Source organism: Pseudomonas sp. R3-57 (assembly GCF_051132065.1).
Taxonomy (GTDB): Bacteria; Pseudomonadota; Gammaproteobacteria; order Pseudomonadales; family Pseudomonadaceae; genus Aquipseudomonas.
The window spans coordinates 1,541,104-1,770,917 of record NZ_CP071655.1; the positions used below are offsets into that span (position 1 = coordinate 1,541,104).

The 229,814-nt window shown below is 59.8% G+C and carries 195 protein-coding genes, 13 tRNA genes, 3 rRNA genes, 1 pseudogene and 1 riboswitch (1 of these 213 running past the window's edge); of the genes and pseudogenes, 148 read left to right on the forward strand and 64 right to left on the reverse strand.

From position 1 onward, the window contains the following. Nucleotides 1–195: 195 nt before the first annotated feature. The gene (locus J3P93_RS07065) at nt 196–1,218 is read right to left on the reverse strand and encodes a transporter (RefSeq protein WP_434596097.1); all 1,023 of its coding nucleotides are present in this window, start codon (nt 1,216–1,218) and stop codon (nt 196–198) included. Between the two features lie 276 nt (nt 1,219–1,494). Here J3P93_RS07065 and J3P93_RS07070 point away from each other — a divergent pair, with 276 nt between their 5' ends. Then, complete coding sequence (locus tag J3P93_RS07070) at nt 1,495–3,117, forward strand: methyl-accepting chemotaxis protein (RefSeq protein ID WP_434596098.1); 1,623 nt, start codon at nt 1,495–1,497, stop codon at nt 3,115–3,117. Nucleotides 3,118–3,421: 304 nt separating this feature from the next. Here J3P93_RS07070 and J3P93_RS07075 read toward each other — a convergent pair whose 3' ends face one another. After that, nucleotides 3,422–3,727, reverse strand: a complete 306-nt coding sequence (locus J3P93_RS07075; RefSeq protein WP_030142484.1) for a PepSY domain-containing protein — start codon at nt 3,725–3,727, stop codon at nt 3,422–3,424. Between the two features lie 156 nt (nt 3,728–3,883). Beyond that, nucleotides 3,884–5,011, reverse strand: a complete 1,128-nt coding sequence (locus J3P93_RS07080) for a glycerophosphodiester phosphodiesterase (protein ID WP_434596100.1) — start codon at nt 5,009–5,011, stop codon at nt 3,884–3,886. Between the two features lie 220 nt (nt 5,012–5,231). Here J3P93_RS07080 and J3P93_RS07085 point away from each other — a divergent pair, with 220 nt between their 5' ends. After that, nucleotides 5,232–5,558 (forward strand): DUF2025 family protein, encoded by a 327-nt coding sequence (locus J3P93_RS07085; protein WP_434596102.1) that lies wholly within the window; start codon nt 5,232–5,234, stop codon nt 5,556–5,558. Between the two features lie 188 nt (nt 5,559–5,746). On the opposite strand, the gene J3P93_RS07090 is transcribed toward J3P93_RS07085, so the two are convergent. From J3P93_RS07090 to J3P93_RS07100, 3 genes are all read right to left on the reverse strand, one after another. Continuing rightward, nucleotides 5,747–6,454, reverse strand: a complete 708-nt coding sequence (locus tag J3P93_RS07090) for a CTP synthase C-terminal region-related (seleno)protein (RefSeq protein WP_434596105.1) — start codon at nt 6,452–6,454, stop codon at nt 5,747–5,749. Between the two features lie 198 nt (nt 6,455–6,652). Next, nucleotides 6,653–7,972 (reverse strand): methyl-accepting chemotaxis protein, encoded by a 1,320-nt coding sequence (locus tag J3P93_RS07095; protein ID WP_434596107.1) that lies wholly within the window; start codon nt 7,970–7,972, stop codon nt 6,653–6,655. Between the two features lie 448 nt (nt 7,973–8,420). Continuing rightward, nucleotides 8,421–9,029: a TetR/AcrR family transcriptional regulator gene (locus J3P93_RS07100; protein WP_434596109.1), complete on the reverse strand. Its 609-nt coding sequence runs from the start codon at nt 9,027–9,029 to the stop codon at nt 8,421–8,423. A gap of 212 nt (nt 9,030–9,241) precedes the next feature. Here J3P93_RS07100 and J3P93_RS07105 point away from each other — a divergent pair, with 212 nt between their 5' ends. Then, nucleotides 9,242–10,297, forward strand: a complete 1,056-nt coding sequence (locus tag J3P93_RS07105) for an MBL fold metallo-hydrolase (protein WP_434596111.1) — start codon at nt 9,242–9,244, stop codon at nt 10,295–10,297. 35 nt (nt 10,298–10,332) lie between these two features. Here J3P93_RS07105 and J3P93_RS07110 read toward each other — a convergent pair whose 3' ends face one another. Both J3P93_RS07110 and J3P93_RS07115 read right to left on the reverse strand, forming a co-directional pair. Further along, nucleotides 10,333–10,650 carry a hypothetical protein gene (locus tag J3P93_RS07110; RefSeq protein ID WP_093099168.1) on the reverse strand — a complete coding sequence of 106 codons (318 nt, stop codon included), beginning with the start codon at nt 10,648–10,650 and terminating at the stop codon, nt 10,333–10,335. 93 nt (nt 10,651–10,743) lie between these two features. Next, nucleotides 10,744–11,511, reverse strand: a complete 768-nt coding sequence (locus J3P93_RS07115) for an AraC family transcriptional regulator (RefSeq protein WP_434596114.1) — start codon at nt 11,509–11,511, stop codon at nt 10,744–10,746. A 111-nt stretch (nt 11,512–11,622) separates the two neighbouring features. Here J3P93_RS07115 and J3P93_RS07120 point away from each other — a divergent pair, with 111 nt between their 5' ends. The 3 genes from J3P93_RS07120 to J3P93_RS07130 all read left to right on the forward strand — a co-directional run bounded on the left by J3P93_RS07120 (nt 11,623) and on the right by J3P93_RS07130 (nt 14,453). Next, nucleotides 11,623–12,438 (forward strand): sulfite exporter TauE/SafE family protein, encoded by an 816-nt coding sequence (locus tag J3P93_RS07120; RefSeq protein WP_434596116.1) that lies wholly within the window; start codon nt 11,623–11,625, stop codon nt 12,436–12,438. Nucleotides 12,439–12,515: 77 nt separating this feature from the next. Further along, on the forward strand, nt 12,516–13,235 hold the full coding sequence (locus tag J3P93_RS07125) for a DUF6933 domain-containing protein (protein ID WP_434596118.1): 720 nt from the start codon (nt 12,516–12,518) through the stop codon (nt 13,233–13,235). Between the two features lie 81 nt (nt 13,236–13,316). Continuing rightward, nucleotides 13,317–14,453 (forward strand): hypothetical protein, encoded by a 1,137-nt coding sequence (locus J3P93_RS07130; RefSeq protein WP_434596120.1) that lies wholly within the window; start codon nt 13,317–13,319, stop codon nt 14,451–14,453. A 3-nt stretch (nt 14,454–14,456) separates the two neighbouring features. Here J3P93_RS07130 and J3P93_RS07135 read toward each other — a convergent pair whose 3' ends face one another. The 6 genes from J3P93_RS07135 to J3P93_RS07160 all read right to left on the reverse strand — a co-directional run bounded on the left by J3P93_RS07135 (nt 14,457) and on the right by J3P93_RS07160 (nt 20,539). Beyond that, a complete protein-coding gene (locus tag J3P93_RS07135) occupies nt 14,457–15,443 on the reverse strand; it encodes a hypothetical protein (RefSeq protein WP_434596122.1) in 987 nt (328 codons plus the stop codon). A gap of 257 nt (nt 15,444–15,700) precedes the next feature. Then, entirely contained in the window at nt 15,701–15,931 is a 231-nt protein-coding gene (locus J3P93_RS07140) for a DUF7683 domain-containing protein (protein WP_434596124.1), read from the reverse strand. Further along, nucleotides 15,928–17,121, reverse strand: coding sequence for a colicin E3/pyocin S6 family cytotoxin (locus tag J3P93_RS07145; RefSeq protein ID WP_434596126.1), 1,194 nt, complete (start codon nt 17,119–17,121; stop codon nt 15,928–15,930). The genes J3P93_RS07140 and J3P93_RS07145 overlap by 4 nt, the downstream gene beginning before the upstream one ends. Nucleotides 17,122–17,305: 184 nt before the next feature. Next, a complete protein-coding gene (locus J3P93_RS07150; RefSeq protein ID WP_434596128.1) occupies nt 17,306–18,019 on the reverse strand; it encodes an HNH endonuclease in 714 nt (237 codons plus the stop codon). Nucleotides 18,020–18,480: 461 nt separating this feature from the next. Further along, nucleotides 18,481–19,728 (reverse strand): ribonucleotide-diphosphate reductase subunit beta, encoded by a 1,248-nt coding sequence (locus J3P93_RS07155; RefSeq protein WP_090285427.1) that lies wholly within the window; start codon nt 19,726–19,728, stop codon nt 18,481–18,483. Between the two features lie 550 nt (nt 19,729–20,278). After that, nucleotides 20,279–20,539, reverse strand: a complete 261-nt coding sequence (locus tag J3P93_RS07160) for a DUF2790 domain-containing protein (protein WP_203419157.1) — start codon at nt 20,537–20,539, stop codon at nt 20,279–20,281. Nucleotides 20,540–21,098: 559 nt separating this feature from the next. Here J3P93_RS07160 and acs point away from each other — a divergent pair. The 7 genes from acs to argR all read left to right on the forward strand — a co-directional run bounded on the left by acs (nt 21,099) and on the right by argR (nt 29,160). After that, complete coding sequence (gene acs, locus J3P93_RS07165; protein ID WP_277758922.1) at nt 21,099–23,054, forward strand: acetate--CoA ligase; 1,956 nt, start codon at nt 21,099–21,101, stop codon at nt 23,052–23,054. 726 nt (nt 23,055–23,780) lie between these two features. Next, the gene (locus J3P93_RS07170; protein ID WP_090285420.1) at nt 23,781–24,554 is read left to right on the forward strand and encodes an ABC transporter substrate-binding protein; all 774 of its coding nucleotides are present in this window, start codon (nt 23,781–23,783) and stop codon (nt 24,552–24,554) included. A 91-nt stretch (nt 24,555–24,645) separates the two neighbouring features. Next, nucleotides 24,646–25,335, forward strand: a complete 690-nt coding sequence (locus J3P93_RS07175) for an ABC transporter permease (RefSeq protein ID WP_007912702.1) — start codon at nt 24,646–24,648, stop codon at nt 25,333–25,335. After that, nucleotides 25,332–26,030 carry an ABC transporter permease gene (locus J3P93_RS07180; protein ID WP_101155916.1) on the forward strand — a complete coding sequence of 233 codons (699 nt, stop codon included), beginning with the start codon at nt 25,332–25,334 and terminating at the stop codon, nt 26,028–26,030. Before J3P93_RS07175 ends, J3P93_RS07180 begins: the two co-directional genes overlap by 4 nt. Nucleotide 26,031: 1 nt before the next feature. Beyond that, nucleotides 26,032–27,144 carry a succinylglutamate desuccinylase/aspartoacylase family protein gene (locus J3P93_RS07185; RefSeq protein WP_434596133.1) on the forward strand — a complete coding sequence of 371 codons (1,113 nt, stop codon included), beginning with the start codon at nt 26,032–26,034 and terminating at the stop codon, nt 27,142–27,144. A 23-nt stretch (nt 27,145–27,167) separates the two neighbouring features. Next, on the forward strand, nt 27,168–27,932 hold the full coding sequence (locus J3P93_RS07190; RefSeq protein ID WP_007912705.1) for an ABC transporter ATP-binding protein: 765 nt from the start codon (nt 27,168–27,170) through the stop codon (nt 27,930–27,932). 247 nt (nt 27,933–28,179) lie between these two features. Beyond that, a complete protein-coding gene (gene argR / locus J3P93_RS07195) occupies nt 28,180–29,160 on the forward strand; it encodes a transcriptional regulator ArgR (RefSeq protein WP_090285414.1) in 981 nt (326 codons plus the stop codon). A 7-nt stretch (nt 29,161–29,167) separates the two neighbouring features. Here argR and J3P93_RS07200 read toward each other — a convergent pair whose 3' ends face one another. After that, on the reverse strand, nt 29,168–36,952 hold the full coding sequence (locus J3P93_RS07200) for a dermonecrotic toxin domain-containing protein (protein WP_434596137.1): 7,785 nt from the start codon (nt 36,950–36,952) through the stop codon (nt 29,168–29,170). A 304-nt stretch (nt 36,953–37,256) separates the two neighbouring features. Here J3P93_RS07200 and J3P93_RS07205 point away from each other — a divergent pair, with 304 nt between their 5' ends. The 7 genes from J3P93_RS07205 to astE all read left to right on the forward strand — a co-directional run bounded on the left by J3P93_RS07205 (nt 37,257) and on the right by astE (nt 45,122). Continuing rightward, a complete protein-coding gene (locus J3P93_RS07205) occupies nt 37,257–38,477 on the forward strand; it encodes an aspartate aminotransferase family protein (RefSeq protein WP_434596139.1) in 1,221 nt (406 codons plus the stop codon). A gap of 202 nt (nt 38,478–38,679) precedes the next feature. Then, a complete protein-coding gene (gene aruF / locus J3P93_RS07210) occupies nt 38,680–39,699 on the forward strand; it encodes an arginine/ornithine succinyltransferase subunit alpha (RefSeq protein ID WP_059404897.1) in 1,020 nt (339 codons plus the stop codon). A gap of 51 nt (nt 39,700–39,750) precedes the next feature. Next, nucleotides 39,751–40,779 (forward strand): arginine N-succinyltransferase, encoded by a 1,029-nt coding sequence (astA, locus tag J3P93_RS07215; RefSeq protein ID WP_093099208.1) that lies wholly within the window; start codon nt 39,751–39,753, stop codon nt 40,777–40,779. Continuing rightward, nucleotides 40,776–42,242 (forward strand): succinylglutamate-semialdehyde dehydrogenase, encoded by a 1,467-nt coding sequence (astD, locus tag J3P93_RS07220; RefSeq protein WP_434596142.1) that lies wholly within the window; start codon nt 40,776–40,778, stop codon nt 42,240–42,242. The genes astA and astD overlap by 4 nt, the downstream gene beginning before the upstream one ends. Before the next feature lie 162 nt (nt 42,243–42,404). Then, the gene (astB, locus tag J3P93_RS07225; RefSeq protein ID WP_434596144.1) at nt 42,405–43,751 is read left to right on the forward strand and encodes an N-succinylarginine dihydrolase; all 1,347 of its coding nucleotides are present in this window, start codon (nt 42,405–42,407) and stop codon (nt 43,749–43,751) included. A 57-nt stretch (nt 43,752–43,808) separates the two neighbouring features. Further along, entirely contained in the window at nt 43,809–44,099 is a 291-nt protein-coding gene (locus J3P93_RS07230) for a hypothetical protein (RefSeq protein ID WP_016773591.1), read from the forward strand. A 12-nt stretch (nt 44,100–44,111) separates the two neighbouring features. Then, nucleotides 44,112–45,122 (forward strand): succinylglutamate desuccinylase, encoded by a 1,011-nt coding sequence (gene astE, locus J3P93_RS07235; protein WP_434596147.1) that lies wholly within the window; start codon nt 44,112–44,114, stop codon nt 45,120–45,122. A gap of 122 nt (nt 45,123–45,244) precedes the next feature. On the opposite strand, the gene J3P93_RS07240 is transcribed toward astE, so the two are convergent. Beyond that, nucleotides 45,245–45,754 carry a 6,7-dimethyl-8-ribityllumazine synthase gene (locus J3P93_RS07240; RefSeq protein ID WP_434596149.1) on the reverse strand — a complete coding sequence of 170 codons (510 nt, stop codon included), beginning with the start codon at nt 45,752–45,754 and terminating at the stop codon, nt 45,245–45,247. A gap of 101 nt (nt 45,755–45,855) precedes the next feature. Continuing rightward, nucleotides 45,856–46,027: riboswitch (FMN riboswitch) on the reverse strand. A gap of 189 nt (nt 46,028–46,216) precedes the next feature. Here J3P93_RS07240 and ltaE point away from each other — a divergent pair. From ltaE to J3P93_RS07280, 8 genes are all read left to right on the forward strand, one after another. Further along, complete coding sequence (ltaE, locus tag J3P93_RS07245) at nt 46,217–47,221, forward strand: low-specificity L-threonine aldolase (protein ID WP_434596151.1); 1,005 nt, start codon at nt 46,217–46,219, stop codon at nt 47,219–47,221. A 145-nt stretch (nt 47,222–47,366) separates the two neighbouring features. Continuing rightward, nucleotides 47,367–49,985, forward strand: a complete 2,619-nt coding sequence (alaS, locus tag J3P93_RS07250; protein ID WP_434596153.1) for an alanine--tRNA ligase — start codon at nt 47,367–47,369, stop codon at nt 49,983–49,985. 90 nt (nt 49,986–50,075) lie between these two features. Continuing rightward, nucleotides 50,076–51,317: an aspartate kinase gene (locus J3P93_RS07255; protein WP_093099222.1), complete on the forward strand. Its 1,242-nt coding sequence runs from the start codon at nt 50,076–50,078 to the stop codon at nt 51,315–51,317. 185 nt (nt 51,318–51,502) lie between these two features. Further along, nucleotides 51,503–51,691 carry a carbon storage regulator CsrA gene (gene csrA, locus J3P93_RS07260; RefSeq protein ID WP_002554426.1) on the forward strand — a complete coding sequence of 63 codons (189 nt, stop codon included), beginning with the start codon at nt 51,503–51,505 and terminating at the stop codon, nt 51,689–51,691. A 62-nt stretch (nt 51,692–51,753) separates the two neighbouring features. After that, nucleotides 51,754–51,844: transfer RNA gene (locus J3P93_RS07265), tRNA-Ser, on the forward strand. Between the two features lie 107 nt (nt 51,845–51,951). Continuing rightward, nucleotides 51,952–52,028, forward strand: a tRNA-Arg gene (locus tag J3P93_RS07270). A gap of 71 nt (nt 52,029–52,099) precedes the next feature. Beyond that, nucleotides 52,100–52,176: transfer RNA gene (locus J3P93_RS07275), tRNA-Arg, on the forward strand. A gap of 72 nt (nt 52,177–52,248) precedes the next feature. After that, nucleotides 52,249–52,325: transfer RNA gene (locus tag J3P93_RS07280), tRNA-Arg, on the forward strand. Nucleotides 52,326–52,344: 19 nt separating this feature from the next. Here the strand turns inward: J3P93_RS07280 and J3P93_RS07285 are convergent. Further along, nucleotides 52,345–52,863, reverse strand: coding sequence for a cell envelope protein SmpA (locus J3P93_RS07285; RefSeq protein ID WP_434596172.1), 519 nt, complete (start codon nt 52,861–52,863; stop codon nt 52,345–52,347). A 321-nt stretch (nt 52,864–53,184) separates the two neighbouring features. Here J3P93_RS07285 and mgtE point away from each other — a divergent pair, with 321 nt between their 5' ends. Next, nucleotides 53,185–54,627 carry a magnesium transporter gene (gene mgtE / locus J3P93_RS07290; RefSeq protein WP_434596175.1) on the forward strand — a complete coding sequence of 481 codons (1,443 nt, stop codon included), beginning with the start codon at nt 53,185–53,187 and terminating at the stop codon, nt 54,625–54,627. 114 nt (nt 54,628–54,741) lie between these two features. On the opposite strand, the gene J3P93_RS07295 is transcribed toward mgtE, so the two are convergent. Next, the gene (locus tag J3P93_RS07295; RefSeq protein ID WP_003178899.1) at nt 54,742–55,068 is read right to left on the reverse strand and encodes an Arc family DNA-binding protein; all 327 of its coding nucleotides are present in this window, start codon (nt 55,066–55,068) and stop codon (nt 54,742–54,744) included. 387 nt (nt 55,069–55,455) lie between these two features. Between J3P93_RS07295 and phnN the strand changes: the two genes are divergently transcribed. Continuing rightward, nucleotides 55,456–56,025, forward strand: coding sequence for a phosphonate metabolism protein/1,5-bisphosphokinase (PRPP-forming) PhnN (gene phnN, locus J3P93_RS07300; RefSeq protein ID WP_434596178.1), 570 nt, complete (start codon nt 55,456–55,458; stop codon nt 56,023–56,025). Here the strand turns inward: phnN and J3P93_RS07305 are convergent. Beyond that, on the reverse strand, nt 56,000–56,179 hold the full coding sequence (locus J3P93_RS07305; protein ID WP_434596181.1) for a PA3371 family protein: 180 nt from the start codon (nt 56,177–56,179) through the stop codon (nt 56,000–56,002). The genes phnN and J3P93_RS07305 overlap by 26 nt on opposite strands. A gap of 22 nt (nt 56,180–56,201) precedes the next feature. Continuing rightward, the gene (locus J3P93_RS07310) at nt 56,202–56,429 is read right to left on the reverse strand and encodes a hypothetical protein (protein ID WP_434596184.1); all 228 of its coding nucleotides are present in this window, start codon (nt 56,427–56,429) and stop codon (nt 56,202–56,204) included. Between the two features lie 293 nt (nt 56,430–56,722). On the opposite strand from J3P93_RS07310, the gene J3P93_RS07315 reads away from it, so the two are divergent. The 7 genes from J3P93_RS07315 to J3P93_RS07345 all read left to right on the forward strand — a co-directional run bounded on the left by J3P93_RS07315 (nt 56,723) and on the right by J3P93_RS07345 (nt 63,339). Then, nucleotides 56,723–56,799 (forward strand) — tRNA-Arg (locus tag J3P93_RS07315). A 645-nt stretch (nt 56,800–57,444) separates the two neighbouring features. Then, nucleotides 57,445–58,981: ribosomal RNA gene (locus tag J3P93_RS07320) — 16S ribosomal RNA — on the forward strand. Nucleotides 58,982–59,062: 81 nt separating this feature from the next. Next, nucleotides 59,063–59,139: transfer RNA gene (locus tag J3P93_RS07325), tRNA-Ile, on the forward strand. A gap of 30 nt (nt 59,140–59,169) precedes the next feature. Then, a tRNA-Ala gene (locus tag J3P93_RS07330) sits at nt 59,170–59,245 on the forward strand. A gap of 246 nt (nt 59,246–59,491) precedes the next feature. Beyond that, nucleotides 59,492–62,385, forward strand: a 23S ribosomal RNA gene (locus J3P93_RS07335). A 151-nt stretch (nt 62,386–62,536) separates the two neighbouring features. Then, nucleotides 62,537–62,652, forward strand: a 5S ribosomal RNA gene (gene rrf / locus J3P93_RS07340). The 16S, 23S and 5S rRNA genes sit together here with 2 tRNA genes alongside, the layout of an rRNA operon. A gap of 147 nt (nt 62,653–62,799) precedes the next feature. Continuing rightward, a complete protein-coding gene (locus tag J3P93_RS07345; protein ID WP_434598307.1) occupies nt 62,800–63,339 on the forward strand; it encodes a hypothetical protein in 540 nt (179 codons plus the stop codon). A 5-nt stretch (nt 63,340–63,344) separates the two neighbouring features. On the opposite strand, the gene J3P93_RS07350 is transcribed toward J3P93_RS07345, so the two are convergent. After that, the gene (locus J3P93_RS07350) at nt 63,345–67,481 is read right to left on the reverse strand and encodes a CheR family methyltransferase (RefSeq protein ID WP_434596187.1); all 4,137 of its coding nucleotides are present in this window, start codon (nt 67,479–67,481) and stop codon (nt 63,345–63,347) included. 302 nt (nt 67,482–67,783) lie between these two features. Here J3P93_RS07350 and J3P93_RS07355 point away from each other — a divergent pair, with 302 nt between their 5' ends. The 4 genes from J3P93_RS07355 to J3P93_RS07370 all read left to right on the forward strand — a co-directional run bounded on the left by J3P93_RS07355 (nt 67,784) and on the right by J3P93_RS07370 (nt 72,973). Further along, on the forward strand, nt 67,784–69,388 hold the full coding sequence (locus J3P93_RS07355) for a tetratricopeptide repeat-containing response regulator (protein WP_090285377.1): 1,605 nt from the start codon (nt 67,784–67,786) through the stop codon (nt 69,386–69,388). Continuing rightward, a complete protein-coding gene (locus tag J3P93_RS07360) occupies nt 69,385–70,077 on the forward strand; it encodes a sensor histidine kinase (RefSeq protein ID WP_434596189.1) in 693 nt (230 codons plus the stop codon). Before J3P93_RS07355 ends, J3P93_RS07360 begins: the two co-directional genes overlap by 4 nt. Nucleotides 70,078–70,276: 199 nt before the next feature. Continuing rightward, nucleotides 70,277–71,518, forward strand: coding sequence for a glutamine synthetase family protein (locus J3P93_RS07365; RefSeq protein ID WP_434598309.1), 1,242 nt, complete (start codon nt 70,277–70,279; stop codon nt 71,516–71,518). 69 nt (nt 71,519–71,587) lie between these two features. Beyond that, entirely contained in the window at nt 71,588–72,973 is a 1,386-nt protein-coding gene (locus tag J3P93_RS07370) for an MFS transporter (RefSeq protein ID WP_434596192.1), read from the forward strand. A 73-nt stretch (nt 72,974–73,046) separates the two neighbouring features. Here J3P93_RS07370 and J3P93_RS07375 read toward each other — a convergent pair whose 3' ends face one another. The 4 genes from J3P93_RS07375 to flgA all read right to left on the reverse strand — a co-directional run bounded on the left by J3P93_RS07375 (nt 73,047) and on the right by flgA (nt 75,647). Continuing rightward, the gene (locus J3P93_RS07375; RefSeq protein ID WP_090285368.1) at nt 73,047–73,793 is read right to left on the reverse strand and encodes a flagellar brake protein; all 747 of its coding nucleotides are present in this window, start codon (nt 73,791–73,793) and stop codon (nt 73,047–73,049) included. An 88-nt stretch (nt 73,794–73,881) separates the two neighbouring features. Beyond that, on the reverse strand, nt 73,882–74,349 hold the full coding sequence (locus J3P93_RS07380; protein WP_332769161.1) for a flagella synthesis protein FlgN: 468 nt from the start codon (nt 74,347–74,349) through the stop codon (nt 73,882–73,884). A 48-nt stretch (nt 74,350–74,397) separates the two neighbouring features. Beyond that, a complete protein-coding gene (gene flgM / locus J3P93_RS07385; RefSeq protein WP_090285364.1) occupies nt 74,398–74,724 on the reverse strand; it encodes a flagellar biosynthesis anti-sigma factor FlgM in 327 nt (108 codons plus the stop codon). 161 nt (nt 74,725–74,885) lie between these two features. After that, the gene (gene flgA, locus J3P93_RS07390; RefSeq protein ID WP_434598312.1) at nt 74,886–75,647 is read right to left on the reverse strand and encodes a flagellar basal body P-ring formation chaperone FlgA; all 762 of its coding nucleotides are present in this window, start codon (nt 75,645–75,647) and stop codon (nt 74,886–74,888) included. Between the two features lie 82 nt (nt 75,648–75,729). On the opposite strand from flgA, the gene J3P93_RS07395 reads away from it, so the two are divergent. From J3P93_RS07395 to J3P93_RS07425, 7 genes are all read left to right on the forward strand, one after another. Continuing rightward, nucleotides 75,730–76,662 carry a chemotaxis protein CheV gene (locus J3P93_RS07395; protein WP_090285360.1) on the forward strand — a complete coding sequence of 311 codons (933 nt, stop codon included), beginning with the start codon at nt 75,730–75,732 and terminating at the stop codon, nt 76,660–76,662. Between the two features lie 46 nt (nt 76,663–76,708). Further along, nucleotides 76,709–77,536, forward strand: coding sequence for a protein-glutamate O-methyltransferase CheR (gene cheR, locus J3P93_RS07400; protein WP_016773612.1), 828 nt, complete (start codon nt 76,709–76,711; stop codon nt 77,534–77,536). Between the two features lie 367 nt (nt 77,537–77,903). Next, nucleotides 77,904–78,311, forward strand: a complete 408-nt coding sequence (flgB, locus tag J3P93_RS07405; RefSeq protein ID WP_093099242.1) for a flagellar basal body rod protein FlgB — start codon at nt 77,904–77,906, stop codon at nt 78,309–78,311. A gap of 3 nt (nt 78,312–78,314) precedes the next feature. Next, nucleotides 78,315–78,758, forward strand: a complete 444-nt coding sequence (gene flgC / locus J3P93_RS07410; RefSeq protein WP_007937507.1) for a flagellar basal body rod protein FlgC — start codon at nt 78,315–78,317, stop codon at nt 78,756–78,758. 15 nt (nt 78,759–78,773) lie between these two features. Further along, nucleotides 78,774–79,499: a flagellar hook assembly protein FlgD gene (gene flgD / locus J3P93_RS07415; protein WP_090285356.1), complete on the forward strand. Its 726-nt coding sequence runs from the start codon at nt 78,774–78,776 to the stop codon at nt 79,497–79,499. Between the two features lie 31 nt (nt 79,500–79,530). Further along, on the forward strand, nt 79,531–80,865 hold the full coding sequence (flgE, locus tag J3P93_RS07420; protein ID WP_208940138.1) for a flagellar hook protein FlgE: 1,335 nt from the start codon (nt 79,531–79,533) through the stop codon (nt 80,863–80,865). Between the two features lie 529 nt (nt 80,866–81,394). Next, the gene (locus J3P93_RS07425; RefSeq protein ID WP_434596203.1) at nt 81,395–86,533 is read left to right on the forward strand and encodes a beta strand repeat-containing protein; all 5,139 of its coding nucleotides are present in this window, start codon (nt 81,395–81,397) and stop codon (nt 86,531–86,533) included. 167 nt (nt 86,534–86,700) lie between these two features. Here the strand turns inward: J3P93_RS07425 and J3P93_RS07430 are convergent, their stop codons facing one another. Continuing rightward, nucleotides 86,701–89,595 (reverse strand): ribonucleoside-diphosphate reductase subunit alpha, encoded by a 2,895-nt coding sequence (locus tag J3P93_RS07430; RefSeq protein ID WP_434596206.1) that lies wholly within the window; start codon nt 89,593–89,595, stop codon nt 86,701–86,703. An 856-nt stretch (nt 89,596–90,451) separates the two neighbouring features. On the opposite strand from J3P93_RS07430, the gene J3P93_RS07435 reads away from it, so the two are divergent. Both J3P93_RS07435 and J3P93_RS07440 read left to right on the forward strand, forming a co-directional pair. Next, the gene (locus J3P93_RS07435; RefSeq protein ID WP_434596209.1) at nt 90,452–91,174 is read left to right on the forward strand and encodes a response regulator; all 723 of its coding nucleotides are present in this window, start codon (nt 90,452–90,454) and stop codon (nt 91,172–91,174) included. After that, nucleotides 91,171–92,781, forward strand: a complete 1,611-nt coding sequence (locus tag J3P93_RS07440; protein ID WP_434596212.1) for an ATP-binding protein — start codon at nt 91,171–91,173, stop codon at nt 92,779–92,781. The genes J3P93_RS07435 and J3P93_RS07440 overlap by 4 nt, the downstream gene beginning before the upstream one ends. 141 nt (nt 92,782–92,922) lie before the next feature. On the opposite strand, the gene J3P93_RS07445 is transcribed toward J3P93_RS07440, so the two are convergent. Both J3P93_RS07445 and J3P93_RS07450 read right to left on the reverse strand, forming a co-directional pair. After that, on the reverse strand, nt 92,923–93,648 hold the full coding sequence (locus J3P93_RS07445) for a 4'-phosphopantetheinyl transferase family protein (RefSeq protein ID WP_434596214.1): 726 nt from the start codon (nt 93,646–93,648) through the stop codon (nt 92,923–92,925). Nucleotides 93,649–93,799: 151 nt separating this feature from the next. Continuing rightward, complete coding sequence (locus J3P93_RS07450; RefSeq protein WP_434596217.1) at nt 93,800–94,591, reverse strand: dienelactone hydrolase family protein; 792 nt, start codon at nt 94,589–94,591, stop codon at nt 93,800–93,802. A 143-nt stretch (nt 94,592–94,734) separates the two neighbouring features. On the opposite strand from J3P93_RS07450, the gene J3P93_RS07455 reads away from it, so the two are divergent. From J3P93_RS07455 to J3P93_RS07465, 3 genes are all read left to right on the forward strand, one after another. Next, nucleotides 94,735–95,340, forward strand: coding sequence for a hypothetical protein (locus J3P93_RS07455; RefSeq protein WP_434596220.1), 606 nt, complete (start codon nt 94,735–94,737; stop codon nt 95,338–95,340). A gap of 150 nt (nt 95,341–95,490) precedes the next feature. Further along, nucleotides 95,491–96,168: a response regulator transcription factor gene (locus J3P93_RS07460; RefSeq protein WP_042560510.1), complete on the forward strand. Its 678-nt coding sequence runs from the start codon at nt 95,491–95,493 to the stop codon at nt 96,166–96,168. After that, nucleotides 96,165–97,511 (forward strand): ATP-binding protein, encoded by a 1,347-nt coding sequence (locus J3P93_RS07465; RefSeq protein WP_434596224.1) that lies wholly within the window; start codon nt 96,165–96,167, stop codon nt 97,509–97,511. The genes J3P93_RS07460 and J3P93_RS07465 overlap by 4 nt, the downstream gene beginning before the upstream one ends. 130 nt (nt 97,512–97,641) lie before the next feature. Here the strand turns inward: J3P93_RS07465 and J3P93_RS07470 are convergent, their stop codons facing one another. Beyond that, entirely contained in the window at nt 97,642–98,640 is a 999-nt protein-coding gene (locus J3P93_RS07470; RefSeq protein ID WP_434596227.1) for an AraC family transcriptional regulator, read from the reverse strand. A 345-nt stretch (nt 98,641–98,985) separates the two neighbouring features. Between J3P93_RS07470 and J3P93_RS07475 the strand changes: the two genes are divergently transcribed. After that, entirely contained in the window at nt 98,986–100,320 is a 1,335-nt protein-coding gene (locus J3P93_RS07475) for a dicarboxylate/amino acid:cation symporter (protein ID WP_090285338.1), read from the forward strand. A 145-nt stretch (nt 100,321–100,465) separates the two neighbouring features. Further along, on the forward strand, nt 100,466–101,647 hold the full coding sequence (locus tag J3P93_RS07480) for a CaiB/BaiF CoA transferase family protein (protein WP_434596231.1): 1,182 nt from the start codon (nt 100,466–100,468) through the stop codon (nt 101,645–101,647). 111 nt (nt 101,648–101,758) lie between these two features. On the opposite strand, the gene J3P93_RS07485 is transcribed toward J3P93_RS07480, so the two are convergent. Both J3P93_RS07485 and J3P93_RS07490 read right to left on the reverse strand, forming a co-directional pair. Continuing rightward, on the reverse strand, nt 101,759–102,253 hold the full coding sequence (locus tag J3P93_RS07485; RefSeq protein ID WP_434596234.1) for a SprT family zinc-dependent metalloprotease: 495 nt from the start codon (nt 102,251–102,253) through the stop codon (nt 101,759–101,761). A gap of 130 nt (nt 102,254–102,383) precedes the next feature. Next, the gene (locus tag J3P93_RS07490) at nt 102,384–102,986 is read right to left on the reverse strand and encodes a Yip1 family protein (RefSeq protein ID WP_090285332.1); all 603 of its coding nucleotides are present in this window, start codon (nt 102,984–102,986) and stop codon (nt 102,384–102,386) included. Nucleotides 102,987–103,273: 287 nt separating this feature from the next. On the opposite strand from J3P93_RS07490, the gene ttcA reads away from it, so the two are divergent. After that, nucleotides 103,274–104,098: a tRNA 2-thiocytidine(32) synthetase TtcA gene (ttcA, locus tag J3P93_RS07495; protein ID WP_203419095.1), complete on the forward strand. Its 825-nt coding sequence runs from the start codon at nt 103,274–103,276 to the stop codon at nt 104,096–104,098. Nucleotides 104,099–104,225: 127 nt separating this feature from the next. After that, nucleotides 104,226–104,900, forward strand: a complete 675-nt coding sequence (locus J3P93_RS07500; RefSeq protein ID WP_434596238.1) for a DNA-3-methyladenine glycosylase I — start codon at nt 104,226–104,228, stop codon at nt 104,898–104,900. A gap of 97 nt (nt 104,901–104,997) precedes the next feature. Here the strand turns inward: J3P93_RS07500 and J3P93_RS07505 are convergent, their stop codons facing one another. From J3P93_RS07505 to arsC, 3 genes are read right to left on the reverse strand one after another with little or no spacing between them, the layout of a single operon-like run. Then, entirely contained in the window at nt 104,998–105,423 is a 426-nt protein-coding gene (locus J3P93_RS07505) for a DUF2069 domain-containing protein (protein WP_434596240.1), read from the reverse strand. A gap of 1 nt (nt 105,424) precedes the next feature. Then, nucleotides 105,425–106,021 (reverse strand): NAD(P)H:quinone oxidoreductase, encoded by a 597-nt coding sequence (gene wrbA / locus J3P93_RS07510; protein WP_090285324.1) that lies wholly within the window; start codon nt 106,019–106,021, stop codon nt 105,425–105,427. Further along, nucleotides 106,018–106,371, reverse strand: a complete 354-nt coding sequence (arsC, locus tag J3P93_RS07515; protein WP_434596244.1) for an arsenate reductase (glutaredoxin) — start codon at nt 106,369–106,371, stop codon at nt 106,018–106,020. Before arsC ends, wrbA begins: the two co-directional genes overlap by 4 nt. A 113-nt stretch (nt 106,372–106,484) precedes the next feature. Here arsC and J3P93_RS07520 point away from each other — a divergent pair, with 113 nt between their 5' ends. Beyond that, nucleotides 106,485–106,952 (forward strand): TlpA disulfide reductase family protein, encoded by a 468-nt coding sequence (locus tag J3P93_RS07520; protein ID WP_434596247.1) that lies wholly within the window; start codon nt 106,485–106,487, stop codon nt 106,950–106,952. Between the two features lie 149 nt (nt 106,953–107,101). On the opposite strand, the gene J3P93_RS07525 is transcribed toward J3P93_RS07520, so the two are convergent. Both J3P93_RS07525 and J3P93_RS07530 read right to left on the reverse strand, forming a co-directional pair. Then, complete coding sequence (locus tag J3P93_RS07525; RefSeq protein WP_090285318.1) at nt 107,102–107,506, reverse strand: META domain-containing protein; 405 nt, start codon at nt 107,504–107,506, stop codon at nt 107,102–107,104. Further along, entirely contained in the window at nt 107,506–107,940 is a 435-nt protein-coding gene (locus tag J3P93_RS07530) for a hypothetical protein (RefSeq protein ID WP_434596251.1), read from the reverse strand. Before J3P93_RS07530 ends, J3P93_RS07525 begins: the two co-directional genes overlap by 1 nt. 133 nt (nt 107,941–108,073) lie before the next feature. On the opposite strand from J3P93_RS07530, the gene J3P93_RS07535 reads away from it, so the two are divergent. Next, complete coding sequence (locus J3P93_RS07535; protein WP_434596254.1) at nt 108,074–108,526, forward strand: hypothetical protein; 453 nt, start codon at nt 108,074–108,076, stop codon at nt 108,524–108,526. Nucleotides 108,527–108,535: 9 nt separating this feature from the next. Here J3P93_RS07535 and J3P93_RS07540 read toward each other — a convergent pair whose 3' ends face one another. Beyond that, entirely contained in the window at nt 108,536–109,525 is a 990-nt protein-coding gene (locus J3P93_RS07540; RefSeq protein ID WP_434596256.1) for a 2-hydroxyacid dehydrogenase, read from the reverse strand. 81 nt (nt 109,526–109,606) lie between these two features. Further along, nucleotides 109,607–112,360, reverse strand: a complete 2,754-nt coding sequence (locus tag J3P93_RS07545) for a response regulator (protein ID WP_434598315.1) — start codon at nt 112,358–112,360, stop codon at nt 109,607–109,609. A gap of 219 nt (nt 112,361–112,579) precedes the next feature. On the opposite strand from J3P93_RS07545, the gene J3P93_RS07550 reads away from it, so the two are divergent. The 8 genes from J3P93_RS07550 to J3P93_RS07585 all read left to right on the forward strand — a co-directional run bounded on the left by J3P93_RS07550 (nt 112,580) and on the right by J3P93_RS07585 (nt 122,190). Then, a complete protein-coding gene (locus tag J3P93_RS07550) occupies nt 112,580–113,302 on the forward strand; it encodes a response regulator transcription factor (protein WP_434596259.1) in 723 nt (240 codons plus the stop codon). Next, on the forward strand, nt 113,289–114,713 hold the full coding sequence (locus J3P93_RS07555) for a histidine kinase sensor domain-containing protein (protein WP_434596262.1): 1,425 nt from the start codon (nt 113,289–113,291) through the stop codon (nt 114,711–114,713). Before J3P93_RS07550 ends, J3P93_RS07555 begins: the two co-directional genes overlap by 14 nt. A gap of 184 nt (nt 114,714–114,897) precedes the next feature. Continuing rightward, on the forward strand, nt 114,898–115,923 hold the full coding sequence (locus J3P93_RS07560; RefSeq protein WP_434596264.1) for a PDDEXK nuclease domain-containing protein: 1,026 nt from the start codon (nt 114,898–114,900) through the stop codon (nt 115,921–115,923). Nucleotides 115,924–116,030: 107 nt separating this feature from the next. Beyond that, complete coding sequence (gene cysM / locus J3P93_RS07565) at nt 116,031–116,933, forward strand: cysteine synthase CysM (protein ID WP_203422124.1); 903 nt, start codon at nt 116,031–116,033, stop codon at nt 116,931–116,933. Beyond that, nucleotides 116,933–118,309, forward strand: a complete 1,377-nt coding sequence (rlmD, locus tag J3P93_RS07570; RefSeq protein ID WP_434596267.1) for a 23S rRNA (uracil(1939)-C(5))-methyltransferase RlmD — start codon at nt 116,933–116,935, stop codon at nt 118,307–118,309. Before cysM ends, rlmD begins: the two co-directional genes overlap by 1 nt. Nucleotides 118,310–118,410: 101 nt before the next feature. Next, nucleotides 118,411–120,654 (forward strand): GTP diphosphokinase, encoded by a 2,244-nt coding sequence (gene relA / locus J3P93_RS07575; protein ID WP_090285304.1) that lies wholly within the window; start codon nt 118,411–118,413, stop codon nt 120,652–120,654. 134 nt (nt 120,655–120,788) lie between these two features. Beyond that, complete coding sequence (gene mazG, locus J3P93_RS07580; protein ID WP_434596271.1) at nt 120,789–121,622, forward strand: nucleoside triphosphate pyrophosphohydrolase; 834 nt, start codon at nt 120,789–120,791, stop codon at nt 121,620–121,622. A gap of 25 nt (nt 121,623–121,647) precedes the next feature. After that, entirely contained in the window at nt 121,648–122,190 is a 543-nt protein-coding gene (locus J3P93_RS07585; RefSeq protein WP_090285301.1) for a DUF2058 domain-containing protein, read from the forward strand. A 68-nt stretch (nt 122,191–122,258) separates the two neighbouring features. Here J3P93_RS07585 and J3P93_RS07590 read toward each other — a convergent pair whose 3' ends face one another. From J3P93_RS07590 to J3P93_RS07615, 6 genes are all read right to left on the reverse strand, one after another. Further along, nucleotides 122,259–122,447: a hypothetical protein gene (locus tag J3P93_RS07590; RefSeq protein WP_093099317.1), complete on the reverse strand. Its 189-nt coding sequence runs from the start codon at nt 122,445–122,447 to the stop codon at nt 122,259–122,261. Between the two features lie 397 nt (nt 122,448–122,844). Further along, the gene (fabB, locus tag J3P93_RS07595; RefSeq protein WP_090285297.1) at nt 122,845–124,065 is read right to left on the reverse strand and encodes a beta-ketoacyl-ACP synthase I; all 1,221 of its coding nucleotides are present in this window, start codon (nt 124,063–124,065) and stop codon (nt 122,845–122,847) included. An 11-nt stretch (nt 124,066–124,076) separates the two neighbouring features. Beyond that, on the reverse strand, nt 124,077–124,592 hold the full coding sequence (gene fabA, locus J3P93_RS07600) for a 3-hydroxyacyl-[acyl-carrier-protein] dehydratase FabA (protein ID WP_003227150.1): 516 nt from the start codon (nt 124,590–124,592) through the stop codon (nt 124,077–124,079). A 247-nt stretch (nt 124,593–124,839) separates the two neighbouring features. Beyond that, complete coding sequence (locus tag J3P93_RS07605) at nt 124,840–126,744, reverse strand: ATP-binding protein (RefSeq protein WP_434596276.1); 1,905 nt, start codon at nt 126,742–126,744, stop codon at nt 124,840–124,842. Further along, nucleotides 126,741–127,673, reverse strand: a complete 933-nt coding sequence (locus J3P93_RS07610) for an ABC transporter substrate-binding protein (RefSeq protein ID WP_434596279.1) — start codon at nt 127,671–127,673, stop codon at nt 126,741–126,743. Before J3P93_RS07610 ends, J3P93_RS07605 begins: the two co-directional genes overlap by 4 nt. 1 nt (nt 127,674) lies before the next feature. After that, on the reverse strand, nt 127,675–129,798 hold the full coding sequence (locus J3P93_RS07615) for a TonB-dependent receptor plug domain-containing protein (RefSeq protein WP_434596282.1): 2,124 nt from the start codon (nt 129,796–129,798) through the stop codon (nt 127,675–127,677). Nucleotides 129,799–129,994: 196 nt separating this feature from the next. Here J3P93_RS07615 and J3P93_RS07620 point away from each other — a divergent pair, with 196 nt between their 5' ends. The 5 genes from J3P93_RS07620 to J3P93_RS07640 all read left to right on the forward strand — a co-directional run bounded on the left by J3P93_RS07620 (nt 129,995) and on the right by J3P93_RS07640 (nt 134,186). Continuing rightward, complete coding sequence (locus tag J3P93_RS07620) at nt 129,995–131,020, forward strand: NAD(P)H-dependent glycerol-3-phosphate dehydrogenase (RefSeq protein ID WP_095114424.1); 1,026 nt, start codon at nt 129,995–129,997, stop codon at nt 131,018–131,020. A gap of 30 nt (nt 131,021–131,050) precedes the next feature. Further along, complete coding sequence (locus J3P93_RS07625) at nt 131,051–131,398, forward strand: DUF4389 domain-containing protein (protein ID WP_434596285.1); 348 nt, start codon at nt 131,051–131,053, stop codon at nt 131,396–131,398. After that, nucleotides 131,395–131,847: a phosphohistidine phosphatase SixA gene (gene sixA / locus J3P93_RS07630; RefSeq protein ID WP_434596288.1), complete on the forward strand. Its 453-nt coding sequence runs from the start codon at nt 131,395–131,397 to the stop codon at nt 131,845–131,847. Before J3P93_RS07625 ends, sixA begins: the two co-directional genes overlap by 4 nt. 207 nt (nt 131,848–132,054) lie before the next feature. After that, nucleotides 132,055–133,710, forward strand: coding sequence for an AMP-binding protein (locus J3P93_RS07635; protein WP_434596291.1), 1,656 nt, complete (start codon nt 132,055–132,057; stop codon nt 133,708–133,710). A 32-nt stretch (nt 133,711–133,742) separates the two neighbouring features. Further along, a complete protein-coding gene (locus tag J3P93_RS07640) occupies nt 133,743–134,186 on the forward strand; it encodes a hotdog fold thioesterase (RefSeq protein WP_434596294.1) in 444 nt (147 codons plus the stop codon). Nucleotide 134,187: 1 nt separating this feature from the next. On the opposite strand, the gene J3P93_RS07645 is transcribed toward J3P93_RS07640, so the two are convergent. Then, complete coding sequence (locus J3P93_RS07645) at nt 134,188–137,178, reverse strand: RHS repeat-associated core domain-containing protein (RefSeq protein WP_434596297.1); 2,991 nt, start codon at nt 137,176–137,178, stop codon at nt 134,188–134,190. A gap of 220 nt (nt 137,179–137,398) precedes the next feature. Here J3P93_RS07645 and J3P93_RS07650 point away from each other — a divergent pair, with 220 nt between their 5' ends. The 5 genes from J3P93_RS07650 (at nt 137,399) to J3P93_RS07670 (ending at nt 142,581) form a co-directional block, all read left to right on the forward strand. Continuing rightward, nucleotides 137,399–138,205 carry an alpha/beta fold hydrolase gene (locus tag J3P93_RS07650; protein ID WP_434596300.1) on the forward strand — a complete coding sequence of 269 codons (807 nt, stop codon included), beginning with the start codon at nt 137,399–137,401 and terminating at the stop codon, nt 138,203–138,205. Next, nucleotides 138,202–139,056: an alpha/beta hydrolase gene (locus J3P93_RS07655; protein ID WP_434596302.1), complete on the forward strand. Its 855-nt coding sequence runs from the start codon at nt 138,202–138,204 to the stop codon at nt 139,054–139,056. The genes J3P93_RS07650 and J3P93_RS07655 overlap by 4 nt, the downstream gene beginning before the upstream one ends. Before the next feature lie 115 nt (nt 139,057–139,171). After that, nucleotides 139,172–139,978: a DUF4892 domain-containing protein gene (locus J3P93_RS07660; RefSeq protein WP_434596305.1), complete on the forward strand. Its 807-nt coding sequence runs from the start codon at nt 139,172–139,174 to the stop codon at nt 139,976–139,978. 67 nt (nt 139,979–140,045) lie between these two features. After that, entirely contained in the window at nt 140,046–141,098 is a 1,053-nt protein-coding gene (locus J3P93_RS07665) for an AI-2E family transporter (protein ID WP_093099349.1), read from the forward strand. Between the two features lie 181 nt (nt 141,099–141,279). Next, entirely contained in the window at nt 141,280–142,581 is a 1,302-nt protein-coding gene (locus tag J3P93_RS07670) for an IS4 family transposase (protein ID WP_434598317.1), read from the forward strand. Nucleotides 142,582–143,147: 566 nt separating this feature from the next. On the opposite strand, the gene J3P93_RS07675 is transcribed toward J3P93_RS07670, so the two are convergent. Continuing rightward, nucleotides 143,148–144,197, reverse strand: coding sequence for a sensor histidine kinase (locus J3P93_RS07675; protein ID WP_434596308.1), 1,050 nt, complete (start codon nt 144,195–144,197; stop codon nt 143,148–143,150). Continuing rightward, nucleotides 144,197–144,946 carry a response regulator gene (locus J3P93_RS07680; RefSeq protein WP_434596310.1) on the reverse strand — a complete coding sequence of 250 codons (750 nt, stop codon included), beginning with the start codon at nt 144,944–144,946 and terminating at the stop codon, nt 144,197–144,199. The genes J3P93_RS07675 and J3P93_RS07680 overlap by 1 nt, the downstream gene beginning before the upstream one ends. 296 nt (nt 144,947–145,242) lie before the next feature. On the opposite strand from J3P93_RS07680, the gene pyrF reads away from it, so the two are divergent. Further along, complete coding sequence (gene pyrF / locus J3P93_RS07685) at nt 145,243–145,941, forward strand: orotidine-5'-phosphate decarboxylase (protein WP_434596313.1); 699 nt, start codon at nt 145,243–145,245, stop codon at nt 145,939–145,941. 121 nt (nt 145,942–146,062) lie between these two features. Here pyrF and J3P93_RS07690 read toward each other — a convergent pair whose 3' ends face one another. Next, nucleotides 146,063–147,067 carry an NADP-dependent oxidoreductase gene (locus tag J3P93_RS07690; protein ID WP_434596316.1) on the reverse strand — a complete coding sequence of 335 codons (1,005 nt, stop codon included), beginning with the start codon at nt 147,065–147,067 and terminating at the stop codon, nt 146,063–146,065. A gap of 246 nt (nt 147,068–147,313) precedes the next feature. On the opposite strand from J3P93_RS07690, the gene J3P93_RS07695 reads away from it, so the two are divergent. The 4 genes and pseudogenes from J3P93_RS07695 to J3P93_RS07710 all read left to right on the forward strand — a co-directional run bounded on the left by J3P93_RS07695 (nt 147,314) and on the right by J3P93_RS07710 (nt 152,314). Next, entirely contained in the window at nt 147,314–148,075 is a 762-nt protein-coding gene (locus J3P93_RS07695; RefSeq protein WP_093099361.1) for an SDR family oxidoreductase, read from the forward strand. A 762-nt stretch (nt 148,076–148,837) separates the two neighbouring features. Further along, nucleotides 148,838–150,238 (forward strand): PLP-dependent aminotransferase family protein, encoded by a 1,401-nt coding sequence (locus J3P93_RS07700; protein ID WP_434596319.1) that lies wholly within the window; start codon nt 148,838–148,840, stop codon nt 150,236–150,238. 990 nt (nt 150,239–151,228) lie between these two features. Beyond that, a pseudogene (locus tag J3P93_RS07705) lies at nt 151,229–151,405 on the forward strand (HAMP domain-containing protein); the annotation flags it as partial. 204 nt (nt 151,406–151,609) lie between these two features. Next, complete coding sequence (locus J3P93_RS07710; protein WP_434598319.1) at nt 151,610–152,314, forward strand: methyl-accepting chemotaxis protein; 705 nt, start codon at nt 151,610–151,612, stop codon at nt 152,312–152,314. Between the two features lie 104 nt (nt 152,315–152,418). On the opposite strand, the gene J3P93_RS07715 is transcribed toward J3P93_RS07710, so the two are convergent. Both J3P93_RS07715 and J3P93_RS07720 read right to left on the reverse strand, forming a co-directional pair. Next, nucleotides 152,419–153,720 carry an IS4 family transposase gene (locus J3P93_RS07715; RefSeq protein ID WP_434598321.1) on the reverse strand — a complete coding sequence of 434 codons (1,302 nt, stop codon included), beginning with the start codon at nt 153,718–153,720 and terminating at the stop codon, nt 152,419–152,421. A 781-nt stretch (nt 153,721–154,501) separates the two neighbouring features. After that, nucleotides 154,502–155,260 carry a hypothetical protein gene (locus J3P93_RS07720; protein WP_434596321.1) on the reverse strand — a complete coding sequence of 253 codons (759 nt, stop codon included), beginning with the start codon at nt 155,258–155,260 and terminating at the stop codon, nt 154,502–154,504. A gap of 378 nt (nt 155,261–155,638) precedes the next feature. On the opposite strand from J3P93_RS07720, the gene J3P93_RS07725 reads away from it, so the two are divergent. From J3P93_RS07725 to J3P93_RS07750, 6 genes are all read left to right on the forward strand, one after another. Continuing rightward, nucleotides 155,639–155,714, forward strand: a tRNA-Glu gene (locus J3P93_RS07725). A 2-nt stretch (nt 155,715–155,716) separates the two neighbouring features. Further along, nucleotides 155,717–155,792 (forward strand) — tRNA-Gly (locus J3P93_RS07730). 104 nt (nt 155,793–155,896) lie between these two features. Continuing rightward, nucleotides 155,897–155,972 (forward strand) — tRNA-Glu (locus tag J3P93_RS07735). A 3-nt stretch (nt 155,973–155,975) separates the two neighbouring features. After that, nucleotides 155,976–156,051, forward strand: a tRNA-Gly gene (locus J3P93_RS07740). Nucleotides 156,052–156,108: 57 nt separating this feature from the next. Further along, nucleotides 156,109–156,184: transfer RNA gene (locus tag J3P93_RS07745), tRNA-Glu, on the forward strand. Nucleotides 156,185–156,186: 2 nt separating this feature from the next. Next, nucleotides 156,187–156,262, forward strand: a tRNA-Gly gene (locus J3P93_RS07750). Between the two features lie 129 nt (nt 156,263–156,391). Here J3P93_RS07750 and J3P93_RS07755 read toward each other — a convergent pair. From J3P93_RS07755 to J3P93_RS07765, 3 genes are all read right to left on the reverse strand, one after another. Next, nucleotides 156,392–157,030 carry a LysE family translocator gene (locus J3P93_RS07755; RefSeq protein ID WP_434596323.1) on the reverse strand — a complete coding sequence of 213 codons (639 nt, stop codon included), beginning with the start codon at nt 157,028–157,030 and terminating at the stop codon, nt 156,392–156,394. Between the two features lies 1 nt (nt 157,031). Beyond that, on the reverse strand, nt 157,032–157,802 hold the full coding sequence (locus tag J3P93_RS07760; RefSeq protein WP_434596325.1) for a 2OG-Fe(II) oxygenase: 771 nt from the start codon (nt 157,800–157,802) through the stop codon (nt 157,032–157,034). A gap of 87 nt (nt 157,803–157,889) precedes the next feature. Further along, on the reverse strand, nt 157,890–158,516 hold the full coding sequence (locus J3P93_RS07765; protein WP_434598323.1) for an alanyl-tRNA editing protein: 627 nt from the start codon (nt 158,514–158,516) through the stop codon (nt 157,890–157,892). 90 nt (nt 158,517–158,606) lie between these two features. Between J3P93_RS07765 and J3P93_RS07770 the strand changes: the two genes are divergently transcribed. Next, nucleotides 158,607–159,605 carry a LysR family transcriptional regulator gene (locus J3P93_RS07770; RefSeq protein WP_434596326.1) on the forward strand — a complete coding sequence of 333 codons (999 nt, stop codon included), beginning with the start codon at nt 158,607–158,609 and terminating at the stop codon, nt 159,603–159,605. A gap of 687 nt (nt 159,606–160,292) precedes the next feature. Here J3P93_RS07770 and J3P93_RS07775 read toward each other — a convergent pair. Then, nucleotides 160,293–160,700, reverse strand: coding sequence for a PA2817 family protein (locus J3P93_RS07775; RefSeq protein ID WP_434596327.1), 408 nt, complete (start codon nt 160,698–160,700; stop codon nt 160,293–160,295). 89 nt (nt 160,701–160,789) lie between these two features. Continuing rightward, a complete protein-coding gene (locus J3P93_RS07780; protein WP_434596329.1) occupies nt 160,790–163,237 on the reverse strand; it encodes an acyl-CoA dehydrogenase in 2,448 nt (815 codons plus the stop codon). A 248-nt stretch (nt 163,238–163,485) separates the two neighbouring features. Between J3P93_RS07780 and J3P93_RS07785 the strand changes: the two genes are divergently transcribed. From J3P93_RS07785 to J3P93_RS07800, 4 genes are all read left to right on the forward strand, one after another. Beyond that, nucleotides 163,486–164,145 carry a transglutaminase-like domain-containing protein gene (locus tag J3P93_RS07785; protein WP_434596331.1) on the forward strand — a complete coding sequence of 220 codons (660 nt, stop codon included), beginning with the start codon at nt 163,486–163,488 and terminating at the stop codon, nt 164,143–164,145. Nucleotides 164,146–164,188: 43 nt separating this feature from the next. Then, on the forward strand, nt 164,189–164,812 hold the full coding sequence (locus J3P93_RS07790) for a glutathione S-transferase family protein (RefSeq protein ID WP_434596334.1): 624 nt from the start codon (nt 164,189–164,191) through the stop codon (nt 164,810–164,812). Nucleotides 164,813–164,945: 133 nt separating this feature from the next. Further along, nucleotides 164,946–165,878 (forward strand): ABC transporter ATP-binding protein, encoded by a 933-nt coding sequence (locus J3P93_RS07795; protein ID WP_203419030.1) that lies wholly within the window; start codon nt 164,946–164,948, stop codon nt 165,876–165,878. Beyond that, nucleotides 165,875–166,654, forward strand: coding sequence for an ABC transporter permease (locus J3P93_RS07800; RefSeq protein ID WP_039760202.1), 780 nt, complete (start codon nt 165,875–165,877; stop codon nt 166,652–166,654). Before J3P93_RS07795 ends, J3P93_RS07800 begins: the two co-directional genes overlap by 4 nt. 840 nt (nt 166,655–167,494) lie before the next feature. On the opposite strand, the gene J3P93_RS07805 is transcribed toward J3P93_RS07800, so the two are convergent. Next, nucleotides 167,495–168,013, reverse strand: coding sequence for a DUF2062 domain-containing protein (locus tag J3P93_RS07805; protein WP_394508455.1), 519 nt, complete (start codon nt 168,011–168,013; stop codon nt 167,495–167,497). Nucleotides 168,014–168,149: 136 nt separating this feature from the next. Here J3P93_RS07805 and J3P93_RS07810 point away from each other — a divergent pair, with 136 nt between their 5' ends. The 12 genes from J3P93_RS07810 to J3P93_RS07865 all read left to right on the forward strand — a co-directional run bounded on the left by J3P93_RS07810 (nt 168,150) and on the right by J3P93_RS07865 (nt 179,617). Further along, nucleotides 168,150–170,384, forward strand: a complete 2,235-nt coding sequence (locus J3P93_RS07810) for a DNA internalization-related competence protein ComEC/Rec2 (RefSeq protein ID WP_434596337.1) — start codon at nt 168,150–168,152, stop codon at nt 170,382–170,384. 101 nt (nt 170,385–170,485) lie between these two features. After that, the gene (locus J3P93_RS07815; RefSeq protein ID WP_167359904.1) at nt 170,486–171,121 is read left to right on the forward strand and encodes a MotA/TolQ/ExbB proton channel family protein; all 636 of its coding nucleotides are present in this window, start codon (nt 170,486–170,488) and stop codon (nt 171,119–171,121) included. Next, nucleotides 171,118–171,546, forward strand: coding sequence for an ExbD/TolR family protein (locus J3P93_RS07820; RefSeq protein WP_090285229.1), 429 nt, complete (start codon nt 171,118–171,120; stop codon nt 171,544–171,546). The genes J3P93_RS07815 and J3P93_RS07820 overlap by 4 nt, the downstream gene beginning before the upstream one ends. After that, nucleotides 171,546–172,556, forward strand: a complete 1,011-nt coding sequence (lpxK, locus tag J3P93_RS07825) for a tetraacyldisaccharide 4'-kinase (RefSeq protein WP_434596340.1) — start codon at nt 171,546–171,548, stop codon at nt 172,554–172,556. The genes J3P93_RS07820 and lpxK overlap by 1 nt, the downstream gene beginning before the upstream one ends. A 24-nt stretch (nt 172,557–172,580) precedes the next feature. Then, the gene (locus J3P93_RS07830) at nt 172,581–172,766 is read left to right on the forward strand and encodes a Trm112 family protein (RefSeq protein ID WP_003179363.1); all 186 of its coding nucleotides are present in this window, start codon (nt 172,581–172,583) and stop codon (nt 172,764–172,766) included. Continuing rightward, on the forward strand, nt 172,763–173,527 hold the full coding sequence (gene kdsB, locus J3P93_RS07835; RefSeq protein WP_434596342.1) for a 3-deoxy-manno-octulosonate cytidylyltransferase: 765 nt from the start codon (nt 172,763–172,765) through the stop codon (nt 173,525–173,527). Before J3P93_RS07830 ends, kdsB begins: the two co-directional genes overlap by 4 nt. Beyond that, the gene (locus J3P93_RS07840; protein WP_093099392.1) at nt 173,527–173,991 is read left to right on the forward strand and encodes a low molecular weight protein-tyrosine-phosphatase; all 465 of its coding nucleotides are present in this window, start codon (nt 173,527–173,529) and stop codon (nt 173,989–173,991) included. Before kdsB ends, J3P93_RS07840 begins: the two co-directional genes overlap by 1 nt. Beyond that, on the forward strand, nt 173,988–175,007 hold the full coding sequence (gene murB / locus J3P93_RS07845) for a UDP-N-acetylmuramate dehydrogenase (RefSeq protein WP_434596344.1): 1,020 nt from the start codon (nt 173,988–173,990) through the stop codon (nt 175,005–175,007). The genes J3P93_RS07840 and murB overlap by 4 nt, the downstream gene beginning before the upstream one ends. 248 nt (nt 175,008–175,255) lie before the next feature. Further along, on the forward strand, nt 175,256–175,726 hold the full coding sequence (locus tag J3P93_RS07850) for a (2Fe-2S)-binding protein (RefSeq protein WP_208940195.1): 471 nt from the start codon (nt 175,256–175,258) through the stop codon (nt 175,724–175,726). Further along, nucleotides 175,723–178,044 (forward strand): molybdopterin cofactor-binding domain-containing protein, encoded by a 2,322-nt coding sequence (locus J3P93_RS07855; protein ID WP_434596347.1) that lies wholly within the window; start codon nt 175,723–175,725, stop codon nt 178,042–178,044. The genes J3P93_RS07850 and J3P93_RS07855 overlap by 4 nt, the downstream gene beginning before the upstream one ends. Then, entirely contained in the window at nt 178,044–179,024 is a 981-nt protein-coding gene (locus J3P93_RS07860) for an XdhC family protein (protein WP_434596349.1), read from the forward strand. The genes J3P93_RS07855 and J3P93_RS07860 overlap by 1 nt, the downstream gene beginning before the upstream one ends. Further along, nucleotides 179,021–179,617 carry a nucleotidyltransferase family protein gene (locus tag J3P93_RS07865; protein ID WP_434596351.1) on the forward strand — a complete coding sequence of 199 codons (597 nt, stop codon included), beginning with the start codon at nt 179,021–179,023 and terminating at the stop codon, nt 179,615–179,617. The genes J3P93_RS07860 and J3P93_RS07865 overlap by 4 nt, the downstream gene beginning before the upstream one ends. Before the next feature lie 189 nt (nt 179,618–179,806). Here J3P93_RS07865 and rne read toward each other — a convergent pair whose 3' ends face one another. Then, the gene (gene rne, locus J3P93_RS07870; protein ID WP_434596353.1) at nt 179,807–183,067 is read right to left on the reverse strand and encodes a ribonuclease E; all 3,261 of its coding nucleotides are present in this window, start codon (nt 183,065–183,067) and stop codon (nt 179,807–179,809) included. 700 nt (nt 183,068–183,767) lie between these two features. Between rne and rluC the strand changes: the two genes are divergently transcribed. Genes rluC through sppA form a run of 3 tightly spaced genes read left to right on the forward strand, consistent with a single transcriptional unit; the run spans nt 183,768 to nt 186,391 of the window. Continuing rightward, nucleotides 183,768–184,727, forward strand: a complete 960-nt coding sequence (rluC, locus tag J3P93_RS07875) for a 23S rRNA pseudouridine(955/2504/2580) synthase RluC (RefSeq protein ID WP_090285209.1) — start codon at nt 183,768–183,770, stop codon at nt 184,725–184,727. Continuing rightward, on the forward strand, nt 184,714–185,376 hold the full coding sequence (locus J3P93_RS07880) for an HAD-IA family hydrolase (protein WP_093099409.1): 663 nt from the start codon (nt 184,714–184,716) through the stop codon (nt 185,374–185,376). Before rluC ends, J3P93_RS07880 begins: the two co-directional genes overlap by 14 nt. A 25-nt stretch (nt 185,377–185,401) precedes the next feature. After that, entirely contained in the window at nt 185,402–186,391 is a 990-nt protein-coding gene (sppA, locus tag J3P93_RS07885; protein ID WP_093099410.1) for a signal peptide peptidase SppA, read from the forward strand. A 51-nt stretch (nt 186,392–186,442) separates the two neighbouring features. Here sppA and J3P93_RS07890 read toward each other — a convergent pair whose 3' ends face one another. Further along, complete coding sequence (locus J3P93_RS07890; protein ID WP_434596356.1) at nt 186,443–187,021, reverse strand: Maf family protein; 579 nt, start codon at nt 187,019–187,021, stop codon at nt 186,443–186,445. 105 nt (nt 187,022–187,126) lie between these two features. Between J3P93_RS07890 and J3P93_RS07895 the strand changes: the two genes are divergently transcribed. From J3P93_RS07895 to J3P93_RS08025, 27 genes are all read left to right on the forward strand, one after another. Further along, a complete protein-coding gene (locus tag J3P93_RS07895; RefSeq protein ID WP_003204262.1) occupies nt 187,127–187,654 on the forward strand; it encodes a YceD family protein in 528 nt (175 codons plus the stop codon). A gap of 13 nt (nt 187,655–187,667) precedes the next feature. Then, nucleotides 187,668–187,850, forward strand: coding sequence for a 50S ribosomal protein L32 (gene rpmF / locus J3P93_RS07900; RefSeq protein ID WP_003179396.1), 183 nt, complete (start codon nt 187,668–187,670; stop codon nt 187,848–187,850). A 4-nt stretch (nt 187,851–187,854) separates the two neighbouring features. Continuing rightward, nucleotides 187,855–188,865 (forward strand): phosphate acyltransferase PlsX, encoded by a 1,011-nt coding sequence (gene plsX, locus J3P93_RS07905; protein WP_434596358.1) that lies wholly within the window; start codon nt 187,855–187,857, stop codon nt 188,863–188,865. Nucleotides 188,866–188,988: 123 nt separating this feature from the next. After that, complete coding sequence (gene fabD, locus J3P93_RS07910; protein ID WP_434596360.1) at nt 188,989–189,927, forward strand: ACP S-malonyltransferase; 939 nt, start codon at nt 188,989–188,991, stop codon at nt 189,925–189,927. A gap of 16 nt (nt 189,928–189,943) precedes the next feature. Next, on the forward strand, nt 189,944–190,687 hold the full coding sequence (gene fabG / locus J3P93_RS07915; protein WP_016770989.1) for a 3-oxoacyl-ACP reductase FabG: 744 nt from the start codon (nt 189,944–189,946) through the stop codon (nt 190,685–190,687). A 196-nt stretch (nt 190,688–190,883) separates the two neighbouring features. Continuing rightward, nucleotides 190,884–191,120, forward strand: coding sequence for an acyl carrier protein (gene acpP, locus J3P93_RS07920; RefSeq protein ID WP_087265500.1), 237 nt, complete (start codon nt 190,884–190,886; stop codon nt 191,118–191,120). 108 nt (nt 191,121–191,228) lie between these two features. After that, entirely contained in the window at nt 191,229–192,473 is a 1,245-nt protein-coding gene (gene fabF, locus J3P93_RS07925) for a beta-ketoacyl-ACP synthase II (RefSeq protein ID WP_203419001.1), read from the forward strand. Next, complete coding sequence (gene pabC / locus J3P93_RS07930; protein WP_434596363.1) at nt 192,473–193,288, forward strand: aminodeoxychorismate lyase; 816 nt, start codon at nt 192,473–192,475, stop codon at nt 193,286–193,288. The genes fabF and pabC overlap by 1 nt, the downstream gene beginning before the upstream one ends. A 3-nt stretch (nt 193,289–193,291) precedes the next feature. After that, nucleotides 193,292–194,464, forward strand: coding sequence for an endolytic transglycosylase MltG (gene mltG, locus J3P93_RS07935; protein WP_434596365.1), 1,173 nt, complete (start codon nt 193,292–193,294; stop codon nt 194,462–194,464). 19 nt (nt 194,465–194,483) lie between these two features. Then, on the forward strand, nt 194,484–195,116 hold the full coding sequence (tmk, locus tag J3P93_RS07940) for a dTMP kinase (protein ID WP_434596367.1): 633 nt from the start codon (nt 194,484–194,486) through the stop codon (nt 195,114–195,116). Continuing rightward, a complete protein-coding gene (locus tag J3P93_RS07945; RefSeq protein WP_434596369.1) occupies nt 195,109–196,092 on the forward strand; it encodes a DNA polymerase III subunit delta' in 984 nt (327 codons plus the stop codon). Before tmk ends, J3P93_RS07945 begins: the two co-directional genes overlap by 8 nt. 42 nt (nt 196,093–196,134) lie before the next feature. Next, the gene (locus J3P93_RS07950; protein ID WP_203418993.1) at nt 196,135–196,491 is read left to right on the forward strand and encodes a PilZ domain-containing protein; all 357 of its coding nucleotides are present in this window, start codon (nt 196,135–196,137) and stop codon (nt 196,489–196,491) included. 12 nt (nt 196,492–196,503) lie between these two features. Continuing rightward, nucleotides 196,504–197,295 (forward strand): TatD family hydrolase, encoded by a 792-nt coding sequence (locus J3P93_RS07955; RefSeq protein ID WP_434596372.1) that lies wholly within the window; start codon nt 196,504–196,506, stop codon nt 197,293–197,295. Nucleotides 197,296–197,645: 350 nt separating this feature from the next. Continuing rightward, nucleotides 197,646–198,284 carry a TetR/AcrR family transcriptional regulator gene (locus J3P93_RS07960; RefSeq protein ID WP_090285183.1) on the forward strand — a complete coding sequence of 213 codons (639 nt, stop codon included), beginning with the start codon at nt 197,646–197,648 and terminating at the stop codon, nt 198,282–198,284. Nucleotides 198,285–198,421: 137 nt separating this feature from the next. Next, nucleotides 198,422–199,390: a GTP 3',8-cyclase MoaA gene (locus J3P93_RS07965; RefSeq protein WP_434596375.1), complete on the forward strand. Its 969-nt coding sequence runs from the start codon at nt 198,422–198,424 to the stop codon at nt 199,388–199,390. 166 nt (nt 199,391–199,556) lie between these two features. After that, the gene (locus J3P93_RS07970) at nt 199,557–200,162 is read left to right on the forward strand and encodes a DUF4823 domain-containing protein (protein WP_090285180.1); all 606 of its coding nucleotides are present in this window, start codon (nt 199,557–199,559) and stop codon (nt 200,160–200,162) included. 15 nt (nt 200,163–200,177) lie between these two features. Continuing rightward, a complete protein-coding gene (locus tag J3P93_RS07975; RefSeq protein ID WP_434596377.1) occupies nt 200,178–200,738 on the forward strand; it encodes a DUF1285 domain-containing protein in 561 nt (186 codons plus the stop codon). 193 nt (nt 200,739–200,931) lie between these two features. Then, nucleotides 200,932–201,648 carry a FadR/GntR family transcriptional regulator gene (locus tag J3P93_RS07980; RefSeq protein ID WP_434596379.1) on the forward strand — a complete coding sequence of 239 codons (717 nt, stop codon included), beginning with the start codon at nt 200,932–200,934 and terminating at the stop codon, nt 201,646–201,648. A gap of 128 nt (nt 201,649–201,776) precedes the next feature. Beyond that, nucleotides 201,777–202,652 (forward strand): SMP-30/gluconolactonase/LRE family protein, encoded by an 876-nt coding sequence (locus J3P93_RS07985; protein WP_434596381.1) that lies wholly within the window; start codon nt 201,777–201,779, stop codon nt 202,650–202,652. A 269-nt stretch (nt 202,653–202,921) separates the two neighbouring features. Further along, entirely contained in the window at nt 202,922–203,740 is an 819-nt protein-coding gene (locus J3P93_RS07990) for an SDR family oxidoreductase (RefSeq protein ID WP_434596384.1), read from the forward strand. 136 nt (nt 203,741–203,876) lie between these two features. Further along, nucleotides 203,877–204,881, forward strand: coding sequence for a substrate-binding domain-containing protein (locus J3P93_RS07995; protein WP_434596386.1), 1,005 nt, complete (start codon nt 203,877–203,879; stop codon nt 204,879–204,881). A 53-nt stretch (nt 204,882–204,934) separates the two neighbouring features. Beyond that, a complete protein-coding gene (gene araG, locus J3P93_RS08000) occupies nt 204,935–206,482 on the forward strand; it encodes an L-arabinose ABC transporter ATP-binding protein AraG (RefSeq protein WP_434596388.1) in 1,548 nt (515 codons plus the stop codon). 12 nt (nt 206,483–206,494) lie between these two features. Next, nucleotides 206,495–207,463, forward strand: coding sequence for an L-arabinose ABC transporter permease AraH (araH, locus tag J3P93_RS08005; RefSeq protein WP_093106558.1), 969 nt, complete (start codon nt 206,495–206,497; stop codon nt 207,461–207,463). A 197-nt stretch (nt 207,464–207,660) separates the two neighbouring features. Continuing rightward, nucleotides 207,661–208,374, forward strand: a complete 714-nt coding sequence (locus J3P93_RS08010; protein WP_336356357.1) for a GntR family transcriptional regulator — start codon at nt 207,661–207,663, stop codon at nt 208,372–208,374. Continuing rightward, a complete protein-coding gene (locus J3P93_RS08015) occupies nt 208,371–209,369 on the forward strand; it encodes an ADP-ribosylglycohydrolase family protein (protein ID WP_434596391.1) in 999 nt (332 codons plus the stop codon). The genes J3P93_RS08010 and J3P93_RS08015 overlap by 4 nt, the downstream gene beginning before the upstream one ends. Nucleotides 209,370–209,589: 220 nt before the next feature. Continuing rightward, entirely contained in the window at nt 209,590–211,056 is a 1,467-nt protein-coding gene (locus J3P93_RS08020; protein WP_434596394.1) for a purine-cytosine permease family protein, read from the forward strand. Then, nucleotides 211,049–211,978: a PfkB family carbohydrate kinase gene (locus tag J3P93_RS08025; RefSeq protein WP_434596396.1), complete on the forward strand. Its 930-nt coding sequence runs from the start codon at nt 211,049–211,051 to the stop codon at nt 211,976–211,978. Before J3P93_RS08020 ends, J3P93_RS08025 begins: the two co-directional genes overlap by 8 nt. A 213-nt stretch (nt 211,979–212,191) precedes the next feature. Here the strand turns inward: J3P93_RS08025 and J3P93_RS08030 are convergent, their stop codons facing one another. The 4 genes from J3P93_RS08030 to J3P93_RS08045 form a co-directional block, all read right to left on the reverse strand. Next, a complete protein-coding gene (locus J3P93_RS08030; protein WP_090285159.1) occupies nt 212,192–212,572 on the reverse strand; it encodes a Rho termination factor N-terminal domain-containing protein in 381 nt (126 codons plus the stop codon). Nucleotides 212,573–212,635: 63 nt separating this feature from the next. Next, nucleotides 212,636–212,893 carry a hypothetical protein gene (locus tag J3P93_RS08035; RefSeq protein WP_332767353.1) on the reverse strand — a complete coding sequence of 86 codons (258 nt, stop codon included), beginning with the start codon at nt 212,891–212,893 and terminating at the stop codon, nt 212,636–212,638. Nucleotides 212,894–212,940: 47 nt separating this feature from the next. Further along, nucleotides 212,941–213,282 carry a hypothetical protein gene (locus J3P93_RS08040; protein ID WP_093099449.1) on the reverse strand — a complete coding sequence of 114 codons (342 nt, stop codon included), beginning with the start codon at nt 213,280–213,282 and terminating at the stop codon, nt 212,941–212,943. Between the two features lie 90 nt (nt 213,283–213,372). Further along, nucleotides 213,373–214,044 carry an HD domain-containing protein gene (locus J3P93_RS08045; protein ID WP_434596399.1) on the reverse strand — a complete coding sequence of 224 codons (672 nt, stop codon included), beginning with the start codon at nt 214,042–214,044 and terminating at the stop codon, nt 213,373–213,375. A gap of 224 nt (nt 214,045–214,268) precedes the next feature. On the opposite strand from J3P93_RS08045, the gene J3P93_RS08050 reads away from it, so the two are divergent. The 6 genes from J3P93_RS08050 to J3P93_RS08075 all read left to right on the forward strand — a co-directional run bounded on the left by J3P93_RS08050 (nt 214,269) and on the right by J3P93_RS08075 (nt 220,091). Next, nucleotides 214,269–214,751, forward strand: a complete 483-nt coding sequence (locus J3P93_RS08050; protein ID WP_434596402.1) for a GNAT family N-acetyltransferase — start codon at nt 214,269–214,271, stop codon at nt 214,749–214,751. Between the two features lie 154 nt (nt 214,752–214,905). After that, complete coding sequence (locus tag J3P93_RS08055; protein WP_434596405.1) at nt 214,906–215,895, forward strand: 2-dehydro-3-deoxygalactonokinase; 990 nt, start codon at nt 214,906–214,908, stop codon at nt 215,893–215,895. Nucleotides 215,896–215,913: 18 nt separating this feature from the next. Continuing rightward, a complete protein-coding gene (locus J3P93_RS08060; protein WP_093099455.1) occupies nt 215,914–216,534 on the forward strand; it encodes a 2-dehydro-3-deoxy-6-phosphogalactonate aldolase in 621 nt (206 codons plus the stop codon). Between the two features lie 62 nt (nt 216,535–216,596). Next, nucleotides 216,597–217,745, forward strand: a complete 1,149-nt coding sequence (gene dgoD, locus J3P93_RS08065) for a galactonate dehydratase (protein WP_007908327.1) — start codon at nt 216,597–216,599, stop codon at nt 217,743–217,745. Nucleotides 217,746–217,915: 170 nt separating this feature from the next. Next, nucleotides 217,916–219,226 carry an MFS transporter gene (locus tag J3P93_RS08070; protein ID WP_434596407.1) on the forward strand — a complete coding sequence of 437 codons (1,311 nt, stop codon included), beginning with the start codon at nt 217,916–217,918 and terminating at the stop codon, nt 219,224–219,226. A gap of 61 nt (nt 219,227–219,287) precedes the next feature. Next, nucleotides 219,288–220,091 (forward strand): IclR family transcriptional regulator, encoded by an 804-nt coding sequence (locus J3P93_RS08075; RefSeq protein WP_090285143.1) that lies wholly within the window; start codon nt 219,288–219,290, stop codon nt 220,089–220,091. Between the two features lie 11 nt (nt 220,092–220,102). Here the strand turns inward: J3P93_RS08075 and J3P93_RS08080 are convergent, their stop codons facing one another. After that, complete coding sequence (locus tag J3P93_RS08080; RefSeq protein ID WP_093099459.1) at nt 220,103–221,155, reverse strand: NAD(P)-dependent alcohol dehydrogenase; 1,053 nt, start codon at nt 221,153–221,155, stop codon at nt 220,103–220,105. A gap of 192 nt (nt 221,156–221,347) precedes the next feature. Between J3P93_RS08080 and J3P93_RS08085 the strand changes: the two genes are divergently transcribed. Then, on the forward strand, nt 221,348–222,238 hold the full coding sequence (locus tag J3P93_RS08085; protein WP_016770956.1) for an AraC family transcriptional regulator: 891 nt from the start codon (nt 221,348–221,350) through the stop codon (nt 222,236–222,238). A 183-nt stretch (nt 222,239–222,421) separates the two neighbouring features. Here J3P93_RS08085 and J3P93_RS08090 read toward each other — a convergent pair whose 3' ends face one another. Further along, a complete protein-coding gene (locus J3P93_RS08090; RefSeq protein WP_434596410.1) occupies nt 222,422–224,086 on the reverse strand; it encodes an electron transfer flavoprotein-ubiquinone oxidoreductase in 1,665 nt (554 codons plus the stop codon). 548 nt (nt 224,087–224,634) lie between these two features. Between J3P93_RS08090 and J3P93_RS08095 the strand changes: the two genes are divergently transcribed. From J3P93_RS08095 to J3P93_RS08120, 6 genes are all read left to right on the forward strand, one after another. Continuing rightward, complete coding sequence (locus J3P93_RS08095) at nt 224,635–225,384, forward strand: electron transfer flavoprotein subunit beta/FixA family protein (RefSeq protein ID WP_090285137.1); 750 nt, start codon at nt 224,635–224,637, stop codon at nt 225,382–225,384. A gap of 2 nt (nt 225,385–225,386) precedes the next feature. Further along, nucleotides 225,387–226,331, forward strand: coding sequence for an electron transfer flavoprotein subunit alpha/FixB family protein (locus J3P93_RS08100; RefSeq protein ID WP_434596412.1), 945 nt, complete (start codon nt 225,387–225,389; stop codon nt 226,329–226,331). Between the two features lie 78 nt (nt 226,332–226,409). Next, on the forward strand, nt 226,410–227,231 hold the full coding sequence (locus J3P93_RS08105; RefSeq protein ID WP_434596414.1) for a substrate-binding periplasmic protein: 822 nt from the start codon (nt 226,410–226,412) through the stop codon (nt 227,229–227,231). Nucleotides 227,232–227,240: 9 nt separating this feature from the next. Beyond that, nucleotides 227,241–227,597: a DUF4398 domain-containing protein gene (locus J3P93_RS08110; protein ID WP_434596416.1), complete on the forward strand. Its 357-nt coding sequence runs from the start codon at nt 227,241–227,243 to the stop codon at nt 227,595–227,597. Beyond that, nucleotides 227,594–228,406 carry an OmpA family protein gene (locus J3P93_RS08115; RefSeq protein WP_434596418.1) on the forward strand — a complete coding sequence of 271 codons (813 nt, stop codon included), beginning with the start codon at nt 227,594–227,596 and terminating at the stop codon, nt 228,404–228,406. Before J3P93_RS08110 ends, J3P93_RS08115 begins: the two co-directional genes overlap by 4 nt. A gap of 207 nt (nt 228,407–228,613) precedes the next feature. Further along, on the forward strand, nt 228,614–229,814 hold the 5' portion of the coding sequence (locus J3P93_RS08120; RefSeq protein ID WP_434598321.1) for an IS4 family transposase. It continues 101 nt past the right edge of the window; the window shows 1,201 of its 1,302 coding nt (coding positions 1–1,201); its start codon is at nt 228,614–228,616; the stop codon falls past the right edge of the window.

The following is a 229,814-nucleotide window of genomic DNA, read 5'->3' on the forward strand; positions in this document are numbered from 1 at the left end:
GTTACAGAGAGACTGCGGCAGATCAGTGTTTGCCTGATTAGTCTGACCATTGATCTTGAGAACGCCGAAGTCCCCTGTGGGAGCTGGCTTGCCAGCGATGGCGGACTGACATTCAACGTGGATGTTGACTGACCTGACGCTATCGCTGGCAAGCCAGCTCCCACAGGGGGTTGTGGTGTGCGCGGGGTGGGGGCCTCAATAATCTCCACGCTTGCGAAACGCCCAGCGCCCGGCGATCAGGGTGAACGTCGCCACCAGCGCGACCAGTACCCAGAACCCGTGCGGGTCTTGTGATAACGGCACGCCGCCGACATTCATGCCGAAGAAACCGGCGATGATGTTGATCGGCAGCGCCAGCACCGTGACCACGGTGAGGGTGAACAGCGTGCGGTTGCTCTGTTCGTTGAGGTTGGCGGCGATCTCTTCCTGGAGCAATTTGATCCGCTCACCGAGGGCGGTGAGGTCGTTGATGATCAGCGCGAACTCCTCGGTGGACTTGCGCAGCTCCTTCACGTCCTCCTTCTGCAACCACGGCGGCGGACGGTTGAGCAGGCGCAGCAGCGAACCCGGTTCCAGCGCCAGCAAGCGTTGCAGGCGCACCAGCACGCGGCGGTTGGCGCCGAGTTCGGCGCGGTTGGTCGACAACCGCGAGGAGAGCAATTCGTCCTCGATCTGATCGACGCTCAGGCTGGTTTTGCGCACGATCTGCGTCAGCACCTCGCCCTGATCGCGCAGCAGGTGCACGAGCAATTCCGACGGCGAACGAAAGCGCTCGCCGGCCTTCACCGACGAGCGCAATTTGTCCACCGAGTGCAGCGGTTGCAGGCGTGCGCTGACGATCAGTTTGCTGCGCACACAAACCCACAGCGTCGACACGTCCGAGGAGACCATGCTGCTGAGGTTGAACACCACATCGTTGACCACCGCCAGCAACGCTGAGTCGACATGCTCGATGCGCGTCGAACGCGAGCCCTCATGCAGCGCTTCGAAAAATTCTTCCGGCAATTGCAGATGGCTTTTCATCCAGCGCTCACAGGCGGCGTGGGCCAGATTCAGGTGCAGCCAGAGGAATTCACCGCTGTCGCTGTCGTCCTGCAAGCAACGCAGCGCCGTCGCCGAATCGACTTCGCGCCCGCGTTCGCCGGGCAGAAAACGGAAGCCATAGAGCAAACCGAACAGGTCCGGATCGCGATGGCTGATATCGAGGCTGTGATTCATGGCGGCTCGCTGCGAGGAGGGCGGTTGATGCGGGTTTTACAGGTTCACCTGAGCGGCATCATCGCAATGTCACATGACATTTATGTGACAGTAAAACGGCGTCAAATCAATGCCTTACCGGCTGTCGGAAGTTTCTCAAGAAGGGCTCTGGCACGCCGATCTCAGCTGAGTTAGGTTGCGCGCCATTGGCTTTGAGCCAAGGTTCGCCGACAGGGAGGTCCGGCCATTTTTCACGCTCGTTCCGGGCGTGCTCCACCCCTGTCGTGAGTACCTTCGATGCTGCAAAAATCCCTGAGAGCGCAAATGCTCGCCCTGTTGAGTGGCAGTCTGCTGGCGGTGCTATTGATCGCGCTGGCCTGCTTCCATTTCCTGTCCAATGGCGTACAGAGTTACAGCCAGTTGCTCGCCGGGCCGTTGCACACCTCGCAACTGATCGACGAAGCCAACCTGCAATTCAAGGTGCAGGTGCAGGAATGGAAAAACGTCTTGCTGCGCGGCAAGCAGCCGGCGGATCTGGCCAAGTACTGGGGCCAGTTCGAAGAGCGTCAGCGCGACGTACAGAAAATCCTCAGCGAACTGGCCGGCCAGAGCAGCATCGAGCCGAGCCTGAAAAACCGCATCGAACGCCTGCGTGACGAACACCGCCAACTCGGCGCGGCCTACCAGAAGGGCCGCGATGCCTACGTCGCCGCCGGCGGTGATCCGGCGGCGGGCGATGCCGCAGTCAAAGGCGTCGACCGCGCGACCAGCGATCAGATGAGCGAACTGGTGGCTGAACTGCGCCAGCAGGGCACTGAGCAGTCGGCGCTGATCAGTGCCGGCGCCGATCGTACTGTGTGGATCGGCTTGCTGGTGATGCTGGCGTCGGGGCTGCTGATCGGCCTGCTGAGCCTGTGGCTGGTCAATCGCAACCTGGTCGAGCCGATCCGCAAACTCATCGACTATGTGAGCCAATTGAGTCGCGGCCAACTCGCTGCGCGTGTGACCAACGAGCGGCAGGACGAGTTGGGCAACCTCGCCACCGCGGCGAACACCTTGCGCGATTTCCTCGCCGATACCTTCACCCGTCTGCAGCGCAGTGCCAGCGATCTGGACAGCGCCAGCGGCGAGTTGAACGCCATCGCCACAACCATGGCCGGCGGCACCAACGAGCAATTCAACCGCACCGATCAGGTGGCCACGGCGATGAACGAAATGTCCGCCACCGCCCAGGAAGTCGCGCGCCACGCCGCCGACGCCGCACGCGCTGCCGACGATGCCGATCAGTCGGCGCAGCAGGGCGAGAAGGTCATGCAGACCACCATTCATTCGATCACGCAGATGCGCGGCGAAATCGCCAACACCGCCACCGTGATCCGCCGTCTCGAAGCGGACAGCGGGCGCATCGGCAAGGTACTGGAAGTGATTCGCGGCATCGCCGAACAGACCAATCTGCTCGCGCTCAACGCCGCCATCGAAGCGGCACGCGCTGGTGAGGCCGGGCGCGGCTTTGCCGTGGTCGCCGACGAAGTGCGTAACCTCGCGCAGCGCACGGCGGAGTCGATCATCGAGATCAACCAGATCATTCAGAGTGTGCAGACCGGCGCGGTGGACGCTGCGCACGCCATCGATAATGGCCAGGCGCGCAGCGATGAAAGCGTCGAGCAAGTCACCCAGGCGGGTGCGATGCTCGAGCGCATCACTCATGCAGTGGAAGCGATTCGTGATATGAACCGGCAGATCGCTACGGCGGCTGAGGAGCAGACTTCGGTGGCCGAAGACATCTCGCGCAACCTCACCGAGATCACTGCGATTGCCAGCACCAACCTGGATAATGTGCAACGCACCGAGAGTGCCAGCCAGAATCTGCATGGGCTGTCGGGGCAATTGAATGAAGTGACGGCGCGGTTGAGTGCTTGATTGGTTTGGGGCGTGGTACGTCAGTTTTTTCGGCGTGATGGCTTGGCCCTCACCCTAGCCCTCCCGAAACGTCGGACCGCCCAGAGGGAGAGGGGACTGACCGCAGTGTGTGTTAGAGATACGTCGACCTGAAATGTCGAGGTGAACTCAGGTTTGAGCGGCCCGCAAATCGGCTCCCTCTCCCGGGGGAGAGGGCTGGGGTGAGGGGGAATCGATTTCCCAGTCACCCCAAACCTCACGTCAAACGCCAGCCACAAAAAAGCCGCACGATCATTAAATCGTGCGGCTCTTTATCAGCGCTCTATCAAGTATCTTGCTTGTTGCTCAACACCTTGCCGGTAGTTGCATCAAAGTCCACATCGAACTCTTTGCCATCAGCGGTCTTCAGCTCAACTTCATACTCATAACCGTTGAAGTGGTTGTCCAGGTCGGTGTCAGTAATGGTCGCACCCGGATGCAGTTTCAGCGCCTCGGCGTTCATCGATTCCAGCGACTTGATCTTGCCGTCTTTCACCAGTTGCGGGATCTGGTCGATGCGTACGTCGGCCTGAGCCAGGCCAGCGGTGAGGGTCAGGGCAGCGGCGGTAAACAGGGCAGTCAAAGTTTTCATCGGTTCATTCCTTGGTTGTGCGTTGAAGTGGTTGATCTGTGTAAGTGAGTTCAGATTAACCAGCGCAACTTAATTCACCCTTAAATCTCGGCCTCGCGATAAAACTGCTCTTTGTGGGAGCGAGCCTGCTCGCGAAGCAGGCGACTCGATAACGGCTCAGAAACCGTTCTTCTTCAATACTTCATCAACACTGCCAGCCGCCGGGCGCTGGTAAAACTTCAACAGTTCACTGGCGCGGTTGGTAAAGATGCCATCGACTCCGGCCGCCATGACTTTCTCGTAATCCACCGGCTCATCGACGGTGTAGACGTGCACCAGCATGCCCTGATCATGGGTGTACTGATTCATCCACGGCTGCACCAGATCCGAATAGCTCTGGTCACCGCCATGGGTCAGTTTGGCCGATGGACCGGTACCGATAGCGCCCTGGGCCTTGGCGAAGTCGACCCACTGCTTGAATTCAGCTTCGGACTTCGGTTCCTGTTTACCGTAGAAAACGTTCTTGTCCTTTTCACCGGAAGCGGCAAAGGTCACGTTCGATTTCGGCTCGATGCTGCCTTCGCCGACCCACAACAGCAGGATCTTCGGCACTTGCGGCATTTCCTTTTCCAGCAATTGCAGGCTGTTCTTGTCGAACGTCTGCAGGATCACCTTGCCTTTGCCCTGGCCAACGCCGAGCGCGCTTTTCGCCAGTTTCGAACCGGCCGGGCTCAGCCAGCCGCGGTCCTGGAGTTTTTCCTTGAGGTCATGTTCGATGCCGGGAAACAGCTGCGGCTCTTTGGTTTCGATGTACAGGCCCGGCTTGTGCTGCGGATTGGCGCGGGCGATGTCGATGATTTCATCGAGGGTCAGAATCTTCAGCCCGGCATAGGACGGGCGCGCGCGGTCCGGGTACTTGGTGTTGAACCAGCTACCGGCGTCGAGGGTTTTCAGTTCGGCCATGGTGAACGCGGTGGCCGGGCTATCCTTGCGTTCCGGAAATTTGCTCGCAACGTCGGTGGTGCGCTGCAGATTGTCATCGTGCAGGGCGAACAACACGCCGTCCTTGCTGCGCTGCAAATCCAGCTCCAGGTAATCGGCGCCCAGGTCGCGGGCCAGTCGGTAAGCGGCGGCGGTGGATTCCGGCGCATCGAACGACGCGCCACGGTGAGCGATCACCGCCGGGTGCGGAATGCCGTGGGCTGCGGCAATGGCTTCAGGATCGCTGTGGCTGGCGGCCTGCGCCTGACCGAGGCCGAGCAGCAGACTCAGGACCAAAGCGCTTTTGGTAAAAGTAGCGGGCATGTTCGAGTTCCTTTCGCAGGCAATTTCAAAGAGCACTGTTTTAACAACTGAAGCGCTCCGGTGCCAGCGCAGGACCGACATAAACGTATCAAAAGCGAATTTTCCTGCACGTTTGTGGCGCCGTTTGCAGTACGCTTGCTCTCGGCAGACACCCCGGCAGAGGGTGCGCCGCTCAGTGGCCCTGCGTGTAAACCATCGATCATCATTCGCGAGGTTTACCATGCGCATCACCTCCCAACTCATCTGCCAGGCCGCCGACGACCTCAAGGGCTTCGTCGGCCTCAATCGCAAGACCGGTCAATACATCGTCAGATTCAGCGAAGACTCGTTCGGGATGGACGTCGCCGATGACGGCATCATCGCCGCCAACGAATTCGTCTGGGCCCCCGCGACCGAACAGACCATGACCCTTAAACGCGAGTTGATCCAGTTGCTGCTGGATCAACACATCGACGACCGGATCAACATCACCGAACCGCTGCGCGTTTACATGAGCAAGGTGGAAGTGCCGGAGATCATCGCGGTGCGCAGTCTGGTGCGGGGCTGAAGCCTTGCGGTGAACCGGTAGCCGCCATCGCCAGCAGGCTGGCTCCCACAATGGATTCGTGGCGTGCCTAAAACCCTGTGGGGACTAGCAGGGAATTGAGGTATTCACCGATCCCTGTGGGAGCCAGCCTGCTGGCGAAGGGGCCGGTGAATGCACCGCCAACCATTTGTCCAAATCAGAAGCCGAACTCAACACTGCTTACCAGCACAAGCTACAACAAACGCAAGCACCAGCGGCGGCGTCTGCCCCTTGAGCGCCGTACGTTCCGGCTGGAACAGCGTAGCGACAAAGAACGGGAGATCCTTGAGCTCAACGGCACGCAAGTCCCCCGCAGAATCGTGCCCCACAGCGTGTAGCCGATCGCTGAGCAATTGGCGTTCGAACTGCGGATTCACACCATAACGGCAGCGATAACCTTCATGGATTTCAGCCGTTTCGTACGCCTTGGCGATCAACGAGCCGGGCTCCAGGTGAATGCTGTCCACTGCCTCGACCAGCGAACACGTCAGTGGCGTGAGCAATGCGCGCTCGGACTCCGGCGAGGTTTCGCCATGTGCCGCATCGGCCCAGCCCAGCACATTGCGTGAATATTCCAGTACGGCATGCTGAAAACCGCCGCAAGTGCCGAGGAAAGGCCGCTGCTGTTCGCGGGCAAACCGAATCGCGCGCAAGGCGCCATCTTCGCTTTTGTAAGGACTGGCCGGCACGCACCAGAAACCGTCGAAGGAGTCCAGCGGCGTATCGGCGTGGATCTGCTCAGTGGGTAACCAGTCGAATCGCACTGCGCGCTCGAGTTGTTCGGCAACCAGCCCGAGAGCGACGGGGATGGCCTGATGGGCGGTGACTTGCGGGTCGTGATCGCCGATCAGGGCGATGCGGATGGCGCGGCGTTCCATGGGATGTCCCTGCGCTGTTGAGTGTTGGCGGACAATATAATCGGGCGCTCGCGCACTGGATAGCGCGTTTCTCCCTGTCAAAACACACGCTTCGCAATACCGAAGTCCCTGTGGGAGCCAGCCCGCTGGCGATGGCGGCAACGCGGTTCAATGCCAAGCCATGACCCGAATCCCGCCGCGCTCCCGAGCGACCCCGTCTTACCCAGGCGCCCGCTCATTGGCAAACATGCTCACCGCCTCCACCGCTTCACTCGCGCCATCGCGAATCTGCAATATCACCGTGCCCGCCTGATTCGCCAGTTCGACCCCTTCCGCTGCGCGGCCGCGGGTGCCTTCCATGCTCTTGATGGCCTGGCGGGTTTCGCTCTGGATCAGGCCGATCATGTTGGAAATTTCTGCGGTCGAACCGCTGGTACGGCCGGCCAACAGTCGCACCTCGTCGGCAACCACGGCAAAACCACGGCCCTGTTCACCGGCGCGAGCGGCTTCGATGGCAGCGTTGAGCGCGAGCAGATTGGTCTGGTCAGCGATCGCGCGGATGGTGTTGACGATGGCGGTGATCTGTTCGGAGCGTTCGCCCAGTTGCGCAATCAAGGTTGACGACTGGGCGATATCTTCGGCGATCTCGCGCATTTCGCTGGCGGCTTGCTGGATCACTTGGGTGCCTTGCTCGGCAACTTTTCGGGTCGCCACCGAGATGTGATATGCCGCGCTGGCGCTGCGTGCATCCTGCTCATGCTGGACCACGCGGGCGGTAACGTCGGAGGCGAACTTGACCACTTTGCACAAGCGCCCGGCGGCATCGTAGACCGGGTTGTAGTTGGCTTCGAGCCAAACCGTTTGCCCGCGTTTATCGACGCGTTCAAACAAGCCGTGAAAAAGCTCACCCTGATTCAAGCGACGCCAGAAATCCTGATACGCACCGCTGTTGACCAACTCCGAAGTGCAGAACAAACGGTGATGTTTACCCTTCAATTCGGCGAGCGTGTAACCCATGCGCGTCAGAAAATTCTGATTGGCGGTGAGGACATTGCCCTCCAGGTCGAACTCGATCACGGCCATCGCCCGGTCAATCGCCTGCAACTTGGCGTTGGCTTCACTTTCCTGTTGCACCTTGGCGGTTACGTCCATGGCGTACTTGACCACTTTCACCACACGCCCCGAAGCATCCTTGATCGGGTTGTAACTGGCTTCCAGCCAGATCGGCTGGCCCTGGCTGTTGATCCGCTCAAACGTGCCGGACTGAAACTGGCCATTTTTCAGGCGCGACCACAGTTCAGTGTATTGCGCGCTGCGGCCGAATTCCGGCGTGCAGAAACGTCGATGCGGCTGGCCGATGGCTTGTTCAGCCGTGTAGCCCATGGTCTTGAGAAAGTTGTCGTTGGCGCGCATCACCACGCCCTCCAGATCAAATTCGATCACCGCCATCGAGCGATTGATCGCGTCGAGCAGGCCGGATTGTTCAGTGAGGGTGCGCTGAAGGTCGTCAATAATGGGTTTTTGGCGATTGAAGAACATGCTCGCAGTACTCTGGAAATTGGGAAGATCAAGGATTCAGTCCCTATTACCGCGCCGGCAGACCGAATGCGCGGTGCGGCATTCGGCGGTGACTGCTCAATGCCAGCGTTCCTTAGCTGGCAGAGTGCTACTTATACAAAAAATCGTAAACTTGTACAAGTATGTGATTTTTTGTAGTTTTGTATAAGTTTTATGGGGGTGGACCAATCGGTCAGCAATTTGCCGGATGGCGTCTCGAATGGCTACAAGCCTTGCGGAGCGGGATTATAAGCATGTTGTCGGCATGATCCGGAGCTTTACTTGCATTCTTGTACAACATGCGAAGCGGTTTGCACCGATACTCAGGCGCACTGGAACCGGAACAATCTGCGCAAGATTGTTCCTGAAATACGTTTCAGGAATGTGGTGAAGCCCACCGTTCGTCGGCCGCGCTACTTCGCCAGTGCGTTCAAACCTGATAGCGCGCCAGAAACATCTCCAGCGCTGATTCGGCCACGGTCTGCTGCGTCTCGGCATCCAGCGCGGCGCGGCCCATCGAAATCTGCGGCCAGAAACCAAAAGCCTTCAGCATCCCCTGGACCTGATGCGCGGCGAACTCCGGATCGACCGCTTTCAAACGACCATCGGCCTGCGCCGCCCGAATCCACACGGTCAGCGCTTCTTCGCGCTCGCCCATGCGCTCGATCATGTTCTGTGCGCGTTCTGGGGAATGAATGGTGGCCGCAATCGCAACCCGCGCCAGCGTCAGAAAGTTTTCGTCGGCCATCATTTGCACTTTGGCCTGGAGCATCGGCCACAACTGCTCGCGCAACGGTACATCGCGGCGATAGGCGACGGACTGCTCGGCACTGATCCGCGCCCACAATTGATTGAGGATTTCCGCGAACAATTCTTCCTTGCTGGGGAAGTGGTTGTACACCGTGCGCTTCGACACGCCAGCGCTCGCGGCGATCTTGTCCATGCTGGTGATCTCGAACCCGTGTGCACGGAATTCGGCAATCGCCGCCTGAATAATGGCTGCGCGTTTACGCTCGGTGAGGCGCTGGGGAGCTGTCATAAGGTCGCTTAAGCAAAAAAGAGGAAATTACACTTGGCAGTTTACTTGGCGGCAGCTTTGATGCAACCTAGAAACTACACCCGTCAGTGTAATGTTGCGTTAATCCTCGCCGCTTACAAAACCGACAGTTCGGCCTTTGCGTGCAGCTTGGCCATCAACCGTCCCACCGTTGGAAAACCGTGTAATACGCGGCGTTCCGGAGTCATTCAGTCATGGCCAATCCAGTTTCGCTCACGGATAACACTTCCAAGCCTGAAGCCTCGCGCCAGGATCAAGGCCTGTTCCGCAATCACGCACCGGTGCAACGCGAAGGCCTGCGCAAAATGCTGCGGATCCTGTGGAACATGATCTTCCATAAACCGCGCACTACCCGGCCCAGCGCCGCGATCCCGGTGCAAGCACTGACCCGCGAAGATCTGCTGGCCGCACCGAACCACAGCGTTTATCGCCTCGGCCACTCGACCTTGCTGCTGAAAATGCGCGACAAATTCTGGATCACCGACCCGGTCTTCGCCGAGCGCGCATCACCGGTGCAGTGGGCCGGCCCGAAACGCTTTCACCAGCCGCCGATCAGCATCGACCAGTTGCCGCCGATCGAAGCGGTGATCCTGTCCCACAACCATTACGATCACCTCGATTACGCAGCCGTGCTCAGACTGGCGGCGAAAACCAACCTGTTCCTCACGCCGCTGGGCGTCGGCGATACCCTGATCAAATGGGGCATCGACGCCAGCAAAGTCCGCCAGTACGACTGGTGGCAGGGCGCGGAAATCGCCGGCATTCGCTTTATCGCCACACCCTCGCAGCACTTTTCCGGCCGTGGCTTGTTCGATGGCAACAGCACGCTGTGGGCGTCCTGGGTAATGATCGACGGCGACACCCGCATCTTCTTCAGCGGCGACAGCGGTTACTTCGACGGCTTCAAACGCATCGGCGAACAATACGGCCCGTTCGACCTGACCCTGATGGAAACCGGCGCCTACAACGTCGAATGGCCACACGTGCACATGCAGCCAGAAGAAACCCTGCAAGCGCACATCGACCTCAAGGGCCGCTGGCTTTTCCCGATCCACAACGGCACCTTCGACCTGGCCATGCACGCCTGGCACGAACCCTTCGACCGCATCCTCGCCCTGGCCTGGGAACGCAGCGTCGCCATCACCACCCCGCAGATGGGCGAAGCGTTCAACATCGCTCAACCGCAACGGGGCAGTGCGTGGTGGCTGGCGGTTGAAGGGGAGGGTGAGGTGGTTGCGCAGAATGCCTGATGGGTTGAGTCGGTTCGCACCTCTGGCGAACCGACTTATTCAGCCATTGCATATTCCCCACGCTCCAGGCTTTCCGATGCCGCCGCTCGGACACTCGCACTACGCCCCGGCCTGAATCCCGGAAAAAACACCAACCCCAGCGCCTCAAATCGATAAGCCAGCGCCAGCCGCGCTGCGTCCGCCACCTCTTGCTGCGCCTCGAAGCGTTGAATGTCTTCAACCGGCACCTGCGCCTCGCGCGATAGTTGTTCCACGCTCCAGCCCAGCATCGCTCGGGCCTGGACGCAGTGCGTCGGGGTGAACTGGAAAAGGGCAATGCGTTCGAGAATGTGGTTCATCGCAAGAGAGGCCATGGTGTGCTCCGGGCTCAAAAGTGCTGATTGAAAATGTACTGTGTTTTTGTACAGTTGTTTTCGGCCGGGATCAAACGCATTTTTAGATTTGCCCTACTTCGCCGCCTCCAACCAGACGGACGGTGCCTGACCGAGCACCCGCCGGAACATCGTCGAGAACGCCGCCGGGCTTTCATAGCCGAAGTCCAGCGCAATGCGCGTCACCGCCTCGCCCTCGGCCAGTCGCGCCAGCGCCAGCACTACGCAGGCCTGCTGCCGCCATTGACGAAAGCTGAGCCCGGTCTGCTGCCGAAACAATCTGTTAAAGGTGCGTAAGCTTATGTGTATCTGCTCGGCCCAAGACTGCGGGGATTGGTGTGCGTTGGGCTTGTTCAGAAAGGTCTGACACAGACTGAGGAGCTTTCCTTCGGCTGGCATAGGGATATGTAGGGGCAGCGCCTCACTGCGTGTCAGCTCATGCAACAACAAGTCGAATAGCGCGCCGTCACGTCCGTCCAGGTCATACATCAGCGGCGCTGCCACAGCCTCCATCAACAGATGGCGCATCAACGGCGACACGCTGATCACCTGGCAGCGCTGACCCAGATCCACCGCGCCGGGCTCGATATACAAGCTGCGCGTGCTGACGCCGAGCATCAACACCTCATGCGCCACCCCCGGCGGAATCCACACCGCCCGCTGCGGCGGCACCACCCAATCGCCGTCATGGGTACGCACCTGCATCACACCAGTCGCGCCATATAACAACTGCGCGCGCCGATGTGTATGAAAAGGCAGTAGGTGACCGTGGGAATAATCCGTACCGAGCGCCACCACCTTGCGCGGTGTGTCATCCAGTTCGTTGATCGAAACATTGCGCATGTGCGACTTCCGGTGGTTGGCGTAAACGCAAACATTACTGGCTGACATGCTGAAGCGGGCCAAGCGGCGAAACTCTATCGTCGAGCGCTTTCCCATCACGGACGCCTCGACATGTTCTACCTACTGTTGACCTGCTTCGGCTGCCTGACCGGTATCAGCGCCGTGCTGTTCGGTTTCGGCGGCGGCTTCGTCATTGTGCCGCTGCTGTATCGCCTGCTCACCGCCAGCCACGGCGCCGACGACCCAATCAGCCAATCGGCCATGCACATCGCCGTCGCCACTTCGACCTGCGTAATGATCGTCAACGCCCTGATCGCCACCAACCAACACCGCCGCGCCGGCAACCTCATCCGCCATTACCTGTGGCCGTTGGGTGGGTTTATCGCAGTGGGCGCGATCGTAGGTGCAATAGCGGCGGTGTGGGTCAGCGGCGAAGTGATTCGCTATGCATTCATCGCCTACCTCGGCGTAACCATTATCGACTGCCTGCTCAGACGCGGATTTCTTTGCCACACCGAAGGCGTCATCCCACGCCGACTCAGCCGTACAGAAACCTCCACCGGCGGCGTAGGCATCGGCACCATCGCGACCTTTCTCGGTGTAGGAGGAAGCGTCATGACCGTGCCGCTGCTGCGCCGCTGCGGGCTGAGCATGTCGCAAGCGACCTCCATGGCCAATCCACTGAGCGTGCCGGTGGCAGTGGCCGGGACGTTGACGTACATGGCGCTGGCCGGATTCAGCGGGACGGATCTGGGGGAGTGGTTTGTCGGGTATGTGGATTTGCTGGCTTTTGCAGTGCTGACGGTGGGGTCGTTGTTGGGGATCAGAATCGCGACACCGTGGATCGGGCGGATTCCGGACCGGGTGCATGCGTGGGTCTATATTGGCTTGCTGACTATCGTGCTGCTGTGTATCTCGGTGAAATGAACCATTGCCAGGCTACAGCGGAAGAAACCAAAATCGATAACTGAACGCCGTCCTCCAGCAACGACCAGAGAACCAGGATGTTGATCTTTAATTGCACTGAAGCCGCCAGCAAGTTTTTCAGCCGTGTTCACAAAGGCAAAAAGGTCACGCCGGTGGACCCTAATCCGCCGTCCTCAATCATCGAAGATCATGAGTTGAGCGGTGCTGACGAGCAGTGGCTGGCTCACGCCATAACGGTGCAACGCAAGCACGTGCTGCTGGTCATTCACGTCAGAACCCGTTATTGCCTGATTCTGGCCGATTTGAAAAAGGCCAATACCGAAGACTTCGTTGCGCGGTTTATTGATCGCTGGGTCCATGGATTGATGATCAACGCACACCTTCATAAACTCGGACCCTGGCTTGACCCGGAATTGATGGCGGCGCGTCTGCTACAGACCTGTGAACACCAGCGTTTTTATCGACGCAGCCATCGCAGCGCGCAAAAACACATTGATGAGATTGCATGGATGTTCCAGGACAAGGTCGCCCATACCGGGTCTTTGCCACCGGATGAAACCGCAGCGATGGTGTTCGACGCGCAAATGAATGACACACCCAGGAATAGCAAGGGCGCCAAGTCTTACTTCTTTCCGGATGAAGAAATGACACTTCACTGGCTGCGTCATTACTGCTTTCTTGATGACGTCCAGCTTCATGCGGCCAAGGAACGTCGCCAACAAGTGGCTCGGGAACTCACAGCCCTTGAGCACGAAGCCTGGCTTAAAGAGTACGAACGAGAAAACTCGAATAGTTGATCAACTCTCGCCATAATCCGCAGCGTATTTTTCAGCGTCGACCCCGTCGACGCTATCTCCGACGTCTTCAAGGATCGATCCATGTTCAAAGGACTGAAGCGCCTGGCACCATGCGCTGCTGTGCTGTTCTCGTTGATTTGCGTCGCGCATGCCGAAGATGGCCCGCGTGTCTTTACCGGTACGTTGGGCAAATCACCGATCGTGGTTGAGCTCAATACTGCACAACACGACGAAGTGACCGGTCGCTATTTCTACGAGAAGTACCACCGTGACCTGGCGCTCAGCGGCTCGCTGCAGGACAACACGCTAAGCCTCGTCGAAGGCAACAACCGTTACAGTGAAGACAAACCTCTTCCTACCCTGAAGTTAAAATCCACCGCCAACGGTTGGCAGGGCGAATGGCAAAATCCCAAGGGCAAGAAGTTTCCGGTGCAACTGACCGAAGCCCAACTTCCTGCGCCAGCCGCCACAACGTTGCCCTTTATTGCCACGTTGCCAAAGGACGATCCCTTCGAGTATTTGCGCTTACAGGGGCTCAAGCTCAAGCCGGGAAAGAAAGAAAACTTCATGGGCTACGACCTGCAATGGTGGACAGAGCCTGAGTCGAAGATCTCGCTATTCAGCGTCGAGTCTGGATACCCGAAAGAAGAGCAGCAGCGCATCAACAACCACCTGCTCGGACGACTCTGGACTGAAGTCATCGACTATCACCGCTGCATGATGGATGGCGGGGAATACGCCGAGTTCGATCAAGGTGCTGCCCCGGAGTTTCTCTCGGCTGATGTGGTCAGTCTGGACATCTCCACCGGCTACAGCTGCGGCGGCGCCCACCCGGACTTCGGCAGTTCACCGATCAATCTGAATGCACACACCGGTGAATTGTTGAAACTCAAGGATGTGCTGTGGATTGGTGAGCCCGATAGCGCAGCCACCGAATACGATCAACTGAAAGTCATGGCGCCGTGGCTGGTCAAGCAGTTCACCACGCTGTACCCCGAGGAAATGAAAAAGCCCGCCGAAGACGATGGCGACTGCGACTACACCGATGAAAGTGTTTGGGGTTACTCCAACTGGCACTTCACGCCGAAGGGAATTTACCTGGGGGCTTACTTCGCCCGTTACCAGCGCAACTGCGACAACCCCGATTGGCCAGTGCTGCCGTACTCGCTAGTCAACCAACACCGTGGCGAAGCCAAACTGCAACTACCCAAAGGTTAATCGTCACTCCAGGCCCGGCGCTTCACGAATGATGAAGTGATCCAGGTTCTCGATATTGGCATTGAAGACCTCGAAAGGCTTTTCGGGGTTCTTCTTGCCAGGCACCTGCTTCAACTCCGGCGTCACCCCATAGAAGAAACAGAACAACGCCTTGTCGCTGTCCACCGCGTGCTTGATCTCTGCCAGAAACGCCTTGCGCTTGCGGTAGTTGTCGATCAGCTTCTTGTTCAGATAAACGCTGACCGGGTACGGCTTCTTCTTACTGTCCTCGGGCTTCTTGAACCAGACCTTGTCTTCGAAATCGATACGAAAACTGGCGCTGTGGAAGTCCTCGATCTTCTTGATCCGCCCCCAGTAAATCAGCCCCTTATTGTCCGTCAGATACTCGATCTTCTTGAAGAACGAACTGTACGGCGCCGTATGCTCTCCAATCTTCAACGGCATCCGCTTGAGTAGCTCCTTGTCAGCGAAGTTGGAAACAAAACACTCCACCGGATGCGCAAACACACTGGTCTTGTCCGGCGCCGACTCACGACTCGCTGACTCCTTGCCACTGTCCGCCGCCACCCGCACCGGATCATCCCGCAACACATCCGCCGCCCCCGCAGGCGCGACAGGCTTGCGCACATACTCACGCCGCGTCAGCAACAACTCTGATGGGAAATGCTCCTCGCGCCCGTCATCCGCCTCGCCATCCGCCGCCTCAACCCCAGACGCCGACGCCTTCAAACTCACATACGGACAACCCGCCACATGCTGCGTCGTGGGCAGATTCTTGAAGTGCGGCGTGCGCACGTAATTCACATTCTTGGCGTTGAACGTACCTAACTCGTTGGCCGCGGCGAACGCCGAACGACAGGCATCGTTGGGGCACTGGAAGTGTTCCTTCGCCGAGTCAAACGCCACCGTCTCATCGAAATTGAGATCGCGAACGTCATAGATCGACAACTTGTCGTCGAGGCTGAGGCAGTAGGCGAGATCGAATTTCATGGTGGGGCTCGGATCCTTGAGTGGGGGAGGGGTATTAATAGCGGGAGGCGGGGTGGGTTGCACTGATTGTTTTCTGGATGATGCGGATTCGGCGGGAGCCAGCCTACTGGCGATTCTAGGCATCAACCAGATTTCAATCCTTACACCGCCATTGCAGACCACGCATCACCCTGTGGCGAAGGCGCTTGCTACCGCTGGGCTGCGAAGCAGCCCCAACCCCGGCGAATTCGCAGTCGGTTTGTTCTGCGCACCGTTGTTTACACATTGCAGCTGAGCTGGAATTTATAAGCAGGGTTATAGATTTCTTTCCCCAATAGCTTTTCCACGGCTCCAAGTTGTTCGTGCGAAAGATCGTATCCCTCCCATCCCTGCTGTTCCACCGTCCATCCCATGATGGTTTTTATCGCCTGATCTGATCCACTTGGAAGTTCCTCTTCAAAAGCCAGGAAACCGGTCTCTTTATCAAACGCCTCGATCAGATAAATCATGGTTCTACTGTCCTCGTGCCGTCCGCTGGTTTGGTTTGCGCGCCAGTTGCTGGGTCATACTCACCGAGATGGCGACCTCGTTTGTCATACATCTCGACAGTACCGTGTTGCGAGTCCCATTCAAAAATCAGTCCTTTTCTGGTTTTCCATCGCTTTCTAAGCCCGCCGCCTCCTTTCACGGAAGTCTTGCGATCTGCCTTGATCGCATCCGGGAACGCTGCAAGTCCAGGTGGTGCCGGATGATATTTGTGATCAGAAAGACTCACCACAATATAAACCGGTCTTACCCCCGAACTTTCCGGAAATACCAGAATGAAATCCTTGTACTGCGGTGGATAAACCGGATTCACAAGGATGTCGTTCGCCGCTTTCGTTGGCGGGTAAACCCAGATATGCGGTGCCCGCGGGGCGGCTTCGAGAGCAGGAATGCCCAACATATCGGAGCCGTCTGCTGCGGGTGTCCAGATCAGCTCGACGCCTTCACCCAGATTCGCGACGTACTGGCTGTCGCGGGTTTCCAGCTTCACGACGTCGACCATTTCCCAGTCGCGATTCTTGCCGGTGTAGAAGGCATAACCTTTGAGAGCGCCATCGGTTTGTTGCTCGATGCGCAGGCGAACACGGGTACGGGCCTGTTGGAGGGCGCGCAATTGTTCCTCAGTATACAGAGCGCTGTCATCCAGGCTGGGCGTCCAGAGCAAAGCGACCATGCCGGTCATGAGTGCAGCACCGGTAGCGCCGATGGCTGCGCCAAGACTGATTGTCGGCGTGGCGAGTGTCGGGGTTCGAAGAGCAAGGCGTCCAACGCCGAGTGAAACGGTATTGCCGCTGATGGTCTGCAGGTTCAGTAGCCCGGCATCGGCCTCACGCGTACCGAGCAAAGCGAATTCACCGTAATCCCGCAGGCTGTCGGTCGGCACCATCCCGGAGGGATTCGAGTAATCAATAATCGCGTCCGGCAGCTTGCATGACTTCGCGAACACGCATCCGGCCCTGACCGCGTCGTCTTTCTTGGCTGCGACCTGCCGGCTGCGCTCAAACGCATCCTGCCGGGCCAGCATGGCCTCGTAAGCGTTCTGTCTGGCCTCGCGCTCGGCCAGTTCGGTCGTGTTCATGAGCCGGTAGGTGACGTGATGCCCGTCGCCTGAAGGTGGGTTCCTGACCCGGGGAATATCCTTTTTGCCAGCCACTGATCATCCTTTCGTTCATTTGTCGTTCGCACCGGAGAGAAGCCGGGCGACGTTAACGAAGGTGATGAGTTGAGGCTGTAGGATAAGTCTGGGATTTAGTTGGGAATTGTCGCCGTTTGATTTGGGTTTCAGTGCAGAGTCTGCGGGGCTTTGGGATTTCTCGGCACGTGTCTAATGCATTTCCCTATTCAGGCCTCAATCGCTCGACTTTCATGTAAAACGCGGCGGTGAATTCTTTCTTGTCGCTGGAATGATGGCAACGGCGGTGGCAGTTCGGACACAGCGCGACCGTGTTGCAAATACGGTCGGTTCCGCCATCAATTAGGTGTTTAACGTGGTGGACTTCAAGAAAGGGGTGGCCGTTTGCGCTAACGAAGGGTGCAATTTGGCCACAACCTTCGCAGATGCCTTGGGAGTGCTTGAGTACCCATTGTTTTACGCTCTTGGCGCGGGCAAGTCTCACGACAGTGGAGGTCGTCTCTTTAGGGTTTAGAACGCCCACTGGCGCTTCGTTTTGTTCAGGTGCATTGACCTCGACCAACTGAAACGGAGTAAATGTAGTTGCCCCCTGTTCACCTTTTCGTAATGCCTCTACGCCTTTCTTCGCGAGGATTTCCTTGAGCCGTTTACTAACGCCTGAACCAAGGTTCTTTGCCGAAACGTAGCCGGTAATTCGCTGCAGCCCCAACTGCTCCATCACTGCGGAGATATTCTGCATGCGGTATTCGACAGAGGAAGCACTGCGTTTGCTTAGCGGGCCTTCACGCAGTAGACGGTTTTCGTCTGCCTTTTTGAATGGCAGCTTCCGCTGCTCAAGAGCAAACATCTTCAGATAAGCGTCTATCGAAGCTTCTAGCTCTTCATCGCTCCAGCCAGTCTTTTCTTTCGAGGTATCCATACAGTCGCCGAGGGTTGAGATTCCTCGGACGATACTGAGTGGCCATTACTGCTGTCCACGAAAATTCCTACAAAAAAAAGCGATTAATCTCGCGCAGTCCTACGAACCTAACCGGGCATGGATCAGACATATCTATATGTTTTGGATTTTGAGGGAGTCTCACCTAGCGTAGAGCGGACTCAAGAGATCCCAACGAGCGAAGCAGTTGCTAGGACAAATCACATGTCGGTGTTACTGAGCAAATTTACTTCCGTTGGGCGTTACTTGGGCGCCTGCGAGCTTCGCTGTGCCCATAGCATGCTTCAATGGGAGGCGACTGTGAGTGCTGCAGGAGTTGAACCTACGACGTAGGCGTTCAAGGATTAATCACCCATAAAAAAAGCCCCGATCAGATCGGGGCTTTATGCTTTCTCGACTCGCCGACTCAAACCGCAATCGTCAAATCATGTCTAGCGAGACTATTAGTCCCAGCTCAGAGCACCACCAGTCTGATACTCAATAACCCGTGTCTCAAAGAAATTCTTCTCTTTCTTCAAGTCCATAATCTCGCTCATCCAAGGGAACGGGTTGGTCGTCCCTGGATATTCCTCTTTAAGGCCGATCTGCGACAAACGACGGTTAGCAATGAACTTCAAATAGTCCTCCATCATCGCCGCATTCATCCCCAACACACCGCGAGGCATGGTATCCCGCGCATATTCAATCTCTAGCTGCGTACCCTGCAGAATCATCTGGGTCGCTTCTTCCTTCATTTCAGCATCCCACAAATGTGGGTTTTCGATTTTGATCTGGTTGATCACGTCGATGCCGAAGTTCAGGTGCATGGATTCGTCGCGCAGGATGTACTGGAACTGCTCGGCGACGCCGGTCATTTTGTTGCGGCGGCCCATGGAGAGGATTTGGGTGAAGCCGCAGTAGAAGAAGATGCCTTCCAGAACGCAGTAGTAGGCGATCAGGTTGCGCAGCAACTCTTTGTCGGTGTCCGGGGTGCCGGTTTCGAACTTCGGATCGGAGATCGAACGGGTGTACTTGAGGCCCCAGGCCGCTTTCTTCGCGACCGATGGGATCTCGTGGTACATGTTGAAGATTTCGCCTTCATCCATGGCCAGCGATTCGATGCAGTACTGGTAGGCGTGGGTGTGGATCGCCTCTTCGAACGCCTGGCGCAGGATGTACTGGCGGCATTCCGGGTTGGTGATCAGGCGGTACACGGCCAGGACCAGGTTGTTGGCAACCAGGGAGTCGGCGGTGGAGAAGAAGCCGAGGTTGCGCATGACGATGCGGCGCTCGTCGTCGGTCAGGCCTTCCGGGTTTTTCCAGAGGGCGATGTCGGCGGTCATGTTGACTTCTTGCGGCATCCAGTGGTTTGCGCAACCGTCCAGATACTTCTGCCAGGCCCAGTCGTACTTGAATGGCACGAGCTGGTTGAGGTCGGCGCGGCAGTTGATCATGCGCTTTTCGTCGACGGCGACACGGGCGGCGGCGCCTTCGAGTTCGGCGAGGCCTTCGGCGACGTCGAGGGAGTTCAGTGCAGCCTTGGCGCGGGCCACGGCGGCCGAGTCGTCGGCGGTCACGGCGCGCGCTTCGAGGGCGGCGGCACCGCCGGCGTTGTCGAGGCGGTCCATGTTGGCTTCGGAAGCGTGGCCGGCGTTGGCGCCTTTTACCGCTACTTCACTGTCTTCTTTGTCGAATTCGTCCCAGCTCAGCATGACGTGTCGTCTCCTGCGTGAGGGCTTGTGCCCGTGTGAAACCTGATGGGTTGGTTTTTCACACGGCCAAACAAGCCGCGTTGGATGTCGTTTTTTGCAGCGATGCACGCAGGCAAATAAACAGAAATTTTGACGGGTTCCGAGAGCCTCTGATGGGCGCAGCCAGTGTCGAGCACGGTTGCGGGGCTTCAGAATGGCGCTTGCTCCCTGTAAGGGAATATTGCTGACCCGTATGGGGCGGCATTATAGGGAAATTTTTACCGGCGTGGTGCGGCGAATCGGCTCATGAAGAGGCCGAGGAGGGCAGTGATTCAGGTCCGACCGAGGGTTTACAGGGCTTTGCGTCGGATTGCGGTGTGCAGATTTTTTTTCGTTAATTTTTTGGCAGCGGTGTTTTTGGTTGAAAAGTGAGCAAAAAATCGCTCGATTCACTACATCTAGTGTTTTGCAAGCCTTTTTGCCAGCTTCAGACACAACTGAGCCCGACCGAAGTCGGGCTGGAATCGGGCCTCAGATCTGTGCTGAGCGATCCAATTCGGTGCAGTCTGATTCAGTTCGTGCAGCCGTTGCCCATGATGCTGTAACGCAGGATATGGCGTTGGCCTTTGGAGTCGTCGTATTCCATTTTTGCCGGTACCACTTCACAGACATTCGGGACTTCGCTCATCGAGACAACTTTGGCGATGTCCAGGTGAGTGGAGTACGTGTATTCCTCGACCACCGGTTGTTGCTGTGCAACATCAGTCGGGGTCTGGTCGGCCATGGCGGTTGCGCACAGGCTGCTGAGGACCAGGAACATTAAAGCTTTCATTTGCTGTTTACCTTTTTGAGGTCGAAAGGGGTCACGCAACCTTTTTGGGGTTGCGTGTGTAACGTCGGTGTTTTGATCTTTACTGCGAGAGCTGGATTAACGGCCTTCGTGGGGGCTGTAACGTTGTTAATCGCGTTTGCCGTGTTGGCGGAGTGAATTTTAAGGAGATGGGGCGAGGGTAAACAGAGCGGGTTTTGATAAACACTTTTGGCAGATTTGGTAACAATCGGTGGGAGTGGATTGTCTGGCGCACCGAGTTGTTTGCATCGCTTGCAGGCAAGCTCCCACAGGATTTTGCATATGCCCGAGAACTGTAGGAGCCAGCCTGCTGGCGATGGCAATGGTTCAGGCAATGAAGATGTCGGCTGTGCTGGCCGGATCGCTTGCAGGCAAGCTCCTACAGGGATTCGCGGTGTTTGGGCGAGCTGCGTCAGCCTGCGATACGCGGTATCTGGATGTTTTGTAGGGGCTTGTTACTACCATCGTCGAATGGTTCTATGGGGCCCACCCGGCTACAACGGGGGCATACAAAAACAACTATTACACCGAGGTAGGAAAGATGAGTGCGGCTTCTCTGTATCCCGTTCGTCCCGAGGTTCTGGCCAATACGCTGACTGACGAGGCGACCTACAAAGCCATGTACCAACAGTCGGTCGTCAACCCTGACGGCTTCTGGCGCGAGCAAGCCAAGCGTCTTGACTGGATCAAGCCTTTCACCACGGTGAAACAGACGTCGTTCGACGATCACCACGTCGACATCAAGTGGTTTGCCGACGGCACCCTCAACGTTTCCTACAACTGCCTCGATCGTCATCTGGCCGAGCGCGGCGATCAGGTCGCGATCATCTGGGAAGGCGACGATCCTTCCGAAAGCCGCAACATCACCTACCGCGAACTGCACGAGCAAGTGTGCAAACTGGCCAACGCCCTGCGTGGTCAGGACGTGCACCGCGGCGACGTGGTGACCATTTATATGCCGATGATTCCCGAAGCCGTGGTCGCCATGCTGGCCTGCACCCGGATCGGCGCGATTCACTCGGTGGTGTTCGGCGGTTTCTCGCCGGAGGCCCTGGCCGGTCGCATCATCGACTGCCGCTCGAAAGTAGTGATCACCGCCGATGAAGGCATTCGTGCCGGCAAGAAGATTTCCCTCAAGGCCAACGTCGACGACGCGCTGACCAACCCGGAAACCAGCAGCATCCAGAAAGTCATCGTGTGCAAGCGCACCGGTGGCGACATCAAGTGGAACCAGCATCGCGACATCTGGTACGAAGACCTGATGAAAGTGGCGGGCACCGTTTGCGCGCCGAAGGAGATGGGCGCCGAAGAAGCGCTGTTCATCCTTTATACCTCCGGCTCGACCGGCAAGCCGAAGGGCGTGCAACACACCACCGGCGGTTACTTGCTGTATGCGGCAATGACCCACGAGCGTGTATTCGACTACCGCCCGGGCGAGATCTACTGGTGCACCGCCGACGTCGGCTGGGTCACCGGCCACAGCTACATCGTCTACGGCCCGCTGGCCAATGGCGCAACCACGCTGCTGTTCGAAGGCGTGCCGAACTATCCGGACATCACCCGGGTGGCGAAGATCGTCGACAAGCACAAGGTCAACATCCTCTACACCGCGCCGACCGCGATCCGCGCGATGATGGCTTCCGGTCAGGCTGCCGTTGAAGGCGCCGATGGCAGCAGCCTGCGTCTGCTCGGTTCGGTCGGTGAGCCGATCAACCCGGAAGCGTGGGACTGGTACTACAAGAATGTCGGCAAGTCGCGTTGCCCGATCGTCGATACCTGGTGGCAGACCGAAACCGGCGGCAACATGATGAGCCCATTGCCGGGCGCGCATGCGCTGAAGCCTGGTTCGGCGGCACGGCCGTTCTTCGGTGTGGTGCCGGCGCTGGTTGACAATCTCGGTAACATCATCGAGGGCGAGGCCGAGGGCAATCTGGTCATTCTCGATTCCTGGCCGGGTCAGGCGCGCACGCTGTACGGCGATCACGATCGCTTTGTCGATACCTATTTCAAGACCTTCCGTGGTATGTACTTCACCGGTGACGGCGCACGCCGCGATGCCGATGGTTACTACTGGATCACCGGGCGCGTGGATGATGTGCTCAACGTTTCCGGCCACCGCATGGGCACGGCCGAGATCGAGAGCGCGATGGTGGCGCACCCGAAAGTCGCCGAGGCCGCTGTGGTCGGCGTGCCGCATGACATCAAGGGGCAGGGCATTTATGTCTACGTGACCTTGAAGAATGGCGAGGAGCCGACCGAGCAACTGCGTCTGGAGCTGAAGAACTGGGTGCGTAAGGAAATCGGGCCGATTGCTTCGCCGGATGTGATCCAGTGGGCGCCGGGGCTGCCGAAGACCCGCTCGGGCAAGATCATGCGGCGGATTCTGCGCAAGATTGCCACGGCGGAATATGACGGCCTGGGCGATATCTCGACCCTGGCGGATCCGGGTGTGGTGCAGCATTTGATTGATACGCACAAGACCATGAATGTTGCTTAAGTAGCAGGTTGATGTGCTGAAAGCCCTGTTCGATGTATGCCGGACAGGGCTTTTTTTGTGTCTGCAGGTTTTGTGCTGGTAGGGCTGGCCCCATCGCTGGCAAGCCAGCTCCCACAGGTTTTGTGGTGTATTGGAGATTTCGGTTCCAGCACGAATCCCTGTGGGAACTGGCTTGCCAGCGAAGGCAATCTGTCAGGCGCCGCTGTAGTCGTCTGTAGGAAACCCAAGCCGCCCAACCAATAATTATCGACCTGCACCGCAGGACCTTTCCTTCTGTTACCCAACACAACCCAATGTGTAACCGCCCGCCCCGCAACGGGGCGATGGGAAACGCAACGCCCCATTCCAGAGCCTCAAAACCCCCGCTGAAAAATAAGACATAACGCTGCGCTTGCCGGATTAGAAGGGTTTGCGAATAATAGGCCCGCAATTTGCAGCATGGATCGGTTCACTGTCTTTCGCTCTTGCATGAAATTGCAAGGCTGTCAATGCGCTCAAGTCGCTTTCTCTGTGCATCTGTAATTAGTTGTCGCATTGAAGAAATATCGGCTTCGGGCCTGTCGTTAGAATGCCGATCACTCGCTCATCGTGGCTGACGTTGAAATCTTCGCCGGTTTCAACAGGAAATTTCCCACCGATGCAGCAACCGATTTCCTGATTCACCCATTCGCATATTGGGCTGTTGCTCACTCTGCCGTTTTTGCCCTTTACCGATGGAGTCCCAAGATGAAGAAACTTGTGCTGCTTGGCGCCCTGGCACTGTCCGTGCTGTCGCTGAATGCCGTCGCTGACGAAAAACCTGTGAAGATCGGCATCGAAGCGGCTTACCCGCCATTCGCCTCGAAAGCTCCGGACGGCAGCATCGTCGGTTTCGACTACGACATCGGCAATGCGCTGTGCGAAGAAATGAAGGTCAAGTGTGTGTGGGTCGAGCAAGAGTTCGACGGTCTGATCCCGGCGCTGAAAGTGCGCAAGATCGACGCGATCCTGTCGTCCATGTCGATCACTGAAGACCGCAAGAAGTCGGTCGACTTCACCAACAAGTACTACAACACCCCGGCGCGTCTGGTGATGAAGGCCGGCACTCAGGTCAGCGAAGGTCTGGCTGAGCTCAAGGGCAAGAACATCGGCGTACAGCGCGGTTCGATCCATGAGCGTTTCGCTCGCGAAGTTCTCGCGCCACTGGGTGCCGAGATCAAGCCGTACGGTTCGCAGAACGAGATCTACCTCGACGTGGCCGCCGGTCGTCTCGACGGTACCGTGGCTGACGCGACACTGCTCGATGACGGCTTCCTGAAAACCGACGCCGGCAAAGGCTTCGCGTTCGTTGGCCCGGCGTTCACCGACGTCAAATACTTCGGCGACGGCGTAGGCATCGCGGTACGCAAGGGCGACGCCCTGAAAGACAAGATCAACAGCGCCATCGCGGCCATCCGTGAGAACGGCAAATACAAGCAAATCCAGGACAAGTACTTCGCCTTCGATATCTACGGCAAGTAACCCGTCTCTGCGACAAGTCCGAAATGGCGCAAGCAACAGAATCTCTGCGGTTTGCGCCATTTTTTCATCCCAACTTTCGAGGACCTGAATCATGTTGAAAGGCTACGGGGCTGTCATCCTCGATGGCGCATGGCTGACGCTTCAGCTCGCCTTGTCGTCCATGGCTCTGGCCATCGTTCTCGGGCTGATCGGTGTCGCGCTGCGCCTGTCGCCGGTGCGCTGGCTGGCCTGGCTGGGCGATTTGTATTCCACGGTGATCCGCGGGATTCCCGATCTGGTGCTGATCCTGCTGATTTTCTACGGCGGTCAGGACTTGCTCAACCGCGTCGCGCCGATGCTCGGCTATGACGATTACATCGACCTTAACCCGCTGGCCGCCGGTATCGGCACCCTCGGTTTCATCTTCGGTGCGTACCTGTCGGAAACCTTCCGCGGCGCGTTCATGGCGATCCCCAAAGGTCAGGCCGAAGCCGGTATGGCGTATGGCATGAGCAGTTTTCAGGTGTTCTTCCGGGTGATGGTGCCGCAGATGATTCGTCTGGCGATTCCCGGCTTCACCAACAACTGGCTGGTATTGACCAAGGCCACTGCGCTGATTTCCGTGGTCGGTCTGCAAGACATGATGTTCAAGGCCAAGCAGGCGGCGGATGCCACGCGTGAGCCTTTCACCTTCTTCCTCGCAGTGGCGGCGATGTACCTGGTGATCACCAGTGTTTCGTTGCTGATCCTGCGTCAACTTGAGAAGCGCTACTCGGTAGGCGTAAGGGCGGCTGATCTATGATCTTCGACTACAACGTCATTTGGGAGGCGCTGCCGCTGTACTTCGGCGGCCTGCTGACCACCCTCAAACTGCTCGCGCTGTCGCTGTTTTTCGGCTTGCTGGCGGCCCTGCCGCTGGGGCTGATGCGCGTCTCGAAGAACCCGATCGTCAACGGCGCGGCGTGGCTGTACACCTACGTGATCCGTGGCACGCCGATGCTGGTGCAACTGTTCCTGATCTATTACGGTCTGGCGCAGTTCGAAGCAGTACGCGAAAGCTTCCTGTGGCCGTGGCTGTCCAGTGCCACGTTCTGTGCGTGCCTGGCGTTTGCGGTCAACACCAGCGCCTACACCGCCGAGATCATCGCCGGCAGCCTCAAGGCGACGCCGAACGGGGAGATCGAAGCGGCCAAGGCCATGGGCATGTCGCGCTTCAAACTGTACAAGCGCATTTTGCTGCCATCGGCCCTGCGCCGGGCGCTGCCGCAGTACAGCAACGAAGTGATCATGATGCTGCAGACCACCAGTCTGGCGTCCATCGTGACCCTGATCGACATCACTGGCGCGGCACGTACCGTCAACGCGCAGTTCTATCTGCCGTTCGAGGCGTATATCACCGCTGGCGTGTTCTACCTGTGCCTGACCTTCATTCTGGTCAAGCTGTTCAAGCTGGCCGAGCGTCGCTGGTTGAGCTATCTCGCGCCGCGGAAGCATTGATATGGAACGCATCGACCACGTGTTGCCGTGGAGCCACCTGGGCAGCGAGCGCAAGGTTTCGGTTTTTCGCTTTGGCCACGGCGAGCGCAAGGCCTACATCCAGGCCAGCCTGCACGCCGACGAACTGCCGGGCATGCGCACCGCCTGGGAGCTGAAAAAGCGCCTCGGCGAACTCGAAGCCCAAGGCTTGCTCAACGGTGTGATCGAGCTGGTGCCGGTCGCCAATCCGTTGGGCCTCGGGCAGTTGCTGCAAGGCAATCACCAGGGCCGTTTCGAGGCGGGCAGCGGCAAGAATTTCAACCGTGATTTCGTCGAGCTGAGCGCGCCGGTTGCCGCCGCGCTGGCCGACAAGCTCGGTGACGATCCACACGCCAATGTGCGGCTGATCCGTCAGGCGATGGCCGATCATTTGGCCGCGCTGCCAGCCGCGAGCAGCCAGTTGCAAGGCATGCAGCGGGTATTGCTTAGCCATGCCTGCACTGCCGATGTGGTGCTCGATCTGCATTGCGATGCCGAAGCCGCGCTGCACATGTATGCCTTGCCGCAACACTGGCCGCAGTGGCGCTCACTCGCCGCGCACCTGAACGTGAAGGTCGGCTTGCTCGCGGAAGATTCCGGCGGCAGTTCGTTCGACGAAGCCTGCTCGCTACCGTGGCTGCGCCTGTCGCGGCAGTTCCCCGATGCGCAGATTCCGCTGGCGTGCCTGGCCACGACCATCGAACTGGGCGGTCAGGCCGATACCGGCCGCGCTGAAGCAGAGGCTTACGCTGAAGGCATTCTCGCCTTCCTCGCCGAGCAGGGCCTGATCACCGGCGAGTGGCCGAACCCGGCGTTTGATCCGTGCGAAGGCATGCCGTTCGAAGGCACTGAATTGTTGTTCGCGCCGCACCCCGGTGTGGTGAGCTTTTTCCGCAAGCCCGGCGAATGGGTCGAGGCGGGCGATGAGATTTTTGAGGTGATCGACCCTGTGGCCGATCGGGTCAGCACGGTGTGTGCTGGTACGTCCGGGGTGCTGTTTGCCATTGAACGGCTGCGTTATGCCCAACCCGGTTTCTGGCTGGCCAAGGTGGCGGGGCGCGAAGCGCTGCGTCACGGGCGCTTGCTCAACGACTGACTGTTTTTGTGAGAACCGACCGCATGTACAAACTTGAAGTCCAAGACCTGCATAAACGCTATGGCAGTCACGAAGTGCTCAAGGGCGTGTCCCTGAAAGCGGCCGCCGGCGATGTGATCAGCATCATCGGCTCCAGTGGCTCCGGCAAAAGTACTTTTCTGCGTTGCATCAACCTGCTCGAGCAGCCGCACGCGGGCAAGATTCTGCTCAACAACGAAGAGCTGAAACTGGTCGCCAACAAGGACGGCGCGCTGAAAGCCGCTGATCCGAAGCAGCTACAACGCATGCGTTCGCGCCTGTCGATGGTGTTCCAGCATTTCAACCTGTGGTCGCACATGACCGCGATTGAAAACATCATGGAAGCGCCGGTGCACGTGCTTGGCGTGCCCAAGTACGAAGCTCGCGAAAAAGCCGAGTACTACCTGAACAAGGTCGGCGTGGCCCATCGTAAAGACGCATTCCCGGGGCACATGTCCGGTGGCGAGCAGCAGCGCGTGGCAATCGCTCGTGCGCTGGCGATGGAACCGGAAGTGATGCTGTTCGACGAGCCGACCTCGGCCCTCGACCCGGAACTGGTTGGCGACGTGTTGAAAGTCATGCAGGCGCTGGCGCAGGAAGGCCGGACCATGGTCGTGGTCACTCACGAAATGGGTTTTGCCCGCGAAGTGTCGAACCAGTTGGTGTTCCTGCACAAAGGCGTCGTCGAAGAAAGCGGCAACCCGCGCGAAGTGCTGGTCAATCCGCAGTCGGAGCGCTTGCAGCAGTTCCTGTCGGGTAGCCTGAAATAAAACAGGGCTGCCGTTGTGCACCAGATTAGGTCATGCTTCGCAACCTGAAAGCCGGCTCCATACCCTGTGGGAGCTGGCTTGCCAGCGATAGCGGTGAACCAGATTGCAAATCTGGCACAGGCATATCGCCATCGCTGGCAAGCCAGCTCCCACAGTTGATCGATGTTGGTTTCAGGATGTGTGTTCATTTACGGGCTAGCATTGGCCCATGCCTTCATCACCGTTGTTCGTTTCGGATTGCCCGCCCATGACTGCCCATCGAATTGGTTTCCTGATTTGGCCCAGCACTAAAGCGTTGACGCTGGCGCTGGCGGAGGAAGCCTTGCGTGTCGCTCAGCGTGTGCACCCGGACGTGGTCTACGAGTTGTCGTTCCTGCAGGCCGAACCGCCGGCTGAAGGCGCCTGGCAATTGCCCGGTGAAGCGTGGGCCGGCAAGCTCGAAAACTTCCAGAAACTGTTCCTGCTCGCTGACGAGCCGCCGACCACACTGGCGCCGGCGCTGAGCAGCGCGCTCAAACAACTGGTGCGTGCCGGTTGCGTGATTGGCGGTTTGTCGGCCGGTGTCTACCCATTGGCCCAGCTCGGTTTGCTCGACGGCTACCGCGCTGCCGTGCACTGGCGCTGGCAGGACGATTTCGCCGAACGCTTCCCGAAAGTCATTGCCACCAGTCATCTGTTCGATTGGGACCGCGATCGCCTGACCGCCTGCGGTGGCATGTCGGTGCTCGACCTGCTGCTGGCGGTACTGGCGCGTGATCACGGCGCCGAACTGGCCGGTGCGGTGTCCGAAGAACTGGTGGTCGAGCGCATTCGCGAAGGCGGCGAGCGCCAGCGCATTCCGTTGCAGAACCGTCTCGGCTCCAGTCATCCAAAGCTCACCCAGGCGGTGTTGCTGATGGAAGCCAACATCGAAGAGCCGCTGACCACCGACGAAATCGCCCAGCACGTGTGCGTATCGCGGCGCCAGTTGGAGCGGATCTTCAAGCAGTACCTCAACCGTGTGCCGAGCCAGTACTACCTGGAACTGCGCCTGAACAAGGCCCGGCAGATGTTGATGCAGACCAGCAAGTCGATCATCCAGATCGGCCTCTCGTGTGGCTTCTCCTCGGGGCCGCATTTCTCCAGCGCCTACCGCAACTTCTTCGGTGCCACGCCGCGGGAAGATCGCAACCAGCGGCGCAGCAGCAGCCCGTTCGAATTGTCGTCAGTCCCGCCTGAGCGAGGCTGACGGCGGTTTAGCTACGGCCGGTCGGCGGGAGCTCCTCGCCATCGGAAAAATCCGAGTCCACAAAGTCGTCCAGTTCGTGCATGCGGTGAGCACTCGGTATCCGCGCCTCGATATTGCGCTCGGCCAGCGCCGTGTTGTAGCTGTCCAGGCGCTGCTGACTTTCCGCCGTCAATGGATTTACGCTGAAATCGTACTCGGTCATCATGAGGTCCGGACCAGTAGGAAACCCTGAAGGCAATCGCTTGATTCTGTTGTTCGACAGGTCCGCCTTTCTCAACCGAGTGAGCCTGAACAAACCGGCAGGTGTGCGCGTCAGGCCGGTGTTGCGCAGGTTCAGCACCTGAAGGTCGGGAAAGTGATCCATATCGGGCGCCCTCCAAAGTCGACTGTTGTGACTTAGATCCAGAGAACCAAGATTTATAAGGGATGCGAAAGCGTCTGCTGTTTGCGGCGTAATCATGATCTGGCAGCCTGACAGGCTCAGGCTGCTCAGTGTTTCAATACGAAAGATTGCCGACGGAACGCGGTGTAACGGGTAGTCGCGGATCTCCAGCACCCTGAGCCGGGGAAACAGCTCCAGCAAGGCATCGACTGGCGGGGGCGTGCTTGCCGTGGAGGTCAGTCGCAACTGGTCGATGTAGTCGAAGCGCCCGGTCATTGGCGGCAGTTCGCCGGTGAAAGACAGGTCGCAGACAAACTCACCGTCCAGGGCATTGACCGGGTAGTGGCGCAGGCGTTTTTCCAGACTGTCCTTGAAGCGCCGGCGCTGCGTGATTTGCGCGCGCCATCCGTCATTCTCTGGCGCACCGTGGGTAACCGGATCTTCGGGCGCCGCATTCACCCAGGTCTCAAGTTTGTTGAGCAACGTGCTGAGCTCAGTTTGCCGACGCAGCAGCTCGGTGCGCCCGTCCGCCAATGTCCCGGGCAGACTGTAGATCAGATTATTGGCATCGAAACCGGTCAATCGGGGATACAGCGTTTGCGCCAGATCAATGTCGGCCTGTTCGACCCAGACGCCGAAGTTATCGCCTTTCACCCGGTAGCATGCCTTGATCTGTTCGCGTGAGGTCGCCGACAGCGGATTGGAGCCTACATCGATGCCACGGTTGGCATACGCCGCCAATGAGGAGGGCAATTCGATGATGCTGTTGTCGCTCAGCAGCGCCGTTTGCAGGTGCGGAAGTCGGTCCAGCCCGGTGGGTACACGGTCGATCCCTGTACGGATCAGGTCGAGAAACGTCAGATTCAACAGCATCGAGGTATCCGGCGTCTGGCCCAGTGGATTATTGAAAAGGTCCAGCGACGTCAGGCGGCTCAGTGTCGACAAGGTGGATTGCCCGGCCGCATCGAGGGTGATATTGCACCGGCTCATCATCAGCGTTTCAAGCGACGGCATGCGTTCCAGGGCGCGGGGGATTCGGCCCAGTGCGAAGCCAGGCAACTCCAGGCCTTCGAGTCCAGTGAAGCCATCGAGAAAGCCATCGGGAACCGTCAAATGGGGATTGCCCTGAATTTCCAGGTGGGTTATCTGGCTGAAGTCAGCGCTCAGCTTCGGCAGTTCACCGGCGAACGCGGCCTGGGCTTTGAAAATTTCCACGCGCAGGTCCGGCACATCGATGCGACTGCCGCGCCAGAGTTTTTCAAGTTTGTCCCTGAACTGGTATCGGGCCTCAAGTTGTGCTGCTCGTTGCTCGGCATTCCACAATTGACCTGATGTCGGATCATCACTCGGAACGCGCTCCTGCCACGCGGTGAGATCGCTGAGCAGTCGGGTGATTTCGGCCTCCCATTTCAGCAATTGCGAAGTGCCTGCCTGCAAAGTGCCGGGGAGGCGATAAATCATGTCGCTGGCCATGTGGTCGGTCAGGTGCGGGAACACTCTGCGTGCCCTCGCGATATCGTTCGCCGCGGGCGTGATGCCGAAGTTGCGCTGATGTTGGGCGTAGTAAGACTTGATGCGCTCGCGAGCCGCCACAGACAGCGGATTGCCAGCCAGACGCACACCGTCTGCACGATTGGGAGTGAGGCTGAAAAGTGCCTCCGGCAACTCACTGATGTGGTTGTTGTTGAGGTGCACCGTCTGCAGAGCCGGGTGTCCAACGATGCCGTCAGGCACGGCTGTCAGACCGCTATTGAGCAGAAAGACATCCTGCAATGCTGGCAACGTCTGAAGATCGGGGGCCACGGTCAACGGGTTGTTGATCAGATCCAGACGTGTGAGTGTGCGCAGGGACTTCAGCACGTCATAGCCCGCTGAGGTGTGGCTTATCGCGCAGCTGTCCAGGCGCAGCTTCTTGAGACTGCGCAGTTGGCCGATGAAGGCAGGTATTTCACTCAGCGCAAAATCCTTCATTTGCAAGGTGTGGAGTTCGGGAAACAACGCCACGAACTCCCCAATGCCATCGATCGCTGCATTGCCGGTCAGCTTCAGGCTCGAGACATGACTGAAGTCGACGCTCAGGCGAGGCAACTGGCCAACGAATTGCAGGTCTGCGGTAAACGACAGGCTGCGCTGGCCGGTCTCGCTGGATGTCTGGCGCCAGAACGTTTCCAGGTCTTGCTTGAACGCTGATCGTGCCGAGCGCTGTCGCGCGCGTTCATTGTCGGTCAACGCACGGCCCTTGACCGGATCTGTGGACGGGGTTGCCAATACCCAGCGGTCGAGATCGAGCTGCATCTGCGTCAGCTCCGCTTGCCAGCGCAGCAGCTGTGCGCGACCGGTGGCCACGTCGCCCGGCAGGTCGTAGACCAGGTCGCTGGCCTCTTGCTGATCCAGCTCCGGAAACAATCGCCTGGCCAGGCTGACGTCCTGGTCCGCGGCCCTTACATCAAAATCCTGTTGATGGGTGCGGAAGTAGGCTTTGATTTTTTCACGAGTCGCGGTCGATAGCGGATTGTCGGAAAGATACAGACCGTCACTGCGTTCGGCAGGCAGCTCGAATACCGCGTCGGGTATGTGCGTAAGGCGATTGCCGGTCAATACCGCAGTGTGCAGTTGTGGATGGCTGGCCAGACCTGGCGGAACAACGGTGAGTCCGCTGTTGGACAGGTCGATGAAGGTGAGCGCAGGCAACAGGTTCAGATCGGGGAAAGTCCCCAGTGGATTGCCACTCAGATTCAGCGTCTGCAAAGTGTTCAGCGAAACCAGTTCGGCCTGATGTTCGGACGTCATCACCACGCCGCAGTTTTTCAGCTTCAAGTCGGTCAGCTGAGGCAAATTCCTTCCGGGAAGGGAACCCGTGCTCAGATCAAAGCCGTTGAGGCTCAGCGAGACCAGATTCGGGAAGCAATCCACGAATGGCAAGCTTGCCGAAATATCGGCATTGCCGGTCAGCTTGAGTCGCAGGACATGCTCGAAGTTGGCGCTGAGGACCGGCAAGTCGCCGCTGAACTCGGCCGTCGCTTCAAATTCTCCACTGCGGATAAATTGATCGCGGCTACGCCAGAAGCGCTCGAGTTGCTGCGCAAAGGCGCGTCGGGCATTGAGTTCACGCGTCTGCTCGGCGTGAGGCAGACGTTCACCCGTTTCGGGGTGAGACGTGGCGGCCTGATTGATCCATTGGCTGAGCTCCAGTTTCAACTGATTGACCTCGGTTTCCCAGACTGTCAATTGCGCGCGACCTTCAGCCAGTGTTCCGGGCAAGCGGTACAGCAGGGCGGTGGCCTGGTCCTCGTCGAGCGCTGGAAACAATGTAGTGGTGCGCTGCAGGTCTGCACGCTCCGGGCGGACGCCGAAATGCCTGCCGGTAGCGCCATGGAAGCGTTTCACGCGTTCGCGTGCGGCAGGCGTCAACGGGTTGTCCGCGAAGGTGAAGCCATCGCTCAGCGAGGGCGGCAGCTTGAAAAACGCGTCTGGCACGGTGGTCATTCGATTGCCGTCGAACTGGCCGGAGATCAATCGGGGATGGTGCAGCAGGTCGTCGGGCAGGCTGTGAATGCCGGTGTTGGACAAGTTGACGTAACGCAGCGAAGGCATCGTGTGCAGATCGGGCGGTAAACCCAGGGCGTTGCCCGCCAGATCGAGAATGGTCAGCTGTGGCATGGAGGCCAGCACCGACTGCGTGGTGATCGTCAGGCTGAGCCCGCATTTGCGCATTCGCAGTTCGCGCAGCGATGGCATTGAAGTCAACACCTGGGGCAGCGCCGGCAATTTCAGGTTGCGTGCATCAAGCATCTGCAAGTGGGGAAAGTGCTGAAGAAAGCCTTCCAGAGAGCCCGGCGTGGCGCTGCCATCCAGGGTCAGCGCGGTGATATGGCTGAGGTCGGCCGAGAGCGTCGGCAAGTCGCCGATGATCGGATGTACAAGCTGCAAGGCGTGACCGGTTGCCATGCCGTATTGATTGATCGCGGTCGGGTATTCGCGGCGCCAGCCCTTGAGGATTTCTTCCCTGAGCAAGCGGCGGTTCTGGATTTCGACGCGCTTTTGCAGCGAGGTCAGCGCAGCGCCGGTATCGGGATGCCTGACGGGCGGATCGTTGGCCCAGATGTGCAGATCGTTTTGCAATTGCAGGTAATCATTCTGCAGTCGCTGAATTTCCACATGCGCGCCGGCCGGGCTGGCACGCAGGTTTTCCGCCAGGGCGCGCACGTGCTGTTCGGTCATCCGCGGATAAAGCGCGCGGATATCCTGCTCGTAAGCGCGGGCAGGATTATTCAGGCTTTCAACGCGATCAACCCAAGGATAACCATCGCTGCCCAACAGCCGTAACGTGTCCAGGACGGGTGGCCGAATGGGCGTTTCGTGCAACACCACTCGCAACTCGTCGCGCTCCATCGTGCGCTCGCGAATGGCAGCCTTTAGCGTCTGGCCCTGACCAATGCCAATGTTGAGGCTGGTGCGCTCACTGTCGGGGAGCGCATACAGCAGGCTGGAGTAGAAATCGCTGAGCGAATGCAGCGCCTGGCCTCGATCATCGAAGGCTTGATAGCGGTGGTCATCGCTCCTTACCAGAACCTTTTTTTCGGTCGCATCCGCGCTACCGATGCTGTCGACGACCGGGCTTTCGTAGCGACCTTCGCGGATTTCGATCCGCACATCGCCGCTCCAGCCCGGCAGCAATTTGAGACTGTGCAGCGCCAGCGAATCGGAGTCCGGATTATTCACTGAGCCGAGCTCGAGCCCTTCGTAGGCTCGGGACACGCGCACTTCCTGACTGGCCAGTTGCATCAGTTCCTGCTGACGCGGTGGCAGTTGCCCCTCGTTGATCTGCAGCAATTCGCTGCCGGTGGCGGTGTCGAGCAGTTCGCGGGTGACGCTCGCAGGCAAGCCGGGATGGTGAGCCTTGAGCTGTTGTGCCAGCGGATCATCGATCTGCTGCGACAGTTGATATCGGGATTCGAACAGCGCACTTCGGTGGGTCTTCGCGAGGCCAACCAATTGCTTGCGCAAGGTCTGGGTGCGAATGTCCAGGGGTGGCTTGGCGGTGAAGGGTTCGGCGAGCAGCGCCTTGATTTGCGCTTCGTCGAGAATGGAAAGCAAACTCTTGAGCAGGTCGCCGCCGATCAACTGGTCCCGGCGAAGCTCGGTCAACGGCAGGCTTTCGTCGGTGCTGGACTGCCAGAGCAGCTCACCGTTGCGATCGATCAGGCGCAGGCGTTGATCGCTCGGCCAGCGGCCGTGTTCGCTGAGCAGCTGCAATTGGGTGATCTGATCGGCACGCAAAAATTCTTCGGTAACGTCACTGTCGAGCTGATCGATAAAACGCTGCAATTGTTGATCGATCTTGAAACGCTGGATGCTGTCGGCCACTAGCGGCGGGAGCTTCTCCTGATTGACGTGCATCTTGCGCAACGCCTCTTCGCTGCTGCCGCTGACCTGAAGCATGGTTTCGCGCTCGGCCGGGGTAAAGGCTTCTAGCGCAGGGCCGATGCGCCGCAATGCGGTTTCGCCGTCCCATTCCATCGGGTGTTCGAGCTCGGTGTGCCAGGCACCGTCGCCGTTGTGCCGCACCACAGGCTGGTAAGCGTCGGGGCGGGTCGGGTGTTCGATACGGTATTGCCCGGGCACCTCATGTTCCTTGACCGAGAAGTGCGCCTCTTCGAGGGGCAACAGCTGCTTGCCCTGATGCTGATGCAGGCCCCGTTGATTGGGTTGTGAGTCCGCGGGCGGCTTGGCGGGATGTTGATAGCGCTCCAAATCGGGCTCCCAGTAGCGGGTTGCGCCGTTGGCCAGTTTCACCGGTTTGAAGCGGTCGATAAACGCCACCACGTCCTTGGGCAAGACATTGCGAAACTCGGCCGATGCGATCGCCCCGCCCACGGCAAACATGCCCAGCTGAATCATCGATTCAACGGTGCCCATCAAATGCCCGAACGCTTCGGTGTTACGGCCCTGGCCCCATTCGACGATGCCCTCGAACACTTCGTCGAGCATCTGATAAGCCATGTACGCCATCATCGCTTCGCCCAACACCGGCACAAACGGCGCGACGATCAGTGCAGCGGTCTGGGCGATCGTGGAAATGATTTCGATCACCGAGTCCCAAAACGCCCAGCGCGCCTTTTGGTCGACGACTGCGGTGGGCACGGCGATGGATCGGGCGTCGTTGAAGACCTTGTTCAGTTTCGCCTGATGCAGGTGCTGCCAGATGTCGTCATGGAAGGGTACCAGCGCCGACTGCAGATCGGGCCGGTCTACCGGCGTTTCGCGCCACGCCGGCAGGGAACTGCCGGGTTCATGCGGGTGCCACTTGATTTCGCTGAGGCGGCTGTTGAGGGTGCTGAAGAAAAATCCGCGTTGTTCGTGACTGACGAAACGGCTGAAGAAACGCTGATAGCCCTTCGAGCGCAGCTGGCGCGTCAGCTCGACGATCATTTCCAGCGGCGAGGTGTACTCCTTGAACGGATGTTCGGGGTCATCCGGCACATACGCCACGACCCGCGCATTGTTTTGTGAGAGGTACAGGTCGGGGGCGAACACGACGATGCCGGTCAGCGGTGCGCAGAGCATGCTCATGTCATGACAGAGCAAAGGCGCGCCGTTTACATAGAGGCCTTTCATACCATCAAGCAGGGCCTCGACCAGGCGCACGGCACTTTCCGATACATCGCGGTTCATTCGCGCCCATTGCAAGGCCGCTTTCATAGCGGTTTTCTCGCTAGCGTCGAGTTTGTTGCGCAACACCGTGGCGACCATCGGATCGGAATAGCCGAGGTTGTCTTCCAGGCTGGCTTTGTATTTCGCGCCGATGTCCAGCCGCCGGCACAACTGGGTGAAGGCGGGGATGCTCAATCGGGTTTTGATTGCGGGCAGGGTGTCGAACTGCCCGGTTGGTGTCGGCGCCGTGGTGAATGTCGATTCAGCTTCGAACGCGTTGTCTTGAGTTTCCCGATCTTCGAAGTTATGCAGCGCCGCCTCCAGCAGGGAAACGCTCCAGACCCGCGCGCCGGTCTTGATCGGGAACAGCGGGGCGGTCGCCGGAATGTACAGGCGCACGAAGGTGTTTTTGACATCCAGGTCCAGATCGAAACAGCTTTTGAGCTCGGCCTTAAGCAAGGGCTCGGCGAAGGCGGCGGCGTCCTGCAGATGCTCCAGCGCTTTATCGACCTGGCTCTGCGCATCGATGTGCGCGCCAGTGAGTTGTTTCATTTGCGCGTGCTGTTCGGCGGGTGCCGACTTGAGCGCTTCGGGCAGCAGCGGGACGCTGTTCTTCAACGCTTCGCGCCGGGTGGCTGAGGTGTTGCCCAACCACTGCGGGATCGCCTCTTTGAGCGGTTGATAATGTTCATCCGCATGTTGCGCGTTGTTCGTGTCAGCAGCGGTGACGGATGGGTGTGCTTGCGACAAATGCATGGCCATTCCTTGGCGTCGGTAAGAACCCCCAGCAAACCAGCAGAGCGCGCCCTTCGTGCGGTACATATTTATATCTGTGGCGCGGGGCTGACTTGCTATTCTGCGCGGCCTGCCGCAAATCGGCCGCGCCCGGTAAACTGCGCCTTTGCGACGGTATATGTCGCATTGCCGTAAACCCGGGAAAATCCGGGGTTTGCGCTATAAGAAGTTGTCGCTTGGCGGCAAGGCCGGGCACAAAACTGTCCTTACAATCCCCCCAATCGCTCGCCAGTTTCCGGCGAGTGTTCCTTTTCAGGAGACTCCGATGTCCGTTGAGCACGCTGCGGTACAACGCGCCGATTTCGACCAGGTAATGGTTCCCAACTACGCGCCTGCCGCTTTCATTCCGGTGCGTGGCGCCGGTTCCCGGGTCTGGGATCAGGCCGGCCGCGAGCTGATCGACTTCGCCGGCGGGATTGCCGTCAACGTATTGGGTCACGCGCACCCGGCGCTGGTCGGTGCCTTGACCGAGCAGGCCAACAAGCTGTGGCATGTGTCCAACGTGTTCACCAACGAGCCGGCGCTGCGCCTGGCGCACAAGCTGATCGACGCGACGTTCGCCGAGCGCGCGTTCTTCTGCAACTCCGGCGCCGAAGCCAACGAGGCCGCATTCAAGCTGGCCCGTCGCGTCGCGTTCGACCGCTTCGGCAGCGAGAAGTACGAAATCATCGCCGCGCTGAACAGCTTCCACGGCCGTACCCTGTTCACCGTCAACGTCGGTGGCCAGTCGAAGTACTCCGACGGTTTCGGCCCGAAAATCACCGGTATCACCCACGTTCCCTACAATGATCTGGCGGCGCTGAAAGCAGCGGTGTCCGACAAGACCTGCGCGGTCGTGCTCGAACCGATCCAGGGCGAGGGCGGTGTGCTGCCAGCCGAACTGGCTTACCTGCAAGGCGCCCGCGCACTGTGCGACGCGCACAACGCGCTGCTGGTGTTCGACGAAGTGCAGACCGGCATGGGCCGCAGCGGCAAGCTGTTCGCCTACCAGCATTACGGCGTGACCCCGGACATCCTCACCAGCGCCAAGAGCCTGGGCGGCGGTTTCCCGATCGCGGCGATGCTGACCACCGAAGCGCTGGCCAAGCATTTGGTCGTTGGCACTCACGGCACCACTTACGGCGGCAATCCGCTGGCCTGTGCGGTGGCCGAGGCGGTGATCGATGTGGTCAACACGCCAGAAGTGTTAAACGGTGTGAATGCCAAGCATGACAAGTTCAAGTCGCGCCTGGAGCAGATCGGTGCGAAATACGGTCTGTTCACCCAGGTCCGTGGTCTCGGTTTGCTGATCGGTTGCGTGCTCAACGACGCCTGGAAAGGCAAGGCCAAGGACATCTTCAACGCCGCTGAAAAAGAAGGCCTGATGATCCTCCAGGCTGGCCCGGACGTGATCCGCTTCGCCCCGAGCCTGGTGGTTGAAGACGCCGATATCGATGCCGGTCTCGACCGCTTCGAACGCGCCGCTGCTGCACTGACGCAAGCTTGATGGACCCATCGACGCCCGACGGTTCGGGCGTCGATCAAATTTTTGATACCGGGCACGTTCAACTGTAGGAGTGAGCCTGCTCGCGATAGCGGTCTATCAGGCACATTGATGTCGACTGATACACCGCTATCGCGAGCAGGCTCACTCCTACAAGGTCCGGTGTTCTTTCTGTGATTTTTTTGAAGAGAAAAGGAGTGACACCATGCTGGTGATGCGCCCCGCGCAAATGGCTGATCTGGGCGAGGTACAGCGTCTGGCTGCGGACAGCCCGATTGGTGTCACTTCCTTGCCGGATGACGTGGAACGTCTGAGCGACAAGATCGCCGCGAGCGAAGCGTCGTTTGCTGCCGAAGTGAGCTTCAACGGTGAGGAAAGCTATTTCTTCGTCCTCGAAGATTCCGCCACCGGCAAGCTGGTCGGTTGCTCGGCCATTGTCGCCTCGGCCGGTTATTCGGAGCCGTTCTACAGCTTCCGCAACGAGACCTTCGTCCACGCCTCGCGCGAGCTGAAGATCCACAACAAGATCCATGTGCTCTCGCAGTGCCACGACCTGACCGGCAACAGCTTGCTAACCAGTTTCTACGTGCAACGCGAGCTGGTCGGATCGCCGTGGGCCGAGCTCAATTCCCGCGGTCGTCTGCTGTTCGTCGCCAGCCACCCGGAGCGTTTCGCCGATTCGGTGGTGACCGAGATCGTCGGTTACAGCGATGAAAACGGTGACTCGCCGTTCTGGGATGCCATCGGGCGCAACTTCTTCGACCTCAACTACGCCGAAGCCGAACGCCTGTGCGGGCTGAAAAGCCGCACGTTCCTCGCCGAGCTGATGCCGCATTACCCGATCTACGTGCCGCTGCTGCCGGACTCCGCGCAAGAAGCGATGGGCCAGGTGCACCCGCGGGCGCAGATCACCTTCGACATCCTGATGCGCGAAGGCTTCGAAACCGATCACTACATCGACATTTTCGACGGTGGCCCGACCCTGCACGCCCGGGTTTCCGGGATCCGCTCGATCGCCCAGAGCCGTGTGGTGCCGGTGAAGATCGGCGAGCCGGTCAAAGGTGCCGGGCGCCAGTATCTGGTGGCCAATGCGCAGTTGCAGGATTACCGCGCAGTGTTGCTCGAGCTGGATTACGCGCCGGGCAAACCGGTGACTCTGGATCTGGAAGCGGCCGAAGCCCTGGGCGTCGGTGAAGGTGCCAGCGTGCGCCTGGTGGCGGTTTAACGCCTTAGCGAGTTTCACGGGTGGCGCAAGCGGCCCGTTTGAGGAGATAGCATGATTGTTCGTCCCGTACGCAGCAGCGATTTACCCGCGCTGATCGATCTGGCCCGCAGCACCGGCACCGGCCTCACCACCTTGCCGGCCAACGAAGAACGTCTGGCCCACCGGGTCGGCTGGGCCGAGAAGACCTTCCGCGGCGAAGCCGGCCGTGGCGATGCGGACTACCTGTTCGTGCTCGAAGACGACAACGGCCGTGTGGTGGGGATTTCCGCCATCGCTGGCGCGGTCGGTCTGCGTGAGCCGTGGTACAACTTCCGCGTCGGCCTGACCGTCAGCGCCTCGCAGGAATTGAACATCTATCGCGAGATTCCGACGCTGTTCCTGGCCAACGACCTGACTGGCAACTCGGAGCTGTGCTCGCTGTTCCTGCACGCCGATTACCGCAGCGGTCTGAACGGCCGCATGCTGTCCAAGGCGCGCATGCTGTTCATCGCCGAGTTCCCGGAGCTGTTCGGCAACAAGATCATCGCCGAGATGCGCGGCGTGTCCGACGACGCCGGGCGCTCGCCGTTCTGGGAAAGCCTGGGCCGGCACTTCTTCAAGATGGAATTCAGCCAGGCCGATTACCTGACCGGTGTCGGCAACAAGGCGTTCATTGCCGAACTGATGCCGAAATTCCCGCTGTACACCTGCTTCCTCTCGCCGGATGCGCGCAATGTGATCGGCCAGGTCCACCCGGACACCGAGCCGGCGCTGGCGATGCTCAAGGGCGAAGGTTTCAGCTATCAGGGTTACGTCGATATCTTCGACGCCGGCCCGGCGATCGAATGCGAAACCGGCAAGATCCGCGCGGTGCGCGACAGCGAAGCGTTGGTGCTGGCCGTCGGTACGCCGGGCGACGACGCGACGCCGTTCATCATCCATAACCGCAAACGTGAAGACTGCCGCATCACCGCGGCGCCAGCGCGTCTGGCGGCCGGCACGCTGGTGGTCGATCCGCAGACCGCCAAACGTCTTCAACTCAGCGCCGGCGATCAGGTTCGCGCCGTGGCGTTGTCCGCTGCACGGGAGTCGAAACAATGAATTCGCTATACATCGCAGGTGAGTGGCTGGCCGGTCAGGGCGAAGCCTTTCAATCGCTGAACCCGGTGACCCAGCAAGTGCTGTGGTCGGGCGAGGGCGCCACGACGGCACAGGTCGAGTCCGCCGTGCAGGCCGCGCGCCAGGCATTTCCGGGCTGGGCGCGGCGTTCGCTGGAGGAGCGCATCATTGTGCTCGAAGCGTTTGCCGCCGCGCTGAAAAACCATTCTGACGAGCTGGCCCGCACCATCGGCGAGGAAACCGGCAAACCGTTGTGGGAAGCCGCGACCGAAGTCACCAGCATGGTCAACAAGATTGCCATCTCGGTGCAGAGCTACCGCGAGCGTACCGGCGAGAAAAGTGGCCCGCTGGGCGACGCCACTGCCGTGTTGCGCCACAAACCGCACGGCGTGGTCGCGGTGTTCGGCCCGTACAACTTCCCCGGCCACTTGCCCAACGGGCATATCGTGCCGGCGCTGCTGGCGGGCAACAGCGTGCTGTTCAAGCCGAGCGAGCTGACGCCGAAAGTCGCCGAGCTGACGGTCAAGTGCTGGATCGAAGCCGGTCTGCCGGCCGGTGTGTTGAACCTGCTGCAAGGCGCGCGGGAAACCGGCATCGCCCTGGCGGCGAATCCGGGCATCGACGGTTTGTTCTTCACCGGTTCGAGCCGCACCGGCAACCATTTGCATCAGCAGTTCGCTGGTCGCCCGGACAAGATCCTGGCGCTGGAAATGGGCGGCAACAATCCGTTGGTGGTTGATCAGGTTGCCGATCTGGATGCCGCGGTTTACACGATCATTCAATCGGCGTTCATCTCCGCCGGTCAGCGTTGCACTTGCGCGCGCCGTTTGCTGGTGCCGCAAGGCGCGTGGGGCGACAGCTTGCTCAAACGTCTGGTGGACGTCAGTGCGACCATCGAAGTCGGCGCGTTCGATCAGCAGCCGGCACCGTTCATGGGCTCGGTGGTTTCCCTCGGCGCGGCAAAAGCGCTGATGGATGCTCAGGAGCATTTGCTGGCCAACGGCGCAGTGTCGCTGCTGGAAATGACTCAGCCGCAAGCCCAGTCGGCATTGCTGACGCCGGGCATTGTCGACGTCACCGCAGTCGCCGAGCGCCCCGACGAAGAACTGTTCGGCCCGTTGCTGCAAGTGATTCGCTACGTCGATTTCGAAGCCGCCATCGTCGAAGCCAACAACACCGCCTACGGTCTGGCTGCCGGCCTGTTGTCGGATTCCGAAGCGCGTTACCAGCAGTTCTGGCTGGAAAGCCGCGCCGGCATCGTCAACTGGAACAAGCAGCTGACTGGCGCCGCGAGCAGCGCGCCGTTCGGCGGCGTCGGCGCTTCGGGCAACCATCGCGCCAGCGCCTACTACGCCGCGGATTACTGCGCGTACCCGGTGGCGTCGCTGGAAACCCCGAGCCTGGTGTTGCCTGCCGCCCTGACACCGGGCGTGAAGATGGCGTGATGCCAATCGCTGGCAAGCCAGCTCCCACAGGGGGCGGGTCGTCCACATAATCTGTGAACACCACCCAACCTGTGGGAGCTGGCTTGCCAGCGATGGCCGCACCGCGGTCGCACTGAACAGTTACTGAAGCCTATAACAACAGATTCACGTGGAGCCTCGCTGATGAAATCCTACGAAGTCAATTTTGACGGTCTAGTGGGGCCGACCCATAACTACGGTGGTCTGTCCTACGGCAACGTTGCCTCCCAGAGCAACAGCCAGCAGTCCTCGAGCCCGAAAGAAGCGGCGCTGCAAGGCCTGGCGAAAATGAAAGCGCTGATGGAAATGGGCTTTCAGCAGGGCGTACTGGCGCCGCAGGAACGTCCGGATGTGGCCGCGCTACGCCGTCTGGGTTTCAGCGGCACTGACGCGCAGGTGATCGAGCGCGCCGCCAAAGAAGCCATGCCGCTGCTGGTCGCCAGTTGCTCGGCGTCGAGCATGTGGGTCGCCAACGCCGCCACGGTCAGCCCGAGCGCTGACACCGCTGACGGCCGCGTGCATTTCACCGCCGCCAACCTCAACTGCAAATACCACCGCAGCATCGAACACCCGACCACCAGCCGTGTGCTCGGGGCGATGTTCGCCAATCAGCAGCACTTCGCCCATCACGCGGCATTGCCAGCGGTCGCGCAGTTCGGTGACGAAGGCGCGGCCAACCACACGCGTTTCTGTCGTGAATATGGCGAGGCGGGCGTCGAGTTCTTCGTGTTCGGCCGCAGTGCGTTCGACAACCGTTACCCGGCGCCGCAAAAGTATCCGGCGCGGCAGACCCTCGAAGCCTCGCAAGCCGTGGCGCGCCTGCACGGTCTGCGTGAAGACGGCGTGGTCTATGCCCAGCAGAACCCCAATGTGATCGATCAGGGCGTGTTCCATAACGACGTGATCGCTGTCGGCAACGGTGAGGTGTTGTTCTATCACGAGGACGCGTTCCTTGAGACCGAACAAATGCTCGCTGAGCTGGAAAGCAAACTGGCCAAGGTCGGTGGCAAGTTCCAGTCCGTGTGTGTGCCGCGTTCGGCGGTCACCGTGGATGACGCGGTGCGCTCGTACCTGTTCAACAGCCAGTTGCTGTCGCGCCCTGACGGTTCGATGCTGCTGATCGTGCCGCAAGAATGCCAGGCCAACGAGCGCGTCTGGGCGTATCTGCAAAGCCTGACCAGCGCCGGCGGTCTGATCCGCGAAGTGAAAGTCTTCGATCTCAAGCAGAGCATGCAGAACGGCGGCGGCCCGGCGTGCCTGCGCTTGCGCGTGGCGCTCAACGAAACGGAACTGGCGGCGGTCAACCCAGGGGTTATCATGACGCCACCGTTGTACGGTTCGTTGACCGCATGGGTTGAAAAGCACTACCGCGACCGCCTCAGCGAAAGCGATCTGGCGGACCCGCAGTTGTTGCTTGAATGCCGGACGGCACTGGATGAACTGACGCAAATCCTTAAACTGGGCGCGGTTTATCCCTTCCAGATCAATTGATCGCCGGCGCGCCGCTTGAACGCGGTGCGCGGCGGGTCACCCCAAGAGAGTAAAAACATGAGCGATTCCCTGCAACTGATCCTTGAAGACACCGACGGCACGCAACTGCAAACCTCGTGCACCCGCGTCGCGGTCATGTGGCAAGGCAAAGAGCTGTGGATCCAGCAGGACGGCCGTGGCCAGTTGCTGATCGGCGTCGACGTCGAGGAAGGTGACGAAGAGTACGCCAACCTGCTGTTGCGCCCATTGGCGACTAATCTGGTAAGTCTGCAGCTGGAAATGGAACCGGCTGACCTCGGCGCTGACGAGGATCACGTACACGGCCCGGATTGCAACCACGACCACTAAGGAAACCGCTCTATGCTCGCCCTCGGCAAACTGCTTGAACTGACCCTCGCCGGCCGCGAACCGGCGGAGAAGACTCAACTGACTGTCGAAGGCGTGCGCATGCGCTGGTTGAGCGAAGGGGCGCTGGAAGTCCGGCCACCGGAAGCGCGCGACAATGGCCTGGACCTGTTGCTGTCGGCGGGTATCCACGGCAACGAAACCGCACCGATCGAATTGCTCGACCGGTTGCTGCACGACATCGCTCGCGGCGATCTGAAGCCGCGTGCACGCATTCTGTTCCTGTTCGGTAACCCCGAGGCGATGCGCAAAGGCGAGCGCTTCATCGAGCAGGACGTCAATCGGCTGTTCAACGGCCGGCATGAACAAAGCAGTGGCAGCGAAGCGTTGCGCGCCTGTGAGCTGGAGCGTCTGGCGGCGACTTTCTTCAGCAAACCCGAGCGCCAGCGTTTGCACTACGACCTGCACACGGCGATTCGTGGCTCGAAGATCGAGCAGTTCGCTCTCTATCCTTGGAAAGAAGGGCGCCAGCATTCGCGCCTTGAACTGGCGCGAATGCGCGCCGCCGGGATGGAAGCCGTGCTGCTACAGAACAAACCGTCGATCGTCTTCAGTTCCTATACCTACGACAAACTCGATGCCGAGGCTTTCACCCTGGAACTGGGCAAGGCGCGGCCGTTCGGGCAGAACGACGGCGTCAACGTGTCGCTGCTGGAAACTCGCTTGAAGCAGATCATCGAAGGCACCGAGCCGGAGATGGCGCAAGCGGGGCTGGACGGCTTGCAGTTGTTCAGCGTCGCGCGGGAGATCATCAAGCACAGCGATGCGTTCCGCCTGAATCTGCCAGCGGACATCGAGAATTTTTCCGAGCTGGACATGGGGTATGTGCTGGCCGAGGATCTGGCCAATACCCGCTGGATCATCGAAGAGCCTGGCGCGCGGATCATTTTCCCCAACCCGAAGGTCAAGAACGGCCTGCGCGCCGGCATCCTGATCGTCCCGACCACTGACGAAAATCTCGCCTAAGATTGCCGCCGACCCAATGTAGGAGTGAGCCTGCTCGCGATTGCAATATGTCAGCCACCACAGGTGTCACTGACAGTCCGCTATCGCGAGCAGGCTCACTCCTACAGTTTTTGCGTTTGTGTTTAAACCGCTACCGCATGCGGCTCGGTACGACGCAGTGCGCGAACTTTGCGCAGCGTATCGGCACACGTCCGCGCCGCTTCCTGACCTTTGTGCACAAAGTGCTCAAAGAAGAACTTCTGATGCTCTTCGCCAGAATGGAAGTGATGCGGCGTCAGTGACACCGAGAACACCGGCACTTCGGTTTCCAGCTGCACCTGCATCAGGCCGCTGACCACTGACTGAGCAACGAACTCGTGGCGGTAAATGCCGCCGTCCACGACCAGGGCTGCGGCGACGATGCCGGCATAGCGACCGGTCTTGGCCAGCAGTTTGGCGTGCAGAGGCATTTCAAAGGCGCCGCCGACTTCGAAGAAATCGATGTCCGATTCCTGATACCCCTGCACCAGCATTTCAGCGACGAAGCCTTTGCGGCTCTGGTCGACAATTTCCTTGTGCCAGCAGGCCTGGATAAACGCGACGCGCTCGCCGTGCGGGTGTTTGCTTTTGCTATCGATAGCGGTGGGTTGCATGTTCAGACTCCTGTTTGTGTGAAAAACAGGGCGTTATGAATCGAAAGGGATGCCAGGGTGCGCACACGCACGACAACGCGCGGACGGCCCTGTGCTTTTGCTCCCGTTCTCTCTTCATCCGGACTATGACCGTCGGCCCCGGAATCACACCGGGTCTGCTGACCTTGCCGCCGACCACCGCCATTGCCGTGCTCGCCGCCAAGCGCTCGCGGGCTATGCGCATTGCGCGCAATTACCGCCGGTGGGGAATTGCACCCCGCCCTGAGAACGTTTGTGCCGCCCCTTTGTTGGACGGCGGCAAGTTTGTAACACATATTTTCCAGCCGTGCACAGACCCGGTGGGAGGGTGCTTTTTCAGCAAGGCAGTGATTTTTCCTCGTTGAAGGCTTGATTAATCCGCGCCATGACCGCAGTAATCCCACTTCACAAAGGGATTCCCCCTGCTGACCAGAGGCCAGGTTCATGAGCGTTATCGATCTTCGCAGCGACACCGTCACCCAACCGACTCCCGCCATGCTCGACGCCATGCTGGCGGCGGACACCGGTGACGACGTGTACGGCGAAGACCCTTCGGTCAACCGTCTGGAGGCTGAACTGGCCAGTCGTCTGGGTTTCGCTGCGGCGCTGTTCGTGCCGACCGGGACGATGAGCAACCTGCTCGGGTTGATGGCGCACTGCGAGCGCGGCGACGAATACATCGTCGGCCAGCAGGCGCACACCTACAAGTACGAGGGCGGTGGCGCGGCGGTGCTCGGTTCGATCCAGCCGCAGCCGCTGGAAGTGCAGGCTGATGGTTCGCTCGATCTGGAGCAGGTCGCGGCGGCGATCAAACCGGACGACTTTCACTTCGCCCGTACGCGCCTTCTGGCGCTGGAAAACACCATGCAAGGCAAAGTGCTGCCGTTGGAGTATCTGGCCCGGGCGCGACGCTTCACTCAGCAGCATGGCCTGCAATTGCACCTGGACGGCGCGCGCCTTTACAACGCGGCGGTCAAATTGGGTGTCGATGCGCGGGAAATCACTCAGTACTTCGATTCGGTCTCGGTGTGCCTGTCCAAAGGCCTCGGTGCTCCGGTCGGCTCGGTGCTGTGCGGTTCCGAACAACTGATCGGCAAGGCCCGGCGTTTGCGCAAAATGGTCGGCGGCGGCATGCGCCAGGCCGGCGTGCTGGCAGCGGCGGGGTTGTACGCGCTGGATCATCACGTCGGGCGGCTGGCCGATGATCACGCCAACGCGCAACAGCTGGCCGAGGGTCTGCGTGAGGCCGGTTTCGTCGTCGAACCCGTGCAAACCAACATGGTTTATGTGCAAATGGGCGACAGGGCCGAGCCGCTCAAGGCCTTCGCGGCTGAGCGCGGGATCAAGCTCAGCGCTGCTGCACGTCTGCGCATGGTTACGCACATGGATGTCAGCCGCGCACAAATCGAGCAAGTGATCGCGACATTCGTCGAGTTTTCACGCAAGTGACAGCGTTAGCCGTCCAATTGACCGTTTCTATCGTATAAACACGCTGTACCCCGCGCGCAGGGCCGATATAATGCGGCCCTTTGCCGTCGCTTCGTCTCTGACGTTTCGAACAGGCCTTTGGCCGCAGCCTCCGTGGAAGAACCTAATGAAAAGCGCAGAAATCCGTGAAGCCTTCCTTCGCTTCTTCGAAGAGCAAGGCCACACCCGTGTAGCCTCCAGCTCTTTGATTCCGGGCAACGACCCAACCCTGCTGTTCACCAACGCGGGGATGAACCAGTTCAAGGACTGCTTCCTGGGCCAGGAAAAACGTGCCTACACCCGTGCGACCAGCAGCCAGAAGTGCGTGCGCGCCGGGGGCAAGAACAGTGACCTGGAAAACGTCGGTTATACCGCCCGTCACCACACGTTCTTCGAAATGCTCGGTAACTTCAGCTTCGGCGATTACTTCAAGCACGACGCGATCACCTTTGCCTGGACCTTCCTGACCGGCGTGCTGAAGCTGCCGAAGGAAAAACTCTGGGTCACCGTCTACGCTACCGACGACGAAGCGTATGACATCTGGACGCAAAAAATCGGCGTGCCGGCCGAGCGCATGATCCGCATTGGCGACAACAAAGGCGCGCCGTACGCCTCGGACAACTTCTGGACCATGGGCGACACCGGCCCGTGCGGCCCCTGCACCGAGATTTTCTACGATCACGGCGAGCACATCTGGGGTGGCCCGCCGGGCTCGCCGGAAGAAGATGGCGACCGTTACATCGAAATCTGGAACAACGTGTTCATGCAGTTCAACCGCACCGCCGACGGCGTGTTGCATCCGTTGCCAGCGCCGTCGGTCGACACCGGCATGGGCCTGGAGCGGATCAGTGCGGTGATGCAGCACGTCAACTCCAACTACGACATCGACCTGTTCAAGAACCTGCTGAAGGCTTCGGCTGAAGCGATCGGTTGCGAAAACGGTGATCAGTCTTCGCTCAAAGTGGTGTCCGACCACATCCGTTCGTGCGGCTTCCTGATTGCCGACGGTGTGCTGCCGTCCAACGAAGGCCGTGGATACGTGCTGCGCCGGATCATTCGTCGCGCTTGCCGTCACGGCAACAAGCTCGGCGCCACCGGCAGCTTCTTCTACAAGATCGTCGCGGCGCTGGTGGCCGAGATGGGCGAAGCGTTCCCGGAACTGAAGAAACAGCAGAGCAACATCGAACGCGTGCTCAAGGCTGAAGAAGAACAGTTCTCCAAGACGCTGGAGCACGGCCTGAAAATTCTCGAGCAGGACCTGGCCGAGCTCAAAGGCACCGTGGTCCCGGGCGACGTGGTGTTCAAACTCTACGACACCTACGGTTTCCCGATGGACCTGACCGCTGACATCGCCCGCGAACGCGGCCTGACTGTCGATGAAGTCGGCTTCGAGCGTGAAATGGAAGCCCAGCGCGTGCGTGCGCGTTCCGCCAGCTCGTTCGGTCTGGACTACAACACGCTGGTCAAGGTTGACGTCGCCACCGAGTTCACTGGTTACGCCGCCACCAGCGGTTCGGCGAAAATCGTGGCTATCTATAAGGACGGCCAGTCGGTCGACGTGCTGAGCGAAGGCGAAGAGGCGGTGATCGTCCTCAACCAGACACCGTTCTACGCCGAGTCCGGTGGCCAGATCGGCGACTGCGGTTTCATTCAGGCCGGCAGCAGCCGTTTCGACGTGCGCGACACCACCAAGACTGGCGGCGCGTTCCTGCATCACGGCGTGCTGGCGTCCGGCAGCCTGACCATCGGCGCGCCGGTGGAAACCCACGTCGACGCCGAAGTGCGTCACGCCACCGCGTTGAACCACTCGGCCACCCACTTGCTGCACGCGGCATTGCGTCAGGTTCTGGGTGAGCACGTGCAGCAGAAAGGTTCGTTGGTCGACAGCCAGCGCCTGCGTTTCGACTTCAGCCACTTCGAAGCGATCAAGCCTGCGCAGATCAAGCAGCTGGAAGATATCGTCAACGCCGAGATCCGCAAGAACTCTGCGGTTGAAACCGAAGAGACCGACATCGAAACCGCGAAGAACAAAGGCGCCATGGCGCTGTTCGGCGAAAAATACGGTGACAGCGTGCGCGTGCTGAGCATGGGCGGCGATTTCTCCGTCGAACTGTGCGGCGGGATCCACGCCAACCGCACCGGCGACATCGGCCTGCTGAAGATCATCAGCGAGGGCGGTGTGGCGTCGGGCGTGCGTCGTATCGAAGCCGTTACCGGTGCCGCGGCGCTGGCGTACCTCAACGCTGCCGAAGAACAACTCAAGGAAGCGGCCAGCCTGGTCAAGGGCAGCCGTGACAATTTGATCGACAAGCTGTCGGCTGTGCTCGAGCGCAACCGTCTGCTGGAGAAGCAACTCGAGCAGTTGCAGGCCAAGGCAGCCAGTGCCGCGGGCGACGATCTGTCGGCCTCGGCAGTGGACGTCAAGGACGTGAAGGTTCTGGCCGCACGTCTGGACGGTCAGGACGGCAAGGCGCTGCTGGCGCTGGTCGATCAGCTGAAAAACAAACTCGGCCGCGCAGTGATCCTGCTCGGCGGTGTCCATGAGGAAAAGGTCGTACTGGTTGCAGGTGTAACCAAGGACCTGACTGGCCAACTCAAAGCCGGTGATTTGATGAAACAGGCTGCTGCGGCAGTGGGCGGGAAGGGCGGTGGTCGTCCGGACATGGCGCAGGGCGGCGGTGTCGATGCCGGCGCGCTGGATGGCGCACTGGCGCTGACCGTTCCATTCGTCGAGCAGGGTTTATAAGACGGTTCGCCCGGCCCGCAGTCTAGTGGCGCGCCGGGCGGCTGTTCGATTGATTATTGGGCGCCCTTCATGGGCAGAGGCGGCTTTGAAATGGCTTTGATCGTACAGAAATTTGGAGGCACCTCGGTCGGCACTGTCGAGAGAATCGAGCAGGTCGCCGACAAGGTTAAGAAATTCCGTGATGCCGGCGATGACCTGGTGGTCGTGCTGTCGGCAATGAGCGGCGAAACCAACCGTCTGATCGATCTGGCCAAGCAAATCAGTGGCGAGACGCAACCGGTTCCGCGTGAACTGGACGTGATCGTTTCCACCGGTGAGCAGGTGACGATTGCCCTGTTGGCCATGGCGCTGATCAAGCGCGGTGTGCCAGCGGTGTCGTACACCGGTAATCAGGTGCGGATCCTGACAGACAGTGCGCACAATAAAGCGCGTATCTTGCAGATTGATGACCAGAAGATTCGCGGTGACCTGAAAGCCGGTCGCGTGGTGGTTGTCGCCGGTTTCCAGGGCGTCGACGAGCACGGCAACATCACCACCCTTGGTCGTGGCGGTTCCGACACCACTGGCGTGGCGTTGGCGGCAGCGCTGAAGGCTGACGAGTGCCAGATCTATACCGACGTTGACGGCGTTTACACCACCGACCCGCGTGTTGTCCCGGTTGCACAGCGTCTGGACAAGATCACCTTCGAAGAGATGCTGGAAATGGCCAGCCTTGGTTCCAAGGTGTTGCAGATCCGTGCGGTGGAGTTTGCCGGCAAGTACAACGTTCCGCTGCGCGTACTGCACAGCTTCAAGGAGGGTCCGGGCACCCTCATTACTATTGATGAAGAGGAAACCATGGAACAGCCGATCATTTCCGGCATCGCTTTCAACCGCGATGAAGCCAAGCTGACCATCCGTGGTGTGCCAGACACCCCGGGTGTGGCATTCAAGATTCTCGGCCCGATCAGTGCCGCGAACATCGAAGTCGACATGATCGTGCAAAACGTCGCGCACGATAACACCACCGACTTCACCTTCACCGTGCACCGCAACGACTATCAGGCCGCACAGACCGTGCTGGAAAACACCGCTCGCGAGATCGGTGCCCGTGAAGTGGTTGGCGACACGAAGATTGCCAAGGTCTCGATCGTCGGCGTCGGCATGCGTTCCCACGCGGGCGTTGCCAGCCGCATGTTCGAATCGCTGGCCAAGGAAAGCATCAACATCCAGATGATCTCGACGTCGGAAATCAAGGTTTCCGTGGTGATCGAAGAGAAGTACCTGGAACTGGCCGTGCGCGCCCTGCACACGGCTTTCGAACTGGATGCTCCGGCCCGTCAGGGCGAGTAATTCCGTTTCTTGAAGGGCGCGGTCTGACCGCGCCCTTTATTTTTGAATGGCGCGAGCCCTGAACTGTTCTTTTGCTCGCGCTGGTCAATACTCAGGCATGTAGGGCTACGATCGCTCCGGTTGTAGGTCGGGTGCCTTTTTTTTGCAGACTGTTGTCCCTGAAAGAATTGCGTGAGGAGAAAGGTATGCTGATTCTGACTCGTCGGTGCGCAGAAAGCCTGATTATCGGTGATGGCGAAATCACCGTGACCGTGCTCGGCGTTAAAGGAAACCAGGTGCGCATCGGCGTCAACGCGCCGAAAGAGGTTGCCGTGCACCGTGAGGAAATTTACCTGCGTATAAAGAAAGAGAAGGACGAAGAACCAAGCCATTAATTTTTATCGATTTTTATGTTTGCAAACGGGGAAAAGGTTGGTTAAGATACGCCCCGTGTTGCGGAGAGCTGGCCGAGTGGCCGAAGGCGCTCCCCTGCTAAGGGAGTACACCTCACAAGGGTGTCGGGGGTTCGAATCCCCCGTTCTCCGCCATTATTTGCTTAGTACGTTGTAATCTGGCTTTTTCGGTAAGTGATTGAATTTACTAGAAAAAGTGGTTGGAATAGAGATTAGACGGGCTATAATGCGGCGCAACAAATGCACTCGTAGCTCAGCTGGATAGAGTACTCGGCTACGAACCGAGCGGTCACAGGTTCGAATCCTGTCGAGTGCACCATTTAAGAGTTAGTTGCAGCGATGCAGGTAACTCGGCTTCAACCAGATGTGAGCTGGTCTAAAAACACAAATGCACTCGTAGCTCAGCTGGATAGAGTACTCGGCTACGAACCGAGCGGTCACAGGTTCGAATCCTGTCGAGTGCACCATTTAAGAGTTAGTTGCAGCGATGCGGGTAACTTGGCTTCATCCAGTTGTGGTCTGGGCTAAAAACACAAATTGCACTCGTAGCTCAGCTGGATAGAGTACTCGGCTACGAACCGAGCGGTCACAGGTTCGAATCCTGTCGAGTGCACCATATACCAAAAAGCCCGCGTTTAACGCGGGCTTTTTGCTGTCCGGGATTTGGCTTTTGCCTTCACGCATCCTCGCTCGTCAAAATCGATCTGAGCAGTGCGGCCTCGCTTGAGGTCGTAACTGTAGCGGGTCGTCGACGTTCTGATATTCACCTTGTCCGGCTTGCCTAATGCGCTTTCGACGTCCTGCTGGCTCATGCCGGCGATAACGCGCCGATTAATGATCGCTTCGCGCCGCTGTCGGTTATCGATCAGATTTCCGCAGTTGTCTTCAGCATGAGCAACCACGCCGGGTTCTCGCCTCATGGCCTTCAGTTCGGTCATGCGTTCGTGGTTGTGCTCGGGCATTACGGCAACCGATCCGGGCGAGTAGGGGTGTACTTCTTGTGTCGAGCGCTGCTCTCCTTGCGCACAGCTCATTGAAGTGAACGTGACGCTGCCGTCGCTGGCCTCGCAACGATGAAGCGAAACAGGCGCTGCGCTGGATGGCAGGCAAAGCAGGCAGGCGGGTAGCAGAAAAACATAGGGTTTGAACAGCATTCGATGTCCTCCATGACGATCTGTCTCCAAGCGTAGCCGCTACATTTTCTGCTGCCGGTGTGTTTTCTTTTCAGAATGAGTCGTCGCAGTTGCAGGGTTCAGGACGGCGCTCAGAATTGTTTCGCAAGCGCTTGTTTCGGCCGTGATTTTTTAACGTTTAAAACCGTCAAGCGGTGTATCATTGCGCCCGTCAGCCCCGCCGGGGCTTATGGAAAAATTCCATGGACTTACCCAGTAGTTACTCAGTACCCCGTTTCACCAATCATGAATTGACTGATTGATCCTTCCGGCGTGCCCCGCTGCTGGGAGTGGAGTTCGCCTATGTCTGAAATCGAAGTAAAGAAAACTCAAGAAAGCCTGCAGGATCGCCTGGCTCAGGTGGTCGAGCTGTTGCAGCGCCAGCGTGTCGTCGAGGACCTGACTCATCGTCAGGAAGGTCCGCACCACGACCGCGTCGAAAACCTCGTTCACCGGCAAAATCTCGTCGAGCTGCAACGCAAGCTCGATGATCTGCACTCCGCCGACGTCGCCTACATTCTCGAAGCCCTGCCGCTGGACGATCGTCTGACGCTCTGGCAATTGGTCAAGGCTGACCGCGACGGCGATATTCTGCTCGAAGTATCCGATTCCGTTCGTGAAACGCTGATCGCCGACATGGACGATCACGAACTGCTCGCGGCTGCCAAGGACATGGACGCCGACGAACTCGCTGACCTGGCTTCCGAGCTGCCGCGAGACGTCGTCCATGAGCTGATGGAGAGCCTCGACAATCAGCAGCGTGAACGCGTGCGTTCTGCCCTGTCCTACGATGAGGACCAGGTCGGTGCATTGATGGACTTCGAGATGGTGACCATCCGTGAGGATGTCAGTCTCGAAGTGGTTCTGCGTTATCTGCGCCGCCTGAAAGAGCTCCCCGGCCATACTGATAAACTGTTCGTGGTCGATTACGACGGTGTGCTCAAGGGTGTACTGCCGATCAAGCGTCTGCTGGTCAATGATCCGGAGAAGCAGGTCGCCGAAGTCATGGCCAGCGATCCGGTGAGCTTTCACCCGGACGAAGACGCCTACGATGCTGCGCAGGCCTTTGAACGTTACGACTTGATCTCGGCGCCGGTGGTCGACAAGAACGGCAAGCTGATCGGCCGTCTGACGATTGACGAGATGGTCGACCTGATTCGTGAAGAGAGCGAAAACGAAGTCCTGAATATGGCAGGTCTGCGCGAAGAGGAAGATATCTTCGCGTCCGTCTGGAAGTCGCTGCGCAACCGTTGGGCATGGCTGGCGATCAACCTGATCACGGCGTTTGTCGCATCACGAGTGATCGGTCTGTTCGAGGGGTCGATCGAGAAGCTGGTAGCACTCGCAGCATTGATGCCGATTGTCGCCGGTATCGGCGGCAACTCCGGTAATCAGACAATCACCATGATCGTGCGAGCGATGGCGCTCGATCAGGTCAGCACCGGTAATACCTCGCGGCTGATGCGCAAGGAGCTTGCGGTAGGTCTGATCAATGGCCTGGTCTGGGGTGGGGTAATCGGTGTGGTTGCCTATCTGCTTTACGGCAGTTGGTCGCTAGGCGTGGTGATGACTGCCGCGATGACGCTGAACCTGCTGTTGGCTGCGCTGATGGGGGTATTGATTCCGATGACGCTGGCGAAGATGGGCCGAGATCCGGCAATGGGTGCCAGCGTGATGATCACTGCCATGACCGACAGCGGTGGTTTCTTCATCTTCCTGGGGCTGGCGACGATCTTCTTGCTCTAACTGATCGCGCTGAAACAACCCGCCAATCTGGCGGGTTTTTTTTGCCTGTGAGAACGCAAATTTCGGGCAAAAAAAAGCCAGCTATCAAAGCTGGCTTGAGGTGTTCGTTGTTACTCAGGACGCGTCTGCGGCCATTTCTGCATCATGTGCAATCAGCGAAACCAGTGCGTTCTGCTGACGGTGCGACAACTGACGGAAGCGTTGCAACAGCTCGCGCTCGTGCAACGACAGCTCCGGGCTGTCCAGGCGCATGCTCAGCTCTTCGCCCAGTGCGCCTTCCTGAATAAGACTCTGCTCAAGGCGCGCAATGATCTCGGAGTTCATGCTGCGATGATGATTGCGAGCCACCTCGGCAATGCGTTCACGCATTCCGTCTGGCAGACGTACGACGAACTTGTCAGCCGTACGGCTGGAATAAATTGCCTGTTTCAATGGGCGCATATATTTAACCGGTTAGTTCAGGGGAGCGGTTCTCGGGATTGGCCGCAGGATGTGTGGTAGGACAAGCATCCGCGCCAAATGGTTCAACCTGAATTGTTAAGAGGCCGGCATCATGCCTCAAAATTGCCAGATCATTGGCGCCAATTCTGTGACAAATATTGAGCCGGGTAAAGGCGTAATGCCAGCACCAATCATCAGAAATGCGGACTGGTTGGAAATCTTTGCCTGTCTCCCGTGCTCTGCTTGGGTGTCATTGGCTTACATGGATGCTCGAGAGCGCCATAACGTGCATGCTAAGCAGCTGCGCATCCTTGTTACCTACCTTTACAGGATAGTGGCAAATTGCCGATTTACTAGTGGCGGGCAACCGCAGGGGACGTTTAAAGGATGGATGGCAAGCTTATTTATCTGATGGGCCCATCCGGCTCCGGCAAAGACAGTCTGATCGAGGCTGCCCGTCAATCATTGCGCGCACTCAATTGCGAAGTCATGCGTCGGGTGATTACCCGGTCCGCCGAATCGGTAGGGGAGGATGCCATTGGGGTGACGCCAGATGAGTTCGACCAACGCGAGCGCCGTGGCGATTTTGCCTTGGCTTGGAAGGCCAATGGCCTGTCGTATGGCATTCCCGTGGAGATGGATGATCGCTTGGCCGCTGGTCAGCATGTATTGGTAAATGGTTCGCGAGCCAACCTGCGCCAGGCGATGACGCGTTACCCGACGCTTGTAGCAGTCTTGTTGACGGTGCGGGACGATGTGTTACGCGAGCGGCTGCTCAATCGTGGTCGTGAAACGCTTGAGCAGATCGATCAGAGGCTCGGTCGTAATGCGCAGTTCAGGGATAGGAGGTCAAGTGATGGGCCTGTGCACCTCATCGACAACTCCGGGAGCCTGATGGATGCCGTGAATCAACTTTTGGCTTTGATTGCGCTCAGCGCAAAACCGGATCGAATTTGATTTTGCGTCCGGCAGCTAATGCCAGTAAGAATAGCGCGGCAAAAATCCCGCTGCCAACCAGCGGCAGGCTGATCTCGGTGTCCTCGAACAGCGAAAAATGCGCAACGCCGCTCAATAGGGCAAGGATCAGAAATCCCGCAGCTGACTTGGACATCATTTTGTACTCCTGAAGATATTCAAAAAACCAGTCGTTCGGAGGTCGCCGCAGAAGACCGCTCGGAATCGCTCACTGCTTGTGGCGCGCCCTGGTTGCTTAACACCGCGAATTGAGGCGCCTTTTGCACTTGCAAGTAATGCGGTACGCGTTGAGCCACGGATTCGGGCGCTTTTCGCTCGGGGATAAACTGAGTGCCGACCAAAACCGCCAGAGCAATTGCGTTTGCAAGCAACAGGGTGCTGTTCATGGGCAGGGCTCCGAATGTTTACTTATAGAACAGGCAAAGCACTCGTCGTGCCAACAGCCTGATGGCTGTTAAGTCCTTTAAAAACAGCCATTTGAACGATTTCCCCCGACGGCAGGGATTGCAATCTGCAATGGCGGTGTTTTTTAGGTCGTGCAAAATGCGGGTAATTCTTCCCGCAACCGAGTGAGGCAGCGGCCTACACTTAAAAAGCAGTGGGGATGACATGACAAATCAGGGTTCGGCCGTTAACATGCACGCCGTCCGTCACGCAGCGCCTGCTGCGGCTTACCTGTGTCTCAGTAGCTCAATTGGATAGAGCATCCCCCTCCTAAGGGGAAGGTTGGCAGTTCGAACCTGCCCTGGGACACCATTCATATCTATTCCCTCCCTTTTAGATAGCTGCTCATCCCCATAGGGGTGATATTTGGCTGCCTGTTTGCGGGGGCCGTTGGGCTGGCCTCTGGCGTCGCTTCTATATAAGACGGGATAAGAGGCGTAGTGAAAAGAGAATTCCGGAAAAGCGAAATTACCACTTGACGGTGGATCGTATCTGTCTATAATTCGCCCCACTTCCGGCGCAGTCGAAACGGAAAATTCCTTGAGATTCAACGAGTTAAGTAGGTTTCGGCAGTAAACGGCTTCAGTTCATCGAAGCCCGAAAGGGAGTTGAAAAAGAGGTGTTGACAGCAGCGTGTAACGCTGTAGAATTCGCCTCCCGCTGACGAGAGATCGGAAGCGCAAGTGGTTGAAGTTGTTGAAGAAATCTTCGAAAGCTTCTGAAAATAATCACTTGACAGCAAATGAGGCTGCTGTAGAATGCGCGCCTCGGTTGAGACGAAAGATCTTAACCAACCGCTCTTTAACAACTGAATCAAGCAATTCGTGTGGGTGCTTGTGGAGTCAGGCTGATAGTCAACAAGATTATCAGCATCACAAGTTACTCCGCGAGAAATCAAAGATGTAACCAACGATTGCTGAGCCAAGTTTAGGGTTTCTTAAAAACCCAAAGATGTTTGAACTGAAGAGTTTGATCATGGCTCAGATTGAACGCTGGCGGCAGGCCTAACACATGCAAGTCGAGCGGATGAAAGGAGCTTGCTCCTGGATTCAGCGGCGGACGGGTGAGTAATGCCTAGGAATCTGCCTGGTAGTGGGGGACAACGTTTCGAAAGGAACGCTAATACCGCATACGTCCTACGGGAGAAAGCAGGGGACCTTCGGGCCTTGCGCTATCAGATGAGCCTAGGTCGGATTAGCTAGTTGGTGAGGTAATGGCTCACCAAGGCGACGATCCGTAACTGGTCTGAGAGGATGATCAGTCACACTGGAACTGAGACACGGTCCAGACTCCTACGGGAGGCAGCAGTGGGGAATATTGGACAATGGGCGAAAGCCTGATCCAGCCATGCCGCGTGTGTGAAGAAGGTCTTCGGATTGTAAAGCACTTTAAGTTGGGAGGAAGGGTTGTAGATTAATACTCTGCAATTTTGACGTTACCGACAGAATAAGCACCGGCTAACTCTGTGCCAGCAGCCGCGGTAATACAGAGGGTGCAAGCGTTAATCGGAATTACTGGGCGTAAAGCGCGCGTAGGTGGTTCGTTAAGTTGGATGTGAAATCCCCGGGCTCAACCTGGGAACTGCATTCAAAACTGTCGAGCTAGAGTATGGTAGAGGGTGGTGGAATTTCCTGTGTAGCGGTGAAATGCGTAGATATAGGAAGGAACACCAGTGGCGAAGGCGACCACCTGGACTGATACTGACACTGAGGTGCGAAAGCGTGGGGAGCAAACAGGATTAGATACCCTGGTAGTCCACGCCGTAAACGATGTCAACTAGCCGTTGGGAGCCTTGAGCTCTTAGTGGCGCAGCTAACGCATTAAGTTGACCGCCTGGGGAGTACGGCCGCAAGGTTAAAACTCAAATGAATTGACGGGGGCCCGCACAAGCGGTGGAGCATGTGGTTTAATTCGAAGCAACGCGAAGAACCTTACCAGGCCTTGACATCCAATGAACTTTCCAGAGATGGATTGGTGCCTTCGGGAACATTGAGACAGGTGCTGCATGGCTGTCGTCAGCTCGTGTCGTGAGATGTTGGGTTAAGTCCCGTAACGAGCGCAACCCTTGTCCTTAGTTACCAGCACGTTATGGTGGGCACTCTAAGGAGACTGCCGGTGACAAACCGGAGGAAGGTGGGGATGACGTCAAGTCATCATGGCCCTTACGGCCTGGGCTACACACGTGCTACAATGGTCGGTACAAAGGGTTGCCAAGCCGCGAGGTGGAGCTAATCCCATAAAACCGATCGTAGTCCGGATCGCAGTCTGCAACTCGACTGCGTGAAGTCGGAATCGCTAGTAATCGTGAATCAGAATGTCACGGTGAATACGTTCCCGGGCCTTGTACACACCGCCCGTCACACCATGGGAGTGGGTTGCACCAGAAGTAGCTAGTCTAACCTTCGGGAGGACGGTTACCACGGTGTGATTCATGACTGGGGTGAAGTCGTAACAAGGTAGCCGTAGGGGAACCTGCGGCTGGATCACCTCCTTAATCGACGACATCAGCTGCTCCATGAGCTCCCACACGAATTGCTTGATTCATTGAAGAAGACGATAGAAGCAGCCCGAAATTGGGTCTGTAGCTCAGTTGGTTAGAGCGCACCCCTGATAAGGGTGAGGTCGGCAGTTCGAATCTGCCCAGACCCACCAATTTTGTGTGGGAAACGCCTGTAGAAATACGGGGCCATAGCTCAGCTGGGAGAGCGCCTGCCTTGCACGCAGGAGGTCAGCGGTTCGATCCCGCTTGGCTCCACCACTACTGCTTCTCTTGTATAAAGCTTAGAAATGAGCATTCCATCGTTGTGATGGTGAATGTTGATTTCTAGTCTTTGACTAGTTCGTTCTTTAAAAATTTGGGTATGTGATAGAAAGATAGACTGAACGTTACTTTCACTGGTAACGGATCAGGCTAAGGTAAAATTTGTGAGTTCTCTTAGTTGAGAAATTCGAATTTTCGGCGAATGTCGTCTTCACAGTATAACCAGATTGCTTGGGGTTATATGGTCAAGTGAAGAAGCGCATACGGTGGATGCCTTGGCAGTCAGAGGCGATGAAAGACGTGGTAGCCTGCGAAAAGCTTCGGGGAGTCGGCAAACAGACTTTGATCCGGAGATGTCTGAATGGGGGAACCCAGCCATCACAAGATGGTTATCTTGTACTGAATACATAGGTGCAAGAGGCGAACCAGGGGAACTGAAACATCTAAGTACCCTGAGGAAAAGAAATCAACCGAGATTCCCTTAGTAGTGGCGAGCGAACGGGGACTAGCCCTTAAGTTGATTTGAGATTAGCGGAACGCTCTGGAAAGTGCGGCCATAGTGGGTGATAGCCCTGTACGCGAAAATCTCTTATCAATGAAATCGAGTAGGACGGAGCACGAGAAACTTTGTCTGAATATGGGGGGACCATCCTCCAAGGCTAAATACTACTGACTGACCGATAGTGAACTAGTACCGTGAGGGAAAGGCGAAAAGAACCCCGGAGAGGGGAGTGAAATAGATCCTGAAACCGTATGCGTACAAGCAGTGGGAGCCCACTTTGTTGGGTGACTGCGTACCTTTTGTATAATGGGTCAGCGACTTATTTTCAGTGGCGAGCTTAACCGAATAGGGGAGGCGTAGCGAAAGCGAGTCTTAATAGGGCGTCTAGTCGCTGGGAATAGACCCGAAACCGGGCGATCTATCCATGGGCAGGTTGAAGGTTAGGTAACACTGACTGGAGGACCGAACCGACTACCGTTGAAAAGTTAGCGGATGACCTGTGGATCGGAGTGAAAGGCTAATCAAGCTCGGAGATAGCTGGTTCTCCTCGAAAGCTATTTAGGTAGCGCCTCATGTATCACTGTAGGGGGTAGAGCACTGTTTCGGCTAGGGGGTCATCCCGACTTACCAAACCGATGCAAACTCCGAATACCTACAAGTGCCGAGCATGGGAGACACACGGCGGGTGCTAACGTCCGTCGTGAAAAGGGAAACAACCCAGACCGTCAGCTAAGGTCCCAAAGTTATGGTTAAGTGGGAAACGATGTGGGAAGGCTTAGACAGCTAGGAGGTTGGCTTAGAAGCAGCCACCCTTTAAAGAAAGCGTAATAGCTCACTAGTCGAGTCGGCCTGCGCGGAAGATGTAACGGGGCTCAAACCATACACCGAAGCTACGGGTATCACCTTCGGGTGATGCGGTAGAGGAGCGTTCTGTAAGCCTGTGAAGGTGAGTTGAGAAGCTTGCTGGAGGTATCAGAAGTGCGAATGCTGACATGAGTAACGACAATGGGTGTGAAAAACACCCACGCCGAAAGACCAAGGTTTCCTGCGCAACGTTAATCGACGCAGGGTTAGTCGGTCCCTAAGGCGAGGCTGAAAAGCGTAGTCGATGGAAAACAGGTTAATATTCCTGTACTTCTGGTTATTGCGATGGAGGGACGGAGAAGGCTAGGCCAGCTTGGCGTTGGTTGTCCAAGTTTAAGGTGGTAGGCTGAGATCTTAGGTAAATCCGGGATCTTAAGGCCGAGAGCTGATGACGAGTTACCCTTTGGGTGACGAAGTGGTTGATGCCATGCTTCCAAGAAAAGCTTCTAAGCTTCAGGTAACCAGGAACCGTACCCCAAACCGACACAGGTGGTTGGGTAGAGAATACCAAGGCGCTTGAGAGAACTCGGGTGAAGGAACTAGGCAAAATGGCACCGTAACTTCGGGAGAAGGTGCGCCGGTGAGGGTGAAGGACTTGCTCCGTAAGCTCATGCCGGTCGAAGATACCAGGCCGCTGCGACTGTTTATTAAAAACACAGCACTCTGCAAACACGAAAGTGGACGTATAGGGTGTGACGCCTGCCCGGTGCCGGAAGGTTAATTGATGGGGTTAGCTAACGCGAAGCTCTTGATCGAAGCCCCGGTAAACGGCGGCCGTAACTATAACGGTCCTAAGGTAGCGAAATTCCTTGTCGGGTAAGTTCCGACCTGCACGAATGGCGTAACGATGGCGGCGCTGTCTCCACCCGAGACTCAGTGAAATTGAAATCGCTGTGAAGATGCAGTGTATCCGCGGCTAGACGGAAAGACCCCGTGAACCTTTACTATAGCTTTGCACTGGACTTTGAATTTGCTTGTGTAGGATAGGTGGGAGGCTTTGAAGCGTGGACGCCAGTTCGCGTGGAGCCATCCTTGAAATACCACCCTGGCAACTTTGAGGTTCTAACTCAGGTCCGTTATCCGGATCGAGGACAGTGTATGGTGGGTAGTTTGACTGGGGCGGTCTCCTCCTAAAGAGTAACGGAGGAGTACGAAGGTGCGCTCAGACCGGTCGGAAATCGGTCGTAGAGTATAAAGGCAAAAGCGCGCTTGACTGCGAGACAGACACGTCGAGCAGGTACGAAAGTAGGTCTTAGTGATCCGGTGGTTCTGTATGGAAGGGCCATCGCTCAACGGATAAAAGGTACTCCGGGGATAACAGGCTGATACCGCCCAAGAGTTCATATCGACGGCGGTGTTTGGCACCTCGATGTCGGCTCATCACATCCTGGGGCTGAAGCCGGTCCCAAGGGTATGGCTGTTCGCCATTTAAAGTGGTACGCGAGCTGGGTTTAGAACGTCGTGAGACAGTTCGGTCCCTATCTGCCGTGGACGTTTGAGATTTGAGAGGGGCTGCTCCTAGTACGAGAGGACCGGAGTGGACGAACCTCTGGTGTTCCGGTTGTCACGCCAGTGGCATTGCCGGGTAGCTATGTTCGGGAAAGATAACCGCTGAAAGCATCTAAGCGGGAAACTTGCCTCAAGATGAGATCTCACTGGAACCTTGAGTTCCCTGAAGGGCCGTCGAAGACTACGACGTTGATAGGTTGGGTGTGTAAGCGCTGTGAGGCGTTGAGCTAACCAATACTAATTGCCCGTGAGGCTTGACCATATAACACCCAAGCAATTTGCGTCGAACAGACCAGATTGCGGTGTGTGAAGACGAAACGAACCGAAAGTTCGAAACGCACAAACACCGAAAGCTGTCACATACCCGATTTTCTGAAGCGAGGCCATCTGGTCACGAGTCAGTACCCGAATTTCTTGACGACCATAGAGCGTTGGAACCACCTGATCCCATCCCGAACTCAGCAGTGAAACGATGCATCGCCGATGGTAGTGTGGGGTTTCCCCATGTGAGAGTAGGTCATCGTCAAGATTAAATTCCGAAACCCCAATTGCGAAAGCAGTTGGGGTTTTGTTTTGCCTGCGAGAAAGTTCGAGGCGCCGAGCAAGCCGACGAATCGACATGGCGAACCTTTCGATCCAGTGCCTTAATGTTTGTCTTTCGGGGCGGGGGATGACCATGCGACGTCGTGGAGCCAACTATTGGTTATGGATCAACAGCCGTTTGTCGATGTACGGCCATGACGAGACACTGAGCGACGGCTTACAGATCGAGGTCCAGGCTCGTGTAGGCCTGAGTGGCGACACACAAGTGTTCATCGGCGTGTATACGAAGGAGGGGCGAGCGATCAGTGAAGAGTTTCATGACCGCGGCAGAGACGTTCCCTGCGAGGTTGCGCTGAAATGGGGAAGCGAGCGAGCCCGGGAGATTGTTATCGCTCAGCAGGTCTTCGCCGCCCCGCACCGTACTCAGACAACGCTGAGTGCAGTGGTGACCGACCCATCGATAGTGGCGATCCGGCGGATGGAGATGAGCGAGCACGAGCGCCTTCAACTCAAGGCGTCGGATGCCTGGTCAGAATATCTGGATGCCAAGAATGCCATGCTCGACCTGATGCGCCTGAGGCGCGTCGACCCAGGCATCTGGGCCGAGAGCAAAGCGCGCCTTCAGCAGGCGATCGACCGTCGCGTGTGCATCCAGCGTGCTTATCTGAGCTGAATCGTTTACAGAAGTTGCGAGCGGCGCAGCGCATCGATGGTTTCGATCAAATCGTCATACGCCACTGGCTTACCGAGGTGCTGGTCAAAACCCGCCTCACGGGACTTCTGCATATCGCTTTGTGTGCCATAACCGGTGAGGGCGATGGCTGGCACATTTTTCACCAGCGGCAACTTGCGCAACGCACTCATCAGTTCATAGCCGCTCATGACCGGCATGCCCAGATCGGAAATGATCAAATCAAAGCGTGTGCCTTCAGCTGCTTTCAGTGCCGCTACCGGATGATCGAACGCGGTAACGTCCGCATCCTCCATCTCTAGCAGCATCTTCAGCGTGTCGAGTACTTCCGGTGAGTCATCCACCAGCAGGATACTCAGGCCATCCAGTTTGCCGGACGCTACTTCAACCTCTTGTGTCGAAGTTTCCTCGACCGCATCTATTGCCAATGGCAGGCACACGGTAAAGGCGCAACCAGCGCCCAGGCCGGGCGAGGTCACCAGTACCGAGCCGTGTTGCGCTTCAGTCAGTTGCCTGACCAGTGACAGACCAATCCCCAAACCTTCGCGCTGATGATTGGTGTGCTGTTTTTCCGCTTGCCCGAAAAGATCGAACACATGTTCCAGATTTTCTGCGGCGATGCCGACGCCGTTGTCTTTGATGTCCAGACGGGCCATTTGCGCAGTGCGACTGGCGATCAATTCGATCCGACCGGTCGGCGGTGTGAATTTCAGCGCATTGTTCACCAGATTCCAGATGATCTGTTCCACCCGCGTCGGGTCGGCATGAATGATCAGTGGGTCGGTGGGCAAGTGCAGATCAACCCGCGTCGCATGCTGTTCGTTGATCACCACGGTATGGATATCACGCAGTACCGCGCTGAGATCAACCCGCGTCAGTTGCAGCTTGAGCTTGCCGGTGCGCACCCGCGCCACGTCGAGCAGGTCATCGATGATCCGCGCCTGGCTGTTGACCGCATCGCAGATGGTATTGACCGCTTTGGTCGCTGGCCCGGCGGTGCGGATGACCGGAAGACGCCTCAGCAGTTCGGCGTTGAGCTGAATCAGGTTCAGCGGATGCTTGAGTTCATGGGACATGACCGCGAAGAATTCGTCGCGCAGGGACACCGTGTTGCGCGTCTGCGCCAGTTCCTGGCTCTGCTCGTCCTGCGCGCGTTTGTGGCCGGTCAGGTCGCGGGCGATCTTCACGTAGCCTTGCAGATAATCGCCGCTGAGCAGGGTGACTTCGCCACTGCAGAAGAAGCGGCTGCCGTCCTTGCGCTGGTGCCAGCGTTCGTCTTCGGCGCGGCCGTGCGTACGGGCGGTCGCCAATTCATTCTCGGCCATCCCGGCGGCGCGATCTTCGGCAGTAAAGATGAAATCGTAGAAAGCACCCTCGGCCTCGGCCTTGCTGTAGCCAAAGATCAGTTCGGCGCCTTTGTTCCAGCTGGTGATCGCGCCTTGTTCGTCGAGAATGATGATCGCGTAATCGCGGGTGCTCTCGGCCACCAGACGCATGCGTTCTTCGCCCAGGCGCAGCTCTTCTTCAGCGGCGCGGCGTTTGGTGATGTCGATGAAGGTCAGCACCGTGCCGTCGATATGGTCTTCGCTGGAGCGATACGGCAATAACCGCGCGATGTACCAGCGGTTATCGGTGCTGTTCACTTCACGTTCGATCATGTTCAGCGACTCGAACACTTGCGCTGCGTCCTCGGCGAGGTCGGCATAGTTGAGCCGGTGGGTGATGTCGAGCAGTGAGCGCCCGGTGTCGACCGGCAGCATGCTGAAAATATCGGTGGCGCGCGGGGTGAACCATTTGATACGCATGCTGCGATCGACGAACACCGTGGCGATGTCGGTCGAGGCGATCAGGTTGGTCAGGTAATCGTTGATCTTGTCGGTTTCTTCAACTTTGGTTTTGAGTTCGTAGTTGACCGTCAGCAGCTCTTCATTGATCGATTGCAGCTCTTCCTTGCTGGTTTCCAGCTCTTCGGTGGCCGAGCGCAGCTCCTCGTTGATGGCCTGCATTTCTTCGTTGGAAGCCTTCAGTTCTTCGCTGGAGACTTCCGACTGTTCGATGGTGTCCTGCAGGTGCAGCTTGGTGCGTTGCAGTTCGCGCTCAAGGTTCGACAGCACCTGGCTCTCGGTCTGCAACATGGTGGTGGCTGCGTGTTCGGCGGGATCGATTTCCACTTCCTCGAAGATCACCAGCACGCATTCGCTGTCCGACTCGTCGTCTTTATACGGTTGTGCAATCAGATCGATGCGGAACTGCCGCTCTTCGCGCTTGAGGATCACCTCCCGCGAGCGCACGGTCAGGTTGCTTTGCTGCACCTGGAACAGCGTTGTGCGAATCTCCAGGCGCAGTTCCGGCAGGATCAGCGTCAGCAGGTTGCGCGACAGCTCGCCGCCGACATGCCGCAGAAAGCGCCCGGCGCTTTCGCTCATGTGCAGGATATCGGCGTTGCTGTCGACAATGATGCTCGGCGGCGCCGAACGCTCGATCGCGCGACGATGAATGTCGGCGAATGACAACTTCGGTTGTTCGCTGGTCTTCACTTCAGGACGTGTAACGCTGCTGCGCATATAACCGCCACGCGGCATGGTCGGCGTACGACGGCTGCTCGGCGTGCCGGTCTTGGCGCGGAAGATGCGGTTGCGTTTGTCCACCGGGGTGAACAATTCGTGGCAGGCATCGGCGCTTTCCGAAGTGCCGAGAAACAGGAAGCCACCCGGTCGCAAGGCAAAGTGGAACATCTGCAGGATCTCGCGCTGTACTTCGCGATCCAGATAGATCAGCAAGTTGCGGCAGGTGATCAGATCGATCTGCGAAAACGGCGGATCGGACAGCAGGCTGTGCTTGGCAAACAGGACCTTTTCGCGGATTTCCTTGCGGATGCGGTAGTGCTCGTCGTCTTTAACGAAATAATGGCGCAGGCGATTAGGCGGTACGTCGGTAACGATGGCTTGCGGGTAAGTGCCGGCGCGGCCGACGCTGATCGCACGTTCATCGATATCGGTGGCGAACACTTGCAGGTTGGCCTTGCTGTTTTCGACCTGCAACTGATCGTCGAGCAGGATCGCCAGGCTGTAGGCTTCTTCGCCAGTGGAGCAGCCGGCAGACCAGACGCGCAATTCCTCTTTTTCCGCCGAGCTGGATACCGCCTGCACCAACTGCGGCAGTACTTCGCGCTCCAGCGCTTCGAAGGCTTCGCGGTCGCGGAAAAAGTTGGTCACGCCGATCAGCATGTCGCCCAACAATGCCTTGGCTTCGTCCGGGGTATTTTGCAGGTAGTGGTAATAGGCGCTGAGATCGGACTGGCTGGTGACCTGCATGCGCCGCTCGATGCGGCGCAGTACGGTGGCGCGCTTGTAATGCTTGAAATCGTGGCCCGTGCTGGCGCGCAGATAGATCAGGATGTCATGCAGACGCTGTTCGGCAATCGCCGCTTCCTGGTCGCTGGACGGCGATTGCACTTTGATGTCTGGGTCATTGGCGCTGGGCAGGGTGATGTTCTGCGAGTTGCTCCACAACTCCATCAGCTTCTGCGGCATTTCTACAACCGGGAGCACCAGGTCGACCATCCGCGTTTCGATCGCGGCGCGCGGCATGCCGTCGTATTCGGCATCTTCAGGCACTTGCGCCAGGGTGACGCCGCCCTGTTCCTTGATCCGCGACAAACCCACTGCGCCATCGGAACCGGTGCCCGACAGCACCACGCAAAACGCTCGTTCGCGGTGGACATCGGCGAGATCACGGAAAAACAGATCGATCGCTGAGTGACGGGTGGTTTGTGTGGCGGCGGCGCTCACGCGCAAATAACCATCGTTCATCGACAGCGATTGCGCGGGCGAAATCACGTACACGCAGTTTTTCTCGATCGGCACCGGCTGCGTCACTTGCAGTACCGGCATCCGCGTTGAATCCTGAATGATCTTGTCGGCGACGCTTTGATGGTCCGGCGATAAGTGCAGGATGATCACGAAGGCCATGCCGGTGTCTTGCGGCATGTGCTCGAAAAACAGCTTGATCGCTTGCAGGCCACCGGCAGACGCGCCAATGCCGACCACCGGGAAGTCCAGGTGGCTGGGGCTCAGGCCTTGGCGCTCGGGGGCAGAAGGCGAGGAGGGTGATTTCGAGGTCATGGCTTCGGCCTTGAGAAGGCGACGGGGTGTGGTCGCGGTGGATCAAAAAACGCACGGGTAACTGCGCAGGATAATCCTGTTTCCGACTTTTTTCCTGCCACAGTTCGAATGGCGTGCTGGTTGTTCTGGGTTGACCGCGCTCTTGGCCTAAACGCACCAACTATCTTCAAGAGATTCGAGGGAGCGGCCGATAACCCGTACGGTGACAGCAACGTCGCGCGAAATCGCTTGATAGCATTTGGCCGGCAGCTATCATCTGCGCGCCTGAAATTGCCCCCTCTTCATTTGCCTGGAAATCGTCGATGTCGTCGTATCACCAAAAAAGCTTTCTGATCGTCGATGATTTTTCGGATTTCCGCAGTTCCGTGCGTTCGATGCTGCGTGAGCTGGGCGTCAAGGATGTCGATACCGCCGACACGGGTGAACAGGCGCTGAAAATGTGCTCCCAGAAGTCCTACGATTTCATCCTGCAGGATTTCCATCTGGGCGACGGCAAGAAAAACGGCCAGCAGGTGCTTGAAGACTTGATGTCGGAAAAGCTCATCAGTCACGAAGCGGTGTTCGTCATGGTCACCGCCGAGACCAGTCAGGCGATGGTACTCAGTGCGCTGGAACACGAGCCCGATGCGTACCTGACCAAGCCGTTCAACCGCTCCGGTCTGGCCCAGCGCCTGGAACGTCTGGAGCAGCGCAAAACCCTGCTCAAACCGATTCTGCAAGCCCTAGACCGTGGCAAACCGGTCGAGGTGCTCAACGCCTGCATCGCTCTGTGCAAGCAGGACATCCGCTATTCGCCGCTGTGCCTGCGCTATCGCGCCGATGCGCTGCGCGACATGAATCAGAACGAAGCGCTGGAACGCCTCTATGACGGCATCATCGCCGACCGTCCATTGCCGTGGGCGTTCGCCGGGCTGGGCAAGCTGTTGTTCAAACGCGGACAGGTGACGCAGGCCAAAGAAGTCTATGAGAAAGCCTTGAAGGTTTTCCCGATGATGCCTGCGCTGTACGACGGCATGGCCGACGTGCTGGTGGCCGAGGGCGACAGCAAGGGCGCGCAACGGGTGCTGGAAGAAGCGATTCGCCTGTCACCGTTGGCGGTGCGTCGTCAGGCCTTGCTGGGCAAACTGGCGATGGCCAACGAGGATTTCGAAACCGCCTCGCGCGCCTATCGTCAGGCCGTGTCGCAGGGCGCGCAGTCGCGCTTCAAGGACCCGGAAAGCAATCTGGGTCTGGCGCATGCCTTGATCAGCAAGGGCAGCGACCGCGGCCTCGATACGCGCACGCGACTGGAGATCAACACGACGCTCAGCGCGGTCGCCAAAGAAAACCCGAGTGACCCCGGCCTGCAAATTCGTGCACGGCTGATGAAGGCCACCAGTCTGCTGCTCAACGATGCGGAAACTGCCGACAAGCTCACCGAACAAGCGCTGATGCGCCTCGATGGCATGGAACAGTTCATGAGCCCGGAAGCGGCGTTGCTGGTGGCCAAGCAGTTGCAGATGCTTGGGCAGGCCGAGGCGGGCACCTCGATGCTCAAGAGCTGCGCGGAGATCTACGGCGACGACCCGGCGGTGATGAAAGACATCGCCAAGCTCACCGATGACCCGACCATTCTCAGTTCCAGTAACGCCGCTGCTGACCTCAACCGCCAGGGCGTGCGGGTGTACAAGACCGGCAACCTGGTGGAAGCCCGCGAGGTGTTCCGCAAGGCGTTGAAGATGCAACCGAAGAACCTCAGCATCGCGTTGAACCTGGCCCAGTCGCTGCTGCATGGCACCGACACCAGTGTGCCGTCGGCGGAGCTGGAAGAATGTCGGGCCTGCCTGAAAATGGTTGGCCTGATGCCCGACACCGACGCGCGGTTTGCGCGTTATCAGAAGCTGAAAAGCAAGGCGTTTGGCGAATGAATCACGATGAGCAGGCGCTGGATTTCTCCACGGTGATCGCCTCCACCGTCCACGACATGAAAAACTCCCTGGCCATGCTCATGCAGGCGCACAGCCAATGGCTGGCGCGTTTGCCGCAAGCGCAGCGTGAGGGCGCGGAGCAGGGCGTGATCGACTTCGAGTTCGCTCACCTCAACGGCATGCTCGTGCAGTTGCTCGGGCTGTACAAGCTCGGCGTCAATCAGCTGCCGCTGCAACCGGCCTATCACGAACTCGACGATTTCATCGAGGCGCAACTGGCCGCGCATCAGGAGGTGTTCGCCAGCCGCGGCATTCTCGCCACCTATGAAGTCGACCCGCTAAGCCCGTTGGGTTTCTTTGATCGCGAGCTGATTGCCTCGGTGCTGAGCAACTGCATCAACAACGCCATTCGTTACGCACGCGAATCATTGTTGATCACCGTGAGTGACGAGGCCGGGCAACTGGTCCTGAGCATCAACGATGACGGCGCCGGTTATCCGCGAGAGATGCTCGAGCGTCAGGCCGATTACGTGCAGGGCATCAATCACAGCAGCGGCAGTACCGGGCTCGGCCTGTATTTCGCCAATCGCATCGCGGCGCTGCATCAGCGCAATGGTGTGGAAGGGCGTACGGAAATCAGTAACGGCGGGCCGCTCGGTGGCGGGGTGTTCAGTCTGTATCTGCCGTAACAATGGTTTTTGCTGACGCTGCTTGATATTCCGAACAGCCGGAGCCTATTTTGTACGGGTCGCCGTTCGCGGCTCGCACAATAACAAGGATTGCGTCATGACAACCGATGGCCAGCGCTCACTCGCACAGCGACTGACGGGCATTGATGAGATTGAATGTGTTACGCCGGATCTTAATGGCGTGCCGCGAGGCAAAGTGATGACTGCCGAGGGTTTCCTCGAAGGGCGGCGTCTGCAGTTGGCGCGAGGTGTGCTGCTGCAGTGCATCATGGGCGGTTATCCGCCGGCGCGGTTTTACGGCAGCGATGACGGCGACCTCGCCCTCGTCGCCGAACCGACCCAGATCCATCGCCTGCCCTGGAGTGACGAGCCGCGCGCCCTGGCGATTTGCGACGCCGACGAGCTGAGCGGCGAAAGCTCGCCGCTGTCGACCCGCGGTCTGCTCAAGCGTGTCATCGCTCGGTACGCGGCGCGTGGATTGGCGCCGGTGGTGGCGACCGAGCTGGAGTTTTTTGTTTTCGCGCCCAACCCTGATCCCACCCAAGCATTTCGCCCACCCGTCGGCCTCGACGGTCGTCGCGAGGACGGCCAGTCGGCGTTCAGTGTCAGCTCCAATAACGGACTACGACCGTTCTTCAGCGAAGTCTACAAATGCATGGCGGCGCTGGGCTTGCCCCGCGATACGTTCATGCACGAAATGGGCGTCAGTCAGTTCGAGATCAATCTGCTGCACGGCGATCCGTTGCTGCTGGCCGACCAGACGTTCCTGTTCAAGCACCTGCTCAAAGAAGTTGCGCTCAAGCACGGCCTGACCGTTGTGTGCATGGCCAAGCCGCTGGCGCACACGCCGGGCAGTTCGATGCACATTCACCAGAGCGTGGTCGAGATCGGCAGCGGCAGAAACGTCTTCAGTGATACGAGCGGCGAGGCGACCGCGATGTTCCGCCATTTCATCGGCGGGCAGCAGGCAGCCATGGCGGACTTCACCGCACTGTTTGCGCCCAACGTGAATTCCTATCAGCGCCTGTGCCATCCGTACGCGTCGCCGAACAATGCTTGTTGGTCACACGATAACCGTGCGGCCGGGCTGCGTATTCCGGCCAGTTCGCCGGTCGCTCGTCGGGTCGAAAACCGCTTGCCGGGTGCCGACGCCAATCCCTATCTGGCGCTCGCCGCCAGTCTGGCCGCGGGTTTGCATGGCATCGAGCAGGAACTTGAGCCCAGCGAGGCGATCCAGGGCGAGTTTGTCGTGCCGGACAATCTTGCGTTGCCGTGTACCTTGCATGCTGCTCTGGAACGTCTGAAGCGTAGCCACTTGGCCAGGGAACTGTTCGGACCCGAGTTCATCGAAGGCTACATCGCTTCGAAGACCATGGAGTTGACCAGCTTCTTCGATGAAATCACCCCCTGGGAACGGCGTGTTCTAGCAGCCCAGGCCTGACGTACTGTCGCCACCGGGCTAGCGTTTGGTTAGCCCGGTCTTTACTGCAAGGAGCCGCTCGGAACGCCGATGCGCCAAATCTGGAAATCCTTTCGAGCGCTGTATTTTGCCTCGCTGATGATGTTGATCGGCTCGGGCCTTCTCTCCACCTATCTGGCCTTGCGTCTGGCCGCAGACAATGTCGACGGCCTGTGGGTCGGTGCGCTGATGGCCGCCAACTATTTTGGTCTGGTGCTGGGCGGCAAGATCGGTCACCGACTGATCGCCCGAGTCGGGCACATTCGCGCCTATTCGGCGTGTGCCGGGATCGTCGGTGCGGCGGTGCTGGGCCACGGTCTGGTCGATTGGCTGCCGGCGTGGCTGGTGCTGCGGACCATCGTCGGCCTCGGCATGATGTGCCAGTACATGGTGATCGAGAGCTGGCTCAACGAGCAGGCCGACGCCAATCAGCGCGGTCTGGTGTTCAGCGGTTACATGATCGCTTCGTATCTGGGCCTGGTGCTCGGTCAGTTGATTCTGGTCATGCACCCGGGCCTCGGGCTGGAGCTGCTGATGCTGGTCGCGCTGTGCTTTGCGCTGTGTCTGGTGCCGGTGGCGCTGACCCGACGGATTCACCCGGCGCCTCTGCATCCGGCGCCGATGGAGCCGCGCTTCTTTATCAAGCGCGTGCCGCAATCGTTGAGCACGGTGCTTGGCGCTGGTTTGATCATCGGTTCGTTTTACGGTCTGGCGCCGTTGTATGCCTCGCAGCAAGGGCTGTCGACCGAGCAGGTCGGTCTGTTCATGGGTAGCTGCATCTTTGCCGGTTTGCTGGTGCAGTGGCCGCTCGGCTGGTTGTCCGATCGTTACGACCGGGCGTTGCTGATCCGCTGCTTCGCCGGGTTTCTGGCAGTGGCGGCGCTGCCGTTGGCGGTGCTGCCGCAGGTGCCGCTGGAAGTGCTGTTTGTGGTGGGCTTCCTCTGTTCGCTGGTGCAGTTCTGTCTGTATCCCTTGGCCGTGGCGTTTTCCAACGACCATGTCGAGGGCGATCGACGGGTGTCGCTGACGGCCATGCTGCTGGTGACCTACGGCGTGGGCGCGAGCATCGGGCCGCTGCTGGCCGGCGTGCTGATGAAGTTTCTCGGCAGCCAGAGTCTGTATGCGTTTTTCAGCTTCTTTGCGCTGGTGCTGGTGTGGCGGATTCGGCCGAAAGCCGTGACCAATCTGCATCAGGTCGATGACGCGCCGCTGCATCACGTCGCGATGCCGGACAGCATGTCGAGTTCGCCACTGGTGGCAGCGCTCGACCCGCGCGTCGATGAGCAGGTGGTGCAGGAGCAGATGGTCCAGGACCCGGCGCCGTCCAGTCCAGAACCTGAACCCGAGCCAGCCGAACCGCCGCCAGCCACGGCCGAAGATGATGTGAGCAGCGCAGATGACAAGCCTGCGCCGGATATCAGTGGCGCGCGGCCCTGAATCGAAGATAAACACTCGCGCATGAAAAAGGGCAGTCCTGTGAGGGGCTGCCCTTTTTGTTGGTCGCTACGGCTCAGAGATCGTCTTTGTCAAACCGCCGCGCTTCACGTTGAAGCTGATAAACGAAACGCTCGACGTTGCGCGCGGCCGGGCCGCTGATGTTGTGAAAGCGCAGGCCGGCGAAGGTGATGTTGAGCTTTTCTTCGAAGTGCAGGTAGCGCAGTTCGACGGCGATCGGCTGGTTGCCGAACAGCGGCGGGGCGATCAGGCGGTCGTAGACCTGGCCCAGTTGCAGGCGGTCGGTGATGTCGCCTTCGAAACGAAACTTGCACCCGGTCGCGGAGATATCCAGCAGCTTGCCATGGATCGGCGACTTGAGTTTTTCACCACCCAGTTCAACGCTGACCAGATCGGTCAGTTTCAGCGCGGCGCGAAAGGCGTTGCGGCGCTGGTGGTAAACCACTTCGGTCGGCAGCTCGCCGGTATAGAAACGATCGCCGTCGGATTCTTCGATGTTCAGCGTGCCGTTGCATTCCCAGGCGATGCGTACGCCGTCATGAAAACCTTCAACCTTGAAAGGCTCGCCGGCGAGCAGGAAGCGTTCGCCATCGCGCGGGATCATTTCGTCCAGAGCGATCGAGGCGCTGTCGCGGTCGACTTTGATCAGGTAGCTCTGGAAGCGCTGGCTGCGCTCGTGGAAGGTGATGATCAGCGGATCGTGGCTGTCCTGCAGCTGGCGCAGGTTGCTGGAGATTTCCAGTGGCGTGGTGAGCACCTTAGGGGGCTGCGGAGCATCATCCGCGCTGAGGGCGTTGGACACGGTTTATCAATCTCCAGACAAAATATGACGACTAGCCAGCATTTTGCCAGCATGTTCCGCGGGTTGATAGAGCTGGCGCATCAACAGCTCATGCCTGGCTGAGCGGACGCGGTTTGGCGGGCTTGGCAAAGGTGCCGCTGGCGTCATACAACGCTGGCGGTTCGCCCCCGGTGAGGATTTTCAGCTGATTGGCCGTGGTGGCCTGCTGAATGCGGATCGACTGGCCATTCTTGACGTTGGCTGCCTGGCACTGGGCGATCAGGTCGGTCAGGGCATCGCCCTGGCGCAACAACTGCTCGCCAATGCTCGATTGCGCGGCCAGTTGTTGCAGGCCGTTGCGATCGGTCGGCAGGTTGAGGCTGGCGAGGATTTCGCTGCGCTTGCGGCCATGCTGTTCCAGCAGAATGATCAACGCCTGCTTGCGCGCCAGAATTTCTTCCAGCAGGGGCATGTCACGACCGTGCAACGCGAGGGATTCGGTTTGCAGCAACTCCAGCAATTCTTGCGCTGGAGCAAAGTCGTCGTCGATCAGTTGCAATAAAGTAGTGTCGTGCATGGCTGGCCTTGGGGTTTAAGCGTCCAAAAGCCTGGCGCCGGCAAAAGCCTAGCGCTGGGCTTCGAAGTTGAGCAGTTTGCTGGCTACACGGTTGCTGTCGACTTTATAGCTGCCATCGGCAATCGCGGCTTTCAACTCGGCCACACGGGCTTTGTCGACAGCAGGCTGATCGCGCAGCTTGTCAGTGACCTTCTGCAACTGTTGAGCCTCATTGCTGAGGTGTACCGACTCCCCGCTTTTGGCGGCATTGGCCTGTTCGGCCTGGGTATTCAGCGGCGCGGAGGGGCTGTTTTCAGCGCTTTCCTTGGCGTTGCTGGTACGTGTGCTGCCTGTCAGTGACGAGGAACTGTTCAAACGGCTGAAATCGATGACCATGATAAAAACCTCTGGGAATTTGGACGCTTGCCATGTTTTCGGCTATCCCCTGGAAAACTTTAGGCACATTTTTCCAATGCGCCTGGCTGCATCGCGGCATGTCCTGCTGCGACACAGTTTAGGGAAGCGACGAGGTCGGCGCCAGTTTTCTCACAGGGCTTTCACATGGCCACTTCCACTTGTCCCGGCGCGGTGACCTGCGCCTTGATCACCCGTTGTGAATTGAGGTTTTTTACCCGGATCTGTTCTTTCAGGCCGCCGTTGGCCAGGGCTTCGCCCGGCATGCGCACGGCCAATGTCCCGCTGCGTGCGGTGATGACGACCTGATCGCCCTTGCGAATGACTTCCGCCTGTTCCAGGTGAACCTGGGTGATGACCTGATCGGCGACCGTTGGTCGGGTTAATTTCTGCCCGATCGCTTCGTCCACCGAGGTCAGAAAGCCCTGATTGATCTGGCTGACGTCGCGCTCGCGCAAGGTCACGTCCTGCGGCTCGATAATCCCGGCGCGTTTGAGCGCACGAGTGGTCGTCACAATCTCGCGAAACAGCCGGACTTGAGCGGGTACGAACACCGTCCAGGGCGATGTACCCTCGCAGCGAACCTTCACCGTAACCCGACCCAAAGGGCGTGCCGGACTCTCCAGCGTCGCTGTCAATTCCTTGTCGCACATCGGCATGCGCATGCGCGGGTCGAGCTGGTTGACTTCGATTTCATAACGGCCTTCGGTTTGACTGCTCGTCAGATAGTCTTCTACGGTGAACTCAAGAAAGCCCTGAGTGACGCCGATAAGCATGTCAGGCAAGGTAACCGCATCAGCATGGGCAGGACTGCCAAAGAACAAGCAGCAAATGGCGCACGCACCGGCAAGCGCTCTGCGAAGAGGCGCTGTCAGGTGTCGGGAAAATGTCGTTTGAATGTTCATACGGGTTAAAAAGCAAGCGCCGTGCCGTTTAGCAATGAATGTGCGTCGCAACAACACTTGGCGTTGATGTAGGAGTCTGGGCATGGCGGGTGTAATGGATTCGGTGAACCAGCGCACGCAACTGGTAGGGCAGAATCGCCTGGAGCTGTTGTTGTTCCGTCTCGACGGTCAACAGCTCTATGGCATCAACGTGTTCAAGGTACGGGAAGTGTTGCAATGCCCGTCGCTGACGTTGATGCCCAAGTCCAGTCCTGTGGTGTGCGGGGTGGCAAATATTCGCGGGGCGACCATTCCGATCCTCGATCTGGCAATGGCGACCGGTTCCGGAGCGTTGAAAGACAAGAACAGTCCGTTCGTGATCATCACGGAGTACAACACCAAGACCCAGGGTTTCCTGGTCCGCTCGGTGGAGCGCATCGTCAACATGAACTGGGAAGAGATCCATCCGCCGCCCAAGGGCACCGGTCGCGATCACTACCTGACGGCTGTGACTCGGGTCGACAATCAGTTAGTCGAAATCATCGACGTCGAAAAAGTGCTGGCGGAAGTCGCACCGACGCCGGAAGCGATATCGGTGGGCGTGGTCGATGTCGAGACCCAGACCAAGGCGTTGTCGCTGCGGGTGTTGACGGTCGATGACTCGTCGGTGGCACGCAAGCAGGTCACCCGTTGTCTGCAGACGATCGGCGTCGAAGTGGTGGCGCTGAACGACGGCAAGCAGGCGCTGGATTACCTGCGCAAGCTGGTCGACGAAGGCAAGAAGCCGGAAGAAGAGTTCCTGATGATGATTTCCGACATCGAGATGCCGGAGATGGACGGGTACACCCTGACGGCGGAAATCCGCGGCGACGCGCGCATGCAAAAGCTCCATATCATCCTGCATACTTCGTTGTCGGGGGTATTCAATCAGGCGATGGTCAAAAAAGTCGGCGCCGATGACTTCCTGGCCAAATTCCGTCCTGATGACCTGGCATCCCGGGTAGTCGACCGGATCAAAGCAGCAGATATCAGCTAGGGACCTATTGTCCCTGGTAGTCAACACGATTTAAGAGGCGGCACCATTGTCTACGGGTAATTTGGATTTCGAACAGTTCCGGGTCTTCCTGGAAAAGGCCTGTGGCATTTTGCTCGGTGAAAACAAGCAATATCTGGTCTCCAGCCGTCTCAACAAACTGATGGAGCAGCAAGGCATCAAGTCGCTGGGTGAGCTGGTGCAACGCATCCAGACCCAGCCGCGCAGCGGTTTGCGCGAGCAGGTGGTCGATGCCATGACGACCAACGAAACCCTGTGGTTTCGCGACACCTATCCGTTTGAGGTGTTGAAGAACAAGGTCCTGCCGGAAGCGATCAAGGCCAGCCCCAACCAGCGCTTGCGCATCTGGTCGGCGGCCTGCTCGTCGGGTCAGGAACCGTACTCGCTGTCGATGTCGATCGACGAGTTCGAGCGCAGCAACCTCGGCCAGTTGAAGATGGGCGTACAGATCGTTGCCACTGATCTGTCGGGCCTGATGCTCAATAACTGCAAGACCGGCGAGTACGACAGCCTGGCCATCGGCCGCGGTTTGTCGCCGGAGCGTCTGCAACGCTACTTCGACCCGAAAGGGCCGGGGCGTTGGGTGGTCAAGGCGCCGATCAAGAGCCGGGTGGAGTTCCGCTCGTTCAACCTGCTCGACAGCTATGCCGCGCTGGGCAAGTTCGACATCGTGTTCTGCCGTAACGTGCTGATCTACTTCTCTGCCGAAGTGAAGAAAGACATCCTGTTGCGCATTCACAGCACGTTGAAGCCGGGCGGGTATCTGTTTCTTGGCGCATCCGAAGCGCTGAACGGTCTGCCGGACCATTACCAGATGGTCCAGTGCAGCCCGGGGATCATTTACAAGGCGAAGTGATTGCTGCCGCAATACAACAAAACGGGAGTCCTCATGGGGCTCCCGTTTTTTTATGCCTGCCACTTTTCCCACTTACATCATGTATCCCTGTGGGAGCGGGCTTGCCCGCGATGGCGCCCTGTCAGTCGATATAAATTCACCAGATATACCGTCATCGCGGGCAAGCCCGCTCCCACAGGGTTCATGTAACCGGTGAGAGGCAACCAAGCGGCAGAAAAGCGGCATCTGCCGGAAGCCGGTTGCCGCTTTTCTGGCATTGCCGCGTTGCCGCCCGCCCGCAAAGCCACGGAAACCGGGAGTTTGGCAATCTGGCACGACGCTTGCTAAAGCTCAGTTACGAAAAACCGGTCACCTGAAGGTTCCCGACATGAGCATCAGCTTCGACAAAGCGCTCGGCATTCACGAAAAGGCTTTGGGCTTCCGCGCCCAGCGTGCCGAAGTGCTGGCCAACAACATCGCCAACGCCGATACCCCGAACTACAAGGCGCGGGATCTGGACTTCTCGAAAGTACTCGAAGCCCAGAGCCAGAAAAACGCCAACGGCACCATCGCTCTGAACAAGACCAACAGCCGTCACATCGAAGCTGAAGGTCTGGGCAATGGCGACGAGTCGCTGATGTATCGCACGCCGATGCAGCCTTCGATTGACCAGAACACCGTGGACGCTCAACTGGAACAGTCCAACTACGCGGAAAACGCCGTCGGCTTCCAGGCCAGCTTCACCCTGCTCAACAGCAAATTCAAAGGGCTGGTGTCAGCCCTGCGCGGAGAGTAATCCATGTCCCTGTCCAGCGTTTTCAACATTGCCGGCAGCGGCATGAGCGCCCAGACCACGCGTCTGAACACCGTGGCCTCGAACATCGCCAACGCCGAGACCGTCTCGTCGAGCATCGACCAGACCTACCGCGCCCGTCACCCGGTGTTCGCCACCATGTTCCAGGGCGGCCAGAGCGGCGGCAGCGACTCGCTGTTCCAGAACCAGGACGCGGCCGGTCAAGGCGTGCAGGTACTCGGTGTGGTCGAAGACCAGAGCAACCTCGAAGCGCGTTACGAGCCCAACCACCCCGCGGCCGACGCCAAGGGCTACGTCTACTACCCGAACGTCAACGTGGTGGAAGAGATGGCTGACATGATTTCTGCGAGCCGTTCGTTCCAGACCAACGCCGAAATGATGAACACCGCCAAAACCATGATGCAGAAGGTGCTGACCCTCGGTCAGTAATAAGGGGCGACTGCCATGAGCGTTACCGATACCACCAGCTCCCTGAGCATGAATGACATCCTGTCGAACTCGTCGAAAAAGACCAGTTCGACCACCGATGGCATTGCTTCGGCGACCAACAGCAGCACCGGCGGACAAGCGCTGGGCAAGGATGCGTTCCTGCAGTTGCTGGTGACCCAGCTGAAAAACCAGAACCCGCTCGACCCGCAGGACAACAGTGCATTCGTTGCCCAGTTGGCGCAGTTCAGCAGTCTTGAAGGCATCACCACGCTGAACTCCACCGTGAGTGGCCTGGCCGGCAACTACAACTCGTCGCAGGCGCTGCAAGCGTCGTCGCTGGTTGGCCGTAACGTGATCGTGCAGACCAACACCGCACAGCTCGATGACCCGAGCAAAGGCCTGACCGGTTCGGTCACCGTGCCTTCCTCGATTGCCGGTGGCACCGTGACCATCACCGACAAGGACGGCAAAACCGTTCGCACCATCGATCTGGGCAGCCGCGCCGCTGGCGACGCGAGCTTCACCTGGGATGGCAAGGACACCGCAGGCACCGTGGTGCCGGTCGGTACTTACACCTTCAAGGCCAACGCACCGATCAACGGCACCGCGACGGACCTGGCGACTTACCTGCCAGCGACCGTCAACAGCGTGACGATCAGCCAGACCGGTGGCGAGCTGATGCTCAACCTGGCCGGCAAGGGCACCGTCGCCCTGTCCAAAGTTCAAACCATTGGTATATAGAGCCGACTAACCCGGCATAAAGGAGTGGAATATGTCTTTCAATATCGGCCTTAGCGGTCTCTATGCAGCCAACAAGCAACTGGACGTGACCGGCAACAACATCGCCAACGTCGCCACCGCCGGTTTCAAATCCTCGCGCGCAGAATTCGAAGACGTCTATTCGTCGACTCGTCTGGGCAGCGGCAGCAAAGTCATCGGTAACGGCGTGCGCCTGGCCAACGTTTCCCAGCAGTTCACCCAGGGCGATATCAACAACACCGGCAACGTGTTGGACATGGGTATCAACGGTTCCGGTTTCTTCACCATGAGCAACAACGGCTCGATCTCGTACACCCGTGCCGGTACGTTCAAGGTCGACAACGCCGGTTACATCACCAACACCGACTACACCTCGCGTCTACAAGGTTACGGTGTGGATGCCAACGGCAAGATCATCAATGGCGTGTTGACCGATCTGAAGATCGACACCTCGAACCTGGCGCCAAAGTCGACTTCGGCGGTGACTTCGAGCATCAACCTGAATTCGTCCGCCACTAAAATCATCGACACGGGCGCCACCCCCGTGGTGTTCGACCCGTCCAAGCCTGAGACCTATACCAAATCGTTCAGCACCCCGATCTATGACACGCAGGGCAACTCGCATGTTATGGATCAGTATGTAGTGAAGACTGGTGATAACGTCTGGAAGGTGTACACCTTGGTTGATGGCCGTAACCCGGATGCTACCGGTAGCGATCCAACCAAGACTCCACCAGTGGCTTCGACACTGACGTTCGACAGTTCCGGCAAGTTGCTTCAGGTCAGTACGCCTAATCCGGCAGACCCGACCAATCCAATTATCAGCAGCGACCTGACCCTGAAGAACTGGGTGCCAGGCACCGTGACCAACGGTAATTTCACGCCTAATGGCGCTTCGGCTAACCCGAATGGCGTGACCATTTCGATGGCCAAGACCACTCAGTACAACGCTGATACTTCGCGCACCATTCCGACTCAGGATGGTTACGCCACCGGCCAGATCACCAACCTGACGATCGATGGCACCGGTACGCTGTTCGCCAACTTCAGCAACAATCAGAGCAAGGCGATTGGTCAGGTTGCACTGGCCAGTTTCACCAACGAACAGGGCTTGCAGGCGGTGGGTGGCACTAGCTGGAAAGAGACGTTCGCTTCGGGTATTCCGGGCTACGATGCACCGAAGACCGGTACGTTGGGTGAGGTGGTGTCCAACTCGCTGGAAGAGTCGAACGTTAACCTGACCAATGAGCTGGTTGATCTGATCAAGGGTCAGAGCAACTATCAGGCGAACGCCAAGACCATTTCGACGCAGAGCACGATTATGCAGACCATTATTCAGATGACCTGATTTATCTATTGGCTATGCATCACTAAAAACCGACGTCCTGAGGCGTCGGTTTTTTTGTGCGCGTTAACACGCTGCGCATCAATTTTTTTACCGTTCGTCGTCTGGGATGGTGTGGAAATTGCTGCATCTGCGGACTAAGCGCAGCCACCGTCAAACTTTCGACCGGTGTGGGTCACGGTGTGGCAGTAGGCTGCGCCGATATGGAAGTCATCAAAAGCTCTACGGATGGAGTACCTGTGAACAATCTCAAAGCTGTCCGTGCGCCGATCCAGGTGCTGCAACTGACAAGCCATACCCCCGCCGAGCAGGCAGAGTCGGTGATTCCTCCCTGCGTTATCAGATTTCTTTGCCTATCGGGCTGGTCGCCGGTGTCGCGTGTACGCACCGTTGTTCGCCGCACCGCATCGAAGGCGCTGTCTTGCCTGCTCAACACAACACGTAACAATGCCCAGTGCATGCTCAGAGAGGGACGACCCCGGAGTGCCTGGCGTCTCAGCGCAGTTTCCGACACACACACAAGGAAGATGTAATGGCAGTTATATATGGCACCAACGCTGCGGATACCCTGGTGGGTACCGCTGGTGATGATCAGATTCGGGGCTATGCCGGGGATGACGTGTTGAATGGCGGCGCCGGTAACGATGTATTGATGGGTGGGGAAGGAGCCGACCAGATCAACGGCGGCGCGGGAGTTGATACAGCCAGTTATGAGGATGTGACCAATGTCATTTCGGTAACGCTGAATCTCAAGACAGGTGTGCACACCGGCGCCGCCAAAGGCGATACGTTCACCGATATCGAAGTGTTTCGGGGTACGAATTGGGCGGACACTTTTGTCAGTGGTTCCGGAGCCGACACCTTTGATGGTCTTCAGGGAAATGACACGCTTAGCTACTCAACATCTGACCAGGCTATCAATATTTTTTCCTCTGTCGGGGCTGCCGGCACGGGTACCGGTGGGGACGCCCAAGGCGATTCATTCACTAATGTTGAAACCATTGTCGGTTCGGCATTCAACGATACTTTCACCCTCACCGGCGGTGGGCTGACGCTTAACGGCGGGGCCGGCAACGACGTTTACATAATCAACGGCAATACCAACGCCAGCATTATCGAAGCAGCAGGCGGCGGTGACGATGAAGTTCGCACCACGCAAAACACTGCTTATCTGGCGGCAAACGTCGAGCGTCTGACCTTTACCGGCACGGGTAACTTCAAAGGCGTTGGCAACGCCGGCGACAATTTCATCACCGGAGGGGCGGGTGACGATGTCTTGACTGGTGGCGCAGGTGCCGACCAATTGTCGGGGGGGGGCGGTTTCGATATCGCAAGTTATGAAGAAGTGGTCAATGGCGTTCCCGTGACACTGAACCTCAAGAGCGGGGTCAACGCAGGCATTGCGCTGGGCGACAGTTACTTCGGCATCGAACTCTACAAAGGTACGAATTACGGCGATACCTTTGTCAGTGGCGCGGCAGCCGATAGCTTCGACGGTCTGCAGGGCGCGGATACGCTCAGCTATTCGACGTCGGATCAGGCCATCAACATTCTGTCCTCCGTTGGCGGTGCAGGTACCGGTAGTGGCGGAGATGCACAGGGGGACTCGTTCACCAATGTTGAAACCATTGTCGGTTCAGCGTTCAACGATACCTTCACCCTCACCGGCGGTGGACTGACACTTAACGGCGGAGCGGGTAACGACGTTTACATAATCAGCGGCAACACTAACGCTGGCATCATTGAAGCGGCAGGCGGCGGCGATGATGAGGTGCGCACCACACAAAACACCGCCTATCTGGCGGCAAATGTCGAACGCCTGACTTTTACGGGAGCCGGGAGCTTCAAGGGCACCGGCAACGCTGGTGACAACATCATTACGGGCGGCACGGGTGACGACGTATTGATCGGGGGGGCAGGTGCAGATCAATTGAATGGTGGAGCCGGCTTCGATACCGCCAGTTATGAAGATGTTGTTAATGGCGTCGGTGTGACGCTCAATCTTAAGACCGGCAGTAATACTGGCATTGCCTTGGGAGACAGCTACTCCGGTATCGAACTCTACAAGGGAACGAACTACACAGACACATTTGTCAGCGGCGCGGCTGCCGATGCCTTCGAAGGACTTCAGGGTAGCGACACCCTGGACTATTCGACCTCTACCGAGGCCATCAACATTCTTTCGTCCGTTGCTGGAGCCGGTACCGGCTCTGGCGGTGATGCCCAGGGTGACTCGTTCACCAATGTCGAAACCATCATCGGCACGGTATTCAACGATACGTTCACCCTCACCGGTGGTGGACTGGTGCTCAACGGCGGTGCGGGCGACGATGTTTACGTTTTCAACAACAATGCCAACGGCGCCATCATTGAAACAGTTGGCGGTGGTATCGACCAACTCTTCACCAATAACGTCGACATGACGCTGGCTGCCAACGTTGAACGGCTCACTTACACCGGTACCAGCAACTTCACTGGGCGGGGCAATGCTGGTGATAACGTTATTACCGGCGGCAGCGGCAACGATGTGTTGATCGGCGGAGCAGGGGCAGATCAGCTTGTCGGCGGCGCCGGTATGGACACTGCCAGCTACGAAGATGAGAGGACCGGTGCTGGTGTGACCCTCAATCTGAAGACCGGCGTGCACACGGGCATGGCTCAGGGAGATACTTTCGAGAGCGTCGAGGCAATCCGGGGTTCGGCCTATGGCGATACTTTCTTCGCCGGTACTGGAGCCGACACACTGGATGGCGCGGGCGGTCTGGACAAGCTGGATTACGCGGATTCGTCCCAGGCCATCAGTCTTTCCATTGCCAACGGTGCCGGCACTGGCTCGGGTGGCGACGCGCAAGGCGACCAGTTCAGCAATATGGAGTGGATTGGTGGCTCGGCCTATGCAGACCGGTTCTCAGCGACTGCTGGAACAATTACCGTCAGTGGCGGGGCGGGCGATGACGTTTACGTCGTCGATGCCACCGGGGTGATCAACGCCATCGAAGTTGCGGGAGGGGGGATTGATGAGATACGTACCAGTCAGGCCAGTGGTGTGCTGGGTGCGGAAATCGAACGATTGACCTATACCGGCAGCGGCAACTTCACCGGGCGGGGCAATGCCAGTGACAACGTCATCACCGGCGGTGCGGGTAACGATGTGCTCATGGGGGGAGCGGGCGCTGACCAGTTCATCGGCGGGAGTGGTTTAGACACTGTCAGCTATGAGGATGACCCCACTAAAGCAGGGGTAACCGTCGACCTGAAGAACGGCGTTCATACAGGGATAGCCGCCGGTGATACCTTCTTCGGCATTGAAGCTTTCCGCGGTTCAGCGAATGGCGATACGTTTGTCGCCAGTCTTGCGGTCGATACCCTTGATGGCGCTGGCGGCATCGACAAACTGGATTACTCCAGTTCCGCCCAAGCCATCACCCTGTCCGTTACCAATGGCGGCGGCGTCGGAGTGGGCGGCGATGCTCAGGGTGATGTGTTCAGCAACTTCGAGAACATCATCGGTACAGCTCAGGACGATCAGTTCACCCTCGCGGCGGGCTCGATGACGTTCGCCGGGGGGGCAGGTAACGATGTCTACATCGTTAACGGCACAGGCGCGTTGACTGTCATCGAGACCGTCGACGGTGGCTATGATGAAGTGCGCACCAGCCAGGCCAGCGCTACGTTAAGCGCTGGCGTAGAGCGCCTGACCTATACCGGAACAGGGATAGGCAGCTTCACGGGCCGGGGTAACGCCAGTGATAACGTCATCACTGGCGGTGGCGGCAATGACGTACTCATGGGCGGTGGCGGTGCCGATCAATTGATCGGCGGTGCCGGGAATGACACTGTCAGTTACGAGGACGATTACAGTGGCGCCGGCGTGACGCTGAACTTCAAGACCGGCGTACACACCGGGATTGCCGCCGGGGACACCTTTTCCGCAATCGAGACGTTCAGGGGCTCGTCTTCCAACGACACCTTCGTTGCAAGTATTCAGGCCGACGTGTTTGACGGCGCGGGCGGCACCGCTGACAAGCTGGACTATTCCGGCTCTGCCCAAGCTGTTGTCGTGACGGTCGCCAACAATGCGGGATCAGGGGTTGGCGGTGATGCACAAGGCGATGTGTTCAGCAATTTCGAGAACATTGTCGGGACTGCTCTGGACGATCAGTTCACAGTCACTGCCGGTACGATGACCTTTAGCGGCGGACTGGGCAATGACATCTACTTTGCCACGGGCACCGGTTCGGTTCTGGTTACTGAGCTGGCGGGAGAGGGTGACGATGAGGTACGCACCAATCAAGTCAGTTACACCTTGAACGCCGAAGTGGAACGGCTGAGTTATACGGGAACGAGCAACTTTACCGGTCACGGCAATGCAGGCGACAACATCATCACCGGAGGGGCAGGCAATGACGTCCTGTTTGGTGGGTTAGGGGCGGATCAACTGATTGGCGGTGCAGGCTTCGACATTGCCAGTTATGCCGATGGCGGCATGGCGATTGTCAGCACCAAAACTGGCGTTGCCAATGGAGGCTCGGCAGCAGGGGATACCTACAGCAGTATTGAGCAGATAAACGGCTCCAATGCTGGCGATATTTTCATCGGCGGCGCGGGTGCGGATCGCTTCGATGGCGGTGCCGGTGTCGACTTCCTCAGCTTTGCCTATGAAACCGAAGGTGTCACCTTCAATCTCGGCGCTCCGCCTTTGACGGGTGTGGGAGCAGGTGACGTGTATACCTCAATCGAGGCTTTCCTGGGTTCCAACTATGCGGACACCTTTACCGGCAGCATTGCAGCAGCTGAAAGCTTCGTGGGTGGAGGCGGTGCGGATGTGCTGTTCGGCGTCGGACGCGGCGATGCGGCCTGGTATGTCAACAGTTCGGCAGCCGTGCAGGTCAACCTGTTGACCGGTGCAGGCATTGGAGGTGATGCCGAGGGGGATGTGTTGAGCAACATCGACAACCTGGTCGGTTCTGCATTCAACGATACCCTGACGGGTAACGCGCTAGCTAACATGATCGAAGGCGGAGACGGAAACGACATCATTGACGGTGGTGACGGCAACGACATTCTGTACGGCAATAGCTTCACCATTACGGGGGCGTTAACTGGCCAGCCTGCTACCGACAACCAAGCAGACATCATTCATGGTGGCAACGGTAACGACTACATTGCAGGTTACGTATTTGATGCAGGATCGCTTTACTACGGTGACGGCGGTAATGATCGGATTACTGTCGTGTCCGCGATTGCAGACGGTGGCGACGGCGATGACGAGTTAATAGCAATCGGCAATGGTTATGAACTACATGGCGGTGCAGGAAACGACAAACTCTATCTGAGCGCTTCAGGTGATGGCTATGGTGGTGAAGGTAGCGATCAGTATTTCGTCGCCTCGAAAACCATGGTGGCGATTTTCGATGAAGGGGTTACCGGTACTGACACTGTTACCCTGAGGAATATTCAGACTTTCAATGATGTTGTACTCAAATCGAATGACTTGGGGGTCTACATTTTCAACCGCGCCGATGTCGAAAGTGGCAATCTCAACTCCGGTGTCTTCCTCAAAGACTGGAATGCCGGCGCCAACACCATTGAGAAGTTTTACACCAACAACGGTGAGTCTTTCACTATTCCTGTCGTAGGGCAGGCAATGACGGAGTCATTCGCAGTTTGACGAAGGCGTTGTAACCCAGATAACGGTGAAGCCTGAACTCAGGTTTTGCCGTTTTTTTCGGCTTCGATATTTGCCATGGATAAAGAAAACCCCCGAACCAGAAGTCTGTCGGGGGTTTTCTTTATCTGGAAGCCTCAGGCGCCTCGCAACGCCCGAGTCAGCTCAGCTTATTGGCAAGCTTCGCAATCCGGCTCGTCAATCGCGCAAGCCTTTGGCACTGGTGCCGGACCTGCCGGAGCGGCCAGGACCGAATCATCGCCGTGGTTGCCGCCGCTGGAAACAGCGTTCAGCTTGCCGGTGTTGATGGTCGACTTCTCGGTGCTGGTCGCGGCCAGGGCACGGAGGTAGTAGGTGGTTTTCAGACCACGGTACCAGGCCATGCGGTAGGTCACGTCGAGCTTCTTGCCCGAGGCGCCGGCGATGTACAGGTTCAGCGACTGGGCCTGGTCGATCCACTTCTGACGGCGGCTGGCGGCGTCAACGATCCACTTGGTGTCCACTTCGAACGCGGTCGCGTAGAGCTCTTTGAGTTCTTGCGGGATGCGCTCGATCTGCTGAACCGAACCGTCGTAGTACTTCAGGTCGTTGATCATGACCGAGTCCCACAGGCCGCGCGCTTTCAGGTCACGAACCAGGTACGGGTTGATCACGGTGAATTCGCCCGACAGGTTCGATTTCACATAGAGGTTCTGGTAGGTCGGTTCGATCGACTGCGATACGCCGGTGATGTTGGCGATGGTCGCGGTCGGTGCGATGGCCATGATGTTCGAGTTACGGATGCCTTTCTGTACACGGGCGCGAACCGGTGCCCAGTCGAGGCTTTCGTTCAGGTCGACATCGATGTACTTCTGGCCGCGCTGTTCGATCAGGATCTGTTGCGAATCCAGCGGCAGGATGCCCTTGGACCACAGCGAACCCTGGAACGTCTCGTACGCACCGCGCTCGTCGGCCAGGTCGCAGGAAGCCTGGATTGCGTAGTAGCTGACCGCTTCCATCGACTTGTCGGCGAACTCGACAGCCGCGTCGGAACCGTAAGGGATGTGCTGCAGGTACAACGCGTCCTGGAAGCCCATGATGCCCAGACCGACCGGACGGTGGCGGAAGTTGGAGTTCTTCGCTTGCGGCACCGAGTAGTAGTTGATGTCGATCACGTTGTCGAGCATGCGCACGGCAGTGTTGACGGTGCGTTGCAGCTTGGCGGTATCGAGCTTGCCGTCGATGATGTGGTTCGGCAGGTTGATCGAGCCCAGGTTGCAAACGGCGATCTCGTCCTTGTTGGTGTTCAAGGTGATCTCGGTGCACAGGTTCGAGCTGTGGACCACGCCGACGTGCTGCTGCGGGCTGCGCAGGTTGCACGGGTCTTTGAAGGTCAGCCATGGGTGGCCGGTTTCAAACAGCATGGACAGCATCTTGCGCCACAGGTCTTTGGCCTGGATGGTCTTGAACAGCTTGACCTTGCCCGGGTATTCGGTCAGCGCTTCGTAGTACTCGTAACGCTCTTCAAAGGCTTTACCGGTCAGGTCGTGCAGGTCCGGTACTTCGGATGGCGAGAACAGGGTCCACTTGCCGTCATCGAAGACGCGCTTCATGAACAGGTCAGGGATCCAGTTGGCGGTGTTCATGTCGTGGGTACGACGACGATCGTCACCGGTGTTCTTGCGCAGCTCGATGAACTCTTCGATGTCCATGTGCCAGGTTTCCAGGTAGGCACACACAGCGCCTTTGCGCTTGCCACCCTGGTTCACGGCTACGGCCGTGTCGTTGACGACCTTGAGGAACGGAACGACGCCTTGCGACTTGCCGTTGGTGCCCTTGATGTACGAGCCCAGCGCACGCACAGGGGTCCAGTCGTTGCCCAGGCCACCGGCGAATTTCGACAGCATGGCGTTGTCGTGGATCGCGTGATAGATGCCCGACAGGTCATCCGGCACGGTGGTCAGGTAGCAGCTCGACAGCTGTGGACGCAGGGTGCCGGCGTTGAACAGGGTCGGGGTCGACGCCATGTAGTCGAACGAGGACAGCAGGTTGTAGAACTCGATCGCACGGTCTTCTTTCTGCTTCTCTTCGATTGCCAGGCCCATGGCCACGCGCATGAAGAAGATCTGCGGCAGTTCGAAACGCACGCCATCCTTGTGGATGAAGTAACGGTCGTACAGGGTCTGCAGGCCCAGGTAGGTGAATTGCTGATCGCGCTCGTGGTTGATCGCCTTGCCCAGTTTTTCCAGGTCGAAGGAGGCCAGCACAGGGTTCAGCAGTTCGAACTCGATACCTTTGGCGATGTAGGCCGGCAGTGCCTTGGCGTACAGGTCGGCCATTTCGTGGTGAGTGGCGCTTTCGGCGACACCGAGGAAACCCAGGCCTTCGGCGCGCAGGGTGTCCATCAGCAGGCGGGCGGTGACGAACGAGTAGTTCGGCTCACGCTCGACCAGGGTACGCGCAGTCATGACCAGTGCGGTGTTGACGTCGGTCAGGGCCACGCCGTCGTAGAGGTTTTTCAGGGTTTCGCGCTGGATCAGGTCACCGTCGACTTCTTCCAGGCCTTCGCAGGCTTCGGTGACGATGGTGTTCAGGCGGCCCATGTCCAGCGGCGCCAGGCTACCGTCGGTGCGGGTGATGCGGATCGACGGGTGTGCATTGACGGCGGCTTCGGCCGGCGCATGCGCAGCGCGCTCTTTCGAACGACCGTCGCGGTAGATCACGTAGTCGCGGGCAACTTTCTGCTCGCCGGCACGCATCAGGGCCAGTTCGACCTGGTCCTGGATTTCTTCGATGTGGATGGTGCCGCCCGATGGCATGCGACGCTTGAAGGTCGCGGTGACCTGTTCGGTCAGGCGCGCCACGGTGTCGTGGATTCGCGACGAAGCGGCAGCGGTGCCGCCCTCAACTGCGAGAAACGCTTTGGTGATAGCGACGGTGATCTTGTCATCGGTGTAAGGAACGACAGTGCCATTACGCTTGATCACGCGCAGCTGGCCAGGCGCGGTAGCTGCCAGATCCGAAGTCGAATCGGCGGCCTGCGGCAAGGTGCCCTGCGGGTTCTCGCGAGTTGTGTCGGTTTGCATGGGGGGTGGTCTCCACATTCTCTATGTTTGTTTGGCACCGTCATGGTGCTCACCGTTCTGTACCGAAGCACTGCAACCGACCAGCGTCGGCAATTACCACTTCGGAACAGACGAAAAAGGCTGCAACGCCGCGTCCCTGCCGAAGTTCTGGTTGCGGGCCAATGCCCGAAACCGGATTCCCTCCCGGGTGACAGTAATGACTGCAACACCCATACCGTTTTGTCCGCTTGGGGCTAAAAAAACGGTGCCATCCGCAAGCGCGGTTTGGGCTTCGAAAAACTTGCTTCGTTCCACCGGAAACTCGCAATAAAGCGCTTGAGTTTCAGGTCTGAAATGTGGTTGGGCGCTTAAGGCAAAAACCCTACATGTAGGGTCTCTGTTTTCGCCGTGCTACAAGATAATGCGTTTTGAGGGGGCTTGCAACGTACTGACTGTGGATAAGCCTGTGCGTAAATTGTGTAAGAAACAGGGAAAACGCGTGTAGGCCGCGAACCCGCTGAGCCAGACCGTTTGTCACTGTTTTTTTGCCCGGAAAAAACGCTTCAGCGGTTTTTTAAGGGCGCGAACCCTACCACAGTTTTTCGCCGGGTCCGAACGCATTTACCGACTTGTATTCCGGGTGGTCGGCGTTTATACAATCGCTGCGGGCGTGGGCATTCTTATCCTCCTCGAACATGACAAAAAAACGGGAGGATGGCGAAAATCCTGTAGGAGTGAGCCTGCTCGCGATAGCGCCTTTCCGGTCAGCATCTTCATTGGCTGATCAATCGCTATCGCGAGCAGGCTCACTCCTACAGGTCCCGTGTTGGTCAGCAGATCCTCCATTATCAATAACAACAGCAAGCAGAGGTCACCGGTGGAGCAACAAGCCTTTCAGGTATTGATCGTCGAGGATGACCAGCGTCTGGCCGAGCTGACGCGTGACTACCTGCAAGCCAATGGATTGCGCGTGGAAATCGAAGGCAATGGCGCGCTGGCGGCGGCGCGGATCATCAAGGAACAGCCGGACCTGGTGATCCTTGACCTGATGCTGCCCGGCGAAGACGGTCTGAGCATCTGTCGCAAGGTACGCACTCAGTTCGATGGGCCGATTCTGATGCTCACCGCGCGCACCGACGACGCCGACCAGATTCAGGGACTAGACCTCGGGGCCGACGATTACGTGTGCAAGCCGGTGCGCCCGCGCTTGTTGCTGGCGCGGATCCAGGCATTGCTGCGGCGCAGTGACAGCGCGGAACCGGCCGCGGAAAAATCCCGTCGTCTGCAATTCGGGCCGTTGGTGGTCGATAACGCCTTGCGCGAAGCCTGGCTGAATGACCAGGGCATTGAGTTGACCAGCGCCGAATTCGACCTGCTCTGGCTATTGGTCGCCAACGCCGGGCGCATCTTGTCCCGCGAAGAAATCTTCACCGCACTGCGCGGCATCGGCTACGACGGCCAGGACCGCTCGATCGATGTACGGATTTCGCGGATCCGCCCGAAGATCGGCGACGACCCCGACCATCCACGTCTGATCAAGACCATCCGCAGCAAAGGCTATCTGTTCGTCCCCGAAGCCTGCGTAGACCTTTCGTTGTGAACTCGATCTTCCTGCGCATCTATGGCGGCATGTGCGCCGCGCTGATTCTGGTTGCTGTGCTCGGCGTGCTGGCGCTGCACCTGCTCAATCAAGTGCGCAGTGAGCAATACCGCGAACGGCTGGCCCATGGCACGTTTTCGTTGATGGCGGACAATCTGCAACCGATGAACGAAACCGAGCGTCATCGCGCGTTGCTAGTGTGGGAGCGTTTGCTCGGCATCCCGCTGGCGTTGAAAAAATTTACCGAAACGGACCTCGATCTGACCCAACGCACCCGCGTGCAGCGCGGGCAGGCGCTGGTCGAACAAACCGGCCCGCACGCGGCCAGGGTCTATCGCCTGGTCAGCGACAAGGAACAACTGGTGCTCACCGGTGAAGTGCAGCAGATCAGTGAGCAACTGGCGCGGGCGACGATCTATTTGCTGGCCGACGAACTGGTGCGTGTGCCGGTTGCCGAGCAGCCGAAACGCCTGGCGCAGATAAAGGAAGAAAAAGGCTTTGGGTTCGACTTGCGTCTGGTCACGGTGGACGACGCCGACATGGACGAGGACCAGAGCCGCCGCGTTTCGGAGGGCGACACGGTGATGGCGCTGGGCAAGGGCGGCGACTCGATCCGCGTATTCGCTGGCATGGTCGGCACGCCGTGGGTGCTGGAAATCGGCCCGCTGTATCAAATGAACCCGTACCCGCCGGAATGGCTGGTGCTGATCGCCGCGCTCGGCCTGAGCCTGATCGGGCTGATCGTGTATCTGCTGGTGCGTCAGCTCGAGCGGCGTTTGCGTGGCCTTGAAGCCGCAGCCACGCGCATCGCCAAGGGCAGCCTCGAAACCCGAGTGCCAGCGCGCGGTGCTGATTCGGTCGGGCGGCTGGCCGCGGCGTTCAATGGCATGGCTGAGCATCTGCAGCAGTTGCTGGCGATCCAGCGCGAACTGGTGCGTGCGGTGTCGCACGAATTGCGCACGCCGGTGGCGCGTCTGCGTTTCGGTCTGGAGATGATCGGCTCGGCGACCACGCCGCAAGCCCTGGAAAAGTACCGCGAGGGCATGGACCACGACATCGAGGACCTCGATAAGCTGGTCGATGAAATGCTCACCTATGCACGTCTGGAGCAAGGTTCGCCGGCATTGACGTTCCAGCGCGTCGACCTCGATGCGTTGGTCAATCAAGTGATCGCAGAGCTGGCGCCCCTGCGCGCCGAAGTCACTGTGCAGCGCGGTTTGTGCCTTTCCGCCGCCGATAATGACGATGCCTGGGTTGAAGCTGAGCCGCGCTATCTGCACCGGGCGTTGCAGAATCTGGTGAGCAACGCCATGCGCCATGCCCGTAGCAACGTGACGGTGAGTTATCAGGTCGGGCAATTACGCTGCCGGGTCGATGTCGAGGATGACGGCCCGGGTGTGCCGGAAGTGGCCTGGGAACGGATTTTCACGCCGTTCCTGCGTCTGGATGACAGCCGTACGCGAGCGTCGGGCGGGCATGGTCTGGGGTTGTCGATCGTGCGCCGGATCATTCACTGGCACGACGGTCGGGCGATCATCGGCAAGAGCAAAAGTCTGGGTGGGGCGTGTTTCAGTTTGAGCTGGCCGAGGAATCAGGAGCGCCGGTAGGTTGTGTGGTGGCAGGGCTGGCCCCATCGCTGGCAAGCCAGCTCCCACAGTTTTCGCGGGTGTACATGAATTCTGTGTTCACCGGGAATACTGTGGGAGCTGGCTTGCCAGCGATGAGGACCCTGCAGGCAATGCAAAACTTCAGGCTTGAATGCTCACCAGACTCAACAACTGCCCATCCTGCACGCCGAACTGCGCCTCCAGCTCCGATCCGTTGCGCCATTCGCTGGACAAATCAGTCAACAACCGCAGCCTGACCTGACCCGCCTCAGTCCACTCCAGCACCTCGGCATGCTCGAAGTAAAAGCGCTGCTGCACGATCGGGTAGAGCGCTTTGAACAGGCTTTCCTTGACCGAAAACGTCAGGGTCACCCACAGCGCCCGCAGATCCTGCGAACCGGCGGCCATGCGCTGCATTTCCGCTGGCGTGAGAATTTCTCCGGCCAGACGCTCGGCGCGGTCATCGCTCAGCAGGTTTTCCAGGTCCATGCCCAGGCCGCGCCAGTGCTGGCGGTTGGCGACGATCGCGGCGGCGCGACCGCTGCTGTGAGTGATCGAACCACAGATATGCGCCGGCCACACCGGTGCGCGGTCTTCGCCGATCGCCGGAGCCGCGCCGTTGCCCTGCAATTGTTGCAACGCCGCGCGGGCGCAAATTCGCCCCGCGAGAAACTCGGCCTGACGCTTGGCCACCGAACGTTGGATGCTCGGCGGCGCCACAATCGCGCTGCGCGGAAAATCATCAGCGAGCAATTGTGCCGGGTCGAATTGCGTACTGATCAGTACGGTGTCGGGCAACACGATCGGCAACGGCCAATGGCTGTCGAGCGCGGTGCAGCAGGCGGGAAGGGCGGGGGCTAGGTTCATGGCGGGCATTTTGCCGGTTAGTCGGGGCAAGGTCGAGAACGGCGCTGAAGCGTTCGCGAGCAGGCTCGCTCCCACAGGGACCTTCTGAGCGTTACAGATCCGGGGTGGGAGCGAGCCTGCTCGCGAAGGCCGCGCCTCGGCCATTGCCGGGTCAGCTGAAGATCGACTTGAAAAACGCCTGCATGTCCGCCCAGGATTTTTCATCCGCGGCCTTGTTGTAACCAATATCCGGCCCGCCATGCTCGCCATGGCTCAGGCGATCCGCATCCGGGTTGCTGAAACCATGCTTGGCGCCGTCAAGGTTGACAAATTTATAGTCCGCCCCGGCCTTGTCCATTTCCGCCTTGAACGCGGTGACGTTGTCGGCAGTGACCATGCTGTCCAGCGCGCCGTGCTCGACCAGAATCTTCGCCTTGACGCTGCCGGGCGTAGCCGGAGTCTTGGTGGCCAGCGCGCCATGGAAGCTCACCACACCCGCCAGCGGCACGCCCTGTCGCGCCGCGTTCAACACCACGGCGCCGCCGAAGCAGTAACCGATAGCGGCGATTTTATCCGCGTCGGTCTGTGCTTGTTTCTTCAGTAAATTCAGCCCCGCCTCGAAGCGCTTGCTGGACGCCGCCGCATCCTGAGTCGCCGCCTGCATGAACGCCATCGCGTCTTTCGGGTGTTCGGTGTTTTTGCCGTCGCCGTACATATCGATCGCCATCGCGCTGTAGCCGAGTGCGGCGAGATCACGCGCTCGGCGCTTGGCGTAATCGTTCAGCCCCCACCATTCGTGAACCACAACGACGCCGGGGCGCTTGCCTTTGATGGCGTCGTCGTAGGCGTAGTAACCGATCAGCTTGGTACCGTCGGCGCTCTGGTAGGGGATTTCTTCGGTCTTGATCGCCGCCTGGGTGAGGCTGCTGACGGCCAGCAAAGTGAGGGCAAGGAACAAACGCATGATCGGGTCTCCTTCTCGAAAGTGGTCAAAACAGCCTAGTCGATTTGATTCAGGTCAGGTTCAGAGACGGTTCAGGGCCGGTACAGGGGGCGCTCAGTAATCTTGCGCCATACCCCAACAGCACTGTGCAAGAGGAACTACCCATGACTCGTTTGAACAAACTGTTGCTGGCTTTGAGCGTCATGAGCGCCAGTATCGCGGCCCAGGCCGACACGTCTTCGAACTTCGCCGGCCTGACCTTCGGCCAGACCAGTGACAAGATCGACAAGTCCCGCTCATTGAACAACAACCTCGACCACCCGAACGCCACCGGCGCCATCGACGGTAACAACACCTACGGCGTGCGCCTCGGTCAGCAAAACAGCCAGGGCCGCTACTACGCCACTTACGACAACGTGTCGGGCTCGCACAATGGCATTAAACTGCGCCAGGAAAACTTGCTGGGCAGTTACGATCTGTTCTATCCGGTGGGCGGCAGCACCAAATTGTTCGGCGGCGCCACGGCCGGTTTGACCAAGCTGACTCAGGATTCGCCAGGCTACAGCCGCGACAGTGACATCGGTTACGCCGTCGGTGGTCAGCTCGGTGTGTTGCAGCAAGTCTCGCAGAGCACCTCGGTCGAACTCGGTTACCGTTATCTGCGCAGCAACGCCGGCACCGAGATGAAAGAAAGCGGCGGCAGCAAACAGGGCTCGCTGGACTTGACCAGCAGCGCACAGACTTACCTGTCGGCCAACTATTATTTCTAAGTCGGTCGCCTCGGTACCTGTGGGAGCCAGCCTGCTGGCGATAGCGCCCTGACATTCGACGAGATTTGTCGGCTGCCAAATTGCAATCGCCAGCAGGCTGGCTCCCACAGTGGGTTGTCTGGAGATTTTTGAATTGCCCGGGAGAGCTTTATGAAACTGTTGGTCGTCGAGGATGAAGCGCTGTTGCGCCATCACCTGCAAACCCGCCTCACCGAGAGCGGTCATGTGGTCGAGTCCGTGGCCAATGCCGAGGAGGCGCTGTACCAGACCGGACAGTTCAACTTCGACCTGGCGGTGATCGACCTCGGCCTGCCGGGCATGGGCGGGCTCGACCTGATCCGCCAGTTGCGCTCGGGCGGCAAGACCTTCCCGATCCTGATTCTCACGGCACGCGGCAACTGGCAGGACAAGGTCGAAGGCCTCGCTGCCGGCGCCGATGATTATGTGGTCAAGCCGTTCCAGTTCGAAGAACTCGACGCACGCCTGAATGCCTTGCTGCGCCGCTCCAGCGGTTTCACTCAGTCGACCATTGTTGCCGGGCCGCTGCTGCTCGACCTCAATCGCAAGCAGGCCAGCCTCGACGAACAGCCGCTGGCGCTGACCGCCTACGAATACCGCATTCTCGAATACCTGATGCGCCACCACCAGCAGGTGGTGCCCAAGGATCGCCTGATGGAACAGCTCTACCCGGACGACGACGAGCGCGATCCGAACGTGATCGAAGTATTGGTCGGCCGTCTGCGCCGCAAGCTTGAGGGCCCGGCCGGGTTCAAGCCGATCGACACCGTGCGCGGCCTCGGCTATCTGTTCAATGAGCGCTGCACTTGATCCGTTCCCTACGCGTACGCTTGATGCTCGCCGCCACGACGTTGGCGGTGTTGTTCATGCTCGCCTTGCTCCCGGCGATGCAAGGCGCGTTCAGCCTGGCCTTGCAGGATTCGATCGAACAGCGTCTGGCCTCGGACGTGACCACGCTGATTTCCGCCGCGCGGATAGAAAATGGCCGGCTGGTCATGCCGACGCAGCTGCCGGACGAGCGTTTCAACCTCACGGACTTCCGCTTGCTTGGCTACATCTATGATCGCGAAGGGCATCTGGTCTGGCGTTCGAAGGCCACTCAGGAAGAACAGATCAACTACAAGCCGCGCTATGACGGCCTCGGCAATGAGTTTGCGCGGATTCGCGAAAGCAACGGCCAGGAATTCTTCGTTTACGACGTCGAGGTGAAATTGCTCGGCGGCAAAAGCGCCGCGTTCAGCATTGTCGCCCTGCAACCGGTGCGTGAATACGAAACCACCCTCGAAGGCCTGCGCGAAAATCTTTATCTGGGCTTTGGTGCAGCACTTCTGGTGTTGCTGGCGCTGCTGTGGATCGGCCTGACCTGGGGCCTCAAGGCCTTGCGCCGCCTCAGCCAGGAACTCGACGAAATCGAGGGCGGCACCCGCGAAAGCCTGACCGAAAAACATCCGCGCGAACTGCTGCGCCTGACCGGCTCGCTCAACCGCTTGCTGCTCAGCGAACGTCAGCAGCGCAGCCGCTACCGCGACTCGCTCGACGATCTCGCTCACAGCCTGAAAACCCCGCTGGCGGTATTGCAAGGGGTCAGCGAAGACATGGCCCAGCGCCCGCAAGAGCGCGATCAGGCGTGGGTACTGCAAAGTCAGATCGAACGCATGAGCCAGCAGATCAGCTATCAGCTGCAACGGGCGAGCCTGCGTAAAAGCGGTCTGGTGCGCCATCAGGTCAAGCTGCGACCGGTGCTCAAAAGCCTGTGCGACACGCTGGACAAAGTCTATCGCGACAAGCAGGTGCGCGTGGTTTTCGACCTGCCTGAACATTGTTACGTGCCGATCGAGCAGGGCGCCTTGCTGGAAATGCTCGGCAACCTGCTGGAAAACGCCTACCGCCTGTGCCTGGGCGAAGTGCGCATCAGCGTGCGCGAGTCGCTGGCCGGGGTCGAGCTGTGCGTCGAGGACGACGGCCCCGGTGTGCCGCCGAATCAGCGCGCGCGGATACTCGAACGCGGTGAGCGGCTGGATGCGCAACATCCGGGGCAGGGCATCGGGCTGGCGGTGGTCAAGGACATCATCGAAAGCTACAACGCCCGGCTGGCGCTGGGCGACTCGCCGATGGGCGGGGCGGCGTTCAGGATTCATTTTCCGGCGGTGTGAATGGAGCTTTCCCTCACCCTAACCCTCTCCCAGAGGTAGAGGGGATTGACCAAAGTGTCGGATTCAATCCCCAATCAGTCCCCTCTCCCTCTGGGAGAGGGTTAGGGTGAGGGGCCTTTGATCCTGCTACCTACAACTCCCGCGCCCGATAAGCCCCCGGTGTCAGCCCCGTCCACTTCTTGAACGCCCGGTGAAACGCCGACGGCTCAGAGAATCCCAACTGCTCGGCAATCTGCTGCAACGACAGATCCGCGCGCCCCAGATGATAGATGGCGATATCCCGCCGCAGTTGATCTTTCAACTCCTGGAAACTGTTGCCTTCCTCACGCAAATGCCGACGCAAGGTCTGTGGGCTGATGTGCAGGTGCGCCGCCACCGTTTCCAGGTCCGGCCAGTTATTGCTGTCGCGGCTGAGCAAGCGGCGCAGACGACTGCTCAGGCTGTCGCCGTCGTCCGGGCGTGAGAGCAGGTCTGCCGGTGAGCGTTCGAGGAAATGCTTGAGCGTGCGCTCGTCCTGCAACAACGGCATCGACAGGTAGCGGCTGTGAAACAGCAGGCTGCTGTGCTCGGCTCCGAAGCTCAGCGGGCACGGGAACAGCAAGTCATATTCAGCGCCATGATCGGGGCGCGGGTAGCTGAAGGTCGCCTGTTCGAGGCGAATCCGCTGGCCGATCAGCCAACTGCCGAGGCGATGCCAGATCACCAACAGGCTTTCAGTGAGAAAGTGATCCGGATCCCACAACCGCGCGTCATCGAGACTCAAACGTACCCATTCATATTCGCGGCTCAGCGTCAGCCGTGGCGCCTCGGGGAACAGGCTGTAAAACAGCAGGCCGCGCTGCAGCGCCTTCTCCAGATTGCGGCAGTGGATCGAGGCATGGCACATCATGGCGAAACTGCCGGGCTTGCTCGGTGCGTTGCCAAACCCAAGGTATTCGTCGTCCAGCGCCAGCCACAGGCCCTGGATCAAACGGGCGAATTGTTCCGGTGCGAGGCGCGCACGCGGCTCTTCGAGCAGTTCCGGGCTGATCCCCAACTGCTCGAGCAGGCCTGAATAATCAAAGCCTTGGCGACGCGCGCCGCCGAGGGCGGCACGGGCGAAATGACTGGCGATGGTGCGTTCACGCATGAGCGGCAGATCCTGTTCAGGCGACCGATGGTAGCGGCGAGCCTAATCCGCAACAAGGCGGATTTCCGCCAAATTGCAGGACGAGGGTGGGCCAGTTGGCGGAAATCCGCCATGCACAGGTCTCCGCTCGGTGACATGAAAATCTCCCTGAGCCCTGATATCAAAAGGCTGGCTGCTCATCGCACCAATCTGGCACGGCGTTTGCGATATAAGCGACAGAAGCGTGCATTTATCCCGTAGGAAAACGCCGCTCCAACAACAAATCCCTCCAGTGCAGGAGGGTTCGCAATTAAGGTTTCGTGTCCAACAGATGGATGTTGTCGCGGGACGCTTGAGGAAACTGCAATGACGACTCGTCAGCCACTGTATAAATCCCTGTATTTCCAGGTGATCGTTGCCATCGCCATCGGCATCCTGCTCGGTCACTTCTACCCACAGACCGGTGTGGCGCTCAAGCCGCTGGGTGACGGCTTCATCAAGCTGATCAAAATGGTCATCGCCCCGATCATCTTCTGTACCGTTGTCAGCGGCATCGCCGGCATGCAGAACATGAAATCGGTGGGCAAGACCGGCGGCTACGCGCTGCTGTACTTCGAAATCGTTTCGACCATTGCCCTGCTGATCGGTCTGGTCGTGGTCAACGTCGTGCAGCCGGGCGCCGGCATGCACATCGACGTCACCACCCTCGATGCCTCGAAAATCGCCACCTACGTGACGGCCAGTAAAGACCAGAGCATCGTTGGCTTCCTCCTCAACGTAATCCCGAACACCATCGTCGGCGCGTTCGCCACCGGTGACATCCTGCAAGTGCTGATGTTCTCGGTGATCTTCGGCTACGCCCTGCATCGCCTGGGTTCGTACGGTCGTCCGCTGCTGGACATGATCGATCGCTTCGCCCACGTAATGTTCAACATCATCAACATGATCATGAAACTGGCGCCGCTGGGTGCCTTCGGTGCGATGGCCTTCACCATCGGTGCCTACGGTGTCGGCTCGCTGGTGCAACTGGGCCAGCTGATGATCTGCTTCTACATCACCTGCGTGCTGTTCGTGGTGCTGGTGCTGGGTGCGATCTGCCGTGCTCACGGTTTCAGCGTGTTCAAGCTGGTGCGTTACATCCGTGAAGAGCTGTTGATCGTACTGGGCACGTCCTCGTCGGAATCGGCGCTGCCACGCATGCTGATCAAGATGGAGCGCCTGGGCGCGAAGAAATCGGTTGTCGGTCTGGTGATCCCGACCGGCTACTCGTTCAACCTCGACGGTACTTCGATCTACCTGACCATGGCGGCTGTGTTCATCGCTCAGGCGACCGACACGCACATGGACATCACTCACCAGATCACCCTGCTGCTGGTACTGCTGCTGTCCTCCAAAGGCGCAGCCGGTGTGACCGGTTCGGGCTTCATCGTGCTGGCCGCCACCCTGTCGGCGGTCGGTCACCTGCCGGTGGCCGGTCTGGCGCTGATCCTTGGTATCGACCGCTTCATGTCCGAAGCCCGCGCGCTGACCAACCTGGTCGGTAATGCCGTAGCCACCATCGTGGTTGCCAAGTGGGTCAAGGAGCTGGACACCGATCAACTGCAAGCCGAACTGGCTTCGGGTGGTCGCGGTATCGCCGAAACCCGGCCTGAAGACGACCTGGGTGTGGCTGAAGGCGCAACCCCGAGCAATGTGAAGTAAGCATCGCTTGCCTGGAAAAACCCGCTTCGGCGGGTTTTTTCATGCCTGCGATTCGAGCGTAACGGTCACACCCGCTGACATTTTCGGTGATTGCCGCAGCGCTGATCGCTGCCTAGGCTGAGTGCATCGCCCAAGGAGTTCGCCCATGTCCGCACCGCTGGCCTCACTGAAGGTTCTCGATTTCTCGACGCTGCTGCCGGGGCCGTTCGCCTCGTTATTGCTGGCGGACCTGGGCGCCGAGGTGCTGCGCATCGAATCACCGACGCGCCTGGATCTGCTGCGCGTATTGCCACCGCACGATGGCGGCGTGTCGGCCAGTCATGCCTACCTGAACCGCAACAAGCGCAGCCTCGCGCTGGACCTGAAGCAGCCGGCGGCACTGGCAATCATCCGCGAGTTGCTAAGCGAGTACGACATTGTCCTCGAACAGTTTCGCCCCAGTGTGATGGAGCGTCTGGGCCTGGGTTATGAAGCGCTGAAAGCGATCAATCCGAAATTGATCTACGTGTCGATCAGCGGTTATGGCCAGACCGGGCCGTACAAGGACCGCGCCGGCCACGACATCAATTATCTGGCCTTGGCGGGGCTGGCCAGTTATACCGGCCGCGCCGACAGCGGGCCGCTGCCGTTGGGCATGCAAGTGGCGGACATTGCCGGTGGCTCGCTGCACGGGGTGATCGGCCTGCTCGCCGCCGTCATCGCCCGCCAGCAAACCGGGCAGGGCACGCATGTCGACGTGAGCATGACCGATTGCGCGTTCAGCCTGAACGCCATGGCCGGCGCCGGTTATCTCGCTTGCGAAGATGAGCCGGGGCGCGAAGATCAGATGCTCAATGGCGGCAGCTTTTACGACTATTACCACACGCGGGACGGGCGCTGGATGTCGGTCGGCAGTCTGGAACCGGCGTTCATGCAGACCTTGTGTGCAGCGCTGGGCCGACCGGAGCTGGCGGCGCAGGGGCTGTCAGCCAAACCTGAGCAACAGCAGGCGCTGAAAGAGGCGTTGCGGGTTGAGTTTGAAAAGCATGACTTTGCGCAGTTGTGCGAGTTGTTTGCCGGAGTCGATGCGTGTGTCGAGCCGGTGTTGAGTCTGAGTGAAGCCGTGCACCATCCGCAGTTGCAGGCACGCGAACGGGTGACGCAAGTACCGCGCGGGGATGGCACGGCGCAGGCGCAGATGGCCTGTCCGTTGAAATTTTCCGAGGCGTTGCCAGCGCCCCGGCATGTTGGCGCGGCGCTGGGGCAGCATACGGATGAGGTGTTGGGGGAGTTGGGGTTTAGTGCTTCGAAGATTGCCGAGTTGCGTTCCGCCAAAGTGATTCTCTAGTGCATGTGCCGGCCTCATCGCGAGCAGGCTCACACCTACAGGTTGAACGCATTCCAAATGTAGGAGTGAGCCTGCTCGCGATAGGGCCAGTCCTATCACCGCAGGAACCGCCTATTCCACCCGCATCTCACCACTGAACACCAGTGTCGTGCGGCAGCGCCGGCAGAAATACCGTCGCCCCTGTCGCACCAGGCTGTGGCGCTGCGCGGTAAACGGGAAATCACTCTCCGGACACGGGCATTTATAGATGTAGCGGGTCACGCTGCGGCGTTTGACTGCATAGGTGTGGCAACGATCCGGCGGCAGTTCGTAAACGCCGCGCATGATCAGTTGCCATTCCTCGCCATGGGGCTGGATGCGGTCGCCGAACAATTGATGAGCGATCAGGTGCGCGACTTCGTGGGCCACGGTCTGCTTGAGGAAGTGTTCGGTGTTTTCCCGGTACAACTGCGGATTGAAGCGCAGCTTGTTTTCGTGCAGATGCGCGACACCGGCTTTCTGCCCGCGCAGCTTGAGGCTGACGACGGGGCGTTTGAAGGAGCGTTTGAAAAAGGATTCAGCGAGTTGGTAACAATCTTCGACGCGGGTATTGAGTTGCTCGGGCATGCTTGATGGATCTCCAGAGACGCCGAGTATGCCGCAACCCCGGGCGCTTGCGAATCGCCGAGCTGCCGAATGGTCATCGCCAAAATGACAAGGCCGCCTTGCGGCGGCCTCTCTCACCACGCGGATATCGTCAGTTGGTGTACACCGGGCCCACGCCCAGGCCCCAGACGATCACGGTAAACGCCATGATCGCCACCAGCACCACCAGGCCCACCGCCAGCACCGAGCTGGAAAACAGGAAACCTTCGTCCGGTGGAATGTTCATGAAGGTCGGCAAGCCCACATACAGCAGGTACACCGTGTAGCAGATGGCCGCCGTACCGACGATCATCCCCAGCCACATGTGCGGATACAGCGCCGCCAGGCCACCGACGAACAACGGCGTCGCGGTGTAAGTGGCGAAGGCCACGCAACGGGCCAGACTGGGGTTGGCGTCATACGTGCGTGCCATCCAGTGGACAAAGGCGCCCATCACCGCAACGCCACCGAGCATCGCCAGGTACGACATGATCGTCATCCACAACGCACTTTCAAACGTGAGCATCACCGGCGCGCGGTTGCCGATCACCCAGCCGACCTGGGTGGTGCCGATAAACGCCGAGACGGCGGGGATCGCCGCCAGAATCAGCGTGTGCGTGAGGTACATGTGGCTGATGCTTTCCTCTTGGTCGCCACGGATTTCCTTCCATTCCTGATCGGGGTGGGTAAACAGTCCCACTACGTGATGGATCATGCCATTCACTCCTCTTGATATTGCCATCGCCCCCCAACGGAGCGCCTACGGGCCAGGCGGCCGAGCAAATACAGGTCTTCAGATGTGTGCGACCTTATGTCGCAGTATAGAAAGGACTGAACCGCACCGGTATCGGGGGCTTAGAGCAAATCGCGCTGTAAACCGGGCAGATAATCGCCTCGGGGTCTGTACTGAACGCGGCCATGAGGGCCGACAACCCGTCCCCACAGCGGCGGGGTTTTTGCGTAAAATGCCGGCCTTTCGTCACACCTCACGGATTTCGCGTCATGGGCACTCTTACGGTCAACCAGAACAAACTGCAAAAGCGCCTGCGCCGGCTGGCCGGCGAAGCGGTCGCCGATTTCAACATGATCGAAGACGGCGACAAGGTCATGGTCTGCCTGTCCGGGGGCAAGGACAGCTACACCATGCTCGACGTGCTGCTGCACCTGCAGAAGGTTGCACCGATCAAGTTCGAGATCGTCGCGGTGAACATGGACCAGAAACAGCCGGGCTTTCCCGAGCACGTGCTGCCGGCCTATCTGAAAGAACTCGGCGTCGAGTACCACATCGTCGAGAAAGACACCTACTCGGTGGTCAAGGAACTGATTCCGGAAGGCAAGACCACCTGCTCGCTGTGCTCACGCCTGCGTCGCGGCACGCTGTACACCTTTGCCGATGAAATCGGCGCGACAAAAATGGCCCTCGGTCACCATCGCGACGACATCGTCGAAACGTTCTTTCTCAACATGTTCTTCAACGGCAGCCTCAAGGCTATGCCGCCGAAGCTGCGCGCCGACGACGGGCGCAACGTGGTGATCCGTCCGCTGGCGTACTGCAACGAGAAGGACATTCAGGCCTACTCGGACTTAAAGCAATTCCCGATCATCCCGTGCAACCTCTGCGGTTCGCAGGAAAACCTGCAGCGTCAGGTGGTCAAGGAAATGCTCCAGGACTGGGAGCGCAAGACCCCGGGGCGCACCGAGAGCATTTTCCGCAGCCTGCAGAACGTGATCCCGTCGCAACTGGCCGACCGCAACCTGTTCGACTTCACCAGCCTGAAGATCGACGAGAGCGCGGCGTCGCGCTTCGTCAACGTCGTAAACCTTTAATTAAAACTTGTAGGAGTGAGCCTGCTCGCGATAGCGGTCTGTCAGATATTTGATATCGACTGACACAGCGCTATCGCGAGCAGGCTCACTCCTACAATGGATTTTCTTTCAATTCCCGGGAGAGGGCATGCGCGATTACAAGTGGCTGCACGAATACTGTCTGAACCGTTTCGGTTCGGCGGCTGCACTGGAAGCCCATCTGCCTGTTCCGAAAACCCCTGCACAATTGCGCAAGATCCGCGACGACCGCTACCTCTCGACCATGGCGCTGCGGGTCTTTCGCGCCGGACTCAAGCACAGTCTGGTGGACGCGAAATGGCCGGCCTTCGAAGAAGTGTTCTTCAAGTTCGATCCGGAAAAAGTCGTGCTGATGAGCGCCGAGCACCTTGAGCGCCTGATGCAGGACGCGCGGATCATTCGCCACCTCGGCAAACTGAAAAGCGTGCCACGCAATGCGCAGTTCATTCTCGATGTGGAGCAGGACAAGGGCAGCTTCGGCGCGCTGATCGCCGACTGGCCGGTGACCGACATCGTCGGTCTGTGGACGTACCTGAAAAAGCACGGTCATCAATTGGGCGGGCTGTCAGCTCCGCGCTTTTTGCGCATGGTCGGCAAGGACACGTTTGTGCCGAGCTATGACGTGGTCGCCGCATTGAATGCGCAGAAGATCGTCGACAAGGCGCCGACCAGTCTGCGCGATCTGGCGACGGTGCAGAACGCGTTCAACCAGTGGCACGAACAGAGCGGCGGGCGGCCGATGAGCCAGATTTCGATGATGCTGGCCTACACCGTGAACCACTAAGACCGCGTCTTGCCAATCGCCAGCAGGCTGGCTCCCACACTGGATTTGTGGCGTTCACAGACCCTGTGGGAGCTAGCCTGCTAGCGATAGCGGTCTTTCAGGCGACGGCGATTGCGCCTTCGCCCGCCAGCTTGCGATTGAGCTGATAACGCCAGCGCACATACAGCAGCGCCGAGCAGAACACTGCCAGGCTTGCGGCCATTTCCAGCACACCAAACCACTGCCGGTTCGGGTCATACGCCGCCAGTGCGCCTTTGATGAAATACAGATTCACCACAAAACACATCCATGAATGTCCACGGGCGCTGCCCATGATCATCGCCGGTGCCAGCACCAGCCATGGGATCAGTTCGACCAGCAGAATCACCCACGGGCGCGCGCCATGCAGGTCGGCGAACCACAGGTAATACGCCGCGAGCAGGCCGGCGAGGGCGAAGAAGCTCAGCAGGCTGAGCACCCGCATCGCCTTCACCCGCGGCTCCAGCCACTCGATTGAGGGCAGGATCTTCGGCTTCCTGGTCATCTCAGCCCACCAGTTTCTGTGCGGTTTTCGCCAGACGCAGACCGAGGGCGCGGCACAGCGCGACTTCATGCTGATCGAGGCCGCTTTTACCATCGGCGCCGGCATGATGGCTGGCACCGTAAGGCGTACCGCCGCCCTCGGTTTCCAGCAGCGCCGATTCGCTGTACGGCAGGCCGGTGATCAGCATGCCGTGGTGCAACAGCGGCAGCATCATCGACAGCAGGGTGGTTTCCTGACCGCCGTGCAGGCTGGCGGTGGAGGTGAACACACCGGCCGGTTTGCCGACCAGAGCGCCGGTCAGCCAGAGGTTGCTGGTGCCGTCGAGAAAATATTTCAGCGGGGCGGCCATGTTGCCGAATCGCGTCGGGCTGCCCAGTGCCAGACCGGCGCAGTTTTTCAGGTCATCGAGCGTCGCGTAGAGCGCGCCTTCTGCGGGGATGTCCGGAGCGACGGCTTCGCACTCGGTGGAAATCGCCGGCACCGTGCGCAGTCGGGCCTCAAGTCCAGCCTGTTCGACGCCACGGGCGATCTGCCGGGCCATCTCGTTGGTCGAACCGCTGCGGCTGTAATACAGGACCAGAATGTACGGTGCGCTCACGGCAGCAACTCCAGAATTTTTTCCGGTGGACGGCCGATGACCGCTTTGTCGCCGACTTCGAGAATCGGCCGTTCCATCAGTTTCGGATGCGCGGCGATGGCGTCGATCAACTGCGCTTCGCTGAGGCTTTCATTCGCGAGCTGAAGCATTTTGTATTCATCTTCCCCGCTGCGCAGCAACTGCCGTGCGCTGATCCCGAGCTTGCCGAGCAGCGCCTTGATTTGCGTGGCATCCAGCGGGGTTTCGAGGTAGCGCACCACGGTTGGCGTCAGGCCGCGGGCTTCGAGCAGTTCCAGGGCGCCGCGGGATTTCGAGCAGCGCGGATTGTGATAAAGCGTCAGATCGGTCATGGCGGGTCGCTTCTGGCGTAAAGTGGCGGCTATTCTAACTGTGCAGCGCGCAATCCAGAACCGTCAGAGGCGATGGGTCGCAGGCGCCTTCGAATTTTCTCAAGGAACACGACATGACACGGCGATTGGCAGCGGCATTGACGGTAATCGGGGCGTTGATGCTGGGGGGCTGCGGCAATGATTACGGGATTGACCAGAACGGCCAGAAAGTCGCGTCCGAGCGTCTCGACAAACACTGGGTGGTGCTCAACTACTGGGCCGAATGGTGCGGCCCGTGCCGCACGGAGATTCCTGAACTCAATCACCTGGCCGACGAACTGAAGAGCAAGAACGTCGGTGTGTTCGGGGTCAACTTCGACAACGTGCAAGGCGCGGAGCTGAAAGAAGCCAGCGAGAAACTCGGCATCAGGTTCACCGTGCTGGCGCAGGATCCGGCAGAGCTGTTTGAATTGCCGCGCAGCGAGGCGTTGCCGGTGACTTACATCATCGACGACAAGGGCAAGGTGCGCGAGCAGTTGCTCGGTGAGCAGACGGCGGCGGGGGTGATGGCCAGACTCGAGGCGTTGCAGGCGAACAAATAGGCGGTCTTTCGACAGGATCGTTCCCACGCTCTGCGTGGGAATGCCGCCCGGGACGCTCCGCGTCCCTGTGACGCAGAGCGTCACTTGATGCATTCCCACGCAGGAGCGTGGGAACGATCGTTACAGCGATCGCGATCAGCTAATGAGGCTCAACCCTCTTCCAGCCACCAGCGCAACGGCTTGCCCTCGGCCGGCCAGAAACGCATCTGCTCGATCGGCGAGATGTCCCAGCGTTCGACCTTTTCCAGCGCCTGCAAAAACCGTTGTTCCTGCTCCATCAACGCTGGGGCGCAGAGTTTGCGGGTCTTGCCGATCTTGCCGAACGACAGCTTGTCGCCTTCGAGCGTGTACGGCGCGAACCAATGGTTGCAGCCGCCGTTGCCGTAGGCGCGGCCATCGTCGCCGAGGGTCACGGTCAGATGGCTGTAATCCATCAGCGGCCGCTCGCCGATCCATTCCAGAATGTAGCTGCGGTTATGCTGCAGCTGCACAGGCTCGGCGGCGCAGCCCGCGAGACCGACACCGACCAGAGCGGCCAGGGCAAAGCGTTTCATCAAGCGGGCTCCTGGCATTTCGGGCACAGGTGCTTGTCGCCCACGGCTTGCCAGCCCAGCTCGGCGATGCGCGCGGTGGCGGCCGGTTTTTCAGCGGTCTTGCCGAGTTTGGCGTCGACCGCGAATTCAAAACTCAGCTCTTTGCCGCAGCTGTCGCAGTTGACCTGCCAGGTGTGGATCGCCAGTTCACCGAACAGCGGGCCGGTGGTCATCGCGGTCCATTGGCCCGGCGGGTTGATCAGGTGGCGGACGGTGTCGACGGTCAGGCGCATGGATAGATCCTTGCTGCCTTTGAGGGTCACCAGCAGGACATCACCGATGCGGATCGAGCCACCGTTGCCGGTGACCTGATAGCGGCCCGGTACGAGGGCGCGGCATTCGGTGAGGGTGTGTTGCGGGTTCATCAGGGTGTAGCGGAAATCGTGTTCGACCATGGGTCCTCCAAATATGCGCGACATGCTAGCACGGCCCCGATTGCAGAATGATGCGCGCGTGCAACCTTCGATCCGGTTCAAATCGGCCAGCACTCATGGCAAACTGCCGGCCCCGAATCTGAAGGAACGGAACATGGCGCTGATCGAATGTTATGAATGCAAAAAGAGCATCAGCTCCGAAGCGTCGGCCTGCATTCATTGCGGTGCGCCGATCGACGAATACGCCGCAGTGCAAGCGCAGCCTGTAGCCGCGCCGGCCCAGGCGGCGACGATTTCGTTTGGCAGCCTGCCTCGTAACAACAGCGTACCGGAGGCGGCGATTGCCCCCGCGGTGCAACCGCTGCCGAAAGTGATGCCGGCCGCGGCGGGGCGCCGCCGTCGTCAGCAGGCCGAGCAGGCGCTTGAACAGACCGCCAATCCCGACGGCAGCCGCCCGGTGGAGGGCTGGCTGAAGATCATGGTGTTTCTGCTGCCGATGGTCTTCGTCTGGTTTCTGCTGCGCAACGGCCATTCGGCGAAACAGCGGCTGTTCGGTTTCGGCTGGCTGGCTCTGCTGATTCTGGCGTCTTCGCTGTCGCCGAAGTAACGCCTCGGCTCAACCCTCGACCTGGTTCTGTGGCGTGCCTGCCGCCCAGGTCGCGATGTTGTGCAGCGTTGTCGAGGCAATCGCGCCCAGTGCCTCGCGCGTCAAAAAGGCCTGGTGCGCGGTGACGATCACGTTGGGAAACGTCAGCAAGCGTGCCAGCACATCGTCCTGCAAGGGCAGGTCCGAGCGATCCTCGAAAAACAGCTGCGCCTCTTCCTCATACACATCCAGCCCCAGATAACCGAGTTGGCCGTCCTTCAGCGCGTCGATCAGCGCGGGCGTGTCGACCAGACCGCCGCGTCCGGTATTGATCAGCATGGCGCCGGGCTGCATGTGCGCCAGTGAATCGCGGTTGATCAAGTGCTTGCTCTGCTCATTGAGCGGGCAATGCAGGCTGATGATCCGCGACTGCGCGAGCAGTTCCGGCAAGCTCAGATAACGCGCGCCCAAAGCGAGCACATCCGGGTTCGGATACGGGTCATAAGCGAGCAATTCACAGCCGAAGCCGTGCATGATTTTCGCGAAGGTCGCGCCGATCTGCCCGGTGCCGACGATCCCCACGGTTTTGCCGACCAGATCGAAACCGGTCAGGCCATGCAGGCTGAAATCGCCTTCGCGGGTGCGGTTATAGGCGCGGTGCAAGCGTCGATTCAGGGCGAGAATCAGCGCCACCGCGTGTTCGGCGACCGCATGTGGCGAGTACGCCGGCACTCGCACCACGGCCAGTCCGAGGCGTTTGGCGGCGATCAGATCGACATGGTTATAACCCGCCGAACGCAAAGCGATCAGGCGTGTGCCACCGGCGGCCAGACGTTCCAGCACCGCCGCGCTGAGGTCGTCATTGATGAACGCGCAAACCACCTCATGTGCATCGGCCAATGCCACCGTGTCGAGGCTCAGCCGCGCCGGTTGAAAGTGCAGCTCGATGCCTGCCGGGCAGTCGGCGCCAAGGAAACTGTCGCGGTCGTAGGTCTGGCTGCTGAAAACGATGGTGCGCATGCAATCCTCCTTGAACATCGACAGGGTTGAATCATCGACAGCCACTCTAGCGCTGATAGCGCCGCCCGATATTGCCGTGGATCAGGCGCTGATCTTCGCCTGCGCCGCCAATCGGTTGATCGCCCGTTCCAGTTCATCCAGCGCGAGGGTGGCTTTCGGGTCGTCTTGCTTGAGCAGGGTTTCGCTGCGCTGGCAGGCCGCGCGCAATTGCGGGACGCCACAGTAACGGGTGGCGCCGTGCAGGCGATGCACGCGTTCGAGCAGCGCGTTCTGATCGTGGCTGTCGCGAGCGCTGCGGATAGCTTCACGGTCGGCTTCGAGCGAGGCGAGCAACATCGCCAGCATGTCCGCAGCCAGATCGGCCTTGCCGGCGGCCAGACGCAAACCTTCTTCATGATCGAGCACCGGCAGTTCATTGCTGTTCGCCGCGCTGTCGCTGCCGCGCTCCGGCGCTTGATTGCGCAGGGCCAGACCGGTCCATTTCAGCACCACCTGCGCCAGTTGCCGTTCGCTGATCGGCTTGGTCAGGTAATCGTCCATGCCGCTTTGCAGCAGCGCGCGTTTTTCGTTGGCCATGGCGTGGGCGGTGAGGGCGACGATCGGTAGCGGCGTGCTGTGCCGCTCGCTTTCCCATTGGCGGATCGCTTCGGTGCTCTGGCGACCGTCCATACCCGGCATCTGCACATCCATCAGCACCAGATCGAAGGATTCAGTCTGCACCGCTTTGACCGCGGCATAACCGCTTTCCACCGCGAGGACCTTGGCCCCCATGTCCTCAAGCAGCGTTTGCACCAGCAGCAGGTTGGCCGGGTTGTCATCCACGCACAGCACTTTCGGCGCCCGGCTCGACAGCGGTTCGCCCGGCTCATGGCGTGGCTGGCGCGGGTTGACCAGATCGGACAAGGCCCGACGCAACTTGCGCGTGCACGCCGGTTTGGCCTGCAACTGGCTGTGCGGGTTGGGTACCGACAGATGAAACAGCGTCTGCTCGGTGGTCGGGCACAGCACCAGCACTTTGCAGCCGAGGTGTTCGAGGTCCCAGATGTGCTGGTTCAAGCGCTCGGGCAGCATGTCGTTGCTGGTGATGCCGATGACCGCCAGATCGATCGCCTGATCGGTCTGGTGCGCGCCGGTGACGCCGTTGGTCAGGCTCTCGAGGGTATTGAACGGGGTGACATCGAGGCCGCAATCTTCCAGTTGATGCTGCAGGGCCTGACGCGCCAGTTCGTGGTTTTCCAGCACCGCCACGCGGCGCCCGAGCAGCGGCGCGGCGGGCATGTCTTCGGCGTCGTCGCGGGTTTTCGGCAGGCTCAGGCTGATCCAGAATTCCGAGCCTTCGCCCGGCGTGCTGTCGACGCCGATTTCGCCACCCATTTGTTCGATCAGACGCTTGGAGATCACCAGTCCCAAACCGGTCCCGCCGGGCTGGCGCGACAGTGAATTGTCAGCCTGGCTAAAGGCCTGGAACAACGCGCGTACATCCTGATTGGACAGGCCGATCCCGGTGTCCTGAATGCTGATGCGCAGTTGCACGCTGTCTTCGTGTTCGTCTTCCAGCATGGCGCGGGCGACGATGGTGCCTTCGCGGGTGAACTTGATCGCGTTGCTGACCAGGTTGGTGAGGATCTGTTTGAGCCGCAGCGGATCGCCGACCAGCGACAGCGGCGTGTCGCGGTAGACCAGACTGACCAGTTCCAGCTGCTTGGCGTGCGCCGCCGGGGCAAGAATGGTCAGGGTATCCTGGAGCAGGTCGCGCAGGTTGAATGGGATATGATCGAGCACCAGTTTGCCGGCCTCGATTTTCGAAAAATCGAGAATCTCGTTGATGATCCCCAGCAGGCTGTCGGCAGATTTTTCGATGGTGCCCAGATAGTCGAGCTGGCGCGGGGTCAGTTCGCTTTTCTGCAACAAATGCGTGAAGCCGAGAATGCCGTTCAGCGGCGTGCGGATCTCGTGGCTCATGTTGGCGAGAAATTCCGATTTGATCCGGCTCGCCTCCAGCGCCTCTTTGCGCGCCAGGTCCAGTTCGATGTTCTGGATCTCGATGGTTTCCAGATTCTGCCGTACGTCCTCGGTGGCCTGATCGACACTGTGCTGCAATTCTTCGCGGGCGTTCTGCAGGGTCCCGGCCATGCGGTTGATGCCCGAGGCCAGTTCATCCAGCTCCTGACTGCCGAGCGGCGGCAGGCGGGTTTCCAGATGACCATCCTTGAGCTGGGCGACAGCTTGCTTGATCTGCCCGAGCGGGCGGTTGATCGTGCGGCCCATGCGCAACGCCAGCAGCGCCGCGCCGGCCAGCCCGGCGGCAATCAGCAGCAGGCTGGCGAACAGGCTGCGATAGCCGCGCAGCAACATGCCGTTGTGCGACAGCTCCAGCTCGACCCAGCCGAGCAGGCGGTCGGACTCTTCCGGGATCAGCTCGCCGGCGAGGTTGCGGTGCTTGCCGAACACCGGCATCAGATAGCGTGTGGCGTCATTGCCGCTGCGTCGTTGCAATTGCGCGCTGTCGCCGCTTGGCGCCTGATTGAGCATGGTCGGGCCGGCGTGGGCCAGTGGCGAGCGATCCGCGGCGAGAAATGTCACCGCGCGCACGTCGGGTTGTTCCAGCGACTGCGTGGCGATGCGCTCGAGCAGTTCATTGTTGCCGTGGCCCATGGCCGGCGCGACCAGCGGCGCCAGTTGCTCGGCGATCATTTCGCCGCGCTGCATCAATTGGGTCTGCAAGTCGGACTGCTGCGTCCAGGTGAAATACCCGCCCAGCACCAGCGCCATCAGGCTGGTCGGCAACAAGGTCAGCAACAATACCCGACCTTTGATTCCCAGTTTCTTGAGCACGCCTGTCTCCTGCATCCCGCTGATCTGTTGACTCATGCGTGCATCCGGCACGCGACATGGGCGCAGTGTAGCGATTTGCTCGCAGGCAATCTTCGGAAAAATGTGCCAGCGATGGCGAGGCCGGCACAAGCGCGTTGGTCTGATGACCGAACCTGGAGTTGCCGCAAGCCCGGCAATCTTGAATAATCGTGCTCAACTGAGAATTACTTGCAGATACTCATGACTCCTGTTTCCGTTGGCCAGCCACGCATTCTTTCCATCGAAGACGATCCGGTGCTCGGTGCCTACGTGCATGAACATCTGGGCCGCAGCGGCTTTAAGGTGACCTGGTGCCAGAATGGCGAGGAAGGCCTCAACATCGCCAGGGACCAGCCGTTCGACGTGGTGCTGATGGATATCCTCTTGCCGGGCCTGGACGGCTTGAACCTGTTGACGCAATTGCGCCAGAGCCATTCGACCCCGGTGCTGTTGATGTCGGCACTTGGCGCCGAGGCCGATCGCATCAGCGGCTTTCGTCTCGGTGCCGACGACTATTTGCCCAAGCCGTTCAGCATGGCCGAGTTGCATGTGCGTATCGAAGCGATCCTGCGCCGTGTCGCCCTCGATCGCCGTCCGGCGGCGGCTGCGCTGCCGGCAGCAAGCGGGGCGCTGCGCTTCGACGATGAACAGTGCGAGGTGTTTTTCCGCGAGCAAGCCGCCGGGCTGACCCGCAGCGAGTTCCGCTTGCTCGACACCCTCAACCGCAACGAGGAGGAAGTGCTGAGCAAAGCCTTCCTTTATCAGCATGTGCTGCAGCGCGGCTATGCCGCCCATGACCGCAGCCTCGACATGCACATCAGCCAGATCCGCCGCAAACTCAAAGCCATCGGTTACACCGAGCGCGAAGTGCGCACGGTTTGGGGCAAGGGCTACGTATTGAGTGGCGCCGATGAAACGCTCTGAACTGCCAGGGCGGCATTCGCTGTTCTGGAAACTGGCTTTGCTGCTGGTGGCGTTCTGTCTGCTGATGATCTGGCTGAGCTGGTCGTGGGGCCGCTACATGGAAGAGCGTAATCAATTCCTCTCCGACGAGGCGCGCAGCACGCTCAATCGCTATGCCGCCCAAGCGGAGCAGGCGTGGCAGCACGGCGGTCGCCACGGTGTGGATGACTGGCTGCAAAGCATGGAATTGCGCGAGGCCAGTTGGGTCGGCGTGATTGGCGGCAATTTGCAGTCGCTGAGCAGCGAACCGTTGAACGAGGCGGAAGTGCAGCACCTGACCTTTCTGCGCGGCCTCGACTGGCCGATCCACAAAAAGGGCCGGCCGTGGCTGCGTGTGCCGTTTCCCCACGAGCCTGCGGCCGGCATTCTCGTCATCGAATTACCGGAGCGCTTCGTGCCGGGCAAATACCGGGTGTTCTGGCGCGTCATCACCAATGGCGTGATCCCCGGACTGTTCACCTTGTTGCTGTGCGTCGGTCTGTACCGCTTGCTGGTGGTGCCCCTGAACAACCTGCGCGAACAGGCCAACGCCTGGCGCGCCGACCAATTGAATGTGCGCCTGTCGAGCGGCATGACCCAGCGCCCCGACGAACTCGGTGAGCTGGCCCGCGCGTTCGATTCGATGTCCGAACGTCTGCAAACCACCGTCGCCGTGCAACAGCAACTGTTGCGCGATTTATCCCATGAACTGCGCACGCCACTGAGCCGCCTGCGTGTTGCCAGTGAAGGCGAGCAAGGGCTGCCACAGTTGCGCGAACGCATCGGCCGCGAGGTCGACGGCATGCAGCGGCTGGTCGAAGACACTCTGCAACTGGCCTGGCTCGACACCGACCGCACACCGTTACCGGACGAAGCGATCCAGATTCAGGCCCTCTGGGAAATGCTCACCGACAACGCCTGTTACGAAAGCGGCTGGCCGAGCCTGCAGTTGCAATGTTCGGTCGATGCGTCGTGCTGGGTACGCGGCCATCTGAATACCTTGGCGCAAGCGCTGGAGAATATTTTGCGCAATGCCATTCGGCATTCGCCCGAGGGCGGCATCGTCCGGCTCGCTGGCCGGCGTGATGGCGCTTATTGGCATTTGTGGCTGGAAGACCAGGGCGGCGGCGTGGCTGAGGCGGATCTGCAGCGGATCTTTTCGCCGTTCATTCGATTGGACGGCTCGAGACCCGGGGATGGCGGGTTTGGTTTGGGCTTGAGCATCGCGCGCAATGCGGTGCAGCGCCAGGGCGGGTCGCTCTGGGCCGAGAATGCCGGGGCGGGGCTGCGGCTGAATTTGCGCTTGCTGGCGGATGATGATGTCGCCAGTTCTGACGCCTTCGCGAGCAGGCTCGCTCCCACGATGGAGCTGGGTTCGGCGCAGGTTGTGTGAACAACGCGCGTTCCGTGTAGGAGTGAGCCTGCTCGCGATGTAGTCCATCCAGGACCACAATCCTGCTGGGTTGATGGATCGCTCGCCTTTTTCTGTATGACATTTCCCAAGCTGCACCAGCGGTCATTTCAGGCTTCCTGAACGGTTTAGGCTCGTGCTTCACCTAACCTTCAAGGAATTGCGCATGAATGCATCCAGCCTTACCGGCAGCTCAGATGGCGATCGTTTCAATGAAGTGCTCGCGCTGATTCACAGTTCCAGACACAAGGCCATGCAGGCGGTCAATACTCAGCTGATCGAGCTTTATTGGCAGGTGGGGGCGCATATCAGTCTCAAGATCGCGCGGGCGGAGTGGGGGGATTCGGTCATTGCTCAACTGGCCACGCATCTGGCGAAAACCCAGCCGGGGTTACGAGGATTCACCCGCCCAAATCTGTTCCGCATGCGCCAGTTTTATGAAGCGTATCGAGATGATCCAATTGTCTCACCACTGGTGAGACAATTGCCGTGGACTCATAACATGATCATTTTGAGCCAGAGCAAACACCCGGAAGAGCGTGGTTTTTATCTGCGAATGGCCATTCAGCAGAAATGGTCGAAGCGCGAACTGGAGCGCCAGTTCAAAGCAGCGCTGTTTGAGCGAAGCGTCACCGATCCGGCAAAAGCCTCCGCCGCACTTAAACAAGCCCACCCGGCAGCGCTCGAGATCTTCCGCGATTCCTACATGGTCGAATTTCTCGATCTGCCCTCTGCTCATTCTGAAACCGATCTGCACCAAGGGCTGCTGACACGGCTGAAGGATTTCCTCATTGAGCTGGGTCGGGACTTCTGCTTTGTCGGTTCCGAATATCCGCTGCAGGTCGGTGGTCGGGATTTCGCGCTGGACCTTTTGTTTTTCCACCGAGGGCTCAATTGCCTCGTTGCTATAGAGCTGAAGGTCGGGCGTTTCGAACCGGAATACCTCGGCAAGCTGGATTTCTATCTGGAGGCGCTGGATCGCAATGTCCGCAAGCCGCACGAAAACCCAGCGATCGGTGTGCTGCTTAGTGCGAGCAAGGAAGACGAGGTGGTCGAGTACGCTCTCAATCGTAGCCTCTCGCCTGCGCTGATTGCGCAATATCAAACCTGTTTGCCGGATAAGCAGTTGCTGCAAGCCAAGTTGCACGAGTTTTACGCACTGGATACCGCCCACATGGAAAACACTGACTAGCGTGCGCTTATTCCCATAAACCATAAGCACCGCACTTTGCGTGATATGGCCTGCGCGGGTTTGCCGGTATGATAGGCGCCCCCGCACGTCTGGATTGCGAATACGCCATGACCCTGCAGTACCCAACCATCGCCGATTGCGTCGGCAACACTCCGCTGGTGCGTTTGCAGCGCCTGCCCGGAGCCACCAGCAACACCCTATTGCTCAAGCTCGAAGGGAACAACCCGGCGGGTTCGGTCAAGGACCGTCCGGCGCTGTCGATGATCACCCGTGCCGAGTTGCGCGGGCAGATCCACGCCGGCGATACGCTGATCGAGGCGACTTCCGGCAACACCGGGATCGCCCTGGCCATGGCTGCCGCGATCAAGGGTTACAAGATGATCCTGATCATGCCGGACAATTCCAGCGCCGAGCGTAAGGCGGCGATGACCGCTTATGGCGCCGAGTTGATTCTGGTCAGTCAGGAAGAAGGCATGGAAGGCGCGCGCGATCTGGCGCAGCGTATGGAAGCCGAAGGCCGTGGCAAGGTGCTCGATCAGTTCGCCAATGGCGACAACCCCGAAGCGCACTACACCACCACCGGTCCGGAGATCTGGCGCCAGACCCAAGGCAGCATTACCCATTTCGTCAGCTCCATGGGCACCACCGGCACCATCATGGGCGTTTCGCGCTACTTGAAAGAGCAGAGCGACAGCGTGCAGATCGTCGGCCTGCAACCGATGGAAGGCTCGGCCATTCCCGGCATCCGCCGCTGGCCGCAGGAATACCTGCCGAAGATCTATCAGGCCGACCGCGTCGACCGCATCGTCGACATGGCGCAAAGCGAAGCTGAAGACGTCACCCGTCGCCTGGCCCGCGAAGAAGGCATCTTCTGCGGCGTGTCCTCGGGCGGTGCGGTGGCAGCGATGCTGCGCTTGTCCAGAGAAGTTGAAAACGCGGTGATCGTCGCGATCATCTGCGACCGTGGCGACCGTTACCTGTCGACCGGCATTTTCGACGCGCCCAACTGATGGCCAAACACGAGAGAGGCCTGCGCTTCCAGCCCATCGGCGGCAGCAAGGCCACGCAAATCCCGACCGGCAAAAAGCAGCGTTTGAACATTGAGCGCCTGGCCAATGACGGTCGCGGTATCGCCTTTTTCGAAGGCAAGACCTGGTTCGTCCTCGGCGCCCTCGCTGGCGAAGAGGTCGAGGCGCGGGTGCTTGGCGCCCACGGTAAAGTCGTCGAAGCGCGCACCGAGCGTGTGTTCAAGGCCAGCGACTTGCGTCGCCCGGCGCCGTGCCCGCATGCCGGTCGTTGCGGCGGTTGCAGCGTGCAGCACTTGCCCCACGACGAACAGCTCGCCCTGAAACAGCGCATGCTCGCCGAGCAATTGTCGCGGGTTGCCGCCGCTGAACCCGAAGAATGGGCCGCGCCGTTGACCGGCCCGGAGTTCGGCTATCGCCGTCGCGCCCGAATTGCGGTGCGCTGGGACATGAAAGCAAAGAAACTTGAGGTGGGTTTCCGCGCCGCTGGCAGTCAGGACATTGTCGCGATCAGCGAATGCCCGGTGCTGGTACAGCCCTTGCAACCGATCATGACCCGTTTGCCGGAGATGCTGCGGCGCTTGAGCAAGCCGCAAGCGCTGGGGCATGTCGAACTGTTCAGCGGCTCGTCACTGGCCGTGTTGCTGCGGCATATGGCGCCGCTGTCCGAAGCGGACCTGACGGTACTCAAGGATTTCTGCCAGTTCCATGAGGCGCAATTGTGGCTGCATGGCGACGGCGAGCCGCAACCGGTCGACGCCAGCCAGGCGCTGGGCTATCGCCTGGAACAATGGAACCTCGACTTGGCCTACCGCCCCGGCGACTTCGTTCAGGTCAATGCCGGCGTCAACGAAGCGATGGTCGCGCAGGCGCTGGACTGGCTGCAGCCGAGGGCAGAGGAACGCGTGCTGGATCTGTTTTGCGGTCTCGGCAACTTTGCGCTGCCCTTGGCCCAAAGCGTGCGTGAGGTGGTAGCGGTCGAAGGCGTACAGACCATGGTCGAGCGCGCCGAAGCCAACGCCGCCAGTAACAATTTGCATAACACAAAGTTTTTTCAAGCCGATTTATCCCAGCCTTTGACCGATGCCCAGTGGATCGGAAACGGCTTTTCTGCGGTACTCTTGGACCCACCCCGTGACGGTGCTTTCGAGGTGGTGCGCAAGCTGGCGAGCCTGGGTGCCAAACGGCTGGTGTATGTGTCGTGCAACCCTGCAACTCTGGCGCGCGACACGGTCGAATTGATCAAGCAGGGCTACCGGTTAAAACGTGCCGGGATTCTCGATATGTTTCCTCAGACGGCACATGTCGAGGCCATGGCGTTATTTGAAGCGAGCCAGGACGGCTCGTCTGAATCCGTCTGATCTGTCCGTGCCGCGCTCGCCTGAGCCCCGCGAGCGCAACCGGACGATGAGGATCAGCGATTTGACGCATTGAATCTGCGTCGTAGGGAAGGTAAAGCGACATGGTACAGGTGAGAGCACACCAGCCGATCAACACCGACGGCAGTATCAATCTCGAGGCTTGGCTCGATCACGCGGTCAGTGTCGATCTGGCACTGGATCGCGAAGCCTTGAAAGAAGCCTGCGAGTTCGCTCGCGAGGCCGAGCAGCAATCCAACGCGAAGAAGAATCTGTGGGCCGAGGGCTCCGGCAGTTTCAGCACCGGGCTTGAAATCGCCGAGATCCTCGCCGACCTCAAGCTCGATCAGGATTCGCTGGTTGCAGCGGTGCTGTATCGCGGCGTGCGCGAGGGCCAGATCGAACTCGCCGCCGTCGGTCAGCGTTTCGGCCCGGTGGTGGCCAAACTGATCGACGGCGTGCAGCGCATGGCCGCCATCAGCGCCAGCCTCAGCCCGCGCCAGTCGATGGTCATGGGCACCCAGGGGCAGGTAGAAAACCTGCGCAAGATGCTCGTGGCGATGGTCGATGACGTGCGTGTCGCGCTGATCAAACTGGCCGAACGCACCTGCGCGATCCGCGCGGTGAAGACCGCCGACGACGAAAAGCGTAACCGCGTCGCCCGCGAAGTCTTCGACATCTATGCGCCGCTCGCGCACCGCCTCGGCATCGGCCATATCAAATGGGAACTGGAGGACTTGTCCTTCCGTTACCTCGAGCCCGATCAATACAAGCAGATCGCCAAGTTGCTCCACGAGCGACGGCTGGACCGCGAGCGTTTCATCGCTGACGTGATGACCCAGCTCAAGGACGAATTGCAGGCCACCGGTGTCGAAGCCGACATCAGCGGGCGGGCCAAACACATCTATTCGATCTGGCGCAAAATGCAGCGCAAGGGTCTGGAGTTCAGCCAGATCTACGACGTGCGTGCGGTGCGCGTGCTGGTTCCGGAAATGCGCGACTGCTACACCGCGCTGGGTATCGTCCACACCTTGTGGCGGCACATCCCGAAAGAATTCGACGACTACATCGCCAACCCGAAAGAGAACGGCTATCGCTCGCTGCACACCGCGGTGATCGGCCCGGAAGGCAAGGTCCTCGAGGTACAGATCCGTACGCACTCGATGCACGAAGAGGCCGAACTCGGCGTCTGCGCGCACTGGCGCTACAAGGGCACCGACGTCAAATCCGGTTCCAACCACTACGAAGAGAAAATCTCCTGGCTGCGTCAGGTGCTCGAGTGGCATGAAGAATTGGGCGATATCGGTGGGCTGGCCGAACAACTGCGTGTCGATATCGAGCCGGACCGGGTCTACATCTTTACCCCCGACGGTCACGCCATCGACTTGCCCAAAGGCGCGACGCCGCTGGACTTCGCCTACCGCGTACACACCGAGATCGGCCACAACTGCCGTGGCGCGAAGATCAACGGGCGCATCGTCCCGCTCAACTACAGCCTGCAGACCGGTGAGCAGGTCGAGATCATCACCAGCAAGCACGGCACGCCGAGCCGCGACTGGTTGAACTCGAACCTCGGTTACGTCACCACGTCGCGGGCGCGGGCGAAGATCGTGCACTGGTTCAAATTGCAGGCGCGCGACCAGAACGTCGCGGCCGGCAAGACCCTGATCGAGCGCGAACTGACGCGCCTCGGCCTGCCGGCCGTGGACTTCGACAAGCTGGCCGACAAGGCCAACATGAAAACCGCCGAAGACATGTTCGCCGCCCTCGGCGCCGGCGACTTGCGCCTGGCGCAACTGGTCAACCTCGCGCAGCAACTGGTCGAGCCGGAACGCGGCAACGAACAGCTGGAACTGATTCCGCGCAAGGCCACCGGCTACAAACCGGGCAAGCGTGGCGACATTCAGATCCAGGGTGTCGGCAACCTGATGACGCAGATGGCCGGTTGCTGCCAGCCGCTGCCGGGCGATGCGATCGTCGGCTACATCACTCAAGGGCGTGGCGTGAGCATTCACCGTCAGGACTGCGCCTCGGTGCTGCAACTGGGCGGACGCGAGCCGGAGCGGATCATCCAGGTCAGTTGGGGTCCGGTACCGGTGCTCACTTATCCGGTGGACATCGTCATCCGCGCCTACGACCGTTCCGGTCTGCTGCGTGACGTCTCGCAGGTGCTGCTCAACGAGCGCATCAACGTGCTGGCGGTCAACACCCGCTCGAACAAGGAAGACAACACCGCGCTGATGTCGCTGACCATCGAGATTCCCGGTCTGGACGCGCTGGGACGCTTGCTGGGGCGGATTTCGCAGTTGCCGAACATCATCGAAACGCGGCGTAACCGTACCCCTTGAAGACCGACGCCGATCAACTGTAGGAGTGAGCCTGCTCGCGATGAGGCCGTGTTAACCAGCATTGATGGTGACTGACACACCGCAATCGCGAGCAGGCTCACTCCTACAGGGGGTTGTGGTGAGAGAGAAATATGATGTACAGCCTTGAAGACCTGCTCCACCTGATGTCCCGCCTGCGCGATCCGCAGTTCGGTTGCCCATGGGACATCAAGCAGACTTACGCGACCATCGTTGCGCACACCCTCGAAGAAGCCTACGAAGTGGCCGACGCCATCGAACGCGGTGACTTCGACCACTTGCAGGGCGAACTCGGCGATCTGCTGTTTCAGGTGGTGTATTACAGCCAGTTGGCCAAGGAAGAAGGGCGTTTCGAATTCGCCGGGGTGATCGACAGCATCACCCGCAAGCTGATCCGCCGTCATCCGCACGTATTCCCCACCGGCGATCTGTACGCGCCGCTCGACGTACCGCGCCTGAGCGAAGAACAGGTCAAGCAGCGCTGGGAAGAAATCAAGGCTGAGGAGCGCGCCGAGAAATCGGCAGCGCCCGAGCAGCTGTCACTGCTCGACGATGTGCCGGCCGCGCTGCCGGCATTGTCGCGTTCGGCGAAGTTGCAAAAGCGCGCCGCGCAAGTCGGTTTCGACTGGCCGGACGCCTTGCCGGTGCTCGACAAGGTGCGTGAAGAGCTCGACGAAGTGCTCGAAGCCATGTCCGAAAACGATCCCGTGGCGGTGGCTGACGAGGTCGGCGACCTGCTGTTTTCCGTGGTCAATCTGGCCCGGCATCTGAAGGTCGATCCGGAAACCGCATTACGTGGCGCCAACGGCAAGTTTGAAAGACGTTTCCGTTTTATCGAACAGGCATTGCGCGACACCCACCGTCCCATGGAAGATTGCACCCTCGAAGAGTTGGACGCCCTCTGGGGCGAAGCCAAACGTCAGGAAAAGAATGTGCCCGGCTGCGGCTGAGCCACTGCCCAAGTGAGTAAGCACCATGAGTATTTCCCTTCGCGACCAGTTGCTCAAAGCAGGCCTGGTCAATCAAAAGCAGGCCAAGCAGGTCAGCAAGGACAAGCAGAAGCAGCAGCGCCTGGCTCACAAGGGTCAGATCGAACTGGACGACTCGCAGCAGCGCGCAGCCCAGGAAGCCATGGCCGAGAAGGTCAAGCGCGACCAGGAGCTGAACCGTCAGGCGAAAGAGAAGGCCGAAGCCAAGGCGCGTGCCGCGCAGGTCAAGCAGTTGATTGAAGTCTCGCGTCTGCCGAAGCTGACCACCGAGGACTACTACAACTTCGTCGACGACAAGAAGGTCAAGCGCATCTCGGTCAACACGCTGATGCGCAACAAGCTCAGCAATGGTTCACTGGCGATCGTCCATCATAACGGCGGTTACGAAGTGATCCCGCGTGAAGCCGCGCTGAAGATCCAGGAGCGCGACCCACAGCGCATCGTCCAGCTCAATGTGAAGACCGAAGAGGTCAGCACCGAGGACGATCCGTACGCGGCGTACCAGATCCCGGATGACCTGATGTGGTAATCCGCTGAAGGCCACAACGACAAACCCCGCTCATGGCGGGGTTTGTCGTTTTCAATGCTGTGGTTGTTTCAGGAGGAGCGGGCGTCGCGTTGTTGCTCCTGGACTTCGAGTTCGGCCTTGTAGTTATGGGCATCGACTTCGCTGTGGAACATGCCGACCAGCAAGTCTTGTTGATGCACATCCCAGATGCGGATACCGGCGGCTACGCCTTCGTGGGACATGTGTGAATCGTCGCGTTCAGTTACTTTTACAGTCATCTGCTAGCTCCAAATCTCAGGTTGTCTGCAGCAAGGCCTGTGCAGGACTGTGTTATAGGTTTTGTTAGCCAGCTAAGTAAACGCCCGATTCGCGCAAGGTGTTGTTGCGTATTTTGCAACAGTGCTGCAGCCCGCGTAATCCGCGACATTCGGTCGCAGGGGGCAAAGTTTCATGACAAACGTTTCATCTCCAGACACCCCGGATTGATCGTTCCCACGCTCTGCGTGGGAATGCCTCAAGGGACGCTCCGCGTCCAGTGACGCGGAGCGTCACGGGCTGCATTCCCACGCAGAGCGTGGGAACGATCAGTAACGGTGTTCCGGCTATTTTCTGCAGGCCAAAAAAAACGCCCCGAACCAGTCGGGGCGTTTTCATGTGCGGCTCAGCGGCGGGGAATTACTTGCCTTCCCAACGCTTCAGCACCAGCGTGGCGTTGGTGCCGCCGAAGCCGAAGCTGTTGCTCATCACAGTGTTGATGGTGGCGTTTTCGCGGGTTTTGGTCAGTACCGGCAGATCGGCCACTTCCGGGTCCAGCTCGTCGATGTTGGCGGAGCCGGCAATGAAGTTGCCTTCCATCATCAGCATGCAGTAGATCGCTTCGTGAACGCCGGCGGCGCCCAGGGAGTGACCGGACAGGCTCTTGGTCGAACTGATCGCCGGAGCCTTGTCGCCGAACACTTCACGCACACCTTTCATTTCCGCAACGTCACCGACCGGAGTCGAGGTGCCATGGGTGTTCAGGTAGTCGATCGGGGTGTCGACGGTGGACAGCGCCTGCTGCATGCAGCGGATCGCGCCTTCGCCACTTGGGGCAACCATGTCGTAGCCGTCGGAGGTCGCGCCGTAGCCGACGATTTCCGCGTAGATTTTCGCGCCGCGGGCCAGAGCATGTTCCAGCTCTTCGACCACGACCATACCGCCACCGCCAGCGATGACGAAACCGTCACGGTCGGCGTCGTAGGCACGGGAAGCCTGTTCAGGCGTTTCGTTACGCTTGCTGGACAGCGCGCCCATGGCGTCGAACAGGAACGACTGGCTCCAGTGTTCTTCTTCACCGCCGCCGGCGAAGACGATGTCCTGCTTGCCCATCTGGATCTGTTCCATGGCGGTACCGATGCAGTGAGCACTGGTGGCGCAGGCAGATGCGATGGAGTAGTTCAGGCCTTTGATCTTGAACGGGGTGGCCAGGCAAGCGGAAACGGTGCTGCTCATGGTCCGCGTTACGCGGTACGGGCCGACGCGCTTCACGCCTTTCTCACGCAGGATGTCCAGCGCTTCCATCTGGTTCAGCGTGGAGGCGCCACCGGAACCGGCGATCAGGCCAGTGCGCGGGTTGGACACTTGCTCTTCGGTCAGGCCGGAGTCAGCAATGGCGTCTTTCATGGCCAGGTAGGCGTAAGCCGCTGCGTGACCGACGAAGCGATAGATCTTGCGATCGATCAGTTCTTCAAGGTTGAGGTCGATGGAGCCGGAAACCTGGCTACGCAGACCCATTTCGGCGTATTCCGGGTTGAACCGGATGCCAGGGCGGCTTGCACGCAGGTTAGCGGAGACGGTCTCTTTGTCATTGCCCAGGCACGAAACGATGCCCAGACCAGTGATAACGACGCGGCGCATGCGAATAACCCTTAGAAGTTGTCAGTGGAGGTGAACACGCCGACGCGAAGGCCTTCGGCGGTGTAGATTTCGCGACCGTCGACAGTCACCGAACCATCGGCGATGGCCAGGTTCAGCTTGCCCTTGAGGACGCGTTTGATATGAATGTTGTAAGTGACTTTCTTGGCGGTCGGCAGGACCTGGCCGAAGAATTTCACTTCGCCCGAACCCAGCGCACGGCCGCGGCCCGGCAGGCCTTGCCAGCCCAGGAAGAAGCCGACCAGTTGCCACATGGCATCCAGACCCAGGCAGCCCGGCATTACCGGATCGCCTTCGAAGTGGCACGCGAAGAACCACAGGTCAGGGTTGATATCCAGCTCGGCGACCAATTCACCTTTGCCGTACTTGCCACCTTCTTCGCTGATCAGGGTGATGCGATCCACCATCAGCATGTTCGGGGCGGGCAGTTGCGCGTTACCTGGGCCGAACAGCTCACCGCGACTGCAGCGCAGCAGATCTTCCCGAGTAAAGGCGTTTTGTTTGGTCATGCGAGCTCCTCAATAATCCCATGCGGCAGGTGGGGCAAATCTTCCCGACCGTTCGAAGCGTTCATGCCTCGAACCGGCAGCCTACTCATAGACTATTGCGTTGTGGTGAAAGTCACAGCACCAAGGACATGAATGTACACTTGTGCACTGAAATTTTTATTCAAGCCCCTTTTGGGGCTCGTTCGGGTGCCTAAGACTGCCGCACTTTCGCTTTTCACGCCAGTCGCAGATGGTCGAAAGGCCCACGTTACGACACCCAGCGCTGCAGAATCTGCTGCAGATCATTACGTTTGAACGGCTTCGCAAGATAATCGTTCATCCCCGCCGACAGGCAGGTTTCGCGGTCGCCCTGCAAGGCATTGGCGGTCAGGGCGATGATCGGCACCTCGCTGCGTCCGGGCAGGCGGCGGATCTGCCGCGTGGCCTCGTAGCCGTCGATGATCGGCAAGCGGCAATCCATCAAAATCGCTTCGAAAGCGCCGCTCTCGGCACTGCGCACGGCTTGCGCGCCATCGGTGGCGACGCTGACCGCAAAGCCCAGACTGCGCAGCATCGCTTCGATCACGGTCTGATTCACCGGGTTGTCTTCGACCAGCAGCACATGGCGGCCTTCGCCGTGTTCCCTGGCGTTGAGCGCTCGCGGCGCGGCCAGCGGCAGCAAGGCCTGTTTGTACAGCGCCAAGGGGATTTCCAGGGTGAACACCGAGCCGCGACCTTCCTCGCTTTGCGCGCGCAACGTGCCGCCCATGCGCTCGGCCAAAGTGCGGGCGATCGGCAAGCCGAGCCCGGTGCCGCCGTAACGCCGCGAGATCGAGCTGTCGGCCTGCTGAAAGGCGTTGAACATCAGTTCCAGGCTTTCGGAGGAAATACCGATGCCGCTGTCGCGCACCGAGCAGGTGAACCACAGCAGTTCGTGATCCAGCGATTGCCACTGCGCCTCGATACTGACACGGCCCTGCTCGGTGAACTTCAGCGCGTTGCCGACCAGATTGACCAGAATCTGCCGGATCCGCGTCGGATCGCCCTGCACCTGCAAGCCGCGCAGGTCATCGGGGATGCGCAGGTTCAAGGCCAGACCACGTTGCGCCGCGCTGTGCTGGAACGACTGCGCGCAGGCGCCGATCAGTTCGGCGAGGTTGAACGGAATGTGCTCCAGCTCCAGTTCCGAACGTTCGATGCGCGAGAAATCGAGAATATCGTTGATGACCTTCAGCAGGTGTTCGGTGGACTCCGAGGCGAGGGCGGCGTATTCGACCTGCTCGTCGGTCATCTCGGTGGTTTCGAGCAATTGCAGCATGCCCAGCACGCCGTTCATGGGCGTGCGCAGTTCATGGCTCATCATTGCCAGAAAGTCGGATTTGGCGTTGTTGGCCTTTTCTGCCTCTTCACGGGTCTGGATCAGTTGCGCCATCGCCTGATGCTGCTCGCGGCTGGCTTGTTCCAGCGCCTGGGCGAGGTTGTTGATGTGTTGCGACAGGGCGCCGAGTTCGGTGTCGTCGACAATCGGCAGCGGAGCCTTGTAATCGCCGTCCTGAATCGCCTTGACCGCATCACCGATTTCGCGGATCGGCTGCGACAGACTGCCGGCCAGACGCCGCGCCAGCACAAAGGTAAAAAGCAGGGCGAACAGCGCGAGAATGGCAGCCTTGAGGAGGATTTCCTGCTGGCGCTGACTGAACGCATCGTTGGACAGACCGACGATCACCCGCCCCAGATAATCCTCGCCAGTCCCGCCATTGCTGACTTTGCCCTCCTGGAAAAAATCATTGTGCAGAGCGATGCGTTGCAGGCGCACCGGTGCCTGGAACACTTCGACCTGATGCGGCCGCCGGTGCGCATCGGCCGGTTGTTCGACGTAGACCAGAATCCGGTTGGCGCTGTCCTGGACCTCAAGAAAACGCACATTGGGCGTAGCGAGTGTGGCTTTGAGCAGGCTTTCCAGCACTTCGTTATTGCCGGAAATCACCCCGTATTCCGTGGCGGGCGCCAGTTGGTTGGCAATCAGCTGCCCGGTGTGAGTCAGCTCCTGACGCAGATCCTGAATCCGCACAAAGGTGAAGAAGCTGATCAACAGCAAGGTCAGCAGCAGTGCCGGGCCCAGACTGATCAACTGGGTGCGGGTGTTGATGTCCCAACGGCGACGGAAATTCATGGGCGGCGCTCTCCTTCGGCCAGCAGGCTGGCGACAGACACATCATCGGGCGGTTCGATACCCAGAGAACGAGCCACCTGCGCATTACTTGAGACTTTGAAGCGTGCGGGGTAGAGCGCTCGCGGCCAACTGGCCGGTGGCTGGTCGAGCAATTGGTCGAGCAGGCTCAGCCAGTCGTGCTGATCGCTGTAGGTGCTGGCGAGGCTGCCGGCACGGACGAAGGCGATATTGGGGCCCACCAGTGCCGTCTGCCGCGAATAGCTGCTGAGCAACAGGTTTTTCGCGGTCTTCGGGCTGTACAGGTCGGGATCGTCGAGGCCGAGCAGCACATCGCTGTTCTTCAGCACCGCTTGCAACGGGCGGCTGTCGTGGATGTTGTCCCAGCGCTGACTGAACACATGCAGGCCCAACGGTTCGGCGGCGAGGTTGAGTTCCTTGAGGAGAAATTCGCTGTGCTCGCCGAACAGCACCCCTACGCGTCGCGCCTGGGGCAGAATTTGCCGGATCAATTGCAATTGCCGGCTCAACGGCGGATCACTCCAGAGCAGACTCAAGCGCGCCGGCTGGCTGCCGCCCAAGCGTTGCCGCGCCTGCAAGCGGCTGATGCGCAACACCAGCGTCGCCGGGCCCTGAGGTTCTTGCAGGCGCCAGTCCAGACTCGGCAGATCCAGCAGAATCAAGCGCAGGCTGGCCGGTAATTTGCCCGGCGCCGGCAGACTGGCCAATGGCTGGAAACGCACGCTGTCGGTCGGGCGCAACTCGCTCAGCGCCTGGACGAAGGCTTGCACGCCGGGGCTGTCCTCGGCGCCGGTCAGCAGGATGTCGGCGGCCTGCACCGCGACCCCGTGCAGCCACGCACTGACGAACAGAAACAGCCCGGCCAGCCAGTGGCTCAGGGTCGGTGTCTTCCGTGACCGGCCGTAGCGCATCCTAGAACTCCAGCTCGGCGCTGACATACATGACCCGGCGCTCGTCGTAGTTATTGTCGACGAAGGTGTTCGGTTCATGATCGAGGCGCTGCTGCAACACGCCGGCGAGCTGCAACTGCGCCTTGCCAAGTGCAATGCGTTTGGCAATGCGCGTGTCGACTCGCTCGAAGCGGTAGCCGTTGAGTGCGTTGTCGCCGTAATAGAAGAGGGCGCTGTTCCAGCCGTGACCCCAATCGCGCAGCCAGCCGGCCGAGCCGCTATTGCGCGAGGTGAATTGCTGATCGAGTGGATTGCTCGCTTCGGCATCGACGAAGGCGTAGGTGAAGCGCAAACGGTCGGCGCGGCTCAGGCGCCAGTCGAGCTGGGTCTCGGTGCCGCGGAAGTGTGAGCTGTTGGCATTGCTGGCAATATATTGGTTATTGCGCAGCGGCTCGCTGATCATTCCGGTGATTTCGTCATAGAACAGCTTCACGTCGAGCGCCAGGCCAAGCTCGGCGAAATAGCCGTTGTAGCCCAGTTCCCGCGAACGCATATGTTCCTGATCGAGATCGCCCGGACCACGGGTTTTGACAAAGTAGCGTGCCGAGGATTGACCGTAAGCCGAGGGCCGCAGGTTGCTGACCTGATAGCTCCAGTTGACATTGTTCTCGAACATGTCCGGCGAGCGGATCGCCTCCGAGTACACCGCGCGCAGACTGTGGCGCGGGTTGATCAGGTAATTCACGGCGAAGCGCGGGGTCAGCGAATTGCCGACCAGTCGGGTGTCTTCGAACATTGCGCCGCCCTGCAACAGCCAGTGTTCGGTCGCGCGCCATTCCAGTTGGCCGAACGCGCGCCAGGTGGTGTCGTCGAGCGTGCCGTTGAAATAGGTTTCGGAGTCGGCGCGGTCGTAACGGTAGTTCAGGCCGCTGACCAGGCGCAGGCTGTCGGACAGGCTGAGGGTGTCCTGCAGTTCAAGGTCATAGCGCGATTCGCGCGCGCTCTGGTCGATGTCACCGCACAGGGTTCGGCTCGCGCCGTTGCGCCATTGGTCGAGCACCTGATTGGCCAGGGCCATTTCCTGTGGTGTGCCGGGTGCCGCGCCGGGGCCGGTGAAACGGGTGATGTTGCGCGCCAGCCGCTCGGTGTAATTGGGGTTGAGTTGCCACAATTGCGTCAGCTCGGGGCTGAACGATACCTCGGCATCGCAGGCGCGCCAGGTTTGCTGACGGTCCCAATGTTGCGCCGAGCCTTGAACATACAGGCTGTGCTGCGGGTTGATGTCGAGGTTCCAGCGCACCGAGCCGGCGTAATCCTTGGCCACTACGTCCGAATTGTTCCCGGCGGCGGTAATCCCAGAGAACACCGGTTGGTAGGTATATGGCCTTTGGTTGGTGCCGTTCTTGGCGTTGATCTGCCAATCGAGGCTCTGATCATCGCTGAGGGTGTGACTGACGGCGAGGCTCAGGCGATTCAAGCGGCGGCTGTCGCGGTAATCGGCGCCGCTGCGATCGCTGTCGAAGCCATCATCTTCCTGACCTGACAACGACAGGCGCAAGTCGCCGCCAATCCAGCTGCTGCCCTGGCTGGCATAAAAGTCATTGATGCCGCGCTGACCGCGGGTGTACTTCAGCCGGGTGCCGTGGCTGTCTGCCGGGTGGCGGGTGATGATGTTGACCACCGCCATCAGCGCATTGGCGCCATAGCTGACGGTATTCGGGCCGCGAAAGACTTCGACGCGCTCGATATCTTCCATGGCCACCGGAATGTCGCTCCAGTCCACCGTCGCCAGTCCGGCGCGGTACACCGAACGGCCATCGATCAGTACTTGCATGCGCCGGGCTTCGCTGGCGTTGGTCCCGTGATAGTTGACCGCGGCCTGATTGCCGCTGATGTTGCCGACCATCATGCCCGGCACCAGGCGCAGCAATTCGCTGATGTCGCGGGCGCCGCTGGCGTTGATCAATTCGTTGTCGAGTACGGTCATGCTGCCGGGCACTTCTGCGGGCGTTTGCTTCAGGCGCGTGGCCGTCAGCACTTGCGGCAGTGCTTCGCTGTCGACGAACAGGTCATCCGCCTGCGCGGCCGGGCAGACCAGCAGCGCCAGCAACAGGGATGAACGCGAAGGAAGAGAAGCGGCGGACACGACACAGCCTTGAAAGCAAAGAATTGGCGCGCATGTTAACCGAGGGCAGCGACTTTTCCAGTTACGTTGCAGGCATTTTCCTAGGTTTTATTGGTCTTCTTCCTACAAGTGTCGGTAATTGTTGCTGGGGCTGGCCGCGACCGGGTCGCCCCGTATAATGCCGCCATCGCCACTGGTATGGATAAACGGATTGCATATGACTGAACAGCGCCCGATTGCGGTCCTGGGAGGCGGAAGTTTTGGTACCGCCGTGGCCAATCTGCTGGCCGAAAACGGCCATCAAGTCCGGCAGTGGATGCGTGACCCCGAACAGGCCGAAGCCATCCGGGTCAATCGCGAAAACCCGCGTTACCTCAAAGGCATCAAGATTCTTCCTGGGGTGACTGCGGTTACCGACCTGCAGGCAACCCTCGACGCCTGTGATCTGTGCTTTGTCGCGCTGCCGTCCAGTGCGCTGCGCACGGTGCTTGCCGCCCACGCCGAGCGGTTGAGCGGCAAGATGCTGGTCAGCCTGACCAAAGGCATCGAAGCGCAGACCTTCAAGCTGATGAGCCAGATTCTCGAAGAAATCGCTCCGCAAGCGCGCATCGGCGTGTTGTCCGGGCCGAACCTGGCACGGGAAATCGCCGAACATGCGCTGACCGCCACGGTGGTCGCCAGCGAAGACGAAGAACTGTGCAAAGCGGTGCAGGCTGCCCTGCACGGCCGGACTTTTCGCGTGTACGCCAGCGCCGACCGGTTCGGTGTCGAACTGGGCGGGGCGTTGAAAAACGTTTACGCGATCATTGCCGGCATGGCCGTGGCCCTGGAAATGGGCGAAAACACCAAGAGCATGCTGATTACCCGCGCGCTGGCGGAAATGACTCGCTTTGCTGTGAATCAGGGTGCCAACCCGATGACATTCCTCGGGCTTGCCGGGGTCGGCGATCTGATCGTCACCTGTTCGTCACCCAAGAGCCGCAACTACCAGGTCGGTTTTGCCCTCGGTCAGGGCTTGAGCCTTGATGAAGCGGTGTCGCGTCTGGGTGAAGTCGCCGAAGGGGTCAACACCCTCAAAGTGCTCAAGGCCAAGTCGCAGGAAGTCGGCGTCTATATGCCGCTGGTCGCCGGGCTTCACGCAATCCTGTTCGAAGGTCGCACGCTGGAGCAGGTGATCGGTCTACTGATGCGCGCCGAGCCGAAAACCGACGTCGACTTCATCTCCACCAGCGGTTTCAACTGACTCAGCCGTCACACGCACAGGAAGCAAGCCATGCACGATCCGAAAACCGAAGCCCAGTACGAATCCATCCTCCTGCGGGTGTTATGGATGATCGTTTACCTGCTGGTCTGGCAAGTGGCGCAGTTCATCCTCGGCGCCGTGGTCCTGGTGCAACTGATCTACCGTTTGATCTACGGCGCACCGAGCGCGAGCCTGATGAATTTCGGCGACAGCCTGAGCCAGTTTCTCGCGCAGATCGGCCGCTTCGGCACGTTCCACAGCGACCAGAAGCCCTGGCCGTTCGCCGACTGGCCGGCGCCGCGCACCCCGGAAGGCGAAGCGCCGCATGCCGTGGCGCCAGCCGCGCATCCGGTTCGAGATGAGGAACCCAAGCTATGAAACTCTGGGTATTGCGTCACGGTGAGGCGGTGCCTCATGGCTCGAAAGTCGACCCCGAGCGCGAATTGACCGAACACGGTCGCAAGGAAGTCTTGCGTAGCGCGGCGCATTTGATCGGCCAGCCGCTGACGGCGATCTATGCCAGCCCATATCTGCGCGCGCAGCAAACCGCGCAGATCGTGCGCAAGGCGCTGGGATTCAAGCCGAAGATTCGCACAGTCGAGTGGCTGACGCCGGAGTCCGATCCGGACAAGGTCGCCGAGCAACTGGTGTCGGTGAGCAATGTCTTGCTGGTCAGCCATAACCCGTTGGTGGGCAATCTGCTCAGCTATCTGCAGCATGGCGCCGGGCATCCGCCGGAGCGGGTCAGCACGGCTGGCCTGGCCGAGCTTGAGCACAGCGAACTGTTGATCGGCTCCATGACCCTCAACAGCCTGAAACATCCTTAAGCTGTAAACACCGACCCCTGTAGGAGTGAGCCTGCTCGCGATAGCGGTGTGTCAGTCACCGCTGATATTTAATGACACACCGCCATCGCGAGCAGGCTCACTCCTACAGGTGAGCGCATTCATCTGAAATTATTTGTTTGAAAAATCCAACCAAGCACTTGCTTGGTTGACTACGCTTGCTCCAGACCAAAAAAAGGAGCGAGTCGCATGTCTGCCGCCTTCCGTTTGCCGCTGGACGTGTTCTACGAACGGGAAGCCCGGCACCCGCGCCAGCGCTTTCTGGTGCAGCCGATCGGCGGCGGGCAGGTCGAGACCCTGACCTGGGCCGATGTCGGCCATCAGGCCCGCTGCGCCGCGCACTGGCTGCGCTCGCGCGAACTGCCACCTGGCAGCCACATCGCCCTGATCTCGAAAAACTGCGCGCACTGGATCATCGCCGATCTGGCCATCTGGATGGCCGGGCACGTCTCGGTGCCGTTATATCCCAATCTCACCGCCGATTCCGTGGCGCAGGTGCTGACGCACTCCGAAAGCATGCTGGCGTTTATCGGCAAGCTCGATGACTGGCCGGGCATGTCCAAGGGCATACCGGCCGGTCTGCCGACCATCAGCTTGCCGCTGCATCCGCCCGGCGAATTCGATTCCAGTTGGGCCGATCTGCAACAAAGCTCACCGATCCAGGACGACCCGCGCCCGCCCGCCGAGCAACTGGCGACGATCATCTACACCTCCGGCACCACTGGCCTGCCAAAAGGTGTGATGCACAGTTTCGCCAATCTCGGTTTCGCCACAACGCATGGCACGCAATTGTTCGGGCTCAACGAGAACGACCGGCTGCTGTCGTACCTGCCGCTGTGCCACGTCGCCGAGCGTATGTTCGTCGAGCTGGCGTCGATTTATACCGGGCAGACCGTGTTCTTTGCCGAGAGCCTCGAGACCTTTATCACCGATCTGAAGCGTGCACGGCCGACCGCGATGTTCGGCGTGCCGCGGATCTGGACCAAGTTCCAGATGGGCGTGTATAGCAAGATGCCGGCAAAGCGTCTGGATTTTCTGCTCGGCCTACCGTTCATTGGCAAACGGGTCGGGCGCAAAGTCCTTGCCGGACTAGGCCTGGATGCCCTGCGCGTGGCGTTGTCCGGCGCGGCGCCGGTGCCGCAGACCTTGCTCGCCTGGTATCAGAAACTCGGCCTCGACGTGCTGGAGGTGTACGGCATGACCGAGGGCTGCGGCTATTCGCACATCTGCCTGCCGGGGCAATACCGGCAGGGCTGGATCGGCAAGCCGTGCCCGCAGGTCGAGGTGCGCATCGATGAGTCGGGCGAAGTGCAGGTGCGCAGTCAGGCGACCATGCTCGGCTATTTCAAGGAGCCGCAGAAAACCGCCGAAACCATCACCGAGGACGGGTTCCTGCGCACCGGCGACAAGGGCGAACAGGACGGCGAAGGGCGCCTGCGCCTGACCGGGCGACTGAAGGAAATCTTCAAGACCAGCAAAGGCAAATATGTTGCTCCTGCGCCGATCGAAAATCGTCTGGCGGTGCATTCGCGCATCGAGCAGGTCTGTGTCGTCGGTGACGGATTGAGCGCGCCGTTGGGGTTGTGTGTGTTGTCGACCGTCAATCAGGAAGAAGGGCGGGCGAGTTTGCATTCGAGTCTGGAAAAGCTGCTGGAAGAGGTCAACGCCGCCCTCGACAAGCATGAACGCCTGCGCCGGCTGGTGGTGGTCAAAGACAGTTGGGCGGTGGAAAACGGATTCCTCACGCCAACCCTGAAGATCAAGCGCAATGTCATCGAAGACACCTATGGCAGCCGCTTCGAAGAATGGAGCGAGCGCAACGAGGCGGTGCTGTGGCAGGATTGAGCGACGACCAGAACAACAAAAGGAAGTCTGCGATGAGCGTGTGGCGTACCACTCCGAATATCGAGCAGTTGAACGCGATTCAGAAAAATACCATTGGCGAACTGCTCGATATTCGTTTCGAGGCGTTCGATGACGACTCGCTGACGGCGAGCATGGTCATCGACCATCGCACCCATCAGCCATACGGCTTGCTGCACGGCGGCGCCTCGGTGGTGCTGGCGGAGACCGTCGGTTCGATGGCCAGTTATCTGTGCATCGATGCGAGCAAATTCTATTGCGTTGGGCTTGAGATCAACGCCAACCACTTGCGCGGCTTGCGCAGTGGCCGGGTGACGGCGGTGGCCAGGCCGATTCATATTGGTCGCACCACGCATGTCTGGGACATCCGCCTGACCAGCGATGAGGGCAAGGCCAGTTGTGTGTCGCGTCTGACCATGGCGGTGGTGCCGTTGGGGCAGACGCCGCCTTCACAGTGATTTACACGCTGTTTCGTCGTCCCAGTACGTTCATCGGCAGATCGATCTCGCTGCGCATCTGCGGGTGGTAGCTGTCAGGCGTCGAACTTCGCCACACACTGTTGGCGGCGGTGTATTGATCGAGGGTGAAGTCGCCGTCATCGGCCCAACCCAGTAGCTCGTATATTCCGAGCTGGACATGTTGGCCGAGGTAGATCCGTGCCTCCCCGAATGCACCGAGGCTCGCGACGACCCCTGTGCGAACTGGATCGTCGGCAAGATTTGTGTAGAAGGCGGTTAGCGATGTCAGTGAGGCCGTCAGCATTGCCCCGGCGGTGCGCGTCGTTGCGCTGAACAGCCATTCTCTGACGTCAGGGATCGACGGCGAATCGTTTTGGCGCGTGTATTGTCCGCCCCACCCTGAGTGGATCGCAGTAATGGACACACCATTGAGCCCTTCCACGGCAGCACTGACGGCGACTCCCGCGCCAGCTGCCATTGCCGTTCTAGCTGTGCCACCCGCGAAAAGCAATGCTGTATACGGCACCATGCGCAGGGCGGCGGCAGTGCCAGATGGAGCCAGCGTGACATTGGGGCCGATCTGGGCGATTGCGCGTTGGCCCGCCTCCCTGAGCATGTTCCCGGGCACACTGGCAAGAATGCTGATGGCAGTGACATTCAGGGCTTGTCTGTCGGCCAGATAAGCATAAAGAGGGGCCGCCGCGCCTGCAGCAGCACCGGCAAGGGCAAAAATTCCTGCTGTCAGGGTCTGTACGGCACGGCTCTGATTGCGGCTGCTTGCAATGCGGCTGCCCGCGCCAGCGCCCATTGCACCACCGACGAACGCGCCGACGACGCTGCCCGCGATAGTTATACCCAGATTGACGCCGGGATCGGGCGCAGCATCCGCATCCTCCGAGGCCCATTGCCGCATACCTTGGTCGGCGAAGTATCGAGCCGCGCCGCCGGCCAGGGCACTGAGTCCATCCCGGGCAAAAGTGGCGAGCGCTGCGCCAGTGCCTTCCCTGACCGTGACCAGACCCTGCAAATCCACATGCCCGATCGGGTTGCCGTGGACCATGGCGAACAGGTTCAAGCCGTCCTGCACGCCAAGCGGGTCGGCATTGAGCCAGCGCTGAAGCCACGGCGCGTAGTAGCGAAAACCGTAGTAATACAATCCGGTGGCATCACGTTCCTTGCCTGAATAACGCAGGGTTTTGTAGTTCGCCTCCACCAGACTGCGCCCGGCCCACCAGCAAGTTGAACCGAAGGGGTAATAGCTTTCCTGCGAGATGAGCCGAGCCTGTGCATCGAGCTCCAGTGTGCTCGAATTCAAATGATCGCTGAAGCTGTAGCGCTGCTGATCCTGCGGCATACCGTGCGTACTGGCGGTTGCGAAATGCAGCACTTGCACTGTCGCACGACCAGCCTTGATGGAGATGACATGGACGGTCTGTTCCGCAGTGCTGCGAATCTCCAGACCCGGTAAATAACGGGTCTCATCGATTCGTTGCAGCGATCCGGTGAGCATTCGCCGAATCTTGCGCTGGCGTTGGCCGCTGCTGTCATACACGTAGCGCTCGATGTCATCGGTTTCATCGTCTGCGGAACCTGTGCGGGTTACCAGGTTCGCCTGATGCAATTGGTTGCGTCGATTCCAGTGCAGTGTCTGGCCGTCCTGCAATGTCAGGCGATTGCCATTGGCATCATAAGCCGCGGCGATGTCCTGCTCGTCGGGCAACTGGCCGAGGGATTTTTCCGCCAGGCTGCGATTGCTCGAACCAGCCACAACCGTGCGTTCGGTGCGACTGCCACTGGCGGCACGGTGCTCCATCAACACCAGGTTCGCGGCCGCATCATAGGTGTAGGTGCGCGTGTAATTTTCCAGTTGCTGCGGGTCGGCGGGTGATACGAATGGTGGCAGAAGCGGCCCGCCGGGGGCATTGCGAATCTGTCGCCCGGTGGCTTCGATCAACCGCGACAGACTGTCGTAGCGGTAGCGACAGATCGCTTCGGTCCGCTGGTTGCGATGATGCCCAACCCTCACGGAGCCATCGATGAGGCAGGTGATATTGCCGACTGCGTCATGGTCATAGGTCAGATCCTGCACGACGGAGCCATCACTGGTCCGGCTGACCAGACGGTGCAGGCGGCCGTCCTCAAGGCTGAAGGTCGCAATGGAAACTACGCCATTGCCGGCGCGCTGGCTTTCCACATGGCCGAACGCGTTGTAGCGGATGTCGCCGACCAGCGCCTGACTGGCGGATTCGGAGGCCAGCATCAGGCAGGTTTCTTTCAATTGGCCGGCGCGGTCCTGCACCAGAATCTGGTAGTTGCCCATGGCATCGGTCTGGGCGATCAATTCGCCCATTGAGTTATAGCCCAAGCGGGTTGTAGCGGGGAGATCCTCCAGATACAACTCGCGATCGGCTTCGACTTCCGGCCAATCCACTGCCCAATCGGGGTCGGCTATGAAGGTGCGATGCAGATAAACGGGCAGGCCGCTGATCGTGAAACCGTCGGTCTGTAAAGTGCCTGCCGTATCGTCATGACGAATCAAGCGGCCGCAACGGTTGTTCGGATCTTCGGCGGCGCCTGGGAAGTAGGTGAAGCGTTCCGTGCACTGCTCAGACTCACCCTCGCCCTGTTCGTACACAGCGCCGGGGCGTCGCAGGCTGTCGTAACGGGTGCGCAGGTGGTTGCGCTTCTGATCCCAGCCATCGAGCATGGCCCCGTCTTCGGCGTATAGATTCAGGCGCCAGCCTGCATCGGTGTTGTCGCTCAAAAGCGTCGCGTTCGACAAACTGTACACATTGCTTTGGTTGGCGGGCTTGTTCTCGATGAACAGTCTCGGGTCGCGACTGAATGCTGGGCGACCGGCGGCGTCATGCACGTGTTGCGTGACATATCGTTCAGGTGCCGAAACGCTGTCCCGCCGGTGATACGCCACGCCGCGCAATACCAGTCCGCGCGGGTCGAACGCCTGAACGGCGGGGGTATGAGCATGGGTCATTAGGGCCGGCGATCATGTCAGTGGTAACCCGTCTCTTATCTGTCCGGGCGCCACCGCTGTCAACTGACAGAGCTGACAGTTGACAGGCCCGTATTCATGGCGGTCGATGGGGTATGGCTGTGGCATGCCTGTCATCATTCGTGGCCGTTACGGTCATTGCCGCAAGGCGCAGTCTTGCGGACAATCAACGCCACGTTTTCCATCCATGGATTTGCCCAGCATGTCGCAACCGATCTTTTTCGCCCACGCCAACGGTTTTCCTTCGGGCACCTATGGCAAGTTGTTCGCGGCGCTGGCGCCCGAATACCGGGTTGCGCATCTGGAGCAGCATGCCCATGACCCGCGTTTTCCCGCAGACGACAACTGGTACAACCTCGTCGACGAATTGATCCACCATTTGCAGCAGCAGGATCAGCCGGTGTGGGGTGTCGGTCATTCGTTTGGCGGCGTGCTGCACCTGCACGCGGCGCTGCGTTGCCCCGAGTTGTATCGCGGCGTGGTGATGCTCGATTCGCCGGTGCTGACCCGCACCGATCAATGGGTGATCCGTGCGGCCAAGCGTTTTGGTTTTATCGACCGCTTGACGCCGGCCGGGCGCACATTGGGCCGGCGCGAAGAGTTCGCCGATCTCGACAGCGCGCGCAGTTATTTTGCCGGCAAGACGCTGTTTCGCGGTTTCGACCCGGAATGCTTTGACGCTTACCTGCACCACGGTTTACACAAGGTCGGCGACAAATTGCGCCTGCGTTTCGATCCGGCCACCGAAATCAGCATCTATCGCGGCGTGCCGCACACCAGTCCCGCTCATACGCGACATTTGCAGGTGCCGCTGGCGGTGGTGCGCGGGCACAAGAGCCGCGTGGTGATGCGTCATCACACCCGCTTCGTTTCGCGCCTGGCCCAGGGCGAGGCGCTGAGCATGCCCGGCGGGCACATGTTCCCGCTCGAACGCCCGCAGGATACGGCGCGCTTGTTGAAGACGCTGTTCAGCCGCTGGCAAAGCCGTCAGGACAAGGATTGCGCATGAGCCCTATCTTCGAAGAAGTGCGCCTGAGCCTGCCGCATATCGAGCTGGCCGCGCATTTGTTCGGTCCCGAAGACGGCTTGCCGGTTATTGCCCTGCATGGCTGGCTCGACAACGCCAACAGCTTTGCGCGTCTAGCACCCAGGCTCAAAGGGTTGCGCATCATCGCGCTGGACATGGCCGGGCACGGTCACTCCGGGCACCGGCCGCACGGTGCCGGTTATGCGCTGTGGGATTACGCCCACGATGTGCTGCAGGTCGCCGAGCAACTGGGCTGGAAGCGTTTCGGCCTGCTCGGACATTCGATGGGCGCCATCGTCTCGCTGGTGTTGGCCGGCTCATTACCGGAGCGCATCAGCCATCTGGCGCTGATCGATGGCGTAATTCCTCCTACAGACAAAGGCGAAAACGCTGCCGAACGCATGGGCATGGCCCTGCAAGCGCAACTGGATTTGCGTGACAAGCGCAAACCGGTCTATCCGACCCTCGACCGCGCCATCGAAGCGCGCATGAAAGGGCTGGTAGCGGTCAGTCGGGAAGCGGCTGAGCTTCTGGCCCAGCGCGGCCTGATGCCGGTGCCCGGTGGTTACACCTGGCGCACCGACAATCGCCTGACCCTGCCCTCGCCATTACGCCTGACCCAAGAGCAGGCGCTGGCATTTGTCGCGCGCATCGCTTGTCCGACGCAACTGGTCGTGGCGGCCGAGGGCATGCTGGCCAAGCATCCCGAGCTGCTGGAACGTCTACCCTTTGGCCGGGAACAGTTGGCGGGCGGGCACCATTTGCACCTCAACGACGAGGCCGGAGCAGATCTTGTCGCAGACTGTTTCAATCGCTTCTTCGCCATGCCTTGACTTGCAGCGGGCAACTGTCGAGGCTGGTCGGGTTGAAACGGGAGACGACAACAATGGATTTCTACACCGCTGCGACCTCGAATCACCCAGTCATGCCGATCCGATGAGCCTGACGATGCGCTCAATCAGCCTGTGGGCACTGTGCTGTTTCAGCACCGTTTCGTTCGCCGCCGACGTGCCGGGCAGTCAGGATTTGCCGATCGTGCCGCGTCTGGCCGACGCGCAGATCGTCGACTACCGCCCGCCAGTCGAGCTTGAGCGGATCTATCCGCTGGGCTCGATCCGCAAGATCAGCGGCCAGTTACGCTTCGACGGCCAGGTCACGGCACGCGGCCAGACCACAGCGGTCACCTACGAGTTGCCGCCCGAACATTCCGCCACCGAAGCCTTCACCGAGGCGCGCAAGGCCCTGCAGAAACAGGACGCCGAGTTGCTGTTCTGGTGCCAGGCGCGTGACTGCGGTGAAAGCAGCCTGTGGGCCAACGAGGTATTCGGCAACGCCAAACTGTATGGCGCCGACGAGCAGCAGGCGTATCTGCTGTTGCGCCTGGCCGCACCGCGGGACAACACACTGGTGGCGCTATACAGCATCACTCGCGGCAATCGCAAAGCCTATCTGCATGTCGAGCAGTTCGAGGCGCTGGCGCCATTAGGTGAGTTGCTGCCGACCTCGGCGACCCTGCTGCGCCAACTCAAAAGCACCGGCGAGCTGGATTTTCCCGACCGCGTCGATGCCCCGGATGACACCTGGCTACGGCTGATCTCCCGTGGCCTCAATCTCGACACCACGTTGCGCGTAACGCTGTCCGGGCCCAAGGCTGAGGCGTGGCGTCAGGCGCTGATCAGTCAGGGAGTGCGAGCGGCGCGCATGGAAACCGGCACTGTCGAAGGTAAAGGTCTGCGCATCGACCTGTTGCGATAAGCTACCGGGCGAACATGCACGGCGTGTTCGCCTACTCTTTGCCTGACTGAATTTTTCGAGATCTCACATGCTCAATAACGATCGCCTGCTGGTGCAGATCCTTCTGCTGGTGCTGTTTGGCGCCAGCCTGTGGGTGATGGCGCCGTTCTGGTCGGCGCTGTTCTGGGGCGCGGTGCTGGCGTTCGCCAGCTGGCCACTGATGCGCCTGTTGACGCGCTGGCTCAATGGCCGAGAGTCGCTGGCTGCGGCGATTCTGACCCTGGGCTGGATGCTGCTGGTGGCGGCGCCGCTGGTCTGGCTGGGCTTCAACCTTGCTGATCATGTGCGCGATGCGACGGCATTCATCAAGGATGTTCAGGTCGACGGTCTGCCGGAAGCGCCGGACTGGCTCGGGACTTTGCCGTTTGTGGGGGAACGGCTGGTGGGGTTGTGGAATAGCATCGATCAGCAGGGCGCGGCACTGATGGTGTCGATAAAGCCTTATCTGGGCCAGGTCGGTAACTGGCTGCTGGCGCGCAGTGCGCAGATTGGCGGCGGTATTCTCGAGCTGACGTTGAGTATTGTCTTCGTGTTCTTTTTCTACCGTGACGGGCCGCGATTGGCGGCGTTCGTGCACAGTCTGCTGGAGCGTTTGATCGGTGAGCGTGCCGGCTATTACATCGAGCTGGTGGCGGGTACGGTGCAGCGGGTGGTCAACGGGGTGATTGGCACAGCGGCGGCGCAGGCAGTTCTGGCGTTGATCGGATTTCTGATTGCCGGGGTACCGGGCGCGCTGGTGCTGGGGATCGTGACTTTTCTGCTCAGTCTGATTCCGATGGGGCCACCGCTGGTGTGGGTGCCGGCCACGGCCTGGCTGGCCTGGAAGGGTGAGTACGGGATGGCGGTGTTTCTGGGGATCTGGGGGACATTCATCATCAGTGGCGTGGACAATGTGCTCAAGCCGTATCTGATCAGTCGCGGGGGGAATTTGCCGCTGGTGATTGTGTTGCTTGGGGTGTTTGGCGGGTTGATTGCTTTTGGGTTTATCGGGTTGTTTATCGGGCCTACGTTGTTGGCGGTGGCTTATAGTTTATTGACGGACTGGAGCAAGAGTCAGGGGCGGGTTGAGGAACGGCGGTAGCGATTTGGGATTTTTTCTTGGGTGTATATCCGTTGCTGTGGTAACGGCTGCTTAGGGTTTCGCCCTTACGGCCATCCCTTTCAAGGTCTTCTGTAAAATCCCCTGAAATTCATTTAGGGATACCCGAACGATGTGGGCCGATGTTCTAGCGCGTTTCGAGAAAAAAGCACCTGCCAGTGTCATGGCCAAATTGGCGCTGGAGCAGGCTATTGCCCCTGAGTGGATCGATCAGGTTTTCGAAGAGCATCGGCAACGGCAGTACTCTCGCGAACTGCTGTTTTCGACCATTATCAAGCTGATGTCCCTTGTTTCATTGGGCTTGAAGCCATCCCTTCACGCCGCCGCGCGGCAGCTTGAAGATCTTCCTGTGAGCTTGGCGGCTCTTTACGACAAGATCAGTCGTACCGAGCCTGCTCTGTTGCGCGCGTTGGTTACGGGCTGTGCACAGCGCCTGACTCCAACCATCAGGGAGTTGGGCTGCACGGCGATGTTGCCGGGCTGGCAGATTCGGGTGGTGGATGGCAACCACTTGGCGTCCACTGAGAAGCGTCTAGGGGCTTTACGTAATGAGCGCGGCGCTGCTCGTCCCGGTTTTTCGGTGGTTGCCTACGACCCCGATCTGGACCAGGTCATCGACCTTCAGGCGTGTGAGGATGCGTACGCAAGTGAGCGTGTTTGTGTGCTGCCTCTATTGGCCAATGCCGAGCCGGGCCAAGTCTGGCTGGCTGATCGGCTCTACTGCACGCTGCCGGTTATGGAGGCCTGTGAGCAGGTTCAAACCTCGTTTGTCATTCGTCAGCAAGCCAAACATCCACGCTTGATTCAAGAGGGTGAATGGCAAGAGCCGGTACCTGTGGAAACAGGCACTGTGCGAGAGCAGATCATCCAGGTCAGAGGCGGTTACCAATGCCGGCGTGTCGAGCTGACGCTTCATTCGCCAACGGACTCCGGTGACAGCAGTTTGATGTTCTGGAGCAACCTGCCTGAGAGCGTCACTGCACCACAGATCGCGGAACTCTATCGCCGCCGCTGGAGCATTGAAGGCATGTTCCAGCGACTGGAAGCGATTCTGGAAAGTGAGATTGAAACTCTTGGTAGCCCAAAGGCTGCCTTGCTCGGGTTCGCTACGGCGGTACTGGCCTATAACGTTCTGGCCGTCCTCAAACGAAGTGTTGAGCAAGCTCATCGCGATACCCAGCCGAAAGGATGGGAGGCCTCTATCTATCACTTGGCGGTTCAAGTCAGGAGTGGATATGAGGGAATGCAAATTGCGTTGCCCGCGGAACATCTTCCCGTTATCCCGCTAGAAAAACTGGCCCAGCGCTTATTGGAACTGGCCAGAAATATCCAGCCCAAACAAGTCGCGAAAAGCCCTCGCGGTCCCAAAGTGCCCAAGCCTAAAACATGGGTCCAGGGCACCGCAGTACATGCGCATGTTTCAACGGACCGGTTAATCAAGGCTAAAAAAACGAAAAGACCTTGAAAGGGATGGCCCTTACGGCGAGTCACCTTTTCCAGACGCCGAAAAGGTAACCGAAAAGGCTTGCTCCTGCGTTCGGCCCTCGCAGGCTCGGGTCCCTTCGCTCCGGGATCGATCCGGGCGCAGCGGCTACGGTTTGCTTCGCTGCACCTACGTCCGCTGTGTCTGGCTGCGCCAGACGGTCGCTGCGCTCCCACGCCCGGATCAATCCCTGCGCTCAGCCTTCCGATGTCGCTGGTTAGGCAAGATCAAGAGCACTCGAGCTGGCGCTCATTGTTGAGTGGTTAGAAGCGGCGCTTGGCTTGGCATTTGTGTTGTGGCTGCCCCTCACCCCAGCCCTCTCCCGAGGGAGAGGGAGCCGATCGGTGTGCTTTTCAAGTGCTGGATTCAACTCGATATCCCGGTTCAGCGTATCTCTCACATTCACCTCGGTCAGTTCCCTCTCCCTCTGGGAGAGGGCTAGGGTGAGGGGCTTTTCATTGACTGACCGCGTCAGCCGGCTCAACTCTATTCGCCGCATCCCGATACTTGCCCACCGACGCGTTTTCTCCTATAGGGCTGCGGTGTTTTCAGGTCCGCGGCAGGCGAATCACCGCAGTCAGGCCGCCCCCCGGGGTTTCTTCCAGTTTCAAGTGTCCCCCCAGACGCTGTGCCGCTTCGCGCGCAATGGTCATGCCCAGGCCGACACCGCCGGAGTTGCGATTGCGCGAGCCTTCCAGTCGGTAAAAGGGTTCAAAAACCGCTTCACGCTGGTCTTCAGCGATCCCTGGGCCGTGGTCGATTACGCGAATAAGCAGTTGTTCGCGTTGATCGTGCAGTTCGATGCGCGCCTCTCCGGCATATCGCAGGGCGTTGTCGAGCAGGTTGTTGAGGCATGAACGCAGCGCCATCGGCTGTACCGGCAGCGGGGCGCAATGGCCGCTGACCTGTGCGTCGGCACCCTGATCCTGGGCGTTTTCGCACAGCGATTCGACCAGCGCCTGCACGTCCATCAGTTGCACGGCTTCGCTGGTGCGCTGTTCGTGCAGGTAGGTGAGGGTGGCGTCGAGCATGCTGATCATGTCATCCAGATCCTGACGCATCTGGCCCTGAAGCTTTTCGTCGCTGATGTTTTCCAGGCGCAGTTTCAGTCGTGACAGTGGTGTGCGCAAATCGTGGGACACGGCGCCAAGCATGCGGGCGCGTTGCTGGACCTGTTCGCGGATACGCCGTTGCATCAGGTTGAAGGTGGAGGCCGCTTGGCGCGCTTCGCGTGGGCCGGACTCGTCGAGGGGCGGGCTGTCGAGGTCCTCGCTGAGGCGTTCGGCGGCATCGCTCAGACGCTGGATCGGGCGGCTGAGCAATTTGGCGCCGTACCATGCCGCGATCATCAAGGTGATGAACTGAAAGGTCAGCGGCACCACCGGGCCACCGAACCATGGACGCGGTGGGCGGTGCGGGTAACGCGGGTCGGGCGGCGGCTGTTGTCCCTCGGCACCTTGGGAAAACTCCGGCGGTGGTGGTGGCGGGGGAGGGCCGTACAGGCGGAACCAGGTGAACGCCAGCAGGTGCGCGAGGACGATCGCCACGAACAGCACGCCAAACAGGCGTCCGAACAGCGTGTCGAAGCGCGCCCGCATCAGCCGATGTCCCGTGCGTCGAACAGATATCCCTCACCGCGCACGGTTTTGATCAGATGTGGCGCTTTCGGGTCGTCGCCGAGTTTTTGCCGCAGGCGCGACACCAGCAAATCGATACTGCGGTCGAACGCTTCGATCGAGCGACCGCGGGCGGCGTCGAGCAATTGCTCGCGGCTGAGCACCCGGCGCGGACGTTCGATAAATACCCAGAGCAGGCGGAACTCAGCGTTGGACAGCGGCACCACCAGGCCATTGTCGGCAATCAACTGGCGCATGACGCTGTTCAGGCGCCAGTTGTCGAAACGGATATTGGCCCGCTGTTCGCTGCGGTCGTCGCGCACGCGGCGCAGAATTGTCTGGATGCGCGCCACCAGTTCGCGCGGCTCGAACGGTTTGGCCATGTAATCGTCGGCGCCGAGTTCGAGGCCGATGATGCGGTCGGTCGGTTCGCAGCGGGCGGTGAGCATCAGGATCGGAATGTCCGATTCGGCGCGTAGCCAGCGGCACAGCGACAAGCCGTCTTCACCGGGCAGCATCAGGTCCAGTACCACGACATCGAAATGTTCGGCCTGCATCGCCTGGCGCATGGCTGCACCGTCGGTGACACCGCTGGCGTGGATGTTGAAGCGGGCGAGGTAATCGATCATCAGCTCGCGGATCGGCACGTCATCGTCAACGATCAGTGCGCGAATGCTCCAGCGCTTGTCGTCTTTGGGCTCATCCGTCGGGGGCGTTTGGGTGTTGTGCATGGGGCTGTTCGTCTGCCAGTGGGCCGCCAACCACGAAAGATGGGCTGCGAGGTGGTGGTTTTCAGCATAGGCGTCCGGCCGTGAGGCGGGAAGTGCTGTTGTAAGGACGTGTTGCGGCTGCGAGGCTAATGCGGTTGCATGTTGGCGGCATGTCGGCTGTGTATCGAAGTCGACACAATAGCAGCGAGCGCTATGCTGATCAGCGCCGGCGCGACGATTTACCGATCATCGGGTGCCGCGCCGCCGCCGGTTCCGCTACAATGCGCGCCGATTTCGACCTGCCTGAGAGCCCATTCATGTCCGCCTGCCAGACTCCTATCATCGTCGCCCTGGATTTCCCTACCCGTGACGCCGCACTGAAGCTGGCCGACCAGTTGGACCCGAAACTGTGCCGGGTCAAAGTGGGCAAGGAACTGTTCACCAGTTGCGCCGCGGAAATCGTCGGCACCCTGCGAGACAAGGGTTTCGAAGTGTTCCTCGATTTGAAATTTCACGACATTCCCAACACCACCGCGATGGCCGTGAAAGCTGCCGCCGAGATGGGTGTGTGGATGGTCAACGTGCATTGTTCCGGTGGCCTGCGCATGATGGCGGCCTGTCGTGAAGAGCTGGACAAGCGCAGCGGCCCGCAGCCGTTGCTGATCGGCGTGACTGTGCTGACCAGCATGGAGCGTGAGGACCTGGCCGGCATCGGTCTGGACATCGAGCCGCAGGAGCAGGTGCTGCGTCTGGCTGCTTTGGCCGACAAGGCCGGGATGGACGGCCTGGTCTGCTCGGCACTGGAAGCCACCGCGCTGAAAACCGCGCATCCGTCGTTGCAACTGGTGACTCCGGGGATCCGTCCGGCCGGCAGTGCGCAGGACGACCAGCGGCGCATTCTGACCCCGCGTCAGGCGCTGGATGCCGGTTCCGATTATCTGGTGATTGGCCGTCCGATCAGCCAGGCGGCCGATCCGGCACAGGCGCTGGCTTCGGTTGTCTCCGAGATCGCCTAAACTCACGTATCCCCTTGTAGGAGTGAGCCTGCTCGCGATAGCGGTGTGTCAGTCACAATAAACGTAACTGTCAGACCGCTATCGCGAGCAGGCTCACTCCTACAGTTGTTTTTGGGGTGCGTTAGACTTTCAATACCAACTTGCCGAAATTCCCGCCGTTGAACAATTTCATCAAGGTCTCCGGGAACGTCTCCAGGCCTTCAACGATATCTTCCTTGCTCTTCAGTTGCCCCTTGGCCATCCACCCGGCCATTTCTTGCGCGGCACTGGCGTATTGCGCGGCGTAGTCCATCACCACGAAGCCTTCCATCCGCGCGCGATTGACCAGCAGCGACAGATAATTGGCCGGGCCTTTGACCGCTTCTTTGTTGTTGTACTGGCTGATCGCGCCGCAGATCACCACGCGCGCCTTCATGTTCAAGCGGCTCAGCACCGCATCGAGGATGTCACCGCCGACGTTGTCGAAATACACGTCGACGCCCTTCGGGCATTCGCGTTTAAGACCGGCAATAACGTCTTCGCTCTTGTAATCGATGGCACCGTCAAAGCCCAGCTCATCAATGAGGAACTTGCACTTGTCGGCGCCACCGGCAATGCCAACCACCCGGCAACCCTTGAGCTTGGCAATCTGCCCGGCAACGCTGCCCACCGCGCCGGCCGCACCGGACAACACAACGGTGTCGCCAGCCTTTGGCGCGCCGACATCGAGCAGGGCGAAGTAGGCGGTCATGCCAGTCATGCCCAGCGCGGACAGATACACCGGCAGCGGGGCCAGTTTCGGATCGACCTTGTAGAAACCTTTTGGCTCGCCGAGGAAATAATCCTGCACGCCGATGGCGCCGTTGACGTAGTCGCCAACGGCAAAGCCTGGGTTGTTCGAAGCCATGACTTTTCCTACGCCCAGCGCGCGCATCACCTCACCGATACCGACCGGCGGGATGTAGGACTTGCCCTCGTTCATCCAACCGCGCATGGCCGGGTCCAGGGACAGGTATTCGTTCTTCACCAGAATCTGCCCCTCAGCCGGTTCGCCGACCGGCACTTCCTGATAGGTAAAGGTCTCGCGGCTGGCCGCACCCACCGGGCGTTTGGCGAGCAGGAACTGGCGATTGGTCTGGTTGGTCATGGCAGGCACTCGAACGGAATGAAGCCTTGTTGATAGACGCTCGGCGGCGATGGCGCAAGGTTGGCTGACGCGGCGAATGCACTTCGATCCAGTACGGTGATAGTTCAGATCATGGATTAATCACTGCGGTTCATGGGGGCATAACCGCTGTGTGGATAGTGCTGACGTGCAGCCGAGCACGATGGCTATGCTGCCACTCAGCACATTCCAGCCGTTTCGGCATATCCAGCGTTCGAGGACACCCGCATGAGCATGACGTTTTCCGGTCAAGTCGTTGTCGTTACCGGAGCGGCCAACGGCATCGGCCGAGCGACCGCTCAGGCGTTTGCTGCCGAAGGCCTGAAAGTGGTGGTCGCCGACTTCGATGCGGCAGGCGGTGAGGGCACGGTGGCGCTGATTCGTACCGCCGGTGGCGAAGCGTCCTTCGTGCGTTGCGACGTCACCGTCGAGAGCGACGTGAAAAATCTGATGGACGAAGTCATCAATACCTACGGCCGTCTCGATTACGCCTTCAACAACGCTGGCATCGAGATCGAGAAGGGCAAACTGGCTGACGGTTCGATGGATGAGTTCGATGCGATCATGGGGGTCAACGTCAAAGGCGTCTGGCTGTGCATGAAGTATCAGTTGCCGTTGCTGCTGGCGCAGGGCGGCGGGGCGATCGTCAATACGGCGTCGGTGGCGGGGTTGGGGGCGGCGCCGAAGATGAGTATTTATGCGGCCTCCAAGCATGCGGTGATCGGGCTGACCAAGTCGGCGGCGATCGAATATGCGAAGAAGAAAATCCGCGTCAATGCGGTGTGTCCGGCGGTGATCGATACCGATATGTTCCGTCGTGCTTACGAGGCGGATCCGAAGAAGGGCGAGTTTGCCAATGCCATGCATCCGGTCGGGCGCATTGGCACGGTCGGGGAGATTGCCAGCGCGGTGTTGTATTTGTGCAGTGATGGGGCGGCGTTTACGACGGGGCATTCGTTGGCCGTGGATGGGGGGGTTACGGCGTTCTGATTTTTTTGTGGGCGTGGCGGCTTATGGGCCGGCCTTGCTCTTGGGGTTTGGGTGAATATCCGTTGCTTCGGGTGGTGCGGCTGGCGGTTTCGCCCTTACGGCGAGTCCCTTTTTCAGACGCCAAAAAGGAACCAAAAGGCTTTGCTCCTGCGTCCGGCCCTCGCAAGCTCGGGTCCCTTCGCTCCGGGATCGATCCCGGCGCAGCGGCTACGGTTTGCTGCGCTGCACCTCCTTCCGCTGTGTCTGGCTGCGCCAGACGGTCGCTGCGCTCCCACGCCCGGATCGATCCCTCCACTCAGCCTTCCGATGTCGCTGGTGACGCAAAATCAAAAGCACTCGAGCTAACGCTCATTGTTGAGTGGTGAAGAGCACAAAAGCACTCGAGCTGGCGCTTATTGTTGAGTGGTGTGAAGCGACGCATGGCTTGGGATTTGCGGTGGATTCGCCCCTCACCCCACCCCTCTCCCGAGGTAGGGGGGGCCGAGTTGTGGGACGTTCAAAACCTGAGTATGACTCGGTATCGCACGTCGGTGCATCTCTCACATCCCCCCACGGTCAGTTCCCTCTCCCTCGGGGAGAGGGCTAGGGTGAGGGGCTTTTGATTTTTGGCTTTTCGTTGATGCCCGCTCAATTCCGTGTATCCCTTTAAACAATGTGTATCAAGCCGTTAGATCGGTCGCTTTTGGCGGCGTTGTCGCACAGGCTGTGCGGCGTGGCTGTGATTTACTGCGGTCAGCAAAACGGACAGGAGTTTGCTTGCTCATGGAATTGAGAATTGATCGACAGGCAATGGTGCCGGTCGTGCAGCAGATTGTTGATGGGCTGACGGATTGGATTCTGCAAAGTGGTGTACCACCCACCACTCGTTTGCCCTCTGCCCGGCAGATTGCCCGGGGCAATCTGCTGAGTCATTCGTGTGTTGTCGAGGCATGTGAGCGGTTGGTGTCGCAGGGTGTTCTGAGCACATCCCAGGGGACCGGGTTCGTGGTTGCTGCTTCGCCGTTGATGCGTGGTGTCGATACTGATCCTGACTTGTTTGGCGGGCGCTATGGCGGGTGCGATTCGGTTTGCGATGTCGGCGGTGGCTTGAAGTTGGGTTGCGGTGGTTTGCCACAGAGCTGGCGTGAGCCGGACGATCTCGGTTACGCGCTGCGTGAGGTGGCGCGTACGGACATGGCCAGTCTGTTCAATTACAGCACGCCGCTGGGGCTGCCGGCGTTGCGTGAGCAGATTGTCAGGCGCTTGAAGCGGCTGGATATCGACGCTGGCAGTGCGCAGTTGTTGAGTACCGGCGGCGCCAGTCATGCTCTGGATCTGATCGTGCGCACGTTATTCAAGGCCGGCGACTGTGTGGTGGTTGAGACGCCGGGGTATGCGCCTTTATTTGATCTGCTGCGCCTGCATGGCGTGCGTATGCTGGAGGTGCGTCGTACGCCGCACGGGCCGGATGTCGATGCGCTGGAAGCTTTGCTGCAGCAGTTCCGGCCGGCGGCGATGTTCATCAACAGTCATCACCACAATCCTACCGGCAGTTGCCTGTCGCCGGGCGTGGCGCAACGTATTCTGCAACTGAGCAGGATTCATGATCTGCGCTTGATCGAGGACGATGTCTACGCGGACTTGCACACCGGTCACGGTACGCGCCTGGCTGCGCTGGACGATGATAATCGAGTCATTTATGTGGGCAGTTTTTCCAAGACGCTGAGCAGTTCCTTGCGGGTCGGGTTTGTCCTCGCAGACAGTGAGCTGGTCAGGCGCCTGGCCCAGGTCAAAATGGTCAGTGGACTTGGGGTATCGCGGTTTTCCGAGGCGGTGCTGGCAACGCTGTTGGCCAGTGGTGCTTACCGCAAGCTGGTACAGCGCCAGCGGCAGCGCTTGAACGCTGATCGCGCCGCGGCTTTGCAGGCGCTGGAAGACGCCGACTGGGAGGTGTTCGGCCGACCGGCGGGCGGGTTGTTCATCTGGACGCGTGCGCGGATGGCCGATCAGGGCTCGGTTCGCGGCCAGGCCCAGCGCTGTGGGGTGATGCTGGCGGATGCGGATGCGTTCAGTCCCAGTGGCGAAGCGGGAGACTGGCATCGCATCAACGTAGCGTATGCCTGCGACCCACGGGCTCGGCAGTTTTTCCGCAACACCCGTTCGGATCGACCTCCAGTGTTCTGAAAACGACGCGGCTGTAGCTTTTTGCCATTATTGCGGCGACAGAGACTTGTGCTGGTTGTTGGCCGTTGCGACTCTTCGCTTTACTGAAAATGGCAGGGGACTCGCGCAATGATTTCGGCCATGCAAGGACGTTTCGCCAACCTCGGTATGGCGAAGAAACTGGGGATCGGGTTTGTGCTGGTCTTGCTTTTGACCGCACTGGTGGCGGCGATTGGCGTCTGGTCCCTGCAGACCATCAGCCTGCGCTTCGACGGCTTGAAACAGATGTCCTCGCTCAATAGCAGTCTGCTCAAGGTTCGCCTGCTCGAACAGGATTATGCCTTGCACGGCAACCCGAAGACGGCCGATGCCCTGCGCGAAGGCGTGGACGGTCTGCTTGCCCTGGCTAACGAGCTCAAGGCGCGCACGCCGGCTAATGTGCTAGTGATGAACGATGTCGAGCAGTCGTTGGGCGCCTATCGCAAGGCGTTCGATGAGTTCGTATCGCTGAGCCAGGCCAAGGACCTTGCGCTGGAAATGGCCAGTTGGTCTGTATCCAGCGTGGCCAACAACCTTGATGTGCTGCAGGCCGGGCTGGCCGACGACGGCGCGTATACCTTGAAGGACACCGAGGGCAAGGACGGTGCCCAGTTCATCGAACAGGCCAGTCAGGTCAGCCAGGTATCGCGTCTGATGCTGCAGGCGATGAATGAGGCCCGGGTTCGTCTCGATCAAAGTCGCAAGGGCGACGCCGACAGCGCCGGCAAGGGCAACATCGAACAGGCGGCGCAAGCACAGACGCAGGCCGAAGAACTGAAAACCAAGGTCAAGGACGAGGGCTATCTCACCGTTCTCAACGAAGTGTCCGGGCATATCGCCGGTTTCAACGACAAGCTCGCTGAATACACTGGTTTGCTCGACCAGGAAAAAACCGTCTACGGGCAACTGCATCAGCGTGCTGATCAGGTGGTCGAGCGGGTGAATCAGGCCTACGTCGCCGAGGATGCCGCGATGCAGGCTGAGCTGAAGAAAAATTCGCTGCTGATCATTGGCTCCTCGGCCCTGGCGTTGCTGGTCGGTGTGCTTGCTGCATGGTTCATTACCCGGCTGATCGTCGCGCCGTTGCGCAGCGTGATTGAGGTGGCGCAGCAAATTGCTGCCGGCGACTTGACTGCCAGCGTGCAAGTGACCCGACGCGACGAGATCGGCCAGTTGATGCTCGCGATGCAGCAGATGGGCGCAGGGCTGAGCACGATCGTCAGTGGTTTGCAGGCGGGTATCGAACAACTCGCCAGTTCGGCGCAATCGTTGTCGGCGGTCACCGAGCAGACCAACCTCGAGGTAAGTAGCCAGAAGGAAGAGACCGAGCAGGTCGCCACGGCGATGAACCAGATGACCGCCACGGTGCATGACGTGGCACGCAATGCCGAGGAAGCGGCACTGGCCGCGCAGACTGCCGATGACAAGGTCGAGAGTGGCCAGCAGGTGGTGCGCCAGAGCATGGCGCGGATCGAGCAGTTGGCTGATTCGGCCACTTCCGCCAGTTCGAGTATCGAAAGTCTCAGTGCTGAAATTCAGAATATCGGCACGGTGCTGGAGGTGATCAAGAGCGTCGCCGAGCAGACCAATCTATTGGCATTGAATGCCGCGATCGAGGCGGCGCGGGCCGGGGAGCAGGGCAGGGGCTTCGCGGTGGTGGCCGATGAAGTGCGTGCATTGGCGCGGCGTACGCAGCAATCGACTGAGGAGATTGAGCGGCTGGTCAGTGCGTTGCGCTCGGCGGCGCAGTCGTCGGTGCAGCAGATTCAGAGCAGCGGCGAACTGGTGAAGCTGGCGGTCAGTGATGCGTTGCAGACCGAGAGTGCGCTGGGGAGTATTGCGGTGGCGGTGTCGTTGATTCAACAGATGAATCAGCAGATTGCTGCGGCGGCCGAGGAGCAGAGTTCGGTGGCGGAGGAGATCAATCGCAGTGTGACGAGTATTCGTGCCAGTGCCGATCAGTCGTCGATTGCGATGCGCGGGAATGCGGCTTCGAGTGTTGAGCTGGCGCAGTTGGGGGGGGAGTTGCGGTCCATGGTTGGGCATTTTCGGCTTTGATTGAGCCTTGGCGGCCTCTGGGTCGACCAGGCTTTGGGGTTTTTGGGTGAATATCCGTTTTTTGGGTGATGTGGCTGGCGGTTTCGCCCTTACGGCCATCCCTTTCAAGGTCTTTTCGTTTTTTTAGCCTTGATTAACCGGTCCGTTGAAACATGCGCATGTACTGCGGTGCCCTGGACCCATGTTTTAGGCTTGGGCACTTTGGGACCGCGAGGGCTTTTCGCGACTTGTTTGGGCTGGATATTTCTGGCCAGTTCCAATAAGCGCTGGGCCAGTTTTTCTAGCGGGATAACGGGAAGATGTTCCGCGGGCAACGCAATTTGCATTCCCTCATACCCACTCCTGACTTGAACCGCCAAGTGATAGATAGAGGCCTCCCATCCTTTAGGCTGGGTATCGCGATGAGCTTGCTCAACGCTTCGTTTGAGGACGGCCAGAACGTTATAGGCCAGTACCGCCGTAGCGAACCCGAGCAAGGCAGCCTTTGGGCTACCAAGAGTTTCAATCTCACTTTCCAGAATCGCTTCCAGTCGCTGGAACATACCTTCAATGCTCCAGCGGCGGCGATACAGTTCCGCGATCTGTGGCGCACTGACGCTCTCAGGCAGGTTGCTCCAGAACATCAAACTGCTGTCACCGGAGTCCGTTGGCGAATGAAGCGTCAGCTCGACACGCCGGCATTGGTAACCGCCTCTGACCTGGATGATCTGCTCTCGCACAGTGCCTGTTTCCACAGGTACCGGCTCTTGCCATTCACCCTCTTGAATCAAGCGTGGATGTTTGGCTTGCTGACGAATGACAAACGAGGTTTGAACCTGCTCACAGGCCTCCATAACCGGCAGCGTGCAGTAGAGCCGATCAGCCAGCCAGACTTGGCCCGGCTCGGCATTGGCCAATAGAGGCAGCACACAAACACGCTCACTTGCGTACGCATCCTCACACGCCTGAAGGTCGATGACCTGGTCCAGATCGGGGTCGTAGGCAACCACCGAAAAACCGGGGCGAGCGGCGCCGCGTTCATTACGTAAAGCCCCTAGACGCTTCTCAGTGGACGCCAAGTGGTTGCCATCCACCACCCGAATCTGCCAGCCCGGCAACATCGCCGTGCAGCCCAACTCCCTGATGGTTGGAGTCAGGCGCTGTGCACAGCCCGTAACCAACGCGCGCAACAGAGCAGGCTCGGTACGACTGATCTTGTCGTAAAGAGCCGCCAAGCTCACAGGAAGATCTTCAAGCTGCCGCGCGGCGGCGTGAAGGGATGGCTTCAAGCCCAATGAAACTAGGGACATCAGCTTGATAATGGTCGAAAACAGCAGTTCGCGAGAGTACTGCCGTTGCCGATGCTCTTCGAAAACCTGATCGATCCACTCAGGGGCAATAGCCTGCTCCAGCGCCAATTTGGCCATGACACTGGCAGGTGCTTTTTTCTCGAAACGCGCTAGAACATCGGCCCACATCGTTCGGGTATCCCTAAATGAATTTCAGGGGATTTTACAGAAGACCTTGAAAGGGATGGCCCTTACGGCGAGGCACTTTTTCCAGACGCCGAAAAAGTACCCAAAAAGGCTTGCTCCTGCGTTCGGCCCTCGCAGGCTCGGGTCCCTTCGCTGCGGGACCGATCCGGGCGCAGCGGCTACGGTTTGCTTCGCTGCACCTACTTCCGCTGTGTCTGGCTGCGCCAGACGGTCGCTGCGCTCCCACGCCCGGATCGATCCCTCCGCTCAGCCTTCCGATGTCGCTGGTTAGGCAAGATCAAGATCAAGAGCACTCGAGCTTGCGCTCATTGTTGAGTGGTTAGAAGCGGCGCTTGGCTTGAGATTTGCGGTGGATTCGCCCCTCACCCCAGCCCTCTCCCCCTGGAGAGGGAGCTGATCTGTGTTGGCTTTGAAATCGTGTACGACTCGGTATTTCAGGTTGGCGCAGCTCTCGCATCCACCCCGGTCAGTCCCCTCTCCCTCCGGGAGAGGGCTAGGGTGAGGGGCTTTCGATTTTTCAGACTGATTTCCAGCATTAAGGCAAGATCAAAAGCACTCGAGCTACCGCTCATCGTAGGAGTGATGAGCAGCGACGCGTTTGCGTGAGCCCGCTCGCAAAAGCGGTCTCACCTTCAGCGAAATTTTGTCAGGCTCTCTGCCGTGATCGCACAAAAAAGCCACCTCTCGGTGGCTTCTCTTCAAATTACTGAAATCAGTCGTAAATGACTTTCTTCTTCCAGTCCGCATCAGCCTCGACGTCTTTGAGGCCGGCGGTCAGTTGGTTCTCTTCGCCTTCGACCGGTGCGATCTTGTCCATGACTTGAGCGTTGGCGCGGGCCAGGAGTTTCTCCAGGTATTGCAGTTGTTCGGCGTAGATCTGCGGGTCTTGCTGCTTGCGCAGGTATTGCACGCCGCGTTCGAAGGCGAGGCGGGCCTGGCCGGGCTGGTTTTGTTGCAGGGATTGCTGGCCGAGGTTGTTGAAGAATTCGATGTGCAGCAGGACGAGGATATGGCGCACTTCGCGAACCCAGTGTTTGGCTTCGTTCGGTGGCAGGAAGCCGTCGTGGGCGGCGCGGGTGATCTGGCCGTGGAGGGCTTCGAGGAGGAAGCGTACGTCTTTGGCCTTGGCTTCGGTGAGGATCGGCGATGGTGGGTTGTTGACCGGGATCGATTCGCCTTGGGCCACCAGGGCGCTCAGCTCGGTGATGCGCGCTTTGGTGGTGGCGCTGGTTTTTTCCAGGTTCAGCAGGCGCTGGCAGACGTTCAGTTCCAGGCGGGTCAATAGCAGCTTGAGTGCCGGGCTCATGAACTGGCCGGGGAAGGTCTCGGTCAATTCGCCGCAGCGGCGCAGGCGGTCGTTGAGTTCGACCTTGGTGCGGGCCTTCTCCAGTTTGTTGTTTTCCACCACATGGTTCATGTAGCCAATGGCGATCAGAATTGCGATCCCGGCTATGACAAGCAGGGTGATCATGAGTGGTGTCACCGGTAAGACCTCTTTATAGGGTTCGCATGAGTGTAGTGGCTGGGCATAGGGCCGCCTAGCGCCACTCGACGATTCGGTTCGGCAGTTCAATCTGTATCGGCCGCACATTGTTTATATGAATGCTGGCCCTTGATGTACAGATTGCCATCACTGTGCGGACTATAACGTCTTGGCGGGTGGCAGAATATAGGCGTCAAACATCGGACGACGGAAAAGCCCGCCTGCTGCCCTAAAGCAGGGCGAAGTCATTGATTTCAATAAATTTATATCTGGGGGTTGACGACCCCTCAATCCATCCATAGAATGCGCGCCACTTGCAGCGTAAAGCACACAGCGAAGCGCGGCAGGGAGTGAATGTTGTAGTGTGTCCCCTTCGTCTAGTGGCCTAGGACACCGCCCTTTCACGGCGGTAACAGGGGTTCGAGTCCCCTAGGGGACGCCAATGCGGGAATAGCTCAGTTGGTAGAGCACGACCTTGCCAAGGTCGGGGTCGCGAGTTCGAGTCTCGTTTCCCGCTCCAGTTTTAAACGGCAGTGCTTTCGGGCGGTGCTGAGTGAAACCAGAGCCAAGTCTTTTGACGTGGATCTGGACACCGAAACACACACCATGTGTTCCGGGTAGCGTGTCCCCTTCGTCTAGTGGCCTAGGACACCGCCCTTTCACGGCGGTAACAGGGGTTCGAGTCCCCTAGGGGACGCCATTTGCGGGAATAGCTCAGTTGGTAGAGCACGACCTTGCCAAGGTCGGGGTCGCGAGTTCGAGTCTCGTTTCCCGCTCCAAATTCTAGAAACGCCGCTCAGTGAGCGGCGTTTTTATTAGTGAAAGTTGTAGCCTGCGTCCCCTTCGTCTAGTGGCCTAGGACACCGCCCTTTCACGGCGGTAACAGGGGTTCGAGTCCCCTAGGGGACGCCATTGCGGGAATAGCTCAGTTGGTAGAGCACGACCTTGCCAAGGTCGGGGTCGCGAGTTCGAGTCTCGTTTCCCGCTCCATATTCACAAAAACGCCGATCAGCAATGATCGGCGTTTTTGTTTGCGCGGCATTTGTACCTGCCGTTCATGTAAATCCTCAAAAAGGCCTGCTGAAGCAATTTCGGCGGGCCTTTGTGCGTTGTGTCCCTTTACCAGGACAACATCAATCGACCGGCGAACAGAATCAGTACCACGCCCATGGTGCGTTCGAACCAGTGCCCCATGCGCATGAACAGCAATCTCACTCGATTGCTTGAGAAGAACAGCGCAACCAGCACGAACCACGATGCATTGACAACGCACATCCACAATCCATAGAGCGCCTGAATTCGCAGCGGCGTGCTGGCACTGATGATCGTGGTGAAGATCGCCAGAAAAAACAGCGTGGCTTTCGGATTGGTGGCGTTGGTCAGAAAACCGGTAGTAAAGGCTTTGAACAAGGTCTGTTCGACCATCGGTTCGTCGCTGGGTTTTTCACCTTCGACGGCCGATTTCGGTTTGCTGCGCAGCAGGCTGATACCGAGATACAGGATGTAGGCACCGCCGATCACCTTGGCGACGGTCAGCAACCACGGCGTGGTGTGCATCAAGGCGCCGACACCGAGCAGGGTATAAAGCACATGCACGGAAATCCCCGCGCCGATGCCCAGCGCCGTGCAAATACCCACCAGCCGGCCGAAGCGCACACTTTGCCGAATGGTCACGGCAAAGTCGGGGCCGGGCGCTACCACGGCCAGAAAGTGGATGGTCGCCAGCGCAAGAAATTCGCCCAGATAATTCGAATACATTTCAGCTCCAGTAAGTCAGGGGTGATGCATTGCCGCGATAACCGACAAAGAACGACAGGCTCAAGCGCGGATCAGCCACGCCCGGGGTGACCGAGTGCATGCGGCGCGAATTGAACATGATGAAATCGCCCGGTTGCGGCCGGACCTCGAGGGCAGGTTGGCCGAGCAGGGCGGGGTCGATGCCGTAACTGTCGCCACGCATTTCGTCGAATTGGTCAGGGGTGATGTGGTCGTCCCACATCTGCAACGCACCGCCTTCGGTGGGCATGTTCAGGTAGACGTTGCAGGCGAACTGCGCTTCCAGACTGCGCGCCTGAAAACTGTCCGGGGCGTCCTTGGCGAAGATGTCGTGGTGGGCGAGAAAGCACACGCCCGGCTTCACCACTCGCGACAAACCGACATACATCTTGCGGCCGTAGAGGTTTTCCAGGTGCGCACCGGCCGGCCAGGATTCGTCGAGCATGCAGCGCAAGGTGTCGATCGGTGAGGAGTAGGGTGCGCAGCGATTGCGCAATTCAGCGATATTGCTGGCCGCGCGCTCGAAGTAATCCTCGATCAGCAGCGGCTGATTCTCCGCCTCGTAAAATGCCATGCCGATGCGACCGATGCTCGGCGCGTTGATGTAGCCTTCGAATCCCGGAGCAAGGATCTTGTTGCCAATCTCGATCGCCAGCGGCTCGGCCAGAAAGCTTTTGACGCGGATGGCGAGGACTTCTTCGCTGGCCAGTTTTTTTATGCACGTCTCATCGAGACGCTCGACGTCTAGCATCATGTCTTAGGTCCATCTATCGATAGTCAACGGAACCGGCGAATGCGGTCCCCCGGCGTCGAACGCTGCGTGCGGCAGCGTTCGAAATGCTCAATCCACGTTGTAGTGGACGGATAACATGCCTTTCTTCTGCGAAAGGGACGTGATCGTGACTGTGCCCAGTTCCTTCAGGCGGCGTACATGGGTACCGCCGCAGCCATAGGCGGGCAGGTCACCGAAACTGATTTCCCGCGCCCCTTCGCGCAGTGAGGTCAGGCGTGGCAGATCGTCGGCGATCCATTGATCGAGCGCTTGTTGCACGGTGGCTACGTCAACTTTTTGGGCGGCATCGCCGGGTTTGAATTGCACACGACCTTCATCCGGCCAGTGGTGAGCCTTGATTGGCGTCCAGCCCTGCGCCTGAATGAAATGCCCGATGAGATGGCCAGCCGAATGCATGCGCGTGTTGAAGCGGCGGCGCTGTTCGTCGATGCGGATTACTGTCATACCCAGCGGTACCGGGCGATCGACAAAATGGATGATCCGCTCCGGTTCCTGTACCACCCGCGATACCTGGCTTTCGCCAATCCAGCCGGTATCGCTGGGCTGGCCGCCGCCCTGCGGATGAAACAGAGTTGCGCGCAACACGACAGCAAATTCATTTTCCTGGGGCGTGCAGTCGAGGACTTCCACATTGGCCTTGAGGTCATCACTATGGAAAAAGAGGCGAAGCGTCATATTCCATGCCCTTATTAAAGTTTCTTTTTTTATTATATGAATCGGGTAATAGCGTGATAATCCGTTCAAACATCAAAGGACTTGTGCGCTGTGAGCATAAATTTGCCGCTACCGTTACTCGGAGAAATGGCGATTTTCGTCAGGGTCGTGGAGACCGGCAGCTTCTCTGAAGCCGCTCGGCAGCTGGGTTCGTCACCCTCAGCGGTGAGTCGCAGCATTTCCCGCCTGGAGAAGGCACTGGCCACGCGCTTGTTGCAGCGCACCACGCGCAAGCTGCGCTTGAGTGATGGTGGTGAAGAGGTCTTCAAGCGCTGTCAGGAGATGGTCAGCGCCGCCCGCTCGGTGATGGAAATCAGCGGCCAGTTCACCCATGACGCCGAAGGGCTGGTGCGCGTCAGTGTGCCGAAAGCCGTAGGGCGCTTCGTGATTCATCCGCACATGCCGGAGTTTTTGCGGCGTTATCCGAAGGTCGATGTCGAACTGCTGCTGGAAGATCGCCAGGTGGATCTGATCGATGATCACGTCGACCTGGCGATTCGCATCACCGATCGGCCGCCGGCGGGGCTGGTCGGGCGACAGTTGCTGACCATCGATCATTTGCTCTGTGCCACGCCGCAGTATTTGGCCGAACATGGCACGCCGACGCATCCACATGATTTGCTCAATCATAGCTGTATTTATCTGGGCGAAACCCCGAGTGATGCCCGCTGGAAATTCAAGAAAGGCAGCAAAGCGGTGACGGTCGGGGTGCGTGGGCGCTATGCCGCCAACCATACGGGTGTGCGGTTGGGGGCGGTGTTGCAGCATATTGGCATTGGCAGTCTGCCGTACTTCACGGCGCGTTATGCGTTGGAGCAGGGGTTGGTGGTGCAGGTGTTGCCGCAGTGGACGTTTCTGGCGTCGTATCACGGTGGGTTGTGGTTGTTGCATTCGCCGACGCGGTATTTGCCGCCCAAGCTGCGGGTGTTTATCGATTATCTGGTGGAGTGTCTGCAGAAAGAGCCGACTTTGGGGCGACCGGGCCGGTCGGGGGCTGGGGGGAATGTGGCGATGGCTTATGAGTTGCCGGAGGGGGAGGGGTTGCTCTGATTTTTCTGTCTGGTTTTGTTTGGTCTTGGCGGCCTTTGGGCCGACCAGGCTCTTGGGTTTGGGTGAATATCCGTTTTTTTGGGTGATGCGGCTGGCGGTTTCGCCCTTACGGCGAGGCACTTTTTCCAGACGCCGAAAAAGTACCCAAAAAGGCTTTGCTCCTGCGTTCGGCCCTCGCAGGCTCGGGTTCCTTCGCTGCGGGATCGATCCGGGCGCAGCGGCTACGGTTTGCTTCGCTGCACCTACTTCCGCTGTGTACGACTTCGTCGTACGGTCGCTGCGCTCCCACGCCCGGATCAATCCCTTCGCTCAGCCTTCCGATGTCGCTGGTTACGCAAGATCAAGGGCACTCGAGCTGGCGCTCATTGTTGAGTGGTGAGAAGCGCCGTATGGCTTGAGATCTTCGGTGAATTCGCCCCTCACCCCAGCCCTCTCCCGGAGGGAGAGGGAGCCGATCTTTGTTGGCTTCGAAGTTCGCGTACGACTCGGTATTTCACGTCGGCGAAGCTCTCGCATTCTCCTCGGTCAGTTCCCTCTCCCTCCGGGAGAGGGCTAGGGTGAGGGGCTTTTGATTTTTATCGATGAATCCGCATTGGCCGAAAGCCAGCGTTATGTTCCCCTGTAAAACCACCAAAAAAAAGCCCGCATGGCATCACCATTGCGGGCATTTTCATGATCGGGACAATCTCAGTGCTTGCTGTCCTGTGCGGACATCGCCAACAGCTGTTTTTCCTGGTTCCAGTCGAAGGGTTCGTCGTTCTGTTCGGCTTCGTAGCGACGCTCTTCCAGTGCCTGGTACAGGTCGATTTCTTCGTCGGACAGGTAGTGCAGGCAGTCGCCGGCGAAGTACCACAGCAGGTCGCGCGGGATGAGGTGGGCGATTTGTGGGTAGCGGGCGATGACCTGGGTCAGGATGTCCTGGCCCAGGTATTGGCTTTCGATAGGATCGATCGGCAAGGACGCCAGCAGGTCGTCGAAGCGTTCGAGGAACAGCGCATGGCTTTCTTCGGGCACCTGTTCGGCCTCACCTACGGCGACCAGGATACTGCGAAGGTGGTCGAGCAATACAAGATGATCGGCAACGACGTTGGACACGAGATAAGTCCTCAAGAGCAAAACGGGCGCGGGAGTATAAAGCCCCCGCACCCGTTTTTCACAGGTTAAAAGCTATACGGCAGGAGGGGTCAGCGGACTTTGCCCTCGGCCAGCGTCAGTTCTTCTTTGTCGAAATCATCGACATCGATCACCTTGCGTCGCGCCGCTTCGGCATCGCGCAGGTTTTGCGCTTCGACCGGCTGTAGTACGCCGGCCTCCAGTGCTGCATCGATGGCGTGTTCGCCGGCGGCCGGTTTGACCTGACCGCTTTTCAGCGAGGTGTGCAGCTTTTTGTGCAGTGGCTGCGCGGCATGCAGCAGGTCGCTGGTGTGTTGCAGCGCGCCGACCGCGTCGTCTGGCGATTGCGGGCGGTAGCAGCCGGCGAGGAGTTGTTCCAGCGCCGGATCGCCCTTGGCGCGACCGATGACGCCCGCCACTTCGGCGCCGAGCTTGTCCGACGGGCCTTTGTGGCGACGACCGAACGGGAAGACGATGACCCGCAACAGACAGCCGAACACCTTGTTGGGGAAGTTGCGCAGCAGTTCATCGAGTGCTCGTTCCGACTGGCCAAGACTTTCTTCCATGGCCCAGCGCAGCAGCGGCTCCATATAGGCCGGCGAGTCGAGGTCGTGATAACGCTTGAGCGCGGCGGAGGCCAGGTACAGGTTGCTCAGCACGTCGCCAAGGCGCGCCGACAGACGTTCGCGGCGTTTCAGTTCGCCGCCCAGCAGCATCATGCTGAAGTCCGCGAGCATGGCGAACGCCGCGGCCTGACGGTTGAGCGCGCGGAAGTAGCCTTGGCTGATCTTGTCGCCCGGTGCGTGTTCGAAGTGACCGAAGCCGAGGTTGAGCACCAAGGTACTGGCGGCATTGCTGACGGCGAAACCGATGTGTTTGAGCAGCAGGCCGTCGAACTCTTTCAGCGCCTGGTCCTTGTCCTCGCGGCCGGCCAGGGCCATTTCCTTCAGCACGAACGGATGGCAGCGGATCGCGCCCTGACCGAAGATCATCAGATTACGCGAGAGGATGTTCGCGCCTTCGACGGTAATGAAGATCGGCGCGCCGTTCCAGCTGCGCCCCAGGTAGTTGCTCGGGCCCATGATGATCGCCTTGCCGCCATGCACATCCATGGCGTGGCTGATGCACTCGCGTCCGCGTTCGGTGAGGTGATACTTGAGGATCGCCGACAGCACCGAAGGTTTCTCGCCCAGATCCACAGCATTGGCTGTGAGCATGCGCGCGGCATCCATCATCCATGCGTTGCCGCCGATACGGGCCATTGCCTCCTGAATACCTTCGAAGGCCGACAGCGGTACGTTGAACTGTTCACGAATCTGCGCGTATTGGCCGGTGACCAGGCTGGTGAACTTGGCCGCACCGGTGCCGACTGCTGGCAACGAGATCGAGCGGCCGACCGACAGGCAGTTCATCAGCATCATCCAGCCCTTGCCGAGCATTTCCTGGCCGCCAATCAGGTAGTCCAGCGGGATGAATACGTCTTTGCCGGAGTTCGGCCCGTTCATGAATGCCGCGCCCAGCGGCAGGTGACGACGGCCGATTTCCACGCCGGGGGTGTCGGTCGGGATCAGTGCCAGGCTGATGCCGAGGTCTTCCTTTTCGCCGAGCAGATGCTCAGGGTCATAAGCCTTGAAGGCCAGGCCGAGAAGAGTCGCGACCGGGCCCAGGGTGATGTAGCGCTTTTCCCAGTTCAGGCGCAGGCCGATGACTTCCTCGCCGTGCCATTGGCCTTTGCAGATGATGCCAGTGTCAGGCATGGCACCGGCATCGGAGCCAGCAAGCGGGCCGGTGAGGGCGAAGCACGGGATGTCATCGCCACGGGCCAGTCGTGGCAGGTAGTGATTGCGTTGTTCGTCAGTGCCGTAATGCAGCAGCAGTTCGGCCGGGCCGAGGGAGTTGGGCACCATTACCGTGGAGGCGAGGTCGCCGCTGCGGGTGGCCAGTTTCATCGCCACTTGCGAGTGAGCGTACGCAGAGAAACCTTTGCCGCCGAATTCCTTGGGAATGATCAGGGCAAAAAAGCCGTGTTCCTTGATGTGGGCCCAGGCTTCAGGCGGCAGGTCCATCGACTGGCCGATCTGCCAGTCGCTGACCATCGCACAGAGTTCTTCGGTCGGGCCGTCGATGAACGCTTGCTCTTCTTCGCTCAATTGCGCCTTGGGGTAGGCCAGCAATTTGTCCCAGTCCGGACGGCCGCTGAACAGTTCGCCATCCCACCACACGGTGCCGGCGTCGATGGCATCGCGCTCGGTCTGCGACATTGGCGGCAAGGTTTTCTGGAACCAGTTGAACAATGGCGCGGTGAAATGCCGGCGGCGCAGGTCAGGCAGCAGCAAGGGTGCGGCGATCAGCGCCAGCACGACCCAGAACAAGGCCAGCAACCAGCCCGGCGCGTGACTGAAAATGCCCATCGCCACCAGGTACACGGCAACGATGCCCAAGGCAGGCAAAGGGGCGATGCGCCGGTGAGCGAGATACGCCACACCAACGATCAAAACCAGTATCCACAACAACAGCATATTCAGTCCTCCGTGAACCAAGGCAAATCGACCCTCCAGAGCTTAGACGGCATCTGTGAAAGCGGGTGGTCAGACCAAGGTGATTGAAATCGTGGGAAACCCCGGATGGTTTTCGTAGGTTCGGTGGGCAACACGTGTGGGAAATCGTTCGCCGATCCCGCGGCTTTGCTTTCAGGTTTGGCCGAAACGTCGTTATCTCTGTGCTCAAGCTGTCGCTAGACTCGTGACTCAACCAGGAGATTGCCGTCATGCACGAGTATCTGAGCCCCGGCCGCTTCATCGATAGTGACCACCCGGCAGTGGTGGAGTTCGCCGAGCAGCATCGCGGCGCCAGCCAAGATCCGCGTGAGCAGGCAATCGGTCTTTATTACGCCGTGCGCGAAGCGGTGCGCTACAACCCCTACACGTTCAGCCGCGACCCGCAGACCTTGCGCGGCAGCCATGCATTGGCAACAGGCGAAAGCTATTGCGTGCCCAAAGCCACGCTGCTGGCGGGCTGCGCGAGACACTGCGGTATCCCCGCGCGCATCGGTCTGGCCGATGTGCGCAATCATCTGTCGACGCCGCGCCTGCTTGAGTTGCTGCGAAGCGACCGATTCGCCATGCACGGCTACACCGAGTTCTTTATTGATGGCCGCTGGGTCAAGGCGACGCCGGCGTTCAATCAGCAACTGTGTGAACTGTTCAACGTCGCGCCATTGGAATTCGATGGCATCAACGACAGCGTTTTTCACCCGTTCAACCGGGACGGCGCGCTGCTGATGGAGTACCTGGTCGATCACGGCCAGTTCAGCGATGTGCCGGAAGCGTTCTTCTTCGAGCATTTGCAAAAATGCTATCCGCACCTGTTTACCGATCAGCAACCGGCGTTGCTGGGTGACATGCTCAGTGATGTGAGCGCTCGCTGATCCGGCGTATGCTGGCCGTCCACGCATTTGCAAAGAGGCGGTCATGCTGAAGATCTGGGGACGGAAAAACTCATCGAATGTCAGGAAGGCATTGTGGGCGGCCGAGGAGCTGGGCCTGGCTTACCAGGCGATCGATGCCGGTGGCGCGTTCGGTGTGGTCGACACGCCTGAGTACCGCGCGATGAATCCGAATGGCCGGGTTCCGGTGATCGAAGACGACGGGCTGGTGCTCTGGGAATCCAACGCCATCGTCCGCTACCTGCTGGCCAGGCACGCGCCCGACAGCGCTTGGTATCCGGCGGATCCGCGCGCGCGCGCCACCGCTGACAAATGGATGGACTGGACCAGCTCGAGTTTTGCCGGGCCGTTTCGCACAGTGTTCTGGGGCGTCTTGCGCACGCCCGCCGAGAATCAGGACTGGGCGGCGATCAATGCCGCGATCAAAGAGTGCGACGAGTTGCTAAACATGGCTGACCATGCCCTGATCAGCCAGCCTTACCTTTCCGGCAATGACATCGGCATGGGCGATATCCCGCTCGGCAGCTTCATTTATGCCTGGTTCGAAATGCCCATCGAGCGCGCACCACATCCCCATCTGCAAGCCTGGTACGAGCGCCTGAAGCAGCGTCCGGCCTATCAGAAAGCGGTCATGACCGCGTTGACTTGATAATTACTATCGACACACTTGACTGTACTTGTGCGGCGGCGGCAAGCACCATTGCGAACTTGCGCCGCGGTTGTTTCCCTCGCCGCTCGCCCTTATTTATTCTTTTCTTCCCTTCATGGTGCGTAAATCCGATATGAGTTCCGCTCTGTCCATCCGGCAGCTAACCAAAACCTACGGCAACGGGTTCCAGGCCTTGAGTGGTATCGATCTGGACGTCGCCGAAGGTGACTTCTTCGCCTTGCTCGGCCCCAACGGCGCGGGCAAATCCACCACGATTGGCATTCTCTCGACCCTGGTCAACAAGACCAGCGGTACGGTGAACATCTTTGGCCATGACCTGGACAAGAACCCGGCCGCGCTCAAGCGCTCGATCGGTGTGGTGCCTCAGGAATTCAATTTCAACCAGTTCGAAAAGACGTTCGATATCGTCGTGACCCAGGCCGGTTATTACGGCATCCCGGCGAAAATCGCCAAGGAACGCGCCGAGCAGTACCTGACGCAACTGGGCCTGTGGGACAAGCGCGATGTGCCGTCGCGTTCGCTGTCCGGCGGTATGAAGCGGCGCTTGATGATCGCTCGCGCACTGGTACACGAGCCGCGCCTGCTGATCCTCGACGAGCCGACTGCCGGTGTCGACATCGAGTTGCGCCGGTCGATGTGGACCTTCCTCACCGAACTGAATCAGAAAGGCATCACCATCATCCTTACCACGCATTATCTGGAGGAGGCTGAGCAGTTGTGCCGCAACATCGGCATCATCGATCACGGCACGATTGTCGAGAACACCAGCATGCGCCAACTGCTCGGTCAGCTGCATGTGGAAACCTTCCTGCTCGATCTCAAGGGCGATCTGGCGGCCGCGCCGCAACTGGTCGGTTACCCGTCGCGACTGATCGATGCGCACACGCTGGAAGTGCAGGTCGACAAATCGATGGGCATTACTGCGCTGTTCGGCCAATTGGCTTTGCAGAACATCGAAGTGCTGAGCCTGCGTAACAAAACCAATCGCCTCGAGGAGCTGTTCGTGTCGCTGGTAGAAAAAAATCTGTCGAAGGTGGCGGTATGAGTTCTGAGTTCGGTCCCAACCTCGTCGCCCTGCAGACCATCGTTTACCGCGAGGTCAAACGCTTCATGCGGATCTGGCCGCAGACGCTGCTCCCGCCGGCGATCACCATGGTTCTGTACTTCGTGATCTTCGGTAACCTGATCGGTCGACAGATCGGTGACATGGGTGGCTTCACGTACATGGAGTACATCGTGCCGGGGCTGATCATGATGTCGGTGATCACCAACTCCTACGGCAACGTGGTTTCGAGTTTCTTCGGCAGCAAGTTCCAGCGCTCGATCGAAGAACTGATGGTCTCGCCGGTGTCACCGCACACCATTCTGATCGGCTTCACCATTGGTGGTGTATTGCGTGGTCTGGCGGTGGGTTTGATCGTGACGATTCTGTCGCTGTTCTTTACCGATCTGCAGGTGCATCACTTGGGTGTGACCATTTTGGTGGTGGTGCTGACGGCGACGATATTCTCGCTTTTGGGCTTCATCAATGCGGTGTTTGCGCGCAACTTCGATGATATTTCGATTATTCCGACGTTCGTGTTAACGCCGCTGACTTACCTGGGCGGGGTGTTTTATTCGATCACGCTGTTACCGCCGTTCTGGCAAACGGTGTCGCTGGCCAATCCGGTTTTGCACATGGTTAACGCCTTCCGCTACGGTATTTTGGGGGTGTCGGATATCCGGATCGGGATTGCGATCACGTTCATGCTGGTGGCGACGGTGGTGCTGTATCTGGGTTGTGCGCGGTTGCTGGTGAGTGGGCGGGGGATGCGAACTTGATCTGAGATTGGCTCCCACAGGGGCGGTGTCGCTCACAATTCCTGAGTACATCCGCTGTTAATGTGGGAGCTTGCCTGCAAGCGATGGCTGTCTTTCAGGCGGTGAGTTTCTGATTGTTGGGTGCATATCTGTTGCTGCGGTAACGGCTGCTTATGGTTTCGCCTGACGGCGACTCACTTTTTTTACAAACGCCTAAAAAAAGTAAGCAAAAAAACGCCTGCTCCTACGTTCGGCCCTCGCAAGCTCGGGTCCCTTCGCTGCGGGATCGATCCAGGCGCAGCGGCTACGGTTTGCTGCGCTGCACCTACTTCCGCTGTGTCTGGCTGCGCCAGACGGTCGCTGCGCTCCCACGCCCGGATCGATCCCTCCGCTCAGCCTTCCGACGTCGCCGGTGACGCAAGATCAAGAGCACTCGAGCTGGCGCTCATTGTTGAGTGGTTAGAAGCGCCGCATGGCTTGGGATTTTCGATGGATTTGCCCCTCATCGGAACGCCGCCCGCCCAGCCCTCTACCGAGGGAGAGGGAGCCGATTTTGGTTGGCTTCGAGACTTGCATTCAACTCGTTATTTCCTGTTGACGTAGCTTTCACATTCAACACGGTCAGTCCCCTCTCCCTCCGGGAGAGGGCTAGGCGGGCGGCGTTCCGATGAGGGGCTTTTGATTTGCAGCCTGAGTCAAGCATTTGCCTGTACCACCGCCATCGCCAGCAAGCTCCCACGGGTCGACCGCATCCCAACTAAAAGAATGCGATCAAAATGAGCGGACCTTGCCTGCAAGCGATGGCACCACCCCAAACACTGCAATAAAAAACGGCCTCCCACTGCGGAGGCCGTTTTGCGTTCATTTCTGCCGGCTTTTCTTGCGCCGTGCCCATTGCCGGGCGACCCACCAACGCCAATACATCATCACAACGCAGTAGGCGAGGGCGCCAAGCACCAGCCCGACCACCACCGATCCGAGCAGAAACGGTTGCCACAAGGTCGACAGTTCGCCGCTGATCCATTCCCAGGACAGCTCGTCGGGCAGATGCCGTGCGGGTACGTCCATCAACCATGCTCCGGCCTGATAGGTGCAGAAGAACACCGCGGGCATGGTGATCGGGTTGGTCAACCAGACCAGGCTGACGGCGATCGGCATGTTGCCGCGTACGCTGATCGCCAGGGCGGCGGCCACCAGCATTTGCGCCGGAATGGGCAGGAATGCGGCGAACAGGCCAACCGCCATCGCTCGGGCCACCGAGTGGCGGTTGAGGTGCCAGAGGTTCGGGTCATGCAGCAACTTGCCGAGAAAGCGTAAGGATTTGTGTTCCCTGATGCTCGTCGGGTCGGGCATGTAACGTTTGAATAAGCGCCGGGGCATAAGGCTTCTCGGTCGGTTAAGGCGGCAAGTATGTCTGGATTCTACGAACCGCCCATTCAGACTTTGTGACAATTATTGACGGCGCGGGTGCCCGACACCCGCTATGCCTAAGTACGGGACTCTCAAGGACGGGCTTATGCGCACAGGGATGATGGCGCTGGCAGTCGGTCTGCTGGCCGCGGTTTTTATGCCGGCGTTACCGCCGGTCTGGTTGATGCTGTTGCTGCCAGTGGTGGCGTTGATGCTGCTGCCGTTTCGCAGTTATCCGCTGGCGTTTGTGCTGTTCGGGTTCGCCTGGGCCTGCATCGCTGCGCAATGGGCACTGGATGATCGTCTGGCGCCGAAGCTCGATGGCGAAACCCGTTGGCTCGAAGGGCACGTGGTGGGTCTGCCGCAAAACAGCGAGGGCGTGGTGCGCTTCGAGTTGGCTGAGGCGCGGTCGCGGCACGAAAAACTGCCGGCGCGGATGCGTCTGGCCTGGTACGCCGGGCCAGCGGTCAGCAGCGGCGAACGATGGCGTCTGGCGGTGAAGCTCAAGCGCCCGGGTGGCTTGCGCAATCCCGATGCCTTCGATTTCGAGGCCTGGCTGCTGGCGCAACGCATCGGCGCGACTGGCACGATCAAGGATGGTCAACGCCTGAGCGAGGCGCGCTGGGCCTGGCGTGACAGCATTCGGCAGCGCTTGCTGGCGGTGGATGCGCAAGGCCGCAACGGCGCGTTGGCCGCGCTGGTGCTGGGCGACGGTTCCGGGCTGAGTCGCGAGGATTGGCAGATCCTGCAGGACACCGGCACCGTGCACTTACTGGTGATTTCCGGCCAGCATATTGGTCTGCTGGCGGCGGTGATGTACCTGCTCGTCGCCGGGCTGGCGCGGTATGGGTTGTGGCCGCTGCGCTGGCCCTGGCTGCCATGGGCTTGTGGCCTGGCCTTTGCGGCGGCGCTGGGTTATGGCCTGCTCGCCGGGTTCGATGTGCCGGTGCAGCGGGCCTGTGTGATGGTCGGGCTGGTGCTGTTATGGCGTCTGCGCTTTCGCCATCTCGGGGCGTGGTGGCCGCTGTTGCTCGCGTTCAACGGGGTGTTGTTGCTCGACCCGCTGGCGAGTTTGCGTCCGGGGTTCTGGCTGTCGTTCGCGGCAGTGGCGGTGTTGATCTTTACCTTCGGTGGTCGTCTCGGTGCCTGGCGCTGGTGGCAGACCTGGACGCGGGCGCAATGGTTGATCGCGATCGGCCTGTGCCCGGCGCTGCTGGCGCTGAATCTGCCGATCAGCGTGAGCGGGCCGTTGGCCAATCTGCTCGCTGTGCCCTGGGTCAGTTTGGTGGTGCTGCCGCCAGCGTTGCTCGGGACGTTATTGTTGCCGGTGCCGTATGTCGGCGAAGGCTTGCTGTGGCTGGCGGGTGGCTTGATCGATTGGCTGTTTCGCGGGCTCGCGATAATTGCCGGGCAATGGCCGGCGTGGATTCCCGCCTCGCTACCCGTCGGGGTCTGGCTGCTCGGCAGCCTCGGCGCGGTGCTGCTGTTGTTGCCGCGCGGGGTGCCGCTGCGTCCGCTGGGCTGGCCGCTGCTGTTATTGCTGGCACTGCCGCCGCGCGAGCGACTGACGGAAGGCATCGCCGATGTCTGGCAGCTGGACGTGGGTCAAGGTCTGGCGATCCTGATCCGCACGCGGCATCACACGCTGCTGTACGACGCCGGACCGCGCTTTGGTGAGTTTGATATTGGCGAACGGGTGGTAGTGCCCGCGTTGCGCAAGCTGCGCGTGGAAAAACTCGACATCATGTTGCTGAGCCACGCCGACGCCGATCACGCCGGGGGGGCGCTGGCAGTCTCCCGTGGTTTGCCGATCGATCGCGTGATCAGTGGTGACCCCGAGGGGCTACCGCAACAGTTGAACGCCGCGGCCTGTGAATCCGGTCGACAATGGCAGTGGGACGGGGTCATTTTTCAGCTCTGGCAATGGACGGACGCCCGCGACAGCAATCAGCGCTCTTGCGTGTTGCAGATCGAGGCCAACGGCGAGCGTCTGTTGTTGACCGGTGATATCGACAGCCACGCCGAACGGGTCTTGCTCGACGGGCCGCTGGCGGTGCCGACGCCATGGCTGCAAGCGCCCCATCACGGCAGCCGCAGCTCATCGTCGATGGCGCTGCTCAAGGCACTGCAACCGCACTCGGTACTGATCTCTCGCGGCCACGGCAATTCTTTCGGTCATCCGCATCCGACGGTACTGGCGCGTTACCGCAAACAGCGGCTGCGTATCTACGACAGCGCCGAACACGGCGCCATTCATTTGCAATTGGGCACCTTCCAGCCTGCGCAAATCCTGCGTCACCAGCGACGCTTCTGGCGGGATCCGCCGGCACTGTCCCGCTGATCGGCGCGTGGGCGGCTGTGGCATTACGGTCGTCGGGGCGGCGGGTCTTAATCGGCAATCGGTATGGTAAAGTGGCGCACTTTTTCGAGGGGACTGTCACTGTGTGGGAATTGGTCAAATCCGGCGGCTGGATGATGTTGCCGATCATTCTGAGTTCCATCGCGGCCATGGCGATTGTCGCCGAGCGCCTGTGGACCCTGCGCGCCAGCCGCGTTACCCCCGAGCATCTGCTGGGCCAGGTCTGGGTCTGGATCAAGGACAAACAGCTCAACAAGGAAAAACTCAAGGAGTTGCGCGCCAACTCGCCGCTGGGTGAAATCCTCGCTGCTGGCCTGGCCAATTCCAAGCATGGTCGCGAGATCATGAAAGAGTGCATCGAAGAGGCTGCCGCTCGCGTTATTCATGAGCTGGAGCGCTACATAAATGCACTCGGCACCATCGCCGCGATGGCGCCGCTGCTCGGTCTGCTCGGCACCGTGCTGGGCATGATCGACATTTTCAGCGCATTCACCGGTACCGGCATGACCACCAATGCCTCGGTCCTCGCCGGCGGTATTTCCAAAGCGCTGATCACCACGGCGGCGGGCCTGATGGTCGGTATTCCGGCGGTGTTCTTCCACCGTTTCCTGCAACGCCGCATCGATGAACTGGTGGTTGGCATGGAGCAGGAAGCAATCAAACTGGTGGAAGTGGTGCAGGGCGACCGTGACGTCGACCTGGCCGAGGGCAAAGCGTGAAATTCCGTCGCAAGCCCCGGGAAACCGTGGACATCAACCTCGCGTCGCTGATCGACGTGGTGTTCATCCTGTTGCTGTTTTTTGTGGTGACCACCACGTTCACCCGCGAAACCCAGCTGCGCGTCGACCTGCCGGAAGCGGTCAGCGGATCGCCGGCCGAGGACCAGCAGGTCAAGCAACTGGATATCGCGATCAGCGCCGAGGGTGTGTTTTCGGTGAACAACAAGGTCCTGCCGAAAAACGATCTGGCGACCCTGATGGACGCCATGCAGAAAGAAGCCAACGGCGACACCAGCATGCCGTTGTCGATCAGTGCTGACGGCAAGGCCCAGCACCAATCCGTGATCACCGCTATGGACGCGGCCGGCAAGCTCGGTTTCAGCCATCTGCGCATGACCACGGTCGAGGCGGCGCCCAAATCCTGATGAGCCTGTCCGATCGCTTGCTTGCTGCGTGGTATGCGGGGCACCCGGCCCTGACGCTGTTGCGGCCGCTGGAAATGCTCTACCGCCGGGTGGTGGTCAACAAGCGTCAGCGCTTTCTCGACGGTGAGGGCGAGATCTACCAGCCGCCGGTGCCGCTGATTGTGGTCGGCAATATCACCGTGGGGGGGACCGGCAAGACGCCGATGATTCTCTGGCTTATAGAACACTGCCGCCAGCGCGGTTTGCGCGTCGGTGTGGTGAGTCGTGGTTACGGGGCCAAGCCGGCGCAACTGCCGTGGCGCGTCGAGGCCGACCAAACGGCTGATATTGCCGGCGATGAACCGCTGCTGATCGTCCAGCGCACCGGCGTGCCGCTGATGATCGATCCCGATCGCAGCGCCGCCGTCAAAGCCTTGCTCGCCAGCGAACCGCTGGACCTGATCCTCTCCGACGACGGCATGCAGCATTACCGCTTGGGTCGCGATCTGGAGCTGGTGCTGATTGACGCGGCACGTGGCCTTGGCAATAAACGCTGCCTGCCGGCGGGCCCCTTGCGCGAGCCGGTCGAGCGCCTGCAAAGCGTCGACGGCGTGCTGTTCAACGGCGCCAGCGAGGATCGCCAAGACGGTTTCGCCTTTCGCTTGCAGCCCACCGCACTGATCAACCTGCGCAGCGGCGAGCGCCAGCCGCTCGAACATTTTGCGCCCGGTCAGGCGCTGCATGCGGTGGCCGGGATCGGCAATCCGCAACGTTTCTTCAATACGCTCGAAGCGCTAGACTGGCGCGCAATCCCCCATGCATTTGCCGACCACGCCGAGTACAGCGTGCAGGCCTTGAATTTCACCCCGTCATTGCCGTTGGTAATGACCGAAAAGGACGCGGTGAAGTGCCGCGCCTTTGCTGCTGCCGACTGGTGGTATCTGGCAGTCGATGCGTTGCCGTCACCGGCCTTCGTGGCCTGGTTCGACACGCAACTGATGCGCCTGCTGCCCGATCGGCTATTGCCTTGACTGTTTATTTATCTGGGAATGCTCATGGACACCAAATTGCTCGACATCCTCGCCTGCCCTGTGTGCAAAGGTCCGCTCAAGCTCAGCGCTGACAAGACCGAACTGATCAGCAAGGGCGCTGGCCTCGCGTACCCGATCCGCGACGGCATCCCGGTGATGCTGGAAAGCGAAGCCCGCACCCTGACCACCGACGAGCGTCTGGATAAATGAGCACTGCCTTCACCGTTGTGATTCCCTCGCGCTATGCCTCGACGCGTCTGCCGGGTAAACCGCTGCTGGATATTGCCGGCAAGCCGATGATCCAGCACGTCTGGGAGCAGGCGAGCAAAAGCAGCGCGACCCGGGTGGTGGTGGCGACTGACGATGCGCGCATCGTCGAGGCCTGCAAAGGCTTTGGCGCCGAAGTGGTGCTGACCCGTGAGGATCACAACTCCGGCACTGATCGTCTGGCCGAAGTCGCCGCGAAGCTGGGCCTTGAGCCCGATGCGATCGTGGTCAACGTGCAGGGCGACGAGCCGCTGATTCCGCCCAGCGTGATTGATCAGGTCGCGGCCAACCTTGCCGCCCACACCGAAGCGCGCATGGCCACTCTGGCCGAGCCGATCGAAGACGTGGAAACCCTGTTCAACCCGAACGTGGTCAAGGTCGCCAGCGACATCAACGGCCTGGCGCTGACCTTCAGTCGCGCCACCTTGCCGTGGGCCCGCGATGCGTTCGCCAAAAGCCGCGAGCAACTGCCTGAAGGCGTGCCGTACCGTCGCCACATCGGCATCTACGCCTACCGCGCCGGGTTCCTCCAGGACTTCGTCCACTGGGGCCCGTGCTGGCTGGAAAACACCGAATCCCTCGAGCAATTGCGTGCCCTTTGGCATGGCGTGCGCATTCACGTCGCCGACGCGCTGATTGCGCCGCCAACCGGTGTCGACACCGTCGAAGACCTTGAGCGCGTTCGTCGCCTGCTGGGGGCCTGATGCGGGTTCTGTTCGTGTGCCTGGGCAATATTTGTCGTTCGCCCACCGCTGAAGGAGTCTTGCGTCACAAACTGCGTGCAGCGGGGCTGGCGGATCAGGTCGAAGTGGCCTCTGCCGGCACCGGTGACTGGCACGTTGGCAACCCGCCAGACAAGCGCAGCCAGGCCGCGGCGAAAGTGCGCGGCTACGACTTGTCGCTGCAACGCGCGCAGCAAGTCAGCCGCGCCGACTTCGCCAGTTACGACCTGATTCTGGCCATGGACAACAGCAACCTGCGCAACCTCAAGGCGTTGCAGCCGGCCACCGGCAAGGCCGAGCTGGATCTGTTCCTGCGCCGCTATGCCGGGCTGGTCGACGAAGTGCCCGATCCGTATTACGACGGCGATCAGGGCTTCGAGCAGGTGCTGGATCTGATCGAAGCAGCCTGTGACCAACTGCTGATCGAAGTGAAGGGGCGCTTATGAGTTTGCCGGTGCAAGCGCAGGTTTCCCTGAAACCGTTCAACAGTTTTGGCGTCGACGTGCGCGCGCAACTGTTCGCCGAAGCCCACAGCGACGACGATGTCCGTCAAGCGCTGGCCTTTGCCACGGCGCACGATGTGCCGTTGCTGGTGATCGGCGGTGGCAGCAACTTGCTGCTGACCGCGGATATTGCGGCGCTGGTCCTGCGCATGGCAACGCGTGGAATCCGCGTGCTCAGCGATGACGGCAGCCGCGTGGTCATCGAGGCTGAGGCGGGCGAGCCGTGGCATCACTTTGTACTGCATACGCTGGCGCTGGGTTTTTCCGGTCTGGAAAACCTCAGCCTGATTCCCGGCACGGTCGGCGCGGCGCCGATGCAAAACATCGGTGCCTACGGCGTTGAAATCAAGGACGTGTTCGCCGGCCTCACTGCGCTGGATCGGCAGACCGGCGAGCTACGCGATTTCAGCCTCGAAGAATGCAACTTCGCTTATCGCGACAGCCTGTTCAAGCAGCAGCCGGGACGCTGGCTGATTCTGCGCGTGCGCTTCAAGCTTGAGCGCGGCGCGCAGCTGCATCTGGAATACGGCCCGGTGCGCCAGCGCCTGTCCGAGCAGGGCATCGAGCAGCCAACACCGAGCGATGTCAGTCGGGCTATCTGCAGCATCCGCAGCGAAAAACTGCCTGATCCTGCGGTGCTCGGCAATGCTGGCAGCTTCTTCAAGAATCCGCTGGTATCCGCTGCGCAAGTCGCGCAGATCAAGCAGCAACATCCGGACGTCGTGGCGTATGCGCAGGCAGACGGGCAGATGAAGCTTGCCGCTGGCTGGCTGATCGAACGCGCCGGCTGGAAAGGCTTTCGCGACGGGGATGCCGGCGTGCACACCTTGCAGGCGCTGGTGCTGGTCAACCATGGCTCGGCCACCGGCCAGCAGCTTTACGCGCTGGCGCAACGCATTCAGAAAGACATTGCCGAGCGGTTCAATGTCGAGCTGGAAATGGAGCCCAATCGGTATTGAGGCTACGCTTGTCGAAGTACCTTCCGAAGCCCTGCACCGGTTAAAAAGTGCAGGGCTTTTTTGTTAATGCTGGGTTAACTTAGTCAGCTAACGATACCAACCATTTGCTCCACCAAAGGCCCGGTGCAGACGTTCTGCTCAGCACAAGAGAGCCTGATTAGCCTGAGTCGATCTGCGCGAACCCACCGCTGATTTTCCGGCGGCAGATTGCTCGACCCGATAACCACGAAAAATATGCGGGCGTGCCCATGATTACCCTGAAACTCAACGGTCAAGACCATTCCCTCGACGTCACCGAAGACATGCCGCTGCTCTGGGCGATTCGCGATGTCGCCGGTTACAACGGCACCAAGTTCGGCTGCGGCATGGGCCTGTGCGGCGCGTGTACCATTCACATCGACGGCGCCCCCGCGCGCAGTTGCATCACCCCGATCGGCTCGGTGATCGGGCAGAACGTCACCACCATCGATAACCTGCACGCCGACCCGATCGGCAAAGTCGTCCAGCAAGCCTGGCTCGACAGCGCAGTGGCGCAATGTGGTTACTGCCAGGGCGGGCAGATCATGTCGGCGACGGCATTGCTCAAGACCAATCCGAACCCGAGCGATGCGCAAATCGAAGAAGCCATGGTTGGCAATATTTGCCGCTGCGGCACGTACAACCGGATCAAGACTGCGATCCGCCAGGCCTCCACTCACCTGAAGGAGGCCAAGGCATGAGCCGCCTGCCGAACGATTTCGCCCTGAGCAACCTCAGTCGCCGTGGTTTTCTCAAAGGTGTCGGCGCCACCGGTGCGCTGGTGCTGGCCGCGAGTTGGGGCTGGCAGGACGCGCTGGCCGAAGACAAGCCCAAGCAGTTTGGCGCCGACGGCATGCCCAACGGCTGGATCGACGATCCGAAAGTCTATGTGAGCATTGCCGCCGACGGCACCGTCACCGTGGTCTGCAACCGTTCTGAAATGGGCCAGGGCGTGCGCACCAGTCTGACGATGGTCGTCGCCGATGAACTGGACGCCGACTGGGCGCGGGTCAAGGTGCAGCAGGCGCCAGGTGATGAAGTGCGTTTCGGCAACCAGGACACCGACGGCTCACGCAGCATGCGTCATTGGTACGAGCCGATGCGCCGTTGCGGCGCGGCCGCGCGGACCATGCTCGAGCAGGCCGCGGCGGCGCAGTGGAAAGTGCCGGTCGGTGAATGCCACGCGCAACTGCACAAAGTCATCCACAAACCGTCCGGCCGTGAACTGGGCTATGGCGAACTGGCCGCAGCTGCCAGTGCGTTGGCCGTACCAGCGCGCGACAGCCTGCGCCTCAAGCAGCCGGCGGAATTTCGCTATATCGGCAAGGAAGGCAATAAAGCCATCGACGGTGACGACATCGTCAACGGGCGTGCGGTCTACGGTGCCGACGTGCACTTCGACGGCATGCTCTACGCCACCATTGCGCGCCCGGCGGTGTACGGCGGCAAGGTCAAGTCGCTGGATGGCAGCGCCGCGCTGAAGGTGCCGGGCGTACTCAAAGTGATCCAGATCGAACCTCGCCCGTTGCCATCGGAATTTCAGCCATTGGGTGGCGTGGCTGTGGTCGCCAGCAATACCTGGGCGGCGATCAAGGGTCGCGAAGCGCTGAAGATCGAGTGGGACGACGGCCCGAACGCCAGTTATGACTCGATCGCCTATCGCAAGGAACTGGAAGCGGCGTCGCTGAAGCCCGGCAAAGTGGTGCGCAACACCGGCGATATCGACAAGGCGTTGAGCGGCGCGGCCAGCACCCTGGAAGCGTCTTATTACCTGCCGCATCTGGCGCAGGCACCGATGGAACCGATGGTCGCCATTGCGCGTTTCGACAAGGGCGTCTGCGAAGCCTGGGCGCCGAGTCAGGCGCCGCAAGTGACCCGCGAGCGCATCGCCGAACGTCTTGGCGTGCCGTTCGACAACGTTACCTTCAATGTCACTTTGCTCGGCGGCGGTTTCGGTCGCAAGTCGAAGCCGGACTTCGTCGTTGAAGCGGCGATCCTCGCCAAGGAGTTTCCGGGCAAGGCTGTGCGCGTGCAGTGGACGCGCGAAGACGACATCCACAACTCGTATTTCCATACCGTGTCGGCCGAATACCTCAAGGCCGGCGTTGGCAAGGATGGCATGCCCTCTGGCTGGTTGCACCGCACCGTGGCGCCGAGCATCACCGCATTGTTCGCCCCGGACATGAACCATGAAGCCGCTTTCGAGTTGGGCATGGGCTTCACCAACATGGCTTACGCGATTCCCAACGTGCGTCTGGAAAACCCCGAAGCCAAGGTGCACACGCGGGTGGGCTGGTATCGCTCGGTGTCGAACATTCCCCATGGTTTCGCGATTCAGAGTTTCGTCGGCGAGCTGGCGCACAAGGCCGGCGAAGATCCGCTTGAATATCAGATCAAACTGCTCGGCGCCGATCGCCAGATCGACCCGCGCACCTTGAGCGAAGAGTGGAACTACGGCGAGTCCCCCGAGCGCTATCCGATCGACACCGGGCGCATGCGCACCGTGCTGGAAACCGCAGCGAAGGCAGCCGGTTGGGGACGCAAGTTGCCCAAGGGCCGCGGTCTCGGCCTGGCGGTGCACTACAGCTTCGTCACTTATGTGGCGGCGGTGATCGAAGTCGAGGTCAAGGACGACGGCACGCTGATCGTGCACAAGGCCGACATTGCGGTGGATTGCGGACCGCAGATCAACCCCGAGCGCATCCGCTCGCAGTTCGAAGGCGCCTGCGTGATGGGCCTGGGCAACGCGGTGCTGGGTGAAATCAGCTTCAAGGACGGCAAGGTCCAGCAGGACAACTTTCATATGTATGAAGTGGCGCGCATGTCGCTGGCGCCGAAAGAAGTCGCCGTGCATCTGGTCACGCCGCCGGGCGATGTGCCGTTGGGCGGCGTCGGCGAGCCAGGCGTGCCGCCGATTGCGCCGGCCTTGTGCAATGCGATCTTCGCCGCCACCGGCAAACGCATCCGCAACTTGCCAGTGCGTTATCAGTTGCAGGATTGGCAGAAGGCGCAGGCGTAATGGACAGCGTCGATCTGAATGTCCTGCGCAGCGTCCTTGAATGGCGCCGCGCCGGGCAGCGGGTAGTGTTGTTCAGCGTGGTGCAGACCTGGGGCACCGCGCCCCGGTCGCCCGGTGCCATGCTCGCCTTGCGCGAGGATGGCGTGGTGATCGGTTCGGTGTCGGGCGGTTGCGTCGAGGACGACCTGATTGCCCGCCTGCACGACGGCCGCATCGCCAGCGCTGGCCCGCCGGTGCAATTAATTACCTACGGCGTGACGCGCGAGGAGGCGGCGCGTTTCGGTTTGCCCTGTGGCGGCACCCTGCGCCTGACCGAGGAGCGCGTTGGCGATCCGGCGTGGGTCGAAGAACTGCTCGCCCGTTGCGAAGATCACCAGATCGTCGCCCGTGAACTGAACATCGAAACCGGCGAAGTGGCGCTGGCGCCCGCCAGTAAAAGCGACTCGCTGGTGTTCGATGGCAAGACCTTGCGCGCCATTTACGGCCCGCGCTGGCGTCTGCTGCTGATCGGCGCCGGGCAGTTGTCACGTTACGTAGCGGACATGGCGCGGCTGCTGGATTTCGAGGTGTTGATTTGCGATCCGCGCACCGAGTTTGTCTATGGCTGGGAAGAGCAGCACGGGCGGTTTGTGCCTGGCATGCCGGACGACGCGGTGTTGAGCATTCAAACCGATGAACGCACCGCGATTGTTGCGCTGACCCATGATCCGCGTCTGGATGACATGGCGCTGCTGACGGCGCTGGATTCGCCGGCGTTTTACGTCGGCGCGCTGGGCTCGCGGGTCAACAGTCAGAAACGCCGCGAGAATCTGGCTCAGCTAGGCTTGTCGCGAGCGGCCATTGATCGTTTGCACGGGCCGATCGGTCTGCACATCGGCAGTCACTCGCCGGCCGAGATTGCGTTGTCGCTGCTTGCCGAGATCGTCGCGATCAAGAATGGCGTGGAGTTGAAGCAGAAGAAACCGCTGGAGGGTGCATGAGCCGATCCATCGCAGTGATTGTGTTGGCAGCAGGCGAGGGCAGCCGCTTTCGTCAGGCGGCGGGGGCTGACAAGGATAAATTGCTGGCTGACTGCACCGGGCGCGATGGTGCGGTGCGCTCGGTGATCGAGCAGGTACTGGTGAACTTGCCGGCCGGTCTTGATAAGCGTGTGCTGGTAACCACTGAAGCGCGACCGCAGGCGATGCGCATGGCGCAGGCTTACGGCTGTGACGTTGTATCGATCGAGTCGACGGGAATGGGCAACAGCATTGCCGCGGGTGTCGCTGCGAGTGCCGATGCGGATGGCTGGTTGATCGTACTTGGGGATATGCCGTTTATCCTGCCGTCGAGTATCGAGCGAGTGGTGGCGGCGATGGCTGATGACGCGGTGAGCGTGCCGGTGCTGGGTGGCGAGTTTGGCCATCCGGTGGGGTTTGGGCGTGCGTTGGGTCCGGCGCTGTCCGGTTTGTCCGGTGATCGGGGCGCAAGGCCGGTGTTTGGGCAGGGCAGGGTGGTTGAGGTGGTGGTGGATGACCCTGGCGTGCTGTGGGATGTCGACGTGCCTGAGGCGCTGGTCTTCACACATTCCTGATTCATGCATGGATCCCTTGTAGAGTGAGCTTGCTCGCGATAGCGGTGGTTCAGCTAAATGTTTGTTGACTGACACTCCGCTATCGCGAGCAGGCTCACTCCTACAGGGAACGGGTACAGGCATAAATCAAAGGCATAAAAAAGCCCCGCCAGGCTTACACCAGGCGGGGCTTTTTAACGGCTTGGAGAATTACACGAGAGGTTTCGGCTCGTGCTCTTTTTCCTCGGCCTCTTCGCGTTGCTCGACCGCGTCCTGTACGGAACGCGGTGCCTCGGCGATCACCGCTTCAACCGATGCTTCTTCGGCAACCGGGGCAGGGGCTGCCTCGGTCACTTCGGTAGCAGCGGCGGGCTCGGCAACCACAGGCGCTGCAGCGGCGGCCAACTCGGCTTCCTTCTGCAGACGCTCGGCTTCACGCTTGCGACGACGTACTTCACGCGGATCGTTCGGTGCGCGACCGTTTGGTGTCAGGGCGCTGACCGGAGCCGGTGCTTCAACCACCGGGGCTGGCGCTTCGACGACGGCAGGGGCCTCGACAACCGGCGCTTCAACCACTGGCGCCGGGGCCGGCTCGGCGGCCGCGACGACTGGCTCGGAAACCATCGCCTCTGCAACTTCTGCTTCAGCGATTGGCGCTGGCGCTTCGGTTTTCGCAGGCTCGGCAGTCCAGTTGAAGGCAGTCTGCTCTTCGCGCACTTCACGCACGCTTTCGGTCACGGATTCAGCGACGGTTTCAGCAACCGGCTCTGCAACCACCTGCGGCGCTTCAGCGACAACGGCTGGCTCGGCAACCACTTCTTCAGCCTGCGGCTGAGATTCCTGAACCGGTGCCACTTCGATTTCCGGAGCAGCAGTCACTTCCACCGGGGTGTTGGCTTCGACAACCGGCGCTTCGACTGGAGCAGTTTCCAGTGTGGCAGCGGTGGCGCGTTCGGCTTGCTCGTGCGCCTGTGCTTCGGCCGGAGCGCTGATCGCGCTGCTGGCAACGACAGCGGTGACGGCCAGGCCGGCAGCCAGATCGGCAGTGCTCGGGGCTTCAGCGTTTTCGCCGGATTCGGACTCTTCCGAACCTTCGATCACGTTGCCGTTGGCATCACGCTGACGCTCACGACGGTTGCTGCGACGACGCTGACCGCGCGAGCGACGACGTGGACGATCGCCTTCGGCGCCATCCTGACCGTCTTCCGGCAGTTGCTCTTCGTTGCTGATCACTTCTTCTTCCGCGACGGCAGCAGCGGCCTGTTCGGCGCGCGGCTGACGCTCTTCACGCGGCGGACGCGGGGCGCGTTCTTCACGTGGCTGGCGGGCCGGACGCTCTTCAGCGGTGACGGCGGCGGCAGCGGCTACCGCTGGAGCGGCGTCCAGTGGCTCACGCAGTTCACGTACGCGTTCTTCACGCTCGCCGCGAGGCTTGCGGTCTTCACGCGGCGCACGCGGAGCACGTTCTTCACGCGGTGCACGTGGCGCGCGCTCTTCTCGGGCGGCCGGCGCTTCGCTGCGGGCTTCGCGAGGCTCGCGTACTTCACGGGCTTCACGTGGCTGACGCTCTTCACGCGGCTCGCGTGGGGCGCGTTCTTCACGCGGAGCACGTTCTTCGCGCGGCTTGCGTTCTTCATCGCGACGACCGTTACGGTTGCGGCTCTGCTGACGACCGTTGCGACGCTCTTCGTTGCGCGCCGGACGTTCGGCAGCCGGTTTTTCCACGGCGACCGGAGCGGCAGGCTCTTCCTTGGTAGCGAACAGGCTGACCAGCGATTTCACCAGACCCTTGAACAGGCTTGGCTCTGGCGCGGCAACCGGGGCCGGAGCAGGGGCAGCTGGAGCGACTTCGGTCGGCACCGGCGCATTGGCGCGGGCCGGGGCAGTCTTGACCGCGGCTTCCTGGCGAACCAGGGTACGGGTCGCAGCGGCTGGCTGGACTTCTTCGACTTCGGCAGCGGCGGCAGCGATTTCGTAGCTGGACTGGTTGGTCGCGGCTTCCGGGCTGTCGTCACGCAGACGCTGGACTTCGAAGTGCGGCGTTTCCAGGTGATCGTTCGGCAGAATGACGATACGGGCACGGGTGCGCAGTTCGATCTTGGTGATCGAGTTGCGTTTTTCGTTGAGCAGGAACGCAGCGACCGGGATCGGCACCTGGGCGCGAACTTCGGCGGTGCGGTCTTTCAGGGCTTCTTCTTCGATCAGGCGCAGGATCGCCAGCGACAGCGATTCAACGTCACGGATGATGCCGGTGCCGTTGCAACGCGGGCAGACGATGCCGCTGCTTTCGCCCAACGATGGACGCAGGCGCTGACGGGACATTTCCAGCAGGCCGAAGCGCGAGATGCGGCCGATCTGCACGCGGGCACGGTCGGCTTCCAGGCATTCGCGGACTTTCTCTTCCACGGCGCGCTGGTTCTTGGCCGGGGTCATGTCGATGAAGTCGATGACGATCAGGCCGCCGATGTCGCGCAGGCGCAACTGACGGGCGATTTCTTCGGCGGCTTCAAGGTTGGTCTGCAGCGCGGTTTCTTCGATGTCGCTGCCTTTGGTGGCGCGTGCCGAGTTGATGTCGATGGACACCAGGGCTTCGGTCGGATCGATGACGATGGAGCCGCCGGAAGGCAGTTCGACGACGCGCTGGAAGGCGGTCTCGATCTGGCTTTCGATCTGGAAACGGTTGAACAGCGGGACGCTGTCCTCGTACAGCTTGATCTTGCTGGCGTACTGCGGCATCACCTGGCGGATGAAGGTCAGGGCTTCGTCCTGGGCTTCAACGCTGTCGATCAGCACTTCGCCGATGTCCTGGCGCAGGTAGTCGCGGATGGCGCGGATGATCACGTTGCTTTCCTGATAGATCAGGAACGGCGCGGAGCGATCCAGCGAGGCTTCTTTGATGGCGGTCCACAGTTGCAGCAGGTAATCGAGGTCCCACTGCATTTCTTCGCTGCTGCGGCCAAGGCCTGCAGTGCGCACGATCAGACCCATGTCGGCCGGAGCAACCAGGCCGTTCAGCGCTTCACGCAGTTCGTTGCGCTCTTCGCCTTCGATTCGACGGGAGATGCCGCCGGCACGTGGATTGTTCGGCATCAGCACGAGGTAACGGCCGGCCAGGCTGATGAAAGTGGTCAGGGCTGCGCCCTTGTTGCCACGTTCTTCTTTTTCGACCTGAACGATGACTTCCTGGCCTTCGCTCAGGACGTCCTTGATGTTGACGCGGCCTTCGGGGGCTTTCTTGAAGTATTCGCGGGAGATTTCTTTGAGGGGCAGGAAGCCGTGGCGCTCGGAGCCGAAATCGACAAAGGCAGCCTCAAGGCTCGGTTCGATGCGAGTGATGCGGCCTTTATAGATATTGGCCTTCTTCTGCTCGCGTGCACCGGATTCGATGTCCAGGTCGTAGAGGCGCTGGCCATCTACCAGTGCAACACGCAACTCTTCGGGTTGAGTTGCGTTAATCAGCATTCTTTTCATGTAGTACCGTCGGTTTCCGGGCTGCCGGAAACGGCGTTCGGCACACACGACTTCTCACGGTCGGTGTCAGGTGCGTCGGGAGTGGTTGGCCATTCCCGTGTCCAGCGATGTCAGGCCAATTGGGCCGATACCGCGACGTACGCGTCCTGCTTGCTGTGGCTACTTAAGCACTCAGTCAGGAGGAGGAATCAACCAGCGGCTGTGGACGAGATGAAGCGTCTTGATAAAAGCTTGTTGCTACACAGTCCGGCGGTTGTGCATCTCCACCCTACACGTATCCCTGATAATTCGGGTGCTGCCGCGCGCAGAATCCGCAGCGGGTTGGCATTTACCGTGAGCTCCGAAAGGGGAGGTCACGCATCATGGCTAATTCAGGCGATGTTTCCGAAGCGCTCGCTCGGGGTCATTCGCAGCTGACTGCACTTTGTGAACTGGCCTCGAATATTTGCCTGCCGGGCGATTGGAAACGCTGCTCGGCGGTGTGATTCAGGCCTCATGTCACCTGCGCTTGTTACAACTGCAAACTCCACCGTTACGTAGCGAAAGCCCCGTAGGACGGCCTCGCGCCCTGGTGAATTGCGTTGGTCAGGGCCGGTTTTAGACCGTGATTCCTCTGTCCAGGCCGCTTTTGGCGGCGTTCGCGACTATAGCAGCAATGATTAAGTGCTTCAATTCCATAAAAATTGTTATCATCCGCGGCATGACAACTACTGCCCCTTCGACTCCAGGCGTTCAACTGCTTGAAGTCTCGCCGGAGTATGCCGGCCAACGAATCGACAATTTCCTCCTCGCCCGGCTCAAAGGCGTGCCCAAGACCTTGATTTACCGCATTTTGCGCAAAGGCGAAGTGCGTGTGAACAAAGGCCGGATCAAGCCCGAATACAAGCTGCAGGCCGGCGATATCGTGCGCGTGCCGCCGGTGCGCGTGCCTGAGCGCGACGAGCCGGTGCCGCTGGCCCAGGGGCTGCTGCAGCGTCTCGAGGCTTCGATCGTATACGAAGACAAGGCGCTGATCGTGATCAACAAGCCCGCAGGCATTGCCGTTCACGGTGGCAGCGGCTTGAATTTCGGCGTGATCGAAGCCTTTCGTCAGTTGCGTCCCGACGCGAAAGAGCTGGAGCTGGTTCACCGTCTCGACCGCGACACGTCCGGCCTGCTGATGATTGCCAAGAAGCGCAGCATGCTGCGTCACCTGCATGAAAAGCTGCGCGGCGACGGCGTCGACAAGCGCTACATGGCGCTGGTTCGCGGTAACTGGGCCACTTCGATCAAGCAGGTCAGCGCGCCGTTGCTCAAGAGCAATCTGCGTTCCGGCGAGCGCATGGTCGAAGTCAACGACGAAGGCAAAGAAGCCCTGACCGTGTTCAAGGTGCTGCGCCGCTTCGGTGATTTCGCAACCATGGTCGAGGCCAAGCCGGTCACCGGTCGTACGCACCAGATTCGCGTGCATACCTTGCACGCCGGGCATTGCATTGCCGGCGACAGCAAGTACGGCGACGACGACTTCACCAGGGAAATTCGCGATCTGGGCGGCAAACGCCTGTTCCTGCACGCCTACATGCTGACCGTGCCGCTGCCCGATGGCGGCAAGCTGACCTTGCAGGCCCCGGTCGATGAAATGTGGGCCAAGACTGTGGAGCGCCTGAGTGCAGCACCCTGATTACAAACTGTTGATTTTCGACTGGGACGGCACGCTGGCCGATTCGATTCACCGGATTGTCGAGGCCATGCATTCGGCATCCGGGCGTTCCGGCTTCGAGCTGCGCGATGATTTCGCGGTCAAGGGCATTATCGGTCTGGGTTTGCCAGAGGCGATTCGCACCTTGTACCCGGAAATCAGCGATGCCGAAATGACCGCGTTTCGCGAGTACTACGCCGATCACTACATCGCTGCCGAAGCCGTGCCTTCGCCGCTGTTCGAAGGTGTCATCGAATCGATGGCGTCGTTTCGCGAGCAGGGTTATCACCTGGCGGTAGCGACCGGCAAGAACCGCCGCGGGCTCGATCGCGTGCTCAAGGCCAATGGCTGGGAAGATTATTTCGATATCACCCGCGCTGCCGATGAAACCGCCAGCAAACCGCACCCTCTGATGTTGGAGCAGATCCTCGCTCATTGCGGTGTGCGGGCTGAGCAGGCGCTGATGGTGGGGGATTCGTCCTTCGATCTGTTGATGGCGCGCAACGCGGGGATGGGCTCGGTTGCGGTCAGTTATGGCGCGCAGTCGATCGAATCGCTGCAACAGTTCGAGCCGTTGCTGTCGATCGACCGTTTTTCTGAATTGCATGCCTGGCTGGGTCAGCAGGCCTAATACGTTTTTTGCTGGGGTAGATGGCATGACCGATGAATGGAAAGCACCGGCCAAGGCAAGTGCCGACGACGGTGACGCAAAAAGCTGGAAGCTGTTGGAAAAAACCTTGCTGGCCGGCGTTCAGGAGCAGCGTCGCTCACGGCGCTGGGGGATCTTCTTCAAGCTGCTGACGTTTGTTTATCTGTTTGTTGCGCTGCTGCTGTTCACGCCGCTGATGGACATGGAAAAAAGCGCCACGCGGGGCCCGAACTACACTGCGCTGATCGAAATTGACGGGGTGATTGCGGACAAAGAGCCGGCAAGTGCCGACAACATCGTCGGCAGCCTGCGTGCGGCGTTCGAAGACAAGAAGGTCAAAGGCGTCATCCTGCGCATCAACAGTCCTGGCGGCAGTCCGGTGCAGTCGGGTTATGTCTATGACGAAATCAAGCGCCTGCGTGGTCTTCATCCTGAGATCAAGTTGTATGCGGTGATTTCCGATCTCGGTGCGTCCGGTGCCTACTACATCGCCAGCGCGGCCGATCAGATCTACGCCGACAAGGCCAGTCTGGTCGGTTCGATTGGTGTGACGGCCGCCGGTTACGGTTTTGTCGGCACCATGGAAAAGCTCGGCGTCGAACGTCGCACCTACACCTCGGGCGAGCACAAGGCGTTTCTTGATCCGTTCCAGCCGCAGAAGCCTGAAGAAACAGCGTTCTGGCAGAGTGTGCTGGACACCACGCACAAGCAGTTCATCAACAGCGTCAAGCAAGGTCGCGGCGATCGTTTGAAGGATAAAGAGCATCCAGAGCTGTTCTCCGGACTGGTCTGGTCAGGCGAGCAGGCGTTGCCGCTGGGTCTGATCGATGGTCTGGGCAGTGCCAGTTCGGTGGCACGAGACGTGATTGGCGAGAAGGAGTTGGTGGACTTCACGGTCCAGGAATCGCCGTTCGACCGCTTCTCGAAAAAGCTCGGCGCCAGTGTGGCCGAGCAGTTGGCGATGTGGATGGGTTTCCACGGGCCGTCGTTGCGATAAGCCTTCGCTGTATAAAAAAACCGGCCTTTGAATGGCCGGTTTTTTTCTGGGTCAGGGAATCTGTACGCCTTCGGCCAGCAGCATGTCGATCAGGCGAATCAGCGGCAGGCCGATCAGGCTGGTGGCGTCCGGGCCTTCGGTGGACTGGAACAAGCTGACGCCGAGACCTTCGGCCTTGAAGCTGCCGGCGCAGTCGTAAGGCTGCTCGATGCGCAGATAGCGCTCGATGCGCGCCGGGTCGAGTTGGCGCATGTGTACGGTAAATGGCACGCAGTCGACCTGGCAGTGGCCGGTCTGGCTGTTGAGCAGGGCCAGGCCGGTCAGGAAGGTCACGCTCGCGCCGCTGGCCACCATCAATTGCTCGCGGGCCTTTTCGAAGGTGTGGGGTTTGCCGATGATCTGCTCGCCAAGGACGGCCACCTGGTCCGAGCCGATAATCAGATGGTCCGTATGGCTGTCGGCCAGTGCTCGGGCTTTTTCCTCGGCGAGGCGTTTGACCAGTTCGATGGCTCGCTCGCCCGGGCGGTGACTTTCGTCGATATCCGGCGAGCTGCAGACGAACGGCAAGTGCAGGCGAGCGAGCAATTCGCGTCGATAGGGCGAGCTTGAAGCAAGTAATAAAGGCAGCATGGGCGTCTCCTCAGGCAGGTGCGGATTCTAGCGGAGGCACGCAAGTGACGGACAGGGCACAATTTCCTTTGACATGGGTGGGGGCATCCCTATAATGCTGCGCCTATGTTGAATGACCCGATTCCACCTCACGTTGACCCGCGCAAATTGGCTGACCGTGGCACCACCCTTCAAGGTGAACTGCTGCTGGCCGATTTGAAGAGACTCTGCGACCCGCTTTCCGACGATGTCGGTACGGTGCAGGCCAAATTCGTTTTTGAACGAGATGAACGTAAATCTGTGGTGATCCACAGCTTTATCGACACCGAAGTCAAAATGGTTTGCCAGCGTTGTCTTGAGCTGGTCACCCTGCCGATCCACAGCGAATGCAGTTACGCCGTGGTGAAGGAGGGTGCGAATACCCAGTCGTTGCCGAAAGGTTATGACGTGCTGGAACTGGGCGAAGATCCATTGGATCTGCAGTCACTGATCGAGGAGGAGCTTCTGCTCGCCTTGCCCATTGTGCCTGCTCATCATCCGGAAGAATGCCAGCAGCCGGCGGGAGCAGATGAGCCCGAACCGAGCGAGGACGAGGTAACGCGGTCCAACCCGTTCAGTGTATTGGCGCAGTTAAAGCGTGACCCAAACGTTTAGGAGTTAATCAATTATGGCTGTTCAGCAGAACAAAAAATCCCGCTCTGCCCGTGACATGCGCCGTTCGCACGACGCTCTCGAGGCTAGCACCCTGTCTGTAGAAAAAACCACTGGTGAAGTTCACCTGCGTCACCACGTATCGCCAGAAGGCGTATACCGTGGTCGTAAAGTGATCGACAAGGGCGCTGACGAGTAATCACTTGTCCGCTCAAGTCATCGCGATTGACGCAATGGGCGGGGACTTCGGTCCCCGCAGCATTGTTCAGGCCAGCCTTGCTTGCCTGTCTGCTACGCCCTCGCTGCACCTGACCCTCGTCGGTCAACCTTCCCTTCTTGAAGAACTGATCAACGGCCAATCGGCTGCCGATCGCGCGCGCCTGACGATTGTACCGGCCAGCGAAGTCATCACCATGGATGAAAAGCCGACCCAGGCCCTGCGTGGCAAGCCGGACTCGTCAATGCGTGTTGCCCTTGAGTTGTTGCGCGATGGCAAGGTTCAGGCCTGTGTCAGCGCCGGCAATACCGGTGCGTTGATGGCGTTGTCGCGGTTCGTGCTGAAGACCTTGCCGGGCATTGATCGCCCAGCGATGGTCGCCGCGATCCCGACGCAGACCGGCTATTGTCAGTTGCTCGATCTGGGCGCCAACGTCGATTGCAGCGCCGAACATCTGTTGCAGTTCGCCGTAATGGGCTCGGTGGCGGCGCAAACGCTGGGCATTCATCGCCCGCGCGTCGCTCTGCTGAACATCGGTACCGAAGACATCAAGGGCAATCAACAGGTCAAGCTGGCGGCAACGCTGTTGCAGGCGGCGCGTGGCATCAACTACATCGGTTTCATCGAAGGCGACGGTTTGTACCGTGGCGAGGCTGATGTGGTGGTGTGCGACGGTTTCGTCGGCAACATTCTGCTCAAATCCAGCGAAGGCCTGGCGACGATGATCGCTGGGCGCATCGAAGCGTTGTTCAAGAAGAATCTTGCCTCGCGGGCGGTGGGAGCGCTGGCGCTGCCACTGATGAAGCGCTTGCAGGCTGATCTGGCGCCGGCGCGACATAACGGCGCAAGCTTTCTCGGCTTGCAGGGCATTGTGGTGAAAAGTCATGGATCGGCCGGCGTTCAGGGTTTTCAGAGCGCGATTTCCCGTGCGCTGATCGAGATCCAGGAGAACTTGCCGGAGCGCCTCCACGGTCGTCTGGAGGACCTGTTGTCTTAGGCGTTTTCGTCGGACAATGCTTAAATGTGACCGCCCGGTTCAAAGGGCCATCCAAACTGTCAGTTTCTGGCGTCCCGAGCGGGGCGTTATTTTCCGACGACAAGATCATTAGGGGCTTGTTACATGTCTGCTTCCCTCGCATTCGTCTTTCCAGGACAGGGTTCGCAGTCCCTCGGCATGCTGGCCGAGCTGGGCGCGCAACATCCGCTGATCCTCGAAACCTTTCAAGAAGCCTCTGCTGCGCTGGGCTATGACCTCTGGGCGTTGACCCAGCAGGGCCCGGAAGAGCTGCTCAATCAAACCGACAAGACCCAACCGGCCATTCTGACCGCCTCGATCGCCCTGTGGCGTCTGTGGCTGGCGGAAGGTGGCGAGCGTCCGGCATTCGTTGCCGGCCACAGCCTGGGTGAATACAGCGCGCTGGTCGCCGCCGGTAGCCTGACCCTGGCGGATGCGGTCAAGCTCGTCGAGCGCCGCGGTCAGCTGATGCAGGAAGCGGTGCCGGCCGGGCAGGGCGGCATGGCTGCCATTCTCGGTCTGGAAGATGCTGATGTGCTGGCAGCTTGCGCTGAATCGGCACAAGGTGAGGTGGTCAGCGCAGTCAACTTCAACTCGCCAGGCCAAGTGGTGATCGCTGGGGCCAAGGCTGCCGTCGAGCGTGCCATCGAAGGCTGCAAGGCCCGTGGTGCCAAGCGCGCCATGCCGCTGCCGGTGAGCGTGCCGTCGCACTGCGAACTGATGCGTCCGGCTGCCGAGCGCTTTGCCGAGTCCATCGCTGCCATCGACTGGCAGGCACCGCAGATCCCGGTGGTACAGAACGTCAGCGCACAAGTGCCGGCTGATCTGGAAACCCTCAAGCGTGATCTGCTCGAACAACTCTACAAGCCAGTGCGCTGGGTCGAGTCGGTGCAGACGCTGGCCGCCAAAGGCGCGACCAATCTGGTCGAATGCGGTCCGGGCAAAGTCCTGGCCGGTCTGAACAAGCGCTGCGCCGAAGGCGTTGCGACTTCCAACCTCAATACCCCAGATGCCTTCGCTGCCGCTCGCGCAGCGCAGGCCTGAATCAGGAGAAACTTGCATGAGTCTGCAAGGTAAAGTTGCACTGGTCACCGGTGCAAGCCGCGGTATCGGCCAGGCCATCGCGCTGGAACTGGGTCGCCAGGGCGCTATCGTTGTCGGCACCGCGACCTCCGCGTCGGGCGCCGAGCGCATCGCCGCGACCCTGAAGGAAAACGGTATCCAGGGCGCAGGTTTCGAACTCAACGTCACCAGTGACGAATCGGTCAGCGCAGTGCTGGCGGGCATTCAGGAGCAGTTCGGTGCGCCAGTGGCGATTCTGGTCAATAATGCCGGCATTACCCGCGATAACCTGATGATGCGCATGAAAGACGATGAATGGTACGACGTGATCGATACCAACCTGAACAGTCTGTATCGCCTGTCCAAGGGCGTTCTGCGCGGCATGACCAAGGCGCGTTGGGGGCGAATTATCAGTATTGGCTCGGTGGTGGGTGCCATGGGCAACGCCGGCCAAGTAAACTATGCAGCCGCCAAGGCCGGTCTGGAAGGTTTCAGCCGGGCGATGGCGCGTGAAGTCGGTTCGCGTTCGATTACGGTCAACTCGGTGACCCCAGGGTTCATCGACACCGATATGACCCGCGAGCTGCCTGAAGCACAGCGTGAAGCCTTGCAGACGCAGATTCCGCTGGGTCGTCTGGGGCAAGCTCAAGAGATCGCGTCCGTGGTCGCTTTTCTTGCATCCGACGGTGCGGCATACGTTACCGGGGCTACAATCCCGGTGAACGGTGGGATGTACATGTAAGTAAAATGTGACGGATTGCTTCAAAAAAATGTCATACGAGCTGTCTAAAATCCGTTATAAAGCTGCAATCTATTTATAGGCAGAGGGTCGCAGGGTTTGAGGAGTGAAGCTTTCAGTTGAAAAACTGAAAAGTCTTTCTATACACTTACCCACTGGCCAGCTGCCTGAATTTGTCCATTAGGAGTGAAAACAAGGTATGAGCACCATCGAAGAGCGCGTCAAGAAAATCGTTGCCGAGCAACTGGGTGTCAAATCGGAAGAAGTAGTCAACACCGCTTCCTTCGTTGAAGACCTGGGTGCCGACTCCCTTGACACCGTTGAGCTGGTGATGGCTCTGGAAGAGGAATTCGAGACCGAAATCCCTGACGAAGAAGCTGAAAAGATCACTACTGTACAAGCTGCAATCGACTACGTTACTGCCCACCAGGCGTAATCGTTTTTAGTCGTCGCTAGCTGTCATGGAAAAACCGCACTGCCATTACGGCGTGCGGTTTTTTCTTTAGGCCTGATGCAAAGTCGTCATTCGAAAAAGGAGAGTGCTGTGTCGCGTAGACGCGTCGTAGTCACCGGTATGGGTATGTTGTCGCCACTGGGCACGGATGTGCCGAGCAGTTGGCAGGGCATTCTGGCTGGCCGCAGTGGCATTGGTCTGATCGAACACACCGACCTTTCTGCCTATTCCACCCGTTTCGGCGGCTCGGTCAAGGGCTTCAATGTCGAGGAATACCTGTCGGTCAAGGAAGCGCGCAAGCTCGACCTGTTCATTCAGTACGGCCTCGCCGCAGGCTTTCAAGCCGTGCGCAACGCCGGGCTGGAAGTCACTGACGCCAACCGTGAGCGCATCGGCGTTGCCATGGGTTCGGGGATCGGCGGTCTGACCAATATCGAAGAAACCAGCCGTACGCTGCATGAGACCGGCCCACGACGGATTTCGCCGTTCTTCGTGCCAGGCTCGATCATCAATATGATTTCCGGTTTCCTGTCCATCCATCTGGGTGCACAGGGACCTAACTACGCCATCGCCACTGCCTGTACTACGGGTACGCACTGCATTGGCATGGCGGCGCGCAACATCATGTACGACGAAGCCGACGTGATGATTGCCGGCGGTGCCGAAATGGCCGCGTGCGGTCTGGGCATGGGTGGCTTCGGCGCATCCCGTGCGCTGTCGACCCGTAACGACGAACCGACCCGTGCCAGCCGTCCGTGGGACAAGGGCCGTGATGGTTTCGTGCTGTCCGACGGTGCCGGTGCGTTGGTGCTCGAAGAACTCGAGCATGCCAAGGCGCGCGGCGCGACCATCTATGCCGAGCTGATCGGGTTCGGTACCAGCGGCGATGCCTTCCACATGACTTCGCCACCGGCCGATGGCGCCGGTGCCGCACGCTGCATCACCAATGCGCTGCGCGACGCGAAGATCAATGCCGATCAAGTGCAATACATCAACGCCCACGGCACCTCGACCCCGGCCGGCGACCTTGCCGAAGCCAATGCGATCAAGTCGGTATTCGGCGATCACGCCTACAAACTGGCGGTCAGCTCGACCAAGTCGATGACCGGTCACTTGTTGGGTGCAGCGGGCGCGGTCGAGGCGATCTTCAGCGTGCTGGCGATCAACAGCCAGGTGGCGCCGCCGACCATCAACCTCGATGAGCCGGACGAAGGCTGCGACCTCGATTTCGTGCCGCACACTGCGCGCAACATGGACATCGATGTCGTGCTGTCGAACTCCTTCGGTTTTGGCGGCACCAACGGCACCCTGGCGTTCCGCCGGTTCGCAGGCTGATGGACTGCTGGGTCGACGGTCAACCGGCTGACAGTCTGTCGCTGAAAGATCGCGGCCTGGCTTACGGCGATGGTCTGTTCGAGACCATTGCCGTGCGTGGCGGCCAGCCGATCCTGCTGGATCGGCATCTGGCGCGTCTGGCCGAGGGCTGTGCGCGGCTGGCCATCGCCGCCGATATCGAACTGATCGGCGACGAGCTGCTGCGCTATGCGGCAGCGCTGGGCGAGGGCGTGCTCAAACTCATCCTCACCCGTGGTGACGGTCAACGCGGTTATGCGCCTGATCCCGCAGCGCCGGGCCGACGCATTCTGCAAGGCAATCCTCCTGCCGCTTATCCCGCTGGCCATGCCGAGCACGGTATACGCCTGTTTCCGTGCACCACGCGGTTATCCCGGCAGCCGTTGCTGGCCGGGCTCAAACACCTCAATCGACTGGAACAGGTACTCGCCCGCGCCGAATGGCAGGACAGCGAGCACGCCGAGGGCTTGATGCTCGACCGCACCGGACGCGTCATTGAAGGTGTATTCAGCAACCTGTTCATCGTCCGCGACGGCGTATTGATCACTGCGGATTTGCAGCGCTGCGGCGTGGCCGGTGTGATGCGCGCAGAAATTTTGTTTCAGGCCGAGTCATTGGCCATCCCCAGCCAAATCACTGATATCCGCCTGGAACAGCTGCAGTGGGCCGATGAAGTGTTTGTCTGCAACAGCGTGTATGGCGTGTGGCCGGTACGCGCCTACGCTGCACTGAGCTGGCCGGTTGGTCCGCTCACCCGTAAACTGCAAACCCTTGCCCGCGCCCTATTGGATGCCTGATTTGTGAGACGTAAACTTTTGCTGCTGCTGGAAACCGGACTGGTTCTGGCAGGGCTGCTGTTGGGCGCCAGCGCCTGGAAGATTCACAGCGCGCTGGAACAGCCTCTGACCATCACGCAGGAACAACTGCTGGATGTGCCGAAAGGCTCGACGCCGACCCGTACTTTCCTTTCTCTCGAAACCGATGGCGTCATCAAGGACGCGTTCTGGCTGCGCGTGTATTGGCGCTTCAACCTCGCCGGCACGCCCATCCACAGCGGCGAATACCGCATGCAGCCGGGCATGACCGTCAACGGTCTGATCGACTCGTGGAAGCGCGGCGATGTGGTGCAATACAGCCTGACGCTGGTCGAGGGCTGGAATTTCCATCAAGTGCGCGCTGCATTGGCCAAGGACGAAAAGCTCGAACAGACCCTGAACGGTTTGAGCGACAGCGACGTCATGGCGAGGATCGGCCATAAAGGCTTGTTCCCGGAAGGACGCTTCTTCCCTGACACCTACCGCTTCGTGCGCGGCATGTCCGATGCCGAGCTGCTGAAAAAGGCCTTTGATCGTCTCGACGAAGTGCTGGCCAAGGAGTGGGAAAAACGTTCCGCCGATGTGCCTTACAAAGAGCCGTATCAGGCGCTGATCATGGCGTCGCTGGTCGAGAAGGAAACCGGCGTACCGCAGGAGCGCGGGCAGATTGCCGGGGTCTTCGTGCGCCGCCTGGCGCTGGGCATGCAACTGCAAACCGACCCGACGGTGATCTACGGCCTCGGTGAGCGCTACACCGGCAAGCTGACCCGTGCGCACCTGAAAGAACCGACGCCGTACAACACCTACGTGATTCCTGGCCTGCCGCCAACACCGATCGCGATGGTCGGGCGTGAAGCGATTCATGCTGCGCTGAATCCGGTGGAAGGCACCAGCCTGTATTTTGTCGCCCGTGGTGACGGCAGCCACGTGTTTTCCGATGATCTGGATGCGCACAACAATGCGGTGCGCGAGTATCAACTCAAGCGCCGTGCCGATTACCGCTCCAGCCCGGCGCCGGCAACAGCGCCGGAAACCCCGGCAAGCGATGAAGCGATTCCGCCAGCCTCGCCCAATCCCGCGCCGGAGACACTGCCGCAGGTCGCGCCGCAGGAGCCTGCGCCGGCACCGGATGCCGCTGCCCCCGAAAATGCGCAATGACTTTGATTAAGGACTGCCTGTGACTGGCTTGTTTATTACCCTCGAAGGCCCGGAAGGCGCCGGCAAAAGCACCAATCGCGAATACCTCGCCGAGCGCCTGCGCGCCGCCGGTATCGAGGTCGTGCTGACCCGTGAGCCGGGTGGCACGCCACTGGCGGAGCGGATTCGCGATGTGCTGCTGGCCCCGGCCGACGAGGTCATGAACCCCGATACCGAACTGTTGCTGGTCTTCGCCGCGCGCGCGCAGCATCTGGCCGAGGTGATTCGTCCGGCGTTGGTCCGTGGCGCCGTGGTGCTGTGTGACCGTTTTACCGACTCGACATACGCCTATCAGGGCGGCGGTCGCGGCTTGTCGCTGGAACGCATCGCCACGCTGGAAAGCTTCGTGCAGGGTGATCTGCGCCCGGACCTGACGTTGATTTTCGACCTGCCAGTGGAAATCGGCCTGGCGCGTGCCAGCGCTCGCGGCCGGCTGGATCGTTTCGAGCTGGAAGGGCGGGCCTTTTTCGAAGCGGTGCGCAGTGCCTTTCTTAAACGTGCCGAAGCCGATCCTGCGCGCTATGTGCGGATCGACGCCGGTCAGCCGCTGAGCAAGGTGCAACAATCGCTGGATACGCTGATTCCGAACCTGGTGGAGCTGAGCCGTGGCTGAGGCCTATCCGTGGCAGGACAGCCTCTGGCAGCAACTGGCCGGGCGTAGCCAGCACGCTCACGCGTATCTGCTGCACGGCCCGGCCGGGATCGGCAAGCGGGCCCTGGCCGAGCGTCTGATGGCGAGTTTGCTGTGTCAGCGTCCGACCCCGGAAGCCTGCGGCGACTGCAAATCCTGCCTGCTGCTCAAGGCTGGCAGCCACCCGGACAACTTCATTCTCGAGCCCGAAGAAGCCGACAAGGCCATCAAGGTCGACCAGGTTCGCGATCTGGTCAGTTTCGTGGTGCAGACCGCGCAACTGGGCGGACGCAAAGTGGTGCTGATCGAGCCGGTCGAGTCGATGAATATCAACGCCGCCAACGCCTTGCTCAAGAGTCTTGAAGAGCCGTCCGGCGATACCGTGTTGCTGCTGGTCAGCCACCAGACCAGTCGTTTGCTGCCGACGATCAAGAGCCGCTGCGTGCAGCAGGCTTGTCCATTGCCGGGTGAGGCGATGAGTCTGCAGTGGCTTGCGCAAGCGTTGCCGGAATGTTCCGAAGACGAGCGGGTCGAACTGCTGACGCTGGCGGCCGGCTCGCCGTTGATGGCGGTCAGCCTGCAAGCCCAAGGCGTACGCGAGCAGCGCGCGCAGGTGGTCGAAGGCGTGAAAAAGTTGCTCAAGGGCCAGCAGTCGCCAACGCAATTGGCCGAGGAATGGAAAAACATTCCGATGCTGCGCCTGTTCGACTGGTTCTGCGACTGGTCGAGCCTGATCCTGCGTTATCAGCTGACTCAGGACGAGGCAGGTCTCGGTCTGCCTGACATGCGCAAGGTCGTGCAGTACCTGGCACAGAAAAGTGCACAAGGCAAAGTCCTCGATATTCACGACTGGATTCTCGCCCAGCGCCAGAAGGTGCTGAGCAAGGCCAACCTCAATCCTGCGTTGCTGCTGGAAGCATTGTTGGTGCAATGGGCGGGATTGCCTGGTCAAAGATAGAAATGTGTACCTAGACTCTGAGCATCAGCAGTGGAGGTGAACATGCTTGAACCGATCAGCCCCGGCCCGCGCAACGGCATCCTGTCCCTGACGATCAAGGACAAATCCGTGCTGTATGCCGCCTACATGCCATTCATCAAGAACGGTGGCTTGTTCATCCCGACCAACAAGAATTACCGGTTGGGCGACGAGGTATTCATGCTGCTCAATCTGATGGACGAGGCGGAGAAGATCCCGGTTGCCGGCAAGGTCGCCTGGATCACGCCCAAAGGGGCGCAAGGCAATCGTGCCGCCGGTGTCGGCGTGCAGTTCAACGATGGCGACAACACCGCGCGCAGTCGCATCGAAACTCATCTGGCCGGAGCGTTGAAGTCCGACCGTCCCACTCACACGATGTAAGTTGCCGTTTTTATGCTCGTAGATTCCCATTGTCACCTCGATCGCCTTGACCTCGCCGCCCATGACGGCTCGCTGGATGCTGCGCTCGATGCAGCTCGCGGACGCGGTGTCGGGCACTTTCTGTGCATTGGTGTCAGCGCCAACAACGCCGCCGACGTCAAAGCCCTCGCCGAGCGCTACAGCGATGTCGATTGCTCGGTCGGCGTGCACCCGCTCGACGTCCAGCCCGGCGCGGCGCCAGCGCTCGACTGGCTGCTGCACGAACTCGATCACCCGAAAGTGGTGGCAATCGGCGAAACCGGTCTCGACTACCACTACGAACCGGAAGCCGCCGAGCTGCAGCAGGCGTCCTTCCGCCTGCACTTGCAAGCCGCGCAACAGACCGGCAAGCCAGTGATCATTCACACTCGCGGTGCCCGTGCCGACACGCTTGAGCTGCTGCGCGAAGCGGCATTGCCCCAGGCCGGTGTGCTGCACTGTTTCACTGAAGACTGGGACATGGCCAAAGCCGCGCTGGACATGGGTTACTACATTTCCCTGTCGGGCATCGTCACCTTCCGCAATGCCGAGGCCTTGCGCGATGTCGCCAGCAAAGTGCCGGCCGATCGCTTGCTGGTGGAGACCGATTCGCCGTATCTGGCGCCGATCCCTTATCGCGGCAAGCCCAACCTGCCGCAGTATGTGCGCGAGGTGGCGGAGTTTCTGGCGATGCTGCGCGGCGAGAACTACGAGCGCTTTGCCGAGCAGACCACCGAGAACTTCAAGCGTCTGTTCCCTTTGGCTAGTGTCAGATCTGCCCTGTAGCGGCTGGCCAAATCGCAGGCAAAAAAAACCCGGGTTCTGGGGGGTGAATCCGGGTTAAGACCATTAGGAGTAAAACAAAGGCACGCGGTCCGTTGGTACCTTTATCGGCGCGACACTTGGGGGAGATGTCGCCCGACAGTTCAAGTATTGATCAGTCTGGCGTGCAGTCCAGTAAGCCGGTCGGGGTTTTTAAACAAATTTGGAATACGTTTGCTTCAGTTGAGTTCTCATTGCCCCTGAAACGTTCGCAAAATGAACGGCAAACACAGATATGGTCGATGATCCGTGCATTTTTGCGCAAGTTAGGCATAATACGCGGCTTCGTATTTTGACCCTTCAGACCTTTTCTTATGCACAAAGAACCTCGTAAGGTCCGTGAGTTTCGTCGCCGCGAGCAGGAAATTCTCGATACCGCGCTCAAGCTGTTCCTCGAACAAGGTGAAGACAGTGTCACCGTCGAGATGATTGCGGATGCCGTGGGTATCGGCAAAGGCACGATCTACAAGCATTTCAAATCCAAGGCGGAGATTTATCTGCGCCTGATGCTCGATTACGAGCGCGATTTGAACGAGCTGCTGCATTCGGCTGACGTCGACAAGGACAAGGAAGCGCTGTCCCGCGCCTACTTCGAATTCCGCATGCGTGACCCGCAGCGCTATCGCCTGTTCGACCGTCTCGAAGAGAAAGTCGTCAAAGGCAATCAGGTTCCGGAAATGGTCGAGGAGCTGCACAAGATCCGTGCCTCGAACTTCGAACGCCTGACCCTGCTGATCAAGGGGCGCATCAGCGAAGGCAAGCTTGAAGACGTGCCACCGTACTTCCATTACTGCGCCGCCTGGGCGCTGGTGCACGGCGCTGTTGCGCTGTACCACTCGCCGTTCTGGAGCAATGTGCTGGAAGATCAGGAAGGCTTCTTCCAGTTCCTGATGGATATCGGCGTGCGCATGGGCAACAAGCGCAAGCGCGACCCGGAAACGCCAAGCAGCTGAGCCATTCAGCAGCCTTATTGCGCCGTGAATTCGTTACATGTCGCAATACCGCAGGAATATACTCAGGCATAGGGCTTGCTAAAACTTGAATTCTGAGTCAAGTTTTGGCCGCTCGATTTTCCATCGCCGGAGTGATCATGATCGTTGACCGTCAAGGCAGGCGTTTTCGCAATTTGCGCATCAGCCTGACTTCCGCCTGCAATTACGCCTGTACCTACTGCGTGCCCAACGGCAAGCGGCTGGTGGCGGCGCAGGATGAGCTGTCGGCTGAGGCCATGGCCCGCGGCGTGGCGTATCTGATCGAAGCGGCCGGCATCGAGCGCTTGCGCATCACTGGCGGCGAGCCGCTGGTCAGCCCCAAGCTTGAATCGTTCATGAGCGCCGTCGGCAAGATGGGCCTGGACGACATCAGCCTGACCACCAACGGCCAGCTCCTGACGAAAAAACTGCCCTTGCTGGTCGATGCTGGTTTGCGCCGCATCAACGTCTCCCTCGATACCCTTGATCCGGCAGCGTTCCGCAGCATCGCCCGTGGCGGTGATCTGGCCAGCGTGCTCGACGGTATGCAACAGGCCGCAGCGGCGGGCATGAAGATCAAGGTCAACATGGTGCCGTTGCGCGGGCAAAACCTCGATCAGGTGATGCCGTTGCTTGATTACTGCCTGGAACGCGGATTCGAATTGCGTTTCATCGAGCTGATGCGCATGGGCCATCTGGCCAAGGACTCCAATGCGTTCCTGCAGCAGTTCGTCAGTCTCGAGCAATTGCTCGGCCTGATCGGCGAGCGCTACGAATATGCGCAGACCGACGCGCCGATCGACGCCACGGCGGTTCGTTATGCGATTCCCGGTTTGGGTAACTTTGGCGTGATCGCCAACGAAAGCGTGCCGTTCTGCCGCACCTGCTCGCGCCTGCGCCTGTCCTCGACCGGTTGGCTGCATGGCTGCCTGTCGTCGAGCAACCGCCACTATGTCGGTGATCTGCTCGACAAGCCGCGCCATGAGGCACTGCCGGCATTGCAACGCTTGCTGATCAAGGCGTTGGGGGACAAGCAGGAGGTGGCGTTTTCCGGTGGTGCGACGGTCATGAAGATTATCGGCGGCTGACTATCGTCATCGCCAGCAGGCTGGCTCCCACAGTGTTTTGCGCAATCCTGTGGGAGCCAGCCTGCTGGCGATGCGATCTACAAGTCAGCAATTTCCAGAGCTGGCGCAAAAGCTGCATTCAACGGCCATTCGCCGGTTTTCCGTCACCGGCTTCTGGAGGAATAGGATGCGTAGCCTGGTTTTGCTGCTGGCCGTTTTGGCGCTTGGCGGCTGTATGACTGTCAGCGATATGGCCGAAGGCACTCGCTACCAGATGAGCGATGCCGGTTTGCTGGATCACAGCGACAGCCGTCGCGTGAACAATTTCCGCATTCAGCCGGACTCGTTCATCTACATCGCTCAGGGCGCTTTTGCACCGCCGGGCGGTTCCTATCCGCGGCCTAACGTGGTCGCCGAAGAAGCCTTCAAGGGCTTCGTCGAATACTTCCCGATGGTCCGCCGCGCCCGCGCTCCCGAAGGCCTTGATCAAGCCATGGGCGAAGCTCGCGACGCCGGCGCGCATTACTTGCTGTACACGCGTTTCGCCAAGGCTGATGACCGCATCGGCAACTCCGATGAGTGGCTCGATCAGGAAGCGGTCGACCGCCTCGGTATCGACGGCGGGGTGATTCAGATCATGTTGATCGAGACCAGCACCCAGTATTTGATTGATACTGCACGGATCAAAAGCCGTGGCGGTTTACTGACGTTCCACGACAACAAGCCTGAAGACCTGATCGGCCCGCCACTGGCGCAATACGCGCGCAGCTTGCTGGGGATCGGCAACCAATAACCGAAGGAGGACGCCATGAGTGGCCCGCAAAAAGCCAATGACCTGTTGGGACAGATCCCCAAAACCAAAGGCCTGCCGCCGGTGCACTTGTGGAACCCGGACTTCTGCGGCGACATCGACATGCGCATCGCCCGCGACGGCACCTGGTATTACCTGGGCACGCCGATCGGGCGCAAGCCGATGGTCAAGCTGTTCTCGACGATCATCCGCCGCGACGGCGATGACTATTTCCTGATCACGCCGGTCGAGAAGGTCGGCATCAAGGTCGACGACGCGCCGTTCGTGGCGATCGCCGTTGAGGTGGAAGGTGAGGGCGAGGCGCAAGTGCTGCGCTTCACGACCAACGTCGATGAAACCACCGAGGCCGGACCTGAGCATCCGCTGCGTGTCGAGACTGATCCGACGACGCAGGAGCCAGCGCCCTACGTACATGTGCGCACTAATCTTGAAGCGCTGATCCACCGCAACGTGTTCTACGAGTTGGTCGAGTTGGCCGTCAGCCGCGAGATCGACGGCCAGCGCTGGCTGGGTGTCTGGAGCAGCGGCGAGTTCTTCCGCATCGGTCTCGAACCCTAGAACACATACCCCTTGTAGGAGTGAGCCTGCTCGCGATAGCGGTGTATCAGTCAAGGCACTGTCGACTGTCACACCGCAATCGCGAGCAGGCTCACTCCTACATGGGTTTTATATTCCAGCTGAAAAATCCCGTTGACTGTTATTCGTATGATGATTAGCGTAAGCACCCATCGCGAACCGCTTTGAGGTGTTCATGTCCAGCAGCTTTCATGCGTCAACCGTTGACTGGCTGGGCAGCTGGATCGCCGCGGGCCAGGTGCGGGCGGGGCAGACCATCAAGGTCGAGGCGGATCTGGGCGAACAGCTCGGGGTCAGCCGCACGGTGATTCGCGAAGCGATAAAAACCCTCGTCGCCAAAGGCATGCTCGAAGTCGGGCCGAAAGTCGGCACGCGGGTCTTGCCGGTGCGGCGCTGGAACCTGTTCGACCCGCAAGTGGTCGGCTGGCTGTCGCGCAACGGTTTGCCAGAGAACTTCGTCGACGACCTGCTCGACTTGCGTCGTACCATCGAGCCGATGGCGGTGCGTTGGGCCTGTGAACGCGCAACCCCGGAGCAGATCGAAGCAGTGAAACTGGCCTATCACGCGCTCGAACGTGCGGTGGACAGCGGCATCGATTACAACCGCGCCGATCAGGCCTTTCACGAATGCATTCTCGCCGCCAGCCACAATCAGTTTATTGAACAGATGGTCCCGGCCCTCGGCGCGCTGCTCGCGGTGTCGTTCGAGGTGTCGGCCGCCGACCCGGATGAACTGCGTCGCACGTTACCGATCCACAAGGACATGGCCGATGCCATCGCCGCCCGCGACTCAACGCGCGGCGTGTGGGCCTGCATGACCTTGATCGACAACGCCGATCTGGCGATAAAACGGTTTTACCCGAAAGTCATGGCCGACAAAAAAGCCAGCTGAACACACAGATCCCCTGTAGGAGTGAGCCTGCTCGCGATGAGGCCAGTCAGTTGATATCAACGTCACTGATACACAGCGATCGCGAGCAGGCTCACTCCTACAGAAAACAACAATAATGGAGCCCTCAAATGCAGTGGACCGCCCTGACCGAACACCGCGCCCAGCTCGGTGAAGGTCCTTTCTGGGACGCGCCGACCCAGGCGCTGTACTGGGTCGATATTGCCGGCAAACAGGCGCTGCGTCTGATTGGCCAGAACGTGCAGATCTGGCAGATGCCCGAGCATGTGTCCGCGTTCATTCCGTGCAGCAGCGGCGATGCGTTGGTGACCCTGAGCAGCGGCGTTTATCGCCTCGATCTCGACTCGCCGGGCCTCGAACCGAAGCTGACGCTGTTTTGCGTCGCCGACCCGCAACCCGGCAACCGGCCCAACGAGGCGCGCTGCGATGCACAAGGCCGGTTGTGGCTTGGCACCATGCAGAACAACATCGGCGAGCAGGGTGAAGACCTGCCGATCGTGCGCCGCTCCGGCGGTTTGTTCCGGGTCGATCCGGATCAACGCGTGACGCCGTTGCTGCTCAATCTGGGCATACCCAATACCCTGCTGTGGAGCGACGACGGTACGAAACTGCTGTTCGGCGACAGCCTCGACAGCACGCTCAATCAATATTTCATCCGCACCGACGGCAGTCTCGACGATGCGCAGGTTTTTTATAATTCCGATCAGCACGGTGGCCCGGACGGCTCGGCGATGGACGCTGAAGGTTATGTGTGGAATGCGCGCTGGGACGGCAGTTGTCTGCTGCGTCTGTCGCCCGAAGGCGTGATTGATCGCAAGATCGATTTACCTATCAGCCGCCCGACCAGTTGCGTATTCGGCGGTGCGGACCTGAAAACCCTGTACATCGCCAGCGCCCAGAGCCCGTACGACCATCCGCTGGACGGCGCGGTGCTGTCGATGCGCGTCGATATTGCAGGAAAGCTCTGTACGCGTTTTGCCGGTTAAATCTCATAATATGGGATGCAAAATTATATATTGAGATTATTTGGCGGTCGGGTTTATAGTCGGCTCCAGCAGTAACACGCACTCACACTTAAAAAGAACAAAACAGGTGAAGTGATGCAGCGAATATCCATCGCACTCCCGCGCGGAGTCCGTCTCTCGCCACGGCTTGAAGTCGTGGCGCGCACTTGCCTGTTCAATTCTTCACGTCTTGCAAACCGGACATCGGTTGATGCCCGGTTTTTTTGCGCCTGCGAAAAGGGGGCCTGACCGTGGCTGAAGCGCTTACTCTGCCGCTGGTGCCTGCGCCACCTCAAGGTGAACGCCTGCGCGGCAAAGTCGTGTTGCTGACCGGCGCCGCGCAAGGCATCGGTGAAGCCATCGTCGCTGCGTTTGCCTGCCAACAGGCAAAATTGCTGATCAGCGACATTCAGGCTGAGAAAGTCGAAAGCGTCGCCGCACACTGGCGCGCCCAAGGGTACGACGTGCAAGCCATGCAGGCCGACGTTTCGCGTCAGGCAGATCTCAATGCGGTGGCCAAACGCGCCGTTGAATTGCACGGGCGCATCGACGTGCTGGTCAACTGCGCCGGGGTCAACGTGTTCCGTGATCCGCTGGAAATGACCGAAGAAGACTGGCGCCGTTGCTTCGCCATCGATCTGGACGGCGCCTGGTACGGCTGCAAAGCGGTACTGCCGCAGATGCTCGAACAAGGCGTGGGCAGCATCATCAATATCGCCTCGACCCATTCCAGCCACATCATTCCCGGCTGCTTCCCGTATCCCGTAGCCAAACACGGTTTGCTCGGCCTGACCCGCGCGCTGGGCATCGAATACGCGCCCAAAGGCATTCGGGTCAACGCCATCGCCCCGGGCTACATCGAAACGCAACTGAACGTCGACTACTGGAACGGTTTCGCCGACCCGCACGCCGAGCGCCAACGCGCGTTCGACCTGCACCCGCCGAAACGCATCGGCCAGCCGTTGGAAGTGGCGATGACGGCGGTGTTTCTCGCCAGCGACGAAGCGCCGTTTATCAACGCTTCGTGTATCACCATCGATGGTGGGCGCTCGGTGATGTACCACGACTGAACAAACGTATTCGCAGCGCTGAACTACGCTTGCAATCCAATCATCATACGATATGACTATTTTCAACACGCTCCACTGAGAACACGCTTCAACGCTTTTCAAACCTTGCTCAAAAAAAATAACAAGGAGTCATCTGATGAAACGTCGATTCGGGATTCGTACCCTGTGCAGCACTGCCCTGGCGGTCACTGCGTTCAGCCTGAGCAGTGCGCTGCTCGCTGCCGACGCGGTGAAGATCGGTTTTCTGGTCAAGCAGGCCGAAGAACCGTGGTTCCAGACCGAGTGGGCCTTCGCCGAGAAAGCCGCCAAGGACAAAGGCTTTGAACTGATCAAGATCGCCGTACCCGATGGCGAGAAAACCCTCTCGGCCATCGACAGCCTTGCGGCCAATGGCGCCAAGGGCTTCGTGATCTGCCCGCCGGATGTGTCCCTCGGCCCGGCGATCATGGCCAAAGCCAAAATCAACGATCTCAAGGTAATCGCAGTCGACGATCGTTTCGTCGACGCCAACGGCAAATTCATGGAAGACGTGCCTTACCTCGGCATGGCTGCGTTCGAAGTCGGCCAGAAGCAGGGCGCCGCCATGGCCGCCGAAGCGAAAAAGCGTAACTGGGACTGGAAAGACACCTACGCGGTGGTCAACACCTACAACGAACTTGATACCGGCAAGAAGCGCACCGACGGTTCGGTCGATGCCCTGAAGAAGGCCGGCATGCCGGAAGATCACATCCTCTTCGCCGCACTGAAAACCCTCGACGTACCGGGCAGCATGGACGCCACCAACTCGGCATTGGTGAAGCTGCCAAGCGCGGCGAAAAACCTGATCATCGGCGGCATGAACGACAACACCGTGCTCGGCGGCGTGCGCGCCACCGAAGCAGCCGGTTTCGCCGCGACCAACGTAATCGGCATTGGCATCAACGGCACCGACGCCATCGGCGAATTGAAAAAGCCTGACAGCGGCTTCTTCGGCTCCATGCTGCCAAGCCCGCACATCGAAGGGTACAAGACCGCCGAGATGATGTACGAGTGGATCACCGCCGGCAAAGAGCCGCCGAAGTACACCGCCATGGATGACGTCACCCTGATCACCCGCGAAAACTTCAAGCAAGAGCTGGAAAAAATCGGCCTGTGGAACTGACGCAGCGACGGCCCGGTCAGCCGGGCCGTTTATCGGTGTGAAGAGGTGGCTTTATGCACGCGCAAGTACAGACACAAGAACAACACAGCGCCAGCGGCAGCCTGCGTTTCAACGGGATCGGCAAGACCTTTCCCGGCGTGAAGGCGCTGGACGGCATCAGTTTCGTCGCACATCCCGGCCAGGTTCATGCGCTGATGGGCGAGAACGGCGCTGGCAAATCGACCCTGCTGAAAATCCTCGGTGGCGCTTACATCCCGAACAGCGGCGAGCTGCAGATCGGCGAGCAGACCATGGCGTTCAAATCGACTGCCGACAGCATTGGCAGCGGCGTCGCGGTGATTCACCAGGAACTGCATCTGGTTCCGGAAATGACCGTCGCCGAGAACCTGTTTCTCGGGCATTTACCGGCCAGTTTCGGTTTGATCAATCGCGGTGAACTGCGCCAGAAGGCCTTGAATTGCCTCAAAGGCCTGGCCGATGAAATCGACCCGCAGACCAAGGTCGGGCGCCTGTCGCTCGGCCAGCGCCAGTTGGTGGAAATCGCCAAAGCCTTGTCGCGCGGCGCTCATGTGATTGCCTTCGACGAACCGACCAGCAGTTTGTCGGCACGCGAGATCGATCGCTTGATGGCGATCATCGGTCGCCTGCGCGACGAAGGCAAAGTGGTGCTTTACGTGTCCCATCGCATGGAAGAAGTGTTCCGTATCTGCGACGCCGTCACGGTGTTCAAGGACGGTCGCTACGTGCGTACCTTCGATGACATGAGCCAGCTGACCCACGATCAACTGGTGACCTGCATGGTCGGTCGCGACATTCAGGACATCTACGATTACCGCCATCGCCCGCGTGGCGCCGTGGCGCTGAAAGTTGACGGCTTGCTCGGCCCGGGGCTGCGCGAACCGATCAGTTTCGAAGCGCACAAAGGCGAGATCCTCGGCTTGTTCGGGCTGGTCGGGGCAGGGCGCACCGAGCTGTTTCGGCTGCTCAGTGGCCTGGAGCGCAACACCGCTGGGCGTCTGGAGTTGCGCGGGCACGAACTGAAACTGCGCTCGCCGCGCGACGCGATTGCCGCCGGCATTCTGCTGTGCCCGGAGGACCGCAAGAAGGAAGGCATTATTCCGCTGGCGAGCGTCGCCGAGAACATCAACATCAGTGCCCGTGGCGCGCATTCGAGCCTCGGCTGCCTGATTCGCGGGCTGTGGGAGAAGGGCAACGCCGACAAGCAGATCAAGGCGTTGAAAGTCAAAACGCCGCATGCCGGCCAGCAGATCAAATTCCTCTCTGGCGGCAATCAGCAGAAGGCCATTCTCGGCCGCTGGCTGTCGATGCCGATGAAAGTCCTGCTGCTCGACGAACCGACCCGCGGCATCGACATCGGTGCCAAAGCGGAGATTTACCAGATCATCCATAACCTCGCCGCCGACGGTATTTCGGTGATCGTGGTGTCCAGCGACCTGATGGAAGTGATGGGCATTTCCGACCGCATTCTGGTGCTGTGCGAAGGCGCCCTGCGCGGCGAAGTCAACCGCGACCAGGCCAATGAATCCAACCTGCTGCAACTGGCTTTGCCGCGCCACCGCGCTGACGGCGTGGCGAACTGAGAGGTGACTATGATGACAACCCAAAACGAAACCCTGCCGACCGAGCGCAAACCGTTGGACATGCGGCGCTTCCTCGACGACTGGGTCATGCTGCTGGCGGCGATCGGCATCTTCATTGCCTGCACGCTGTTGATCGATAACTTCCTTTCGCCGTTGAACATGCGCGGGCTGGGCCTGGCGATTTCCACCACCGGCATCGCCGCGTGCACCATGTTGTATTGCCTTGCATCAGGGCATTTCGACCTGTCGGTCGGCTCGGTAATCGCCTGCGCCGGTGTGGTTGCGGCGGTGGTGATGCGCGACACCAACAGCGTGTTTCTCGGCGTCAGCGCGGCACTGGCGATGGGCCTGATCGTTGGCCTGATCAACGGCATCGTGATCGCCAAACTGCGCGTCAACGCCCTGATCACCACGCTGGCGACCATGCAGATCGTCCGCGGGCTGGCCTACATTTTTGCCAATGGCAAAGCGGTCGGCGTGTCGCAGGAGTCGTTCTTCGTCTTCGGTAACGGCCAGTTGTTCGGCGTGCCGGTGCCGATCCTGATCACCATCGTCTGCTTCCTGTTCTTCGGCTGGCTGCTGAACTACACCACCTACGGGCGCAACACCATGGCCATCGGTGGCAACCAGGAAGCGGCGCTGCTGGCGGGCGTCAACGTTGACCGGACCAAGATCATCATCTTCGCCGTGCACGGTTTGATCGGTGCGCTGGCCGGGGTGATTCTGGCGTCGCGGATGACTTCCGGGCAGCCGATGATCGGCCAGGGTTTCGAACTGACGGTGATCTCGGCCTGCGTGCTGGGCGGGGTGTCGCTGAGCGGCGGGATCGGCATGATCCGCCATGTGATTGCTGGGGTGCTGATTCTGGCGATCATCGAGAATGCGATGAACCTGAAGAACATCGACACGTTTTATCAGTATGTGATTCGTGGTTCGATTCTGTTGCTGGCCGTGGTGATTGACCGACTGAAACAACGCTGAATCCATCCCCAACACGAAAACCTGTGGGAGCTGGCTTGCCAGCGATTGCGGTATAACATTCAGCATCAATTTTGGATGTGCCGCCGTCATCGCTGGCAAGCCAGCTCCCACAGGGGATCGCTCCAGCTCCCGGCCTTCTGTCACCTTCCTCAAATATCCCTTGCTCAGCCGCGCCCGTTTCGGGTATCACTTTGTACATGATTAGACAGGTACGATTCGACAAGAAACAACGGGTGGTCGACGAGCTCGTCCGGCGCATCGAAAGTGGTCTCATGGAGGACGGCTTTCTGTTGCCCGGCGAGCATCAGTTGGCTCAGGAATTCCAGGTCAGCCGCGGCACGCTGCGTGAGGCGCTGGCCGAGCTGAAGCGGCGCAATTACATCGCGACGCAAAGCGGCGTCGGCTCCATCGTCACGTTTGATGGTGTCGCGCTCGACCAGCGCAGCGGCTGGGCGCAAGCGCTGGCCGACAGCGGGGCGCTGATAAACACTGAAGTGCTGCGCCTTGAAGCTGTAACCCGGCCCGATCTGCTGGTGCGTTTCGGCACCGACCAGTTCATCACTCTCGACCGTCGTCGGCGCGCCACCGACGGTACGCTGGTGTCTCTCGAACGTTCATTGATGCCGGCCAATGGCGGCCTGGAAAGCCTGCCGCGCGTAGGCCTGATCGACAACTCGCTGACCATCACCCTGGCCGCGTATGGCTATATCGGCGAGCGCGGCGATCAATGGATCGGCGCCGAACCGCTGAATGCCGAAGATGCCGAACTGCTCGGTCGACCGGTCGGTACGGTTTTCCTCAAAGCCCTGCGCACCACCTACGATCGCCAGAACCGTTTCATGGAGCAGGTCGAAAGCCTGCTCGACCCGGTGCATTTTCGTCTGCACCTGCAATTCGGAGGATCGAAATGACCCCGCTCAACCGTGCCCTTGGCGCTTTTTATGGTCTGGCCCTCGGTGATGCGCTGGGCATGCCGACGCAATCGCTCGATCGCGATACGATCAAGGCGCGTTTCGGCCAGATCACCGATCTGCAGGATGCCGGGCCGCTGCAACCGATCGCCGCGAACATGCCCAAAGGCTCGATTACCGATGACACCGAACAGGCGATTCTGGTGGGTCAATTGTTGGTCGAAGGCAAGGGCCACATCGAGCCGGCAATCCTCGCGCAGCGTTTGATCGAGTGGGAAGCCAAGATGCAGGCCAAGGGCTCGCAGGATCTGCTTGGACCGTCGACCAAGCGTGCGATTGAAATGATTCTCGCCGGCCATTCGCCGGAAGAGGCCGGGCGCTACGGCACCACCAACGGCGCGGCGATGCGCATCACCCCGGTCGGGATCGCCGCCGATGTGGCGGATCGCGAACGGTTTATCGCGGCCGTGGTGCAGGCCTGCCAGGTCACCCACAACACCACGCTGGGAATTTCCAGCGCGGCGGCGGTGGCGGCGGTGGTGTCTGCCGGCGTCAATGGCCTGGATCTGGGCGAGGCGCTGAACCTTGGTCAGCAAATCGCCCAGCAGGCAGAAACCCACGGGCATTGGGTCGCCGGTGGTCGTATCGGCTCGCGGATCAGTTGGGCGCGCAGCATCAGCGTCGACAGCGACAAGTCGCTGCTGGCGGATCTGCTCTACGACGTGATTGGGACTTCGGTGGCGTCGCAGGAATCGGTGGTGGTCTCCTTCGCTTTGGCGCAGCAGGTGGCCATCGGCGAGATGAACCCGTTCGAGGCGCTGTGCATGGCGGCCAGCCTCGGTGGCGACACGGATACCATCGCGGCCATTCTCGGAGCGATGCTTGGCGCCTGCCTGGGGCTTGAGTGTTGGCCTGCGCAGATGATCGATACGGTGAAGGCTGTTAATCAGCTGGAGCTTGAGCCGTTGGTGCAGGGGCTGATGGCCTTGCGTTGATTGGGCTGGCGCCATCGCTGGCAAGCCAGCTCCCACAGGGAAAGTGCACATCTCAAAGTTCACTGCGTACCTGTGGGAGCTGGCTTGCCAGCGATAGGCGCACCAGAATTTTTGCATCATTCACCCGCAATGGATCGCTCAGACAGGCCTCGGAAGGCCGATTGTCTTGTCGTTTTGCATCATTGCCACAATCACAAAAAAGGCAAACAGGAGCACGTTCATGAGTTCATCGACCGCCGGGCAGAGCGCCGGGCAACTGGAAACCCGCGGCATCGAGCCGGTGCCGGAAGCCGAGTGCAACGGCCATCCGTTGCAGCTGTTCTGGGTCTGGTTCGCCGCCAACATTTCCATTCTTGGCCTGCCCTTGGGCGCCACGCTGGTGGCGTTTCGCGGGCTGGCGATCTGGCAGGCGATCATCGTCGCGATCCTCGGTGCCGCCGGTTCGTTTGCGGTGGTCGGGATCATCTCGATTGCCGGCCGACGTGGCCGCGCGCCGAGCCTGACCCTGTCACGGGCGATCTTCGGCGTACGCGGCAATATCGGCCCGACGCTGGTGTCGCTGATGTCGCGCCTGGGCTGGGAAACGGTCAACACCACCACCGCGGCGTTCGTCCTGCTGTCGCTGTGTTCGATCCTGTTCGGCTCGCCGGTCGAGGCGAAAAGTGCACCGCTGCTGACGCTGGTCTTCATTGCGATTTTCGTTCTGCTGACCCTGGCAGTGTCCGGCCTCGGGCATGCGACGTTGCTGGTCATCCAGAAGTGGGCGACTTACGTGTTCGGTGCGCTGAACATCCTGGTCGGCGGCTTCCTCTGCGCGACCATCGACTGGAGCGCCGTGTTCAACGCGACGCCGGCGCCGCTGAGCGCGATGATCATCGGCATCGGCACCATGGCCGCCGGCACCGGGATCGGTTGGGCCAACGCTGGCGCGGACATGTCGCGCTATCAGCACCGCAGCGTCAAAGCCGTGCGCCTGGTCGCTTCCGCAGCTTTCGGCGCGGGCATTCCGCTGGTGCTGCTGATCACCCTCGGCGGCTTGCTCTCGGTGGGCAACAACGATCTGGCTTCGGCGACTGACCCGATCGTGGCAATCCGCGACATGCTGCCGACGTGGATGGCCGTGCCGTACCTGATCACCGCGTTCGGCGGTCTGCTGCTGTCCAACAACCTGTCGGTGTACTCCGCCGGCCTGACCACGTTGACCCTCGGCCTCAAGGTCAAACGCGTCTACGCGGTGGTGGTGGACATCGTCGCGATCTTCGCCGGTTCGATTTATTTCATGCTGATCGCCGACAGTTTCTACGGTCCGTTCATCACCTTCATTTCCCTGCTGGCGGTGCCGATCACGGCGTGGGTCGGGATCTTCGTGGTCGATCTGATCCATCGTCATTACTACAGCCCCAAAGACCTGCTCGACGTCAGCCCGAGCAGCGCCTACTGGTATCACGGCGGTATCGAATGGCGTGCGTTTGCTGCCTGGGCGATTGCTATCGTATTGGGTTTCAGCTTCACCACCATCGGCACCACCGCCGAAAACGTCTGGTTCAAGGGTTTCCTGTCCGACTCGTGGCTGGGCCATAACGGCCTCGGCTGGATCGTGACCTTCGTCGTTGCCGGCGGCCTTTACCTTGTACTGGGCGGGGCCAAAGATCGCCGCGCCGCGCAACCCGAGAATGCTCATGCCTAAGATGTTGCACACCGGCCAGGTCATCATCGACCTGGTCATGGCCGTGGAAAAACTCCCGCAGATCGGCGGCGATGTGTTGGCGCAGTCGGCGGGTTTCGAAGCGGGCGGCGGGTTCAATGTGATGGCGGCGGCGGTGCGCAATGGCCTGCCGGTGGTTTATCTGGGGCGTCACGGCACCGGACGTTTCGGCGATCTGGCGCGCCAGGCGATGCAGGCTGAAGGGATCTGTATTGGCATTGCTGAACCGGCTGAACGCGACACCGGTTTGTGCGTGGCGCTGACCGATGCCTCGGCCGAGCGCAGTTTCATCTCCTACATCGGTGCCGAAGGTGAGGTGACCACCGAGGACTTGAACAGCGTTGCCGCCCAGACGGGCGATTATGTCTACCTCAGTGGTTACAGCCTGCTTCACCCAGGCAAGGCGCAAGCGTTGCTCGACTGGACGCTGGCGTTGCCGAAGGGCATCAACGTGGTGTTCGATCCGGGCCCGCTGGTGGAATCGCCGGACTCTCCAATGATGCAGGCGTTGCTGCCGCGCATCGATGTGTGGACCAGCAACAGTGTGGAGGCATTGCGCTTTACTGCGGCTGGCGATATCGCTGAAGCGTTGGATCGGCTGGTAAACCATCTGCCGGACAGCGTGTTGATGGTGGTGCGCGACGGACCGCAGGGTTGCTGGATTCAGCAGGCCGGGGAGCGTCAGCATGTGCCGGGGTTTGCCGTGAAAGCGGTAGATAGCAACGGTGCCGGTGATGCGCATGCCGGGGTGTTTATCGCCGGGTTGGCGCAGGGTTTGAAAGCCCAAGTAGCAGCACGGCGGGCGAACGCGGCGGCAGCCTTGGCAGTGACGCGCTGGGGGCCGGCGACCGCACCGGCGGCGGCTGAAGTGGACGCGTTTATCCGCAAGTCCTGCGGCGGCTGACCCACCGCTATCGCCAGCAGGCTAGCTCCCACAGGTTTTGTGTCCACCACAATTCCATTGTGAGGGCTACCTGCCCAGATAGCGGCCGAAGTGTTGCGGCGGCTGATCTACCGCTATCGCCAGCAGGCTGGCTCCCACAGATTTTGTGTACACCACAATTCCACTGTGGGAGCTAGCCTGCTAGCGAGGGGGCCAGCAGCCTCACCATAATTTTCAGCCAGCCTTGCGTAACGCTTCGATCAACTCCTGCTTGCGCATCGACGAGCGGCCCGGAATATTCTTCGCCCGGGCTTCTTTCATCAAACTGTCGACGGTCTGCGCATCCTTAGAAGTCTCGCTATTACGCGAATGCCCCTTGCGGCTGGCCACCGCCCGGCGCGATGACTCTTTACGATCTTCCGACTTGGCGCTCGCCGGTTTCTTGCGCCCGGAACCGCCGGATTTCTCGCCGCCGCCCGATTGTTTATTCACCGTCGCCCAAGCGCGGGCCTCGGCTTCATCTTTCGACACGCCTTTTTTCTCATAGCTGTCTTCGATGTGCTCGGCCTTGCGCTTCTGTTCACTGGTGTACTTGTCTTTGCTTCCACGAGGCATGGGATTTCTCCTCTTGTGTGCGAATTCAGCCGCTCGCCGCACTGGCCGCGAGCGACTTCAGAGCTACTGGCGATCGAGTTTCTGCGCCGCTTCAACGCCAGCAGCACTGAGCTTGATCGGCAGGTTCAACTCATGCTCGCCCGCTTCGCTGCAGGTCACATGACCGTGATGAATCAAGCCGCGCTCCTGCAGGGCGGCGAGGGCGCTGGCCACGACTTTCTCGCCCCGGTAATTGTCCAGCACTTCCTTGCCCAAGCCGTTGGGATGCGCGTGCAACAGGCGGGTGAGGACTTCTTTTTCCAGGTCTTTGTCGACGTTCATGGTTACCTCTTCATGGGAGTGAATAGGGCGCTCGCGTCGGCGAACTACTACTGACCGGCACCTTCGGAACCCGAACCACCGGTGGTGGTTTTCGAGCCGACGCCAGGTCCGGCATTATCGGGCGCAGCCGGAGAATCAGGCGTGTTCATACCGCCCTGACGGCCCGGATCACTGCCCTGCGTGCGCGGGTCAGTGCCGGTGGCCGGTGGCTGATTGATCAACGGTACGCCGGAGCCATCGGTGTTCATGCCGGGAGCACTGTTGATGGCCGGGGCGCGAGGCGGGGTCGGATCGGTAGGGCCAGTGCCGGCTGCCGTGGACGAGGCGGCGAATACCGCAGGGCAGAGCAGGGCGCTGAAGACGAAAGCGGTCAACCTTGACGGGATCATAGGGCTTCTCCAGTGATTGGAATCCTTACCCTTGATTGGTCCGCCGTACGTCGGGATTGGTGCCTGAGGATCGACGAACGGTTTATTCCGTCATCGTGTGTTTGCCACTGAGTCGATGCCGATTTCTTCCATGAACTGCTCCATGAAACCCTTCAAACGCTGATGGCGAATCTGTGCCAGGCGCTGGCCGGTGACGGTCTGGAAACCCTCGGCGAGGTGCAGCAGTTTGGTCTGGAAATGGTCGAGGCAAAAGCGTGTGTCGTCGTAATCGCGGTGTTTCGCTTCGGGGTCTCGCGGATCGTAAAGCGCCGCGCCCATGCGCCCGGCGACATAGAAAGTGCGCGCGACACCGAGCATGCCCAGCGAGTCGAGACGGTCGGCGTCCTGGACGATTTTCGCTTCGAGGGTCAGCGGGGTGATGTTGGCGGAGAAGCTGTGGGCTTCGATGGCGTGGGCGACTTGGGTGATTCTTTCGTTGGGCCAGTTCATCGCTTCCAGGACGGATGAAGCCTTGTCCGCTGCCAGACGCGAAGCCTGCGCGCGCAGTGGCGAGTTTTTCTCGACGGATACGCAATCGTGCAGAAGCACCGCGGCGAGCAAGACATCGAGCTCACCGCCCTCTGTTTGATGAAGCGTGCGTGCGTTGTGCCAGACCCGCTGCAGGTGGGCGAGGTCGTGGGCGCCGTCGTCTGAGGGCTGCAGAGCATGAGGAAGCAACGCTGAGGCCAGTGCCTGCATGGGCGTGAAATATTCAACGGTCATAAACATCCTTTCAGATTGTCGCAAAACCTGTGGGAGCGAGCCTGCTCGCGAAGGCATTCTGTCAGTTGACCCAAGGACTGACCGAAAGGACGCCTTCGCGGGCAGGCTCGCTCCCACAGGTGACACAGTGTTCGGCAAATCAGGCAAGTTAACCCGTTTTGCCATGTGACGAGCGCCGCCGCGCGCCTTAGTATGGCGCTTTAATTTGCACACAAGGCCCGTCCATGACGATCGAAATCCGCCCGGCGACCCCCAGCGATGCACCGCAGATCCTCGCCTTCATCACCGAACTCGCCGATTTCGAAAAGGCCCGCCACGAAGTCATTGCCAGCGTTGCCGACATCGAACGCAGCCTGTTCGGCGAAGGCGCCACCGCCCACGGCCTGATCTGCCTGCGCGACGGCTTGCCAATCGGTTTCGCGGTGTTCTTCTTCAGCTATTCGACCTGGCTGGGCAGCAACTGCCTGTACCTCGAAGACCTCTACATCACCCCCGAACAACGCGGCGGCGGCGCCGGCAAAACCCTGCTGCGCCACCTCGCCAAAATCGCCTGCGCCAACGGCTGCGGCCGCTTCGAATGGAGCGTGCTGGAATGGAATACGCCGGCGATTGAATTCTACAAATCCCTCGGTGCGCAGCCGCAGGAAGAGTGGGTGCGGTATCGGATGGATGGCAAAGTCCTGCGCGAGTTCGCCGAGGGTCAATAACCCGTTACTGAAGATCGCAACATCGATCAGCGATGTTGCGATCTTTTTTGTTTCCGTCTCACTATATGGGATTGATATTTATATATTGAGATTTTCCTGCCCCCGGGTTTATAGTCCATCGCACTCACTGCCAAAAAACAGAACAGGTGAAGCGATGCAGGCGCAATTGATCGCGCTCGATTGGGGGACGACCTCATTACGTGCTTACAAACTCGCGGCGGACGGTGTGGTGCTGGAACAGCGTGCGCTGTCGTCCGGGATCATGCAGTTGCCCAAAGCCCCGCGAATCATCCACGGCCGTGAATGTGCCGATGGTTTTGAACTGGCCTTCGATCAGGCGTGTGGCGACTGGCTCGATGCGCAGCCGAATCTGCCGGTGATCGCTTGCGGCATGGTCGGCAGCGCGCAGGGCTGGCGCGAAGCGGCCTACTGCGAGACGCCGGCGGACGTCGCCAATCTCGGAAAATCCCTACAAGCAGTGGTCAGTCTGCGTGGCGCCACGGTGCATATCGTGCCGGGGGTGATTCAGCGTTCGCGTCTGCCGAATGTGATGCGTGGCGAAGAAACCCAGGTGCTGGGTGTCCTTCAGCAGTTGCCGGCCGAGGCGGGCGCTGATCTGCTGATCGGCCTGCCGGGCAGTCATTCCAAGTGGGTCGAAGTGGTCGATGGTTGCATCACGCATTTCGACACGTTCATGACCGGCGAAGTATTCGCAGTGCTCAGCGAACACAGCATTCTCGGCCGCACCCAACAACCCAGCGCCACCTTCGAGGCGCAGGCGTTCGACCGTGGCGTGCAGGTCGCGCTGTCGGCGGATGGCGAGCTGGGTGTGCTCTCGACCTTGTTCAGCGCGCGCACGCTGGGCCTGACCGGTGAGCTCAGCCCGACCCTGCAAGCGGATTACCTGTCCGGGCTGATGATCGGCCACGAGCTGGCGGCACTGGCCGCGGTGCAGCGTCAACGCCGCAATAATCCGAATCTCCCTTCGATCGTGCTGATCGGCAACGGTCAGCTCTGTGCGCGTTACAGCCGTGCGCTCGACGCCTGCGGGTTCGCCCGGGTGACGCTGGCCGAGCAGGCTACCGAGCGTGGCCTGTGGCAACTGGCGCGTGCCGCCGGACTGATCGATTCCTCATCCCGTTAACCTGACTGGAGGCCTGACATGCTCAAGCAAGCACTGGCGCAAAACGGTCTGATCGCAATCCTGCGTGGCCTGCAACCGCAGGACGCGGCGGCTGTGGGAGAAGTCCTGTATGCCGCCGGATTTCGCGTCATCGAAGTACCGCTCAATTCCCCTTCGCCGTACGAAAGTATCGCCACCCTGCGCAAGACCCTGCCCGCCGATTGCCTGATCGGTGCCGGCACGGTGTTGACCGCGCAGCAAGTGCAACAAGTGAAGGATGCCGGCGGCCAGGTGATCGTCATGCCGCACAGCGACGCCAAGGTCCTGCGCGCGGCGAAAGCGGCCGGGCTGTATCTGTCGCCGGGCGTCGCCACGCCGACCGAAGCCTTCGCAGCGCTGGAGGAGGGCGCAGACATTCTCAAGCTGTTCCCGGCCGAGCAGATGAGTCCGGCAGTCGTCAAAGCCTGGCTCGCGGTGTTGCCGGCGGGCACGGTGCTGGCGCCGGTCGGCGGCATCACCCCAGACAACATGCAGGCGTTCCTCGATGCCGGCGTGAAAGGTTTCGGCCTCGGTTCCGGGCTGTTCAAACCGGGCATGACGCCAGAGCAAGTGGCGGTCAATGCCAAGGCCTATGTGGCCGCATGGAAAGCGCTTCGTTAAGACTTTTCCGGCGCCGCGTGCGCTGCATCTAATAAAAGCTGCATTTACAAAAGAGAGCAGAGATGAAAATCACCAAACTCACGACCTTCATCGTCCCGCCGCGCTGGTGCTTCCTCAAGGTCGAAACCGATGAGGGCGTGACCGGTTGGGGCGAACCCGTGGTCGAAGGCCGGGCGCACACCGTGGCCGCTGCCGTTGAAGAATTGTCCGACTACCTGATCGGCAAAGACCCACGCAACATCGAAGACATCTGGACCGTGCTGTATCGCGGCGGCTTCTACCGTGGCGGTGCGATCCACATGAGCGCACTGGCCGGTATCGACCAGGCGCTGTGGGACATCAAGGGCAAGGCCCTTGGCGTGTCGGTCAGTGATCTGCTCGGTGGCCAGGTGCGCGACAAGATTCGTGTGTATTCGTGGATTGGCGGCGACCGTCCGGCCGACACGGCGCGTGCGGCGAAAGAGGCGGTGAGCCGTGGTTTCACCGCGGTGAAAATGAACGGCACCGAAGAATTGCAGTTCCTCGACACCTTCGAAAAAGTCGATCTGGCCTTGGCCAACGTCGCCGCCGTGCGTGACGCAGTGGGACCGAACGTCGGCATCGGCGTCGACTTCCATGGCCGCGTACACAAGCCCATGGCCAAAGTCCTGATGAAGGAACTCGACCCGTACAAACTGATGTTTATCGAAGAGCCGGTGCTCAGCGAAAACTATGAAGCGTTGAAAGAACTGGCGCCGCTGACCAGCACGCCGATCGCCCTCGGCGAGCGGCTGTTTTCGCGCTGGGACTTTAAACGCGTGTTGAGTGAAGGCTACGTCGACATCATCCAGCCGGATGCTTCGCATGCCGGCGGCATCACTGAAACCCGCAAGATCGCCAACATGGCAGAAGCCTACGACGTGGCGCTGGCGCTGCATTGCCCGCTGGGGCCGATTGCACTGGCGGCGTGTTTGCAACTCGACGCGGCTTGTTACAACGCGTTTATCCAGGAGCAGAGCCTGGGCATCCATTACAACGAGAGCAACGATTTGCTCGACTACGTGAAGGACCCTCGCGTGTTCGACTACGACAAAGGCTTCGTGAAGATTCCGAACGGCCCGGGGCTGGGGATCGAGATCAACGAAGAATATGTGATCGAGCGCGCAGCCGTCGGCCACCGCTGGCGCAACCCGATCTGGCGCCATGCCGATGGCAGCTTTGCCGAGTGGTGAGCCATTCCTGACACACCACAAAACCCTGTGGGAGCTGGCTTGCCAGCGATGACGTCAGCACATCCAACATTGATGTGACAGACACACCGCTATCGCTGGCAAGCCAGCTCCCACAGGGAGCAGTGCAGGCCTCAGGCCGACCTCAATAAACATAAAAAGAGGCTCTCCTCATGCAATCGCACACCCTCACCGGGCAGGCGTCTTTAGTCACGCCCAGCCGCAAGCGATTTTTCATCATGGTGTTGCTGTTCATCACCGTGGTCATCAACTACCTCGACCGCAGCAACCTGTCGATTGCCGCGCCGGCGCTGACCAGCGAACTGGGCATCGATCCGGTGCATGTCGGGCTGATCTTTTCTGCGTTCGGCTGGACTTACGCCGCCATGCAGATCCCCGGCGGCTGGCTGGTCGATCGCGTACCGCCACGGATTCTCTACAGCGTCGCGCTGCTGCTCTGGTCGGTGGCCACGGTGATGCTCGGTTTCGTCAGCAGTTTCATCGCCCTGTTCGTGCTGCGCATGGCAGTTGGTGCGCTGGAAGCGCCGGCGTATCCGATCAACAGCCGCGTGGTCACTACCTGGTTTCCCGAGCGCGAGCGCGCCACGGCGATCGGTTTCTACACGTCTGGGCAGTTCGTCGGTCTGGCCTTTTTGACGCCGGTGCTGGCGTGGCTGCAACACGCGTTCGGCTGGCACATGGTGTTCGTCGCGACCGGTGCGGTCGGCATTCTCTGGGCGCTGATCTGGTACGCGGTGTATCGCGAGCCGCGTGATTTCAAAGGCACCAACGAAGCCGAAATCGAGCTGATTCACGAAGGCGGCGGGCTGGTCGATATCCAGGCGGAAACGGCTAAGGTCAAAGCCAAATTCAGCTGGACCGATCTGGGCATTGTCCTGAGCAAGCGCAAATTGTGGGGCATCTACCTCGGCCAGTTCTGCCTGAACTCGACGCTGTGGTTCTTCCTGACCTGGTTCCCGACCTATCTGGTGAAATATCGCGGCATGGATTTCATCAAGTCCGGCCTGCTGGCGTCGCTGCCATTTCTGGCCGCGTTCGTTGGTGTGCTGTGCTCGGGGTTCTTTTCCGACTGGCTGATCCGTCGCGGCTACACCGTCGGCTTCGCGCGCAAGTTGCCGATCATCAGCGGATTGCTGATCTCCACGGCGATCATCGGCGCCAACTTCGTTGAATCGACACCGTTGGTGATTGCCTTCCTGGCGCTGGCGTTTTTCGGTAACGGCCTGGCTTCGATCACCTGGTCGCTGGTCTCGACGCTGGCCCCGGCACGCCTGCTCGGGCTGACGGGTGGGGTGTTCAATTTCATCGGCAACCTGTCGGCGATCGCCACACCGATCGTGATCGGCTTCCTCGCCAGCGGTGATTCGTTCGCGCCGGCGATCACCTACATCGCCGTGCTCGCGCTGGTCGGTGCGTTGTCCTACGTGCTGCTGGTGGGCAAGGTCGAACGTATCGAGTTGTAGTGGTCTGCGTCGGGCGACCATAATGCCGCCCGTTCCCTCGCTCAACGGTAAAAGGCTGGATATGCAGGAAGACGCCCCGGAAAAAACCAAGGACGCCGCGCCCACCGGCACCCAGACGCTGTTGCGCGGCCTCGGTGTGGTGCAAGCGGTGGCCAGTGGCGCCCGCGATCTCAAGGAGATCGCCCGGCTGATCGGCACCACGCGCAGCACCACCCATCGTCTGGCCAGTTGCCTGGTCGACGAGCGCTACCTGCGCGTGGTGCCGCAAATCGGTTATCTGCTCGGGCCGAAGCTGATCGAACTGGGTTTTCAGGCTCGCGAAGAATTGCCGCTGGTGACTCTGGCCGGGCCGTATCTGGACGAATTGTCGTCGTTGACTGGTGACACCGTGCACCTGGGGATTCGCGAAGGTGATGAGGTGCTTTACCTGCTGAAGAATCCCGGGCGCAACGGCCCGGAAATGCGCTCGCGGGTCGGCCATCGCATGCCGCTGGCGCGCACCGGCATCGGCAAGGCGCTGATGCTCGATGATTCGCCGAAAGATTGGCAACGTCTGTACGACATCAGCTTGCCGGCGGGTGGGAAAAGTCAGTTCTGGCCGCAGCATCCCCAGCAGTCGTGGGAACAGCTTGAGCAGCGCATGAGCGAGTACGTGGCCGGTGGCTACGCCTTCGACCTGGAAGACAACGAACCGTCGATCCGCTGTGTGGCGGCGCCGATTCGCGATGCGAGCAAAGGCATTGTGGCGGCGATCAGCATCGCCAGCACCGTGCCCTATATGCCGCTGGAGAAAATGGCCGAGCTGATTCCCCTGATCAAAGGAGTCACAGCCCGGCTGTCGGCGGAGCTTGGCTTGAAGGTATAAGCCTTTGCGGTTTAAGCCTTGAGCGTCGCCATGTCGATGACGAAGCGGTACTTCACGTCGCCAGCAATCATCCGCGCGTAAGCCTCGTTGATCTGGCGGATGTCGAGCATTTCGATGTCGCAGGTGATGTTGTGTTCGGCGCAGAAATCCAGCACTTCCTGGGTTTCCGCAACGCCGCCGATCAACGAACCGGCCAATACCCGACGCCCCAGCACCAGTTTGGCCGCGTGCACTGGCGGATCGATCGGTTCGATCAGGCCGACCAGAATGTGCACGCCGTCAAAACGCAAGGTATCGAGGTACGGGTTAAGGTCGTGCTGCACCGGAATGGTGTCAAGCAGGAAATCGAAGTAACCGGCCGCGGCTTTCATTTGCTCGGCGTCGGTGGACACGATCACATGGTCGGCGCCCTGACGACGGCCTTCTTCGGCTTTACTCGCCGAGCGAGTGAACAGCGTCACTTCAGCGCCCATGGCCTTTGCGAACTTGATGCCCATGTGGCCGAGGCCGCCCATGCCGAGAATCCCGACTTTGTCGCCGGCCTTTACGCCGTAGTGCTTGAGTGGCGAGTAGGTGGTGATGCCGGCGCAGAGAATTGGCGCGGCGCTGGCCAGGGCCAGTTTTTCCGGGATGCGCACGACGAAGTGCTCGCTGACCACGATGCTGTCGGAATAACCGCCCATGGTGTTGCTGCCATCGACCCGGTCCGGGGTGGCGTAAGTCATGGTCGGGCCTTCGAGGCAATATTGCTCGAGGTTCGACTGGCAGGCTTCGCAGGTACGGCACGAGTCGACCATGCAGCCGACGCCGACCAGATCGCCGACCTTGTGCCGGGTGACATTCGCACCGATCGCGGTGACTTTTCCGACGATCTCGTGGCCGGGCATCAACGGATAAACAGCGATGCCCCATTCGTTGCGTGCCTGGTGAATGTCGGAATGGCAGACGCCGCAGTACAGAATCTCGATGGCCACGTCGTCAGCACGTGGGCTGCGGCGTTCGAATTTCATCGGGGCGAGGGGAGTGGTGGCTGATTGGGCGGCATAACCGATCGCGGTGTACATGGGCAAACCTCGCAGAAACAGGAACAAGTGAGGCGGCGAATTCTGGGCGCCGAATGCTTGTGCGGCCATGACGAATTCTCCGGGTCTCATGCCTAATTCTCCGGCATGCGGGTTTGCGCGGTCGCATTGGCGAACGGATCTGCGATGATGCTTTCATCCCTTATTGCGTGTTTTTTTGTGAAGAACGACTCGATGCAACTGACCCGTCATCTTGATGCCAACGCGCGGCTGGTTTCGCTGATCGAACCGCTAGCGCTGCGCGATGGTTACAGCCAGACCGGCTTGCCCGGCGTACAAATATTGCGCGCCAGTTGCGACGTCGCCCGTGGCCCGCACATTTATGAGCCGAGCCTGATGATCATCGCCCAGGGCAGCAAACTGGCGTTTCTCGGGCCGCGAACCATGGAATATGGTGCCGGGCATTACCTGATCCAGGCGCTGCCGGTGCCGTTCGAGTGCGAGACGTTCGCCTTGCCGGATGCGCCGCTGCTTGGCGTCTCGGTGGCGATCGATCGGGTGCTGCTCGGTGAGCTGGTGCTGGCGATGGGCCTGGCGCCGGGGCGGCATATTCCGGCGCAGACGCCGGAGTCGATGACCTCGGTGGTGCTCGACGATGGCATGCGCGGTTGCGTCGAGCGCTTGCTCAGTTGTTTGCACGATCCGCTGGAGTGCCAGATTCTCGGCCCGGCGCGGGTGCGTGAGTTGCTGTTCGTCGCTTTGCGCGGGCCGCAGGCGGATGTGCTGCGGGCATTGGTCGAACAGCAGGGGCAGTTTGCACGAGTGGCGGCGTCGATCAGTCATTTGCATGCGCATTACACCGAGCCGCTGAACGTCGAAACGCTGGCCGGGTGCGCGAACATGAGCGTGTCGACCTTTCATGAGCATTTCAAACGCAGCACGTTGTTGTCGCCGGTGCAGTATCTCAAGCGTTTACGCTTGTTGAAGGCGCAGACGTTGCTGGTGGCCGAAGGGCTGGGCGTAGCGCAGGTGGCGCATCGGGTCGGGTATCAGAGCACGTCGCAGTTCAGTCGCGAGTACAAGCGCTACTTCGAGCGTAGTCCGGGGGATGAGCGGGCTGCTTGATTCTGCGCTGTTCCTTGTAGGAGTGAGCCTGCTCGCGATAGCGGTCTGTCAGTCGATATTGTCGGCACAGATATACCGCTATCGCGAGCAGGCTCACTCCTACAGGGGGGGCGGTATTGTTGCGTGAATTGCGGGCAACAAAAAGGCCCCCGTTCAGGGAGCCTTGTTGTTCAGCGATACGACTTACATATTCGGGTAAGTCGGGCCGCCGGCGCCTTCCGGCGCGACCCAGGTGATGTTCTGCGCAGGGTCCTTGATGTCACAGGTCTTGCAGTGCACGCAGTTCTGGGCGTTGATCTGGAAGCGCTTCTCGCCGTCTTCCTTGGTCACCACTTCGTATACGCCGGCCGGGCAGTAGCGCTGCGCCGGTTCGTCATACAGCGGCAGGTTCTTGCTGATCGGAATGCTCGGGTCGGTCAGCTTCAGGTGGCACGGCTGTTCTTCTTCGTGGTTGGTACCGGAGATGAACACCGAGCTGAGTTTGTCGAAGCTGAGCTTGCCGTCGGGTTTCGGGTAATCGATCTTCTTGCAGTCGGCGGCGAGCTTGAGGCAGGCGTAATCCGGCTTGGTGTCACGCAGAGTGAATGGCAGTTTGCCGCCGAAGATGTTCTGATCCAGCCAGTTGAAACCACCGCCGATGATCGCGCCGTATTTGTGAATCGCCGCGCCGAAGTTACGGCTGGCGAACAGTTCTTCGTAAAGCCAGCTGTTCTTGAAGGCGTCGACGTAAGTGGTCAACTCTTCAGTGCCGTCCTTCTCCGCAAACAGCGCGTCAGCCACCGCTTCGGCGGCGAGCATGCCGGACTTCATCGCGGTGTGGCTGCCCTTGATCTTGGCAAAGTTCAGGGTGCCGAGGTCGCAACCGATCAGCGCGCCACCCTTGAAGACCATTTTCGGCAGCGAGTTCAGGCCGCCCTTGGCGATGGCGCGGGCGCCGTAGCTGATGCGCTTGCCACCTTCCAGGTACTGCGCGAGAACCGGGTGATGCTTGAGGCGCTGGAACTCGTCGAACGGCGACAGGAAGGTGTTGCTGTAGGAAAGATCGACGATCAGACCGACCACCACCTGATTGTTTTCCAAGTGATAGAGGAACGAGCCACCGGTGTTCTCGGTGCCCATGATGTCCAGCGGCCAGCCGGCGGTGTGCACCACGAGGCCTGGCTGGTGTTTGGCCGGGTCGATTTCCCAGATTTCTTTCAGACCGATGCCGTAGTGCTGAACGTCAGCCTCGCTGTCGAGGTTGTAGCGCTTGATCAGTTGCTTGCCAATGTGGCCACGGCAGCCTTCGGCGAATAGCGTGTATTTGCCACGCAGTTCCATGCCCGGGGTGTACAGGCCTTCTTTCGGCTGGCCTTCGCGGTCGACGCCCAGATCACCGGTGATGATCCCGCGGACTACGCCTTGTTCATCGATCAGCGCTTCCTGCGCGGCGAAGCCCGGGTAGATTTCGACGCCGAGGTTTTCCGCCTGCTGGGCCAGCCAGCGGCACAGGTTGCCGAGGGAAATAATGTAGTTGCCTTCGTTGTGCATGGTCTTGGGCACAAAGAAGTCAGGGATTTTCTGCGCGCTTTCGGCGTTTTTCAGCACGAAGATGTCATCGCGGGCCACCGGCGTGTTCAGCGGGGCGCCAAGTTCTTTCCAGTCCGGGAACAGCTCGTTCAGTGCGCGGGGTTCAAACACCGCACCGGACAGGATGTGTGCGCCGACTTCGGAGCCTTTTTCGACCACGCAAACGCTGATTTCCTTACCGGCATCAGCGGCCTTCTGCTTCAGACGGCAGGCGGCGGACAGACCCGCGGGGCCGGCACCGACGATGACCACGTCGAATTCCATGTATTCGCGTTCCACAGGCTATCTCCTACTCAAGGCTCAACAGTTTTTTTTCTGATTTGGAGGTTTGATGTCGCATCCCGCCAGCCTTTACGTTAACGTCAAGGGGGATAACGGAAAACCCACCTTTCTCTCTAGGCGGCGCATTATATCTACACCACTCCCAGCGTCCAATACAAACGTTTGTTTGAATTGCCTCCAGCCCACATAAATCAAAGAAGCGCGGCTTATGAGTGGTCATTTTGCTGTATTGACCGGAATAGGCGTTCCGGTCAAGATACGGGCGGTTTTGCGCTGGTCGTAAGCAGACTGGCGCTGTCAGGAGCACGTCTAAAGACAGGGCACAGGCATTTGAAGGTCAAGCGCAGCGCCGTTTTTCGCGCAGCTTGCAGGGGTTGAATATCCACGACTGGTCAGTCACCGCTGACGAACGGTCAGCGGCATTCGCCACGAAAGCGACCTTGCACCCTCGTCGGCGTTTTTAGAGGTGCCCTTTAGCCTGATGAACATCAACCGCCAGGTTCGCCTAGGCGACTTTCTTTTCACCGGAGAGTAACGAGGAATCCATGAAGGTTCTTGTAGCTGTCAAACGCGTTGTGGATTACAACGTCAAGGTTCGCGTCAAGGCGGACAATTCCGGCGTCGATCTCGCCAACGTCAAGATGTCGATGAACCCGTTCTGCGAAATCGCAGTGGAAGAAGCCGTACGCCTGAAAGAGAAGGGCGTTGCGACTGAAATCGTCGTCGTCTCCATCGGCCCGACCACCGCTCAGGAACAGCTGCGTACCGCACTGGCTCTGGGTGCCGACCGTGCCATCCTCGTCGAATCTGCGGAAGATCTGACTTCCCTCGCCGTGGCCAAGCTGCTCAAGGCTGTGGTCGATAAGGAACAGCCGCAGCTGGTGATCCTCGGCAAACAGGCAATCGACAGCGACAACAACCAGACCGGCCAGATGCTCGCTGCACTGAGCGGCTACGGTCAGGGTACGTTCGCCTCGAAAGTCGAAGTCTCCGGCGACACGGTTGCCGTGACCCGCGAAATCGACGGCGGCGCGCAGACCGTTTCGCTGAAACTGCCGGCCATCGTCACCACCGACCTGCGTTTGAACGAGCCGCGTTATGCGTCCCTGCCAAACATCATGAAAGCCAAGAAGAAGCCTCTCGAGACGCTGACTCCGGACGCTTTGGGCGTTTCCACCGCCTCCACCAACAAGACTCTTAAAGTCGAAGCGCCGGCTGCACGTAGCGCGGGCATCAAGGTCAAGTCGGTGGCTGAACTGGTCGAGAAACTGAAAAACGAAGCGAAGGTAATCTAATCATGACTATCTTGGTAATCGCCGAACACGACAACAAAGTGCTGGCTCCGGCCACGCTGAATACCGTGGCTGCCGCTGCCAAAATCGGCGGCGACATCCACGTTCTGGTGGCCGGTCAGGGCGCAGGCCCGGTGGCCGACGCCGCTGCGAAGATCGCTGGCGTGAGCAAAGTCCTCAACGCTGACAATGCCGCTTATGCGCATCAGCTGCCGGAAAACGTTGCTCCGCTGGTTGCAGCTCTTGCCCATGAAGGCGGGGGCACTGGCTACAGCCACATCCTGGCTGCCGCCACCTCCAACGGCAAAAACATTCTGCCGCGCGTTGCTGCCGCGCTGGACGTTGACCAGCTCTCCGAGATCATCTCGGTCGAAAGCGCTGACACCTTCAAACGCCCGATCTACGCCGGTAACGCCATCGCTACCGTGCAATCGACCGCTGCGATCAAAGTGATCACCGTGCGTGCCACCGGTTTCGACCCGGTTGCCGCTGAAGGTGGTTCGGCGGCTGTTGAAGCCGTTGGCGCTGCGCACGATGCAGGCATTTCGAGCTTCGTTGGCGAAGAGCTGGCCAAGTCCGATCGTCCAGAGCTGACTGCTGCCAAGATCGTCGTTTCCGGCGGCCGCGGCATGCAGAACGGCGACAACTTCAAGCATCTGTACGCGCTGGCCGACAAGCTCGGCGCTGCCGTTGGTGCTTCGCGCGCCGCGGTCGACGCAGGTTTCGTACCCAACGACATGCAGGTCGGCCAGACCGGCAAGATCGTTGCGCCACAGCTGTACATCGCCGTCGGTATTTCCGGCGCGATCCAGCACCTGGCCGGCATGAAAGACTCCAAAGTGATCGTTGCGATCAACAAGGACGAAGAAGCGCCGATCTTCCAGGTGGCCGATTACGGCCTCGTGGCTGACCTGTTCGAAGCCGTACCTGAGCTGGAGAAGCTGGTCTAATCCAGCCGCTTCACTTATAAAGAGCCCGACCGTTTGGTCGGGTTTTTTTTGTCCTGGATTTGAGTGGAGCGTGTTGCCATGGATCTGCGCTGCGGATGGTTGTTGGGTCTGGCCCTGTTGCCCCTGGTGGCATCAGCGACGGGCAAGTGCGAGCGACTCGTCGTCACCGGTAGCCCCGATGCGCCACCGTACCTGTGGCAGGACCCCCAAAACCCGAAACGGCTGATCGGTGCCAGTGCCGACCTGTTGCAGCAAGTCGGCAAAGACCTCGGCATCAAAATCGAGCTGCTGTATGCCGGCAAACGCGCGCAGGCGCTCGACGAGGTGCGCAGCGGGCGCATGGACCTGCTCGCCGACGCGCCGCTGACCCTCAACGAGCTGGAAACCCTCGATTACATTCATCCGCCGCTGCTGGAAAACGACTATCTGGTCTGGACACGCAAAGGCTCGACCCTGGTTTACAGCGACGCCAAAGACCTGCACGGGCATGCCGGCGCGCTGTCGGAAAAGTCGCGGATGACCCAGGCATTCGGCATTTTCGCCGAGCAGAATCTGACCCTGACCAAGACAGCCAACCTCACCCAGGCTCTGCAGAAACTGCTTCTGGGAGAAGTGGAATATGTACTCGCCGCTCGCTATTCAGGGATGGCCGCCGCGCAGGCCTTGGGCATGACCAATGACCTGCTGGCGTTCGAGCAACCCATCGATCGGCCCGGTTTGTTTCTCGCGGTTTCCCATAACTCGGCATGTAACGATCCGTGGTTGCGCGGACAGCTAGCCAAAAAGATGACAGAATTGCCCGCGTCTGGACTGACGGAAGCCGCGCTGCAACGCAATATCGAGCGCTGGAAGGCGCAGCAGCAACAACCGCAACAAGCCGTCAGCGCCCCCAAACAGTAGGGATTCTTAGTGAGTATTCGACCTCTTTTCGCGGCCGTGGCCGTTCTGGCTCTGGCCGGTTGCGCGACCGATCCGGCACCCATCGAACAAATGCGTCTGACCGAACAGGCCATCACACAGGCCAAGGCTGTTGGGGCCACGGCCGACGAAGTGCCGGAAATGAAACTGGCGGAAACCAAGTACACCCGCGCCAGAGGCAACATGGCCGACCAGTCTTACCGCAACGCGCGGATGCGCGCCGAGCAGGCTGAACTGGATGCGCGGCTGGCCGAAGCCAAGGTGCTGACCCAGAAAAGTGAAGAGCAATTGAATGTACTGAACACCCGCATCACCCGACTGCGCAAGCAACTGGGGAGTGCCCAATGAACCTGTCAGCGAAAATTCTCGGCGGCGTGATCCTCGTCGGTTGCGCGAGCCTTTCTGGCTGCGCCGGTCAGCACAGTGAAGCGGCCTTGCAACAGGCTGGCAGCGACTTTCAGAAGGTCAAGGAAGATTCCAGCGTGTTGCGTATCGCGCCGAAAGATGTGATTCGTGCCGGTGAGTCTTTGGCGCGCGCCGATCGCCTGTCGACCTATTGGGGTAGCGGTGCGGACGTGGTGCATTACGCTTATCTGAGCCAGCGTTACAGCGAAATTGCTCGCGAGCATACCAATCAGGTGCTCAACGAAGAGCGTGCGGCCAAGCTGGAGCTGGAGCGTCAGCGTTTGCAACTGGCCTTGCGCGAATCGAAGCTGTTGAGTGTGCAGCAGCAGGGCAAATGGCTTGAGGAGCAGATTGTCGCACTGGCGACTACGCAGACTGATCGGGGTCTGGTGATGACGCTGGGCGATGTGCTGTTCGATACTGGTGAGGCGGAGCTGAAGAATTCGGCCAATCGGGTGGTGCTGAAGATTGTCCAGTTTCTGCAGTTGAATCCCAAGCGGGTGGTGCGGATCGAGGGTTATACCGACAGTACCGGGGGCAAGCAGGAGAATCTCAAGTTGTCTCGCGACCGGGCGCAGTCGGTGGCGGATGTGTTGATTGACCTGGGCATTGATGACAAGCGGATTCAGGTTGAGGGGTATGGGGATGAGTATCCTGTGGATGCCAATGCTTCCGAGCGTGGGCGTGCGCAGAATCGTCGGGTTGAGATTGTTTTTTCTGATGAAAAGGGGCAGCTCGGGGCGGCTCGTTAGGTTGGCCTTGGCGGCCTCTGGGCCGACCAGGTTCTTGGGTTTTTGGGTGAATATCCGTTTTTTTTGGGTGATGCTGATGGCGGTTTCGCCCTTACGGCCATCCCTTTCAAGGTCTTCTGTAAAATCCCCTGAAATTCATTTAGGGATACCCGAACGATGTGGGCCGATGTTCTAGCGCGTTTCGAGAAAAAAGCACCTGCCAGTGTCATGGCCAAATTGGCGCTGGAGCAGGCTATTGCCCCTGAGTGGATCGATCAGGTTTTCGAAGAGCATCGGCAACGGCAGTACTCTCGCGAACTGCTGTTTTCGACCATTATCAAGCTGATGTCCCTTGTTTCATTGGGCTTGAAGCCATCCCTTCACGCCGCCGCGCGACAGCTTGAAGATCTTCCTGTGAGCTTGGCGGCTCTTTACGACAAGATCAGTCGTACCGAGCCTGCTCTGTTGCGCGCGTTGGTTACGGGCTGTGCACAGCGCCTGACTCCAACCATCAGGGAGTTGGGCTGCACGGCGATGTTGCCGGGCTGGCAGATTCGGGTGGTGGATGGCAACCACTTGGCGTCCACTGAGAAGCGTCTAGGAGCTTTACGTAATGAGCGCGGCGCTGCTCGTCCCGGTTTTTCGGTGGTTGCCTACGACCCCGATCTGGACCAGGTCATCGACCTTCAGGCGTGTGAGGATGCGTACGCAAGTGAGCGTGTTTGTGTGCTGCCTCTATTGGCCAATGCCGAGCCGGGCCAAGTCTGGCTGGCTGATCGGCTCTACTGCACGCTGCCGGTTATGGAGGCCTGTGAGCAGGTTCAAACCTCGTTTGTCATTCGTCAGCAAGCCAAACATCCACGCTTGATTCAAGAGGGTGAATGGCAAGAGCCGGTACCTGTGGAAACAGGCACTGTGCGAGAGCAGATCATCCAGGTCAGAGGCGGTTACCAATGCCGGCGTGTCGAGCTGACGCTTCATTCGCCAACGGACTCCGGTGACAGCAGTTTGATGTTCTGGAGCAACCTGCCTGAGAGCGTCAGTGCGCCACAGATCGCGGAACTGTATCGCCGCCGCTGGAGCATTGAAGGTATGTTCCAGCGACTGGAAGCGATTCTGGAAAGTGAGATTGAAACTCTTGGTAGCCCAAAGGCTGCCTTGCTCGGGTTCGCTACGGCGGTACTGGCCTATAACGTTCTGGCCGTCCTCAAACGAAGTGTTGAGCAAGCTCATCGCGATACCCAGCCTAAAGGATGGGAGGCCTCTATCTATCACTTGGCGGTTCAAGTCAGGAGTGGGTATGAGGGAATGCAAATTGCGTTGCCCGCGGAACATCTTCCCGTTATCCCGCTAGAAAAACTGGCCCAGCGCTTATTGGAACTGGCCAGAAATATCCAGCCCAAACAAGTCGCGAAAAGCCCTCGCGGTC

Coding starts and splice junctions, on each gene's coding strand:
- J3P93_RS07430 (WP_434596206.1), bottom strand. CDS start 89,595: ATGCAAACCGACACAACTCGCGAGAACCCGCAGGGCACCTTGCCGCAG.
- astB (WP_434596144.1), top strand. CDS start 42,405: ATGAAATCCTACGAAGTCAATTTTGACGGTCTAGTGGGGCCGACCCAT.
- flgD (WP_090285356.1), top strand. CDS start 78,774: ATGAGCGTTACCGATACCACCAGCTCCCTGAGCATGAATGACATCCTG.
- J3P93_RS07955 (WP_434596372.1), top strand. CDS start 196,504: ATGCTCGTAGATTCCCATTGTCACCTCGATCGCCTTGACCTCGCCGCC.
- J3P93_RS07185 (WP_434596133.1), top strand. CDS start 26,032: ATGGAACGCATCGACCACGTGTTGCCGTGGAGCCACCTGGGCAGCGAG.
- J3P93_RS07690 (WP_434596316.1), bottom strand. CDS start 147,067: ATGACCAACCAGACCAATCGCCAGTTCCTGCTCGCCAAACGCCCGGTG.
- J3P93_RS07635 (WP_434596291.1), top strand. CDS start 132,055: ATGTCTGCCGCCTTCCGTTTGCCGCTGGACGTGTTCTACGAACGGGAA.
- J3P93_RS07960 (WP_090285183.1), top strand. CDS start 197,646: ATGCACAAAGAACCTCGTAAGGTCCGTGAGTTTCGTCGCCGCGAGCAG.
- J3P93_RS07120 (WP_434596116.1), top strand. CDS start 11,623: ATGTTCTACCTACTGTTGACCTGCTTCGGCTGCCTGACCGGTATCAGC.
- J3P93_RS07710 (WP_434598319.1), top strand. CDS start 151,610: ATGACCGCCACGGTGCATGACGTGGCACGCAATGCCGAGGAAGCGGCA.
- J3P93_RS08115 (WP_434596418.1), top strand. CDS start 227,594: ATGAACCTGTCAGCGAAAATTCTCGGCGGCGTGATCCTCGTCGGTTGC.
- J3P93_RS08085 (WP_016770956.1), top strand. CDS start 221,348: ATGCAACTGACCCGTCATCTTGATGCCAACGCGCGGCTGGTTTCGCTG.
- J3P93_RS07310 (WP_434596184.1), bottom strand. CDS start 56,429: ATGAACAGCACCCTGTTGCTTGCAAACGCAATTGCTCTGGCGGTTTTG.
- flgE (WP_208940138.1), top strand. CDS start 79,531: ATGTCTTTCAATATCGGCCTTAGCGGTCTCTATGCAGCCAACAAGCAA.
- flgM (WP_090285364.1), bottom strand. CDS start 74,724: ATGGTCATCGATTTCAGCCGTTTGAACAGTTCCTCGTCACTGACAGGC.
- J3P93_RS07125 (WP_434596118.1), top strand. CDS start 12,516: ATGTTGATCTTTAATTGCACTGAAGCCGCCAGCAAGTTTTTCAGCCGT.
- astD (WP_434596142.1), top strand. CDS start 40,776: ATGAATTCGCTATACATCGCAGGTGAGTGGCTGGCCGGTCAGGGCGAA.
- aruF (WP_059404897.1), top strand. CDS start 38,680: ATGCTGGTGATGCGCCCCGCGCAAATGGCTGATCTGGGCGAGGTACAG.
- csrA (WP_002554426.1), top strand. CDS start 51,503: ATGCTGATTCTGACTCGTCGGTGCGCAGAAAGCCTGATTATCGGTGAT.
- J3P93_RS07255 (WP_093099222.1), top strand. CDS start 50,076: ATGGCTTTGATCGTACAGAAATTTGGAGGCACCTCGGTCGGCACTGTC.
- acpP (WP_087265500.1), top strand. CDS start 190,884: ATGAGCACCATCGAAGAGCGCGTCAAGAAAATCGTTGCCGAGCAACTG.
- J3P93_RS08060 (WP_093099455.1), top strand. CDS start 215,914: ATGCTCAAGCAAGCACTGGCGCAAAACGGTCTGATCGCAATCCTGCGT.
- J3P93_RS07625 (WP_434596285.1), top strand. CDS start 131,051: ATGCACGATCCGAAAACCGAAGCCCAGTACGAATCCATCCTCCTGCGG.
- J3P93_RS07800 (WP_039760202.1), top strand. CDS start 165,875: ATGAGTTCTGAGTTCGGTCCCAACCTCGTCGCCCTGCAGACCATCGTT.
- J3P93_RS07660 (WP_434596305.1), top strand. CDS start 139,172: ATGCGCTCAATCAGCCTGTGGGCACTGTGCTGTTTCAGCACCGTTTCG.
- J3P93_RS07355 (WP_090285377.1), top strand. CDS start 67,784: ATGTCGTCGTATCACCAAAAAAGCTTTCTGATCGTCGATGATTTTTCG.
- J3P93_RS07080 (WP_434596100.1), bottom strand. CDS start 5,011: ATGCCCGCTACTTTTACCAAAAGCGCTTTGGTCCTGAGTCTGCTGCTC.
- J3P93_RS07500 (WP_434596238.1), top strand. CDS start 104,226: ATGCGCGATTACAAGTGGCTGCACGAATACTGTCTGAACCGTTTCGGT.
- J3P93_RS07450 (WP_434596217.1), bottom strand. CDS start 94,591: ATGCGTTTGTTCCTTGCCCTCACTTTGCTGGCCGTCAGCAGCCTCACC.
- J3P93_RS07425 (WP_434596203.1), top strand. CDS start 81,395: ATGGCAGTTATATATGGCACCAACGCTGCGGATACCCTGGTGGGTACC.
- fabA (WP_003227150.1), bottom strand. CDS start 124,592: ATGACCAAACAAAACGCCTTTACTCGGGAAGATCTGCTGCGCTGCAGT.
- J3P93_RS07605 (WP_434596276.1), bottom strand. CDS start 126,744: ATGAATTTCCGTCGCCGTTGGGACATCAACACCCGCACCCAGTTGATC.
- fabD (WP_434596360.1), top strand. CDS start 188,989: ATGTCTGCTTCCCTCGCATTCGTCTTTCCAGGACAGGGTTCGCAGTCC.
- J3P93_RS07350 (WP_434596187.1), bottom strand. CDS start 67,481: ATGACCTCGAAATCACCCTCCTCGCCTTCTGCCCCCGAGCGCCAAGGC.
- J3P93_RS07830 (WP_003179363.1), top strand. CDS start 172,581: ATGGACACCAAATTGCTCGACATCCTCGCCTGCCCTGTGTGCAAAGGT.
- J3P93_RS07795 (WP_203419030.1), top strand. CDS start 164,946: ATGAGTTCCGCTCTGTCCATCCGGCAGCTAACCAAAACCTACGGCAAC.
- ttcA (WP_203419095.1), top strand. CDS start 103,274: ATGGGCACTCTTACGGTCAACCAGAACAAACTGCAAAAGCGCCTGCGC.
- pabC (WP_434596363.1), top strand. CDS start 192,473: ATGGACTGCTGGGTCGACGGTCAACCGGCTGACAGTCTGTCGCTGAAA.
- J3P93_RS07640 (WP_434596294.1), top strand. CDS start 133,743: ATGAGCGTGTGGCGTACCACTCCGAATATCGAGCAGTTGAACGCGATT.
- J3P93_RS07295 (WP_003178899.1), bottom strand. CDS start 55,068: ATGCGCCCATTGAAACAGGCAATTTATTCCAGCCGTACGGCTGACAAG.
- astE (WP_434596147.1), top strand. CDS start 44,112: ATGCTCGCCCTCGGCAAACTGCTTGAACTGACCCTCGCCGGCCGCGAA.
- J3P93_RS07090 (WP_434596105.1), bottom strand. CDS start 6,454: ATGGAACGCCGCGCCATCCGCATCGCCCTGATCGGCGATCACGACCCG.
- J3P93_RS07485 (WP_434596234.1), bottom strand. CDS start 102,253: ATGCCCGAGCAACTCAATACCCGCGTCGAAGATTGTTACCAACTCGCT.
- J3P93_RS08020 (WP_434596394.1), top strand. CDS start 209,590: ATGAGTTCATCGACCGCCGGGCAGAGCGCCGGGCAACTGGAAACCCGC.
- phnN (WP_434596178.1), top strand. CDS start 55,456: ATGGATGGCAAGCTTATTTATCTGATGGGCCCATCCGGCTCCGGCAAA.
- J3P93_RS08015 (WP_434596391.1), top strand. CDS start 208,371: ATGACCCCGCTCAACCGTGCCCTTGGCGCTTTTTATGGTCTGGCCCTC.
- astA (WP_093099208.1), top strand. CDS start 39,751: ATGATTGTTCGTCCCGTACGCAGCAGCGATTTACCCGCGCTGATCGAT.
- J3P93_RS07890 (WP_434596356.1), bottom strand. CDS start 187,021: ATGCTGCCTTTATTACTTGCTTCAAGCTCGCCCTATCGACGCGAATTG.
- J3P93_RS08075 (WP_090285143.1), top strand. CDS start 219,288: ATGCAGGAAGACGCCCCGGAAAAAACCAAGGACGCCGCGCCCACCGGC.
- J3P93_RS07205 (WP_434596139.1), top strand. CDS start 37,257: ATGTCCGTTGAGCACGCTGCGGTACAACGCGCCGATTTCGACCAGGTA.
- J3P93_RS08100 (WP_434596412.1), top strand. CDS start 225,387: ATGACTATCTTGGTAATCGCCGAACACGACAACAAAGTGCTGGCTCCG.
- J3P93_RS07360 (WP_434596189.1), top strand. CDS start 69,385: ATGAATCACGATGAGCAGGCGCTGGATTTCTCCACGGTGATCGCCTCC.
- sppA (WP_093099410.1), top strand. CDS start 185,402: ATGACCGATGAATGGAAAGCACCGGCCAAGGCAAGTGCCGACGACGGT.
- J3P93_RS07855 (WP_434596347.1), top strand. CDS start 175,723: ATGAGCCGCCTGCCGAACGATTTCGCCCTGAGCAACCTCAGTCGCCGT.
- J3P93_RS07620 (WP_095114424.1), top strand. CDS start 129,995: ATGACTGAACAGCGCCCGATTGCGGTCCTGGGAGGCGGAAGTTTTGGT.
- J3P93_RS08035 (WP_332767353.1), bottom strand. CDS start 212,893: ATGAACGTCGACAAAGACCTGGAAAAAGAAGTCCTCACCCGCCTGTTG.
- J3P93_RS07115 (WP_434596114.1), bottom strand. CDS start 11,511: ATGCGCAATGTTTCGATCAACGAACTGGATGACACACCGCGCAAGGTG.
- J3P93_RS07285 (WP_434596172.1), bottom strand. CDS start 52,863: ATGCTGTTCAAACCCTATGTTTTTCTGCTACCCGCCTGCCTGCTTTGC.
- J3P93_RS07895 (WP_003204262.1), top strand. CDS start 187,127: ATGTTGAATGACCCGATTCCACCTCACGTTGACCCGCGCAAATTGGCT.
- araG (WP_434596388.1), top strand. CDS start 204,935: ATGCACGCGCAAGTACAGACACAAGAACAACACAGCGCCAGCGGCAGC.
- J3P93_RS08055 (WP_434596405.1), top strand. CDS start 214,906: ATGCAGGCGCAATTGATCGCGCTCGATTGGGGGACGACCTCATTACGT.
- J3P93_RS08050 (WP_434596402.1), top strand. CDS start 214,269: ATGACGATCGAAATCCGCCCGGCGACCCCCAGCGATGCACCGCAGATC.
- J3P93_RS07715 (WP_434598321.1), bottom strand. CDS start 153,720: ATGGCCAAATTGGCGCTGGAGCAGGCTATTGCCCCTGAGTGGATCGAT.
- J3P93_RS07665 (WP_093099349.1), top strand. CDS start 140,046: ATGCTCAATAACGATCGCCTGCTGGTGCAGATCCTTCTGCTGGTGCTG.
- J3P93_RS07675 (WP_434596308.1), bottom strand. CDS start 144,197: ATGCGGGCGCGCTTCGACACGCTGTTCGGACGCCTGTTTGGCGTGCTG.
- J3P93_RS07095 (WP_434596107.1), bottom strand. CDS start 7,972: ATGTTCTTCAATCGCCAAAAACCCATTATTGACGACCTTCAGCGCACC.
- J3P93_RS07305 (WP_434596181.1), bottom strand. CDS start 56,179: ATGTCCAAGTCAGCTGCGGGATTTCTGATCCTTGCCCTATTGAGCGGC.
- rlmD (WP_434596267.1), top strand. CDS start 116,933: ATGGCCAAACACGAGAGAGGCCTGCGCTTCCAGCCCATCGGCGGCAGC.
- J3P93_RS07655 (WP_434596302.1), top strand. CDS start 138,202: ATGAGCCCTATCTTCGAAGAAGTGCGCCTGAGCCTGCCGCATATCGAG.
- J3P93_RS08105 (WP_434596414.1), top strand. CDS start 226,410: ATGGATCTGCGCTGCGGATGGTTGTTGGGTCTGGCCCTGTTGCCCCTG.
- J3P93_RS08025 (WP_434596396.1), top strand. CDS start 211,049: ATGCCTAAGATGTTGCACACCGGCCAGGTCATCATCGACCTGGTCATG.
- dgoD (WP_007908327.1), top strand. CDS start 216,597: ATGAAAATCACCAAACTCACGACCTTCATCGTCCCGCCGCGCTGGTGC.
- fabG (WP_016770989.1), top strand. CDS start 189,944: ATGAGTCTGCAAGGTAAAGTTGCACTGGTCACCGGTGCAAGCCGCGGT.
- J3P93_RS07470 (WP_434596227.1), bottom strand. CDS start 98,640: ATGCGTGAACGCACCATCGCCAGTCATTTCGCCCGTGCCGCCCTCGGC.
- J3P93_RS07535 (WP_434596254.1), top strand. CDS start 108,074: ATGGCGCTGATCGAATGTTATGAATGCAAAAAGAGCATCAGCTCCGAA.
- J3P93_RS07680 (WP_434596310.1), bottom strand. CDS start 144,946: ATGCACAACACCCAAACGCCCCCGACGGATGAGCCCAAAGACGACAAG.
- J3P93_RS07550 (WP_434596259.1), top strand. CDS start 112,580: ATGACTCCTGTTTCCGTTGGCCAGCCACGCATTCTTTCCATCGAAGAC.
- flgB (WP_093099242.1), top strand. CDS start 77,904: ATGAGCATCAGCTTCGACAAAGCGCTCGGCATTCACGAAAAGGCTTTG.
- J3P93_RS07370 (WP_434596192.1), top strand. CDS start 71,588: ATGCGCCAAATCTGGAAATCCTTTCGAGCGCTGTATTTTGCCTCGCTG.
- J3P93_RS07670 (WP_434598317.1), top strand. CDS start 141,280: ATGGCCAAATTGGCGCTGGAGCAGGCTATTGCCCCTGAGTGGATCGAT.
- J3P93_RS07140 (WP_434596124.1), bottom strand. CDS start 15,931: ATGATTTATCTGATCGAGGCGTTTGATAAAGAGACCGGTTTCCTGGCT.
- J3P93_RS07790 (WP_434596334.1), top strand. CDS start 164,189: ATGCTGAAGATCTGGGGACGGAAAAACTCATCGAATGTCAGGAAGGCA.
- rluC (WP_090285209.1), top strand. CDS start 183,768: ATGACAACTACTGCCCCTTCGACTCCAGGCGTTCAACTGCTTGAAGTC.
- J3P93_RS07490 (WP_090285332.1), bottom strand. CDS start 102,986: ATGATCCATCACGTAGTGGGACTGTTTACCCACCCCGATCAGGAATGG.
- J3P93_RS08010 (WP_336356357.1), top strand. CDS start 207,661: ATGATTAGACAGGTACGATTCGACAAGAAACAACGGGTGGTCGACGAG.
- J3P93_RS07780 (WP_434596329.1), bottom strand. CDS start 163,237: ATGCTGTTGTTGTGGATACTGGTTTTGATCGTTGGTGTGGCGTATCTC.
- J3P93_RS07135 (WP_434596122.1), bottom strand. CDS start 15,443: ATGAAATTCGATCTCGCCTACTGCCTCAGCCTCGACGACAAGTTGTCG.
- kdsB (WP_434596342.1), top strand. CDS start 172,763: ATGAGCACTGCCTTCACCGTTGTGATTCCCTCGCGCTATGCCTCGACG.
- J3P93_RS07585 (WP_090285301.1), top strand. CDS start 121,648: ATGAGTATTTCCCTTCGCGACCAGTTGCTCAAAGCAGGCCTGGTCAAT.
- J3P93_RS07105 (WP_434596111.1), top strand. CDS start 9,242: ATGGCCAATCCAGTTTCGCTCACGGATAACACTTCCAAGCCTGAAGCC.
- J3P93_RS07700 (WP_434596319.1), top strand. CDS start 148,838: ATGGAATTGAGAATTGATCGACAGGCAATGGTGCCGGTCGTGCAGCAG.
- J3P93_RS07230 (WP_016773591.1), top strand. CDS start 43,809: ATGAGCGATTCCCTGCAACTGATCCTTGAAGACACCGACGGCACGCAA.
- J3P93_RS07455 (WP_434596220.1), top strand. CDS start 94,735: ATGACTCGTTTGAACAAACTGTTGCTGGCTTTGAGCGTCATGAGCGCC.
- J3P93_RS07155 (WP_090285427.1), bottom strand. CDS start 19,728: ATGCTGAGCTGGGACGAATTCGACAAAGAAGACAGTGAAGTAGCGGTA.
- J3P93_RS08030 (WP_090285159.1), bottom strand. CDS start 212,572: ATGCCTCGTGGAAGCAAAGACAAGTACACCAGTGAACAGAAGCGCAAG.
- J3P93_RS07085 (WP_434596102.1), top strand. CDS start 5,232: ATGCGCATCACCTCCCAACTCATCTGCCAGGCCGCCGACGACCTCAAG.
- J3P93_RS07240 (WP_434596149.1), bottom strand. CDS start 45,754: ATGCAACCCACCGCTATCGATAGCAAAAGCAAACACCCGCACGGCGAG.
- J3P93_RS07810 (WP_434596337.1), top strand. CDS start 168,150: ATGCGCACAGGGATGATGGCGCTGGCAGTCGGTCTGCTGGCCGCGGTT.
- J3P93_RS07995 (WP_434596386.1), top strand. CDS start 203,877: ATGAAACGTCGATTCGGGATTCGTACCCTGTGCAGCACTGCCCTGGCG.
- J3P93_RS07460 (WP_042560510.1), top strand. CDS start 95,491: ATGAAACTGTTGGTCGTCGAGGATGAAGCGCTGTTGCGCCATCACCTG.
- J3P93_RS07755 (WP_434596323.1), bottom strand. CDS start 157,030: ATGTATTCGAATTATCTGGGCGAATTTCTTGCGCTGGCGACCATCCAC.
- J3P93_RS07200 (WP_434596137.1), bottom strand. CDS start 36,952: ATGCATTTGTCGCAAGCACACCCATCCGTCACCGCTGCTGACACGAAC.
- J3P93_RS08080 (WP_093099459.1), bottom strand. CDS start 221,155: ATGTACACCGCGATCGGTTATGCCGCCCAATCAGCCACCACTCCCCTC.
- J3P93_RS07965 (WP_434596375.1), top strand. CDS start 198,422: ATGATCGTTGACCGTCAAGGCAGGCGTTTTCGCAATTTGCGCATCAGC.
- J3P93_RS07190 (WP_007912705.1), top strand. CDS start 27,168: ATGTACAAACTTGAAGTCCAAGACCTGCATAAACGCTATGGCAGTCAC.
- J3P93_RS07075 (WP_030142484.1), bottom strand. CDS start 3,727: ATGAAAACTTTGACTGCCCTGTTTACCGCCGCTGCCCTGACCCTCACC.
- acs (WP_277758922.1), top strand. CDS start 21,099: ATGAGTGCGGCTTCTCTGTATCCCGTTCGTCCCGAGGTTCTGGCCAAT.
- J3P93_RS08095 (WP_090285137.1), top strand. CDS start 224,635: ATGAAGGTTCTTGTAGCTGTCAAACGCGTTGTGGATTACAACGTCAAG.
- J3P93_RS07445 (WP_434596214.1), bottom strand. CDS start 93,648: ATGAACCTAGCCCCCGCCCTTCCCGCCTGCTGCACCGCGCTCGACAGC.
- J3P93_RS07850 (WP_208940195.1), top strand. CDS start 175,256: ATGATTACCCTGAAACTCAACGGTCAAGACCATTCCCTCGACGTCACC.
- J3P93_RS07785 (WP_434596331.1), top strand. CDS start 163,486: ATGCACGAGTATCTGAGCCCCGGCCGCTTCATCGATAGTGACCACCCG.
- J3P93_RS07480 (WP_434596231.1), top strand. CDS start 100,466: ATGTCCGCACCGCTGGCCTCACTGAAGGTTCTCGATTTCTCGACGCTG.
- J3P93_RS07520 (WP_434596247.1), top strand. CDS start 106,485: ATGACACGGCGATTGGCAGCGGCATTGACGGTAATCGGGGCGTTGATG.
- J3P93_RS07065 (WP_434596097.1), bottom strand. CDS start 1,218: ATGAATCACAGCCTCGATATCAGCCATCGCGATCCGGACCTGTTCGGT.
- arsC (WP_434596244.1), bottom strand. CDS start 106,371: ATGACCGATCTGACGCTTTATCACAATCCGCGCTGCTCGAAATCCCGC.
- J3P93_RS07175 (WP_007912702.1), top strand. CDS start 24,646: ATGTTGAAAGGCTACGGGGCTGTCATCCTCGATGGCGCATGGCTGACG.
- J3P93_RS07865 (WP_434596351.1), top strand. CDS start 179,021: ATGAGCCGATCCATCGCAGTGATTGTGTTGGCAGCAGGCGAGGGCAGC.
- J3P93_RS07110 (WP_093099168.1), bottom strand. CDS start 10,650: ATGGCCTCTCTTGCGATGAACCACATTCTCGAACGCATTGCCCTTTTC.
- flgC (WP_007937507.1), top strand. CDS start 78,315: ATGTCCCTGTCCAGCGTTTTCAACATTGCCGGCAGCGGCATGAGCGCC.
- J3P93_RS07650 (WP_434596300.1), top strand. CDS start 137,399: ATGTCGCAACCGATCTTTTTCGCCCACGCCAACGGTTTTCCTTCGGGC.
- J3P93_RS07695 (WP_093099361.1), top strand. CDS start 147,314: ATGAGCATGACGTTTTCCGGTCAAGTCGTTGTCGTTACCGGAGCGGCC.
- J3P93_RS07970 (WP_090285180.1), top strand. CDS start 199,557: ATGCGTAGCCTGGTTTTGCTGCTGGCCGTTTTGGCGCTTGGCGGCTGT.
- araH (WP_093106558.1), top strand. CDS start 206,495: ATGACAACCCAAAACGAAACCCTGCCGACCGAGCGCAAACCGTTGGAC.
- J3P93_RS07170 (WP_090285420.1), top strand. CDS start 23,781: ATGAAGAAACTTGTGCTGCTTGGCGCCCTGGCACTGTCCGTGCTGTCG.
- J3P93_RS07380 (WP_332769161.1), bottom strand. CDS start 74,349: ATGCACGACACTACTTTATTGCAACTGATCGACGACGACTTTGCTCCA.
- J3P93_RS07150 (WP_434596128.1), bottom strand. CDS start 18,019: ATGGATACCTCGAAAGAAAAGACTGGCTGGAGCGATGAAGAGCTAGAA.
- J3P93_RS07645 (WP_434596297.1), bottom strand. CDS start 137,178: ATGACCCATGCTCATACCCCCGCCGTTCAGGCGTTCGACCCGCGCGGA.
- alaS (WP_434596153.1), top strand. CDS start 47,367: ATGAAAAGCGCAGAAATCCGTGAAGCCTTCCTTCGCTTCTTCGAAGAG.
- J3P93_RS07560 (WP_434596264.1), top strand. CDS start 114,898: ATGAATGCATCCAGCCTTACCGGCAGCTCAGATGGCGATCGTTTCAAT.
- J3P93_RS07365 (WP_434598309.1), top strand. CDS start 70,277: ATGACTGCCGAGGGTTTCCTCGAAGGGCGGCGTCTGCAGTTGGCGCGA.
- J3P93_RS07525 (WP_090285318.1), bottom strand. CDS start 107,506: ATGAAACGCTTTGCCCTGGCCGCTCTGGTCGGTGTCGGTCTCGCGGGC.
- J3P93_RS07765 (WP_434598323.1), bottom strand. CDS start 158,516: ATGACGCTTCGCCTCTTTTTCCATAGTGATGACCTCAAGGCCAATGTG.
- J3P93_RS07100 (WP_434596109.1), bottom strand. CDS start 9,029: ATGACAGCTCCCCAGCGCCTCACCGAGCGTAAACGCGCAGCCATTATT.
- relA (WP_090285304.1), top strand. CDS start 118,411: ATGGTACAGGTGAGAGCACACCAGCCGATCAACACCGACGGCAGTATC.
- J3P93_RS07345 (WP_434598307.1), top strand. CDS start 62,800: ATGCGACGTCGTGGAGCCAACTATTGGTTATGGATCAACAGCCGTTTG.
- J3P93_RS08070 (WP_434596407.1), top strand. CDS start 217,916: ATGCAATCGCACACCCTCACCGGGCAGGCGTCTTTAGTCACGCCCAGC.
- J3P93_RS07160 (WP_203419157.1), bottom strand. CDS start 20,539: ATGAAAGCTTTAATGTTCCTGGTCCTCAGCAGCCTGTGCGCAACCGCC.
- J3P93_RS07475 (WP_090285338.1), top strand. CDS start 98,986: ATGACGACTCGTCAGCCACTGTATAAATCCCTGTATTTCCAGGTGATC.
- J3P93_RS07980 (WP_434596379.1), top strand. CDS start 200,932: ATGTCCAGCAGCTTTCATGCGTCAACCGTTGACTGGCTGGGCAGCTGG.
- J3P93_RS07395 (WP_090285360.1), top strand. CDS start 75,730: ATGGCGGGTGTAATGGATTCGGTGAACCAGCGCACGCAACTGGTAGGG.
- J3P93_RS07540 (WP_434596256.1), bottom strand. CDS start 109,525: ATGCGCACCATCGTTTTCAGCAGCCAGACCTACGACCGCGACAGTTTC.
- J3P93_RS07985 (WP_434596381.1), top strand. CDS start 201,777: ATGCAGTGGACCGCCCTGACCGAACACCGCGCCCAGCTCGGTGAAGGT.
- pyrF (WP_434596313.1), top strand. CDS start 145,243: ATGTCCGCCTGCCAGACTCCTATCATCGTCGCCCTGGATTTCCCTACC.
- J3P93_RS07590 (WP_093099317.1), bottom strand. CDS start 122,447: ATGACTGTAAAAGTAACTGAACGCGACGATTCACACATGTCCCACGAA.
- J3P93_RS07720 (WP_434596321.1), bottom strand. CDS start 155,260: ATGATCACCCTGCTTGTCATAGCCGGGATCGCAATTCTGATCGCCATT.
- argR (WP_090285414.1), top strand. CDS start 28,180: ATGACTGCCCATCGAATTGGTTTCCTGATTTGGCCCAGCACTAAAGCG.
- cysM (WP_203422124.1), top strand. CDS start 116,031: ATGACCCTGCAGTACCCAACCATCGCCGATTGCGTCGGCAACACTCCG.
- J3P93_RS07070 (WP_434596098.1), top strand. CDS start 1,495: ATGCTGCAAAAATCCCTGAGAGCGCAAATGCTCGCCCTGTTGAGTGGC.
- J3P93_RS07840 (WP_093099392.1), top strand. CDS start 173,527: ATGCGGGTTCTGTTCGTGTGCCTGGGCAATATTTGTCGTTCGCCCACC.
- J3P93_RS08040 (WP_093099449.1), bottom strand. CDS start 213,282: ATGATCCCGTCAAGGTTGACCGCTTTCGTCTTCAGCGCCCTGCTCTGC.
- fabB (WP_090285297.1), bottom strand. CDS start 124,065: ATGCGCCGCGTCGTTATCACTGGTCTGGGCATCGTTTCGTGCCTGGGC.
- J3P93_RS07180 (WP_101155916.1), top strand. CDS start 25,332: ATGATCTTCGACTACAACGTCATTTGGGAGGCGCTGCCGCTGTACTTC.
- J3P93_RS08045 (WP_434596399.1), bottom strand. CDS start 214,044: ATGACCGTTGAATATTTCACGCCCATGCAGGCACTGGCCTCAGCGTTG.
- J3P93_RS07130 (WP_434596120.1), top strand. CDS start 13,317: ATGTTCAAAGGACTGAAGCGCCTGGCACCATGCGCTGCTGTGCTGTTC.
- rne (WP_434596353.1), bottom strand. CDS start 183,067: ATGAAAAGAATGCTGATTAACGCAACTCAACCCGAAGAGTTGCGTGTT.
- J3P93_RS07860 (WP_434596349.1), top strand. CDS start 178,044: ATGGACAGCGTCGATCTGAATGTCCTGCGCAGCGTCCTTGAATGGCGC.
- J3P93_RS07610 (WP_434596279.1), bottom strand. CDS start 127,673: ATGCGCTACGGCCGGTCACGGAAGACACCGACCCTGAGCCACTGGCTG.
- J3P93_RS07950 (WP_203418993.1), top strand. CDS start 196,135: ATGCTTGAACCGATCAGCCCCGGCCCGCGCAACGGCATCCTGTCCCTG.
- ltaE (WP_434596151.1), top strand. CDS start 46,217: ATGAGCGTTATCGATCTTCGCAGCGACACCGTCACCCAACCGACTCCC.
- mgtE (WP_434596175.1), top strand. CDS start 53,185: ATGTCTGAAATCGAAGTAAAGAAAACTCAAGAAAGCCTGCAGGATCGC.
- rpmF (WP_003179396.1), top strand. CDS start 187,668: ATGGCTGTTCAGCAGAACAAAAAATCCCGCTCTGCCCGTGACATGCGC.
- sixA (WP_434596288.1), top strand. CDS start 131,395: ATGAAACTCTGGGTATTGCGTCACGGTGAGGCGGTGCCTCATGGCTCG.
- mazG (WP_434596271.1), top strand. CDS start 120,789: ATGTACAGCCTTGAAGACCTGCTCCACCTGATGTCCCGCCTGCGCGAT.
- lpxK (WP_434596340.1), top strand. CDS start 171,546: ATGAGCCTGTCCGATCGCTTGCTTGCTGCGTGGTATGCGGGGCACCCG.
- J3P93_RS07555 (WP_434596262.1), top strand. CDS start 113,289: ATGAAACGCTCTGAACTGCCAGGGCGGCATTCGCTGTTCTGGAAACTG.
- J3P93_RS07805 (WP_394508455.1), bottom strand. CDS start 168,013: ATGCCCCGGCGCTTATTCAAACGTTACATGCCCGACCCGACGAGCATC.
- J3P93_RS07975 (WP_434596377.1), top strand. CDS start 200,178: ATGAGTGGCCCGCAAAAAGCCAATGACCTGTTGGGACAGATCCCCAAA.
- J3P93_RS07505 (WP_434596240.1), bottom strand. CDS start 105,423: ATGACCAGGAAGCCGAAGATCCTGCCCTCAATCGAGTGGCTGGAGCCG.
- murB (WP_434596344.1), top strand. CDS start 173,988: ATGAGTTTGCCGGTGCAAGCGCAGGTTTCCCTGAAACCGTTCAACAGT.
- J3P93_RS07760 (WP_434596325.1), bottom strand. CDS start 157,802: ATGATGCTAGACGTCGAGCGTCTCGATGAGACGTGCATAAAAAAACTG.
- J3P93_RS07530 (WP_434596251.1), bottom strand. CDS start 107,940: ATGGTCGAACACGATTTCCGCTACACCCTGATGAACCCGCAACACACC.
- flgA (WP_434598312.1), bottom strand. CDS start 75,647: ATGAACATTCAAACGACATTTTCCCGACACCTGACAGCGCCTCTTCGC.